Annotated in this window: 219 protein-coding genes, 1 tRNA gene, 1 other RNA gene and 2 pseudogenes; 110 read left to right on the top strand and 113 right to left on the bottom strand. The window is 66.4% G+C overall.

All coding sequences use genetic code 11. From position 1 onward, the window contains the following. Positions 1-40 precede the first annotated feature (40 nt). The 4 genes from ASE61_RS23505 (at position 41) to ASE61_RS23490 (ending at position 4,536) form a co-directional block, all read left to right on the top strand. Positions 41-1,084, top strand: a complete 1,044-nt coding sequence (locus tag ASE61_RS23505) for a GMP reductase (RefSeq protein WP_061971090.1) — start codon at positions 41-43, stop codon at positions 1,082-1,084. A 96-nt stretch (positions 1,085-1,180) separates the two neighbouring features. Then, a complete protein-coding gene (locus tag ASE61_RS23500) occupies positions 1,181-2,212 on the top strand; it encodes an amino acid ABC transporter substrate-binding protein (protein WP_061971088.1) in 1,032 nt (343 codons plus the stop codon). 120 nt (positions 2,213-2,332) lie between these two features. After that, positions 2,333-3,496 carry an amino acid ABC transporter permease gene (locus ASE61_RS23495; protein WP_082617691.1) on the top strand — a complete coding sequence of 388 codons (1,164 nt, stop codon included), beginning with the start codon at positions 2,333-2,335 and terminating at the stop codon, positions 3,494-3,496. Then, positions 3,493-4,536: an amino acid ABC transporter permease gene (locus ASE61_RS23490; RefSeq protein ID WP_061971084.1), complete on the top strand. Its 1,044-nt coding sequence runs from the start codon at positions 3,493-3,495 to the stop codon at positions 4,534-4,536. Before ASE61_RS23495 ends, ASE61_RS23490 begins: the two co-directional genes overlap by 4 nt. Positions 4,537-4,728: 192 nt before the next feature. On the opposite strand, the gene ASE61_RS23485 is transcribed toward ASE61_RS23490, so the two are convergent. After that, positions 4,729-5,277, bottom strand: a complete 549-nt coding sequence (locus ASE61_RS23485) for a GcrA family cell cycle regulator (RefSeq protein ID WP_061971194.1) — start codon at positions 5,275-5,277, stop codon at positions 4,729-4,731. Positions 5,278-5,820: 543 nt separating this feature from the next. On the opposite strand from ASE61_RS23485, the gene ASE61_RS23480 reads away from it, so the two are divergent. Genes ASE61_RS23480 through ASE61_RS23470 form a run of 3 tightly spaced genes read left to right on the top strand, consistent with a single transcriptional unit; the run spans position 5,821 to position 9,011 of the window. After that, positions 5,821-7,041: an aspartate aminotransferase family protein gene (locus ASE61_RS23480; RefSeq protein ID WP_061971082.1), complete on the top strand. Its 1,221-nt coding sequence runs from the start codon at positions 5,821-5,823 to the stop codon at positions 7,039-7,041. A 42-nt stretch (positions 7,042-7,083) separates the two neighbouring features. Beyond that, positions 7,084-8,007: an ornithine carbamoyltransferase gene (argF, locus tag ASE61_RS23475; RefSeq protein ID WP_061971081.1), complete on the top strand. Its 924-nt coding sequence runs from the start codon at positions 7,084-7,086 to the stop codon at positions 8,005-8,007. Next, the gene (locus ASE61_RS23470; protein WP_061971079.1) at positions 8,007-9,011 is read left to right on the top strand and encodes an Hsp33 family molecular chaperone; all 1,005 of its coding nucleotides are present in this window, start codon (positions 8,007-8,009) and stop codon (positions 9,009-9,011) included. Before argF ends, ASE61_RS23470 begins: the two co-directional genes overlap by 1 nt. 113 nt (positions 9,012-9,124) lie before the next feature. Here the strand turns inward: ASE61_RS23470 and argE are convergent, their stop codons facing one another. Next, positions 9,125-10,303: an acetylornithine deacetylase gene (gene argE, locus ASE61_RS23465; protein ID WP_061971077.1), complete on the bottom strand. Its 1,179-nt coding sequence runs from the start codon at positions 10,301-10,303 to the stop codon at positions 9,125-9,127. After that, positions 10,300-10,692 carry a Co2+/Mg2+ efflux protein ApaG gene (gene apaG, locus ASE61_RS23460; RefSeq protein WP_061971076.1) on the bottom strand — a complete coding sequence of 131 codons (393 nt, stop codon included), beginning with the start codon at positions 10,690-10,692 and terminating at the stop codon, positions 10,300-10,302. The genes argE and apaG overlap by 4 nt, the downstream gene beginning before the upstream one ends. A 425-nt stretch (positions 10,693-11,117) precedes the next feature. Between apaG and ASE61_RS23455 the strand changes: the two genes are divergently transcribed. Then, the gene (locus tag ASE61_RS23455) at positions 11,118-12,149 is read left to right on the top strand and encodes a 2'-deoxycytidine 5'-triphosphate deaminase domain-containing protein (RefSeq protein ID WP_061971074.1); all 1,032 of its coding nucleotides are present in this window, start codon (positions 11,118-11,120) and stop codon (positions 12,147-12,149) included. Positions 12,150-12,177: 28 nt separating this feature from the next. Here the strand turns inward: ASE61_RS23455 and ASE61_RS23450 are convergent, their stop codons facing one another. The 7 genes from ASE61_RS23450 to ASE61_RS23420 all read right to left on the bottom strand — a co-directional run bounded on the left by ASE61_RS23450 (position 12,178) and on the right by ASE61_RS23420 (position 17,789). Continuing rightward, positions 12,178-12,507 (bottom strand): hypothetical protein, encoded by a 330-nt coding sequence (locus ASE61_RS23450; protein WP_061971072.1) that lies wholly within the window; start codon positions 12,505-12,507, stop codon positions 12,178-12,180. Between the two features lie 227 nt (positions 12,508-12,734). Continuing rightward, positions 12,735-13,445, bottom strand: a complete 711-nt coding sequence (locus ASE61_RS23445) for an LON peptidase substrate-binding domain-containing protein (protein WP_061971071.1) — start codon at positions 13,443-13,445, stop codon at positions 12,735-12,737. A gap of 97 nt (positions 13,446-13,542) precedes the next feature. After that, positions 13,543-14,130, bottom strand: a complete 588-nt coding sequence (locus ASE61_RS23440; RefSeq protein ID WP_061971069.1) for a dihydrofolate reductase family protein — start codon at positions 14,128-14,130, stop codon at positions 13,543-13,545. 218 nt (positions 14,131-14,348) lie between these two features. After that, positions 14,349-14,711: a hypothetical protein gene (locus ASE61_RS23435; RefSeq protein WP_061971068.1), complete on the bottom strand. Its 363-nt coding sequence runs from the start codon at positions 14,709-14,711 to the stop codon at positions 14,349-14,351. Continuing rightward, positions 14,708-15,979 carry a flavin-dependent oxidoreductase gene (locus ASE61_RS23430; RefSeq protein WP_061971066.1) on the bottom strand — a complete coding sequence of 424 codons (1,272 nt, stop codon included), beginning with the start codon at positions 15,977-15,979 and terminating at the stop codon, positions 14,708-14,710. Before ASE61_RS23430 ends, ASE61_RS23435 begins: the two co-directional genes overlap by 4 nt. Beyond that, positions 15,976-17,124, bottom strand: a complete 1,149-nt coding sequence (locus tag ASE61_RS23425; protein WP_061971064.1) for a DJ-1/PfpI family protein — start codon at positions 17,122-17,124, stop codon at positions 15,976-15,978. Before ASE61_RS23425 ends, ASE61_RS23430 begins: the two co-directional genes overlap by 4 nt. A gap of 179 nt (positions 17,125-17,303) precedes the next feature. Next, complete coding sequence (locus ASE61_RS23420; protein WP_061971192.1) at positions 17,304-17,789, bottom strand: hypothetical protein; 486 nt, start codon at positions 17,787-17,789, stop codon at positions 17,304-17,306. Between the two features lie 80 nt (positions 17,790-17,869). Between ASE61_RS23420 and ASE61_RS23415 the strand changes: the two genes are divergently transcribed. Together ASE61_RS23415 and ASE61_RS23410 are read left to right on the top strand one after the other, a co-directional pair. Beyond that, the gene (locus ASE61_RS23415; protein ID WP_061971063.1) at positions 17,870-18,841 is read left to right on the top strand and encodes a GlxA family transcriptional regulator; all 972 of its coding nucleotides are present in this window, start codon (positions 17,870-17,872) and stop codon (positions 18,839-18,841) included. Positions 18,842-18,857: 16 nt separating this feature from the next. Beyond that, complete coding sequence (locus ASE61_RS23410; RefSeq protein WP_061971061.1) at positions 18,858-19,400, top strand: imm11 family protein; 543 nt, start codon at positions 18,858-18,860, stop codon at positions 19,398-19,400. Positions 19,401-19,461: 61 nt separating this feature from the next. Here the strand turns inward: ASE61_RS23410 and ASE61_RS23405 are convergent, their stop codons facing one another. From ASE61_RS23405 to ASE61_RS23390, 4 genes are all read right to left on the bottom strand, one after another. Continuing rightward, entirely contained in the window at positions 19,462-19,794 is a 333-nt protein-coding gene (locus tag ASE61_RS23405) for a YciI family protein (RefSeq protein WP_061971059.1), read from the bottom strand. A 119-nt stretch (positions 19,795-19,913) separates the two neighbouring features. Continuing rightward, positions 19,914-20,474, bottom strand: a complete 561-nt coding sequence (locus tag ASE61_RS23400; RefSeq protein ID WP_061971057.1) for a dihydrofolate reductase family protein — start codon at positions 20,472-20,474, stop codon at positions 19,914-19,916. A gap of 36 nt (positions 20,475-20,510) precedes the next feature. Continuing rightward, on the bottom strand, positions 20,511-21,038 hold the full coding sequence (locus ASE61_RS23395; RefSeq protein ID WP_061971056.1) for a hypothetical protein: 528 nt from the start codon (positions 21,036-21,038) through the stop codon (positions 20,511-20,513). A gap of 31 nt (positions 21,039-21,069) precedes the next feature. After that, positions 21,070-21,462 carry a hypothetical protein gene (locus ASE61_RS23390; RefSeq protein WP_156407202.1) on the bottom strand — a complete coding sequence of 131 codons (393 nt, stop codon included), beginning with the start codon at positions 21,460-21,462 and terminating at the stop codon, positions 21,070-21,072. Between the two features lie 163 nt (positions 21,463-21,625). On the opposite strand from ASE61_RS23390, the gene ASE61_RS26705 reads away from it, so the two are divergent. Beyond that, positions 21,626-21,874, top strand: coding sequence for a hypothetical protein (locus ASE61_RS26705; protein ID WP_156407201.1), 249 nt, complete (start codon positions 21,626-21,628; stop codon positions 21,872-21,874). 703 nt (positions 21,875-22,577) lie between these two features. Here the strand turns inward: ASE61_RS26705 and ASE61_RS23385 are convergent. Further along, positions 22,578-23,576 carry a L,D-transpeptidase family protein gene (locus ASE61_RS23385; RefSeq protein WP_082617676.1) on the bottom strand — a complete coding sequence of 333 codons (999 nt, stop codon included), beginning with the start codon at positions 23,574-23,576 and terminating at the stop codon, positions 22,578-22,580. 71 nt (positions 23,577-23,647) lie between these two features. Continuing rightward, positions 23,648-24,064, bottom strand: a complete 417-nt coding sequence (locus ASE61_RS26150; RefSeq protein ID WP_082617690.1) for a DUF1236 domain-containing protein — start codon at positions 24,062-24,064, stop codon at positions 23,648-23,650. A 369-nt stretch (positions 24,065-24,433) separates the two neighbouring features. On the opposite strand from ASE61_RS26150, the gene ASE61_RS23375 reads away from it, so the two are divergent. Continuing rightward, complete coding sequence (locus tag ASE61_RS23375; protein WP_320409890.1) at positions 24,434-24,850, top strand: CBS domain-containing protein; 417 nt, start codon at positions 24,434-24,436, stop codon at positions 24,848-24,850. Between the two features lie 517 nt (positions 24,851-25,367). On the opposite strand, the gene ASE61_RS26945 is transcribed toward ASE61_RS23375, so the two are convergent. The 5 genes from ASE61_RS26945 to ASE61_RS23355 all read right to left on the bottom strand — a co-directional run bounded on the left by ASE61_RS26945 (position 25,368) and on the right by ASE61_RS23355 (position 30,506). Next, positions 25,368-25,520 (bottom strand): hypothetical protein, encoded by a 153-nt coding sequence (locus ASE61_RS26945; RefSeq protein ID WP_200959681.1) that lies wholly within the window; start codon positions 25,518-25,520, stop codon positions 25,368-25,370. Between the two features lie 253 nt (positions 25,521-25,773). Further along, positions 25,774-26,997: an amidohydrolase family protein gene (locus ASE61_RS23370; protein ID WP_061971046.1), complete on the bottom strand. Its 1,224-nt coding sequence runs from the start codon at positions 26,995-26,997 to the stop codon at positions 25,774-25,776. Between the two features lie 79 nt (positions 26,998-27,076). Beyond that, a complete protein-coding gene (locus ASE61_RS23365; RefSeq protein WP_162260139.1) occupies positions 27,077-28,651 on the bottom strand; it encodes an ABC transporter substrate-binding protein in 1,575 nt (524 codons plus the stop codon). Positions 28,652-28,677: 26 nt separating this feature from the next. Next, positions 28,678-29,589, bottom strand: a complete 912-nt coding sequence (locus ASE61_RS23360; protein WP_061971043.1) for an ABC transporter permease — start codon at positions 29,587-29,589, stop codon at positions 28,678-28,680. Further along, entirely contained in the window at positions 29,586-30,506 is a 921-nt protein-coding gene (locus ASE61_RS23355) for an ABC transporter permease (RefSeq protein WP_061971041.1), read from the bottom strand. Before ASE61_RS23355 ends, ASE61_RS23360 begins: the two co-directional genes overlap by 4 nt. A gap of 206 nt (positions 30,507-30,712) precedes the next feature. Here ASE61_RS23355 and ASE61_RS23350 point away from each other — a divergent pair, with 206 nt between their 5' ends. From ASE61_RS23350 to ASE61_RS23345, 3 genes are all read left to right on the top strand, one after another. Beyond that, positions 30,713-31,669, top strand: a complete 957-nt coding sequence (locus tag ASE61_RS23350; protein ID WP_061971035.1) for a GntR family transcriptional regulator — start codon at positions 30,713-30,715, stop codon at positions 31,667-31,669. Between the two features lie 141 nt (positions 31,670-31,810). Next, the gene (locus tag ASE61_RS26140) at positions 31,811-31,984 is read left to right on the top strand and encodes a 2'-deoxycytidine 5'-triphosphate deaminase domain-containing protein (RefSeq protein ID WP_082617675.1); all 174 of its coding nucleotides are present in this window, start codon (positions 31,811-31,813) and stop codon (positions 31,982-31,984) included. A 122-nt stretch (positions 31,985-32,106) separates the two neighbouring features. Next, positions 32,107-32,181 (top strand) — tRNA-Gly (locus ASE61_RS23345). Positions 32,182-32,217: 36 nt separating this feature from the next. Here ASE61_RS23345 and ASE61_RS23340 read toward each other — a convergent pair. Continuing rightward, positions 32,218-32,442 carry a DUF4167 domain-containing protein gene (locus tag ASE61_RS23340; RefSeq protein WP_061971033.1) on the bottom strand — a complete coding sequence of 75 codons (225 nt, stop codon included), beginning with the start codon at positions 32,440-32,442 and terminating at the stop codon, positions 32,218-32,220. Positions 32,443-33,013: 571 nt separating this feature from the next. Here ASE61_RS23340 and ASE61_RS23335 point away from each other — a divergent pair. From ASE61_RS23335 to ASE61_RS23325, 3 genes are all read left to right on the top strand, one after another. Then, positions 33,014-33,460, top strand: a complete 447-nt coding sequence (locus ASE61_RS23335; RefSeq protein ID WP_156407200.1) for a hypothetical protein — start codon at positions 33,014-33,016, stop codon at positions 33,458-33,460. A 111-nt stretch (positions 33,461-33,571) separates the two neighbouring features. Beyond that, the gene (locus tag ASE61_RS23330; RefSeq protein ID WP_061971190.1) at positions 33,572-34,585 is read left to right on the top strand and encodes an MraY family glycosyltransferase; all 1,014 of its coding nucleotides are present in this window, start codon (positions 33,572-33,574) and stop codon (positions 34,583-34,585) included. Further along, entirely contained in the window at positions 34,578-35,507 is a 930-nt protein-coding gene (locus ASE61_RS23325) for an NAD-dependent epimerase/dehydratase family protein (RefSeq protein WP_061971030.1), read from the top strand. Before ASE61_RS23330 ends, ASE61_RS23325 begins: the two co-directional genes overlap by 8 nt. Here ASE61_RS23325 and ASE61_RS23320 read toward each other — a convergent pair. The 3 genes from ASE61_RS23320 to ASE61_RS23310 form a co-directional block, all read right to left on the bottom strand. Beyond that, the gene (locus ASE61_RS23320) at positions 35,431-37,383 is read right to left on the bottom strand and encodes a nucleoside-diphosphate sugar epimerase/dehydratase (RefSeq protein ID WP_061971189.1); all 1,953 of its coding nucleotides are present in this window, start codon (positions 37,381-37,383) and stop codon (positions 35,431-35,433) included. The two genes, ASE61_RS23325 and ASE61_RS23320, sit on opposite strands and share 77 nt — an antisense overlap. 123 nt (positions 37,384-37,506) lie before the next feature. Further along, entirely contained in the window at positions 37,507-38,103 is a 597-nt protein-coding gene (locus tag ASE61_RS23315) for a TetR/AcrR family transcriptional regulator (RefSeq protein WP_061971028.1), read from the bottom strand. Positions 38,104-38,277: 174 nt separating this feature from the next. Then, a complete protein-coding gene (locus tag ASE61_RS23310; RefSeq protein ID WP_061971027.1) occupies positions 38,278-39,759 on the bottom strand; it encodes a cobyric acid synthase in 1,482 nt (493 codons plus the stop codon). Positions 39,760-40,066: 307 nt separating this feature from the next. On the opposite strand from ASE61_RS23310, the gene ASE61_RS23305 reads away from it, so the two are divergent. Further along, a complete protein-coding gene (locus tag ASE61_RS23305; protein WP_061971025.1) occupies positions 40,067-41,215 on the top strand; it encodes an aminotransferase in 1,149 nt (382 codons plus the stop codon). Positions 41,216-41,234: 19 nt separating this feature from the next. On the opposite strand, the gene ASE61_RS23300 is transcribed toward ASE61_RS23305, so the two are convergent. The 6 genes from ASE61_RS23300 to hisF all read right to left on the bottom strand — a co-directional run bounded on the left by ASE61_RS23300 (position 41,235) and on the right by hisF (position 45,760). Then, complete coding sequence (locus tag ASE61_RS23300) at positions 41,235-42,557, bottom strand: hypothetical protein (protein WP_061971023.1); 1,323 nt, start codon at positions 42,555-42,557, stop codon at positions 41,235-41,237. A gap of 140 nt (positions 42,558-42,697) precedes the next feature. Then, on the bottom strand, positions 42,698-43,048 hold the full coding sequence (locus tag ASE61_RS23295) for a RidA family protein (protein ID WP_061971022.1): 351 nt from the start codon (positions 43,046-43,048) through the stop codon (positions 42,698-42,700). A 125-nt stretch (positions 43,049-43,173) separates the two neighbouring features. Beyond that, positions 43,174-43,620, bottom strand: a complete 447-nt coding sequence (locus tag ASE61_RS23290; RefSeq protein WP_061971020.1) for a YqaA family protein — start codon at positions 43,618-43,620, stop codon at positions 43,174-43,176. Further along, positions 43,620-44,591, bottom strand: a complete 972-nt coding sequence (coaA, locus tag ASE61_RS23285; RefSeq protein ID WP_061971187.1) for a type I pantothenate kinase — start codon at positions 44,589-44,591, stop codon at positions 43,620-43,622. Before coaA ends, ASE61_RS23290 begins: the two co-directional genes overlap by 1 nt. Before the next feature lie 82 nt (positions 44,592-44,673). After that, positions 44,674-44,994, bottom strand: a complete 321-nt coding sequence (locus ASE61_RS23280) for a phosphoribosyl-ATP diphosphatase (RefSeq protein ID WP_061971018.1) — start codon at positions 44,992-44,994, stop codon at positions 44,674-44,676. Position 44,995: 1 nt separating this feature from the next. Then, positions 44,996-45,760, bottom strand: coding sequence for an imidazole glycerol phosphate synthase subunit HisF (hisF, locus tag ASE61_RS23275; RefSeq protein WP_061971185.1), 765 nt, complete (start codon positions 45,758-45,760; stop codon positions 44,996-44,998). Between the two features lie 99 nt (positions 45,761-45,859). Between hisF and ASE61_RS23270 the strand changes: the two genes are divergently transcribed. Beyond that, entirely contained in the window at positions 45,860-46,660 is an 801-nt protein-coding gene (locus ASE61_RS23270) for a transporter substrate-binding domain-containing protein (RefSeq protein WP_082617674.1), read from the top strand. A 69-nt stretch (positions 46,661-46,729) separates the two neighbouring features. Here the strand turns inward: ASE61_RS23270 and hisA are convergent, their stop codons facing one another. The 13 genes from hisA to rpmH all read right to left on the bottom strand — a co-directional run bounded on the left by hisA (position 46,730) and on the right by rpmH (position 56,836). After that, positions 46,730-47,464 (bottom strand): 1-(5-phosphoribosyl)-5-[(5-phosphoribosylamino)methylideneamino]imidazole-4-carboxamide isomerase, encoded by a 735-nt coding sequence (hisA, locus tag ASE61_RS23265; RefSeq protein WP_200959682.1) that lies wholly within the window; start codon positions 47,462-47,464, stop codon positions 46,730-46,732. Continuing rightward, positions 47,452-48,108 carry an imidazole glycerol phosphate synthase subunit HisH gene (hisH, locus tag ASE61_RS23260; RefSeq protein ID WP_061971013.1) on the bottom strand — a complete coding sequence of 219 codons (657 nt, stop codon included), beginning with the start codon at positions 48,106-48,108 and terminating at the stop codon, positions 47,452-47,454. Before hisH ends, hisA begins: the two co-directional genes overlap by 13 nt. Beyond that, a complete protein-coding gene (locus ASE61_RS23255; RefSeq protein ID WP_061971011.1) occupies positions 48,105-48,593 on the bottom strand; it encodes a DUF2628 domain-containing protein in 489 nt (162 codons plus the stop codon). Before ASE61_RS23255 ends, hisH begins: the two co-directional genes overlap by 4 nt. A gap of 9 nt (positions 48,594-48,602) precedes the next feature. Further along, a complete protein-coding gene (gene hisB / locus ASE61_RS23250; protein ID WP_061971009.1) occupies positions 48,603-49,190 on the bottom strand; it encodes an imidazoleglycerol-phosphate dehydratase HisB in 588 nt (195 codons plus the stop codon). 95 nt (positions 49,191-49,285) lie between these two features. Then, complete coding sequence (gene metZ / locus ASE61_RS23245) at positions 49,286-50,482, bottom strand: O-succinylhomoserine sulfhydrylase (RefSeq protein ID WP_061971007.1); 1,197 nt, start codon at positions 50,480-50,482, stop codon at positions 49,286-49,288. 116 nt (positions 50,483-50,598) lie between these two features. Then, positions 50,599-51,339, bottom strand: a complete 741-nt coding sequence (locus tag ASE61_RS23240) for a pyrimidine 5'-nucleotidase (RefSeq protein WP_061971006.1) — start codon at positions 51,337-51,339, stop codon at positions 50,599-50,601. A gap of 174 nt (positions 51,340-51,513) precedes the next feature. Further along, positions 51,514-52,410: an acetylglutamate kinase gene (gene argB / locus ASE61_RS23235; RefSeq protein WP_061971004.1), complete on the bottom strand. Its 897-nt coding sequence runs from the start codon at positions 52,408-52,410 to the stop codon at positions 51,514-51,516. An 85-nt stretch (positions 52,411-52,495) separates the two neighbouring features. Next, positions 52,496-52,867: a DUF423 domain-containing protein gene (locus tag ASE61_RS23230; RefSeq protein WP_061971002.1), complete on the bottom strand. Its 372-nt coding sequence runs from the start codon at positions 52,865-52,867 to the stop codon at positions 52,496-52,498. Positions 52,868-52,872: 5 nt separating this feature from the next. Next, positions 52,873-53,607: a GTP-binding protein gene (locus ASE61_RS23225; RefSeq protein ID WP_061971000.1), complete on the bottom strand. Its 735-nt coding sequence runs from the start codon at positions 53,605-53,607 to the stop codon at positions 52,873-52,875. Positions 53,608-53,617: 10 nt separating this feature from the next. After that, the gene (locus ASE61_RS23220) at positions 53,618-54,250 is read right to left on the bottom strand and encodes a CatB-related O-acetyltransferase (RefSeq protein WP_061971184.1); all 633 of its coding nucleotides are present in this window, start codon (positions 54,248-54,250) and stop codon (positions 53,618-53,620) included. A gap of 52 nt (positions 54,251-54,302) precedes the next feature. After that, a complete protein-coding gene (gene yidC, locus ASE61_RS23215; RefSeq protein ID WP_061971181.1) occupies positions 54,303-56,171 on the bottom strand; it encodes a membrane protein insertase YidC in 1,869 nt (622 codons plus the stop codon). A gap of 47 nt (positions 56,172-56,218) precedes the next feature. Beyond that, on the bottom strand, positions 56,219-56,647 hold the full coding sequence (gene rnpA / locus ASE61_RS23210) for a ribonuclease P protein component (RefSeq protein ID WP_061970998.1): 429 nt from the start codon (positions 56,645-56,647) through the stop codon (positions 56,219-56,221). A 54-nt stretch (positions 56,648-56,701) separates the two neighbouring features. After that, positions 56,702-56,836, bottom strand: a complete 135-nt coding sequence (rpmH, locus tag ASE61_RS23205; RefSeq protein WP_038364779.1) for a 50S ribosomal protein L34 — start codon at positions 56,834-56,836, stop codon at positions 56,702-56,704. Between the two features lie 241 nt (positions 56,837-57,077). Between rpmH and ffs the strand changes: the two genes are divergently transcribed. From ffs to recR, 4 genes are all read left to right on the top strand, one after another. Continuing rightward, an RNA gene (gene ffs, locus ASE61_RS23200) (signal recognition particle sRNA small type) lies at positions 57,078-57,176 on the top strand. Positions 57,177-57,262: 86 nt separating this feature from the next. Beyond that, entirely contained in the window at positions 57,263-59,113 is a 1,851-nt protein-coding gene (locus ASE61_RS23195) for a DNA polymerase III subunit gamma/tau (RefSeq protein ID WP_061970996.1), read from the top strand. Positions 59,114-59,134: 21 nt separating this feature from the next. Continuing rightward, the gene (locus ASE61_RS23190; protein ID WP_061970995.1) at positions 59,135-59,455 is read left to right on the top strand and encodes a YbaB/EbfC family nucleoid-associated protein; all 321 of its coding nucleotides are present in this window, start codon (positions 59,135-59,137) and stop codon (positions 59,453-59,455) included. Positions 59,456-59,588: 133 nt separating this feature from the next. Further along, positions 59,589-60,194 carry a recombination mediator RecR gene (recR, locus tag ASE61_RS23185; RefSeq protein WP_061970993.1) on the top strand — a complete coding sequence of 202 codons (606 nt, stop codon included), beginning with the start codon at positions 59,589-59,591 and terminating at the stop codon, positions 60,192-60,194. A gap of 7 nt (positions 60,195-60,201) precedes the next feature. On the opposite strand, the gene ASE61_RS23180 is transcribed toward recR, so the two are convergent. Further along, positions 60,202-60,906: an outer membrane protein gene (locus tag ASE61_RS23180; RefSeq protein WP_061970991.1), complete on the bottom strand. Its 705-nt coding sequence runs from the start codon at positions 60,904-60,906 to the stop codon at positions 60,202-60,204. 179 nt (positions 60,907-61,085) lie between these two features. On the opposite strand from ASE61_RS23180, the gene ASE61_RS23175 reads away from it, so the two are divergent. The 3 genes from ASE61_RS23175 to ASE61_RS23165 all read left to right on the top strand — a co-directional run bounded on the left by ASE61_RS23175 (position 61,086) and on the right by ASE61_RS23165 (position 64,358). Further along, entirely contained in the window at positions 61,086-62,135 is a 1,050-nt protein-coding gene (locus tag ASE61_RS23175) for a YihY/virulence factor BrkB family protein (RefSeq protein ID WP_061970989.1), read from the top strand. After that, positions 62,135-63,370 carry an NAD(P)/FAD-dependent oxidoreductase gene (locus ASE61_RS23170; protein ID WP_061970988.1) on the top strand — a complete coding sequence of 412 codons (1,236 nt, stop codon included), beginning with the start codon at positions 62,135-62,137 and terminating at the stop codon, positions 63,368-63,370. Before ASE61_RS23175 ends, ASE61_RS23170 begins: the two co-directional genes overlap by 1 nt. Positions 63,371-63,488: 118 nt before the next feature. Then, complete coding sequence (locus ASE61_RS23165; protein WP_061970986.1) at positions 63,489-64,358, top strand: VOC family protein; 870 nt, start codon at positions 63,489-63,491, stop codon at positions 64,356-64,358. 7 nt (positions 64,359-64,365) lie between these two features. Here ASE61_RS23165 and ASE61_RS23160 read toward each other — a convergent pair whose 3' ends face one another. The 6 genes from ASE61_RS23160 to ASE61_RS23135 all read right to left on the bottom strand — a co-directional run bounded on the left by ASE61_RS23160 (position 64,366) and on the right by ASE61_RS23135 (position 68,632). After that, positions 64,366-64,818 carry a GNAT family N-acetyltransferase gene (locus tag ASE61_RS23160; protein ID WP_082617672.1) on the bottom strand — a complete coding sequence of 151 codons (453 nt, stop codon included), beginning with the start codon at positions 64,816-64,818 and terminating at the stop codon, positions 64,366-64,368. Further along, on the bottom strand, positions 64,815-65,786 hold the full coding sequence (gene cysK, locus ASE61_RS23155) for a cysteine synthase A (RefSeq protein ID WP_061970985.1): 972 nt from the start codon (positions 65,784-65,786) through the stop codon (positions 64,815-64,817). Before cysK ends, ASE61_RS23160 begins: the two co-directional genes overlap by 4 nt. Positions 65,787-65,872: 86 nt before the next feature. Further along, positions 65,873-66,325 carry an RrF2 family transcriptional regulator gene (locus ASE61_RS23150; RefSeq protein ID WP_061970983.1) on the bottom strand — a complete coding sequence of 151 codons (453 nt, stop codon included), beginning with the start codon at positions 66,323-66,325 and terminating at the stop codon, positions 65,873-65,875. Beyond that, positions 66,322-66,795, bottom strand: coding sequence for a dUTP diphosphatase (gene dut / locus ASE61_RS23145; RefSeq protein WP_061970981.1), 474 nt, complete (start codon positions 66,793-66,795; stop codon positions 66,322-66,324). Before dut ends, ASE61_RS23150 begins: the two co-directional genes overlap by 4 nt. A 2-nt stretch (positions 66,796-66,797) precedes the next feature. Further along, positions 66,798-68,072 (bottom strand): phosphopantothenoylcysteine decarboxylase, encoded by a 1,275-nt coding sequence (locus ASE61_RS23140; protein WP_082617671.1) that lies wholly within the window; start codon positions 68,070-68,072, stop codon positions 66,798-66,800. Positions 68,073-68,164: 92 nt separating this feature from the next. Then, positions 68,165-68,632 carry an Lrp/AsnC family transcriptional regulator gene (locus ASE61_RS23135; protein ID WP_061970980.1) on the bottom strand — a complete coding sequence of 156 codons (468 nt, stop codon included), beginning with the start codon at positions 68,630-68,632 and terminating at the stop codon, positions 68,165-68,167. Between the two features lie 160 nt (positions 68,633-68,792). Here ASE61_RS23135 and ASE61_RS23130 point away from each other — a divergent pair, with 160 nt between their 5' ends. The 5 genes from ASE61_RS23130 (at position 68,793) to ASE61_RS23110 (ending at position 74,319) form a co-directional block, all read left to right on the top strand. Then, positions 68,793-69,818 carry an ABC transporter substrate-binding protein gene (locus ASE61_RS23130; RefSeq protein ID WP_061970978.1) on the top strand — a complete coding sequence of 342 codons (1,026 nt, stop codon included), beginning with the start codon at positions 68,793-68,795 and terminating at the stop codon, positions 69,816-69,818. A 73-nt stretch (positions 69,819-69,891) separates the two neighbouring features. Further along, positions 69,892-70,575 carry an ABC transporter permease gene (locus tag ASE61_RS23125; RefSeq protein ID WP_413813551.1) on the top strand — a complete coding sequence of 228 codons (684 nt, stop codon included), beginning with the start codon at positions 69,892-69,894 and terminating at the stop codon, positions 70,573-70,575. Next, complete coding sequence (locus ASE61_RS23120; RefSeq protein ID WP_061970976.1) at positions 70,551-71,327, top strand: ABC transporter ATP-binding protein; 777 nt, start codon at positions 70,551-70,553, stop codon at positions 71,325-71,327. Before ASE61_RS23125 ends, ASE61_RS23120 begins: the two co-directional genes overlap by 25 nt. Before the next feature lie 161 nt (positions 71,328-71,488). Next, positions 71,489-73,654, top strand: a complete 2,166-nt coding sequence (locus ASE61_RS23115) for a protein-disulfide reductase DsbD family protein (protein ID WP_082617689.1) — start codon at positions 71,489-71,491, stop codon at positions 73,652-73,654. A 29-nt stretch (positions 73,655-73,683) separates the two neighbouring features. Beyond that, positions 73,684-74,319 (top strand): thioredoxin family protein, encoded by a 636-nt coding sequence (locus ASE61_RS23110; RefSeq protein WP_061970973.1) that lies wholly within the window; start codon positions 73,684-73,686, stop codon positions 74,317-74,319. A 63-nt stretch (positions 74,320-74,382) separates the two neighbouring features. Here the strand turns inward: ASE61_RS23110 and ASE61_RS23105 are convergent, their stop codons facing one another. Continuing rightward, on the bottom strand, positions 74,383-75,591 hold the full coding sequence (locus ASE61_RS23105) for a penicillin-binding protein activator (RefSeq protein ID WP_091857431.1): 1,209 nt from the start codon (positions 75,589-75,591) through the stop codon (positions 74,383-74,385). Positions 75,592-75,776: 185 nt separating this feature from the next. Between ASE61_RS23105 and rsmI the strand changes: the two genes are divergently transcribed. From rsmI to gshB, 3 genes are all read left to right on the top strand, one after another. Then, positions 75,777-76,688 carry a 16S rRNA (cytidine(1402)-2'-O)-methyltransferase gene (gene rsmI / locus ASE61_RS23100; RefSeq protein WP_061970971.1) on the top strand — a complete coding sequence of 304 codons (912 nt, stop codon included), beginning with the start codon at positions 75,777-75,779 and terminating at the stop codon, positions 76,686-76,688. Next, positions 76,685-77,080 (top strand): YraN family protein, encoded by a 396-nt coding sequence (locus ASE61_RS23095; RefSeq protein ID WP_061970969.1) that lies wholly within the window; start codon positions 76,685-76,687, stop codon positions 77,078-77,080. The genes rsmI and ASE61_RS23095 overlap by 4 nt, the downstream gene beginning before the upstream one ends. A gap of 74 nt (positions 77,081-77,154) precedes the next feature. Next, positions 77,155-78,099 carry a glutathione synthase gene (gene gshB / locus ASE61_RS23090; RefSeq protein ID WP_061970968.1) on the top strand — a complete coding sequence of 315 codons (945 nt, stop codon included), beginning with the start codon at positions 77,155-77,157 and terminating at the stop codon, positions 78,097-78,099. Here the strand turns inward: gshB and ASE61_RS23085 are convergent. Both ASE61_RS23085 and ASE61_RS23080 read right to left on the bottom strand, forming a co-directional pair. Then, a complete protein-coding gene (locus ASE61_RS23085; protein ID WP_061970966.1) occupies positions 78,096-79,811 on the bottom strand; it encodes a hypothetical protein in 1,716 nt (571 codons plus the stop codon). The two genes, gshB and ASE61_RS23085, sit on opposite strands and share 4 nt — an antisense overlap. A gap of 47 nt (positions 79,812-79,858) precedes the next feature. Further along, on the bottom strand, positions 79,859-80,650 hold the full coding sequence (locus ASE61_RS23080) for a HesA/MoeB/ThiF family protein (RefSeq protein WP_061971173.1): 792 nt from the start codon (positions 80,648-80,650) through the stop codon (positions 79,859-79,861). A gap of 170 nt (positions 80,651-80,820) precedes the next feature. Here ASE61_RS23080 and ASE61_RS23075 point away from each other — a divergent pair, with 170 nt between their 5' ends. The 9 genes from ASE61_RS23075 to ASE61_RS23035 are packed head-to-tail and all read left to right on the top strand — an operon-like array spanning position 80,821 to position 89,733. Next, positions 80,821-81,825: a BMP family lipoprotein gene (locus tag ASE61_RS23075; RefSeq protein ID WP_200959680.1), complete on the top strand. Its 1,005-nt coding sequence runs from the start codon at positions 80,821-80,823 to the stop codon at positions 81,823-81,825. A 16-nt stretch (positions 81,826-81,841) separates the two neighbouring features. Next, positions 81,842-83,371 carry an ABC transporter ATP-binding protein gene (locus tag ASE61_RS23070; RefSeq protein ID WP_061970964.1) on the top strand — a complete coding sequence of 510 codons (1,530 nt, stop codon included), beginning with the start codon at positions 81,842-81,844 and terminating at the stop codon, positions 83,369-83,371. Next, the gene (locus tag ASE61_RS23065; RefSeq protein WP_061970963.1) at positions 83,368-84,471 is read left to right on the top strand and encodes an ABC transporter permease; all 1,104 of its coding nucleotides are present in this window, start codon (positions 83,368-83,370) and stop codon (positions 84,469-84,471) included. The genes ASE61_RS23070 and ASE61_RS23065 overlap by 4 nt, the downstream gene beginning before the upstream one ends. Further along, complete coding sequence (locus tag ASE61_RS23060; RefSeq protein ID WP_061970961.1) at positions 84,471-85,445, top strand: ABC transporter permease; 975 nt, start codon at positions 84,471-84,473, stop codon at positions 85,443-85,445. The genes ASE61_RS23065 and ASE61_RS23060 overlap by 1 nt, the downstream gene beginning before the upstream one ends. A 1-nt stretch (position 85,446) precedes the next feature. Then, positions 85,447-85,857 carry a cytidine deaminase gene (locus ASE61_RS23055; RefSeq protein ID WP_244492991.1) on the top strand — a complete coding sequence of 137 codons (411 nt, stop codon included), beginning with the start codon at positions 85,447-85,449 and terminating at the stop codon, positions 85,855-85,857. A gap of 35 nt (positions 85,858-85,892) precedes the next feature. After that, positions 85,893-86,702 carry a purine-nucleoside phosphorylase gene (locus tag ASE61_RS26700; protein ID WP_061970958.1) on the top strand — a complete coding sequence of 270 codons (810 nt, stop codon included), beginning with the start codon at positions 85,893-85,895 and terminating at the stop codon, positions 86,700-86,702. Positions 86,703-86,705: 3 nt separating this feature from the next. After that, complete coding sequence (gene deoC / locus ASE61_RS26695; RefSeq protein WP_061970956.1) at positions 86,706-87,467, top strand: deoxyribose-phosphate aldolase; 762 nt, start codon at positions 86,706-86,708, stop codon at positions 87,465-87,467. Next, positions 87,467-88,792, top strand: coding sequence for a thymidine phosphorylase (deoA, locus tag ASE61_RS23040; protein ID WP_061970954.1), 1,326 nt, complete (start codon positions 87,467-87,469; stop codon positions 88,790-88,792). The genes deoC and deoA overlap by 1 nt, the downstream gene beginning before the upstream one ends. Next, a complete protein-coding gene (locus ASE61_RS23035) occupies positions 88,789-89,733 on the top strand; it encodes a 2-hydroxyacid dehydrogenase (RefSeq protein WP_061970952.1) in 945 nt (314 codons plus the stop codon). Before deoA ends, ASE61_RS23035 begins: the two co-directional genes overlap by 4 nt. Positions 89,734-89,736: 3 nt before the next feature. On the opposite strand, the gene nth is transcribed toward ASE61_RS23035, so the two are convergent. After that, on the bottom strand, positions 89,737-90,438 hold the full coding sequence (gene nth / locus ASE61_RS23030; RefSeq protein WP_082617670.1) for an endonuclease III: 702 nt from the start codon (positions 90,436-90,438) through the stop codon (positions 89,737-89,739). A gap of 20 nt (positions 90,439-90,458) precedes the next feature. Between nth and ASE61_RS23025 the strand changes: the two genes are divergently transcribed. Then, positions 90,459-91,001 (top strand): DUF2244 domain-containing protein, encoded by a 543-nt coding sequence (locus ASE61_RS23025; protein ID WP_061970949.1) that lies wholly within the window; start codon positions 90,459-90,461, stop codon positions 90,999-91,001. On the opposite strand, the gene ASE61_RS23020 is transcribed toward ASE61_RS23025, so the two are convergent. Next, positions 90,986-91,600, bottom strand: coding sequence for a class I SAM-dependent DNA methyltransferase (locus tag ASE61_RS23020; RefSeq protein WP_061970947.1), 615 nt, complete (start codon positions 91,598-91,600; stop codon positions 90,986-90,988). The genes ASE61_RS23025 and ASE61_RS23020 overlap by 16 nt on opposite strands. 313 nt (positions 91,601-91,913) lie before the next feature. On the opposite strand from ASE61_RS23020, the gene ASE61_RS23015 reads away from it, so the two are divergent. Then, positions 91,914-92,810, top strand: coding sequence for a methylated-DNA--[protein]-cysteine S-methyltransferase (locus ASE61_RS23015; protein ID WP_061971170.1), 897 nt, complete (start codon positions 91,914-91,916; stop codon positions 92,808-92,810). 6 nt (positions 92,811-92,816) lie between these two features. Here ASE61_RS23015 and ASE61_RS23010 read toward each other — a convergent pair whose 3' ends face one another. Together ASE61_RS23010 and ASE61_RS23005 are read right to left on the bottom strand one after the other, a co-directional pair. Next, positions 92,817-94,538 carry a hypothetical protein gene (locus tag ASE61_RS23010; protein ID WP_156407198.1) on the bottom strand — a complete coding sequence of 574 codons (1,722 nt, stop codon included), beginning with the start codon at positions 94,536-94,538 and terminating at the stop codon, positions 92,817-92,819. 143 nt (positions 94,539-94,681) lie between these two features. Beyond that, on the bottom strand, positions 94,682-95,860 hold the full coding sequence (locus tag ASE61_RS23005) for a fumarylacetoacetate hydrolase family protein (RefSeq protein WP_061970945.1): 1,179 nt from the start codon (positions 95,858-95,860) through the stop codon (positions 94,682-94,684). Positions 95,861-96,088: 228 nt separating this feature from the next. On the opposite strand from ASE61_RS23005, the gene ugpB reads away from it, so the two are divergent. From ugpB to ASE61_RS22980, 5 genes are all read left to right on the top strand, one after another. After that, positions 96,089-97,414 carry a sn-glycerol-3-phosphate ABC transporter substrate-binding protein UgpB gene (gene ugpB, locus ASE61_RS23000; RefSeq protein WP_061970943.1) on the top strand — a complete coding sequence of 442 codons (1,326 nt, stop codon included), beginning with the start codon at positions 96,089-96,091 and terminating at the stop codon, positions 97,412-97,414. 75 nt (positions 97,415-97,489) lie between these two features. Further along, entirely contained in the window at positions 97,490-98,371 is an 882-nt protein-coding gene (gene ugpA / locus ASE61_RS22995) for a sn-glycerol-3-phosphate ABC transporter permease UgpA (RefSeq protein ID WP_061970941.1), read from the top strand. Beyond that, positions 98,371-99,120 (top strand): creatininase family protein, encoded by a 750-nt coding sequence (locus tag ASE61_RS22990; RefSeq protein WP_061970939.1) that lies wholly within the window; start codon positions 98,371-98,373, stop codon positions 99,118-99,120. Before ugpA ends, ASE61_RS22990 begins: the two co-directional genes overlap by 1 nt. Beyond that, positions 99,120-99,968 (top strand): sn-glycerol-3-phosphate ABC transporter permease UgpE, encoded by an 849-nt coding sequence (ugpE, locus tag ASE61_RS22985; RefSeq protein ID WP_061970937.1) that lies wholly within the window; start codon positions 99,120-99,122, stop codon positions 99,966-99,968. The genes ASE61_RS22990 and ugpE overlap by 1 nt, the downstream gene beginning before the upstream one ends. Before the next feature lie 7 nt (positions 99,969-99,975). Beyond that, entirely contained in the window at positions 99,976-101,055 is a 1,080-nt protein-coding gene (locus ASE61_RS22980; protein WP_061970935.1) for a sn-glycerol-3-phosphate import ATP-binding protein UgpC, read from the top strand. A 6-nt stretch (positions 101,056-101,061) separates the two neighbouring features. Here the strand turns inward: ASE61_RS22980 and ASE61_RS22975 are convergent, their stop codons facing one another. Genes ASE61_RS22975 through rph form a run of 5 tightly spaced genes read right to left on the bottom strand, consistent with a single transcriptional unit; the run spans position 101,062 to position 104,298 of the window. Then, positions 101,062-101,448 carry a type II toxin-antitoxin system VapC family toxin gene (locus tag ASE61_RS22975; protein ID WP_061970933.1) on the bottom strand — a complete coding sequence of 129 codons (387 nt, stop codon included), beginning with the start codon at positions 101,446-101,448 and terminating at the stop codon, positions 101,062-101,064. After that, a complete protein-coding gene (locus ASE61_RS22970; RefSeq protein ID WP_061970931.1) occupies positions 101,445-101,678 on the bottom strand; it encodes a type II toxin-antitoxin system Phd/YefM family antitoxin in 234 nt (77 codons plus the stop codon). The genes ASE61_RS22975 and ASE61_RS22970 overlap by 4 nt, the downstream gene beginning before the upstream one ends. A 57-nt stretch (positions 101,679-101,735) precedes the next feature. After that, on the bottom strand, positions 101,736-102,935 hold the full coding sequence (gene hemW / locus ASE61_RS22965) for a radical SAM family heme chaperone HemW (protein WP_061970929.1): 1,200 nt from the start codon (positions 102,933-102,935) through the stop codon (positions 101,736-101,738). Next, positions 102,932-103,579 (bottom strand): RdgB/HAM1 family non-canonical purine NTP pyrophosphatase, encoded by a 648-nt coding sequence (gene rdgB, locus ASE61_RS22960; protein WP_061970928.1) that lies wholly within the window; start codon positions 103,577-103,579, stop codon positions 102,932-102,934. Before rdgB ends, hemW begins: the two co-directional genes overlap by 4 nt. 2 nt (positions 103,580-103,581) lie before the next feature. Beyond that, a complete protein-coding gene (rph, locus tag ASE61_RS22955) occupies positions 103,582-104,298 on the bottom strand; it encodes a ribonuclease PH (protein WP_061970926.1) in 717 nt (238 codons plus the stop codon). 144 nt (positions 104,299-104,442) lie between these two features. Here rph and hrcA point away from each other — a divergent pair, with 144 nt between their 5' ends. Both hrcA and ASE61_RS22945 read left to right on the top strand, forming a co-directional pair. After that, positions 104,443-105,528 (top strand): heat-inducible transcriptional repressor HrcA, encoded by a 1,086-nt coding sequence (gene hrcA / locus ASE61_RS22950; RefSeq protein ID WP_061970924.1) that lies wholly within the window; start codon positions 104,443-104,445, stop codon positions 105,526-105,528. Positions 105,529-105,616: 88 nt separating this feature from the next. Beyond that, entirely contained in the window at positions 105,617-105,865 is a 249-nt protein-coding gene (locus ASE61_RS22945) for a DUF3297 family protein (RefSeq protein WP_061970923.1), read from the top strand. A 3-nt stretch (positions 105,866-105,868) separates the two neighbouring features. Here the strand turns inward: ASE61_RS22945 and ASE61_RS22940 are convergent, their stop codons facing one another. Then, positions 105,869-106,405 carry a GNAT family N-acetyltransferase gene (locus tag ASE61_RS22940; RefSeq protein WP_061970921.1) on the bottom strand — a complete coding sequence of 179 codons (537 nt, stop codon included), beginning with the start codon at positions 106,403-106,405 and terminating at the stop codon, positions 105,869-105,871. Next, positions 106,402-107,001, bottom strand: a complete 600-nt coding sequence (locus ASE61_RS22935) for a helix-turn-helix domain-containing protein (RefSeq protein ID WP_061970919.1) — start codon at positions 106,999-107,001, stop codon at positions 106,402-106,404. The genes ASE61_RS22940 and ASE61_RS22935 overlap by 4 nt, the downstream gene beginning before the upstream one ends. A 106-nt stretch (positions 107,002-107,107) precedes the next feature. On the opposite strand from ASE61_RS22935, the gene lepA reads away from it, so the two are divergent. After that, complete coding sequence (gene lepA / locus ASE61_RS22930) at positions 107,108-108,913, top strand: translation elongation factor 4 (RefSeq protein WP_061970917.1); 1,806 nt, start codon at positions 107,108-107,110, stop codon at positions 108,911-108,913. 32 nt (positions 108,914-108,945) lie between these two features. Here the strand turns inward: lepA and ASE61_RS22925 are convergent, their stop codons facing one another. After that, positions 108,946-109,281: a GIY-YIG nuclease family protein gene (locus ASE61_RS22925; protein ID WP_061970916.1), complete on the bottom strand. Its 336-nt coding sequence runs from the start codon at positions 109,279-109,281 to the stop codon at positions 108,946-108,948. A gap of 90 nt (positions 109,282-109,371) precedes the next feature. After that, positions 109,372-109,713, bottom strand: a complete 342-nt coding sequence (locus tag ASE61_RS22920) for a hypothetical protein (protein WP_061970914.1) — start codon at positions 109,711-109,713, stop codon at positions 109,372-109,374. Between the two features lie 134 nt (positions 109,714-109,847). Between ASE61_RS22920 and ASE61_RS22915 the strand changes: the two genes are divergently transcribed. From ASE61_RS22915 to tam, 9 genes are all read left to right on the top strand, one after another. Next, positions 109,848-110,054, top strand: a complete 207-nt coding sequence (locus tag ASE61_RS22915; RefSeq protein WP_061970912.1) for a CsbD family protein — start codon at positions 109,848-109,850, stop codon at positions 110,052-110,054. A 133-nt stretch (positions 110,055-110,187) separates the two neighbouring features. Then, positions 110,188-110,934: an SDR family NAD(P)-dependent oxidoreductase gene (locus ASE61_RS22910; RefSeq protein ID WP_061970911.1), complete on the top strand. Its 747-nt coding sequence runs from the start codon at positions 110,188-110,190 to the stop codon at positions 110,932-110,934. An 8-nt stretch (positions 110,935-110,942) separates the two neighbouring features. After that, entirely contained in the window at positions 110,943-112,160 is a 1,218-nt protein-coding gene (locus tag ASE61_RS22905; RefSeq protein ID WP_061970909.1) for an acyl-CoA dehydrogenase family protein, read from the top strand. Between the two features lie 4 nt (positions 112,161-112,164). Then, entirely contained in the window at positions 112,165-113,205 is a 1,041-nt protein-coding gene (locus ASE61_RS22900; protein ID WP_061970907.1) for a phosphotransferase family protein, read from the top strand. Positions 113,206-113,373: 168 nt separating this feature from the next. Further along, a complete protein-coding gene (locus tag ASE61_RS22895; RefSeq protein WP_061970905.1) occupies positions 113,374-114,510 on the top strand; it encodes an ABC transporter substrate-binding protein in 1,137 nt (378 codons plus the stop codon). A 17-nt stretch (positions 114,511-114,527) separates the two neighbouring features. Then, on the top strand, positions 114,528-115,589 hold the full coding sequence (locus ASE61_RS22890; RefSeq protein ID WP_061970904.1) for a FecCD family ABC transporter permease: 1,062 nt from the start codon (positions 114,528-114,530) through the stop codon (positions 115,587-115,589). 3 nt (positions 115,590-115,592) lie between these two features. Beyond that, the gene (locus ASE61_RS22885; RefSeq protein WP_061970902.1) at positions 115,593-116,378 is read left to right on the top strand and encodes an ABC transporter ATP-binding protein; all 786 of its coding nucleotides are present in this window, start codon (positions 115,593-115,595) and stop codon (positions 116,376-116,378) included. Positions 116,379-116,441: 63 nt separating this feature from the next. Beyond that, a complete protein-coding gene (locus ASE61_RS22880) occupies positions 116,442-117,236 on the top strand; it encodes a class I SAM-dependent methyltransferase (RefSeq protein ID WP_061970901.1) in 795 nt (264 codons plus the stop codon). Between the two features lie 53 nt (positions 117,237-117,289). After that, on the top strand, positions 117,290-118,075 hold the full coding sequence (tam, locus tag ASE61_RS22875) for a trans-aconitate 2-methyltransferase (protein WP_061970899.1): 786 nt from the start codon (positions 117,290-117,292) through the stop codon (positions 118,073-118,075). Here tam and ASE61_RS22870 read toward each other — a convergent pair whose 3' ends face one another. From ASE61_RS22870 to ASE61_RS22845, 6 genes are all read right to left on the bottom strand, one after another. Continuing rightward, entirely contained in the window at positions 118,076-119,182 is a 1,107-nt protein-coding gene (locus tag ASE61_RS22870) for a siderophore-interacting protein (RefSeq protein ID WP_061970897.1), read from the bottom strand. Between the two features lie 11 nt (positions 119,183-119,193). Continuing rightward, positions 119,194-120,306 carry an ABC transporter substrate-binding protein gene (locus ASE61_RS22865; RefSeq protein WP_082617667.1) on the bottom strand — a complete coding sequence of 371 codons (1,113 nt, stop codon included), beginning with the start codon at positions 120,304-120,306 and terminating at the stop codon, positions 119,194-119,196. Continuing rightward, positions 120,303-121,142 (bottom strand): alpha/beta hydrolase, encoded by an 840-nt coding sequence (locus ASE61_RS22860; RefSeq protein WP_061970896.1) that lies wholly within the window; start codon positions 121,140-121,142, stop codon positions 120,303-120,305. The genes ASE61_RS22865 and ASE61_RS22860 overlap by 4 nt, the downstream gene beginning before the upstream one ends. Positions 121,143-121,150: 8 nt before the next feature. Beyond that, positions 121,151-123,346, bottom strand: a complete 2,196-nt coding sequence (locus ASE61_RS22855) for a TonB-dependent siderophore receptor (protein ID WP_061970894.1) — start codon at positions 123,344-123,346, stop codon at positions 121,151-121,153. Positions 123,347-123,510: 164 nt separating this feature from the next. Further along, positions 123,511-124,374: a helix-turn-helix transcriptional regulator gene (locus ASE61_RS22850; RefSeq protein ID WP_061970889.1), complete on the bottom strand. Its 864-nt coding sequence runs from the start codon at positions 124,372-124,374 to the stop codon at positions 123,511-123,513. Positions 124,375-124,507: 133 nt separating this feature from the next. Beyond that, positions 124,508-125,086: a cupin domain-containing protein gene (locus tag ASE61_RS22845; RefSeq protein WP_061970888.1), complete on the bottom strand. Its 579-nt coding sequence runs from the start codon at positions 125,084-125,086 to the stop codon at positions 124,508-124,510. 247 nt (positions 125,087-125,333) lie between these two features. Here ASE61_RS22845 and ASE61_RS22840 point away from each other — a divergent pair, with 247 nt between their 5' ends. From ASE61_RS22840 to ASE61_RS22815, 7 genes are all read left to right on the top strand, one after another. Further along, positions 125,334-127,055 carry an amidohydrolase gene (locus tag ASE61_RS22840; RefSeq protein WP_244492990.1) on the top strand — a complete coding sequence of 574 codons (1,722 nt, stop codon included), beginning with the start codon at positions 125,334-125,336 and terminating at the stop codon, positions 127,053-127,055. Between the two features lie 13 nt (positions 127,056-127,068). Further along, on the top strand, positions 127,069-128,010 hold the full coding sequence (locus tag ASE61_RS22835) for an ABC transporter permease (RefSeq protein ID WP_061971162.1): 942 nt from the start codon (positions 127,069-127,071) through the stop codon (positions 128,008-128,010). 11 nt (positions 128,011-128,021) lie between these two features. Further along, a complete protein-coding gene (locus tag ASE61_RS22830; protein ID WP_061970886.1) occupies positions 128,022-128,933 on the top strand; it encodes an ABC transporter permease in 912 nt (303 codons plus the stop codon). 41 nt (positions 128,934-128,974) lie between these two features. Further along, positions 128,975-130,564: an ABC transporter substrate-binding protein gene (locus ASE61_RS22825; RefSeq protein ID WP_061970884.1), complete on the top strand. Its 1,590-nt coding sequence runs from the start codon at positions 128,975-128,977 to the stop codon at positions 130,562-130,564. A gap of 70 nt (positions 130,565-130,634) precedes the next feature. Further along, a complete protein-coding gene (locus tag ASE61_RS22820) occupies positions 130,635-132,068 on the top strand; it encodes an amidohydrolase family protein (protein WP_061970882.1) in 1,434 nt (477 codons plus the stop codon). A gap of 118 nt (positions 132,069-132,186) precedes the next feature. Further along, positions 132,187-132,363, top strand: a complete 177-nt coding sequence (locus ASE61_RS26690; RefSeq protein WP_156407196.1) for a hypothetical protein — start codon at positions 132,187-132,189, stop codon at positions 132,361-132,363. Positions 132,364-132,394: 31 nt separating this feature from the next. Beyond that, complete coding sequence (locus ASE61_RS22815) at positions 132,395-132,991, top strand: SCO family protein (protein ID WP_061970881.1); 597 nt, start codon at positions 132,395-132,397, stop codon at positions 132,989-132,991. Here the strand turns inward: ASE61_RS22815 and ASE61_RS22810 are convergent. The 3 genes from ASE61_RS22810 to ASE61_RS22800 form a co-directional block, all read right to left on the bottom strand. Beyond that, the gene (locus tag ASE61_RS22810; RefSeq protein WP_061970879.1) at positions 132,982-134,853 is read right to left on the bottom strand and encodes a glycosyltransferase family 2 protein; all 1,872 of its coding nucleotides are present in this window, start codon (positions 134,851-134,853) and stop codon (positions 132,982-132,984) included. The two genes, ASE61_RS22815 and ASE61_RS22810, sit on opposite strands and share 10 nt — an antisense overlap. Positions 134,854-134,977: 124 nt before the next feature. Next, entirely contained in the window at positions 134,978-136,195 is a 1,218-nt protein-coding gene (gene trpB / locus ASE61_RS22805) for a tryptophan synthase subunit beta (RefSeq protein WP_061970878.1), read from the bottom strand. Further along, positions 136,192-136,875: a phosphoribosylanthranilate isomerase gene (locus ASE61_RS22800; protein WP_061970876.1), complete on the bottom strand. Its 684-nt coding sequence runs from the start codon at positions 136,873-136,875 to the stop codon at positions 136,192-136,194. The genes trpB and ASE61_RS22800 overlap by 4 nt, the downstream gene beginning before the upstream one ends. A gap of 100 nt (positions 136,876-136,975) precedes the next feature. Between ASE61_RS22800 and ASE61_RS22795 the strand changes: the two genes are divergently transcribed. From ASE61_RS22795 to ASE61_RS22760, 8 genes are all read left to right on the top strand, one after another. Then, positions 136,976-138,277 (top strand): TAXI family TRAP transporter solute-binding subunit, encoded by a 1,302-nt coding sequence (locus tag ASE61_RS22795; RefSeq protein WP_156407195.1) that lies wholly within the window; start codon positions 136,976-136,978, stop codon positions 138,275-138,277. Positions 138,278-138,431: 154 nt separating this feature from the next. Further along, positions 138,432-140,255, top strand: a complete 1,824-nt coding sequence (typA, locus tag ASE61_RS22790; protein ID WP_061970873.1) for a translational GTPase TypA — start codon at positions 138,432-138,434, stop codon at positions 140,253-140,255. Positions 140,256-140,494: 239 nt separating this feature from the next. Further along, the gene (locus ASE61_RS22785) at positions 140,495-141,433 is read left to right on the top strand and encodes an aldo/keto reductase (RefSeq protein ID WP_061971160.1); all 939 of its coding nucleotides are present in this window, start codon (positions 140,495-140,497) and stop codon (positions 141,431-141,433) included. A 211-nt stretch (positions 141,434-141,644) separates the two neighbouring features. Continuing rightward, complete coding sequence (gene polA, locus ASE61_RS22780; RefSeq protein WP_061971158.1) at positions 141,645-144,689, top strand: DNA polymerase I; 3,045 nt, start codon at positions 141,645-141,647, stop codon at positions 144,687-144,689. Positions 144,690-144,772: 83 nt separating this feature from the next. Further along, on the top strand, positions 144,773-145,906 hold the full coding sequence (locus ASE61_RS22775; RefSeq protein ID WP_061970871.1) for an AI-2E family transporter: 1,134 nt from the start codon (positions 144,773-144,775) through the stop codon (positions 145,904-145,906). A 118-nt stretch (positions 145,907-146,024) separates the two neighbouring features. Next, on the top strand, positions 146,025-146,384 hold the full coding sequence (locus ASE61_RS22770; protein ID WP_061970869.1) for a DUF883 C-terminal domain-containing protein: 360 nt from the start codon (positions 146,025-146,027) through the stop codon (positions 146,382-146,384). Between the two features lie 2 nt (positions 146,385-146,386). Continuing rightward, positions 146,387-146,812 carry a hypothetical protein gene (locus ASE61_RS22765; protein WP_061970868.1) on the top strand — a complete coding sequence of 142 codons (426 nt, stop codon included), beginning with the start codon at positions 146,387-146,389 and terminating at the stop codon, positions 146,810-146,812. A gap of 79 nt (positions 146,813-146,891) precedes the next feature. Then, positions 146,892-148,283: a sensor histidine kinase gene (locus ASE61_RS22760; RefSeq protein ID WP_061970866.1), complete on the top strand. Its 1,392-nt coding sequence runs from the start codon at positions 146,892-146,894 to the stop codon at positions 148,281-148,283. Between the two features lie 10 nt (positions 148,284-148,293). On the opposite strand, the gene ASE61_RS22755 is transcribed toward ASE61_RS22760, so the two are convergent. Both ASE61_RS22755 and ASE61_RS22750 read right to left on the bottom strand, forming a co-directional pair. Beyond that, positions 148,294-148,674 (bottom strand): response regulator, encoded by a 381-nt coding sequence (locus ASE61_RS22755; RefSeq protein WP_061970864.1) that lies wholly within the window; start codon positions 148,672-148,674, stop codon positions 148,294-148,296. A 164-nt stretch (positions 148,675-148,838) separates the two neighbouring features. After that, positions 148,839-149,273: a DUF992 domain-containing protein gene (locus ASE61_RS22750; RefSeq protein ID WP_061970862.1), complete on the bottom strand. Its 435-nt coding sequence runs from the start codon at positions 149,271-149,273 to the stop codon at positions 148,839-148,841. 145 nt (positions 149,274-149,418) lie between these two features. Here ASE61_RS22750 and ASE61_RS26685 point away from each other — a divergent pair, with 145 nt between their 5' ends. After that, positions 149,419-149,685 (top strand): hypothetical protein, encoded by a 267-nt coding sequence (locus ASE61_RS26685; protein ID WP_156407194.1) that lies wholly within the window; start codon positions 149,419-149,421, stop codon positions 149,683-149,685. A 6-nt stretch (positions 149,686-149,691) separates the two neighbouring features. On the opposite strand, the gene ASE61_RS26845 is transcribed toward ASE61_RS26685, so the two are convergent. The 3 genes from ASE61_RS26845 to ASE61_RS22735 form a co-directional block, all read right to left on the bottom strand. Then, a complete protein-coding gene (locus ASE61_RS26845) occupies positions 149,692-150,333 on the bottom strand; it encodes an extensin family protein (protein WP_162260138.1) in 642 nt (213 codons plus the stop codon). A gap of 233 nt (positions 150,334-150,566) precedes the next feature. Further along, positions 150,567-150,731 (bottom strand): hypothetical protein, encoded by a 165-nt coding sequence (locus ASE61_RS26840; RefSeq protein ID WP_162260137.1) that lies wholly within the window; start codon positions 150,729-150,731, stop codon positions 150,567-150,569. Positions 150,732-150,872: 141 nt separating this feature from the next. Then, entirely contained in the window at positions 150,873-151,667 is a 795-nt protein-coding gene (locus ASE61_RS22735; RefSeq protein ID WP_061970857.1) for a response regulator, read from the bottom strand. Between the two features lie 237 nt (positions 151,668-151,904). On the opposite strand from ASE61_RS22735, the gene ASE61_RS22730 reads away from it, so the two are divergent. From ASE61_RS22730 to ASE61_RS22720, 3 genes are read left to right on the top strand one after another with little or no spacing between them, the layout of a single operon-like run. After that, positions 151,905-152,126 carry a NepR family anti-sigma factor gene (locus ASE61_RS22730; protein WP_061970855.1) on the top strand — a complete coding sequence of 74 codons (222 nt, stop codon included), beginning with the start codon at positions 151,905-151,907 and terminating at the stop codon, positions 152,124-152,126. Next, positions 152,113-152,727: a sigma-70 family RNA polymerase sigma factor gene (locus tag ASE61_RS22725; protein WP_082617664.1), complete on the top strand. Its 615-nt coding sequence runs from the start codon at positions 152,113-152,115 to the stop codon at positions 152,725-152,727. The genes ASE61_RS22730 and ASE61_RS22725 overlap by 14 nt, the downstream gene beginning before the upstream one ends. Positions 152,728-152,732: 5 nt before the next feature. Continuing rightward, on the top strand, positions 152,733-154,379 hold the full coding sequence (locus tag ASE61_RS22720) for a sensor histidine kinase (protein ID WP_210171893.1): 1,647 nt from the start codon (positions 152,733-152,735) through the stop codon (positions 154,377-154,379). 177 nt (positions 154,380-154,556) lie between these two features. On the opposite strand, the gene ASE61_RS22715 is transcribed toward ASE61_RS22720, so the two are convergent. Next, positions 154,557-154,838 carry a hypothetical protein gene (locus ASE61_RS22715; RefSeq protein ID WP_082617662.1) on the bottom strand — a complete coding sequence of 94 codons (282 nt, stop codon included), beginning with the start codon at positions 154,836-154,838 and terminating at the stop codon, positions 154,557-154,559. A gap of 172 nt (positions 154,839-155,010) precedes the next feature. On the opposite strand from ASE61_RS22715, the gene ASE61_RS22710 reads away from it, so the two are divergent. The 3 genes from ASE61_RS22710 to ASE61_RS22700 all read left to right on the top strand — a co-directional run bounded on the left by ASE61_RS22710 (position 155,011) and on the right by ASE61_RS22700 (position 158,018). Next, the gene (locus tag ASE61_RS22710) at positions 155,011-155,766 is read left to right on the top strand and encodes a Crp/Fnr family transcriptional regulator (RefSeq protein ID WP_082617661.1); all 756 of its coding nucleotides are present in this window, start codon (positions 155,011-155,013) and stop codon (positions 155,764-155,766) included. A 120-nt stretch (positions 155,767-155,886) separates the two neighbouring features. Further along, positions 155,887-156,681 (top strand): class I SAM-dependent methyltransferase, encoded by a 795-nt coding sequence (locus ASE61_RS22705; protein WP_082617660.1) that lies wholly within the window; start codon positions 155,887-155,889, stop codon positions 156,679-156,681. Positions 156,682-156,824: 143 nt separating this feature from the next. After that, positions 156,825-158,018, top strand: a complete 1,194-nt coding sequence (locus ASE61_RS22700) for a sensor domain-containing diguanylate cyclase (protein WP_061970850.1) — start codon at positions 156,825-156,827, stop codon at positions 158,016-158,018. Between the two features lie 3 nt (positions 158,019-158,021). On the opposite strand, the gene ASE61_RS22695 is transcribed toward ASE61_RS22700, so the two are convergent. Next, positions 158,022-158,537, bottom strand: a complete 516-nt coding sequence (locus ASE61_RS22695; RefSeq protein WP_061970848.1) for a hypothetical protein — start codon at positions 158,535-158,537, stop codon at positions 158,022-158,024. A gap of 136 nt (positions 158,538-158,673) precedes the next feature. Between ASE61_RS22695 and ASE61_RS22690 the strand changes: the two genes are divergently transcribed. Next, positions 158,674-159,603 carry a glutaminase gene (locus ASE61_RS22690; protein WP_061970846.1) on the top strand — a complete coding sequence of 310 codons (930 nt, stop codon included), beginning with the start codon at positions 158,674-158,676 and terminating at the stop codon, positions 159,601-159,603. Positions 159,604-159,611: 8 nt separating this feature from the next. Here ASE61_RS22690 and ASE61_RS22685 read toward each other — a convergent pair whose 3' ends face one another. The 9 genes from ASE61_RS22685 to ASE61_RS22645 all read right to left on the bottom strand — a co-directional run bounded on the left by ASE61_RS22685 (position 159,612) and on the right by ASE61_RS22645 (position 168,293). Continuing rightward, a complete protein-coding gene (locus tag ASE61_RS22685; RefSeq protein ID WP_061970844.1) occupies positions 159,612-161,234 on the bottom strand; it encodes an ABC-F family ATP-binding cassette domain-containing protein in 1,623 nt (540 codons plus the stop codon). 79 nt (positions 161,235-161,313) lie between these two features. Beyond that, positions 161,314-161,787, bottom strand: coding sequence for a Cys-tRNA(Pro) deacylase (ybaK, locus tag ASE61_RS22680; RefSeq protein ID WP_061970842.1), 474 nt, complete (start codon positions 161,785-161,787; stop codon positions 161,314-161,316). A 473-nt stretch (positions 161,788-162,260) separates the two neighbouring features. Next, entirely contained in the window at positions 162,261-162,656 is a 396-nt protein-coding gene (locus ASE61_RS22675) for a GlcG/HbpS family heme-binding protein (RefSeq protein WP_061970840.1), read from the bottom strand. Between the two features lie 14 nt (positions 162,657-162,670). Next, a complete protein-coding gene (locus ASE61_RS22670; RefSeq protein WP_061970838.1) occupies positions 162,671-163,417 on the bottom strand; it encodes an SDR family NAD(P)-dependent oxidoreductase in 747 nt (248 codons plus the stop codon). A 4-nt stretch (positions 163,418-163,421) separates the two neighbouring features. Further along, entirely contained in the window at positions 163,422-164,534 is a 1,113-nt protein-coding gene (locus ASE61_RS22665) for an ABC transporter ATP-binding protein (RefSeq protein WP_061970836.1), read from the bottom strand. A gap of 5 nt (positions 164,535-164,539) precedes the next feature. Then, the gene (locus tag ASE61_RS22660) at positions 164,540-165,361 is read right to left on the bottom strand and encodes a carbohydrate ABC transporter permease (RefSeq protein WP_061970834.1); all 822 of its coding nucleotides are present in this window, start codon (positions 165,359-165,361) and stop codon (positions 164,540-164,542) included. Next, the gene (locus tag ASE61_RS22655; protein WP_061970832.1) at positions 165,358-166,275 is read right to left on the bottom strand and encodes a carbohydrate ABC transporter permease; all 918 of its coding nucleotides are present in this window, start codon (positions 166,273-166,275) and stop codon (positions 165,358-165,360) included. Before ASE61_RS22655 ends, ASE61_RS22660 begins: the two co-directional genes overlap by 4 nt. A 6-nt stretch (positions 166,276-166,281) precedes the next feature. Continuing rightward, on the bottom strand, positions 166,282-167,577 hold the full coding sequence (locus ASE61_RS22650) for an ABC transporter substrate-binding protein (protein ID WP_082617659.1): 1,296 nt from the start codon (positions 167,575-167,577) through the stop codon (positions 166,282-166,284). A gap of 32 nt (positions 167,578-167,609) precedes the next feature. Next, complete coding sequence (locus ASE61_RS22645; RefSeq protein WP_061970828.1) at positions 167,610-168,293, bottom strand: FadR/GntR family transcriptional regulator; 684 nt, start codon at positions 168,291-168,293, stop codon at positions 167,610-167,612. Between the two features lie 100 nt (positions 168,294-168,393). Between ASE61_RS22645 and ASE61_RS22640 the strand changes: the two genes are divergently transcribed. Further along, entirely contained in the window at positions 168,394-169,614 is a 1,221-nt protein-coding gene (locus ASE61_RS22640; protein WP_061970826.1) for an enolase C-terminal domain-like protein, read from the top strand. After that, on the top strand, positions 169,611-171,296 hold the full coding sequence (locus tag ASE61_RS22635; RefSeq protein WP_061970824.1) for a GMC family oxidoreductase: 1,686 nt from the start codon (positions 169,611-169,613) through the stop codon (positions 171,294-171,296). The genes ASE61_RS22640 and ASE61_RS22635 overlap by 4 nt, the downstream gene beginning before the upstream one ends. 407 nt (positions 171,297-171,703) lie before the next feature. Here the strand turns inward: ASE61_RS22635 and ASE61_RS22630 are convergent, their stop codons facing one another. From ASE61_RS22630 to ASE61_RS22615, 4 genes are read right to left on the bottom strand one after another with little or no spacing between them, the layout of a single operon-like run. Beyond that, positions 171,704-172,498 carry an inositol monophosphatase family protein gene (locus ASE61_RS22630; protein WP_061970822.1) on the bottom strand — a complete coding sequence of 265 codons (795 nt, stop codon included), beginning with the start codon at positions 172,496-172,498 and terminating at the stop codon, positions 171,704-171,706. Next, on the bottom strand, positions 172,495-173,289 hold the full coding sequence (locus ASE61_RS22625; protein WP_061970820.1) for a carbohydrate ABC transporter permease: 795 nt from the start codon (positions 173,287-173,289) through the stop codon (positions 172,495-172,497). The genes ASE61_RS22630 and ASE61_RS22625 overlap by 4 nt, the downstream gene beginning before the upstream one ends. Continuing rightward, on the bottom strand, positions 173,286-174,158 hold the full coding sequence (locus ASE61_RS22620; RefSeq protein ID WP_061970818.1) for a carbohydrate ABC transporter permease: 873 nt from the start codon (positions 174,156-174,158) through the stop codon (positions 173,286-173,288). The genes ASE61_RS22625 and ASE61_RS22620 overlap by 4 nt, the downstream gene beginning before the upstream one ends. Positions 174,159-174,191: 33 nt before the next feature. Next, positions 174,192-175,541: an ABC transporter substrate-binding protein gene (locus ASE61_RS22615; protein ID WP_061970817.1), complete on the bottom strand. Its 1,350-nt coding sequence runs from the start codon at positions 175,539-175,541 to the stop codon at positions 174,192-174,194. A gap of 188 nt (positions 175,542-175,729) precedes the next feature. On the opposite strand from ASE61_RS22615, the gene ASE61_RS22610 reads away from it, so the two are divergent. From ASE61_RS22610 to ASE61_RS22600, 3 genes are read left to right on the top strand one after another with little or no spacing between them, the layout of a single operon-like run. Next, entirely contained in the window at positions 175,730-176,710 is a 981-nt protein-coding gene (locus tag ASE61_RS22610; protein WP_061970815.1) for a sugar-binding domain-containing protein, read from the top strand. A gap of 40 nt (positions 176,711-176,750) precedes the next feature. After that, positions 176,751-177,728, top strand: coding sequence for a carbohydrate kinase family protein (locus ASE61_RS22605; RefSeq protein ID WP_061970813.1), 978 nt, complete (start codon positions 176,751-176,753; stop codon positions 177,726-177,728). A 30-nt stretch (positions 177,729-177,758) separates the two neighbouring features. After that, positions 177,759-179,249 (top strand): mannitol dehydrogenase family protein, encoded by a 1,491-nt coding sequence (locus ASE61_RS22600; RefSeq protein WP_061970811.1) that lies wholly within the window; start codon positions 177,759-177,761, stop codon positions 179,247-179,249. 63 nt (positions 179,250-179,312) lie between these two features. Here ASE61_RS22600 and ASE61_RS22595 read toward each other — a convergent pair whose 3' ends face one another. Then, on the bottom strand, positions 179,313-180,203 hold the full coding sequence (locus ASE61_RS22595; protein WP_061970809.1) for a LysR family transcriptional regulator: 891 nt from the start codon (positions 180,201-180,203) through the stop codon (positions 179,313-179,315). 201 nt (positions 180,204-180,404) lie between these two features. Here ASE61_RS22595 and ASE61_RS22590 point away from each other — a divergent pair, with 201 nt between their 5' ends. Genes ASE61_RS22590 through ASE61_RS22555 form a run of 8 tightly spaced genes read left to right on the top strand, consistent with a single transcriptional unit; the run spans position 180,405 to position 190,533 of the window. Then, positions 180,405-181,907 (top strand): ABC transporter substrate-binding protein, encoded by a 1,503-nt coding sequence (locus ASE61_RS22590; RefSeq protein ID WP_061970807.1) that lies wholly within the window; start codon positions 180,405-180,407, stop codon positions 181,905-181,907. Between the two features lie 14 nt (positions 181,908-181,921). Beyond that, positions 181,922-182,866, top strand: a complete 945-nt coding sequence (locus ASE61_RS22585) for an ABC transporter permease (protein ID WP_061970805.1) — start codon at positions 181,922-181,924, stop codon at positions 182,864-182,866. Next, complete coding sequence (locus ASE61_RS22580; RefSeq protein ID WP_082617655.1) at positions 182,863-183,747, top strand: ABC transporter permease; 885 nt, start codon at positions 182,863-182,865, stop codon at positions 183,745-183,747. The genes ASE61_RS22585 and ASE61_RS22580 overlap by 4 nt, the downstream gene beginning before the upstream one ends. Then, complete coding sequence (locus tag ASE61_RS22575) at positions 183,744-184,709, top strand: ABC transporter ATP-binding protein (RefSeq protein ID WP_061970803.1); 966 nt, start codon at positions 183,744-183,746, stop codon at positions 184,707-184,709. The genes ASE61_RS22580 and ASE61_RS22575 overlap by 4 nt, the downstream gene beginning before the upstream one ends. Next, positions 184,706-185,578, top strand: coding sequence for an ATP-binding cassette domain-containing protein (locus ASE61_RS22570; RefSeq protein ID WP_061970801.1), 873 nt, complete (start codon positions 184,706-184,708; stop codon positions 185,576-185,578). Before ASE61_RS22575 ends, ASE61_RS22570 begins: the two co-directional genes overlap by 4 nt. Next, positions 185,565-187,640 (top strand): hydantoinase/oxoprolinase family protein, encoded by a 2,076-nt coding sequence (locus ASE61_RS22565; RefSeq protein ID WP_061970799.1) that lies wholly within the window; start codon positions 185,565-185,567, stop codon positions 187,638-187,640. Before ASE61_RS22570 ends, ASE61_RS22565 begins: the two co-directional genes overlap by 14 nt. Then, positions 187,637-189,379, top strand: coding sequence for a hydantoinase B/oxoprolinase family protein (locus ASE61_RS22560; RefSeq protein WP_082617654.1), 1,743 nt, complete (start codon positions 187,637-187,639; stop codon positions 189,377-189,379). The genes ASE61_RS22565 and ASE61_RS22560 overlap by 4 nt, the downstream gene beginning before the upstream one ends. Then, positions 189,376-190,533, top strand: a complete 1,158-nt coding sequence (locus ASE61_RS22555) for a DSD1 family PLP-dependent enzyme (RefSeq protein ID WP_061970795.1) — start codon at positions 189,376-189,378, stop codon at positions 190,531-190,533. The genes ASE61_RS22560 and ASE61_RS22555 overlap by 4 nt, the downstream gene beginning before the upstream one ends. Before the next feature lie 216 nt (positions 190,534-190,749). Here the strand turns inward: ASE61_RS22555 and ASE61_RS22550 are convergent, their stop codons facing one another. From ASE61_RS22550 to ASE61_RS22535, 4 genes are all read right to left on the bottom strand, one after another. Continuing rightward, a complete protein-coding gene (locus ASE61_RS22550) occupies positions 190,750-191,691 on the bottom strand; it encodes an alpha/beta hydrolase (RefSeq protein WP_061970793.1) in 942 nt (313 codons plus the stop codon). A gap of 97 nt (positions 191,692-191,788) precedes the next feature. Continuing rightward, on the bottom strand, positions 191,789-192,682 hold the full coding sequence (locus tag ASE61_RS22545; RefSeq protein ID WP_061970791.1) for an ABC transporter permease: 894 nt from the start codon (positions 192,680-192,682) through the stop codon (positions 191,789-191,791). Further along, a complete protein-coding gene (locus ASE61_RS22540) occupies positions 192,679-193,596 on the bottom strand; it encodes an ABC transporter permease (RefSeq protein WP_061970788.1) in 918 nt (305 codons plus the stop codon). Before ASE61_RS22540 ends, ASE61_RS22545 begins: the two co-directional genes overlap by 4 nt. Before the next feature lie 46 nt (positions 193,597-193,642). Beyond that, on the bottom strand, positions 193,643-195,145 hold the full coding sequence (locus tag ASE61_RS22535) for an ABC transporter substrate-binding protein (RefSeq protein ID WP_061970786.1): 1,503 nt from the start codon (positions 195,143-195,145) through the stop codon (positions 193,643-193,645). Between the two features lie 431 nt (positions 195,146-195,576). Between ASE61_RS22535 and ASE61_RS22530 the strand changes: the two genes are divergently transcribed. From ASE61_RS22530 to ASE61_RS22505, 5 genes and pseudogenes are all read left to right on the top strand, one after another. After that, positions 195,577-196,185, top strand: a complete 609-nt coding sequence (locus tag ASE61_RS22530) for a cupin domain-containing protein (RefSeq protein WP_061970784.1) — start codon at positions 195,577-195,579, stop codon at positions 196,183-196,185. Between the two features lie 65 nt (positions 196,186-196,250). Next, on the top strand, positions 196,251-196,595 hold the full coding sequence (locus ASE61_RS22525; RefSeq protein ID WP_061970782.1) for a RidA family protein: 345 nt from the start codon (positions 196,251-196,253) through the stop codon (positions 196,593-196,595). Between the two features lie 140 nt (positions 196,596-196,735). Next, positions 196,736-198,088 carry an NAD(P)/FAD-dependent oxidoreductase gene (locus ASE61_RS22520; protein WP_244492989.1) on the top strand — a complete coding sequence of 451 codons (1,353 nt, stop codon included), beginning with the start codon at positions 196,736-196,738 and terminating at the stop codon, positions 198,086-198,088. A 435-nt stretch (positions 198,089-198,523) separates the two neighbouring features. Beyond that, on the top strand, positions 198,524-199,477 hold the full coding sequence (locus ASE61_RS22510; protein WP_061970776.1) for an ABC transporter permease: 954 nt from the start codon (positions 198,524-198,526) through the stop codon (positions 199,475-199,477). Positions 199,478-199,599: 122 nt separating this feature from the next. Then, positions 199,600-199,989: pseudogene (locus ASE61_RS22505) on the top strand (HutD family protein); the annotation flags it as partial. Between the two features lie 307 nt (positions 199,990-200,296). On the opposite strand, the gene ASE61_RS22500 reads toward ASE61_RS22505, so the two are convergent. Next, complete coding sequence (locus tag ASE61_RS22500; RefSeq protein ID WP_244492988.1) at positions 200,297-200,926, bottom strand: LysR substrate-binding domain-containing protein; 630 nt, start codon at positions 200,924-200,926, stop codon at positions 200,297-200,299. A 156-nt stretch (positions 200,927-201,082) separates the two neighbouring features. Further along, positions 201,083-201,211, bottom strand: a pseudogene (locus ASE61_RS27625) (LysR family transcriptional regulator); the annotation flags it as partial. Positions 201,212-201,311: 100 nt separating this feature from the next. On the opposite strand from ASE61_RS27625, the gene ASE61_RS22495 reads away from it, so the two are divergent. The 6 genes from ASE61_RS22495 (at position 201,312) to ASE61_RS22470 (ending at position 208,615) form a co-directional block, all read left to right on the top strand. Continuing rightward, positions 201,312-203,162: a CocE/NonD family hydrolase gene (locus ASE61_RS22495; RefSeq protein WP_061970770.1), complete on the top strand. Its 1,851-nt coding sequence runs from the start codon at positions 201,312-201,314 to the stop codon at positions 203,160-203,162. An 84-nt stretch (positions 203,163-203,246) separates the two neighbouring features. Then, a complete protein-coding gene (locus tag ASE61_RS22490) occupies positions 203,247-204,797 on the top strand; it encodes an ABC transporter substrate-binding protein (protein WP_200959678.1) in 1,551 nt (516 codons plus the stop codon). Between the two features lie 35 nt (positions 204,798-204,832). Beyond that, positions 204,833-205,750: an ABC transporter permease gene (locus ASE61_RS22485; protein WP_061970766.1), complete on the top strand. Its 918-nt coding sequence runs from the start codon at positions 204,833-204,835 to the stop codon at positions 205,748-205,750. Continuing rightward, the gene (locus ASE61_RS22480) at positions 205,747-206,625 is read left to right on the top strand and encodes an ABC transporter permease (RefSeq protein WP_061970764.1); all 879 of its coding nucleotides are present in this window, start codon (positions 205,747-205,749) and stop codon (positions 206,623-206,625) included. Before ASE61_RS22485 ends, ASE61_RS22480 begins: the two co-directional genes overlap by 4 nt. After that, positions 206,622-207,656, top strand: coding sequence for an ABC transporter ATP-binding protein (locus tag ASE61_RS22475; protein WP_061970762.1), 1,035 nt, complete (start codon positions 206,622-206,624; stop codon positions 207,654-207,656). Before ASE61_RS22480 ends, ASE61_RS22475 begins: the two co-directional genes overlap by 4 nt. Continuing rightward, positions 207,653-208,615 (top strand): oligopeptide/dipeptide ABC transporter ATP-binding protein, encoded by a 963-nt coding sequence (locus tag ASE61_RS22470; RefSeq protein ID WP_156407193.1) that lies wholly within the window; start codon positions 207,653-207,655, stop codon positions 208,613-208,615. Before ASE61_RS22475 ends, ASE61_RS22470 begins: the two co-directional genes overlap by 4 nt. 199 nt (positions 208,616-208,814) lie before the next feature. On the opposite strand, the gene gyrB is transcribed toward ASE61_RS22470, so the two are convergent. The 10 genes from gyrB to ASE61_RS22420 form a co-directional block, all read right to left on the bottom strand. Next, positions 208,815-211,253 carry a DNA topoisomerase (ATP-hydrolyzing) subunit B gene (gyrB, locus tag ASE61_RS22465; RefSeq protein ID WP_061970760.1) on the bottom strand — a complete coding sequence of 813 codons (2,439 nt, stop codon included), beginning with the start codon at positions 211,251-211,253 and terminating at the stop codon, positions 208,815-208,817. A gap of 263 nt (positions 211,254-211,516) precedes the next feature. Then, complete coding sequence (gene recQ / locus ASE61_RS22460; RefSeq protein ID WP_061970759.1) at positions 211,517-213,355, bottom strand: DNA helicase RecQ; 1,839 nt, start codon at positions 213,353-213,355, stop codon at positions 211,517-211,519. Between the two features lie 59 nt (positions 213,356-213,414). After that, complete coding sequence (locus tag ASE61_RS22455; protein ID WP_061970757.1) at positions 213,415-213,768, bottom strand: hypothetical protein; 354 nt, start codon at positions 213,766-213,768, stop codon at positions 213,415-213,417. Positions 213,769-213,774: 6 nt separating this feature from the next. Continuing rightward, complete coding sequence (locus ASE61_RS22450) at positions 213,775-214,389, bottom strand: LysE family translocator (protein ID WP_061970755.1); 615 nt, start codon at positions 214,387-214,389, stop codon at positions 213,775-213,777. Positions 214,390-214,465: 76 nt separating this feature from the next. Continuing rightward, complete coding sequence (gene recF / locus ASE61_RS22445) at positions 214,466-215,593, bottom strand: DNA replication/repair protein RecF (protein WP_061970753.1); 1,128 nt, start codon at positions 215,591-215,593, stop codon at positions 214,466-214,468. 10 nt (positions 215,594-215,603) lie between these two features. After that, positions 215,604-216,719 (bottom strand): DNA polymerase III subunit beta, encoded by a 1,116-nt coding sequence (gene dnaN, locus ASE61_RS22440; protein ID WP_061970752.1) that lies wholly within the window; start codon positions 216,717-216,719, stop codon positions 215,604-215,606. A 152-nt stretch (positions 216,720-216,871) separates the two neighbouring features. Continuing rightward, complete coding sequence (gene dnaA / locus ASE61_RS22435; RefSeq protein WP_413813550.1) at positions 216,872-218,269, bottom strand: chromosomal replication initiator protein DnaA; 1,398 nt, start codon at positions 218,267-218,269, stop codon at positions 216,872-216,874. A 903-nt stretch (positions 218,270-219,172) separates the two neighbouring features. Next, positions 219,173-219,439 carry a 30S ribosomal protein S20 gene (gene rpsT, locus ASE61_RS22430; RefSeq protein WP_061970750.1) on the bottom strand — a complete coding sequence of 89 codons (267 nt, stop codon included), beginning with the start codon at positions 219,437-219,439 and terminating at the stop codon, positions 219,173-219,175. A 181-nt stretch (positions 219,440-219,620) separates the two neighbouring features. Continuing rightward, a complete protein-coding gene (locus tag ASE61_RS22425) occupies positions 219,621-220,604 on the bottom strand; it encodes a threo-3-hydroxy-L-aspartate ammonia-lyase (protein WP_061970748.1) in 984 nt (327 codons plus the stop codon). A gap of 108 nt (positions 220,605-220,712) precedes the next feature. Then, positions 220,713-221,486, bottom strand: coding sequence for an enoyl-CoA hydratase (locus ASE61_RS22420; protein WP_061970747.1), 774 nt, complete (start codon positions 221,484-221,486; stop codon positions 220,713-220,715). Between the last annotated feature and the right edge of the window lie 417 nt (positions 221,487-221,903).

The following is a 221,903-nucleotide window of genomic DNA, read 5'->3' as shown; positions in this document are numbered from 1 at the left end:
GGGCCTCGGCCCCGCGACAGCGAGATCCAGAGGCCCGATCATGCGCATCGAAAACGATCCGAAGCTCGATTTCCGCGACGTGCTGATCCGCCCGAAGCGCTCGACGCTGGGCAGCCGCGCCGAGGTCGATGTCGAGCGCTCGTTCCGCTTCGCCCATACCGGCAAGGAGTGGAAGGGTTTTCCGCTGATCGCCGCCAACATGGACGTCGTCGGCACCATGGCGATGGCCCGTGCGCTCCTGAAGCACGGCGCCATGGTCGCCCTGCACAAGCATTACAGCGCCGAGGAGCTGATCGCCTTCTTCCGCGAGCCGGGCTCGGCCAATGCCTTCTATTCGCTGGGCACGACCGATTCCGACCATGACAAGCTCAAGGCCGTCCACGCCCGCTCGCCGATCACCAAGATCTGCCTGGATGTCGCCAACGGCTACACCGAGAAATTCGTCGACACGGTCAAGGCGACGCGCGCAGACTTCCCGGATGCGGCGATCATGGCCGGCAATGTCGTCACCGGCGACATGACCGAGGCGCTGATCCTCGCCGGGGCCGATATCGTCAAGGTCGGCATCGGGCCGGGCTCGGTCTGCACCACCCGCAAGATGACCGGCGTCGGCTATCCCCAGCTCTCCGCCATCATCGAATGCGCGGACGCGGCCCATGGCCTGAAGGGCTTCGTCTGCGGCGATGGCGGCCTGACCGTGCCGGGCGACGTCGCCAAGGCCTATGGCGGCGGCTCCGATTTCGTGATGATGGGCGGCATGCTCGCCGGCCATGACGAATGCGAGGGCGAGATCCGCTACGAGGAGCGCGACGGCGAGACGGTGCCGGTCGCGATGACCTTCTACGGCATGTCCTCGGACACGGCGATGAACAAGTATTCCGGTGGCGTTGCCAAGTACCGGGCCTCCGAGGGCAAGACCGTCGAGGTGCCCTATCGCGGCCCGGTCGAGGGCACGATGCAGGAACTGATGGGCGGCGTGCGCTCGGCGATGACCTATATCGGCGCGGTGCGCCTGAAGGAGATGTCGAAGCGCACGACCTTCATCATGGTCGGCAGCCAGCTCAACACGATCTTCGGCAACTGACGCGGATTGGCATTTCCGCCGCTACCGCTTTCCTTGCTCCTGTTGCATAGTCGCTTTGCAACACAGAAGGCTGCTGACGGCCTCGGGGAGACGGATATGACGATCAGAATCTTGGGAGCGGCGTTTTTGCTGGCCGCGGGAACTTCGATGGCGCAGGCGCAGCAGCTCGCGCCGAGCCCGACGCTGGACGCCGTCAAGGCGCGCGGCAATCTCGAATGCGGCGTGCATCTCGGCCTGCCCGGCTTCTCCTTCGCCAATGACAAGGGCGAGTGGAGCGGGCTCGATGTCGATTACTGCAAGGCGCTGGCTGCTGCGGTGCTCGGCGATGCCAACAAGGTGAAATACACGCCGACCTCGGTGCAGCAGCGCTGGCCGATCCTGCAATCGGGCCAGGTCGATGTGCTCGCGCGCAACTCGACCATCACCTTCTCGCGCAACGCGACGCTCGGCCTCAACTTCCAGGGCATCAATTTCTACGAGGGCCAGACCTTCATCGTCCGCAAGTCGGCCAATGCCAAGACGGCGGCGGATCTCGACGGCGCCTCGGTCTGCGTCGCTGCCGGTTCGACCGAGGAGAAGAACGCCGCCGACTGGTTCCGCGAGCGCAACCTCAAGACCACCATCACCAATTTCCAGAAGAACGACGACGCCATCGCCGCCTATGACGCGGGCCGCTGCGACGCCTATACCGCCGGCGTCGGCGCGCTCGCCGGCCAGCGCGCCAAGCTCAAGAACCCCGAGGAGCACATCATCCTGACCCAGCCGATCTCGAACGATCCGCAGGGGCCGGTGACGCGCTGGGGCGACGAGCGCTGGCAGCTCATCGTGCGCTGGGTGCTGAACGGCACCATCGCGGCGGAGGCGCTCGGCGTCACCTCCAAGAACGTCGACGAGATGAAGGCGAACTCCAAGAATTCGGAAGTCCGCCGCCTGCTCGGCGCCGAGGGCGGCTTCGGCGCGATGATGGGGCTCTCGAACGACTGGATGTACAACGTCATCAAGCAGGTCGGTAACTACGGCGAGAGCTACGAGCGCACCGTCGGCATGGGCTCGAACCTGAAGATGGAGCGCGGCCAGAACCAGCTCTGGACCAAGGGCGGCCTGCTCTTCACCCCGCCCTTCCAGTGAGAACAGTGAAGGCTCGTCATGGCCGGGCTTGACCCGGCCATCTCGGAATTCAGCCCAAGCGTCACGAGATTCCCGGGTCAAGCCCGGGAATGACGTCCGCGAACCTCGATCGAGGTGGTCGTGAACAGCTTCCTATCCTTCATCAACGACAAGCGCGTCCGGGACTGGTTCTACCAGATCGCCCTGATCCTGCTGCTCGTCGGCCTCGCCGTATTCTTCGTGCGCAACGCCTCGGAGAACATGGTGAAGGCCGGCATCGCCTCGGGCTTCGACTTCCTCTGGCGCACCTCGGGCATCGAGGTCCCCTTCGTCCTGACCAACTATACGCAGGCCGACAACATCCTCGCCCTGTTCTGGGTCGGCGTCGCCAACACCATGCTGGTGACGGTGATCGCCATCGTGCTGGCGACGCTGCTCGGCTTCGCGCTCGGCATTGCCAGGCTGTCCTCGCACTGGCTGCTCTCGACCATCGCCGGCGCCTATGTCGAGTTCGTCCGCAATATCCCGCTGCTGTTCTTCGTGCTGTTCTGGTATTTCGGTGTCATCGCCGCCCTGCCGCAGCCGCGCCAGAGCATCGGCCTGTTCGGCGTTGCCTTCCTCAACAACCGCGGCATCACCATCCCGCTGCCGGATGCACCCGACAATTTCCGCTGGGCGGCGCTGGCGGTCCTGGTCTCCTGGCTCTGCTACTGGCTGGCCAGCGCCTGGGCGCGCCGCCGCAAGGAGCGCACCGGGCAGGACGCGCCGCTTCTCGCCATCGGCATCGGGCTGATCGTGGTGGTGCCAGCGCTCGCGATCGCCTGGGCCAGCCTCGCCACGCGCTGGGACATTCCGGTGCTGCGCGGCTTCAACTATCGCGGCGGCTTCGTCGTCATCCCTGAATTCGTCGCGCTGCTCGCTGCGCTCGTCACCTATACCGCCGGCTTCATCGCCGAGATCGTGCGCGGCGGCATCGAATCCGTGGCCAAGGGCCAGAGCGAGGCCGCTTCGGCGCTGGGCCTGCGTCCCGGCCGGATTCTGAGCCTCGTCATCATCCCGCAGGCGCTGCGGGTGATGACCCCGCCCCTGACCAACCAGTATCTCAACGTGCTCAAGAACTCGTCCTTCGGCGCGGCGATCGCCTATCCCGACGTGGTCAGCCTGTTCATGGGCTCGGCGCTCAACAATACCGGTCAGGCGATCGAGATCATCGCCATGACGCTCGCGGTCTATCTCGTCATCGGGCTCGCGGTGTCGGCGCTGATGAACTGGTACAACGCCCGCATCGCCCTGGTGACGCGATGACCCGCACCTCCTCCCTCTCCCTTTGGCGCGAGCGCCTGTTCGGCACGCCCTTCACTGGCTTCACCTCGGTGGTGCTGATCGTCCTCATGGCCTGGGTCGCCGTCCCGCTGATCCGTTGGGCTGTGATCGATGCGACCTGGGTCGGCTCGACCAGGGCCGATTGCGCGCCCGGCGGTGCCTGCTGGGTCTTCATCCGCGCCCGCTTCGGCCAGTTCATGTACGGGCTCTATCCTGTCGACCAGCGCTGGCGCGTCGATATCGCCGGGATCGCCTTCGTGCTGGGGATCGCGGCGGTGGTCCTGGCACCGCAGCGTCTCAGGCTGAAGCTCGGCCTCGCCATGCTCGTCGTCCTGCCGCCGCTCGGCATCTGGCTGCTCTCCGGCGGTTTCGGCTTGCGTGATATCGAGACGCGCGAATGGGGCGGCCTGATGCTGACCCTGTTCATCTCGATCTATGCGAGCCTGATCGCGATCCCGCTCGGCATCCTCTTCGCGCTCGGCCGACAATCGGAGCTCAGGATCATCCGGCTCATCAGTGTCATCTTCATCGAGTTCTGGCGCGGCGTGCCGATCATCGCGGTGATCTTCCTGGCGTCGCTGCTGCTGCCGCTGATCCTGCCCGGCGGCATCGGCATCGACCGGCTGGCGCGCGCCGTGATCGGGCTGGGCTTCGTCATCGCCGCGTATATGGCGGAAGCGGTGCGCGGCGGCCTGCAGGCCCTGCCCAGGGGCCAGCGCGAGGCGGCGACCGCGCTCGGCCTCAACTACTGGAAGGCGACCGGCCTGATCGTGCTGCCGCAGGCTCTACGCATCTCGCTGCCGGCGATGACCAACGAGTTCATCGCGCTGATCAAGAACACGACGCTGGTGCTGGTCGTCTCGATCCTTGACCTGCTCGGCATCGCCCAGGCGTCGCTTGCCGATCCCAACTGGGTCGGCATGAACATGGAGGCTTATGTCTTCTCGGGGGCGATCTACTGGCTGATCTGTTTCGCGCTCTCGCGCTGGAGCCGCTCGCTGGAGAAGAAACGGAGGTTGTGAGGAGTCTGGGCATGGGCCGTCATTCTCGGGCGGAGCGAAGCGCAGGCCCGAGAATCTCTTCCCGGAAATGATACCGGAGCCTCTCTCGTCTCGAGATGCTCGGGACAAGCCCGAGCATGACGTGCCCTTCTATCAGGCAATAAAAAACCGGCCTCTCGGCCGGTTTTCTTTGTTCGACGCTCCGAATCCAGATCAGGCCCGGGCCTTGCTCCGGTCGCGCCGGCGGTCGGCGGCAGGCTGATAGGCGATGCGGGCGTGGTGGCTGCAATAGGGCAGGCCGGTCTGCGAACGCGCGCCGCAGAAACGGAACTCCGGGGTCGTCGGGTCGCCCATCGGCCAGCGGCACATGTATTCGCGCAGGTCCATGATGGTGACGCGCTCCGAGAACGGGATCACCACGTCCTCGGAGGGCAGCGGCGACGCCTCGACCGCGCTCTCCACCTCGACGGCGAAGTCGGGCGCGAGCGCATGGGCGCCGCGCGTCGGCGCGGAGGCAGCCCCGGCCATCGGATGGCTCGGCGAGCGCGCCGGGGCCTTGCGGGGTGCGTTGCTGCGCGGCGCGGCCGGCTGTGCCGCGCTCTTGGCCCGGCCCGAAAGGCCGAGGCGGTGGACCTTGCCGATCACCGCGTTGCGCGTGACGCTGCCCAGCTCGGCGGCGATCTGGCTGGCGCTCAGCCCATCGCTCCAGAGCTTCTTGAGCAGCTCGACGCGCTCTTCCGTCCATGCTCCGGCTTCGTTCATCCGCATCACCTGTCTTGTCCGGCCGATCCCTTGCGGGTTCGGCCTTTAAGGGCGCTTCGTGACGGAATCCGGGACCGGCGGCTCTGTCACGAGGACAAGGCCGTTGCTGCCGCAACAGACGGTACAGGAGGCGCCGCACGAAATGTCGTATCTGACGAAGTCGACCATACAAGCTGCGGTGACTCGCGAACAAGAGTCGGCGAATCGGAATTCGGCTTTTCCCCAGGCGATTCGCCAATGCGCGGTCAAGCGAATCCTTTCGGCAACACTGTCCCCGCCGCATTGAATTGACAGCCGCGGCCTCCTTAAGCATATTTATCCACAAGGTGACGCCGCCCCGCTCGGGCGGCGCTTATGTTTGGCGGATCAAGGTTCCGACGATGCGGATGACGGCGCGACGAGAGATCGGGAGCTGGGCGCGACGATAACGTCGCCGCCGGGTCGTATCATGGCTGCATCCTGCAGCATCCACCCCGGATCGTCGTTCTCCGTCCAGCGCCAATCCGTTTCTCACCCCGTCCCCTTCGCGAGGATCTTCGTCCCATGGCTCCCGCCCCTGTTTCCGCCAGCCAGTCCGTGCTTGTCCCGACCTATGCCCGCGCCCCCGTCGCCTTCGAGCGCGGCGAGGGTCCCTGGGCGATCACGGCCGACGGCACCCGCTATCTCGATTTCGGCGCCGGCATCGCGGTCAACGCGCTCGGCCACGCCCATCCGCATCTCGTCAAGACGCTGACCGAGCAGGCCGGCAAGATCTGGCACACCTCGAACCTCTATGGCGCGCCTGATGGCGAGCGGCTGGCCCGCCGCCTCTGCGAGGCGACCTTCGCCGAGCGTGTCTTCTTCACCAATTCAGGCGCAGAGGCGAACGAGTGCGCCATCAAGATGGCGCGGAAATACCATGCCGCGAAGGGCCATCCCGAGCGCTATCGCATCATCACCTTCGAGGGTGCCTTCCACGGCCGGACGCTGGCAACCATCGCCGCCGGCGGCCAGCAGAAATACATCGACGGCTTCGGCCCCAAGGTCGATGGCTTCGACCAGGTAGCGTTCGACGACGAGAAGGCGCTGCGCGCCGCGATCACGCCTGAGACGGCCGCGCTGATGATCGAGCCGATCCAGGGCGAGGGCGGCCTGCGCTCGGTGCCGGCCCGCTTCCTCAAGCTGCTGCGCGATCTCTGCGACGAGCACGGCCTGATGCTGATCTTCGACGAGATCCAGACCGGCGTCGGCCGCACCGGCAAGTTCTTCGCGCATGAGAAATACGGCGTCGCGCCGGACATCATGTCGATCGCCAAGGGCATCGGCGGCGGCTTTCCGATGGGCGCCTGTCTCGCGACCGAGGAAGCGGCATCCGGCATGACGCTCGGCACGCATGGCACCACCTTCGGCGGCAATCCGCTCGCCATGGCGGTCGGCAATGCCGTGCTCGACGTGGTGCTGGCGCCCGGTTTCATCGAGAATGTCGGCCAGATCGCGCTCCGGCTGAAGCAGTCGCTGGCCGAGCTCAAGGACAAGCATCCGGATGTAATCCAGGAGATCCGCGGCGAGGGCCTGATGCTCGGCCTGAAGCTGCACACGCTCAACACCGACTTCGTCAACGAAGCCCGCGCCCATGGCCTGCTGGTCGTCGGCGCCGGCGACAATGTCGTGCGCCTGCTGCCGCCGCTGATCATCACCGAGGCCGATGTCGCGGAGGCCGTCTCGCGTCTCGACAAGACGGCGGGCGCGGTCGAAGCCGCGCTGAAGCGCCCGGCCGCCGAATAAGTTCACCCCCAGACCCCCACCAGCGAAGCGAAGGAAGCGCCCGTGACGCGCCATTTCCTCGATCTCTCCGATTTCTCCGGCAACGAGCTGCGCGCCATCCTGCGCACGGGCGAGGAGATCAAGGCGCGACGCCGTACGCCCGCAGCCGCTAGCGACCGCCTGCTCGAGGGCAAGGTCATCGCGACCATCTTCGAGCAGCCGTCCTTACGGACCCGCGTCTCCTTCGATGTCGGCATCCGCGAGCTCGGGGGATCGCCGATGATGGTCGCCGGCCATGAGATCGAGCTCGGCGAGCGCGAGACCATCGCGGACACCGCCCGCGTGCTCTCGCGCTATGTCGATGCGATCATGATCCGCATCCTCGATCACGATTCGCTGGTCGAGATGGCGAAATACGCCACCGTCCCGGTGATCAACGGCCTGACCAAGCGCCAGCATCCCTGCCAGGTCATGGCCGACGTCATGACCTTCGAGCAGCGCAAGGGCGCGATCGAGGGCAAGCGCATCGCCTGGACCGGCGACACCAACAACGTGTTGACCTCCTGGGTCCACGCGGCCGGCCGGCTCGATTTCGAATTGTCCGTCGCGACGCCGGAGGAGCTCAGCCCCCCGCCGGCCCTGATCGCCTGGGCCAAAAAACAGGGCGCCCGCATCAAGCTGACCAATCGCCCCGAGGAAGCGGTCGAGGGCGCCGATTGCGTCATCACCGATTGCTGGGTCTCGATGGGCGATGACAATGAAGGCACCCGCCACAACCTGCTGCGACCCTATCAGGTCGACGACAGGCTGATGGAGCGCGCCGAGAAGGACGCGATCTTCATGCATTGCCTTCCCGCCTCGCGCGGCGAGGAGGTCACGGACGCGATCATGGACGGCCCGCAATCGGCCGTCTTCGACGAGGCCGAGAACCGCCTGCACGCACAGAAGGGCATCCTCGCCTGGTGCTTCGGCGGAGCGGCGGCCTGATGGCCGTCGACGACAGCATGAGCGCTGCCGGGCTCGACGACCGGGTCATCCCCTTCGCCGTGCCCGATCTCGACGTGCGCGGCCGCGTCGTGCGGCTGGGTCCGGCGATCGATGCGATCCTCGATCGCCATGGTTATCCGGAGCCGGTCTCGCGCGTGCTCGGGGAGGCCGCGGCGCTCACCGTCCTGCTCGGCACGGCGCTCAAGTTCGAGGGCCGCTTCCAGCTCCAGACCAAGAGCGACGGCGCCATCCCGATGATGGTCGTCGACTTCAACGCGCCCGACAATTTCCGGGCCGTCGCCCATATCGTCGAGGCGAAGCTCGTCGAGGCGATCGCGCTCGGCAAGGTCTCGAGCGGTGAACTTCTCGGCGAGGGCCATCTCGCCATGACCGTCGACCAGGGCTCGGCCACGACCCGCTATCAGGGCATCGTCGCGCTGAAGGGCCAAAGCCTGGAAGAGGCCGCACACCAGTATTTCCGCCAGTCCGAGCAGATCCCGACGCATGTCCGGCTTGGCGTCGGCACCGTCACCACGGGCGGGCGGCCGCAATGGCGCGCCGGCGGCATCCTCGTCCAGTTCATGCCGCACTCGGCGGATCGCCTACGCGCTGCGGACATGCACCCGGGCGATGCACCCGAGGGACACGATATCCTCGCCAAGGGCGATCCGGACGGCATCGCCGACGATGCCTGGATGGAGGCGCGCTCGCTGGTCGAGACGGTCGAGGATCACGAACTGCTCGACCCGACGCTGGAGAGCGAGCGCCTGCTCTACCGCCTCTTCCACGAGCGCGGCGCCCGCGTCTTCGAGCCGGTCCTCGTGCGCGAGGACTGCCGCTGCTCGCGCGAGCGCGTGCTCGCGATGCTGCGCGGCTTTGCGCCCGAGGATCGCCGGGCGATGATCGCGGATGATGGCAAGCTCGGCGTCACCTGCGAATTCTGCTCGCGGCGCTATTCGTTCGATCCGGCCGAGGTCGAGGACGGGCTGTCGGCGGGCGAGTAAGCCGCCCGTCATTCTCGGGCGTCGCGAAGCCACGACCCGAGAATCTCATGCCGGAAAAGCGCGGGAGGCTTCTTGTCTCGAGATGCTCGGGGCAAGCCCGAGCATGACGCGCCTCAGCCCGCCTGGCACTCCGCCATCAGCTTGCGCATGAAGGCCTCGCCGGCGGCCAATTGCTCCAGCGTGATGTACTCGTCCGGCTGATGCGCCTGGTCGATCGAGCCGGGGCCGCAGACCACGGTCGCAAGCCCCGCCTGCTGGAAATGCCCGGCCTCGGTGGCATAGGCGACCGCGATCGTGTGGTTGCGCCCCGAAAGCCGCATGGCGAGCCGCTCGGCCTCGGAGCCCGGATCGGGCGCCAGCCCCGGCACGTCCGAGGTCATCTGCGTCTCGATCGCGGAACTTGGCGCGGTCGAGCGCATCCGCGACAGCACCTTCTCGGCCGTCTTCGCGAAACGGGCCGGGCCGGCCTCGGGATCGGAGCTCGGCACCGTCCGGATCTCCCAGAGGATCTCGCTGCGATCGGCGAGGATGTTGCGAGCGATGCCGCCGTGGAACGTGCCGATATGGATGGTGTCATAAGGCGGGTCGAAGCGGCCGCTCGTATCCGGCCGCTGCCTGGCGTCCTCCGCCATCTGGTCGAGCTCGGCGGCGAGCAGGGCGCCGGCATGGACGGCGCTGGCGCCGAGCTGCGGCTTGGAGGAATGCGCTGCGAACCCCTTCACCACGGTCTGGAAGGTCCGCACGCCCTTATGCGCGTCGCAGATGTCGAGCATGGTCGGCTCGCCGACGATGACGGCGCGCGGCCGCGGCAGGCTCTTGCCCATGGCATTGATGCCGTCGACCACGCCGAGGCAGGTCACCTCCTCGTCATAGGACAGGAAGAGATGGATCGGCGTCTTGAGGTTCGCCGCCAAAAAGTCCGGCACCAGCGCCAGCCCCAGCGCGACGAAGGCCTTCATGTCGACGGCGCCGCGGCCATAGGCCTTGCCGTCCTCGACATGCAGCGTGAACGGGTCGCGGCTCCAGGCCTGGCCGGCGACCGGCACCACGTCGGTATGGCCGGAGAGGACGACGCCGCCGCGATCCTGCGGGCCCACGGTCGCGAACAGCGCCGTCTTGTCGCCGGTCTCATTGGGGAAGCGCACGCTGGAGACGCCCCAGCCGGCGAGGTAGTCCTCGACGAAATCGATCAGCGGCAGGTTGGACTTGTCGCTCACCGTGTCGAAGGCGACGAGGCGGGCGAGCATTTCGAGCGGCGTGTAGCGCTGCCCGGCTTGAGCGGAGGCGGTCAATGCAGAACCTTCTTCACATAAGGGGAATCGAGCGGGAAGAGCGGCACCTCGACATCGAAGATCGTGCCGTTCTCATCCTGCATGGCGTAGAAACCGTGCATCGAACCGTCAGGCGTCGTCAGCGGGCAACCCGAGGTGTAGTTGAAACTCTCGCCCGGCCGCAGCACCGGCTGCTTGCCGACCACGCCCTCGCCGCGGACTTCATGGACCTCGCCGCGTCCGTCGGTGATGAACCAGTGCCGGGTCATCAACTGCACGGTCAGCGTCGAGAGGTTCACGATCTCGATCGCATAGGCCCAGAAATACCGGCCCTGCGCATGCGAGGATTCTCCATCCATGAAGCTTGGCGCCGCGCTCACACGCACGCCATGCGTCTGTGCCTGATACATGGAAAGGCTCCGCCTCGGCCGATCGCGGCTCTATCGTGTTGATGTGTTATCGGCCTGCCGGCGCCAGCGTCAATGCGGTGACGCAGCGATTCTGGCGTGGGTAACCCGCTGCCTCGCATCTGCCGCGCATCCCCCATGCTTGGCCTTTGCGGGGCGCTTCGCTAGCTATGACCGATTATCCCCAGCGGAACGCGATGCCGCTCTCCCATCGAATTTAGCTGTAGAGGCTCGAGGTCATGAGCTGGTGCATCTGCAATCAGGCAAATCGCCTTCCCACCCTTCATGATCCGAGCCCTTATCGAATCCAAGACCGTCCCCGCCGCTGCAGCGGACATAGGAAAGACACTGTGGACGACGAGGACGGTGGCGGCTTGAGCCTGCCGTTGTATGTAGATATCAGCCAGACTCTTTCGGTGTGAGAAACGATGAATTTTGGAATTTGGCCGTCGCAGTGGATCCGGCGAGCTATTGAAGCGGGCATCATCAGCTCCAGTGCGCCGATCAGCGAGGCCGCGATCCAGCCGGCAAGCCTAGATCTTCGCTTGGGGGATCGGGCTTATCGCGTTCCCACCAGCTTCCTACCGGGTAAAGGAAATTCAGTCGCTCAGCGCTTGAGTGATCTTGCAACGCATGAGGTGGACTTGACGAAGCCTCAGGTCCTCGAACGGAATTGCGTTCACATTATTCCGCTTCAGGAGAGTCTGCGCCTCGATGAACGCACCAGTGCCCGCGCTAACCCTAAAAGCTCGTCTGGCAGGCTGGATATCTTCGTTCGCCTCATCGCAGATTGCGGGACCGCTTTCGATGAAATTCCCGCTGGCTATTCTGGCTCGCTCTTCGCTGAGGTCGTGCCACGCTCCTTTCCCGTGATTGCGCGGGTCGGCGATTCACTTAACCAACTGCGGTTTCGTGAGATCACTTCTGACCTTAAGCGCCCCAGTCGGACATTTCCTGTTTCGATCGATCTGGAAGGAGCGGCAGCTAGCGGCGTCGTCGCGTATCGGGCGCGCAAAACCACCGGCCTGATCGATCTTCAGCAAATTGGAAAGTATGACAGGAACGATTTCTGGGAGGCAATCCAATGCCGTCCGGGCAGACGGGAGCTCGTCCTTGTGCCGGACGAGTTCTACATCATGGCCTCGCTTGAGGATATCGAGATCGGCGAAGACGAGGCTGCCGAAATGATAGCGTATGACACCGCCGTCGGGGAGGTGCGCGTACATTATGCGGGTTTTCTGGATCCATTTTTTGGGAAATCCAAGTTTAATGCAAGTAACAGCAGTAAGGTTGTTCTTGAAATCAGGAGTCATGACGTTCCGTTCATGCTCGATCACGGCCAGAGAGTTGGAACTTTAATTTTTGAAGACATGATCGAAACACCGGACAAGCTGTATGGGCAGCAGATCAAATCCAACTACCAGGGCCAGGGCCTGAAGCTATCAAAACAGTTCATTTGAACCGGCGAGTTGGCGCGCCAGGGCGACGTCATCCTGATCGATAGCCTGCTCCGTCTTCGGTGAGGCCGGCCTGGAACAACTCATCGGCCATCGCGAGAGCGCCAGCCTCACCGCTTATCGGGATGCGCTCGGGGAAGGCGGTCCGCTCAAGCGAAGGCTCCAGGCTCTTGCGGATATCCGGAGCCGGGAGGGCTACATGGGGAGCGTAGTCGAGGAGGGGCATGGCCGCTTCCTGCTCATCGAAAATCATTGCCCGATCTGTGCTGCGGCCAGCGCCTGCCAGGGCCTGTGCCGCTCGGAGCTCGCGATCTTCCGTGCGGTGTTGGGGCCCGACGTTTCCGTCGAGCGGATCGAACATATCCCGACGGGCGCACGGCGCTGCGCGTACAGAGTTCGCTCCGCTGCCTCGTAGAGCTGAGCCGATGCGGTTCGGCGGAAGCTCTCCGTGCGCCATAAGCGGAATCTAGCTCATCGCCCGAACGCGGACCTCCAGAGCGCCTTCAGTCTAACCTCTTCAGGTTCGTCTCTTGATCTTGGGCAGCTTAATTTTGCCGTCGCTCTAACTCAGCAAAACCTCGCCCAAAATCAACTCAGCTGCGCAGCATCCGCTGCTCGCAAGATGAATGGTGCCATATCGGCTTCAAGCGAGGCCGGCGGTACCGCGCCGTCCAGCAGCTCGACCAGGAGCCGCAGTCGATCGGGTAACGAAGGTGCTGCGAGCAGAGCCTGTCTCTGCGCGATAGGTATCCAATGAGGGGGAGAGTCCTGCCCCAGATATGAAAGCGCGACCCACGGCAAGGATCGGATCCCTTCGATGCGATCGGCGGGGGCGCCGGCCAGAACAAGCTTGGTCGTCACCGCAGGCAGGCCAGCGCGGCGACGCAAAGCCTCGAACCGGAGCAGAGCGCGCTCATGGAGCGGACGAAGCTCGGCTTCTCGCGCAGGTGGATCGTCCCAGGGATCGACCGACACCCGGTAAAAGCCGCCCTGCTGCAATGTGAACGTTCGCAAATGCACACGCCGCACGGCTTCGACGAAAATTCGCACGACGCCTTGTGACACTGCGGATTCAACGACGACCGCAGTCACGCCCACGCCGAAAACCGACGATGCGCCAGACGTCTCGCCTTCAGGATCGCGCAACGAGGCAAAGACCAGATGGCCGCTGGCTGCCGCGGCTCCTGCCGCAGCGATCGATGCGGTGCGCCCCAGGCCGAATGCCCGCGCCATCGGAGGGGCGAGCAGAACGCCACCGCCAAGCGGAAGCAGGGGATGCTCGATGGCCTGTGCTGTCATCTTATGCCCGCCCGCTCGCTTCCGGATTGCCCGCGGCAAATTCCGCCGGGCTCGCGTATTCGAAAGCCGCCCATGGATGGGATATTCATGACGTGTGTTATCGGCAGACGCGGTAGCGGATGTGGGTCGCCATCGGTCCATCGGTCGAGGAGACCTTCTCGAGCAAAATTGGCCCTTTGAAGTTATCGAACAGCCGAATTCCGCTGCCGATAAGGCTCGGTGCGAGATGAATCGCAATTTCGTCAACCACACCGGCGTCCAATGCCTGCTGGGAGGGTGATGCGCCGCTGATGACAACGTCCTTGTCTCCGGCCGCCGCCTGCGCCTGACGGACGGCGCTCTCGATGCCATCGGTGATGAAGGTAATCTTGGAGTCGCCCTTAGGCACCGTTTCAGGGGCCGGCGGTTCATGGGTGAGGATGAAAAGCGGCACGCCCTTCAGCGGATGCGAGCCGCCCCAGCCATTGGTGATATCGTAGGTTCGCCGGCCAAAAATGTAGGCGCCGGACCGGGCATACATGCGGTCAACCTCGGCCTTGTTCGCGCTGCCTTCCTCCTTAGCTCTCGAAAGCCAGCCGAAGACATGCTTGATGCCGTCCCGGCCCTTCGGAAACGCTTCTCCGTCATCTGGCCCGGCACAGAAACCGTCGAGCGACATGCTCATTTCGATGATGACTTTGGCCATGGCTCCTCTCCAGTTTTGCTTGTTTCGCCTCAGGGGGCGAACGACTATTCCTTTCGATCAGCGAGATACGGGTCGCCTGGACCTGCCGCGCGGTAGAAGATCGATACTCCCTCCAATTCCAGCCGCCGATGCGTTGGTCCATTCGTCACTCGAGCCTTCTTCTCCAACGCCGGCCAAATGCCTTTTCCGGCGGACACCGCATTCTTGCGAGTTAGGCGTCACCGTCGCCACGACGCCCAGGCGGCGAGCGAGCCGACCAGGAGCACGAGGAGCAGGACAACGTGGAATGCCGCGTCGCCGCGAGTCTGCGGTCCGACCCCGACCGCGATCGTGAACGCACCGACCAGCGTGCCGAGAAGCGCGAACCCCTGCGCGGCAAGGGCTATGATGGGGCCGCGCGCCGGCCAGATCAGAACCATCAGCAGGCCGAGGCCGAGCACCGCTCCGAAGACCCCTTCGGCAATCATGGCGTGCCGGTGCTCGAACCCGGATATCAGGACGCCCGCGTGCACCAGAGAAGCCACGGTGAAGAGGAGCGTCTCCGCCAACAGAATGAGCGCGAGTTTCGTGTGGTCAGTCATGGCTCCAGCTTCCGATTGTTGTGGCGCCGCCGTTCGCTTTCCCTGTCCGCGGCGAACCCCGCCAGGCTCGCATAACCACGCACGATCCGCTGGCGTTCCTCGTAGGAGGCCACCGCTTCAACGTCGTCGAAGCGATCGGGCGCCCGGCTTTCCACGAGATCGATCACGCCTTCCGGCCCGCCTTTGCGGTTAGCATGGATGATTTCCGCCGTGGCAGGACGGCGCTCCCCGTCATAGGCGCTGAGCGCGGCCTCCACGGATCCATGAGTCTGCAGGTGCTCCGCCAGAGAGTGGGCATCGAGGATGGCCTGGCTCGCACCGTTCGAGCCGACGGGATACATGGGATGGGCGGCGTCGCCGAGCAGGGTGACGCGCCCGAACGACCAGCGCAGCAGCGGTTCACGATCGCAGTTGGGATATTCGTGAAACGCGCCGGTGGCGCGGATGATCTTCGCCGGATCGACGTAGTCCAGGTGGAAGCGGTCGCGCACGAACGGCAAGACCTCGTCGAGGTTGCCGGGCCGGCTCCAGTCGCCAAGGGTGAGCTTCCGGGCCTCGGCCTCGTGGAGCCGGGCCATCACGGCCCAGTTGGTCAGGCGCATGCCCGGATCGTTGGGATCGCTCTCGATCGGATAAAAGATGAACTTGGCGTGGTTGCCGCCGGCAATCGCCATCGTGCGACCGTCCTGCCATGTCGGCCACCGCGTGGCGCCGCGCCAGAGCATGACGCCGTTCCAGATCGGCGGCCCTTCGCCCGGATAGAGCTTGGCGCGCACGGTGGAATGGATGCCGTCGGCGCCGATCAACAGATTCCCGCTGGCTCGCAGTGCCTTTCCGGTTTCGGACAGAAAAGCGGTGACCTTGCTCCCGTCCTGTTCGAAGCCCGTCAAGCTGCAGCCGGTACGGATGACTTCCCGCCCCAACCGGTCCATGACAGCCTGATGGATCAGGCCCAGCAACCTGCCGCGATGGATGCTGAATTGCGGGACCGCATGGCCGCCCTCTATACCGCGCAGCTCCCGCCAGACGATCTGGCCGAACCTGTTCGAATAGATCAGCTCACGCGTCCGGATTCCGGCAGCATCAAGCGCGTCCATCAGCCCGAGCTCGGCCAGCAGACCGACGGCATGCGGCAGCATGTTGATGCCGACGCCGAGCTCACGCACCGCATCAGCGCGTTCGAATATCTCGACCTCGATTCCCGCCCGGTGCAGGAAGAGTGCGGTCGTCAGTCCACCGATGCCGGCGCCCACGATCAGCGCCTTCATGATCCCGCTCCGGGTCGCGGATATTCGAGCTGCATGGCGACCATATGCGCCGTGGCCTGCCCATACCGGGCCCCGATAGCCTGCAAGGCCTCGTCCAGGGCTTTTGCTGGCCGCATGTTGGCAGCAAACGGCAATCGCTCGCCGGAGCGGGCCGCGGTCACTCTATCTGGAAGGAGGCGCACGCCGCCGCGTGTCGTCACTGCCGCAGACGATGCCGCGAACAGCCCCACCCGGGAGCGATAGGTGCGCGACCACGCATCGGCGACGAGCGCAAGCGACACTTCATCCATCCCCGGTTCGAGCGCTATGACGAAACGATCCTGGCGCCAGACGGCGAGGCGATTGCCCAGCGCGATTGCGGCGAAGGGACGGGTCAGTCTGAAGGCACCGCTGTCGTGCCGGGCATCCCATCGCTCCAGCCCGAGATCGCGGGCAACCGTTTGCGCCTTGTCCCTTCCGGCGATCGCCTCGACCAAGGCCAGCATCATCGGCATCGAAGCGGTGATGCCGGTGGTGGTGGCGACACCCCGATCCACCACTATGCGCCGGTTGGCGACGTAGCGGATCGACGGGTGGTGCTTGAGCAAATCCCCGAGATAATACCAGTGGGTGGTCGCCCGCCGGTCGTCGAGAAGCCCGGCTGCGGCGGCAACCTTCGCGCCGGCACAAATTGCGATGATAACGGCCCCGTGTTCCGCCTGCTTGCGCAGCCAGGCCATGATGGCTGGATTATCGTCACGGCTCATGGCCGGAACGATCACATAGTCGGCTCCTTTCGGGTGTCGCGCATCGAAGGCTTCGATCGTCGCATCGGCTTCGACAGTCAGCGCCGGATAGAGTTTGACCGGGCCGGGCTCCGTCGACAGCATCACCACATCGGCGATATCCGCCCGGCGCAGAATTCCCGTTGGCATGAGATAGTCGGTCGTCTCCGTCGCATCGTTGAGGCCGACGACGGCGACCAGGGGCCGAGCCCGTTTCGGCGGCTTCAGCGCCGCCAGCATGGCGTCTACCTCCGTTTGCGGGACGGCTGACGACGCGACGGCGACGGGTGTGGCGGGCAAGGTGGCCAGCCACAGTCCGAGGCCCGCCAGCGGCAGGGCGATCAGGGCCAGTCCAGCCCAAATGAGATAGCGTATGGACATCGAGCGCTCCGATCGAGCGTTGCTTCCATCGTCAGGGTATCGAGCGTGCGCTGGCGGAAATGAAGCAGTGTATTTTCTGACAAAGCGAAGCGACGGTGACTACCGGGCCTCGCCGCCACGCTCGCGACGACCGCGCCGCTTCTGATCGACCTACATGGCGACACGCCACTAGGGTTGTCCTACTGCGCAATCGCAACTGACATCGACAGGAAGCCAAGCGTTGCGAAACACGCACGCAGTACGTGGGACCACTCCCAGACGTTGCGCATGTGTCGCCAATCAGAATCGGGTGACGAGAACAGGCCGAAAAAGAGTTGGCTCGTACCGCCAAGCTCCGAATCTTTCAGCCAGGCGCTGTTCACCGAGTGGGTCACGAGCCAGTAGGTCGCATGAACTGCGATCAGCAGTCCCAACGCACCTGTCGTCCACCAGAAGCGCTCCGTGCCGGTCGGAGTGAAGAACAGGAGGATGGCAAGCACGACCATGCCACCGACCTCCCCCACGAGCCCGCCGATGGTGAAGCCGGGAAAATAGATCGCCTGAACTGCGCGGTAGGTGGTCTCGTCAAGACGCAGCTTTCCGGGGAATTCCAGTGCATGCGCCAGCGAGAGCCCCATCGTCACCGCTACCAGCAGCAAACCAAGGATAGAGAGAGCCAGGAACATACCGATCCTCATCGTTTCCGCCGTTAGGATAGCGAAAGAGGGGTCTGGCGGGAATGACATAAACATGGCATTTTCTGCCAATGCATCGTGTCGCCTTCGTCGTTTATCCCGGCTTCGAGCTTCTCGACATGTCCGGGCCGGTCTCGGTCTTCACCAGTGCCAATCGAGCTTTGGGGTTGAGTGAGAAGCCTGCGTTCTACGCCATCGACCTCGTATCGGTGTCGGGCGGGCCGGTGACGAGCAGCAGTGGCATCGCCGTCCACACGCAAAGCCTGGAAGACCGCGCGCACGAGGCGGTCGATACACTTCTCGTCGCCGGCGCAGAGAGCGAGAACCTGCTGCCAATCCTTGCCGATCCCGCCTGGGCAGCATGGCTTCCGAAGCTGACGGGCAAGGCGCGTCGGTTCGGCTCGGTCTGTTCCGGCGCGATCATCCTTGCAAGGCTCGGGCTGCTCGATGGGCATCGTGTCGCCACCCATTGGGATGCCTGCACGCCGCTTGCTGCCGCCTTTCCGCCCGTCAGCGTCGATCCGGACTCGCTTTACGTGGTCGACGGCCGGCTCTGGACCTCGGCCGGGGTGACCACCGGCATCGACATGGCGCTCGCCATGGTCGCGCAGGATCTCTCCGCCGACATCGCCGGCGAGGTCGCCAAGCGGCTCGTGCTCTATGCGCGCCGGCCCGGCTACCAATCGCAGTTCAGCCCGCTGCTTCAGGCGCAGGTGAAGGCTGACAGTCCCTTCGCCGATCTGATCGCCTGGATCCTGGCAAACCTCGCCGCCCCCCTGGAAGTCCCGGCCCTTGCGGATCGCGCCGGTCTCAGCGAGCGGACGTTCCATCGCCGATTTGTCGCGGCCACCGGCGAAACGCCGGCCCGCTTCGTCGAGACGGCGCGCCTCGATGCCGCCCGCATGCTGCTATGCCGCGGGCTTTCTCTGAAGTCGGTTGCGGCCGAGGTCGGCCTGTCCCCGGCAGCCCGGTTTTCCGAAGCCTTCGAGCGCCGCTTCGGCATCGCGCCGCGACTGTTTCGCGAGATGCATGCGGCGTTCTGACCGGAAGGATCAAGCCATGCCGATGACGATTTACAAGTTCGCCGTCTTGGAAGATCAGGAATGGATTTTTCCCGTCGACGGCGCGGATTTCGAAACCTTCTTTGCGATGGATGGGCGTGCCATCCAGGATTGGGCTCCCCCTGTGATGCGGATGGTCGAGGCGGAGCAAGGGGCTGAGGAACCGAGCTACTCCGATTTCCCCTGGCTGGGCGAGCATGCGCCGATCCTGAAAAAGCCCGCCGTGGATGCTCTGGCACCGGTCTTGGCTCAATATGGACAGCTTCTGCCGCTGAAGGGCGAAAACGTCTGGCTGTTCAACGTCACCACCGTCCTCGATGTCCTCGACAGGGAGAAATCCGGCATCGTCTATTTCGATGACGGAGACATCCTCGATATCGAGCGGCATGTCTTCAAAAGGGACGTCATCGGAACCGCCGAGATCTTCAAGCTGCCGCGGCGGGCCTCAGCCGTCTATGTCACCGGTCGTTTCGTTGAGCAGGTCCGCGGCTCCGGCCTTCGCGGTGTCTCGTTCGCTCCTGTGTGGACATCCGAAGAATGAGCGGTCGCCGCGATCGGGAGACGCCGCGAAACCAGGCATCAGCGACCCCCGCTGGTGCGGATCACGGCGTCTCTTTCAACGGCCAGACTTCGACGACGCCGTACGCAACTGCGCATGGCACGAGTGAAACCTTCTCGATGGCGCCGGCCAGGTCGGTGGCCTCGATGATGGCGAATCCCGCGATCGGCAACGCTGACGACATGAAGCGTCCATCACGAGTTTCTACGCTGCGCGCCTCGGGATTGCGGACCTGAACCGGTGTGCCGGCGATCCCCATCACGGCGCCTTCGGACCGCAGTTTTGCGTCCTGGACATGCGCGGCGTCTCTGAGCGGCTGGGGCGTGCGGTCGTAGCCGGCTCGGTCGCCATATCCGATCGTGACGAACTTGGGCATTGTCTTGCCTCCTTTCAGGGGCTGCGGCAGCGGCGATAACGGCGGCATGAGCGGCCTGCAGACGGTCCGATCCGGCCGGGGCAAACGGCCATCAAGTCGTCACCGCGGACTCCGCGCCATTACGCATAATGCGGCGCGCCATCGGGCCGGTAGTCGAGCACAACAACCTCGCCATCAAGAATCCGGTGATCCTCGAGCTTGAACTTCTGGTCCGGCATCCCCTTGAAAAAGGGCTCGACGCCGGACTGCGGTAGGATCAGCGGGCAATAGATCAGGCGCAACCGGTCCAGCAGGTTCGCCGCAAGAAGCTGACGGACGATGGACAGGCTTCCCATCGTCCGGATTTCAGCATCTTGGCCGGCGCGTTCTGCGCGGATCGTATCGAGAAAGCCGGAACCCAGCACGATCAGCCCCGGCCAGCCCGCGCTGCCGAGCGTGGAGGAGACGACCCAACCGGGGTTTTTGGTCATCTTGCGATAATCGTCGTCCTGATAAGCCTCGGGGACGCCGCTCAAGGCATCAAGGGTCTTGCGGCCGATCAGGGTGCGATTCGGCTGCGCGCTCTTCTGCGCCAGCCATGCCATGAATTCCGGCCCCGTGTATCCGTAATAGGCCGGCGACTTCTCGCCCCGCGCCGCGCCATCGATCGACAGCATGATCTCGGAAACGATCTCGGTCATCGCCTTCTCCTCATCAACATGCCGGCGGCTATCGGCCTACCGAGCCGGCAATTCGGTCCAAAGATCCTTGGCGAAGCCCCTCTGGTCGAGTTGCCGCGTGGTGCCCGTCACCTCTGTCTTCCCGTTGCGACACCGGTAGGCGTGGATGCTGTCATGGCCGATCGCATAGGCTGGAACGCTCCCTGCGTCGGGATTGTCCCGGCAGAACATGTCGGCGCCGGGATTGTCGCGCTGCGCGTTCATTTTGGTGCAGGGCAGGTTCGCGCCCACGAAGCAGACCATGACCTTGCTGTTCATGCAGCGGTACTGGGCCTGCGTTTGCCAGGAATCTCCATCCGGCCCACTTTTGGCGTTGGGAAACAGCTTCCTGAATGCCGAGGCCGTGCGCGCGCGAAGTGCGGGATCGTAGTCCCGAATGCTGTCGTCATTGCCTAGACGGGCGCAGACGGCGGTAAGGTCGGCTTCGGGCGCTGCGCGGACCTGATCGTCGAAGTCCAGCAGCGGCAAAGCCACGGCAGCCAACCCAAGCGCCCAGATCATCCCGATTGCGAAGCGCGGCATCATCTCCTCCTCCGGTTGCTGAGAGCGGCTCCGGTCAGCATCGCTGAAAACGCTGCGGTTTCGCTGCGATCCAGGAGAAGCCCTCCAGCGTGAGGTCAATCTCTTTGGCGGCATGCCGTCGCAGAACGACTTTGCCTGGCGTGACGGGGCTACCGCCCTTGTAGCACCGCGCGTCGAACCTCAGGCTCTTTCCCGAGCGGGTCGCCTTGCTCAGCTCGCAACCGACCTCGTAAAATCCGAGATCGGCCGCTGTGATCGTCAGCACTTCGACTTCGCCACTGACCGGCTCGCATCGTCCAGAATGGCTCGACCATTTGCCCTGCCATTCCGCGGGCACCTCAGCCAAGGCTGGGGCGTGGCAGCCTAGCAACCCGAGAAGGCTGAAGAAGACGAACTGTCGGAGTTGGTAGCGGTCGCGAGGTTGCATGTGCTCTTGCCTCTCCGCGTTGGTCGGGCGCCAAAGGCCCCGTGTAACGACGACGAATGAGCTCCGCCGGATTCGACATCGGCACGCAAAAAAGCCGCTCGCCAGCTCGAGGTCTCGTTCACTTAGCCTACTGACGAGAGCGGTCGGCAGGTATGACAAAGACATGGACATTTCCGCCATTGCGTCGCGTCACTGCGGGATCTCGGATCAACGGATCCCGCCCAAGAGGGCGGGATTGCACGCGCTACCGGTTGCCGCGACGGCAGATCGTGAAGCCGAGATCTCAGCCGATCAATCCGATCAGGTCGATGAGCGGAGACCAACTAGCCCAAGCTGCGGCGGCCGCATGATTCTCGTCGAGCGCTTCGCGCCAGGCACCGTCCTCGCCGTCTTCAGGATTGATACATCATGAAGACGGCGCCACGGCGATATCCGGATTGGCCAGCGCCGTCGTCGGCCAGAGAGCGGGCGATCCCGCTCGGCCCGATCGCGGAAATGGAGATTGTGACGGGCCCGGATACGTCCCATGAGCATCCAACCGCCGGCTCCCGGGCATTTCGGTCGGCGCATCGCGCCTCCGATCCACGCCTTGCACGATTCCGCCGACCAGGCCGCGCGGCAAAATCTCCATAGCGCACAGCTTCGGGCCGCGGCTTCCACGGGATGCTTTCGGACGCCGCCCCTCAGCCCGGTCCGAACCTGCCCGCACGGGCCGGCGTCCGAAACCCTTCACATTTGCGGGCGTTGAGACGATGCCAGGAAGCGGACCTTGTCCGCGGGCCGAAAAGCCACGATCCGGTTTTCGTATTGCAGCATAACCCGGCTGAACAGGCCACCAGACCATCCTGTCGCCGGCCATCCGACTGCGGTATCGTCCGGCTATGAAGCTCAGCCAGAACATACGGTTCTGCACCTCCGCCGACGGCACGCTGGATGGCAATAGCGGACGGGGAGTGCGGTTCTTTGACGAGTGGAGGGCGGCGATTTGGCAGCCGTTCGACGAGGATTTCGCGGCAATCAATCTGGAGCGACGACGGCGGCGCTCCCGAGCACAAGCCTCCGTGCTGGGCGGATCCAAAGGTGCAGCCAATGGCCAGCCACGAGGTCGCCGGACGCTACTCGGTGAAGCGGACGACAGTGCCGGGCTTCACCATCCTGGCGAGGTCCTCCGCATCCCAGTTCGTCAGCCGCACGCAGCCATGCGACGAAGCTTTCCCAATCCGGGATGGCTCCGGCGTCCCATGGATGCCGAATGTCGGCTTGGAGAGCCCGATCCAGATGCTGCCAACAGGATTGTTCGGGCCGCGGGGAAGCACGAGCCTGCGGGTATTACGGCCCTGCTGGAAATTCTTGACCGGATCGTAGTGATAGGTGGGCTGCCGGACGATGCGAGCAACCTGGTACTCGCCTTCGGGCGATGGCGTATCGCTGCTCCCGATGGTGGCCGGGTAGCTCGCGATCATCTCGCCCTGCGATCCATAGGCGGCGACGATGCCCGTTCGCTTGTCGGCTTTGATCAATGTCGCTTCCGCGCCGGGCGCGGCGCGGTCGGCTGCGATGACCTGAAGCGCCGTACCCGCAACGCGGTAATCCGCACGCGGATTGAGAGCGCGAAACAAGCCCTTTCCCATCCTGAAGCGCTCGGCGAACATTTCCGGGGCGCTGCTATAGGCAAGGCGCCGCATCCGGGCCTGCCGGGCATAATCGCGCGGGATGCGTTTCGAGAAGACGTAGCGCGCATCCGCCTTCGCCACCGAGTAGGAGATGACGATATCCTGGCTTCTGTCGCCGCCGAGGGCGCGCCATGTCGCTTCGTCGACGACATCGCCGGAGCCGAGATTCTCGCGGCGGCGGTATTGCGCGATGGCCTTGCGATAGTTCTCGCCGTCCATCCCATCGATCTCGCCGGGGGAAATGCCCTGACGCGCCAGCAGCGTCTGCATCTTGACGAGGGCGGCGGCTGGCTTTGCTTTCCTGGCAGTGCTCGACGTCGGCATATCAGCTCGATTGATCTCGTCGGCCGTCAGGGCCCGAGCGTTGCCAGCCACCGCGAGGACGGCCACCACGGCAACAGCGGCCCGAACTATCCGGTATGTCGAGATCGGCCTCAGCATCTGTTTGCTCGTTGTCCCGGGAGGCGCAAAGGCAAGGCTCCCGCCACACTGAGGTGGCGGGCTTTGGCTTGCTACTCGATGATCTGGACAACCCGGCGCGTGCGCGGCTCGACCAGGACCGGGCGCTCATTCACGACCGTGTACCGATACTGCTTCCTCACGCCGTACTCCGCCGGTACGCGGTGATAGACCACGCCGCGTTGAGGAAGCACGGCTCCGACACGCAGGTCTTCGTCGTAGGAATAGGACGGGACGCGCTGTTCGACGACATATTCCCGGAAGCGGGGTGTATTGTCGCCGACGATACCGCCCGCGACCGCTCCGCCAACACCACCGACCACAGCCCCGACAGGGCCGCCGACAATAGCGCCGCCCACGGCGCCTGCTGCAGCTCCTCCAGCGGCTCCGCCACGAGCGCCCTGTGGATTTTGCGCGAAGGCAAGTGCTGGGATCATGCTCAGCACGGCGATCAGAGCTAATCTCTTCATGGTTTCGTCCTCCTGGAATGACCCAGACCCAACCAGCAAACCATTGCGGACTGGGCACAGTTCCAGAACGAGGTCACAATCGGCAGACGGTCACCGGATCTGGAAGGTGAAATCCTCGCTGCAATCCGCTTTTCGCCAGGCCCTGGAAACTGCCTCACGCGCCGGAATTGTCGTGGTCACGTAAGCCGAGGGGCCGGGCAGAAAGCGACCCAGGCTGATTTCTTGGGGCGAGTGATGATGAAACCTGGGAACCAGAGGGAACGCCCGCTGTTCCACAAGCAGCGACAATCGATGCGGCGCTCTCAGGTTTGAGCGCCGGCATCATCCAACCAACAGTCCAGGAGACCCGCGATGCGAGTCAGCGATCTGATGACGCGCGAAGTCTGCGTAGCCAATCCGCAGGAAACCATTCAGCAGGCCGCCAGGCTGATGGCCGGGCTCGACGTCGGCATGTTTCCGGTCGGGGATGACGATCGTTTGATGGGCATGATCACCGATCGCGACATTGCCATTCGCGGCGTCGCCGAAGGGAAGGCCCCACTGACCAAGGTCAGCGAGATCATGAGCCATGAGGTCAGGTACTGCTTCGCTGATCAGGAGATCGACGAGGTCCTGCAGAATATGGCGGATGTTCAGGTGCGCCGCCTACCGGTCATCGATCGCGACAAACGACTGGTCGGCATCCTGGCGCTCAGCGATGCGACCACCGCCGCCACCAATGGCGAAGCGGGCGAGGCGCTAGCCGGCATCTCGCGTCCGGGTGGTCAGCATAGCCAGACCGGTTAGAGGATGCTCATCGAGATCAGTGGATTCGCTGCGAACAAGGTCAGTTCATCGCGAGGGGCATCCAGGTAGGAAGCACTCACGCGAGACGGCCCAGGCTACAAGCTCACCCCTGCGGTTTCGGCGAAAAGGCATCTTGTGTAGTTAGTCTCGATTGGTCCGGCCTTACCGTAAAGCTGCCGGAAGGATTGCCAGAAACCGAACGTATCTAGAGTCAGGAAGGGGCCAAAAGGCACCATCTTCCTTCCGGGTGAGATGCGCCACTTCCGGACATTGGGTCACGGCCCGAAAGCGGACGTTGGCCCTCTGCTCAGGCAACGTCTGTTAGCGACCCAACTCGGACCCTGAGCTGATCCGCTGTCGGGCTATCCGGCTTGCGTCACGAGCCGCGAGACTGCCTCAACCCCCATCCCATTCTGACTGAGCCAAGCGGGCCCGTAGGGAACGTAGCCAAACGGCGAACCCGTTAGTGACGAAATTATCTCTGATCAGGTCGCGGTCTTGTGGTGAAGCATCGAAGTCAGCGAACCTTGTCGGCCCGGAAAACGACATCTGGATCGAGCACTGAGAGAAGCGCGTCGAAGTCGCCGCCCCGCACCGCCTCGAGAAAGGCTTCAACCAGTTTCCGCTGCTTGGCTCGAACGGTATTTTCAAAGATGGGCAGACCTTGCACGCGGCGGCGCGCGCGACTTGCGAGTTGGCGCGTTGCCTCGACGGAGCGGCCAACGACGGGAGCGATCCCCTCATAGGATAGCGCAGCCTGACCTGCGAAGCTGGATCCGCTGCTGCCGGTTATCGAGGCTATCCTGGATGGGGATCGGGCGTCTCCGGTGAACTTCTGGACGACGTCCGGAGCTTCGACGCGTTTGAGGGCGCCCGAAATAACGGGCTCGCCCTTTGCGGGCTCTGCAGGCTCGATGCGATCTTCAGGCGGTTAGGACCTTGCCTCCCTGCATGACGAGGCGAACGTCGCGCAGAGCGGCGAGATGGCTCAGCGGATCGGCTCCGACAACAAGGACGTCGGCCGCCAGACCGGGAGTGAGACTGCCGGTCTGAGTCTCGATGTCGATGACTTTTGCAGCGTAGCCGGTGGCGGAGACGATGGTTTCCATCGCCGTCATCCCGCCTTCCTGCATCAGCTCCATTTCCAGCGGCAGATCGTCGAAGCGCGTGAAGCGCCAGCCGGCGTCGGTGCCCGCGACGAAGCTCACGCCGGCCTCGCGCAACTGGCGGAACTGGTAGAGGTTCTGGGCTGCAGATTTCTCCCAGCGGACCAGGAAGGCCGCCTCGGTCTCGGTGAGCGACGGTCTTCCGCGCAGTTCGCGAAGCACGGCGCCGCCGACCGCGAGCGTGCCCGTCACGGGGATGCCCGACTTCGCCAGCTTCTCGGCGACGGCCGGCTCATAGACCTGCCGGCCGGTGCGGTCGGAGATGAAGCCGGCATGCTCGAGCTGATCGAAGCCAGCCTCGATCGCCATCTCGATCGAGCGGGCGCAGAGGCAATGCGCGGTCGCCTTCCGATCGAAGTGATGAGCCTCGTCGACCATGGCATTGAGCTCTTCCTGCGAGAAGGCCGGGTTCCAGGATTGCGTGCCGACAGTGCCACCGCCGCTCGCCATCACCTTGATGAAGTCGGCCCCGAGCTTGATCATCTCGCGGACTTTCTTGCGGACGCCGTCGACGCCATCGGCCTCGCCGCCGAGATACCAGACATGGCCGCCGGTGATCGTGATCGCCTGGCCGCAGGCGACGACGCGGGCGCCCTCGCCATGGCCGAGCTGCAGGGCGCGGCGGACGTCGATGGCCGTGCGCCCCTTGGCGCCGAGATCGCGCAGCGTCGTGATACCGGCCTTCAGCGCTTTGACCGTCGCCAGCGCCGAGGTCGCGACCAAGACGCCTTCCGTCTCGCGCACGGCGTCTTCGAGAATGGTGCCATCACCGGGCAGATTGAGATGGACATGCGTGTCGATCAGGCCGGGAAGGATCGTCGCGCCGGGATAGTCGTGGGTCTCGGTGCCCGACAATTCGGCCGGGACAGGGCCGGACAGGACCGCCTCCACCTTGCCGCCGGAGACCACGAGGACCGGATCCTGCACCGGAGCGGCACCAGTTCCGTCGATGAGTTGGGCGGCCTTGATCAGCGTCTTCACGGCATTCGCTCCCGGAGCGTCTTATCTTGATCGGACAGAAAAATGGCGGAGCCGCTCGCGAGCAGCTCCGCCGTCAGGCTCAGTCGGCCAGCGAAGCCGCGCCGAGATATTCGAAGCCGCCGCCCGAATAGGTCACTCCGGTCAGCTTCTTCGAGGTCATCACCAGATCGACGTTCTGGCGGATCGGCAGCATCACCGCCTCGTCCATCAGGAGCTTCTGGAGCTCCTGATAGATCGCGACGCGCTTGGCGGAGTCACCCTCTTCGCGGCCCTGTTTGAAGAGCGCGTCGAGCTTCGGGTTCGAATAGTGGCTCCAGTTGAAGTACTGGCCGGCGGTGAACCAGCCTGAGAGGGCATCCGGATCGACGCCGATGTACTGAAGCGGCGTCAGCGACATGTCGCCGTTGATGTTGGCCGCGAGCCAGGCCGGCGAGGCGAGCAGCTGGACATTGGCCTCCATGCCGACTTTCTGGAGGTAGTTCTGGATGGCCTGAGCCAGCAGCGGATAGGACGTCGAGGTGGAGATGGCGGTCAGCGTCAGGGAAAGGCGCTTGCCGTCCTTCTCCCAGAAACCGTCCTTTTTGGTCCAGCCGCCCTCCTTGAGGGTGGCCTCGGCCTTGGCCGGGTCATAGGGGTACATCGTCTCAAGCGACTTGTCGTAGCCGAACATCGAGGGCTGCAGCGGGGTCAGCGAAGGCTGAATCGCGCCGGCCTCGGCGAGCTGGACGACGCCCTTCTTGTCGATGGCGTACTGGATGGCGCGGCGCACGGCGACGTCGTCGGTCGGGAACTTCTTGGCATTGACGGGGGCGAAGATGCCCAGCCCCGTGATCGGGACCGGGATCGCGGTGAAGCGATCCATCTTCTGCATCGCGTTCCAGTGCACGCCCGGCGTCTGCTGCATCATCTGCGACTGGCCGGCCTGGAACTGGCTCACGCGGGCCTGCGGATTGGTGACGATCTGGAATTTCACCTCCGCGATGTTCGGCGGCCCCTTGTGGCCGACGGAGGGCGGGTTCCAGTTGTAGGCCTCGTTGCGCTTGACCACGAGGCTCTGGTTCGGCTCGTAGCTGACAAAGGAATAGGGGCCGGTGCCGACAGGGTTCAGGCCGAGGTCCTTGCCGTATTTGACGATGGCGGCCGGAGACTGCATGCCGAGATAGGGCACGCCCAGCTGCCGCAGCAGCGGCGCGTAAGGCGTCGCGCATTTGATGTCGACGGTGAACTTGCCAGTGGCGACCGCTTCCTTGCAGGGCCCGAGCAGCGCGATCGAGACCTTGGCGGCGGTGTCTTTGTTGGTGATGTACTTGATGTTTTCGACGACGGATTCAGCATCGAAGACCGTGCCGTCATGGAACTTCACATCCTCGCGCAGGGTGAAGCTGTAGGTCAGCCCGTCGGCCGAGACCGACCACTTGGTCGCCAGCAACGGCTCGACCTTGAAGTCCGGCGTCAGCCAGACCAGTGTGTCGAAGATGTTGACCAGCAACGGGCCCTGGTTGCGGGCACCGGTAGTGGCCGGGTTGAGCGTGTCGATTGGCTCGGCCCAGCCGACCGTGATCTTGGCGTTCTTGTTGGGTGCCTGTGCCTGCGCGCCCGATATGGCGAGTGTCGAGAGGCCTACCAGCAGCAGCCCCGAAATCCCTGTCTTCATCGCCATATCCCCTTTTTTGGGCGGCTTCAGCCGCGATTGAGCGTCGGGTCGAGTTCATCCCGCAGACCATCGCCGACCAGGTTCACGCCGACGACGAAGAGTGAGAGGAAGAGTCCTGGGAACACCGTGATCCACCAGGCGAGCGTGATGTAGTTCTGGCCGTCGTTCAGGATCGCGCCGAGCTCCGGCGTCGGCGGCTGAACGCCGAGGCCGATGAAGCCGAGCGCCGTGACCCAGAGCGCGGCGATGCCGAGCCAGGTCGTGGTCAGCACGATGATGCCTGACATCACATTGGGCAGGATGTAGCGCAGGATGATCCGCGCCTGGGAGGCGCCGGCGCAGCGCGCCGCCTCGACGTAAGGCAACCCGCGAACCTCGACCGTCGCCCCCTCGACGAGCCGTGCGAAGACCGGCACGAGGATCACCGCGATGGCGAGGACGCCGTTGACGAGACCTGGTCCGAGGATTGCCGTCACGGTGAGCGCCAGCAGGATGCCGGGGAAGGCAAGGAGGAGGTCGATGAGGCGCATGATGCCGAAGCCCACCGCCCCGCCAACATAGCCCGCGACGATCCCGACCGTGGTGCCGGCGAGTGCCCCGAGCAGGACCACGGAGAGGCTGGCGATCATCGTGGTGCGCGCGCCGATCAGAACCCGCGCCAGCAGGTCGCGGCCAAATGCATCAGTGCCCATGAGGTGGACCGCGGTGGGCGGCGAGAAGGTCGCCATCGGATCCTGCGCGACTGGATCGACCGTGATGAACAGCGGCAGGACGAAGGCGAGGAACGCCAGCATCGTGCAGATGACGAGACCGAGCGAAAGGCTGCGGTGACGAAGCGCGCGCAGCACGGCGCGGCGGCGCGACCAGCGACGGGTAGCGAGCACGGCGGGATTGGGCTCGACTGCGAAGACGGCGGGAATTTGAGCGCTATCCGTCATCGTGCGATCCGCGGATCGAGCACGGGGTAGAGGATATCGACGATGAAGTTCGACAGCGCGTAGATGAGCGCGATCATCATGATCAGCGCCTGCACCGTCATGTAGTCCTTGGCCAGGATCGCCTGGATCAGGAGGCGTCCGATGCCCGGCCGCGAGAATACAGTCTCGACGATGACCGAGCCGGAGAGGAGTTGGCCGATCTGCAGGCCGATGATGGTGAGGATCGGCAGCAGCGCATTGCGCATGACATGCCAAGCGAACAACCTGACCTCCGGCACACCCTTGGCGCGGGCGGTGGTGACGTGCTGCTGTGCCAGCGCAGTGATGACGCTGGAGCGAATGAAGCGGGCATTGAAGCCCATCGTGCCGAGAGCCAGTGTCACCGCCGGCAACACGAGGCCCTTTAGTCCGGTCCCGCCGACGACATCGAAGATCGGCCATACAACGGCGAACATCAGGATCAGCAGCAGGCCGAGCCAGAAGCTCGGGATCGACATGCAGATCAGCGCGAAGCCCATGCCGGCGGTGTCGGCTGCGCGATTGCGTCTCACTGCCGCGACGATGCCGATCGCCGAACCGAAGATCAGCGAGATCGTCAATGCCGCCAGCGTCAACTGGGCAGTCGCAGGAAAGCTGGAGGCGATCAGCGATGAGACCGTTTGCTGGTTCGCATAGGAATAGCCGAAATCACCGCGGAGCACCTGGCCGATCCAGACGAAGTACTGCTCGTGCAGCGGTCGGGTCAGGCCCAGTTGCTCACGCAGTCTCGAGATCATCTCTTTGTCGCCCGCGCCGGTGCCCAGCATGGCGATGACGGGGTCGCCAGGAATCAGGCGGATGATGAGGAAGGCTACGACAGTGATGCCGAAGGTCAGGGCTATGATCGCGACGAGGCGCTTGAGGACATAGCCGGCCATCGATCAGCCCATCCCGCCCGCTGTGGAGGACGCGGGTGCGGAGAAGGTCGGCCCTGATGCGTCGCTTCCGAACTGTACCATGATACTATAACACTCTCACGTGCGTCAGCGGCCGTCAATAAGTTCCATGTGGGACGAAACTCCTCGGATAGGCAAATGAGTGACTCGCAGCAAACGCGCCGCAGCACGTGTTGGGAAGGCAACGCATGGATTTCACGATCGACAGGTCCTTGCCGATTTCGATCCGGCAGCAGCTCAAGGGCTTGATCGAATATGCGATCGCTTGTGGCGATGCGGCACCGGGTGAGCCGTTACCCTCGGTCAGGGACTTGGCTTCTGCACTCGGCGTGGCACCGATGACCGTGAGCCAAGCTTACTCCGATCTAAAGGGGCTCGGGCTGATAGAGACCCGCGCAGGTTCGGGCACCTTCATTGCCGAAAGCGGCGGCGAGCCGTTGCACGCGCAGGAGGGCTTTGCCGCGCTGCATGGTCAGATCGACGCGTTGATCGATAAGGGTTTGTCGCTCGGGTTGCGCACCTCGGATGTTGCATCGCTGATCCATGCACGACTGGCGTCGCGGGCCCGTCTCGGCCGCCGCAAGAGCATTGCAGTGGTCGGCCTCTTCGGGCCGACAACGGCGCGCTACGCCCGTCTGATCGCGGAGCAGATCGGCCCGACAGCAACCGTCGAACCGGCGACGATGAATCAGATTCAGCAGGATTCCGCATCCCGGTCGAGGATCGCTTCGTCCGATCTCGTCGTGACCTTCGTCAACCGAAGACGCGAAGTTGCCAGCCTTTTGCCCGGCGCCCGAGTCGTTGGGATACGCTTTGTTCCTGCCGAGGAGACGCGTCGCGCGCTTGCGGCCATCGAGTCGGGGGCTCGCCTGCTGCTGGTTGCTCGCGTTCCGGAGTTCCTGCCGATCATGAAGTCGGGGGTTACCCGCTTTGCAACCTCTCTCGGGCTTCTGAATTTGACAGCAGGGAGCGCCGCCGACATCGCGTCGCTGGCGGCAGATGTGGATGCACTCGTTTATGCGTCGGGGACCGAAGACGTCTTAGCAACCATTCCGCAAATGCTGCCGACGATCGAGTATCGCCACATTCCAGACCCCGTTGATGTTCAGCGTCGGATCGCTTCACTTTTGGACCATGAAGGCTAGTTGGCCGGTGTCCGCGGCGCGACTGGCTGGCCCACCTTCGATCGGCTCATGAGTGCGTCCTCAACCGGACAATGCCTACGCCCGTAATCGGGTCAGGATTGGCCGCAAAATCGCCTCGCAAACTGGATTGCCGGAAAGCGGATGTTCCGCGTGTCCGTTAAGGGCCAAAGTTACGCGTTGGACCATTTCCCGCGCGCCGCCGGCCGTTTGGTCTTTGAGAGCATGGCGGCCCGGCCGGAGGCGCTCTACGGCGCCGATCTGAAGTCGAACTACCAGAGCCAGGCCCTGAAGCTCTCCAAGCATTTCAAGGGCTGAGGAGCCGCCTGATACGCTCCGCGCAATTGGAGCTGCCTGCGGCGATTCCCGGATGACACTGGGGCTCGGACCCGCTATGAACGCGGGCCTGCCGCGCGCTGCTTCGCCAGCGTGAAGGGCATGCGGGCGTAGTTCAGTGGTAGAACGTCAGCTTCCCAAGCTGAATGTCGTCGGTTCGATCCCGATCGCCCGCTCCAAAATCCCGATGGGCCAGGCCCTTATCTCGAAAATTTTCAGATGACCGCAGTTCCGGGCTGCGAGGTTTTGCCGTTCAACAGGCGGCGAAAGTGGTCGGCCTGCTGATAGAAGCGTTCTGCGGCGACCTTGTCGCCAGCCGCTTCGAACCCTCGGGCGAGGGTCGCGGCGCGGTCATGGCGTGCCTGCAGGTCGGAACCTGCCGGCTTCTCCGTTCGATTGCGCCGGCGGGGTGCCGGCAGCCGGGGATGTTCGAGGTGCATGGCTTTCTCCTCAGCCCATGATCCGCGCGACGATCCTGCGCAACTCCTCGCGGGAGAGGCCGCAGGGTTCGGGTTTCCAGTTCGGGGCGGATTTCGGCAGCGAAGGTCCCGAGGCCGATGGGCCAGGGGGCTGCGTCTTGTTGTGGTCGTGTCGGATTTTGCTTTTCATGTCGTTCCAGTGGCGCGCGGCGTAGCCGCGCTGCCTGTAAGGCTGCCGGGCGGAATGCCGGCGGCAGCGTGCCGCGAAGCGGCGTTCGATTGTCGAAGAGGTGGAAAGTCGGGCAACGCGCCTGTTGCGGCGGGCCAGTCGAATCACGCGATCGATCGGGCATTGTTAGCGCCTCATTGTGGCCTTTTGACGTTGCAGCCTTGACGCTCTGCCGTGACCTGGCGGCACGCAGGCCGGCGCTGCGCCGCGGTTCTCCGTCCGCGATTCCGATCCCGCTGCAATGTCGCCCCCCATCCGGGATCGAATCGTCGTTTCGCGGGTTGGTCTGCCAGATCATCGAACCGAATATCGTATTTGGTCCGATGCTTTGAGCCGCCGGTTCGGCGCAAGGAGCAGGATATGATGACGATCAGGCAGACAGCCACCACCCTCGCCGCCGTTCTGATGCTGGCTTCGCCGGCCATGGCGCAGCAGCGCTCGCTTGGCCCGGCGACGGGAACCGTGCGTCTCGAACAGGTTCAGGCGGGCTTCATCGCCTCCGGCGAGGCCGGCGGCGGGACGCTGCGTTTCCAGGGTCGCTCCTACCCGATCACGGTGGGCGGGCTCGGCATCGGCTCGATCGGCGCTTCGCGCTCGGTCGCCTCGGGTACGGTCTACGGGTTGCACCGCAGGTCCGACTTCGCGGGGGCCTATGTCCAGCTCAAGGAGGGCTGGGCCGTCGGCGCCGCCGGCCGTGGAACCACCTGGCTGCGCAACGACAAGGGCGTGACGCTCAAGCTCGCGACGCGTCGTCAGGGGCTGCAGCTCCAGCTTGGCGCCGACGGCGTTCTGATCGGCTTCAGGCAGTAGGCCAGGTGCTGCTTCGGAGAGCGGCTTCAGAGAGCCGCTTCACGCGGATAGGGCGGCGCGCCCTCTAGGCTTTTGCGCCGCCTCGACTATGGTGCGGGCACCTTGGAAAGCGTGCTTCGCCCTCTGTTGATCTGTGCTGCCGCCGCCGTTCTGGCGGCGGTCTTGTGCGTGGCGCTGCGCCCGCTCCTGCTGCGCTATGCGCTGGCACGGCCGAATGCCAGGTCCAGCCACAAGATCCCGACTCCGCAGGGCGGCGGCATCGCCGTTCTCGCCGGCGCCTTCCTCGCACTGGGGGCGGCACTCTGGCTGGTGCCGGTCGAGGGTGAAGCAACCCGCTCGGTGTTGGTGCTGGCTGTCGCCGTGACCGGCCTCGGCATCGTCGGCGCCTGGGACGATATCCGCCCGCTGCCGGCGAGCGTCAGGCTCGTTCTGCAGGCGGTCTGCGTCGGTTTCGTGCTGCTTCGCGCAGCGCCGGAGCTGCGCCTGTTTCCCGAATTCCTGTCGCTGCCGGTCGAGCGCGCCCTGGCGCTCCTGGCGGGTGTCTGGTTCGTCAACCTCGTCAATTTCATGGACGGGCTCGACTGGATCACGGTGGCCGGCATGGTGCCGCTGGCGGCGGCGCTCGCGCTCGCCGGCATGGCCGGCACGATCGATCCGGTGACCGGCTGGCTCGCCGCCGCGCTCTGCGGTGGGCTGCTTGGCTTCGCGCCGTTCAACCGGCCGGTGGCGCGGCTGTTCCTCGGCGATGTCGGCTCGCTGCCGATCGGCCTTCTCACCGCCTATCTACTCTATCGGCTGGCCGGCACCGGCGCTTTCGCCGCCGCGCTGATCCTGCCGCTCTACCACATCACGGACGCCACGATCACGCTGCTGCGGCGCCTCGCCCGCGGCGAGAAGGTTTGGGAGGCGCATCGCTCGCATTTCTACCAGCAGGCGACGACGAACGGCTTCAGCGTGCCGGGCGTGGTCGGCCGGGTCGCCCTGCTCAACCTGGCGCTTGCCGCCATCGCGGGCGTTTCGCTGATCTGGCCGGCCCTCCCGGTCCAGTTCGCCTGCCTGGCCGTCGCCGCTGTGCTCACCGGCCTGCTGCTGCGTCGCTTCGCGACAGGCCCGCGGCATGGCTGACGAGCGCGTCCTCGTCACCGGCGCGAGCGGCTTCGTCGGGCCGCATGTCGTTGCGGCGCTGGTTCGGGCCGGCTATCGCCCGCGTCTGGCCCAGCGCAGCCAGAAACCGGTTCCTGCGGGCGCGGAAGCGATCGTGACCGGCGATCTGATGTCTCCGGTCGACTGGCGCACGGCCCTGGAGGGCATCGACCATGTCGTGCACATGGCCGGCCTCGCCCATGCCGGGCCCGGGCTCGACGAGGCGCTCTACCGCCGCCTCAATACCGAGGCGACGCTGGAGCTCGCCCGCGCCGCCCGGGCAGCCGGGGTGCAGCGCTTCGTCTACCTCTCCTCGATCAAGGCGCTGACCGATGCCGTCGACGGCCCGCCCCTGCGCGAGGACATGCAGCCCGCGCCCGGTGACGCCTATGGCCGCTCCAAGCTTGCGGCTGAGCGGGGATTCGTCGAGCTCGATCTGGATTGGGTCGCCCTGCGTCCGGTCCTGATCTATGGGCTGGGCGTGAAGGCCAATATGGCGGCACTTCTCAAGCTGGCGCGCTTGCCGGTGCCGCTGCCCTTCGGTGGCTTGAAGGCGCCGCGCTCTCTGCTCGCCGTCGAGAACCTGGCCAGCGCCATCCTGTTTGCGCTGACGCCGGCCTGCCCGGCACGGCAGAGCTATGCGCTGTCCGACCCGGACCCGATCAGCGTCTCCGACATGCTGGCCGCGATGCGCGCCGGGCTCGGGCGCGGCCCGGGTCTCCTGCCCATGCCCGAAGCCTGGTTGCGCCGGCTGGCGCGTCTTGCCGGCCGCGAGGACACCTTCCTCAAGCTGGCGGGCAGCCTTGTCGCCCGGCCCGAGCGCCTGCTCAGTGCCGGCTGGCGGCCGCAGGTTGAGACGAAGGCGGCGCTGGCGCGTCTGGCCGCTTCGAGGCGCGCCGGCTGAAATCCGGGATCGCCTCGTCGAGCACGGCATGGGCCGCAGCCTGGTCATTGGCTTTCACGGCCGCCTGGAGCTGTGCCAGCCAGGCCTCGATCCTGGCGCGGCCGGCGAAGATCGGCTTGGCCGCCATCACGCCGTCGAGCCCGGTTTCCGCCATCGGCTCGTCGCGAGCGAACAGGATCTCGTTCAGCCGCTCGCCGGGCCTGACGCCGGAGACGATGATCTCGATATCCTCGCCCGGCTCGAAGCCGGCAAGGCGGATCATCCGCTCGGCCAGATCCATGATCCGCATCGGCTGACCCATCTTGAGCACGTAGACGGCGGCGCGCTCCGCTTGCGTCTCTCCGGAGCGGGCATGGGAGGCGGCGGTCAGCACGAGGTCGCAGGCCTCGCGGATCGTCATGAAATAGCGGATCATCTCGGGGCTGGTGACGGTGACCGGTCCGCCCCGGGCGATCTGCGCCTTGAATTTCGGCACCACCGAGCCGGCCGAGCCTAGCACGTTGCCGAAGCGCACCGCGACCAGCCTGATTCCGGAATCCGCGGCGAGTTCGGCATCGCGCGATTGCGCGTAGATCTCGGCGAAGCGCTTGGTCGCGCCGAGCATCGAGACGGGCTCGATCGCTTTGTCGGTCGAGATCAGCACGAAGGTCCGGGCGCCGGCGGCGACGGTCGCGTCGGTGACGTTCACCGAGCCGAAGATATTGGTCTTGATGCCCTCGCTCCAGTCGGCCTCCAGATAGGGCACGTGCTTGAGCGCAGCGGCATGGATGACGATATCGGGCCGGAAACCGGCGAAGAGCGGCATGATCCGCTCGCGGTCGCGGACATCGGCCAGCACGCCGGAGATGGCGGTGTCGGGCGCCTGCACCGAAAGCTGTTCGGTGATCTGGAACAGCGCAGGTTCCGAGCTTTCGACGACGAGCAGTTCGGCCGCGCCGAAGGCAGCGCAGCGCAGGCAGATCTCGGAACCGATCGAGCCGCCGCCGCCGGTGACGATGACGCGCTTGCCCTTCAGGAACGAGCCCAGCCTTTCACGGTCAATCGCGACGGTCGATCGGACCAGCAGGTCCTCGATCTCCAGCGGAGCGACCTCCGTATCGCGCACGCCCTCGCCCAGGCTGTCGATGCGCGAGATCGGCAGGGCGAGCTTGCGGGTCCGCGCCAGCCATTTTTCAGGCTGTGCCTCAGGCAGCAGGGCGGAAGGGGTCGCGACGATCCGGCGGTAGGCTTCGCCGTGCTCGATCGCTTCGCCCGCGACCCGCTCGATATCGCCGAGCAGCCCGAGCACCGGCACGCCGCGGATCGACTGGCCGAGATCATCGGGGCGGGGCGACAGGATGCCGGCTGGCCGGAGGCGCCGCATCGTGCCGGCTTCCATCGCGCGGATCACCATTTCGATCTCGACGCCGCGCCCGAGCAGCAGCGCCGGCAGGCACGCCTCGCGCACGGCTGAGGTCCGCGACCGCGCATATTTGAAATAGCGATAGGCGAGGCGCGGGCCGCCGAGCAGCGCGACCTGCACCAGCCAGTACAGCGCGATCGAGATCTTGCCGAAATAGAAGGCGCCGTAGAAATTCGGCGCGACCAGCACATAATCGACCACCAGCAGCGTCACGGTCAGGACGGAAACCGCCTTGACGATGTTCGAGAGGTCCGGCAGCGAGGCGAAGCGCCATTTCGAGCGGTAGAGCGAGAACAGCCAGTAGACCAGCCCGGCATAGGCCGCGAAGAAGGGCAGGAAGCGCGGCAGGTAGCGCAGGTGCTCGATGAGCTGCGCCCCTTCGAAGCGGACGACGAAGACGAGCCAGATCGCCAGCGCCGTGACCGCGAGGTCATGCAGGATGACGGCGAGCTTCTTGAGATTCTGTTTGGGCAGGATGGCCATGTCCGGGCGGTATCCCGCTCCCTCGGCGGCTTGTCAACGCGTTGGGGCATCGGCCCGAAAAGTGGGGCGCGGTTTTCGGGAAAGCCGATGCGAAATCAAAAACTAGACGATCGCTCAGCGGCCTTGGGGTCTCGCTTCCAGCGCGCTGAGCACGAAGGCGATCATCTCATCCGCGTTCGGGCCGGGAATGCACTCGCATTGCGTGATCAGCAGCGGGTGCATGAAGCGGATCATCGCGGTGCGGATGCAGCCCGTGGCATGGGCCGGCTCCATCGGCCGGAACTCGCCGCGGGCGATGCCGTCGGCGACGACACGGCGCAGCACCACGTCGAAGCGCTCGATATGGGCGATGATCGCATCCCAGCTCTCCTCCATCGCGGCGCAGACCATTTCCTGCATCCGGGCATGGCCGGCGAAGCGGGCCGCGTTCAGGCGATAGGAGGTCGCCAGGATGTCGCGCAGGCGCTCTGCGGCGGAGCGATCCTCGGCGGCGATCGTCGCGATGGCCTCCTCCTGCTCGCGCTTGTAGCGCTCGAGCACGGCCTCGTTGATCGACTTCTTGGAGTCGAAGAAGCGATAGACGTTGGCGGGGCTCATCCGCAGGGATTTGGCGATGTCCGCCACGGTCGTCTTCTGGTACCCGATATCGCGGAAGAAGCGTTCGGCGGTGTCGACGATGATCTGCCTGGTATCGCGTTCGGGGTTACTCACGGCGTCGCCGGCTGGGTTGTTTCAAACGAAGGCGGTGAAGAATTGATCGTTATGACGAATTTCATCATTCGTCAACATAATGGCGAATAAAGACTTTTGCCTTGATGTGCATCAATCCTCCCGCGAAGCTGCGTCGGGAGAACCGGCGAAGGCAGCCGAGGTTCCCGAATTCGCTTACCCAGCGGAAATACGCGTCCGGGCGAGCTTGAGCAGGGTTTCCGTGTCGAAATGGCGATCCAGATGCGCTGCGAGCGCATCGAGCGTCGCTTCGACCGCATCTTCATAGAGCAGCGCCGACGCACCTCGCTCCTTGTCGACGGCTGCCAGCCAGGCGCTGCGTACCGCGTCCGAAGCAAAGATGCCATGCAGGTAGCTGCCAACGACCCGCCCGTCCGCGCTCGCGGCACCCTCCGCGCGGCCTTCGACCCAGAAGGGCGCGCGGGCCGTGTCGAGGCCCTCGGTCCGGCCGAGATGGATCTCGTAGGCCCGGCCGTCGGTCGCGCTCGCGGCATCGACGAAATCGACTTCGCGGACGGTCTTGTCGGCGTCGAGCGTGGTTTCGACGTCGAGCAGGCCGAGGCCGGGCGCCTCTCCCGGCGGTCCCTCCAGCCCCAACGGATCGCGCACGACTCGGCCGAGCATCTGGTACCCGCCGCAGAGTCCGAGCACGCGCCCGCCGCGGCGGCGATGCGCGAGGATATCGATGTCCCAGCCTTCCCGGCGCAGCGCCGCGAGGTCGCGCAGCGTGGTCTTGGAGCCCGGCAGGATGATGAGATCGGCATCTCCCGGCAAAGGCTGGCCAGGCCCGGTCATGGCGAGGTCGACATCCGCCTCCAGCTTGAGCGGGTCGAGATCGTCGAAATTGGCGATGCCCGGCAAGACCGGCACGGCGATCCTGATCCGGGCTCCGGGCTTGCGCCCCGAGCTGATGTCGAGCCCGTCCTCGGCCGGCAGCCGGGCGGCATCGGCGAACCAGGGTACGATGCCGAGGCTGGGCCAGCTCGTGGCCCGCTCGATCGTCGCGACGCCGGGCGCGAACAGCTCGACGGCGCCCCGGAAGCGGTTGATCGCAAAAGCGCGGATCATCGCCCTGTCTTCGGCATCGAGAACCGCATGGGTCCCGATCAGGCTCGCGATGACGCCGCCGCGGTCGATATCGCCGATCAGCACGGCCGGGACGTCGGCAGCGCGGGCGAAGCCGAGATTGGCGATATCGCGGGCGCGCAGGTTCGTTTCGGCCGGCGATCCCGCGCCTTCGACGATGACGAGATCGGCGCCGTCGCTCAAGCGTGCAAAGCTGTCGAGCACCTGCGGCATGAAATCCCCGCGCCGCCCGAAATCGCGCGAGGAGAGGCGGCCGGCGACGCGGCCTTGCAGAATGATCTGGCTGCCCTGCTCGCCCTCGGGCTTGAGCAGAACCGGGTTCATGTCGGGATGCGGGGCGATCCGGGCGGCGCGGGCCTGGAGTGCCTGCGCCCGGCCGATCTCACCGGCGCCGGTCGCGGCGGCATTGTTCGACATGTTCTGCGGCTTGAACGGTCGCACCTTCAGCCCGCGATTGGCGAAGAGCCGGCACAAGCCGGCGACGATCAGCGACTTCCCGACATTGGAGCCGGTGCCGAGGATCATGATCGCGGGAGCGGGGGAGCGGGCCATGCGTCTGCTTAGCGCGGTTTGCACACGTGCGGAAAGCAGCGGCGGCGAGTGCCGCGGGAGGCTTGCACCCTCCTGACAAGGTTCGCCGGTCTTCTGCGGCATCCTGCTGCGCCAAAGGGGCGAAGTCGCAACAGGCGTCCGCCGAAGACCGGCTGAAATCCAATAGACACTGATCACTGACGAATGTCAACATTCATCATTCGCTATTTTTCGCCGGACCTTTGAAGCCGGCTGCCGACTGGATGCATGGCCCTTTACTGCGTGCTACAGCCAAGGCTCCTGCCCTTGCCGAGCCGATCCGACCGCGATGAATCCGATCCTCTCCGCCCTCCCCACCACCGTTTTCGAGGTGATGTCGCAGCTCGCCCGCGAGACCGGCGCGGTCAATCTCGGACAGGGCTTCCCGGATGATCCGGGCCCGCTCGATGTCCGCCAGAAGGCGGCTGAAGCAGTCGTCGACGGCTGGAACCAGTATCCGCCGATGATGGGCCTGCCCGAGCTGCGCGAAGCGACGGCCAAGCATTACAAGCATTGGCAGGGGCTCGATCTCGATCCGAACAGCGAGATCATGGTGACCTCGGGCGCGACGGAGGCGATCGCCGGCGCATTGATGGCTCTGATCACACCGGGCGACGAGGTCGTGCTGTTCGAGCCGATGTACGACGCCTATTTGCCGCTGGTGCGGCGCGCCGGCGGCATCCCCAAATTCGTGACGCTGACCCCGCCGCATTTCGGCCTGACCGAGGAAGCGCTGGCCAGGGCCTTCTCGCCGAAGACCAGGGTCGTGCTGTTCAACAATCCACTGAACCCGACGGCGACGATCTTCGGCAAGGCCGATCTCGACCTGCTCGCCGATTTCTGCGTCCGCCATGACGCGATCGCGATCTGCGACGAGGTCTGGGAGCATGTCGTCTTCGACGGGCACCGCCATGCTTCGGTGCTCGGACGGGCGGACATGCGCGAGCGCACCGTCAAGATCTCGTCTGCCGGCAAGATCTTCTCGCTGACCGGCTGGAAGGTCGGGCTCGTCATGGCGGCGCCGGCGATCATGCGCGTGCTATCCAAGGCGCATCAGTTTCTCACCTTCACGACGCCGCCGAACCTGCAGGCCGCGGTGGCCTTCGGTCTCGGCAAGGAGGACGGCTATTACGAGGGCATGCGCGCCGATTTCCAGCGCTCGCGCGATCGTTTCGCCGCCGGCCTGCGCGATCTCGGCTTCGCGGTGCTGCCGAGCGCCGGTACCTATTTCCTCAATGTCGACATCGCTCCGCTCGGCGAAAGCGACGACGTCGATTTCTGCCGCCGTCTGGTGACCGAGAATGGCGTCGCCGCGATTCCGGTCAGCGCCTTCTATGCCGAGGGCGCGGTCAAGAACGTCGTCCGCTTCTGCTTTGCCAAGCGCGACGCGACGCTCGATGCCGCGCTGGAGCGGCTGGCGGCGCGCCGCCCGCGCTGAGGGCAGAGGATCGGCTGAATCAGCCGGCGATCAGTTTGGTCGCGATCGCGCCGGCGGCCCCGAGCCGCTTCTGCAGATCAGCGGCGACCGCGGTGCCGTTCGCGGCCTGTCGAGCGGCTTCGGTTGCCGCCATCAACTGGGCGAGCGCCTGCTGGGCCAGGGGCTTGTCCTTGTTGCGGCGCGCGAGCTGGAGCATGGCTTCGGCCTGGTTGGCCCGTGTCTGCGCCCAGAGCAGCGGCGCGCGCTCCTGGCGATATTCCTCCAGCGCGGCGGCGAAGGCGGCGATCGCCTCCTCGATCACGACGGGCTCGCTGTAGCGCTCGCCCATCGAGGCCAGCACGCCGCCCATCTGGTTCTGGAGCTCGGCCCAGCGCATGGGATCGCGGCTGCGATCGATCGCCTGGGAGACGCGGTTGAGCCCGTTGAAGGCGCGTTCGAGCAGGGCGAGGTCGCTGCGGCGTCCGCCGAGCGTGGCGCGCGCACGCGAAATCATGTGCTCCGCTTCGAGCCAGCGGGCCTCGTCGTCGCTGCGCTTCCAGACCGCGAGCGCCGTGGCGTAGGTCGCGACCGCCTCCTCGAGCAGGTTGTCGTCCTTCTGTGAAATGCCGAGATTCACGGCGAGCCGGCCGAAACGCAGCTTCAGGGCGCGCCAGAGCGCCGGCGCCTCGTCATGGCGCAGATCCTCCAGCCCGGCCCGGCAATGGACGAGAGCCTCGTTGAGCAGCTTGCTGTCGCCGCTGAGTCCGGCGAGCCTGTCGAGCGCGGTGGCCAGCGCTTCCTGAGCTCCGGCGAAGGCGACGGTATCGCTCAGGCTGTCCAGCCCTTCGAGCAATCGGCGCAGGGTGGCTATGGCGGCGTCATAGCCCTCGCGTCCGCCGAAATCCTCGCTGATCCGGGCCATGGCTTTCGCCTGGTCCAGTGCGGCGTCGCGGCTGCGGTCGATAGCGGCGAGGCCGATCAGGGCGGAGGCCTCGCCATAGCGGGCGGCGGCTTCGCGATAGGCCTCGGCCGTCGTGCGCAGGAAGCTGAGCGCGGCCCGGTCGGCGCGGTTCTCGCCGATCAGCAGCCGGCGTTCGAGCGGCAGAGCCGACAGGTCGGTGGAGCCGCCGATGGCATGCAGTTCGGCTTCGGCGAGGCTCTTGTCGGCTTCGGCGAAGCGGCCCGTGGCGATGGCGCCTGCCGCCTCGCTCCGCAGCCGCCGAATCTCCGCGTCGCCCAGCGGCGTCGCAAGGCGCTTCACCAACGCAGCAAAGTCGGCTGCCTTGCGGTCGAGCAGGTTTTCGCTCGGCGGGCTGGAGCCGGGACGGCGCAGCCAATCCGCGATCATCGCTGCCAGAGCCATTGGCGCGATGCCGCTGCGCCCGGCGACGCGGGCGAGAAGCGGAGCGATCTGGTCGGTCTGGCTGATGGTTGCCTCCCCGCTCCGGTCCGGTGAAAGGGAACGCCGCGCGCCCGGATGGGCGCGCGGCGTTCCGGGATGGCTTACTTGGCGGCGATGACCGCGATCTCGACCGTGAACTGCGGCGCGGCGAGCTTGGCCTCGACCGTGGCGCGGCCCGGCGTGGAGCCGGCGACGACCCACTTGTCCCAGACGGCGTTCATCTCGGCGAAGGTCGAGATGTCGGAGAGCCAGATGTTGACCATCAGCAGCTTCGTCTTGTCGGTGCCGGCCTCGGCCAGGAGGCCGTCGATGATGCCGAGGATTTCCTGGGTCTGCTCGCCGACGCTCTTGCCCGCTGCCTTGTCGCAGACCTGGCCGGCCAGATAGACGGTGTTGCCATGCACGACGGCCTTGGACATACGCGGGCCGACGCCGATACGCTGAATGCTCATAGTCAAATCTCCTTGAACGGACGTCTTCGCTGGTAGCCCGGCCCGGCTGGTTTCGCAAATGCCGGCTGTGCGCCTCCGGGATGGCGGAGCCACATGCCGGAGGCGTCTTCGAGGTGGCGCCCGGTTCAGGCGAGACTGGCCCAACCCGCCCAGAGTGCCGCGTAGCGTCCGGCCTTGCCGATCAGGACGAGGACGGTGAAACGCCAGAACGGATAGTTCAGGGTGCCCGCCGCGAAAGTCAGGGGGTCGCCGACCAGCGGCAGCCAGGCGAATAACAGGGATGGCCAGCCGAAGCGGGCGAACAGGTCCTGTGCCTGGACGAAGCGCTTCGGATCGGGCCGCAGGCGCGCCGGCAACCTGTCGACGCCATGGCGCGCGATCAATCGGCCGAGCCACCAGTTCAGGATCGAACCGGCGGTGTTCGCGAGACTCGCGGTCAGGAACAACGCGAGCGGATCGACGCTTTTCGCCGCGAGCAGTCCGACGAAGACCGCTTCCGATTGCGCCGGCAGCAGGGTCGCGGCGACGAAGGCCGCGCCCGCCATGGCGGCGAGCGCGCCGAAGGCTTCCATCAAAGCCGTCGCAGCGCGACCTGCTGGATGCGATGGCTCGCGCCCTTGGTCAGGATCAGGCTGGCGCGCTGGCGGGTCGGCAGGATGTTGTCCTGGAGGTTCGGCAGGTTGATCCCGGTCCAGAGCTTCTCGGCGATGGCGAGCGCCTCCTCCTCGCCGATCTCCGCATATTTGCGGAAGAACGAGCGCGGGTCGCGGAAGGCCGTCTGGCGCAGCGTCATGAAGCGGTTGACATACCAGCGATGCAGGTCGTTCTCGTCGGCATCGAGATAGACCGAGAAGTCGAAATAATCGGAGACGAAGGGGATGACGGTGCCGTCCTTGGGCATCCGGCTCGGCTGCAGCACGTTCAGCCCTTCGAGGATCAGGATGTCCGGCCGCTCGACCGTCACCGTCTCGCCTGGCACGACGTCGTAGACGAGGTGCGAATAGACCGGCGCGCTGACCCGCGGCTTGCCGGCCTTGACGTCCGAGAGGAAGCGCAGGATTGCCGCGCCGTCGTAGCTCTCCGGGAAGCCCTTGCGCTGCATCAGCCCGCGCCGCTCGAGCTCGGCATTGGGCAGGAGGAAACCGTCGGTGGTGACGAGTTCGACCTTCGGGGTGTTCGGCCAGCGCGAGAGCAGCGCCTTGAGCACGCGCGCCGTGGTCGACTTGCCGACCGCGACCGAGCCGGCGACGCCGATGACATAGGGTACCTTCGGCTCGGACTCGGCCATCAGGAAGCGCTGCGTCGCCTTGAACAACCCTTGCGTCGCCGCGACATAGAGCGAGAGCAGCCGCGACAGCGGCAGGTAGATCGCGACGATCTCGTCGAGCGAGATCGGATCGTTGATCGATTGCAGCTTGGTCAGGTCGTCGACCGAGAGCGTCAGCGGCTGGTCGGCGCGCAGATGGGCCCACTCGTCGCGCGAGAACAGCCGATAGGGCGAGACCAGGTCGCGCTCCGGTGTCGGGATGAGGCGCTGGTCCATGACGCGGCCCGCAATCCAGGCTTCGAGGTTCAAGGGAGGGTCATCCTGCCAGGTCCGTCCTCACGCAACTTAAACCGGCTGATTACCGGGGTCTGGCCGCCTTTTCCGCCAGTCCGGAGCGGGCCGTGCGAGTTTCAAGCTGGCTCAAGACGTCCCGCAATGCAACATCGCGCGCCCGAAGCACAACCAAAAGATGATAGAGCACGTCGGCGCTTTCGGCGATCAGCTCGGCGCGGTCGCCCTTCACGGCGGCGATGACGGCCTCGACCGCCTCTTCGCCGAATTTCTTGGCCGCGCGCTCGGGCCCGGCGGCGAGCAGCTTCGCCGTCCAGGATTCCTCGGGCGATGCGGCGGCGCGCTCGGCGATGCGGGCTTCGAGATCGGAGAGGGTGAAACCAGCCATCTCAGTCCTGCCTCATCCTGAGGCCGGCTTCCGCCATATGCGCCTTGGCCTGGCCGATCGTGTAGGTGCCGAAATGGAAGATCGAGGCGGCGAGCACGGCCGAGGCATGGCCTTGCGCGACGCCGGCGACGAGATCGTCGAGATCGCCGACGCCGCCCGACGCGATGACCGGGACCGGGACCGCGTCCGCGATCGCCCGCGTCAGGCCGAGATCGTAGCCGACCTTGGTGCCGTCGCGGTCCATCGAGGTGACCAGCAGCTCTCCGGCGCCGAGCGAGACGACCTCGCGGGCGAAGGCGACGGCCTCGATGCCGGTGGCGTTGCGCCCACCATGGGTGAAGATCTCCCAGCGGCCGGGCGTGACCTGCTTGGCGTCGATCGCGACCGTGATGCACTGCGCGCCGAATTTCTCGGCCGCTTCCTTGACGAACTGGCGGTTGGTCACGGCGGCGGTGTTGATCGAGACCTTGTCGGCGCCGGCGAGGAGCAGTGCCCGGATATCCTCGACCTTGCGCACGCCGCCGCCGACGGTAAGCGGCATGAAGCAGGCTTCGGCCGTGCGGGTGACCACGTCGAACAGGATGCCGCGATCCTCGTGGCTCGCGGTGATGTCGAGGAAGCAGAGCTCGTCGGCGCCGGCCGCGTCATAGGCCTTGGCGGCCTCGACGGGATCGCCGGCATCGACGAGATCGAGGAACTTGACGCCCTTGACGACGCGGCCGTCCTTGACGTCGAGGCAGGGGATGATGCGGGTCTTCAGGGTCATCGGCGGCAACGCGGTCCTGCGGGCGCAGGGTGGATTGATCGCGAACCGCAACCCTGCTCTGCTGGCGGCGACTGATAGCAGTCCAAAGAGGGGAGTTCCATGGCTATTGCATCGATGATTCGCCGGGCTGGCGTCGCGGCCGGCCTGGCTTTTGCCGTTACCGCTGTCGTCGCCTCGGGCGCGCGGGCGCAAACCGCGCCGAGCCTGCTCGACACCGTCCAGAGCCGCGGCGCGCTGCAGGTCTGCACCACCGGCGACTACAAGCCCTTCACCCTGGCGAAGGACGGCTCCTTCGAGGGCATCGACATCGAGCTGGCGAAATCGCTCGCCAAGGCGCTCGGCGTCGAGGCCAAGTTCGTCCAGACGAAATGGGCCGACCTGCTGACCGACATGGGTTCGGGCAAATGCGACGTCGCGATGGGCGGCATCTCGGTGACGCTCGACCGGCAGAAGAAGGTGTTCTTCTCCTCGCCCTATCTCGTCAACGGCAAGGCGCCGATCGTGCGCTGTGCGGACAAGGCGAAATTCCAGACGGTCGCCGATATCGACAAGCCGGAGACCCGCGTCATCGTCAATCCCGGCGGCACCAACGAGCGCTTCGTGCGCGCCAATTTCAAGCATGCCAAGATCGAGGTCTTCCCGGACAACGTCACGATCTTCAACGAGATCCTCGCGGGCAAGGCCGACCTGATGATCGCCGAGTCGATCGAGGTGAAGGTGCAGGAGAAGGCCAAGCCCGGCCTCTGCGCCGTCAATCCCGACGAGCCTCTGCAATATGGCGAGATGGGCTACATGCTTCCGCGTGGCGACGCGACCTTCAAGGGCTTCGTCGACCAGTGGCTGCACCTCGCCAAGGCCACCGGCGAATTCGCGAAGATCTACGACCAGTTCGTGCGCTGATCGACAACCACTCCGCCGTCATCCCGGGTCTGCGCTTCGCTTGCCCGGGATGACGGCGGAGGATGAAAATTACGCCGCCAGCCGCTTCAGCGCCGCCGCCGGATCGATGCGCCCGTCATAGAGCGCCCGGCCGGTGATCGCACCTTCGAGGATCGCGGCATCATCGGCACAGAGCCGCTCGATATCGGCCATCGAGGCCAGTCCGCCGGAGGCGATCACCGGAATCGAGACGGCCTGCGCCAGCGCGATCGTGCCCTCCCAGTTGATGCCCTGCAGCATGCCGTCGCGGGCGATGTCGGTGTAGATGATCGCGGCGACTCCGGCATCCTCGAAGCGTCTGCCGAGATCGGCCGCCGCCAGCGAGGAGGTCTCGGCCCAGCCTTCCACAGCCACGAAGCCGTCTCGCGCGTCGATTCCAACCGCGACTTGTCCTGGAAATGCCTTCGCCGCCTCGCGCACGAAGCAGGGATCGCGCACCGCCGCCGTACCGATGATGACGCGGCGGATGCCCTTCTCGAGCCAGCCGGCGACCGTCTTCATGTCGCGGATGCCGCCGCCGAGCTGCACCGGAAAGGCCACGCGCTTGAGGATCGCCTCGACCGCGGCCGCGTTCATCGGCTTGCCGGCGAAGGCGCCGTCGAGATCGACGACATGCAGCCACTGGAAGCCCTGGGCCTCGAAATCGGCGGCCTGCGCCGCCGGGTCGTCGTTGAAGACCGTGGCCTGCGCCATGTCGCCCTGCTTCAGCCGGACGCAGCGGCCTTCCTTCAGGTCGATCGCGGGGAAGAGGATCATGGTGCCCAGCTCAAGAAATTCGTGATGAGCTTCAGCCCCAGCTTCTGGCTCTTTTCGGGGTGGAACTGCGTGCCGGCGACGTTGCCATGCGCGACCATCGCGGTCACCGGCCCGCCATGCTCGGTCAGGGCCAGCACGTCCTGCGGGCGTTCAGCCGCCAGCGCATAGGAATGGACGAAATAGGCGTGCAGCCCCTGCGGGCCGGTCTCGATGCCGTCGAGCAGGGGGTGCTCATCCTGCTTGTGCAGGGTGTTCCAGCCCATATGCGGGATCTTCAGGGCGTCGTCCGTCGGCTTGATCAGCGTGACGTCGCCCGGAATCCAGCCGAGGCCCTCCGTTACCGTGTATTCCAGCCCGCGCGAGGCGAGGAGCTGCATGCCCACACAGATGCCGAGAAAGGGCCGGCCCTTGCCCCGCACCACCTCCTCCAGCGTCTCGACCATGCCGGGCACGGCATCGAGCCCGCGCCTGCAATCGGCGAAGGCGCCGACGCCCGGCAGCACGATCCGGTCGGCCGCGCGCACGACATTGGTGTCGCTGGTGACATGGATGGTCGACGGGATGCCGGCTTCCGCCGCAGCCCGCTCGAAGGCTTTCGCGGCCGAGTGCAGGTTGCCCGAGCCGTAATCGATGATCGCGACGCTCTGGCTCATCGGCCCCGGGCCTCCGGGAACAGGCCGATGATCGGCAGCGGCCCGCTTGGCCGCGCTACAGCGGCGGGAGTGGTGGCCTCGACGCGCGGCAGCGTGGTTTCGCCGGCGAGCGCCCGCTCGAAATAGCGGCGCTCGGCCTCGGCCAGGTTGCGGGCCTCGACGACATCGGTAAGCCGCCAGCCCTGGCGGGTCAGCTTGCGGACGACGAGGTTGTGGCCCTCGATGCCGAGGAACAGCGCGATCGACCAGTAGATCAGCGAAAGCGCGCTGGCATGCAGGCCGAAGCGGCTGTTCAGCCAGATCAACAGGCCCCAGACCAGCACGAACAGCAGCGTCGCTAGCCAGAGCCGCTTGCCCAGCAGCCACAGGCCGGTGAACAGGAAGGCGCCCCAGGCGAAACGCTCGGGGACGAGCCGTGCCCGTTCGATCTCCTCGCGCCGGTCGCTTCCGTCGGGCGGCGGCGTCATGACGGTGTAGAATGCCATGGTCGCCTCCTACAAAGCGCCCTTGGTCGAGGGTACGCGGTCGCCCTCGCGCGGATCGACGTCGAGCGCCTGCCGCAATGCGCGCGCCAGCCCCTTGAAGCAGCTTTCGGCGATATGATGGGCGTTGTCGCCGTAGAGCGTCTCGACATGCAGCGTGATGCCGGCATTGATCGCGAAGGCCTGGAAGAACTCACGCACCAGCTCGGTGTCGAAGGTGCCGATCTTCTGCGCCTTGAATTCCGTACGGAAGACCAGGAACGGCCGGCCGGAGACGTCGACGGCGACGCGCGTCAGTGTCTCGTCCATCGGCAGATGCACGTCGGCATAGCGGCGGATGCCCTTCTTGGTGCCGAGCGCCTGTCTCAGTGCCTCGCCCATGGCGATGCCGGCATCCTCGACCGAATGGTGGTCGTCGATATGCGTGTCGCCCTTCACCTTGACCGAGAGGTCGATCAGCGAATGGCGGGCGAAGAGGTCGAGCATATGGTCGAAGAAGCCGACGCCGGTGGCGATCTCGGCCTTGCCGGTGCCGTCGATCAGGAGCGAGACCGCGATATCGGTCTCGTTGGTGCGGCGCTTCACTTCGCCCGAACGCATGCTGGCCTCTCAAGCCTTGGCGGGAAAGGCCCCGCTTTAGCAGGGGCGGGCGGGGATGGCCACTGGTGAAGGCCCGAACCAGCCCCGCGGCCGGCTCAAACCTTCGCCAGCGCCTGTTCCAGGTCAGCGATCAGGTCGTCATGGTGCTCCAGCCCGATCGAGAGGCGGATCAGCCCGTCGCTGACGCCCATCGCGGCGCGCACCTTCGGCGTGAAGCGCTGATGCGTCGTCGTCGCCGGGTGGACGATCAGGCTCTTGGCGTCGCCGAGATTGTTCGAGATGCGGATCAGCTTGCAGGCGTCGAGCAGGCGATAGGCGCCGGCCTTGCCGCCGGGAACCTCGAAGGCGATCATGGTCGAGGGGCCGCTCATCTGGCGCTTGATGATCTCGGCCTGCGGATGGCTCTTGTGGCCGGGGAAGATCACCTTGGTCGGCTTGCTCTGTGCCGCCAGCCAGTCGGCGACCTTGGTCGCGTTCTCAGCCTGCTTGCCGACGCGCAAAGGCAGCGTCTCCAGCGCCTTCAGCATCACCCAGGCATTGAAGGGCGAGAGCACCGGGCCGGTCTGGCGCAGGTAGTTCTGGATATCGGCCTCGATCAATTCCTTCGAGCCGAGGATCAGCCCGCCGAGGCAGCGGCCCTGGCCGTCGATATGCTTGGTCGCGGAATAGACCACGATGTCGGCGCCGAGCTCGAGCGGGCGCTGGAAGAGCGGCGTGGCGAAGACATTGTCGACGACGAGCCTGGCGCCGGCCTCCTTCGCCACCTCTGCGATGGCCGCGATGTCGAGCACTTCGAGCGTCGGATTGGCCGGTGATTCCAGGAAGAACAGCTTGGTATTGGGCCGCACCGCCTTGCGCCAGGCCTCGATATCGGAGCCCTCGACCAGCGTGGTCTCGACGCCGTAGCGCGGCAGGTGATCCTCGATGATGTAGCGACAGGAGCCGAACAGCGCACTTGCCGCGACCACGTGGTCGCCGGCCCGCACCGGCGCCATCATCGCCGCTGTCACGGCCGCCATGCCGGTCGCGGTGGCGCGGCAGGCCTCGGCGCCCTCGAAGGAGGCCATGCGCTCCTCCAGCATCGCCGTCGTCGGGTTGCCGAGCCGGCCGTACTGAAAACCGGGATCGGTGTTCAGGAAGCGGCCCTCGGCCTGCGCCGCGTTGTCATAGACATGGCCCTGCGTCAGGAACAGCGCTTCCGACGTCTCGCCGAACTGCGATCGCAGGATGCCGTCATGGACGAGGCGGGTCTCGGGGTGCAGCTTGGCTGCGGCTTTGTCCGGTGCCGGCATGGAACTCTCGATCCGTTCTTTATAACGGACAGGAGCAGTATCAGCTCCCGGAGGGTTCGTAAAGAAGAACGAAATTTCCTTTGGAAGGAACCTGAGCCGGAGGAAATGCCTCTCGCTCAGCCCTGTCCGTCGCCGAGGCGTCCGAGCGGCCTGAGGAAGCCGGTGAGATCGGCCGTGACATGGTGGACATGTCCGGCATCGATGGCGGCCTGCTCCCAGGCTTCCCGGAATGGATCGGGCGTCTTGGGGATGATCAGCACGGTCTTCATGCCCAATGCGCTCGGCACGATCAGGTTCTTCTCGATATCCTCGAACATCGCCGCGCGGCCGGGATCGACGGAGTGCTTGGCGAGAAAATTCTCATAGGTCGCGCGCTCGGGCTTCGGCAGGAATCCGGCATGGACGATGTCGAAGATATCCTCGAACTGGTCGAGGATGCCGAGCTTTCCGGCGACATTCTTTGCGTGGCCGACGGAACCGTTGGTCAGGATCAGCTTGCGGCCCGGCAGCGCCGCGAGCGCGGCCCCGAGGGCCGGGTCCGGCTCGAGCAGCGTCAGGTCGATATCATGGGCGAAATCGAGGAACCGGTCGGGGTCGATCTGATGCTCTTCCATCAGCCCCTTCAGGGTCGTGCCGTAGCGATGGTAATAATACTGCCGCAGCGCGTGCGAGGACAGGCCGTCGAGCCCGAAAAGGTCCTGCAGGAACAGCGTGATGCGCTCGTTGACCTGCGGCCAGACGCGGCTCTCATGCGAATAGAGCGTGTTGTCGAGATCGAAGATCCAGTGATCGACATGGGCGAAGCCTTCCGCCGTCAGGGGCGGGGTCGCGGCAGGGGTATCGGCAAGAATTGTCATTGGACTCCGTGATGTGGCGAGCCGGAGTCTGCGCCGCAAGTGCTTGGCGGGGGCTTAATCCGCAAAGGGCAACGCTCTGCCGTCATTGCGAGCGCAGCGAAGCGATCCAGGGGCGGCAGCGCTCTACGTCGCCTGGATTGCTTCGTCGCTTCGCTCCTCGCAATGACGGGGTGATCAACGCCGGATGATCGTGCCGGCGCCGGTATCGGTGAAAAGCTCGATCAGCGCCGCGTGCGGCACCTTGCCGTCGAGGATGACGACGGCTTCCACACCCTTTTCCAGCGCGTAGATGCAGGTCTCGATCTTCGGGATCATGCCGCCCGAGATCGTGCCATCCGCGATCAGGTGGCGGCATTCCTCGACCGTGAGCTCGGGGATGAGCTGCTTGTCCTTGTTCAGCACGCCCGGCACGTCGGTGAGCAGCAGCAGGCGCTTGGCGTTGAGCGCCCCCGCAATGGCGCCGGCGAAGGTGTCGGCATTGACGTTGTAGGTCTGGCCGTCGGCGGCGGCGCAGACCGGCGCCAGCACCGGGATCAATTCAGCCTTCAGCACCGCGTCGAGCACGGTGGTGTTGACCTTCTCGGGCTCGCCGACGAAGCCGAGGTCGAGGATTTCCTCGATCTTGGAATCGGGGTCGACGACGGTGCGGGTCACCTTGCGGGCGGTGACCATGTTGCCATCCTTGCCGCAGAGCCCGATGGCGCGCCCGCCCTCGCGGGTGATGTAGCCGACGATCTCCTTGTTGACCGAGCCGGCCAGCACCATCTCGACGACCTCGACGGTCGCTTCGTCGGTAACGCGCAGGCCCTGCTTGAACTCGGACTGGATGCCGAGCTTCTTCAGCATCGCCGCGATCTGCGGGCCGCCGCCATGGCAGACCACCGGCTTCAGGCCGGACTGCTCGAGCAGCACGATGTCCTCGGCGAAATCCTCGGCGGTGGCTGCGTCGCCCATGGCGTTGCCGCCATACTTGATGACGATGATCTCTTGGTCGTAGCGCTGCATATGCGGCAGGGCCTGGACCAGCAATTCGGCGGATTGCGACGGCGTCAGATGGGGATGGTCGGTCATTCGGGCAGGCTCCGCGCGGCCGCAAGGACAGATGCGGGGCGCTTCTAGCTCAAGATCGACCGGGGCGGAAGAACGCTGACGCCGTTCAGCTGCGCTTCGCCGTCACGGCAGCGACCGCAAGCCCGAGCCAGCCAGCGAGCATGAACCAGCCGCCCGTCGGCGCCGCGCGCGGAAACAGCGCTTCGCCGCCAAAACCGCGCCGGGCGAGATCGGCCGCGAACAGGGCTGCGCCGACCATGATCGCCGAGAGTGCGATCCGCGCCAGCAGGTCATGGAGATGCCCGCCCTTGCGCGCCGCGGTGGCACCGATGATCACCGAGGCATGAAACAGCAGCATCTGCCCGGCCGTCTGGACATGGCCGGGATCGATGGCGACATGAGCCGCGGCCGCCAGCAACGCGACGCCGGCGAAACCCATCAAGGCGGCAAGGGCCAGATGAAGGCGCGTCGCGGTCATCGCGCTCAGCCGCGCTCCGCCAGCACGCGCCCGATCGCAGCGCGGAATTCCGGCATGCCGGCGCCCGTCTCGCTGGAGGTCAGCAGCACCTCGGGGAAGGCGGCCGGGCGGCGCTTGATCTCGTCGAACGTGGCTTCGGTCATGAAGGTCTGGTCGGCTGGCTTCAGGGCGTCGCCCTTGGTCAGCACGACCTGGTAGGACACGGCGGCCTTGTCGAGCGTCTCCAGCACGGCACCATCGACATCCTTGATGCCGTGGCGGGCATCGATCAGCACATAGACGCGCATCAGGTTGGCGCGGCCGCGCAGGTAATCGTGGATCAGCCGGGTCCAGGCCGCGACCTTCTCCTTGCCGACGGCGGCATAGCCGTAGCCGGGCATGTCGACGATGGTCGGCGCATGGAGCGAATAAACCGGAACCGGCTTTTCGCGCGAGCGCTTGCTGCCTTGAGATCCCGCCCCGACGGGCTCCTCGTGCTCGACCTGCCGGAAGAAGTTGAGTTGCTGCGTCCGGCCGGGCGTATGCGAGGTCCGCGCCAGCGCGTTGCGCCGCGTCAGCGCGTTGATCAGGCTCGACTTGCCGACATTGGAGCGCCCGGCGAAGGCGATCTCCTGGCCGACCATCGGCGGCAGGTCGTCGATCTTGGTCGAGGCCCAGACGAAATCCCACGGGCCCTCGAAGAGCTTGCGGGCGGCCTCGATCTCCTCGGCGTCATAGGGCTTGGTCGTCGATGTCGTCATGTTTCCCTGCCTACACGGCCCGGCGCAGCGCGTCGATATCGGCGCCCTGGATCGCGTCGATATGGCGCGCGATCTTGTCGGCGTCCCAGTCCCACCAGCGGATCGCCAGCAGCTCGGTCACGATCTCGGGCGGAAAGCGCATCTTCACGACGCGGCCGGGATTGCCGGCGACGACCGCATAGGGTGGCACGTCCTTGGTCACCTGCGCCCGCGTGCCGATGATCGCACCGTCGCCGATCGTCACGCCCGGCATGATCACCGCCTCGCGCCCGATCCAGACATCGTTGCCGATCACCATGTCGCCGCGGTTGTTCGGGCCGGGCCGCTTCAGGCTCTCGGGATCGCCGAGGCCGAACATCTGGAAGGGAAAGGTCGAGAAGCCACTGAGCGGATGGTTGGCACCATTCATGATGAACTGTGCCGCCTGCGCGATCGCGACGAATTTCCCGATGACCAGGCGGTCGCCGATGAAGTCGAAATGGTAGCGCACGCAGCGGGCGACGAAATGCTCCGGCCCGCGCGAGTCGTCATAGTAGCTGTAGTCGCCGACCGCGATCAGCGGATGGTCGACCACCGCCTTCAGGAAGGCCGTGCCCTTCCAGCCGGGGATCGGATGGCGCGTGCTCGGATCGGGCAATGGCATCGGGGCGATGGCCTTCAAAAGCGAAGGGCGGGAAACCCCGCCCTTCGATCTCTCACTTCTTGTTGGTATTGGCGGGGCTGGGCGCGCCGCCGGCAGTCGCCGGCTTCTTCTTGCCGAACATGCCCTTGAGGTTGTCGAACAGCTCGATCTTCACCCCGTTCTTTCGCATGATGAAGCCCTGCTGGGTCACCGAGAGCAGGTTGTTCCAGCTCCAGTAGATCACCAGGCCGGCCGGGAACGAGCCGAGCAGGAAGGTGAAGAACACCGGCATCCAGGTGAACATCATCTTCTGCACCGGGTCCGGCGGCTCCGGGTTCATCTTCATCTGGATGAACATCGTGATGCCCATGATGATCGGCCACAGGCCGAGATGCAGCATGGCCGGCGGGGTGAAGGGCAAGAGCCCGAACAGGTTGAACAGGTTCGTCGGGTCCGGCGCGGCGAGATCGTGGATCCAGCCGAAGAACGGCGCGTGCCGCATCTCGATGGTGATGAACAGGATCTTGTAGAGCGCGAAGAACACCGGGATCTGCAGCAGCACCGGCCAGCAGCCGGCGACCGGGTTGATCTTCTGCGTCTTGTACAGCTCCATCAGAGCCTGCTGCTGCTTCATCTTGTCGTCGGCATAGCGCTCGCGGATCGCCGTCATTTCCGGCTGGAGCGCCTTCATCTTCGCCATCGAGGCGTAGGATTTGTTGGCGAGCGGGAAGAACAGGCCCTTGAGCAGCACCGTGACGATCAGGATCGCGACGCCGAAATTGCCGACATGCTTGTAGATCCAGTCGAGCACGAAGAAGAGCGGCTTGGTGAAGAAATAGAACCAGCCCCAGTCGATCAGCAGGTCGAAGCGCTTGATCTGCTGGCTTTCCTCATAGCCGTTGATCGCCGCGACCTCCTTGGCGCCGGCGAAGAGCCGGGCGTTGGAGGAGGCGGTGGCACCCGGCGCGACCGCGACGCTCTCGCCGAGGAAATCGGCCTGGTAGGTATGGCCGGTGCTGGTCTGGACCGAGGAATAGCGGCCTTCGTACTTGCGCTGCTGGTCGGGGACGACCGCGGCGGCCCAGTATTTGTCGGTGATCCCGACGAAGCCGCCGACCGCATCCTTCCAGGTCTTGCCTGTCGTGCCCGGCGAGAGCAGCGGTTCCTTGTCGAGCTTGTCGTAGGTGTATTCCTGCAGGCCCTGCTCGCCGAGATAGCCGACGAGGCCCTCATGCAGGACGTAGTAGCCGAGCGTATGCGGCTTGCCGTGGCGGACGATCTGGCCGTACGGGAACAGGGTCACGGCGGCGCTGCCCTTGTTCTCGACCTCGTCGCGGATCGTGAACATGGCGTTGTCGTCGACGCTGATGATGCGCTTGAAGGTCAGGCCCTGGCCATTGTCCCAGCTCAGCGTCACCGGCTTGGCCGAATTCAGCACCTGGTTGTCGGCGGTCCAGACCGTCGTGGCGTTCGGAAGCGCCACCGTCGTCCCGGGGGGCGCGACCCAGCCGAAATCGGAATAATAGGCGTCCGGGCCGCCGAGCGGCGAGAGCAGCACGATGTTCGCGCTCTTCGGGTCGACGGTCTCGTGATAGGCCTTGAGCGAGACGTCGTCGATGCGTGCGCCGGTCAGCGAGAGCGAGCCGGCGATCTTGGGCGTATCGATCTTGACGCGCGGGCCTGCCGCCAGCGCCTGCTCGCGGGTGCCGATCTGCTGCGGGGCAGCGGTGCCGGGCGCGGCCGAGCCAGCGGGCTGGCCGGGCGTGGAAGGGGCCGGAGTGGAGCCGGTCGCTGGCGCCTGCTGGCTCTGGGCCTGCTGGGTCTGCTGCGCGATCTGCTTCTGCTTTTCCATCTGCGGCACGCCGTAGAAGAACTGCCAGCCGAGCAGCACGACCACGGACATGACGATCGCGAGAAGCAGATTGCGGTTGTCTTCTTTCATCATGGTCGGAAACAGATCTCGCTTGGTCCGGCAGGAGCGCGGCGGGGTCAGGCTTGCGAAGGCGCCCCGCGCTTGGGAAGCGGGCGGCGCCTGTCGGCAAAGGTTGCTTCACGCGGCTTGTGAGGCTTTGCCCGGTCGATGGCAATCGAAAGATCGGCGACGAGCGTCTTAAATCGCGCGGTCAGCACGTCGGAGCGCGCGACGATCACGATGTCGCAGGGGCGTTCGGTCTGGCTGGCAAGCGCCTGTTTGGCGGCTTCGCGCAGGCGCCGGCGGATGCGGTTGCGCTTCACGGCATTGCCGGTCTTGCGCGAGGCGGTCAGGCCGAGCCTCAAGGCCACGGGTCCGCCGTCCTTGCGGGGCTCATCGGGCGCGGCGTCGCGCACCTGGGCCATGAAGGCGGACGAACGAAAGCGGCGGCCGTGTTCGGCCGCCGCCAGGAATTCTTTGCGTTGTGTCAGGCGGGCGAGGCGCATGGCGATTGGCCCGTCTTCCCGAACCGGCGCGCTGTCGTCACGCGCCAGGGCTCGTCAGGCCGACAGGCGCTTGCGGCCGTGAGCGCGGCGAGCGGCGATGACCTTGCGGCCACCCTTGGTCGCCATGCGGGCGCGATAGCCGTGGCGGCGCTTGCGAACCAGCTTGCTGGGTTGATAGGTTCTTTTCACGGTCCGTCTCCGGGGCCTTTATGAGCACGACGGCCGCGGCTTTCCGGGGAAAGCATGGCCAACCGAGCCTGTCATGCGATAAGGGTCGGCGCCGCCTTTCGGCTGCGCAGGTGGCGGGCTTATGACGGATGGACGACACCAAGTCAACGCCAAACTGGCAAGCTTGGCGTCGACTGCGACGAAGCTTCGCGCCGCTGCGATGCCGGCTTGCGATTCTCGAAGACATCCCCGATATAGCGGGCGGGAGGTTGGCGAGGGACGTCTCACTCGCCAACCGGGTCAGGTCCGGAAGGAAGCAGCCCTAACGAGACCGAACGGGTCTTCGTCCAGCCTCCCACCTTATGCGCGTATGAAAGCGCCGGACCGAAGCGCGGGACCGGCGCTGCGCCATTGACCCTCGCCTCCCGATTGGCGAAACCAGTTTCCATGACCGATCCGATCGACGCCGCCTCTGCTGACGAACCGGGATTCGCCGGGTTCGATCCGGTGCCTGCGCCGCAAGCCGCCGCACCCTATCGCGTGCTCGCGCGAAAATACCGCCCGGCGCATTTCGGCGACCTGATCGGCCAGGAAGCGATGGTGCGCACGCTGACCAACGCCTTCGCGGCCGGCCGCATCCCGCAGGCTTGGATGCTGACCGGTGTGCGCGGCGTCGGCAAGACCACGACCGCCCGCATCCTGGCGCGCGCGCTCAACTTCCAGACGCCCGACGGGCAGGGCGCCCCGACCACCGATCTCCGCGATTTCGGCATCCACTGCCGCGAGATCATCGAGGGGCGCCATATCGACGTGATGGAGATCGACGCCGCCTCCAACAACAGCGTCGACAACATCCGCCAGATCAACGACGCCGTGCGCTATGCGCCGGTTTCGGCGCGCTACAAGGTCTATATCGTCGACGAGGTGCATATGCTCTCGACCGGCGCCTTCAACGCCTTCCTGAAGACGCTGGAGGAGCCGCCGCCGCATGCGAAGTTCATCTTCGCGACGACGGAGATCCGCAAGGTGCCGATCACGGTGCTCTCGCGCTGCCAGCGCTTCGACCTGCGCCGTGTCGAAGCCGATATGCTGGTCGATCATCTCGCGAGTATCTGCCGGGCCGAGAGCGTCGATGCCGAGCAGGAGGCGCTCGCGGCGATCGCCCGCGCCGCCGAGGGCTCGGTGCGCGACTCGCTCTCAATCCTCGACCAGGCGATCGCGCATGCGGCCGGCCGGATCACGCTCGACGATATCCGTTCCATGCTCGGCCTCGCCGACAGGGCCCGCGTCATCGATCTCTTCGAGGCCGTGATGAAGGGCGATATCGCCGCGGCGCTCGGCGAATTGCGGGCGCAATACGATGCCGGCGCCGATCCGGTCGTGGTACTGAACGACCTCGCCGAATTCACCCATCTCGTGACGCGCCTGAAGCTCGTGCCCGAGGCGGTGAAGGATAACAGCCTCGCCCAGGCCGAGCGCGTGCGTGGCGGCGATTTCGCCCAGCGCCTCTCGGTCCGGATCCTCGCCCGGACATGGCAGATGCTGCTCAAGGGCTTGGCCGAGGTGAAGCAGGCCGACCGGCCGGTGATGGCGGCCGAGATGGTCCTCGTCCGCCTCGCGCACGCCGCCGACCTGCCGACGCCGGACGAGGCGCTCAAGATGCTGCGCGACGGCATGGGCTCCGTTCCCGCCGGCAACGGTAATGGCGGCGGCATGTCCCGTCCGCCCTCCGGCGGCGGCAACACCGCGCTCGCCGCCCGCCCGATCCTCGCCAGCGCCAATCCCGCGCCTGCGCCGGTCGCGCGTGCTGTCGCCGCACCGATGGCGATCGTCGCCACGCTGGAGGATGTCGTTGCGCTCGCCTCGCAGCATCGCGACATCACCCTCAAGATCGCGCTGGAGCGCGATATCCGGCCCGTGCGCTTCGAGCCCGGCCGCATCGAATTCTCGCTGGCTGAGGGCGCCTCGCGCACCCTCGCGCAGGACCTGTCGCGCCGCCTCAAGGAATGGACCGGCCAGACCTGGATGGTCGCCGTCGTCAATGGCGAGGGCGGGGCCACCATGCGCGAGCAGGCCGCAGCCGCGAAGGACCAGCGCGAGAACGACGCGGCGGCCCATCCGTCGGTCAAGGCGGTGCTGGAGCGCTTCCCCGGTGCGCGTATCGTCGATGTCCGCGATCCCCGTGCCATCGCCGCCGCCGAAATGGCGGCCGCGACGCCGTCCGAGGACGAATACCTGCCCGATGCCGAGCCGCTGTTCGACGATTCCGAACCGGATTTCGACGGTATCGATTTCTGACGCTTTCGAGGAGGATTTCCGATGCGCGACATGATGGGCCTGATGAAGCAGGCACAGCAGATGCAGCAGAAGATGGCCGACATGCAGGCCGAGCTCGACTTGATCGAGGTCGAGGGCGCTGCCGGCGGCGGCATGGTCACGGTCACGATGACGGCCAAGGGCGCGCTCAAGGGCGTGAAGATCGATCCGAGCCTGATGGTGCCGGACGAGCGCGAGATCCTCGAGGATCTGATCGTCGCCGCGGCCAACGACGCCCGCACCCGCGGCGAACGCGTCATGCAGGAGCGGATGGCCGAGGTCACCAAGGGCCTGCCGATCCCGCCCGGCATGAAGCTGTTTTGAACCCCAATCCTCACGGGTCATCCCGGGCGTAGCGAAGCGAAGGCCCGGGATCCATTCCGGAACGGTTCAGGCATGGATCCCGGGTCTCCCTTCGGTCGCCCGGGATGACGTTTCACTCAATTCAGAGACATCGATGTCCCGCGCCATTGCCGGTCCCGAGATCGAAAGGCTGATCCAGCTCCTGGCCAAGCTGCCGGGGCTCGGGCCGCGCTCGGCAAGGCGCGCAGCGCTGCATCTCGTCAAGAAGCGCGAGCAACTGCTCGGCCCGCTCTCCGAGGCGATGGCGGTGGCGCGCGAACGCATCGTCGTCTGCGCCCGCTGCGGCAATGTCGATACCAGCGACCCTTGCGGCCTCTGTACCGATCCGCGCCGGGACGATGGGCTGATCGTCGTCGTCGCCGATATCTCCGATCTTTGGGCGCTGGAACGCTCGGGCGCGGTGTCCGGCCGCTATCATGTGCTGGGCGGCGTGCTTTCGGCGCTTGACGGCGTCCGGCCCGAGCATCTCTCGCTCGACGCGCTGGTGGAGCGCGCCTCCGATCCGGCGGTGAAGGAGCTCATCCTCGCGCTCAGCGCCACGGTCGACGGCCAGACCACGGCGCATTTCATCACCGATCTCCTGGCGCATCTGCCGGTGAAGGTGACCAGGCTCGCCCATGGCGTGCCCGTCGGCGGCGAGCTCGACTATCTCGACGACGGCACGCTCGCCGCCGCCATCCGTCAGCGCACGGGGTTCTGAGCAGGCCTCAGAACTTGTAGGCGACGCTGGCGCGGGCGCTGTGGCTCGACAGTTCCTGCGATCCGCTCAGGCCCGGGAAGGCGCCGGAGCTGGCGAAGCGGTTCCGGCCGAAATCGGTGTAGCGGTATTCGGCGCCGAGGATCAGATGGTCGGTGAAGGCGAAATTGACGCCGGCGCCGACATTCCAGCCGGTGCGGGCGCTGGTCAGCCGCTCGCCGAAGCCTGCGCCGGGCGCGAAGATGCGCCGCTCGTATTCGGTGAAAGAGACACCGCCGGTGCCGTAGACCATCCAGCGGTCGAAGGCGAGACCGAGACGCGCGCGGGCCGAGCCCTGCCAGTCCTGGCTGACGCGGGCGGAGAGGCCGATTCCGTCGAGCCGGCTGCGGTTGTTCAGCGCTTCGACATCGCCCTCGACGCCGAGCACGATCCCGCCGAGCTGGTAATTGAAGCCGGCATGGGCGCCGCCGAAGGCAGAATCCGCGCCGACGCGGAAGCTGACAGGTGCGAAGGCCCCTCCGGGCGCACTCATCCGCACGCGGCTGTCGCCCCAGGCATAGCCACTCTGGAGACCCGCATAGAACCCGGTCCAGGAATAGAGCGCCGGCAGGTCCGGGGCCGGCGGCAGCGCGACCTTGCTCAGGTCAGCCGCTCCGGCCGCGCCCGACAGCAGGATCGCGAGGGCCGTCAGGCCGGTTCTGAAGAGCTTCGTCATCGGGCTTTCCGCTGGATGGAACAGCGTCGGCCGCTCGCGACCGCGCCCCGTCATAACGAAGCATTAAGGTTAACAATCGGCTAAGCCGCCCCTTGACCGGCCTGTTGCCGGAACGATTGCGGACGCGGCCGGTTGCCCTCAAGCTGCGATGGCAACACTGGCGGAGCGTGAATCCCGACATGGCTTTCCTCAAACGGATCACGGGCGCGGCCGGGATCGGGGTCGCGCTCGGCTATCTGTCGGGCGTGCTGGCCGACAAGCTCGGGCGCCGTCGGGAGGAAGCGGTGCGCGGCCGGCTGGCGAAGACGCCGCTGCAGATGACCTGGCTCGGCTGGAAGGACGTGCTCCTGCGCTTCATCGGCAATGTCGCCGAGAACCGCCTCTCGTCGCTTGCGGGCGCGGTCGCCTTCTTCACCCTGCTCTCGCTCGTGCCGGCCTTGTCGCTGCTGGTCACGATCTACCGCTATTTCACCGACCCCGCGACCATCGCCGAGCAGCTCGACACGGTCACGACGATGTTCCCGCAGGCCGCGCGCGAACTGATCCACGAGCAGGCGATGCGGCTTTCGACCCAGTCCGGCTTCGGTCTGTCGCTGACCTTCTATGTCAGTCTGGGCGTCGCGACCTGGTCGGCCAATGCCGCGGTGAAGGCGCTCTTCGATGCGTTGAACATCATCTATCGCGAGGCCGAGAAGCGCAGCTTCCTCAAGCTCAACGCGATCTCGCTGTTCACCACGGTCAGCGGCGTCGTCCTGCTCACGGCTGCCCTGATCGCCATCGCCAGCCTGCCGCTGGTGACCGCGCTCTTCCCCTTCCACTCCGAGCTCGAACGGCTGATCCGGCTCGTCCGCTGGCCGTCCTTCTTCGTCATGGCGACGCTCTCGATCGCGGTTCTCTACTGGATCGGCCCGAGCCGCGAGCGCATGCGCTTCATCTGGGTCATGCCCGGGGCCATCGCCGCGGCCCTGTTCTGGGGCGCAGCCTCCTACCTGTTCTCCTGGTATGTCTCGACGCTCGGCAATTACACGGCGGCCTATGGCTCGCTTGCGACCGTCGTCGTGTTCATGACCTGGCTCTGGCTCTCGGCGACGATCGTGCTGGCGGGGGCCGAGCTCAATGCCGAGCTCGAACACCAAACGGAGCATGACACCACCACGGGTCGGCCGAAGCCGCTCGGCCAGCGCGGCGCCACGATGGCCGACCGGGTCGGCCCGGCAAGGGCGGAGTGATGCTCGATCCCCAGACCACGCGCCAGGATGATCTGCGCACCGGCACGGGGCCCTGGCGCCCGCTTCTGCAACGCCCCGTGGGACGAGAGCTTGAAGCGGATACGCGCTGCGATGTCGCGATCATCGGCAGCGGCATCACGGGCGCGCTGGCCGCCGAGCACCTCACGGCGATGGGCCGCGATGTCGTCCTGATCGACCGCGAGCGCGAAGGTTTTGGCAGCACGGCGGCCTCGACCGCGATGCTGCAATGGGAGATCGATCTCAGATTGTCCGAACTCGCGGCGTTCTACGGCTTTGCCGCTGCCGCAGAGGTCTATCGCTTGAGTTTTCAGGCGGTCGACGGCTTGCGCAATCTGGTCGGCGAACTCGCGCTGCCCTGTGGCTTCGCGCCCCGCCAGACCGTCTACCTCGCAGCAGGCGAGAGCGGTCCGCGCGAATTGCTGGATGAGATGACGGCACGCGAGCGGGCCGGCCTTCCGGGCAGCTTCCTCGAGCACGCCGCTTTGCGCGCGGCCTTCGGCTTCGACCGGGCGGCGGCCATCGTCTCGCCGGGCTCGGCCGAGGCCGATCCGCTCAGTCTCTGCCACGGACTCCTCGCGACAGCCGTGCGGCGCGGGGCGAGGCTCATCCGTGACGAGGCGGTGGGCTTCGATGGCGCCGGTCGTTCGGCGGCGGTCTCCCTCGCCAGTGGGCGGGTCGTCGAGGCCGACCGGATCGTGCTCGCCACCGGCTATGTCATGCCCGATATCGTCAGCGACGACCTGCACCGCGTCGCGTCGAGCTGGGCGATCGCGACGGTGCCGCAAGCGCCGCAGGCGCTCTGGCCCGGCCCGGCGCTCGTCTGGGAGGCATCGGAGGATTACTGCTACTGCCGCACGACCACCGACGGCCGCATCGTCTTCGGCGGCGAGGACGAGGATTTCGACGATCCCGACCGGCGGGAAGCCCTCGGCCCGGAGAAGGCGAAGGCGCTGCAGGCGCGGCTGCACGCTCTCGTTCCGCAGGCCAGCCTCGATCTCGACCAGGCCTGGTCGGGAGCCTTCGGCCAGACCGAGGACGGATTGCCGTTGATCGGGCGCGTGCCGGGCCATCCGCGCCTGCTCGCCGCCTATGGCTATGGCGGGAACGGCATCACCTTCAGTTTCCTGGCCTCGCGCCTGATAGGCGCGCTGGTCGAGGGGCGCGAGGAAGGCTGGTTCCGCCATTTCGCCATCGACCGGCCGCGCCCCGGCTGAGCACGAAGCTCATTGCAGCCTTGCAATCACGGCCTTGCCGGCCGGGTGGGCGACAAGGCGCGGGAGAAGCGCCATTTTAAGGATGCGGCCGGCATGGCCGCCGCGAAAGGATTTTCCCATGGTCGCAACGATCGAGCGGACGGCCTCCGCCACCACCCTCGAAGCGCACAAGGCGCCGGTCTTCATCGGTGCGGTGACGCTGCGGGTCCGCGATCTCCCGGCTCTCACAGCCTATTACCGCGACGCGATCGGCCTCGGCCTGATCCGCCAGGATGCGACGAGCGCCGATCTCGGCGTCGGCGGGCAGGTGCTCGTGAGGCTGGTGGCGGGCGCGGCCCGGCCGACCTCGGCCGCCGGCCTGTTCCATCTCGCCATCCTGCTGCCGTCGCGGCGCGATCTCGCCAACTGGCTGAAGCATGCCGCGGTCACGCGCATCCCGCTCGAAGGCGCCTCCGACCATCTCGTCAGCGAGGCGCTCTATCTGTCCGATCCCGAGGGCAACGGTATCGAGATCTATCGCGACCGCAAGCGTGAGGATTGGCCGCGCAAGCCCGATGGCGGTATCGCCATGGCGACCGAGCGGCTCGATCTCGACAAGCTGCTGAGCGAGGCCGACGAGGCGGCCTATGCCGGCATGCCGGAGGGTACCGGGATGGGCCATATCCATCTGCGCGTCGGCGACACGGCTGCGGCGGAAGCCTTCTATCGCGACCTGCTCGGCTTCGACCTGATGGTGCATTATCCCGGCGCGAGCTTCCTCGCCAGCGGCGGCTATCACCATCATATCGCCGGCAATATCTGGGGCAGCCGCGGTGCCGGTCCGCGCCAGCCGGGCGAGGCAGGGCTCGATCGCTTCGAGCTGGTCGCGCGCGATGAGACCGATTTCGCGGCGATGCGGCAGCATATCCTCGCGGCCGGGGGCAGCGAGGCCGACGGCGTGCCGACGGTCACCGACCCCTGGAACAACCGGCTGGTTCTGGTGCGCTGAAGAGCGCCTAGCGCGTCAGCAGATGCGAGCGGCGTGTTCCGCTCGTATCCGGCTTGAAGCCGTTCGCCTCCCAGAAGGCGTTCGCGCGCGGATCGGCGGCGCGCAGCGAAAGCCGCGGCGCGAGGTCCAGTCCCTGCTGGATCAGAGCCCCGGCCAGCACGCGCCCGATGCCGGCGCCGCGGTGCAACGGCCGGACATAGACATGCCGGACGCGCAGCAGATCGGGCGCGGGATCGTAAGGGTCGGGCGTCAGCGCGCCGATGCCGGCGAGTTCGCTTTCGTGGAAGGCCGCGAAGGTGACGAAACGCTCGTCTCCGCCATCATAATGGCCGGCGAGCCATTCCTCGCGCAGCCCCTCGACGAAGCGGTAGCTTTCCGCGCTTGCTTCCTGACGCAGGGCCTCGAAATCGTCCGGCAGGCTCTCCGCCAGCCGGACGATCTGGATGGTTGTTGCAGTCACAGACCCTCGAAAAGGGCGCTGGAGATGTAGCGCTCGGCGAAGGAGGGGATGATCACCACGATGGTCTTGCCGGCATTCTCCGGCTTGGCGCCGATTTCGAGCGCCGCAGCGACGGCTGCACCGGACGAGATGCCGGCCGGGATGCCCTCGCTCTTGGCGAGCGCGCGGGCCGTCTCGAAGGCGGTCTGGTTGCCGACGGTGACGACCTCGTCGATGATCCCCCGGTCGAGGATGCCCGGCACGAAGCCGGCGCCGAGGCCCTGGATCTTGTGCGGGCCGGCCTGGCCGCCCGACAGGACGGGCGAATCCTCCGGCTCGACCGCGACCATCCTGAGGCCGGGCTTGCGCGGCTTCAGCACCTGGCCGACGCCGGTGATGGTGCCGCCGGTGCCGACGCCGGAGACGATGATGTCGACGCCGCCATCGGTGTCGTTCCAGATCTCCTCGGCGGTGGTCTTGCGGTGGATTTCGGGGTTGTGCGGGTTCTCGAACTGCTGCGGGATGATCGCGCCCGGGATCTCGTTCCTGAGCTCCTCGGCCTTGGCGATGGCGCCGCGCATGCCGCCGGGACCGGGCGTCAGGACGAGCTCGGCGCCGAGCAGGAGCAGCATCTTGCGCCGCTCCAGCGACATCGTCTCCGGCATGACCAGGATCAGGCGATAGCCGCGCGCCGCGGCGACGAAGGCGAGCGCGATGCCGGTATTGCCGGAGGTCGGCTCGATCAGCGTGCCGCCGGGCTTGAGCGCGCCGGAGGCCTCCAGCGCATCGATCATGTTGACGCCGATGCGGTCCTTCACGCTCGATATCGGGTTGAAGAACTCGAGCTTGGCCAGGATCGTCGCCTTGACACCACGCTCGGCCGGCAAGCGGTTGAGCCTGACCAGCGGCGTATCGCCGATCGTGTCGGTGATCGAGTTGTAGATGCGTCCGCGTCCGGGCGCCTTCGTCGATTTCTGTGCTTCGGCCATGACATGACTCCTCTGGACGAGAGAACGTTCGATCCGACGCTAGATCAATTCACAAAATCTGTCGATTAAAGAAATAAATAACATGATTAAATTGTGAAATCAGATTTCTTGCCGGGCTCGCCGAAGACGGCCTTCGCCTGCGCACGCTGGCACAGTTCTTCGACCGTGACCGTGTCCAGTGCGGCCAGGAAGGCGGCCGAGGCCTGCTCCACCTCCGGCCCGATGACCTCGTCGACCAATCGCGATTGCGGCTCCGGCCCGAGCCCTTCCTCGATGGCTTCCTGCATCGCGGCCCGGGCGATGTCGCCGGCCGTGATCTTGCGTCGCTCGCGGGCGAGCTCGTAGCCGCCGCGCGGGCCGCGCACGCCCTTGAGGATGCCGACGCGCACCAGCGTCTGCAGCAGGGTTTCGAGATGGCGGGGCGGCAGCGCATGCCGGGCCGCGAGCAGCTTGGCCGCAACCGGCTGCGGCCTTGCATGCAAGGCGATATCGACCACGGCGGCGATGGCGAGCAGGCTGCGGCGCGAGAGCAGGATCACGGGCGGCCTCCCGCGTTCGCGCCGCCGCTGATGCCGGTCGAGCCGTAGCCGCCGGCGCCGCGCGCGGTCTCATCGAGCGTCTCGACTTCCGAAAGCCGGGCATGGCTGACCGGAGCGATGACGAGCTGGGCGATGCGATCGCCGCGCGTGACCGTGAAATCCTCGCTGCCATGGTTGATCAGCACGACCGAGACCTCGCCGCGATAGTCGCTGTCGACCGTGCCGGGCGCGTTGAGGACAGTGACGCCGTGGCGCAGAGCCAGCCCCGAGCGCGGCCGCACCTGCCCTTCGAAACCCACAGGCAGTTGCATCGCGAGCCCCGTCGGCACGAGCGTCCGCGCACCGGGCGCAAGCATGACGGGCTCGCCGATGGCGGCGCGCAGATCGAGCCCCGCCGCGCCTGCCGTCTCATAGGCGGGCAAGGGCAGGTCGGCGCCATGCGGTAGCCGCTGCAGCAGGACAGTGACCATCGTCACTCCGCCTGCCGGGCCGGCGCGAGCCCGGCGATATGGTCGATCAGCCGCGTAGCGACCTCTCCCTTCGGCAGAGTCGGCCAGGTCTCGACGCCGGATGCGGTGACGAGATGCACGGTATTGGCGTCGCCGCCCATCACGCCGGTGCCGCCGACATCATTGGCGACGATCAGGTCGCAGCCCTTCCTGGCGAGCTTGGCGCGGGCATAGTCGATCACGTTCTGCGTCTCGGCGGCAAAACCGACGACCAGCGGCGGGCGCCCGCTCCTGCGATGCGCGACCGTGGCGAGGATGTCGGGGTTCTCGACCAGCGACAGCGGCGGCAACGCCTTGCCGTCCTTCTTCAGCTTGTCGGAGGCGGCGTCCGCCACGCGCCAGTCGGCGACAGCCGCCGCGAAGATCGCGATATCGGCCGGCAGCGCCGTCTCGACGGCGTTGAGCATCTCGCGGGCCGATTCGACATGGATGGTCTCGACCCCCGCCGGATCGGGCAAGCTGACCGGCCCGCTGATCAGCGTGACCCGCGCGCCGGCCGCGGCTGCCGCGGCAGCGATGGCATGGCCCTGCTTCCCGGAGGAACGGTTGGCGATGTAGCGCACCGGGTCGATCGGCTCATGCGTCGGCCCGGAGGTGATCAGCACATGCCGCCCGGCGAGCGCGCCGGTCGCATGTTCGCCGCCTGGCAGCCGGCCGAGGAAGCCGATGGCGCGCTGCGCATTGGGCTTCTCGCCGAAGAGCGCCAGCTCGATCGCAGCGAGGATTTCCGGCGGCTCGGCCATGCGACCCGGCCCGCTCTCGCCGCGCTCGGCCATCGCCCCGACATTCGGGCCGACGACCAGAATGCCGTCCTTTTCGAGCTGCGCCATGTTCCGCCGCGTCGCCGGGTGCTGCCACATGCGCGGGTTCATCGCCGGCGCGATCAGCACACGCTTGTCGGTGGCGAGCAGCGCCGTCGAGGCGAGGTCGTCGGCGAGCCCGTTCGCCATCTTGGCGATCAGGTCGGCCGTCGCGGGCGCAACGACGACGAGGTCGGTCGAGCGCGAGAGCTGGATATGGCCGATATCGGCCTCGTCCGTCAGCGAGAACATGTCGGTGAAGCAGCGCTCGCCGGCCAACGAGGACACGGTGAGCGGCGTGACGAATTGCTCGCCGGCCTTGGTCACGATGCAGCGCGAGGCGATGCCGCGATCCTTCAATCGGCGGATGACCTCCAGCATCTTGTAGGCGGCGATGCCGCCGCCGATGATCAGGAGAACGGAGCGGGAAGCGGACAAAACGGCTCCTCGGGCAGCGCGAATGGCGAACTGTCCGTTACGTAGCACCAGCCGCGCCGCGCTGTCATGCGCCGCGCGTTATCCGGTCTTCCTCAGGTGCGGGGCAGATCGGGCACCTTGTAGGCTGTCGTCGCCTTGATCCGCTCCATCGCGAAGCGCGAGGTCACGTTCTTGAGCGGGATCGTCTCGATCAACTTCTTGTAGAAGCCGTCATAGGCGGCCATGTCGGCGACGACGACGCGCAGCATGTAATCGACATCGCCCGCCATCCGGTAGAACTCCATCACCTCCGGCATCGCCGCGACCATCTGGGCGAACTTGTCCAGCCACGGGCCGGAATGGTCCGCCGTCTCGATCTGGACGAAGACGGTGAGGCCGAGCCCGATCTTCTCGGGCGCCACCAGGGCCACGCGCTTCAGGATCACCCCGGCCTGTTCGAGCTTCTGAATGCGCTTCCAGCACGGGGTCTGCGAGAGCCCGACGCGGTCGGCAAGCTCCGCGATCGAGATATTCGCGTCCGCCTGGAGCACGGTGAGGATCTTGCGGTCTATGGCGTCCATTCTCTCAAGCTCGCTATCTGGAGAAATTCGTTTCGCAGATTTCGCAAGAAAGAGATGAAATATCTTTTTCTAGCTGATCTATTGCATCCAGATAGAAAATCCTTTTCTCAATCTGTCAATGGGGGCTCGTTCGGGCCTGTTTTCGAGAAGGATTTGAACGATGGATCGCCGCCAGTTCCTCATCGCCGGGTCGAGCCTCGCGGCGGCCATGCCCTTCGCCGGCTCGGCCCGTGCCCAGAGCGTCGTCGCGCGCGCCGGCTATATCCCCGTTGTCGGTACGGCGCCGTTCTTCGTCGCCAATGGCGAGGGCTGGCTCAAGCAGGGCGGCATCGACGTCGCGGTCACCGTCTTCGAATCCGGCCCGAACATGATCCAGGCGCTCGCGTCGGGCACGATCGACGTCTATGTCGCCGGCGTCGCGCCGCTCGCCGTTGCACGCTCGCGCGGCGTCGATATCCGCGTCGTCGCCTCGACAGCGGTCGGCGAGAACGTCGTCGTCAGCGCGCCCGCGCTCACCAAGTTCTTCACGGCCGGCACGAACGCCGCCGCGGCCTTCAAGGCCTTCCGCGCTGCCACCGGCAAGGCTGCACGCCTCGCGACCCAGCCGGCGGGCTCGGTGCCGAACACGACGCTGCAATACTGGCTCTGGGAGGTTGCGAAGGTCGACAAGGCCGATGTCGAGATCGTGCCGATGGGCATCGACGCGACCCAGCAGGCGATCCTGGCCGCCGCGGTCGATGGCGGCTCGGTCCGCGAGCCGGCGCTAACGATCCTCCAGACCCGCAACCCGCAGATCAAGCTGATTGCCGGCGGCGAGGAGGTCTTCCCGGGCCAGCCAGGCACGGTCGTTGCCGTCTCCGGCGCCTTCGCCACCAAGAATCCGCAGGCCGTGCAGAACCTCGTCTCCGGCCTCGTCAAGGCGGCCGCGCTGATCAAGGCCGATCCGACCAAGGCCGCGCCCCATGTCGGCGCGGCGCTTGGTAAGGGCATCGTCGATCCTGAGCTGATCCAGAAGGCGCTGGTTTCGCCGGCGAGCCGCTTCGAGATCGACCCGCGCAAGATCATCGAGCCCGCCCGCGCCATGCAGGCCTACCAGGTCAAGCTCGGCTCGCTGGAGAAGGAACTCCCCTTCGACGGGCTGTTCGAGACCCAGTACTACGAGCGTGCGGTCAAGGCGGGCGGCTGAGATCGTGACTGCGCTACGGGCTCCGGCCCTCGCCCTTCTGGGCCTCGTCGCCTTCCTCCTGCTCTGGGAGGCGATGCCCTTCTTCGGATGGGTGAATCCGGCCTTCCTGCCGGGGCCGAGCGCCCTGCCGAAGGCCTTCATGCGGGAGCTCTCCTCTGGTGCCTGGCTCTCGGCCATACTGGGTTCGCTCTGGCACTACTTCGTCGGATTGTTCGTCGGCGCCGGTCTCGGCATCGCATTCGGCGTGGCTGTCGGTATGTCCCGGATCGCCGAGGAGGCGACGGCCTGGGTCGTCCGGGTCCTACGCCCGATTCCCGGCCTCGCCTGGGTGCCCTTCGCCATCATCTGGTTTGGCGTCACGCCGGGCGCAGCGGTCTTCATCATCGCGATCGGCGTGTTCTGGATCGTCTTCTTCGCGGCGCAGGGCGCGATCCGCGGCGTCGACCGCGATCTCATCGAGGTCGCCGATGCCTTCGGCTTCCGCTCCCCCTGGCAGCGCCTGTTCAAGATCCTCTTGCCGGCTGCCTTGCCGGGCATCCTCGTCGGCATCAGGACGGCGCTCGGCCAGGCCTGGATGGCGGTGGTCGCGGCCGAGATATTCGGTGTCGCCGGTGTCGGCCAGCGCATGATGCAGGCGTCGAGCCTCCTCGCGACCGATATCGTCGTGGTCTACATGCTGACGATGGCGGCGCTCTACGGCCTGCTCGACACCGGTTTCGTCGCCTTCCAGAAATGGGTGCTGCGTTGGAAAGCGTGATCGAAATCAAAGGCCTGTCGCTGACCTTCAGGCGCGACGGCGAGGACACCGAAGTCCTGCGCAAGCTCGACCTCAATGTCGGGCGCGGCGAGTTTTTGGCCATCGTCGGCCCCTCCGGCGTCGGCAAGTCGACCTTGCTGCGCGTCATCGCCGGCCTCGCCAAGCCGAGCGGCGGCGAGGTCGTCATCAACGCCAAAGACAAGGCGCGCCGGCCGGTCGCGCTGGTCTTTCAGGATTCGCGGCTGCTGCCCTGGCGCAAGGTCGTCTCCAATGTCGGCTTCGGGCTCGAAGGCCGTGCGCCCCGTGCCGAGCGCCTCGCCAAGGCGGCGGCGATGCTCGACCTCGTCGGTCTCGCACCACTCGCTCAGCGCTGGCCGCATCAGCTCTCGGGCGGCCAGCGCCAGCGCGTCTCGCTGGCCCGCGCGCTCGCCGTCGAGCCGGAAATCTTGCTGATGGACGAGCCCTTCTCGGCGCTGGATGCCCTGACGCGCGAAAACCTGCAGGACGAACTGATCCGCGTCTGGCAGCGCACCGGCAAGACCGTGCTCTTCGTCACCCATGATATCGACGAGGCCGCCTATCTCGCCGACCGCGTCGTGGTCCTCTCGGGCGCCCCCGGCCAGATCATCGCCGAGCACCGCATCGACGCGGCCCGCCCGCGCAAGCGCGGTGCCGCGGCGGAGGCCGAGATCGTGCGCGCTGTCCGCCAGGGCCTCGGCGCCGATATCGTCACGGACGGCGCCGCGATCTGAACAGCCTCGCCGCCCCGTCACCGGGGCGGCGACACCATGGCACGCTGCTCCCGAAGGCGGATCGCCCAGAATGCCCGCGACCCCGCCTCACTGCCTTGTCATTGGCAGGTGAGGGCGGAATGAGGCATGGGGTCGGGATGTTCAGGGATGGCGACGGCATCATGCGGCGATATCTAGGCAAGCGTTTCCTGCGCGGAGCAGCGCTGGCGCTGGGTCTGCTGGCTCCCGGCCTGGCGGTTGCCGCCGAATCCGCTCCCGTCACCTCGCCGCGCGTCACCGCGACCTTGCTGTCGAGCCGCGATGCGGTTGCGCCGGGCGAGCGCTTCAAGCTCGCGCTCGTCCAGAAGCTCGCGCCGCACTGGCATACCTATTGGCTGAACCCCGGCGATTCCGGCGAGCCGACCCAGATCAAATGGGACCTGCCGGCCGGCGCCTCCGCCGGCGAGATCCAGTGGCCGACACCCAAGGCGATCCGGGTCGAGCCTCTCGTCAATTTCGGCTTCGAAGGCACGGTCCTGCTGCCGCTCGAGATCACCGTGCCGGCGGATGCCAGGCCCGGTGAGACTTTCGCGCTGAAGGCGGAGGCGACCTGGCTGGTCTGCGAGAAGATCTGCATTCCCGAGGAAGGCTCCTTCTCGCTCGAATTGCCGATCAGCACCGCAAGCACAGTCGATCAGGCGGCAGAGGCGCGCATCGATGCCGCCATCGCGGCGCTGCCGAAACCGGCCTCCTTCCGCGGCAAGCTCCGCGACGATGCCGGCAAGCTCGTGCTCGATCTGCCCGGTCTGCCGGCAGGCGCCAACGATCTGCGTTTCTTCCCGGTTTCCGATACGCTGATCGAGCATGCGGCCGAGCAGCCTTTCGCGGCCGGCGACAAGCCTGCGCTGACGTTGACCCGTTCCACCGCCTTCAAGCTGGCGAAGCCGGAAATCTCCGGCGTCCTCACCTTTACCGAGGACGCGACGCCGCGGGCTGTGACGCTGCTCGCTGATGCCGATCCGGCTCTGATGGCGGCAGGTGTGGCAGCGGCGCCTGAAGCGCGCCCGGCCGTGGTGCGGATTCCGATGCCGGCCGAGGGCGCCGACCTGACGCTCTGGGCGGCGCTGGCTTTCGCTTTTGCCGGCGGCCTGATCCTCAACCTGATGCCCTGCGTCCTGCCGGTGCTCTTCATCAAGGCGCTCGGCTTCGCGCAGCTCGCGCATCGCAGCCGTTCGGAGGTCCGCGAGCAGGGCCTTCTCTTCCTTGCTGGCGTGCTCATCACCTTCATGGTGCTGGCCGGCGCGGTGATCGCGCTGGGCAGCCTCGGCAGCAGCGTCGGCTGGGGTTTCCAGCTCCAGTCCCCGCCGCTCGTCATCGCGCTGGCGGTGGTGATGGTGCTGATCGGCCTCAACCTGCTCGGCGCCTTCGAGATCGGCACCTCCGTCACCGGGCTCGGCGATGGCCTTGCCAGCCGCGGTGGGCGCCTCGGCGCCTTCATGACCGGCGTCCTCGCGGTGGTGGTCGCGACGCCCTGTACGGCGCCCTTCATGGGGGCGGCTATGGGCTATGCGGTGACGCAAGCTCCGGTTGTGGCTCTTTCCGTCTTCGTGGCATTGGCGCTCGGCTTCGCCCTGCCGGTGGTCGCGCTCTCCTTCGCTCCGGGCCTGCTGCGCCTGCTGCCGAAGCCCGGCCGCTGGATGCTGGTGCTGAAACAGGCCTTCGCCTTCCCGATGTTTGCGACCGCGATCTGGCTGATCTGGGTCGCCTCGGTGCAGAGCGGCCCGCAGGGCGTGCTCGCGGCGCTCGTCGCGGTGTTGGCGGCGGGTTTCGCCGTCTGGCTTATCGGCGTGACACGCGGATCGTTCGCGCGACGTGCCTTCGGCTCGGTTCTGGCGGCGCTGGTCGTGCTCGGCGCCGGCTGGTTCACTGTGCAGAATGCCGTTCCCGGTGCGGCGACCGAGGCGCGGGCCGGCGATATCGAGGCCTGGTCGCCCGAGCGGGTCGCGGCCTTGCAGGCGCAGGGCAAGCCGGTTTTCGTGAACTTCACCGCGGCCTGGTGCATCACCTGCATTGCGAACGAGCGCGTCGCGCTCTCGCGGCAGGAGGTGAAGGACGCCTTCGCCAAGCTCGGTGTCGTCTATCTCAAGGCCGACTGGACCAATCGCGACAGCCGCATCGCCAAGGCGCTGGCCGAGCAGGGCCGCGCCGGCGTGCCGCTCTATCTGTTCTACCCCGCCCGCAAGGAGGCGCAGGCCGAAATCCTGCCGCAGCTCCTGACCGTGGACGGGCTGATCGCCGCGGCCGAGCGTGCAGCCGGTCGCAACGCGAAGACGGCAGCACTGCCATAGGTTTTCGACGTCAAACAAGGGAGACAGACATGCAAAGCCTGACCAGACAGACTTTCATCGCCGGCCTCACCCTCGCGGCCCTCGCCTTCCCGGCCGCCGGTTTCGCGCAAGGCGGGGCCAAGGTGGGCGCGCCCGCACCCGCCTTCCAGGCGGTCGATGTCGAGGGCAAGACGCGCAATCTGTCCGAGTTCGCCGGCAAGACGGTGATCCTCGAGTGGACCAACCATGACTGCCCCTATGTCCGGAAGCACTACAACAGCGCGACCATGCAGAATCTGCAGAATGACATGGCCAAGGAGGGCGTGGTCTGGCTCTCGGTGATCTCCTCGCCGCAGGGCGAGCAGGGCCATGTCGATGCCGCCAAGGCGAAGGAACTCACGGTCCAGCGCAACGCCGCGCCGGCCGGCATCCTGCTCGACCCGAACAGCAAGGTCGCGCGGGCCTATGGCGCCCAGACCACCCCGCATATGTACATCATCGATTCCAAGGGCACGCTCGCCTATATGGGCGCGATCGACGACAAGCCGACCTCGGCGGCATCGAGCCTCCAAGGCGCCAAGAGTTATGTCCGCCAGGCCGTCGCCGAGCTCAAGGCCGGCAAGCCGGTCTCGGAAGCCAGCACCAAGGCCTATGGCTGCGTCGTGAAATACGCGCCGCTGAGCTGAGGCCCGTCACCCATCGTGATGAGGAAGCGGCCGGGCCTTGCCCGGCCGTTTTCGTTGGGCGTCTTATTGCGAGCGCGGGCCGAGATCGCGCGGCGCGGCGTTGATCGTGACGATCTGGCCGTTGCGCAGTTCCAGCACGGCGAGCCCGCGCTCGACCTGCCCGTCCGGGCGGAAGCGGAAGACGCCGTCCGCCCCGGCGAAGCCGGAACCGTTGGTCAGTACGGCTTCCGAGAAGCGCTGCGAGCCTTGCGTGCGCGCCAGCGCCGCCGCCAGCGAGACCGCGTCATAGGCCAATGTCGCGGTGCGGGTCGGCGCGCCGTTGAAGCGCTGCTGGTAGCGCCCGGCGAAGGCGTTGAAGCCGGCGGTGTCGGGCGAGGCGAACCAGCCGCCCTGGATAGCCGGCACGCGCGCGATGCCCGCATCGTTCCAGACGCCGGTGCCGAGCGGCTTGACCTTGGCGGGGTTGTAGCCGGCCTCCTGCAGGAGCTGGCCGAGCGTCGGCATGGCGTCGGCGGCGGCCGGCACGAACAGCGCATCGGCCTGGGCGAGCGAGGGCATCAGGCGCTGGATCGCGGCCTTCATCGCGGCCGGGTCGGCACTGAAGCGCTCGATCGCGGCGACGCGTGCGCCGCGATTGGCGACGGCCTGCTGGAAGGCGGCCTCGACCACCTTGCCATAGGCGGTGTCTGGCACCAGCGCCGCGAAGGACTTGCGGCCCTGCTGGGCGGCATAGCCGATGACGCGGTTGACGTCGTTCTCGGGCGGGAAGGAGAGCAGGTAGACGCCGCGCGAGGCGACGTTGGAATCGCTGGAGAAGGCGATCACCGGCTTGTTGGCGCCGCGTGCCACCTGCCCGGCCGCCTGGACCGAGGGCGCAAAGAGCGGGCCGACGATCAGTTCGGCCCCTTCCGACAGGGCTTCCTGCGCAGCGGCGCGGGCGCCGTCCGGCGTGCCGCGATCGTCCTTGACCAGCAGGGTCAGGTCGGCATTCGGGAATTCGGCCAGCGCCATCTCGGCGGCGTTCTTGAGCGAGTTGCCGACGACCGCGCCCTGGCCCTCGGCGGTCAGCGGCAGGATCAGGCCGACCTTGACCTTGCCGGTGCCGATGGTCTGCCCGGTCGGCGCGGCGCCGCCGGCTGCGGGCGTGCCCGAATCGAAGCCCGGCAGGCCCGAGGTGCCGCCGCCGCAGGCGGCGAGCGCAAGCGGCAGCAGGACCGCGAAGGCCCGTGTCTTGAACCGCAGGATCGGTGCGAGGTGCCGATGATACAACACGGGCGATCTCCAGTCGTGACCGGGCCGGCGAAACGCGGCCCGGCGATGGGTCCTGTGGAACCGATATGCCCCCGGACCTCTCGTGCCAGTCCGGAAGCCTATTTTCAAGTTGTTAACTATGGGTTGCACCGGTGCGGGCGTTCCCCGCCATGGCGCCGCTGCGGCGGCTGTGGCAGCGTGATCGGATGTCGAACATTGCCGCCACCCCCCGCGCTCCCAGCTATACCGCTTTCGGCCTGAGGGCCGAGGCCGAGCCGCTGGCGCCGGGCCTCCACATCGTCGCAACGCCGATCGGCAACCTCCGCGACATCTCGTTCAGGGCGCTGGCGACGCTCGCCGCCGCCGATGCGATCCTGGCCGAGGACACCCGGACGTCGAAGACGCTGCTGGCGCATTACGGGATATCGACGCCGCTCCTGCCCTATCACGAGCACAATGCCGCGCAGATGCGTCCGAAGGTGCTGGCGAAGCTGCGCGAGGGCGGCAAGCTCGCCCTGATCTCGGATGCCGGCACACCGCTGGTTTCCGATCCCGGCTACAAACTCGTCGCCGAGCTGGTGGCGGAAGGTTTGCCCGTCACCGGCATTCCCGGTCCTTCCGCCGTGCTGGCGGCTTTGGTGCTGGCCGGCCTGCCGACCGATCGCTTCTTCTTCGAGGGTTTTTTGCCACCGAAATCGGGTGGGCGCCGCACGCGATTGACCGAACTCGCCGCCATTCCCGGCACGCTGGTCTTCTTCGAATCGCCCCGCCGCCTCGCCGAGATGCTGGCTGACGCGGCCGCCGTGCTCGGCGCGAGGCCCGGCGCCGTCGCGCGTGAGCTCACCAAGTTCTACGAGACGGTCCGGCGCGGGACGCTTCCCGAACTCGCCGCCCATTACGATGGCGAAGAGGAGGCGCGCGGCGAGATCGTCGTGATCATCGGTCCGCCCGGCGCCGCCGATCTCGTTCCAACCGACGAGGCGATCGACGAGCGTTTGCGCGCGGCACTGGCGAAGGTCTCGCTGAAGGAAGCCGTGGCGCAGGTCGCCGCCGAGACCGGCCAGCCGCGCCGCAAGGTCTATGCCCGCGCGCTCGAACTGACCCGCGACGATCCGTGAGTCGGGCGGGCGCCGATCCGGACGGGCGCAGCCGTAAAGCGCGGCGCTCCGGCCTGACCGGGCGCCGCGCCGAATGGCTCGCCATTCTCTGGCTGACGGCGAAGGGCTATCGCCTGCTGGAGCGCCGTTTCGGCGGCAAGGGCGGCGAGATCGACCTCGTCATGAAGCGTGGCCGCACCATCGCCTTCGTCGAGGTCAAGGCGCGTAGGCACCTCGACGACGCGATGATCGCGATCACCCCGGAAAAGCAGCGCCTGGTCGAGCGGCGCATAAGGCATTGGCTCTCGCGCAATCCCTGGGCTGGCAGCCATCACCTGCGCGCCGATGCGGTGTTCCTGGCGCCCTGGCGCCGGCCGCGCCATGTGCCGGCCGCCTTCGCGCTTGTCCTCTGACGCAAGGCCACCCACTTGCAGGAACCCGGTCCGCGGTCCGATAAGAACCGCCTGCCTGCAACAGGAAGCCTGTCATGAGCCTCAACGTCGCCATCCAGATGGACCCGATCGAGCGCATCCGGATCGCCGGGGATACCGGCTTCGCGCTGATGCTGGAAGCGCAGGCGCGCGGCCACACGCTCTACACCTACACCCCCGACAAGCTCTCGATGCGCGACGGCAAGGTCACCGCGCCGATGCGCCCGGTGAAGGTGCGCGACGTCGAAGGCGATTATTTCACCGCCGGCACGGAGGAAAAGGTCGATCTCTCCGGGCTCGACGTCGTGCTGCTCCGGCAGGACCCGCCCTTCGACATGGCCTATGTCACCACCACCCATATGCTGGAGCGCATCCACCCCAAGACGCTGGTGGTCAACGACCCGACTTCCGTGCGCAACGCGCCCGAAAAAATCCTCGTCACCCATTTCCCGGAATTGATGCCGCCGACCCTGATCACCCGCGACAGGGCGGAGATCGAGGCCTTCCGCGACGAGCATGGCGAGATCGTCATGAAGCCGCTCTACGGCCATGGCGGCGCGACCGTGTTCAAGACCAGTAAGACCGACCCGAATTTCGGCTCGCTCTTCGACCTGTTCAGCAACCTCTTCCGCGAGCCCTGGGTGGTGCAGGGCTTCATCAAGGAGGTTACCGAGGGCGACAAGCGCATCATCCTGATCGACGGCAAGGCGGCGGGCGCCGTCAACCGCGTCCCGGCGGTCGGCGATCTGCGCGCCAACATGGTGCGCGGCGGCGCGGCGCGTCCGACCGACCTGTCGAAGCAGGAGCTCGCGATCTGCGAGGCGATCGGCCCGACCTTGCGCGAGCGCGGCCTGCTGCTGGTCGGCATCGACGTGATCCACGGCAAGCTCACCGAGATCAACGTCACCGCGCCGACCGGCGTGCGCGCTATCAAGAAGCTCGGCGGCCCGGACCTTGCGGCGCAGCTCTTCGACGTGATCGAGACGAAGCGCGGCCGCTAGCCCGCGCTGACATAACCCTTCCAGCAGCGCCCCAGCGCGATCTCCCGCCGGCCCGTGAGGACCGGCGCGTAGATCTTGCGCAGGGCCTCGTTCGCGACCGTGACCGGGCAGAGCGGATAGAGCACGAGGTCCGCCTCGCGGGCGAGCGTGATCTCGGCATCGTCCGGCTTCGGCACGGCCCGGAACGGGTCGGCGCCGATGGCGATGCCGCGCGGCGCACTGCGGCCCATCACGGCGGGGAACGGGTTGACGAAGTTGAGGCTCATGATCGTCTCGAAGCGGCGCCCGCTCGCCTGCTCATGCGCCAGGATCGCCGCGACTCCCTCGTCGACCGCCATCAGCCAGGACGCCTGGAAGTCGAGCTCGGAGTAGAGCTGCGGTGACGGCAGCATCTCCCGTGCGGTGAATTCCCGGAAGGTCGCGGGATGAGCCGCGTAGATGTCGAGCATCGCGCTGGCGCGGTTCATGACGTCGGCATGCTGCGAGACCTGGCCGAGTCGGCCGAGATGCTGGTTCGGCAGGGCGGCATAGCCCGCCTGCGCCATCAGCGCCCGTGCGCCGCGCTGGAGCACGGTTTCGGCCGGCGGGATGGCGGTGGCGGCGACGAGGCCGCAGACAACGAGCGCGCCGCGCCGGCCGCTGCCGAGCCAGCGCGACAGGATCATCAGCAGCACCGGCCAGATGAAGATGAAAGCCTGCCCGCCGGTATTCTGGGTCTCGAAGAACAGCCCGGCGGCGAGGACGACCGCGAGCCAGGCGACGTCGCGGTCGAGCAGGCGGATGAAGCTGGCCACCGACGGTTGACGGCGCAGCGCAAGCGCGGTGTCAGCGATGTCGCGTCGGTCCAGCCAGAACAGGGCAAGCACGAGCGCCGTTCCCGCGCCGACGATGTCGAGATGCAGCGAGGCGGCCTGGACGAAGCGCGGCAGGATGCCGCCGGCATTGATCGCGATCAGCGCGAGGATGCTGCCGAGATAGGCGCTGACGAGGCCGGTCGCGAGTTCGAAGACGATCAACGCCAGCCCAGCGGCGGCTGCGACCGTCAGGGCCTGGCGCAGGCCGATCCGCCCGGCCGCGAGCGCAAAGGCCGTGACGAGGCCGCCGGCGAGGAAGCCGGTGATCTTGATCATGAACAGCGCGATCAGCGTCCAGCCGATGATGGCGGCGAGCGCCGGGCCGCGCAGGAAGAGCAGGCCGCAGACCAGCACGTAGAGCACGATGCTGACATGCCGATTGTAGATGCCGAATCCGTCCGTGCCCGGAAAGAAGGAGTAGTGCTCGACATTGATCGGCAGGATCTGGAAGGCGAGATAGGGCAGGAGCAGCGCCATCGCCCTGGCGCGTGATTGCCGGCCGACCGTGTGCAGGAGGATCGCCATCGCCGGAGCCGTCACGGCGAACAGGCACCATTGCGCCAACAGCAGCGGATGTGCGCGTGGAAACAGCGCATCGAACCCGGCGAAGAGCCAGTAGCCGAGCGGCCCGACCGGTGTGATGAAATCGATCAGCGGCACCTGGCCGTCGCCGATCCGGTTGGCGGCGTCGAGGTAGAGAACGAGGTCCCAGTACATCGGCCCGAGCGGCAGCGTCAGGGGCTGCGTCAGCAGCAGGGCGCAGATCAGGACGGCAGCGCCAAGCAGGACGAGCGGCAGGCTCGGAAGCCACCGCGCCTCGGTCGTAACTCCCGCCTCGATCGTGCCGTCGGCCTGCATTGTGCCCTTCCCCGTGCTTTCGACGGGGATTGGCTAGCAGATACGGGTTAAGATCGGCCTTCGGCCAGGATTTGCCCGTTCAGCGGATTGGCCTCGTCCCAGCCATAGCGCAGCGTCTCGAAGCGCATCGTCAGGGAATCGACCAGCAAGAGCTTTCCGACGAGCGGCTCGCCGAAGCCGGTGATGGCGCGCACGACCTCCAGCGCCATCAGCGAGCCGATCACGCCCGGCAGGGCGCCGAGCACGCCGGCCTCCGCGCAGGTCGGGATCGCGCCGGGCGGCGGCGCGTCCGGAAAGAGGCAGCGCCAGGTCGGGTTCGGCTTGCCGTCCGGCCCGGCCTCATGGGCGCGGATCGTGGTCAGCGACCCGTCGAAGCGCCCGAGCGCGCCCATCACCACCGGCTTGCGCTCGTGGAAGCAGGCATCGGACACGGCATAGCGTGTCGCGAAATTGTCGGAGCCTTCGGCGACGACGTCGTAGAAGGCGATCAGCGCGCGGGCATTATGCGGATCGAGCCGCGTGACATGCTCCTCGACCACGACATTCGGGTTGAGGTTGCGCACGAAGCGGGCGGCGACCACGGCCTTGTGCGCGCCGATATCCTCATTCGTGAAGATGGTCTGGCGCTGCAGGTTCGACAGCGAGACGATGTCGTCGTCGACGATGCCGATCTTCCCCACCCCCGCAGCCGCCAGGTACTGGAGCAGCGGCGCGCCGAGCCCGCCGGCCCCGACCACCAGCACGCGCGCGTTCTTCAGCCGCTGCTGGCCCGGCCCGCCGATCTCCGGCAGGACGATATGGCGCGCATAGCGCTCGATCTCGTCGTCGTTCAGCATCATGGGCGACAGCCTAAGGCCGGTGGCGGCTCCAGGGCAATCGCCCTGCGGCGCGGCCGCGCGGTCGTGATGAACATGACCTTTCGCCAGCTTGGCCGCGTCGCGCAGCCATGTCATCGTGCCGCGATCGAGGGCCGGACAACGGCGCCCGGCTGCAACAGGGGATCGCTTCCATGCGTTTGGGTTCTTTCGCGGCGGCGTTTGCCGGCGTCGTGCTTTCGACTGTCGCGGCACTGGCGCAGCCCCAGCCGATCAAGCCGGCGGTCGTCTACGACAAGGGCGGCAAGTTCGACAAATCCTTCAACGAGGGCGTCTTCATCGGCGCCGAGAAGTTCAAGAAGGAGACGAATGTCGAGTTCCGCGATTTCGAGCCGACCAACGACGCCCAGATCGAGCAGGCGCTGCGCCGCTTCGCCCGCGACGGCCATTCGCCGATCATCGCGGTCGGTTTCTCGCAGGCGACCGCCCTGCAGAAGGTCGCGGCCGAGTTCCCGAACCTGAAATTCACGATCATCGACATGGTCGTCGACCTCCCGAACGTGCAGTCGATCGTTTTCAAGGAGCATGAGGGCTCCTATCTCGTCGGCCTGCTCGCGGCGATGGCCTCGAAATCCGGCAAGGTCGGCTTCGTCGGCGGCATGGATATCCCGCTGATCCGCAAGTTCGCCTGCGGCTATGTCCAGGGCGTCAAGGCCGGCAAGGCCGATGCCGAGATCTTCCAGAACATGACCGGCTCGACCCCGGCGGCCTGGAACGACCCGGTCAAGGGTGGCGAGCTCGCCAAGTCGCAGATCGATCGCGGCGCGGACGTGGTCTACCACGCTGCCGGCGGCACCGGCATCGGCGTGCTCCGCGCGGTGGCGGATGCCGGCAAGCTCGGCATCGGCGTCGATTCCAACCAGAATGCCCTGCATCCCGGCAAGGTGCTGACCTCGATGCTCAAGCGCGTCGACATCGCCGCCTACAATTCGTTCAAGGCGGCGCAGGACGGTTCCTGGAAGCCGGGCATCTCCGTGCTCGGCCTCAAGGAAGGCGGCATCGACTGGGCGCTGGACGACAACAACCGGAGCCTGATCACGCCCGAGATGAAGGCCGCCGCCGACAAGGCCAAGGCCGATATCATCGCCGGCACCGTCAAGGTCCACGATTACATGTCCGACCAGAAATGCACGATGTGAGGCGCGGGCCGCTCCCTTGAGGCCCGCGCCCGCCATCGCGCTTGTCGGCATCTCCAAGCGCTTCGGCACGGTCGCGGCCAACAGGGACGTGTCCCTCTCGGTCGCGGCCGGCTCGATCCACGGCATCGTCGGCGAGAACGGTGCCGGCAAGTCGACGCTGATGTCGATCCTCTACGGCTTCTACGAGGCCGATGCCGGCGAGATCAGGATCGCGGGCGCGTCGCGCCGCATCCGCTCCCCGGCCGATGCGATCGCGGCCGGGATCGGCATGGTCCATCAGCACTTCATGCTGGTGGAGACGCTGAGCGTCGTCGAGAACGTCGTGCTCGGCGCCGAAGGCGGAGCTTTCCTGAAAGGCGGCATTGGCAAGGCGCGGACCGCGCTTGCCCGGCTCTCGCGGGACTACGGTCTCGCGATTGATCCCGATGCCATCGTCGGAGAACTCTCCGTCGGCCTGCAGCAGCGCGTCGAGATCCTCAAGGCGCTCTATCGCGGCGCCGAGATCCTGATCCTCGACGAGCCGACCGCGGTGCTGACCCCGGCCGAGGCCGACCAGCTCTTCGCCCTGCTTCGCGCCTTGAAGGCGCAGGGCAAGACGGTGATCCTGATCACCCACAAGCTGCGCGAGATCATGGAGGTGACCGACCGGGTCTCGGTGATGCGCCGCGGCGAGATGGTCGCCCATGTCGCCACAGCCGAAACCTCGCCGCCGGCCCTGGCCGAGGCGATGGTCGGAAGGCGCGTGCTGCTGCGCGTCGAGAAGGGGCCGCACGAGCGCGGCGCGCCGGTTCTCGAAGCGGTCGGCCTCTCCTGCCGTGACGGGCGCGGCACCGAGACCCTGAAGGACGTGAGCCTCACGCTCCATGAAGGCGAGATCGTCGGCATTGCCGGGGTCGCCGGCAACGGCCAGAGCGAATTGCTGGAGATGCTGGCGGGCCTGATCCAGCCGAGCCGCGGCGTGATCCGGCTGGGCGGCCAGATTCTCGCGGCGGCGGATCGCCATCCGGCGCGGCTGCGCCAGCGCGGCCTGATGCATATTCCCGAGGATCGCCAGCGCAGCGGCCTCGTCACCGCCTTTTCCGCCGCCGAGAATGCCATTCTCGGCTACCAGCACGACCCAGCCTTCGGCTCCGGCCCCTTGCTCTCGCCGGCCCGTATCGAGGCCCATGCCCGCGAGGCCTTCGCGGCCTATGACGTGCGCCCGCCCGATCCGGCGCTGAGGACGGCAAAATTCTCCGGCGGCAACCAACAGAAGATCGTCCTCGCTCGCGAGATCGAGCGCGGCCCGAAGGTGCTGCTCGTCGGCCAGCCGACGCGCGGTGTCGATATCGGCGCGATCGAGTTCATCCATCGCCGGCTGGTGGCGCTGCGCGATCAGGGCGTCGCGATCCTGCTCGTCTCGGTCGAGCTCGAGGAGGTGATGGCGCTCTCCGACCGGATCATCGCGCTATGCGGCGGCCGGATCACCGGCGAGCGCGCCGCGGAGCAGGCCGATGAGCGCGATCTCGGCCTGCTGATGGCCGGCGTGGCGGACGAGGCAGCATGAGCGCCGTCCCCGTCGACCTCCCGCGCTGGGCCGATATCGCGCTGGTGCCGCTGGTCTCGGTCGCCGCGGCACTCCTCGTCGCCGGGCTCGTGGTCGTCGGCATCGGAGAAAATCCGCTGGAGGCGACGGCCCTGCTCCTGCGCGGCGCGCTAGGCAGCGCCGAGGGCATCGGCTTCACGCTCTATTACGCGACGAATTTCATCTTCACCGGGCTCGCTGTCGCCGTCGCCTTCCATGCCGGGTTGTTCAATATCGGCGGCGAGGGGCAGGCGACTGTTGCCGGCATCGCCATGGCGATCGCCTGCCTCGCGGTCCCCGCCTTGCCAGGATTCCTTGCGGCGCCCTTCGCAATCCTCGCGGCGGCAGCGGGCGGGGCCGCTTACGCCTTCATTCCCGGCTGGCTCCAGGCGAAGCGCGGCAGCCATGTCGTGATCACCACGATCATGCTGAACTTCGTCGCGGCGACGCTGATCGTCTATCTGCTGCGCGAGATCATCGGCAAGCCCGGCTCGATGCAGCCGGAAACACCGGATTTCCCGGCGGGCGCCATCCTGACGCCGATGCACCAATTGCTGGCGCCCTTCGGTTTCACTTTGCCCGCGACGCCGCTGAACAGCGCCTTCTTCCTGGCCCTGATGGCGCTCTTCGCCGTCTGGCTGCTGATCTGGCGGACGCGACTGGGCTATGCGATCCGCACCGTCGGCGCCAATCCGCGCGCCGCCGCCTATGCCGGCATCTCGCCTGCTGCGGTGACCATGATCGCCATGGCGATTTCGGGTGCGCTCGCCGGCGGGCTCGCGGTCAACGAGGCGCTCGGCGTCCAGCACCGGCTCGTGCTCGATTTCACCGCCGGCTACGGCTTCGTCGGCATCGCGGTCGCGCTGATGGGTCGTGGCCACCCGGCCGGCGTCGGCCTCGCCGCCCTGCTCTTCGGCGTGCTCTACCAGGGTGGGGCCGAGCTCTCCTTCGACAAGCCGGCCATCACTCGCGACATGGTCGTGGTCATCGGCGGCGTGCTCGTGCTCTTCGCCGGCGCATTGGACGGGCTGTTCCGCCGGGCTATTGCGACCGTGCTGCGCATCGGCCGAGGAGCGGCCTGATGGACCTGCTCCAGCTCCTCGCTGTCATCCTCGATTCGACGATCCGGCTCTCGATTCCGCTGATCTGCGCGGCGATGGCGGGCTTGTGGTCGGAGCGGGCCGGCGTCGTCGATATCGGTCTGGAGGGCAAGATGCTGGTCGCCGCCTTCGCCTCGGCGGTCGCGGCCTTCGCCACCGGCTCGGCCTGGATCGGGCTTGGCGCCGGCATTCTGGCATCGCTGGCGCTGGCGCTGGTCCATGGCTTCGCCGCGATCACCTGGCGCGGCAACCAGATCGTCTCCGGCGTCGCCATCAACATGCTGGCGGCGGGGCTGACGGTCGTGCTCGGCAATGCCTGGTACGGGCAGGGCGGGCGCACCCCCTCGCTCGAAGGTGCGGCCCGCTTCGGCGACCTCACCTTGCCCTTCGCCCGCTGGGCGCGCGAGCACGTTCCCGGGCTCGGGTTGATCTATGACGAGGTGGTTTCCGGCCATGCCGCCCCGGCCTATCTCGCCTTCCTCTGCGTGGTCGTCACGGCTTTCGTCCTGAAGCGCACGCGCTTCGGCCTGCGCATACGCGCCGTTGGCGAGAATCCGGCGGCGGTCGATACCGCCGGCCTTTCGGTCGCGGGCCTGCGCTATGGCGCCGTCGCGATCTGCGGCCTGCTCTGCGGCATCGGCGGCACCTATCTCGCCGTGGCGCAATCTGCGGGGTTCCTGCCGCATATGACGGCGGGGCGTGGTTTCATCGCGCTCGCAGCCGTGATCTTCGCCAATTGGCGACCCTGGCCTGCGCTCAGCGCCTGCCTGCTCTTCGGCCTGCTGGACGCGGTTGCGATCAGGCTCCAGGGCGTGACCCTGCCCGGCATCGGCCTCGTGCCGGTGGAAGCGATCCAGGCCTTGCCCTATCTGATGACCATAATCCTGCTCGCCGGCTTCATCGGCAGGGCGACACCGCCGAAAGCCTCTGGCCTGCCCTATGTCAAGGAACGCTGATTTGCCGGCCGATATCGATTTCGAGGCCCTGTTTGCGGCCGCCGCCGCCATCCAGCCGCGCGCCTACGCGCCCTATTCGCGCTTCAAGGTCGGGGCTGCATTGCTGGCCGATGACGGCGCGGTCCATGCCGGCTGCAATGTCGAGAACGCCGCCTATCCCGTCGGCTCCTGCGCCGAGGCCGGGGCGATCGCCGCGATGATCGCGGCTGGCGGGAAGGCGATTCGCGCCGTCCTCGTTTTCGGCGAGGGGGCCGAGCTGGTCACGCCCTGCGGCGCCTGCCGCCAGCGCATCCGCGAATTTGCTGCGCCCGAGACGCCCATCGCCATCGCCGGGCCGGAGGGCATCAGGGCTCGCTTCACGCTGGAGGAACTGTTGCCAGCCTCCTTCGGACCGGCCAATTTGCCGCGGTGATTTGGGCTGCTCCGGCGGCCGGAAGGGAGCATGCGATGGCGGCCGATCCGGCCTGCGACGAGGTGGCATCCATCCTGGCGGACCGGGGCATCGACGCGATCGATTGTGCGATCGTGCTCGGCACCGGCCTCGGCGCCGTCGCCGAGGATGTCCAGGACGCGATCCGCATTCCCTATGCCGAACTGCCCGGCTTTCCGCGCGGCGAGGTCTCCGGCCATGCCCGCCAGCTCTGCTATGGCACGCTGCATGGCCGCAAGGTCCTGATTTACCAGGGGCGCGCCCATTACTACGAGGGCGGCGATTCCACGGTGATGCGGGTTCCGCTCGGCGTACTCACCGCCTTCGGCTCGCCGCCGCTGGTCCTGACCAATGCGGCAGGCTCGCTCTCGGCGGAGATGCGTCCGGGCAGCCTTGCTCTCATCACCGACCATATCAACCTGAACGGCCCCAATCCGCTGATCGGCGACAGGGGCGACGGCCGCTTCGTGCCCATGGTCGATGCCTATGACCCGCATCTGCGCGGCCGCTTCAAGCGCGCGGCCGAAAAGGCGGCGCTGTCGCTCGGCGAAGGCGTCTACATGTGGTTCACCGGGCCGAGCTTCGAGACGCCGGCCGAGATCCGCATGGCGAAGGTGCTGGGCGCCGATCTCGTGGGCATGTCGACTGTGCCGGAGGTCATCCTGGCGCGGCGCTGCGGTTTGCGCGTCGCCGGCCTGTCCATCGTCACCAATATGGGTGCAGGCCTTCATGGCGGCACGCCGCATCACACCGAGACGCGCGATGTCGCATCCCTTGCCGCAGGGGCGCTCAGGCGCCTGCTGCGTGCCTTCCTGTCGGAGTTGTAAGCCATGTCCGATGCCGATTTCGCCCGGCGGGCGCTCGCCTTGCTCGATCTCACCGATCTTGCCGACAATGCCACGGAGGAAGGCACCCGCGACCTCTGCCGGCGCGCCGTGTCGGGCCCGGTGCCGGTCGCTGCGATCTGCCTGTGGCCGCGCTTCGTCGCGACAGCACGCGCTGAACTGGGAGACGGCCCCGTTCGCATCGCGACCGTGGTGAATTTCCCCGATGGCGACACGCCGATCGCCCCGGTCATGCGCGAGACGGAAGAGGCACTCGCCGCCGGTGCCGACGAAATCGACCTCGTCCTGCCCTGGCGGGCCGTTCTCGCCGGCCATGTCACCTCGGCCGCCGCTATGGTCCGCAACGTCAAGGGGCTCTGCGACGAGCGGCGGCTGAAGGTGATCCTTGAGACCGGCGAACATCCCAATCTCGACAAGGTCAGGACCACCTCCGAGCTCGCCATCGCGGCCGGCGCTGATTTCATCAAGACCTCGACCGGCAAGACCGCGAACGCGGCCAGCATCCCGGCGGCGCGCGTGATGCTCAGCGTCATCGCGGAAATGGGCCGCCCCGTCGGGCTGAAGCCGTCCGGCGGCATCAGGACGCTGGCCGATGCCACGCGCTATCTCGATCTCGCCGATGCGATCATGGGTGAGGATTGGGCGACGCCCACGACGTTCCGCTTCGGCGCCAGCGGCCTCTATGGCGCGCTCGTCGAGGCCATCGATGGCGCCGCGCCCGATGCCGCGCCGCGTGGGGGCTATTGATGCGCCTGACCCAGGAGATCATCGCGGCCAAGCGCGACGGTGCAGAACTGTCCGATGCCGATATCCGCCAGCTCATCGCCGGCTTGCCGGACGGGTCGGTCAGCGAGGGGCAGGCCGCGGCCTTCGCCATGGCGGTCTATTTCAACGGCATGAACGAGCGCGAGCGTGTGGCGCTGACCCTTGCCATGCGCGATTCCGGCACGGTGCTGCGCTGGGACGACCTGCCCGGTCCGGCGCTCGACAAGCACTCGACCGGCGGCGTCGGCGATACGGTGAGCCTGCCACTCGCGGCGGCGGTCGCGGCCTGCGGCGGTCATGTCCCGATGATCTCCGGCCGCGGTCTCGGCCATACCGGCGGCACGCTCGACAAGCTCGACGCGGTGCCGGGTTACGTCACGCAGCCCGGCATCACCCTGTTCCGCAAGGTGGTGCGGGAAGCCGGCTGCGCCATCATCGGCCAGACCGCCGATCTCGCGCCGGCCGACAAGCGCCTCTATGCCATCCGCGACGTCACCGCGACGGTCGAGACCATTCCGTTGCTGGTCTCCTCGATCCTGTCGAAGAAGCTCGCCGCCGGCCTGCACGGCCTCGCCATGGACGTGAAGTTCGGCTCCGGCGCCTTCCTGCCCGACTACGGCAAAGCGCAGGCGCTGGCACAGGCGCTGGTCGGCGTCGCCAATGGCGCCGGCCTGCCGACCAACGCGCTCCTGACCGATATGAGCGAGCCGCTCGCCTCGGCCGCGGGCAATGCGCTCGAGGTCGCCTATGCGCTCGACCATTTGACCGGGCGCCGCCGCGAGCCGCGCTTCCATGAGGTCACGGTCGCGCTCGCCGCCGAGATGCTGTTGCTCGGCAAGCTCGCCCCGGATCTCGACACCGCCCGCGCGAAGATCGAGCAGGCCTTCGCCTCGGGCGCTGCGGCCGAGCGCTTCGCCCGGATGATCGTCGCGCTCGGCGGCCCGGTCGATTTGCTGGAAGCCCCGCAGAGGCATCTGGCCGCCGCTCCCGTCGTGAAGCCGGTCTATCCCGAAACGCCGGGGGCCGTCGCTTCCGTCGATACGCGCGCGGTCGGGCTCGCCGTCGTGGCGCTCGGCGGCGGCCGGGTGCGGCCGCAGGACCCGATCGACCATGCCGTCGGCATCGTTGCGCTGGCAGGCATCGGCGACGATGTCGGCTCCGACCGGCCGCTCGGCATCGTACATGCCCGCAACGAGGACGGCTACGCTGCGGCAAGCGAGCGCTTGCGCAAGGCCTACCGGATCGGAGAGGGTGCGGCGCGTGGCCCGCTGGTTGCGGAACGGATTACGGAGAGGGTGTCGGGATGAGTTTGCTTCTGGCCATGACCGGCTGGCATATCGAGGACTGGCGCGCGCGCTTTCAGGCGCTGCTGCCGGATATGCCCGTCGTCGTCCTCGGCGAGCCCTTCGACCGTCGCGCCGTGCATTACGTCGCGAGCTGGAAGCACCCGCCCGGCAGCCTGACCGGCCTGCCCAACCTTGCCGCGATCTTCTCGCTCGGCGCCGGCGTCGATTTCCTCTTCGCCGACGACAAGCTCCCGGCGGCGCCGATCGCACGCATCGTCGACCCCGATCTGACGACGCGGATGAGCGAATATATCGTCCTGCATTGCCTGATCTACCTGCGCCAGCAGCGCCGCTACGACCGCCAGCAGCGCGAGGCGCTCTGGGACGACGACCGCAACCAGCCGGCCGCCCGCTCGGTCCGCGTCGGCGTCATGGGGCTGGGCGAGCTCGGTCAGGATGCGGCGCGCAAGCTCGCCGTCATCGGCTTCGACGTCGCCGGCTGGAGCCGTTCGCCAAAGACCATCAAGGGTCTCCAGACCTTCTCCGGCGAGGACGGCATGAAGGCGTTCCTCGCCCGGACCGACATCCTCGTCAGCCTCCTGCCGCTGACCCCGGATACGCGCGGCATCATCAATGCCGAGCTGCTTTCAGGCCTTGCGCAGGGCGGGCGCCTCGGCGGGCCGTTCCTGATCAATGCCGGGCGCGGCGGCTTGCAGGTCGCGGACGACATCCTCGCCGCGCTTGACGCCGGCACGCTGAAGGGTGCGACGCTCGATGTCTTCGAGACCGAGCCGCTGCCTGTGGACTCGGCCCTCTGGAGCTATCCGGGCGTGACGGTGACGCCGCATAATTCGGCGATGTCGGAACCCGAAGCGATCGCCACGGCGGTTGCCCAGCAGATCGGGCGGCTGGAGGCGGGCGAGCCCTTGCTCAACCTGGTTGACCCGGCGCGGGGCTACTGAGCCTCAGGCGATCCGCTTGTCCGCGGAATCGCAGAGGTCGTTCTGGATGCAGCGCAGGCATTCGGGCCGCAGCGCCTTGCAGGTATAGCGCCCGTGCAGGATGAGCCAGTGATGGGCGTGCCGACCGAATTCCGGCGGCACGGCCTTCTCCAGCCCGAGTTCGACCTGCAGCACGTTCTTGCCCGGCGCGATGCGCAGGCGGTTGGCGATGCGGAAGACATGGGTGTCGACCGCATGGGTGGTCTCGCCGAAGGCGATGTTGAGCACGACATTGGCGGTCTTGCGGCCGACGCCGGGCAGGCTCTCCAATGCCTCGCGCGTCGCCGGGACCTCGCCGCCGAATTCGGCGATCAGTTGCTCGCAGAGCGCGATCACGTTCTTCGCCTTGGTGCGGAAGAGCCCGATCGTCCTGATGTAGTCGCGCACGGTCTCCTCGCCGAGCGCCAGCATCTTGGCGGGCGTGTCGGCGATGGCGAAGAGGGCGCGGGTGGCCTTGTTGACGCCGGCATCGGTCGCCTGCGCTGAGAGCACGACCGCGACGAGCAGCGTGAAGGCGTTCACCGATTCCAGTTCGCCCTTGGGCTCGGGATTGGCGGCCTGGAAGCGGGCGAAGATCTCGCGGATCTCCGCCGGCTTGCGCGCGCGCGGCAACGTGATGCGCTTTGCCGACGCAGCCGTGCGAGGGGGCCTGTTCCGCTGATCCATGACGGCGTTATAATCGTCGCATGACACCCGGCAATAGCCCCGGCAGTGATAGCTTTGGCAGCGAGATCGCGGACGCGTCGCAGCGGCCGGTCTTCGACGCGACGATCACGCCGCATCGATCGCTCGGCCAGAACGGATTCCGCATCGTGATGACGCTGGTCTGCCTCGCCAGCGTGATTTCCTCGCTTCCCTTCGTCCTGCTCGGTGCCTGGCCCGTCGCGGGCTTCTTCGGGCTCGACATCGTCGCGCTCTTCGTCGCCTTCCACGTCAATTTCCGGCATGCGCGCGCCTTCGAGCGCATCGTGGTGACGCCGCTGGAGGTTTTTCTGCGCAAGGTCTCGCATCACGGGCGCGAGGCGGTCTGGCGCTTCAATCCGGCCTGGACCCGGCTCGAACGCCAGACGGACGAGGATTACGGCCTGCTCGCCCTGACGCTGGTCTCGCGCGGGCAGAGCGTCGCGATCGCCTCCGCGCTCTCGCCGCAGGAGCGTTCCGGCTTCGCCGATGCGCTGGGCTCGGCCCTGTCGAGCGCCCGCCGCGGGCCGGATTACGGCACGCCTTGAGCCGCTGCGGCGAGCCAGATCGTATGGCCGCCGCAGCTTGGGTCCTCGACGATATGGTCGATGACGGCGAAACCGCTCTCCGCCAGCAGGGTCCGGTATTCCCCGGGATCGAGGCTGCCATGATAGAGCGCCTCGCTTTCGAAGCTGCCGATCGCCTCGCCATGCGCCGGGCCGCTGGTGAACAGCAGGGCCGCGCCCGGCGCGGCATGGCTCGCGAAGACCTTGAACATGCCGCGCTGGTCCTCCGGCGTCAGGTGGAAGAACGAATCCCAGGCGATCAGCCCGTCGAAGCGGCGGCCAAGGGCGAGGCGGCGCATGTCGGCGACCTGCCAGTCGCCCTCGGGAAAGCGGGTCCGGCACAGCGCGATCATCGCCGGGGCGGAATCGACGCCGGTGACGGCATGACCGTGTTCGATGAAATGGCGGGCGATCGGCTGCCCGGTGCCGCAGCCGATATCGAGGATCGTGGCGCCGGGCGCGAGCAGGTCCCGGAAACGCGCGAGCCACGGGCCTTCCATAAGCGTCTTGCCGCGCAGGCCGTCATAGGTGGCGGCGTGGCGCTGGTAGAGATCGATGATGGCATCGGCGGGAGAGGTCATGACCCTATGAGCCCTCATCCTGAGGAGGCCCGCAAGGGCCGTCTCGAAGGATGCTCCAGGAAGCTCCGGAACCATCTGGAACATCCTTCGAGACGCCGCTAACGCGGCTCCTCAGGATGAGGGCTGAGGATGGGGACGATGCGGAGGGCAACCCCGCCCTTGCCAGCTTTCGGGTGGGAACGGCATGGTGGGCACCCTAGATTCGCATCATGACGAACGATGCGAGGTTCCCATGAACGCTCATGCTCCGATGAAAACGGCGATGACCCCGACGCGCTTCTCCAATGCGGTGCTGGCGCGCGCCACCGATGCGATGCCAAGCGAGGCCGATTTCCCGGCGGTCGCCCCCGGCTCGGACTACGACACCGTCCGGCGCATCCTCTCCTTCATCACCCATAACTGGCGCGAGCAGCCGACGATCGAGGCGATCGCGGAAGCCGCTGGCGCGACCCCGACCGATGTCCACCACCTCTTCCGCCGCTGGTGCGGCCTGACGCCGAAGGCTTTCCTGCAGGCGATCACGCTCGACCATGCCAAGGGGCTGCTGTCGTCCTCGGCCAGCATTCTTGACACGGCGCTTGAGGTCGGCCTCTCCGGCCCTGGCCGCCTGCACGATCTCTTCGTGACGCATGAGGCGATGTCGCCCGGCGAATGGAAGACCGGCGGCGAAGGTCTCAAGCTCTCCTATGGCTTCCATGCATCGCCTTTCGGCGAGGCGCTGGTGGTGATCACGGAGCGCGGCCTCGCGGGCCTCGGTTGGGTCTCGAACAGCGCCGATGGCGGCAAGGTCGTCGGCGGGCGGGCCGAAGCGCTGGCCGACATGATGCGGCGCTGGCCCCATGCCGATTATCATTACGACCCGGTGCTGACGGCGCCCTATGCCGGCCGCATCTTCGAGCCCAAGGCCTGGTCGGCGGAGACGCCTTTGCGTGTCGTCCTGATCGGCACCGATTTCGAGGTGCGGGTCTGGGAGACGCTGTTGCGCATCCCCGTCGGCTGCGCCACGACCTATGGCGAGGTCGCCAGCCATATCGGCAAGCCCAGCGCGGCGCGGGCCGTCGGCATGGCGGTCGGCAAGAACCCGATCTCCTTCGTGGTGCCCTGCCACCGCGTCATCGGCAAATCCGGCGCACTGACCGGATACCATTGGGGCCTGACGCGCAAGCGCGCCATTCTCGGCTGGGAAGCCGGCCAGACGGCGGCCGGCTGACCCCGGTCACTTCCGCAAATACATGTCCCAGCAGGGCGCGAGCGCGATCCGCTCGCGCCCTTCGAGCGCTGCGGCGAAATGGCTGCGGATCATCTCGCGCGGCGTCGTCACCGGGCATTTCGGCATCAGCATCGCGTCGGTCTGCCTGAGCGCCTCGATGGTGCCCGGCTGCAGGTCCGGCGTGCTGCGGCCGGGATCGACTCCGACCGGCACGACGCGCGGCGGCATGCGCTGCAGCAGATAGTTCAGCGGATCGACGAAATCGAAGGTGAAGAAGCCGTTGAGCTCGCGCTTGTTGGCGGCTTCCCAGGCCTTGATCGCGGTCACCGCCTGCTGGATCTCGAGCATCCAGGTCGCCTGGTAGTCGATCTCCGAATAGAGGATATAGGACGGCAGGATGTCGCGCCGGATCAGGTCGCGATAGCCTTCGGGCTGCGTCGCGTAGTGGTCGAGCATCGCGGCGGCGCGTGCGGCGATGTCCGGCTTCACGCTGATCCGGCCGAGCGGCCCGAGATCGGGCACGTCGAGTGCGACATAGGTCGCCCCGCCCATCACCGCGCGCATCCCGCGCTCCATGCAGATGATGGCGCTCGGCAGCGAGACCGCGAGCGTCAGTACGAGGACCACCGGCCGCATGCGGTCGTTGCGCCGCTCCCACCAGTCGAGGATGAGCGGCAGGAGGATCGGCCACAGGCCGATGAATTCGAGCGAGCCGGTATTTTGCGTCTCGAACAGGGCAAGCGCGAACAGGCCTGCTGCGAACCAGCCGATCGGCGCATCCGCGAGCGCCCGCCAGCCGGCCAGCGTCGCCGGTAAACCGTCGCGCCAGGAGGCGTAGGCGAGCACGGCGAGCAGGATCAGCGACGGGCCGATCACGTTGAACTTGACCGAGGCCACGGTCAGGAAGCGCGGCAGCAGCGTACCGGTGTTGAGGCCGAGAAGGGTCAGGATATCGATGATGTAGGCGGAGCTGAGCCCGGTCGCGAGTTCCAGCACGCCCAGTGCGAGGATGACGAGCCCGGCGGCGATGATCGCATCGCGGAAGCGCATCCGGCCGCTCAGCGTGGCGTAGCCGACGAGGAGCGTGCCGGAGACGGCGCCCGTGACCTTCGTCAGGAAGAGCGTCAGCATCAGCACGGCCACGAGCGCGATCTGCAAGCTGCGCCGCGGCTCGAACAATAGGGTCGCGATCAGCAGGTAGAGCTGCAAGGCGACATGGCGGTTGTAGAAGCCGTATCCGTCGAAGCCGGGCGATGGGTAGAGCCCGTGCAGGTTGATCGGCAGCGCCGCGAACAGCAGGAAGGGCAGCACCAGCGCCAAAGCCTGCGGGCGGGAGCGCCGGGCGACCTCGCCGGCGAGCAGCGCCAGCACCGGCAGCATGATCGGCAGCAGTGCCCAGTTGATCAGCAGCATCGGCTGCGCATCTGGGAAAACGGCGTCGAGCCCGGCGGCAAAATAGAAGCCGAGCGGACCGATCGGCGCGAAGAAATCGATGGTCGGGACCTGGCCGAGGCCGATGCGCTGGATCGCGTCGAGATAGACCACCGTATCCCAGGCATTGGGCCCGAGCGGCAGGCGCAGCGGCAGGATCAGCGCCGCGACGGCCAATGCGGCGAAAGCCACGATCCAGGCGAGGGGCGAGCCGGCCAAGCGCATCGCTGCTCCCTTGCCGATGAAATCCTTGCCGTCGATTTGGGAGTTTTCTGTCCCGATTTCGCTCATCGCCACGCCGAACCCTCCTGGTCCAGCCCGCTCTGTGGCAGAAAAAACTTACCAGCTGCCTGACGGAAAGGCAGGTTCTCGCCGAATTTCGGTAAGAACCCGCGGTTCCGCTGCTGCCTTTCTGTCAGTTCGCCCGTTCCGGTGCCGGGTCAGAGCAGTCCGCGCCCAGCCAGGTAACGCATCAGATGCGAGGCGCCATAGGTCCAGGGTGCGCATTCATCGGTGCGCTTCATCCGGTTGACCAGGCTGCCGAGCTCGGGCGCGGCGATGGTGACGATGTCCCCGTATTTATGGGTGAAGCCGCCGCCGGGCGCATCGCGATCCTTGATCGGCGCGAACATGGTGCCGAGATAGAGCGCCGCCCCGTCCGGATATTGATGATGCGGGCCGATCATCTGGGCCGCGAGATCGGCGGGGTCGCGGCTGATCTTCGCGATCGAGGAGGAGCCCTCCAGCCGGAAGCCGTCCTGCCCCTCGACCGTCAGCGTCACCGTCGTCCGGCGGACATGATCGAGCGTGAAACCGGCATCGAACAGGCGGATGAAGGGGCCGACCGCCGCGGCGGCGTTGTTGTCCTTGGCCTTGCCGAGCAGCAGGGCCGAGCGGCCCTCGACATCGCGCAGGTTGACGTCGTTGCCGAGCGTGGCGCCGACGATCCGCCCATCCGAGGCGACGATCAGCACGATCTCCGGCTCGGGGTTGTTCCAGCTCGAGGCCGGATGCAGGCCGGCATCCGCGCCGGTGCCGACCGTCGACATCGGCGGCGCCTTGGTGAAGATCTCGGCATCCGGCCCGATGCCGACCTCGAGATACTGGCTCCAGGCACCCTGCTTGATCAGCACCTCCTTGAGATGCATCGCCTCGGGCGAGCCGGGCTTGAGCTTCGAGAGATCGTCGCCGATGAGCTTGCCGATCTCCTCGCGGATCGTCGCTGCGGCGGCCGGGTTGCCGCGCGCCTTCTCCTCGATCACGCGCTCCAGCATCGAGACCGCGAAGGTGACGCCGGCCGCCTTCACCGCCTGCAGGTCGAGCGGCGAGAGCAGCCAGGGCCGCGTCGGGTCGCGGCCGTCCACAGGCGTGTTGGCGAGGATGTCGGTGAGCGAACCGATCGCCTCGCCTTGCGCCGCGCGCAATGCAGCTGCCGGATCGGCGTTCTCGCAGAGGTCGCGGCTGGTCGCGAAGCTCTGGGTGACATCGATCACCTGCCCACCGCGCAGCGTCACCACGGCGGGCCCGCCGAGATCGGGACGCCAGACGCGGCCCGCGAGCGCGGCGGCCTCGGCATCCGCGGGCAGGGTCGTGGTCACGGCAAGGTCGAGGCTGGGCATGGTGGCATCCACAGGCGGATTCGGATCGGGGAGCGCAGATCAGCCGGTTCTGCCGGAATGTGCAAGCGAGAGGCCGTCACGGCCGATGCCGGACCTCCGACCCAGACCATAGGCTGATTGCGCTGGTCGTCATCGATTTGTCATTGAAATGTCGCCTGCGCTTCATGCTAGCTTGCGCACCAACGACAAGAACCGCGGCGGCGCCCGCCCGCGGAAGGGAGACATTCCATGAGCATCAAATCGCGCATCCTGATGTCGGTCGCGGCCTTTGCGCTGGCCGGCGCCTCGCCTGCCCTCGCGCAGACCGAGATCCAGTGGTGGCACGCGCTGACCGGCGCCAATAACGACGTCGTCGTCAAGCTCTCCGAGGATTTCAACGCCTCGCAGAAGGACTACAAGGTCGTTCCGGTCTACAAGGGCTCCTATCCCGACACGCTGAACGCCGGCATCGCCGCCTTCCGCGCCGGCCAGGCGCCGCACATCCTGCAGGTCTTCGAGGTCGGCACCGGCACGATGATGTCGGCCAAGGGCGCGATCAAGCCGGTCCACGAGATGATGAAGGAAGCCGGCGAGAAATTCGATCCGAGCGCCTATCTGCCGGCGATCAGCGGCTATTATTCGACGGCCAAGGGCGAGATGCTCTCGATGCCGTTCAACTCCTCGTCGATGGTGATGTGGTACAACAAGGACGCCTTCAAGAAGGCGGGCCTCGACCCCGAGAAGCCACCGAAGACCTGGCCCGAGACCTTCGAGGCCGCCAAGAAGCTGAAGGCCGCCGGCTACGACAAATGCGGCGTCTCGAACGCCTGGGCGCCCTGGGCCAATATCGAGCAGTTCGGGGCCTGGCACAACATCGCGCTCTCGACCAAGGTCAACGGCATGGCCGGCGCCGACGCCGTGCTGAACTTCAACAAGAGCCCGGCCTTCCTGAAGCACTGGACCAACCTGGTCGAGCTGCAGAAGGACAAGACCTATGACTATTCCGGCCGCACCAATAATGGCGAGGGCCGCTTCACCTCGGGCGAATGCCCGATCTTCCTGACCTCCTCGGGCTTCTTCGGAAACGTCAAGGCGAACGCCAAGTTCGACTGGGCCAACGCCGCGATGCCGTACTATGCCGACGTGCAGGGCGCTCCGCAGAACTCGATCATCGGCGGCGCTTCGCTCTGGGTGATGGGCGGCAAGAAGGCGAACGAATACAAGGGTGTCGCCAAATTCTTCACCTTCCTCTCGAATGTCGACCGCCAGGTGAAGCTGCATACCGAGTCGGGCTATCTGCCGATCACCAAGGCAGCCTATGAGAAGGTCAAGGCGTCCGGCTTCTACAAGGACAAGCCCTATCTCGAGACCCCGATCCTCGAGCTGACCAACAAGGCCCCGACCGACAACTCGAAGGGCCTGCGCTACGGCAGCCTCGTCCAGATCCGCGACATCTGGTCGGAGGAGCTGGAGGCGGCGCTGAACGGCCAGAAGTCGCCGCAGGCGGCGCTGGATGCGGCGGTCGAGCGCGGCAACCAGATGCTGCGCCAGTTCGAGCGCACTGCGGCCCGCTGAGCATTTCGCTCTTGCATAGCTGAGGCCATCCCGGGCAATTGCGCCCGGGATGGCCGTCTCGTTCCAAGGAAGCCGATGCAGAAGAACGCATATTTCAAGGGGCTGACGATCCCCTTCCTGCTGCTTCTGCCGCAGCTCGCGATCACCATCGTGTTCTTCTACTGGCCGGCGAGCCAGGCGGTCTGGCAGAGCTTCCTGCTCGAGGATGCCTTCGGCATCTCGACGCAGTTCGTCTGGTTCGAGAACTACCAGGCGCTCTTTGCCGATCCCGGCTATCTCAAGGCCTTCGTCAACACCGCGATCTTTTCCACCTTCGTCTGCGTTCTCTCGCTCTCGATCGCACTGCTCTTCGCCGTGATGGCGGACCGGCAGATCCGCGGTGCCGAGATCTACAAGACCCTGCTGATCTGGCCCTATGCAGTGGCGCCCGCCATCGCCGGCGTGCTCTGGCTGTTCATGTTCGATCCCTCGCTCGGCATGCTCGCGCGGGGCCTGCAATCGCTGGGTATCCCGTGGAATCCGCGCCTCAACGGCAACCACGCCATGCTGCTGGTCATCCTCGCCGCGACCTGGAAGCAGATCAGCTACAATTTCCTGTTCTTCCTCGCCGGCCTGCAATCGATCCCGAAGAGCGTGATCGAGGCGGCGGTGATCGACGGCGCCCGGCCGATGCGCCGGTTCTGGACCATCGTCTTCCCGCTGCTCTCGCCGACGACCTTCTTCCTGCTCGTCGTCAACATCGTCTACGTCTTCTTCGACACCTTCGGGATCATCGACACGGTGACTGGGGGCGGCCCCTCGGGCGCGACCGAGACGCTGGTCTACAAGGTCTTCTCCGACGGCAAGGGCGGCTCCAATCTCGGCGGCTCGGCGGCGCAATCGGTGCTGCTGCTGATCATGGTGATCGGACTGACCGCGGTGCAGTTCCGCTTCATCGAGCGCAAGGTGAGCTACTGATGGCCTCCGTACTCTGGCAGGACCTGACCGCCGAGGAACTGCGGGTCAAGGCGGCGGCGGACGCGATCGTCGTCCTCCCCGTCGCCTCGATCGAGCAGCACGGCCCGCATCTGCCCGTCGGCGTCGACACCATCCTGTGCGGCGGCGTCTGCAAGGCTGCGGCCGAGCGGGCCGACGATGTCGACGTCGTCGTGGCGCCGACGCTCTGGTGCGGCATGGCCGAACATCACATGGCCTTCGGCGGCACCTTCACCTTCGATATCCCGACCTATCGCGCCGTGCTGCTGTCTTTCCTGAAGAGCATCGAGCGCCACGGCTTCCACCGCGTGCTGATCGTCAATGGCCATGGCGGCAACATTGCCGCGCTCACCGCCTTCCTGCCCGATTTCGCCCGCGAGACTCGGCTGCATGTCGAGGCGACCACCTATTTCATGCTGGCCGAACAGGCGCTCGGCCCTCTCCTGGAGGATCAGAAGGGCGTTCAGCATGCCTGCGAGGTCGAGACCTCGATGATGATGGTGCTGGCGCCGGGCTCGGTCCGCGAGCCACGCCTGTCCGAAGCCTTCGGCGCGCTGGACCGTGCGCCCCGCCGGCAGGTCGTTTCGCGCCACCGCTCCTTCCGGGAGATGACCGAGACCGGCGTGGTCGGCGATGCCCGCCGCGCCACGCCGCAGAAGGGCCAGGCCTGTCTCGATGCCTGCGCCGATGCGCTGGCCGATCTGCTGCGCGCGATGGAGAGGGCCACCTGATGGTCGAGGACCGCCGCCTGGGCGACCTGATCGCCTATATCATCCTGACGATCGGCGTGCTGATCGTCGCCTTCCCGGTCTGGCTGACCTTCGTCGCCTCGACCTGGGACGCCGCGACCGTGATCAACGGCCAGATGCCGCTCTATCCCGGCCCGTATTTCCTGGAGAACTACAACCGCATCCTGTTCGTGGGCACGTCGAGTACGACGCGCGAGCCGGTCATCCACATGATGCTGAACTCCTTCATCATGGCCATGGCGATCGCGCTCGGAAAGATCTTCATCTCCGTGCTTTCGGCCTATGCGGTGGTCTATTACCGCTTCCCGTTCCGCATGGCGGCGTTCTGGATCATCTTCATCACGCTAATGCTCCCGGTCGAGGTCCGCATCTTCCCGACCTTCAAGATCGTCTCCGATCTCAACATGCTCGACACCTATCAGGGCCTCGCCATCCCGCTGATCGCCTCGGCGACGGGCACGCTGCTCTTCCGCCAGTTCTTCATGACGATTCCGGACGAGTTGCTGGAGGCCTCGAAGATCGACGGTGCCGGCCCGTTCAGGTTCTTCAAGGATACGCTGCTCCCGCTCTCGATGACGACGATCGCGGCGCTCTTCGTGATCCAGTTCATCTATGGCTGGAACCAGTATCTCTGGCCGCTGCTGGTGACGACGAAGGACTCGATGCAGACCATCGTCATCGCCATCAAGAAGATGATCGTCACCGCCGACGCTCTGACGGAATGGCAGCTCGCCATGGCCACCGCCATGCTGGCGATGCTGCCGCCCGTCCTCGTCGTCATCGCCATGCAGAGGCTCTTCGTGAAGGGCCTGGTCGAAACCGAGAAGTAACCCGCGAATGGCTCAGGTCACCCTCACCAACGTCAAGAAGGTCTATGCCGGCGGCGTCGAGGCCGTGAAGGGCGTCTCGTTCGACATCCCCGATGGCGGCTTCTGCGTGCTCGTCGGCCCCTCCGGCTGCGGCAAGTCCACGCTGCTGCGCATGGTCGCCGGTCTGGAGACGATCTCGTCGGGCGAGGTGTCGATCGGCAGCCGCGTCGTCAACGAGATCGAGCCGGCCGACCGCGACATTGCCATGGTGTTCCAGAACTATGCGCTCTACCCGCATATGAACATCTACGACAACATGGCCTATGGCCTGCGCAATCGCGGCACGCCGAAGGACGAGATCGACAAGCGGGTGCGGGAAGCCGCCCGCATCCTGGCCATCGAGCCCTTCCTCGAGCGCCGGCCGCGCCAGCTCTCCGGCGGCCAGCGCCAGCGCGTCGCCATGGGCCGCGCCATCGTGCGCAAGCCGCAGGTCTTCCTCTTCGACGAGCCGCTCTCGAACCTCGACGCCAAGTTGCGCGTGCAGATGCGCGTCGAGATCAAGAAGCTGCAGCGCGCGCTGGGCGTCACCGCGATCTACGTCACGCACGACCAGGTCGAGGCGATGACGCTGTCCGACAAGCTCGTGGTGATGAATGCCGGCCAGGTCGAGCAGATCGGCCTGCCCGCCGAGGTCTACCGCAAGCCGGCGAGCAAGTTCGTCGCGACCTTCATCGGCTCGCCGCCGATGAACATCCTGCCCGGCATGGTCGACGGCCCCGGCATCGTCGCGCTCGGCGAGGCGATCATCGAGGTGCGCGATCTGCGCGAGGATCTGGCGGCGCAGGCCCCGGTCGAGGTGGGCTTACGCCCCGAGGATGTCGAGATCGCCTCCGAAGGCCAGGCCGGTTCGCTGCCCTTCGACGTCGAGTTCATCGAGGAGCTCGGTGCGACCCAGCTCTTCCACGGCAAGCTCGCCGGCCAGCCATTCGTGATGCAGGCGGCGACGGGCGAGGTCGCGGCGCAGGAAGGCCGGCTCTGGATCACGGTCGATCCCGACAAGATCCACGTCTTCGATCCGAAGACGGGCGTGCGGCTGGGGAAGGGCTGAGCGGCGTCACCAGAGGCGTTTGACGGCGAAGCCGTCGAACAGCGCTTCGTTTGAAACCAGAACCATGTCTTCGGCTTGAGCCTGCGCGATCAGCAGGCGGTCGAACGGGTCCTTATGTACGATGTTCATCTCGCCGGCTCGCAGGGCGTGGTGGATGGCGATCGCCAGTTCGATAAAACCCTGATCGGCGATGATCGCCTCGAAATTCTGGGCCAGCAGCGCTGCATCGGGGAGTTTGCCGATCCGGAATTTGGTGGCCACCTCCATGGCCGAGGCGGCGCTGACGGCGATACTATTGGCCTCATCCTCGATAGCCTCGCGAGCGCGGCTACTCAGCGCCTGGTCGCCCGCAAGCCACCAGATCAGGGCGTGGGTGTCGAGCAGCAGCCTCACGTCAGATTCCACCCGCCGAGCTCGGTGTCGGGCAGCGGCTCGTCGAAGCGCGCGTCGATCGCGATCTTGCCCTTCAAGGCGCCGAAGCGCCGCTTGCCGCGTGGTACGACCGGCACGAGGCGCACCACCGGCACGTTGCCGCGGGCGATCACCACGTCTCCGCCTTCGAGGGCGTCGGCAATCAGCTTGGACAGGTTGGTCTTGGCGTCGTGAACCGAGAACTGGGCCATGGAGGATCTCCTTAGCTAACAAGATAGCTAAGATTGTCCGACGGGCAAGAGCCGACCTCAGGCCGCCAGATCGGCCACCAGCGCATCGAGCAGGAGCGCGCCATCAGGCGTTGCCGCGAGCCGCCCGCCTGCGCGTTCCATCAGCAGTTTCTGCTCGATCAGGCTGCCGACGCGCCTGGCGTTGAGCGCGCGCCCCGACAGCGCCTTGAACACCTGGGGATCGATGCCCTCGACGAGGCGCAAGCCCATCAGCAGGTATTCGTCGCCCTGAGCCTCTTCGCTGAGCCGGTCGTTCTCGACCAGCGCATGGCCCTCGGCCTCGACGCGTTCCAGCCAGATCTCCGGCCGCTTCTCCGTGGAATGCGCCATGCGGCCCTCAGCCGTCACCAACCGGCCATGGGCGCCGGGGCCGATGCCGGCATATTCGCCATAGTGCCAGTAGACCAGGTTGTGTCGGCATTCGGCGCCGGGCCGCGCGTGGTTCGAGATCTCGTAGACCGGCAGGCCGTGCCTGGCGGTGATCTCCTGTGTCGTCTCGTAGAGCGCCGCACCCGCATCGTGATCGGGAATGGCGAGCTTGCCGGCGCGGAACAGCCGCTCGAAGGCGGTGCCGGGCTCGATGGTGAGCTGGTAGAGCGAGAGATGCTCGGCCGCATGGCTGATCGCCAGCTCCAGCTCGGCGCGCCACAAGGCCGGCGTCTGCAAGGGCGAGCGGGCATAGATCAAGTCGAAGGAATAGCGCTCGAAATATTGCCGTGCGATCGCGACGGCTGCCAGCGCTTCCTCGGCCGAATGCATCCGGCCCAGCGCCTTGAGATCGGTATCGTTGAGCGCCTGCACACCGAGCGAGACGCGGTTGACGCCGGCCGCGCGGAAATCGCGGAAGCGCCCGGCCTCGACGCTGGTCGGGTTGGCCTCCAGCGAGACCTCGCAATTGGGATCGACGGCCCAGTGCTCGCCGATCGCATCGAGAATCGCGCCGACCGTGCGGCCTTCCATCAGCGAGGGCGTGCCGCCGCCGAAGAAGATCGAGGAGACCGTGCGGCCGGGCACCAGCGCGGCGCGATGCGCGATCTCGCGGCGGAAGGCGGCGATATAGCGCTGCTGGTCCGGCGGCTGCAGCCGGACATGGCTGTTGAAGTCGCAATAGGGGCATTTGGCCAGGCAGAACGGCCAATGCACATAGACGGCGAAGCCCGCATCCGCGGTCGGATGCGAGGTGGAAGGCCGCTCAGTGAGGGCGGCCGGGGCGCTCACGCCGGCTTCCTCAGACAAGCGGCAGCGAGGACATGGAAGGCCCGCGCGCGATGCGACAGCCCGGGCGAGCCATCGGCCGGAATGCCGTGCTTCTCCTGCGCCGTCATCTCGCCGAAGGTCTTGTCATGCCCATCGGGCAGGAAGATGGGATCGTAGCCGAAGCCGCCCAGGCCGCGCGCCTGCTCGGTCACCGTGCCGAAGACGCGGCCTTCGAACAGCTCCTGATGTCCGTCCGGCCAGGCGATGACCAGCGCCGAGACGAAATGCGCCTTGCGCGTCTCGGGCGTGGTGGCGCCGCGCTTCGCCAGTTCCATCTGCACCCGCCCGATCGCCGGGGCGAAATCCTTGCCCGGTCCGGCCCAGTTGGCCGAGAACAGGCCGGGCGCGCCGTCGAGCGCGTCGATGCAGATGCCGGAATCGTCGGAGAGCGCCGGAAAACCGCTGGCGTTCGCCGCGGCGACGGCCTTGATCGCCGCATTCTCCGAGAACATGTAGCCATCCTCGACCGGCTCGGGCAGGCCGAGCTCCCCGGCCGAGACGAGCTCGATGCCGTAGGGCGCCAGCAACTCGCGCATCTCGCGCAACTTGCCCTGGTTATGGGTCGCGATCACGACCTTGCCGGTGAGGAGGCGATGCGGGCTCATGCTCAGGCCACCGCCGCCTTCTGCAGCGTGACGAGCTTGGCGACACCGCCCTTGGCGAGCTTGAGCAGCGCGAGCAGCTCTTCTTCCGAGAAGGGCGCGCCTTCGGCCGTGCCCTGCACCTCGACAATGCCTCCGGAGCCTGTGATGACGAAATTCGCGTCGGTCTGCGCGCCGGAATCCTCGACATAGTCGAGATCGATCACCGGGTTGCCGGCGACGATGCCGCAGGAGATCGCGGCGACATGGTCCTTGAGCGGGTTGGTGCCCTTGAGCAGGCCGCGCCCTTCCATCCATTTCAGCGCGTCATGCAGCGCGACCCAGGCGCCGGTGATCGAAGCCGTGCGCGTGCCGCCATCGGCCTGCAGCACGTCGCAATCGACGACGATCTGGCGCTCTCCGATCGCGGTCAGGTCGACCACGGCGCGCAAGGAACGGCCGATCAGGCGCTGGATTTCCTGCGTGCGGCCCGAAGGCTTGCCCGAGGTGACCTCGCGGCGCGTCCGCTCATGGGTGGCGCGCGGCAGCATCGAATATTCGGCGGTGACCCAGCCCTTGCCGGTGCCGCGCAGCCACGGCGGCCCCTTTTCCTCGACGGTCGCGGCGCAGAGCACCTTGGTCTCGCCGAACGTCACCATGCAGGACCCCTCGGCATAGCGCACCACGCCGCGTTCGAGCGTGACCTTGCGCATCTCGTCGGCGGCGCGTTTGGAGGGTCGCATGAAACTGTCCTGTCTTGCGGGGAAGTGGCGGCTTGTAGGCGCTTGCGCCGCGCACGGCAAGGCGCGGGCGGGGCTTGCCCCTTGATCCGCGCCTCCGTCGTGACGACAATAGGACGAGACCGACATTTCGCCTGAAAAAGGTTCATGAGCGCGCATACGCCCCGCCCCGAGACGATCAGCGGCCTGGTCGAGACCGACCAGCGCTCGCGCGAGATCTTTCGCCAGATCGTCGACGGCTATCTGACGACGGGCGAGCCCGTCGGCTCGCGCAACATCGCCCGCCTGCTGCCGATGGCGCTCTCGCCGGCGACGGTGCGCAATGTCATGACCGATCTGGAGCTGGCCGGGCTGATCTATGCGCCGCATACCTCGGCCGGTCGCCTGCCAACCGAGCGGGGGCTGCGCTTCTTCGTCGATGCGATGATGGAGGTCGGCAATCTCACCGCGGACGAACGCTCGCGCATCGAAGCCCAGATCAGGGTCGCCGCCAGCAATCGCAATCTCGACCAGACCCTGACGGAAGCCTCTGCGCTGCTCTCCGGCCTGTCGCGCGGCGCCGGTGTCGTCGTCACCACCAAGGCCGATGTCCGGCTGAAGCATATCGAATTCGTTCGGCTCGATCCGCTGCGCGCCCTCGTCGTGCTCGTCTCGGAGGACGGCACGGTGGAGAACCGCCTGCTGGCGCTCCCGCCCGGCCTGCCGGCCTCGGCGCTGAGCGAGGCCGCGAATTTCCTGAACGCCCGCATCCTCGGCAAGACGCTCGCCGAACTGCGCGGCGAGATCGGCGGGCAGCGTGCCTTGATGGAGCGCGAGCTCGACGTGCTGACGGCCCGGCTCGTCGAAAGCGGCATCGCGACCCAGGCCGGCCCCGGCAGCGACCGCCATCTCATCGTGCGCGGCCAGGCCAACCTGCTCGACGATCTCCGGGCGCAGGAGGATCTCGAGCGCATCCGCATGCTGTTCGGCGATCTGGAGACGCAGACCGATGTCATCGACCTGCTGACGCGCGCCGAGGATGGCGACGGCGTGCGCATCTTCATCGGCTCGGAGAACAAGCTGTTCTCGATGTCAGGTTCGTCGATGGTCGCCGCGCCCTTCCGCGACGCCGAGCAGCGCATCGTCGGCGTGGTCGGCATCATCGGGCCGACGCGCCTGAACTACGCCCGCATCGTTCCGATGGTCGATTATACCGCCAAGGTCGTCGGGCGGCTGCTCGACGGCAGCCGCTAAGCCAGCCTCAAGTCCCTGAGTTGGCTTTGCGGGCGGAAGCGGTTATCGAGCGGGCAAAGCAACAGTTTCCGCAATTCAGGTGCGAGCCATGTCCGAGCAGCTTCCCGACCGTCTCTCCGTCAATCCGGACAGCCCCTTCTACAATGAAGAGGTGCTGGCGCGCGATATCGGCATCCGCTTCAAGGGCGTCGAGAAGACCAATGTCGAGGAATATTGCGTCTCCGAGGGCTGGGTGAAGGTCTCCGCCGGCAATGCCAAGGACCGCTTCGGCCGGCCGATGACGATCACGCTCAAGGGCCCGGTCGAGCCCTACATCCGCGGCAGCGCCGAGGGCTGAGCTTCAGGCGAGGCTCTTGTAGAAAAACGTCGAGCCGCAATCGGCGCCATCCGGCATCAGCGCATAGCGCGGGATGGTGCCGGCCTCGGTCCAGCCCAGCCGGTTATAGAGTCGGCGCGCGGCGCTGTGCTCGTCGGTATCGAGCACCAGCAGGTCGCGACCCTTCTCCCGCGCGATCGCCTCGGCGCGCTGCATCAGCGCCTCGCCGATGCCCTGCCGCCGCGCGCGCGAATGCACCAGCACCTTGGCGATCTCGGCCCGGTGCGGCTGGTTCGATTTGCCGATCAGGTGAAGCTGTGCCGTGCCGACGATGCCGTCCTCGTTTCGGGCAATCAGCAGGATGACTTGTCCGCCCGCGACGCCCGCCGCGACATCGCGCCAGAAGCGTTCGTAGTCGGCGGCGGTGTTCCAGCTCATGAAGCCGACCGAAGCACCGTTGGCGACGCTGTCGCGCAGGATCTCGGCCAGCGCCGGGGTGGCGGCCAGGGCCGCCTCTCCATCGAGCGTTTCGATGGCAACGGTGAAAGCGCTCGCGTTCATGCGATATGTCCCGGAAAGGCGCCGCTTCCCGCGACGAGGATGACGGCGTAGCGGATGGGCGCGGTGCCCGGATTGCGGTAGATGATCGCGCCGCGCAGGTGCATCTGCAGGCAGTCGCCCTCGGCCAGTTCGTGGCGGATGCCTTCAACGGTGAGGTCGAGCCGGCCGCGCAGCACCCAGATCTGCTGGTCGAGCGCCGCTGCACCGGTCGCGTTGTCGAGCCGCACTTCCGCTCCGCCGGGCAATTCGACCTCGACGATCTCGAAGCCCGACCCCGTCCCGCGTGGCGAGACGTTGCGGCGCAGATAGCCGCTCGCCGGATCGCGCCAGACCGGTTGCGCGTCGCGGCGCGCCAGCGGCCCGCTTCCTGCATCCTCTTCCAGCAGCGCCGAGAGCGAGAGGCCTAGTCCGGAGCCGAGCCGGACCAGCAGCGCCGCCGTCGGACTCGATTCGCCGCGCTCGACGCGGGAGATCATGGCGCGGCTGACGCCGCTGCGCTCGGCCAGCGCATCGAGCGTCAGGCCATGGCGCTGGCGGGCCGCCTTGAGGCGCTGCCCGAGCAGCCGGTCGATCTCGGTATCGTGGTCAATCTCCATCAATGGAGAATAATTCTCAGATATTGGAATTGCAAGCGCAGCCATAGAAGGAGCCTTTTGCGGCCAGCCGCTTGGCGCCGCGCGCCTTCACTGCTATGGCGCGCGCATGAGCACCCGTTCCATCGACAATATCCGCAACTTCTCGATCGTTGCCCATATCGACCACGGCAAGTCGACGCTGGCCGACCGTCTGATCCAGCAGACCGGCACCGTCGCGGCCCGCGACATGAGCGACCAGATCCTCGACTCGATGGATATCGAGAAGGAGCGCGGCATCACCATCAAGGCGCAGACGGTGCGGCTGGATTACCGAGCCAAGGACGGCAAGGACTATGTCCTGAACCTGATGGACACCCCCGGCCATGTCGACTTCGCCTATGAGGTCTCGCGCTCGCTCGCGGCCTGCGAGGGGTCGCTGCTGGTGGTCGACGCCTCGCAGGGCGTCGAGGCACAGACGCTCGCCAACGTCTATCAGGCGCTCGACGCCAACCACGAGATCGTCACCGTCCTCAACAAGATCGACCTGCCGGCCGCGGAGCCGGAGCGTATCAAGCAGCAGATCGAGGACGTGATCGGGCTCGATGCCTCCGAGGCCGTGCCGATCTCGGCCAAGACCGGCCTCAATATCGAGGGCGTGCTGGAGGCGATCGTCGAGAAGCTGCCGGCGCCGAAGGGCGATCCCGATGCGCCGCTCAAGTGCCTGCTGGTCGACTCATGGTACGACGCCTATCTCGGCGTCGTCGTGCTCGTGCGCGTCATCGATGGCGTGCTCAAGAAGGGCATGACGATCCGGATGATGCGGGCCAACGCCTCCTATGGCGTCGATCGCGTCGGCGTGTTCAAGCCCAAGATGACCGAGGTCAAGCAGCTCGGGCCCGGCGAGGTCGGCTTCTTCACCGCCTCGATCAAGGAGGTCGCTGATACCGCCGTCGGCGACACTATCACCGACGAGAAGAAGCCGATCGCGGAACCGCTGCCGGGCTTCAAGCCGGTGCAGCCGGTGGTGTTCTGCGGCATCTTCCCGGTCGACGCCGCCGATTTCGAGGTGCTGCGCGCTGCCATGAGCCGGCTGCGCCTGAACGACGCTTCGTTCTCCTATGAGATGGAGACCTCGGCCGCGCTCGGCTTCGGCTTCCGCTGCGGCTTCCTCGGCCTGCTGCATCTGGAGATCATCCAGGAGCGGCTGGAGCGCGAGTTCAACCTCAACCTGATCTCGACCGCGCCGTCGGTGGTCTACCACCTCAAGCTGCGCGACGGCACGACGCTGGAACTGCACAACCCGGCCGACATGCCGGACGTGATGAAGATCGAGTTCATCGAGGAGCCCTGGATCAAGGCGACGATCTTCACGCCCGACGAATATCTCGGCTCCGTGCTGAAGCTCTGCCAGGACCGCCGCGGCATCCAGACCGACCTGTCCTATGTCGGCTCGCGCGCCAAGGTCGTCTACGACCTGCCGCTCAACGAGGTCGTGTTCGACTTCTACGACCGGCTGAAGTCGATCTCGAAGGGCTATGCCTCCTTCGACTATGCGATCACCGACTATCGCGAAGGCGACCTCGTGCGCATGTCGATCCTGGTCAATGCCGAGCCGGTCGACGCGCTCTCGATGCTGGTCCACCGTTCGCGCGCCGATGCCCGTGGCCGTGCCATGTGCGAGAAGCTCAAGGATCTGATCCCGCCGCACATGTTCCAGATCCCGGTCCAGGCCGCGATCGGAGGCAAGATCATCGCCCGCGAGACCATCCGGGCGCTGCGCAAGGACGTGACCGCCAAATGCTATGGCGGCGACGCCACCCGCAAGCGCAAGCTTCTGGAGAAGCAGAAGGAAGGCAAGAAGAAGATGCGGCAGTTCGGCAAGGTCGAAATCCCGCAGGAAGCCTTCATCGCCGCCCTCAAGATGGACGATTGAGCCGGCGCGCCAGCGCCGCTTCATTTCGCTGACTAGAGCGCCTCGGCGCCGAGCTTCGCCTGCCAATGGGCGAGGCGCTCCTTCAGCACGCGATCCAGCACATAGGCGATGTCCTCGTCTTCCAGCCTTTCGAGCGCCTCGAAGCGGAAAGCCTCGGGGCCATTTGCGTTCCAGGCGGCCTGCAAGGAGCGCTGGCGGTGGCTGCCATGACGCAGCGTGAAGCGCAGCCGGTTCTCGATGGTTGAAAGATCGGGCGCGCGGCCGACCCAGGTCAGCCCGGCCGCCTCGCAATGGAAGGCGAAGATGCCCGCCACCGTCTTCCGTTCCTTGTAGGCGGCCGTGGCCGCCTTCCTGTCCGCGATCTGCATCGGTGCAACCCATCCTGTTCGATGGGCGCTCAATAATGCCCGGGTTTTAATAAGGCAAGATTTTTATCCGGGTATTTATGAGTTGCGGCCTTAACGCAGAAAGTTCGGCACCTTCTCGCCCTGCGGGCCATAGAGCTTCCGCCCGAGATCGCAGGCGGCCTGCTGATCGAGGGCTGCGATCTCGCGGGCGTACTCCGCGCCCTTGGCGACGATGATGTCGCTGTAGGGCGCGCGGTTCATGGCGATGCCGTGCTGGCGTGTCACCATGCCGATGATCAGGTTGTTGGGCTTGAGCGCCGGGCACTTGTTGTTGAGCGCCACGGCGCGTCCGATATGAGTCATGACGTTCTGCTGCTGCTGGGATTGGGCCGCGGCCGGAACGAGCCCGCCCGCGAGCGCCGCGGCCAGCGAAGTCACGATGAGGAAGCGCATGGATCATCTCCTTCGCTTCATCATCGATCGCGTCCGGATTGCCGCGCATCCGCCGTTCTGATGAGGCGGTCAGTGAACAATCCAGCCACTGGGGCGTTGTTTCCCTGAATCCACACTCGCATGAGGAGGTCCCGATGGACTGGAACCGCGTCGAAGGAAACTGGAAGCAGCTCAAGGGCAAGGTCAAGGAGCAGTGGGGCAAGCTGACCGATGACGATCTTGACGTCATCGCCGGCAAGCGCGACCAGCTCGAAGGTAAGATCCAGGAACGCTACGGCCTCGCCAAGGACAAGGCCCGCAGCGATGTCGACGAGTGGTACGGCCGCCAGACCTGGCAGTGACAGGGCGGCCGTCGATCGGCCGTCATGAATTGGCAGAAGCCCGGCGCGATGCGTCGGGCTTTTTGCATGGCGGGCGCCTTGATCGCGGCCGACAACCGGCCGACAGTTGCGGCTGTTCGAAGCGGGATGCCTGATGTTCGAGGATCTTTCGGGGAAGACGGCCCTGGTGACAGGTGCGTCCGGTGGGCTGGGGCTGCATTTCGCCAGGCTGCTCGCGCATCATGGTGTGGAGGTCACGCTGGCGGCCCGCAGACAATCCGCCCTGGATGAGGCGGGCGCGGAGATCGCCAGGGCGGGCGGCAGCGCGAAAGGCCTTGTGCTTGACGTGGCTGACGCGGTCTCGGTCGCGGAGGCGCTCGCCGGCCGGCATTTCGACATCCTGATCAACAATGCCGGCATCAGCGGCGCCGGCCCGGCGGCTGATCTGTCCGAAGCGGATTGGGATGCGGTGCTCGACACCAATCTGAAGGGCGTCTTCCTCGTCGCTCAGGCGGTGGCGCGCGGCATGCGCGAGAGCGGCACCGGCGGCACAATCGTCAATATCGCCTCGATCCTCGGCCATCGCGTCGCTGGCGGCGTCAGCGCCTATGCGGCCTCGAAGGCGGGCGTGATCCAGTTGACCAAAGCGCTTGCGCTCGAATGGGCGCGCGATCGTATCCGCGTCAACGCGCTCTGCCCCGGCTATATCGAGACCGACATCAACCGCGATTTCTTCGCGACCGAAGCCGGGCTGCAGCTGATCAAGCGCATCCCGCAGCGCAGGCTCGGACAGCCGGAAGAGCTCGACGGCGCCCTGCTGCTGCTTGCGTCGAGCGCCGGCAGCTACATCACCGGCTCCACCATCGAGGTCGATGGCGGCCACCTCGTTTCGTCCCTGTGAGCACCGCCATGGATTTCGAGATTTCTCCCCGCATCGAGGATTATCGCGCGCGCATCGCCGCCTTTGTCGAGCACGAGATCCTGCCGCTGGAAGCCGACCAGGCTTCCTACGACGCCCATGGCAACATCGCGTTGCCTTTGCTCGACACGATGCGGGCCAAAGCCCGTGCCGCGGGCCTCTGGTGCCTGCAGCTCAAGCCGGAGACCGGCGGTGCCGGCCTCGGCAAGATGGGCATGGCGGTCGCTTACGAGGAGATGAACCGCTCGATCTTCGGACCGGTCGTGTTCAACTCGGCTGCGCCCGATGACGGCAACATGATGGTGCTGGAGGCACTCGGCACGCCCGAGCAGAAGGAGCGCTGGCTGAAGCCGATCGTCGAGGGCAGGGTCCGCTCCGCCTTCGCCATGACCGAGCCGCATCCGGGCGGCGGCTCCGATCCCTCGATGATCCTGACGAAGGCCGAGCGGCGCGGCGACAAGTATGTGATCAGCGGGCGGAAATGGTTCATCACCGGCGCGGAGGAGGCGAAGCACTTCATCCTCGTCGCCCGCACCTCGGACGATCCGCGCAACGGCCTCACCGCCTTCCTCTTCCATGCCGACCAGCCGGGCTGGCGCATCCTGCGCCGCATCGAGATCATGGGGCCGGAGGAGCATGGCGGCCATTGCGAGATCGAATTCGACGGGCTGGAAATCCCCGTCGAGAACGTGCTCGCCGGCGAGGGCAAGGGCATGAAGGTGACGCAGGTTCGCCTCGGTCCGGCCCGCCTGACCCATTGCATGCGCTGGCTTGGCCTGTCGAAGCGCTGCATCGAGATCGCGCAGGCCTATGCCGCCGAGCGCTATGGCTTCGGCCAGCGCCTTGCCGATCGCGAGAGCATCCAGCTCAAGCTCGGTGACCTCGCCATGCGCATCGAGATCGGCCGCCTCTTGGTGATGAAGGCGGCGTGGGAGCTCGATCGCGGCGGCTTCGCCCGCAAGGAGGTCTCGATGGCCAAGGTCCAGGTCGCGAACGTCCTGCACGATGCCGCCGATGTCGCGATCCAGGTCAATGGCGCGCGCGGCTACTCGAAGGACACCGTGCTCGAATGGATCTACCGCTATGCCCGTCAGGCACGATTGGTCGATGGCGCCGACGAGGTCCACAAGATGGTGCTGAACCGCTTCCTGACGCAGGAGGGACGCGATTTCTGGCACTGGCCGGTTGCCGGTGAGGCGCAGGGTTGAGGCGATGGCAGCGCCGCCGAATTCCACCGTCGATTTCGATCCGGCCGCTTTGTTGAACCTCCTGCGGGAGCGCTTCGGCATGGGCGAACTCAAGCTCGAACGCATCGGCGGCGGCCAGTCCAACCCGACCTATTTCGTCGACTGGGGCAAGCGCCGCCTCGTGCTGCGCAAGCAGCCGGTCGGGCCGATCTTGCGCGGTGCCCACGCGATCGACCGCGAGTTCCGTGTGCTTGAAGCGTTGTCGAAGACGAACGTGCCGGTGCCGCGCGCCGTGCTCTTCCATGCCGATCCCGAGCCGCTCGGCACGCCCTTCTACCTGATGGAGCGGCTGGAGGGTCGGGTCTTCCACGACGCCGCCTTGCCTGGCCTCGCTACCGAGGAGCGTCATGGTCTCTATCTCGGCATGGCCGAGGCTTTGGCGAAGCTGCATGCGGTCAGGCCCGATGAGGTCGGCCTCGGTGATTTCGGCCGGCCGGGCAATTATTTCGAGCGCCAGATCGCGCGCTGGACCAAGCAGCTCCGGGAATCGCCGGGCGATCCGATCCCTGATCTCGACGCCGTTGCCGACTGGCTGCCGGCGCATCTGCCCGATGATGACGGCCAGGTCTCGATCGCCCATGGCGATTTCCGGCTCGGCAACCTGCTCTTCCATCCCGAGAAGCCCGAAGTGATCGGCATCCTCGATTGGGAATTGTCGACGCTCGGCCACCCGCTCGCCGATCTCGGCTATTGCGCCATGCCCTGGCACACGGCGCCCGACGAATATGGCGGCATCCTCGGGCTCGACCGGGCCGCGCTCGGCATTCCCGCCGAGGCCGAATTCCTTGCGCACTACTACGAGCATGCCGTGCCGACGGCGCCGCTCCTGCGCTTCCATCTCGTCTTCGCGCTGTTCCGCTTCGCGGTGATCTTCGTCGGCATCGCCGACCGGGTCCGCGCCGGCACGGCTTCGGCCGCCAACGCGGCCGAGGTCGCGCCGCTCGCCCGGCGTTTCGCCGTGCGAGCGCGCGAGGCGATGGAGGGCCGGAACGCCTCGGTTGAGTAAGACGATGATAGGATTCGCAAGAGCGTCGTCTTCGGGGCTCGATGTCACTCTCAATGAATTCTAGAATAGATCTAATTTAGATCGATTCAAAACAAGCAGAATTACTTTGCCGTCCCAAGACGGGCTGTGTTAGCGCGAGGGCGTCTTTCCCGGCAGGATGCTCTTCCGATGCCCGCTCCCCTTTGGCTTGCCCGTCTGTCTTCCGCCGTCCTGTTCGGCGCGTCCGTGTTGTTTGCGGGTGCCGCCGCTGCCGAAACGATCGAGGTCACAGATCTCGCCGGTCGCGTCGTCAACGTCACCCGCGATCCCCAGAAGATCGTGCTCAGCGAGGGCCGCCAGCTTTATACGCTGGCGATGCTGGACCGCGAGGACCCGTTCAAGCGCGTCGTCGGCTGGGGCAATGACCTGATCGAGAACGATCCGGGCGCTTGGGCAAAGTACCTCGCCAAATTCCCGAAGGCGAAGGACATCGCCAACATGGGCAACCCCTATGCCGCCGATGTCAGCATGGAGAAGATCGCCTCGCTCGGCACCGAGGTCTATATTCTCGACCTCTCAAACTACTTCAAGGCGCAGGAGACGGGGCTGCTCGCCAAGCTCGAGAAGGCCGGCATCACCACCGTCTTCGTCGATTTCCGCCAGGATCCGACCCAGAACGTGCTGCCGAGCGTGCAGCTGCTGGGCCGCATCCTCGGCCGCGAGAAGGAGGCGAACGCCTTCGCTGATTACTATCTGCGCCAGACCCGCAGCATCTATGCCCGCGTCGGTTCGATCCCCGACAAGCAGAAGCCGATGGTCTTCGTCGAGCGCGCCGCCGGCCTGCTGCCCTGTTGCGCCACCTTCGGCCCGTTCAATTTCGGCCGCTATATCGAGGAGGCCGGCGGCCGCAACTGGGGCAGCCAGTTCTTCTCGGCCTTCCAGGCGCAGGCCGCGCAGGAAAAGGTGCTCGCCGACAATCCGGACGTCTATTTCCTCACCGGCGCCAACTGGTACGGCAGCAATCCCGGCAGCAGCGCGGTCGCTCTCGGCTATGACGCGACGCCGGAGCAGGTGCAGAAGCAACTGGTGGCGCTGATGAACCGCCCGGGCTTCCAGCAGCTCAAGGCGGTGCAGGGCAAGAAGGTGATGGCCTTCTACCATCAGTTCTACGACATGCCCTATTACTTCATCGCCGAACTCGCCATGGCGAAGGAGTTCTATCCGGACCGGTTCAAGGACGTCGATCCGGAGGCGGTCTTCAAGGAATTCCACGAAAAATTCCTGCCGATCTCCTATTCCGGCGTGTTCTGGGCCAGGCTCCAGTGACGGCGGCCTGAGCGACGATGACCGCGACCCTGCCCATGACGGCAACCGCCACCGGGGACTATCGCCGGCGCAATGCGCGCCGGCTGAAGCTCGTCCTCATCGGCGTCGTCGCGCTCGCCGTCGCGCTGGCGCTCGATGTCTCGATCGGGCCGGGCAATCTCCCGCTCGGCGATGTCCTGCGTACGCTGGTGGATCCGCAATCGGCGGCGCCGCGGCTCTCCGTCATTGTCTGGGATTTGCGCCTGCCGATCGCGCTGATGGCGATGGCGGTCGGCGCCATGCTGGGCTTAAGCGGCGCCGGCATGCAGACCATCCTCGCCAATCCGCTGGCCGATCCGTTCACGCTCGGCGTCTCCGCGGCCGCGACGGTCGGCGCCTCCATCGCGATCGTCTTCGGCTGGAGCGTCATCCCCGGCGCCGGCCCTTATATCGTGACGGCCAATGCCTTCATCTTCGCGCTGTCGGCCTCGCTCGTGCTGTTCTTCATGACCAAGCTGCGCGGCGTCAGCCCCGAGACGATGATCCTGGTCGGCATCGCCCTGCTCTTCACCTGCAACGCCATCACGGCTTTGCTGCAATACCGCTCCAACGAGGTGCAGCTCACCCAGATCGTGTTCTGGACGCTGGGCAGCCTCGCTCGCGCGAGCTGGGAGAAGGTCGGCGTCGCCGCTCTCCTGATCGCGCTCGCCTTGCCGTTCTTCCTGATGCGCGGCTGGGCGCTGACGGCTCTGCGCCTCGGCGACGAGCGCGCCGAGAGCCTCGGCGTTCGCGTCGACCGGCTGCGGCTGGAAATCCTGATCGCGACCTCGCTGCTGGCGGCGGTCTCGGTCTCCTTCGTCGGCGGCATCGGCTTCATCGGCCTCGTCGGCCCGCATATCGCGCGGCTACTCGTCGGCGAGGACCAGCGCTTCTTCCTGCCGACGGCGACGATCGCCAGCGCCGTGCTGCTCTCGCTCGCCTCGACCGTCTCGAAGGTGATCACGCCGGGCGTGATCTATCCGATCGGCATCATCACCGCGCTGATCGGCGTGCCCTTCTTCATCAGCCTGGTGATGTCGATCCGCGGCAGGGGAGTCTGAGCCATGGCTTTGCAGATTCGCGACCTCGATTTCCGCTATGGTGCGACACCGATCCTGCAGGGGCTGGGCACGCAGGCCTTGCCGCGCGGCGAGCTCGCTGCGCTGGTCGGCCCCAACGGCTCCGGCAAGTCGACCCTGTTCCGTTGTGCCGCCGGCCTGCTGCGGGCCGAGCGCGGCACGGTCGCGCTCGACGGCCATGACCTCTCGCAGCTCTCGCAGCGTGAGCGGGCGCGCAAGGTCTTCTATCTCGCGCAGGATACCGGCGCGCGCGTCGCGCTCTCGGTCTTCGACATCATCCTGCTCGCCCGCAAGAGCCTGCACCGTGGCTATGCGCTTGCGGCCTCGCCCGAGGATACCCGTGCCGTCGAGGCGGTGATCGAGGAGCTGGGCTTGGCCCCCTTCGCTTCGCGCGATATCGCCACGCTCTCGGGCGGCCAGCGCCAGCTCGCTGCGATCGGCCAGGCGCTGGTGCGCGAGCCGGACGTTCTGCTGCTCGACGAGCCGACCAGTGCCCTCGACGTCCGCCGCCAGCTCGACGTCATGGCGACGATCCGCGAGGCGACGCGTCGACGCGACATCGTCACGGTCGTCGCGATCCACGATCTCTCGCTTGCGGCGCGCTTCGCCGACCGGGTGCTGGTGATGAATGCCGGGCGCATCGCGCAGGCCGGCGCGCCCGCCGAGGTGCTTGCGCACGAGGCGGTCTCGGAGACATATGCCGTCGGCGTGCATCTGGAGCATTCGGCCCGGGGCACGCTTCTGGTCGAGCCCTATATCCAGGTTCACTGAAGCATTTTCGAGCGAAGTGGGTACCGGTTCGCGTGAAGAAAATGCGAGAAAGCCTCTAAAGCCATGTCCGCTCCCTCAACGCACGACAATTTCACCCTGAAGGAAGAGATCCGCGCCTACTGGTCGGCGCGGGCCGAGAGCTTCGATCTCTCCTTCGGCCACGCGATCAAATCGGACCGCGAGCTGAAGGCCTTTCAGCGCCTGATCGGCGATTCCTTCGGGTCGCAGCCGCTCGACGTGCTCGACCTCGCCTGCGGAACCGGCGAGATTACGCGTGCCCTGCTCTCGCTGAAGCACCGCGTCACCGCGCTCGATTTCTCCGAGGCGATGCTGGAACGGGCCCGCGCCAAGCATGGCAAGGCCGCGCGCTTCCGCCTCGGCGATGCCGAGCGCCTGCTCGATGAAGACGCGAGCTATGATGCGGCGATCACCCGCCACCTCGTCTGGACCCTGACCGACCCTGAAGCGGCGCTCAGCGAATGGTTCCGTGTCCTGCGTCCCGGCGGGCGCCTGCTGATCATCGACGGCGACTGGGTCAACCGCACGCGCTGGCAGGCGCTGGTCAATCGCTTCGGCACCTGGCTGCGCGCGAAGCGCGGCGCGGCCGTCCACCAGATCGACGCCGATACCCATGCCTCGATCACCAGCCGCTTCTACTTCAAGGACGGATTGAGCCGTCCGCGCCTGGAGGCGATGCTGACGGCAGCCGGCTTCACCGACATCGTTCCGGCCGACTACATCCAGGTCGTGCGCGAGCAGCAGCGCGCTGCGCCCCTGCATGACGCGATCAGGCTGGCCTCGTCGACCCGCTTCGCCCTTCTGGCGCGCAAGCCTGCCGACGCCGCCGTTTCGCGCTAGAAGAAACGGAGCGCGCCGCTTCTTCAGGCAGTGCGCCGCGACAGGAGCAAGCGATGAACGCCAAGCCGGACTGGGATGCCGCGCAATATCTGCGCTTCGAGGACGAGCGGACGCGCCCGCCGGCCGATCTTCTTGCCCGCGTGCCGCTGAGCGAGCCCAGGCGCTGCATCGATCTCGGCTGCGGCCCCGGCAACAGCACGGAATTGGTCGCCGCACGCTTCCCCGGCGCCATCAATGAGGGCCTCGATTCCTCGCCGGACATGCTGGAGAAGGCGCGCAAGCGCCTGCCGAACCTCTCCTTCGTCCTCGGAGACGTGAACAGCTGGTCGGATGCGGCGGGCTATGACCTGATCTTCGCCAATGCCGTGCTGCAATGGCTGCCCGACCATGCCGCGTTGTTCCCGCGTCTGGCGCGCTCGCTGACATCAGGCGGCTGCCTCGCCGTGCAGATGCCGAACAACCTCAACGAGCCCTCCCATGTCGCTATGCGCGAGGTCGCGGCCGATGGCTCCTGGGCGGAGAAGCTCGCGAACGCCAAGGCCGAGCGCGCCACGATCGGCTCCTTCGGCGACTATCGGCGTTGGCTCGGTCAAGCGGGCTGCCGCGTCGATATCTGGCAGACGACCTATGTCCATGCGCTCGCCAATCTCGAAGCCATCGCCGAATGGTTCAAGAGCACCGGCCTGAAGCCCTATCTCGACCGCCTGTCGGCCGAGGAGCAGCAGGGCTTCATCGCGCGTTATCTCGAGCGCATCGCGCCGCATTACCCCGTCGAGAGCGACGGCAAGGTGCTGCTGCGCTTCCCGCGCCTGTTCATTGTCGCGGTGCGCGAGGGCTGATCAACCCTTCGCGGCTTCAGCCTTCTTCGCAGCGACATGCTCCTCGTCGGAAGCCCCGGCGCGCCAGTAGCTGACGACGAGGTTCTGGTCGCGCTCCGGCCTGAGCTTGCCGCGAGAGGCCGCCCGGATCGCCTTGAACGTGGCATGCTCGGCGGCAGCCCAGAGATAGGTCGAGGGCCCGTCGGCCGGCCAGTCGATGGTCGCGAAGGCATCCTGCAGCAGCGGCAGGCTGCCCGGCGTGGCGTCCCCGCGATGCAGCCAGGTCAGCGCCATGCCGGCCGGATGGCGCAGGGGCTGTTCCTCGCCGGCGTCGGCGACTTCGATGAAAACCTGCCCCTTGGCCTGCGCCGGCAGGTTCTCCAGCATGCGTGCGACGGCGGGCAAACCGGTCTCGTCGGCAAGGAAGACATAGCGCTCGGCCGGCTTTAGCCCGCGCCCGCCGGGGCCTGCCATGCCGATCCGGTCGCCGGCCTTGGCCCTGAACGCGAAGGCCGAGCCCGGCCCGGCATCCTCATGCAGCACGAAATCGAGCGCGAGCGTGCCGTTGGCGACGTCGATCTCGCGGATCGTGTACTTGCGCACCAGCGGCTTGGTTTCGGCTGGCGAGGGCAGCAGCAGGCCGTCATCGCCGACCATCGGCCAGCTCGGCTCGTTCACGCCGACCGGCGGGATGAACAGGCGCACATGCAGCGCGTCGATATGGTCGTAGCGGGCGAGGTTCTCAGCCACGAAGCGGATGCGGGCCATATGCGGCGTGATCCGTTCGACGGCGGTGACCGTCAGGATGCGGAATTCTGGCGGCAGGGCGGGGCCGGTGCCGTCGCCGGTCCAGCGCATCTCCGGCGCGGTGTCCTTCGGGGCGAATTCGATGACATGGCTGGCGATGGCGCGCTTCATGCCGAGCAGGGTGGAGAGGTCCGGCGCCTCGACATGGACATCGAGCGCGGCTGTCGTGAGTTCGATCCGCGCGTGGCTGCCGTCGAGCGCGATGAGCGTCGTGTCGCCCTGTTCCGTGATGACGGCCTCATGCTCGACGAGATGCTCGCAGAGCGGCTTCAGGACGCCGGCCGGGTTGGCGAGCGCGATCCGGGTCGAGGTGGCCAGCATGGTCGTCTCCGTCAGGGCTTGGGGGACGCCGCGATCCAGAGCGTCCCGTCGAGCGGGATCGCCGAGAAGCGGGCGCCCTCGGCAAGCGTCGCGACCGGGTCGATATCGGCGAAGCGCTCCGGGTGGAGCCATTTCGCGAGGACCTCGATGGCGACGACATGCAGGGGGGTATCGTTGAACAGGTGCCAGAAGCCGAAGGCGTGCCGCTTCTCGATGGCGCTGAGCATCTTGAGCGACGGCGTGCCCAGCAGCTTGGCGAAGCTCGCGGCCGCATCGGTCTCGCTGACGCCGAGGCCGAGCACGAGCCCGCCGAGCTTGGCCAGATGCGTGCCACCGGTCGCGATATAGACATCCGGATCGGCGCCGATGAGCTGTTCCAGCCCGATCTGCCCGGTCGCGCCCGGCAGCATCGCGGCGGCGATATTGCGCCCGCCCGCGGCCTGGATGAATTCGTTGAACGTGCCTTGCCCGGCCGTCATGCAGCAATCGTAGCCACCGGCATGGGCATGGATGAAGACGGAGGGGCGTTTCGCGTCCGCGACCCGGCCCGCGATCCGCTTCATCCGCTCCTCGTAGAAGGCGATCAGCTTTTCCGCCTGCTCTTGCTGCCCGGTGAGGATGCCGAGCGCCCTGAGGCTCGGCACGGTGTCGCGCAGCGGCTCCAGGAAGAAATCGACGACCGCGACGGGGATGCCGGCGGCCTCCAGCTTCTCGACGAGATCGCCGGGGCCACGGCGCGTGCCGGCGAGCGATTTGCTGACCACGACGAGATCCGGCCCGAGCGTGATCGCCTTTTCCAGCGAAAACCCGGCGGCCGTCCCGCCGTCGCCGACGAGCGGGAGCACATTGATGGCCGGGAAGCGCGCCCGGTAGCGGGCAAGACCGTCCGGGTTCTGCCGTTCGAGATCGCTGCCCCAGCCGGCGAGGATGCTGACGGGATCGGGATGGATCAGGCCGAGCGCATTGAGCTGACGGCCCTGCGCCAGCACGATGCGCCTGGCCGGCGCGGCGAGCTTGACGGTGCGGCCGAGGACATCGGTGGCGACGACCGGCGCGGCGGCCAGGGCGGGCAGCACCGGCAGGCTCAAGCCGCCCAGGATCAGCGAGCGTCTGTCGAGCATCATGCTGCCGCCGCCTTGTCCTGGGCCGTGCCGGCGAGCGCGAAGGCCACAGTGCGCGAGAGCATCGATGGGATCACCGAGACATGGTTCTCGCCGGGGAATTCGGTGAAGCTGCAATCGACGCAGCCGGACGCGCTCAGGCGTTCCGCCATCTCGGCGGCATTGTCGCGCATCCGTGCGCGTGCGAGCCGCTCGGCCCGCTGCACGGTGACGGCGAGGGTGGGTGCCTGCTCATGGCTGCCGACCGTGATCAGAAGCCGCCCGGCAGGGCCGGAGCCGCCACGGCGGAAGGCCTCCTCGCTCGCGAGGATGGCGCGATCCCGCCACCAGATCGAGGGACTGCCGGCGACATGGGCCTCGAACAGGCCGGGCCGGGTGAACAGCGCGTGCAACACGAACAGCCCGCCATAGGAATGGCCGGCCAGCGCCCGCCGGGCCGGGTCGAGCGGCGCGATCCGCGCGACGGCAGGCAGGATTTCGTCGATGATCATGTCGAGGAAGCGGTCGGCGCCGCCGGGGACGGGCAGGAGGTCGCGCTGGCGCCGCTCCGCATCGAAGGGCCGTTCATCAGGATAGCCGATGCCGATGACGACGGCGGGGCCGACGCCGGTCGCTTCCGGGCGCTGCGCCTGCAGGCGGGCGGCCGTGGCGGCCACCGGGAACAGTGCATGGCCGTCGACCAGCACGAGGCTTGGAAAACCGCGTGCCGGCGCGGGGCCTTCCGGCACGGAGATCAGCAGCCGGTAGCGCGACCCGTCACGGGCCGCGAAGTCGCGCTGCCAGGCCTGCGGCAGCGTAACGGGCGCGAGGCCGATATCGGGAGGGCTGTCCGGCTGCATCGGCGACCTCACCAGCGGTAGGACAGTGTCGCGAGGACCGTGCGGCGCAGGCCGAAGGAGCACTGCGTCGTGCCGTAGCAGCCGGAGATATACTCCTTGTCGAACAGGTTCTGGGCGTTGACCTGCACCTTCCAGCCCTTGAGCGCCGGGCTGGCCGCGGCGAGATCGTAGCTGATCGCGGCATCGACCAGAGTGTAGGCCGATGTGGAGAAGGTGTTGGCGGGGTCGCCGGCGCCGGCACCGACATAGCGGACGCCCGCGCCGAGACCGAGGCCGGAGAGCAGGCCCGTCCGGAAGGTGTAATGTCCCCAGAGCGCTGCGGTATGGCGCGGCACGACGGTCGGGCGCTTGTGCAGGTCGACGCCGCTGCTCTTGGTCACCTCGGCATCGGTATAGGTATAGGCCGCGACGAGATCGAGATTGTCGAACACGGTCGCACGGGCCTCGACCTCGATGCCCCGCGCCCGGACCTCGCCGGTCTGGATCTGGAAGGTCGGATGGGCGAGGTCGGTCGTCGGAACGTTGGTCTGGGTCAGCTGGTAGACCGAGGCCTGCAGGAAGGCGTTCATGCCCGGCGGCTCGTATTTGAAGCCGGCCTCGAACTGTTCGCCCTCGGTCGGCTTGAACGGCGTCCCAGTGAAGGTCGTGCCCGCCTGCGGATCGAACGAGGTCGAATAGCTGGCATAGGGCGCGAAGCCGTTGTCGAAATTGTACATCAGCGCGACGCGGCCGGTGCGCGCCGTATCGTCCTGCTTGGTCAGGACGCCGGTGCTCATCGCGCGGGTACGGGCCTCGGCCCGGTCGAAGCGACCCCCGACGACCAGCGAGAGCCGGTCGAGCTTGATCTGGTCCTGCAGGTAGATGCCGTACTGGGCCGTGGTCTGCTTCGTGCCGGCCAGCGCGGGCAGGGCGAAGGGCAGGCGCCCATAGATCGGGTTTGTGTAGTCGAGCGTCTGCACGGTGCCGCCGGCACCCGTGAAGGCGGTGCCGTCGGTCCAGTAGCCGTCGACGCCGAAGAGCACCTTGTGCGTCAGCGGTCCCGTGCGGAAATCGGCCTGGAGCTGGTTGTCGATGCCGGCGGTGCGCGCCTTCTCGTTCGACATCGTCACGCGGCGGGTCAGCGTCTTCTGGTCGGCGGCGATGCCGCCGACAGCCACTGTCCGGAAACGCGATTCGAGGTCGGAGACCCGGACGTTCTGGCGGAAGGTGAGGACGTCGTTGAAGCGGTGCTCGAAGGCCCAGCCGAGATTGGCCTGGTTGCGGCTATAGCCTTCGAAACGCGGCTCGCCGGGGAAGAACTCGCTGCGAATGCGGCCGGCGCGGCTCGGCAGGACGGTACCGACCGCCGGGATGAAGCCGTAGAAGCCGGTCTCGGGATCGCGCTGGAAGGAAGCCATCAGCGTAAAGGTCGTCGCGCCGTTGGGCCGGTACGTGACGGAGGGGGCGATGAAGATGCGCTGGTCCTTGGTGTAGTCGACCTGTGTATCGGCCGTGCGGCCAAGTCCGACCACGCGATAGAGCCAGGTCTTCTGCGGGTCGATCGGCCCGCCAACATCGAAGGCCATCTCGGCCCGCTGCCTGTCGCCGACGCGGAGCTGGACTTCGCCGTGCTTCTCGTCCCGCGGCCGCTTGCTGACCATGTTGACCAGGCCGCCGGGCTTCACCTGTCCGAACACCACCGAGGACGGGCCGCGCAGCACCTCGACCCGCTCCAGACCCCAGGGCTCGAAGGAGGGCACGAGGAAGTTGACGCCGCGCAGGTAGCGCAGGCCGTCGAGATTGTTGACGAAGCCGGCGCCGGTTCCAGCGCCACCGAAGCCGCGGATGAAGACGCTGTCATAGCGGCCGCCCGAGGACAGGCGCGTCTCGCCGAGCACGCCGGCGCTGTAGCGCAGGGCCTGGCTGACCGTGGTCGCGCCCTGGTCGTCCATCTGGTCGCGGGTAACGACCGTGATCGACTGCGGCGTCTCCATGATCGGCGTGTCGGTCTTCGTCGCGGTATCGCTGCGGCGGGCGACATAGCCATTGACCGGGCCGCTGGCGCGCTCGCCCTGGACCTCGATGGTGTCGAGGCCGATCGCCGTGTCGGCCTGGGGCGCCCCGGCGCCCTGCGCCAGCGCCGTGCCCGCCCCGCCGACGAGGAGAGCGGCCAGCGCCACACCGGCCCGCCCCATCGCGCGATTGCTGCTGTTGATCCCGGTCATGCCTGTATTCCTGCCCCTGGCGCTTCTGGCGCCGCGTCTCCGGGGTTCTTTCAGGAAGGCTGCCAGGGCGGCAACGCGCTTGGCTTTCGATCGCGGCAGTATTTCTTTCGGTCGCGTTTCGAACGCGTCCAAGCAAGAACGGGACGGCGGATTCATGGCCCGGATCAGCGCAGGGCGCTGGGCGCGATGCCGAAACGCTTGCGGAACAGCCCGGAGAAATGGGCCGGGCTGTAGCCGACCTTGAAGGCGGCGACGGCGATGCTGGTCTCTCCGCTCGCGATCATCGCATAGGCCTGCTGCAGGCGCTGCTCCTGCAGGTACTCGAAGACGCTGGCGCCGAATTCCGCCCGGAAGGCCGAGGTCAGCTTGGTCGGGTTGAGCCCGCTTTCGCGTGCCAGCTCCGCCAGGCCGGGCGGCTCGCGCAGGGCTTCAAGCAGACGGTCGCGGGCGGCATGGACCTGCTCGCGCAGGCGCGGGTTGAGCCGGGCCGGGCGGGTGGGGCGCTCGCCGAGCATCCGATCCAGCACAAGCGCGCCGAGCTCCAGCGCCTTGCCGGCGAGATAGAGGGGGCGCAGCGCCTCGCCGACCTGGCATTCCGCCATCTGCAGCGCCAGCGACCGGATCGGAGCATCGGCCGGACGCACCCAGAAACCCGCCCCGTCGGAGCAGGCAAGGCGCGCGGCCTTTGCGACGTCGGGGCCGAATTCACGCGCGACGAAATCGAAGTCGAACTGTATCAGCGCGCAGCGCAGGGTGCCGTCTGCAAGGCCGGTGCGCTGCTGCATGTGCTCGCCGCCATTGGCGGCGATGAGGATGGCCGGTCCGTCGAGGACGACGGCCGGGCGATCGTCGAGTTCGAGCGCCTGACGGCCTTCGAGCATGACGGCGACCTTCAGCCCCGGCCGCATCGGGCCCACGATCCGCTCGCCCTCCTGGATCAGGAAGGTGCCGGCCGAGAGCGAGAGATTGCGCGAGAACAGCTCCAGGCTCGTGGCCGATCTCTGTGCGGAGCTGGAACCGATATGCATCTCGACCTCTGGAAAGAGGCGAGCGTTATCCGATTTGGGAGTTAAAATCAAATAATATCAATAGTTTAAATGGATTCTAAGGTTGCTGTGGCGAGGCGGCGCAGGCTGCGTCGCGCCGCAGGTTCCTGCCGTCTCAAAGATAGGGCGGCGTGCAGGCGCTGACCACGATGCAGCGTTCCGTCCCGATATTGCGGTAGCGATGCGGAATGCGGCTGTCGAAGAGATAGGCATCGCCCGGCTTGAGCACCCTGATCTGGTCGCCGACCGTGACCTCCAGTTCGCCCGACAGCACCACCCCCCCTTCATGGGAATCGTGCTTGAGCATGGCGATGCCGGTATCGGCGCCGGGATCGTAGGATTCGTGCAGGATCTGCAGGTTATGCGCCTGGGCATCCCCGACCTGGCGGAACGACATCTGTCCCCGGCTCTCGCCGCCATTGACCTGGTGCAGGCGCGAGGTCAGGTCGAGCAGGTCCGGCGCCTCGAAGAAGACCTTGTCGCGCGGCGCTCGCGCCTCGTCAAAAAAATTGACCATGGTCATCGGGATGCCGTCGAGGATCTTGCGCAGCGACGCGACCGACGGGCTGTTGCGATTCTGCTCGATCAGCGAGATCAGGCTATGGGTCACCCCGGAGCGAGCTGCGAGCTCGCGTTGGGAAAGTCCGGCTGCCAGCCTGATTTCCTTCAGCCTTCCGCCGACATCAAAGCTCATAGTCGCTCCGTTTCCCCATTCTGCGCGCCTTGTCTTTCCTGCGCGTCATGCAGGGCCCGCCTGTGCGCGGCCCTTGCCATGTTCAATATTCTGAGCAATGCTGCCGGAAAGCCATAAGAAAATAGTGTCATGGGGAACAGGCGGAGTGGCATAGTTTTAGCGTCAAAAGCACACCGTCCAGACTAAATCCCCCATTCGATACGATAGGGCCGCATGGGCGCGCATTGTCGCGTTCATGGCACGGGAGATGCTTGCCGAAGACTATCGCCTCGCCAATGCCTCGCGGCGAGAATTCAACAGGGAAAGCAGGGTAATCCGGGCGATGACGCAAGCCGAGACCGTTTTGTTGAATGGCCGCATCTTCTGCGGTTTGGCGGAAGGCTTCGCGGAAGCCCTGGCGATCGGCGGAGGCAAGGTGCTGGCTGCGGGTTCGGCCGCCGAGATCGCCGCACTCCAGGGACCGGATACCCAGGTCGTGGATCTCGCCGGCCGTGTCGCCATTCCCGGCCTCAACGACGCGCATATGCATCTGCTGCCGCTCGGTCTCGCCATGAGCGAGGTCAATCTGCGCCCCGAGGAAGGCGTCAACAGCATCGACGAGGTCCTGCGTCGCATCGCCGTGGCGGTCAAGGGCAAGAAGCCCGGCGAATGGGTCACCGGTCGTGGCTACGACCATAACGAACTCACTGAGGCCCGCCACCCGACGGCCGAGGAACTCGACCGCGTTTCGCCCGACAACCCCGTCTATATCAAGCGTACCTGCGGCCATGTCGGCGTCGTCAACAGCCGGGCCATGGCGGCGGCCGGCATCGGCCACAACACGCCGAGTCCCGATGGCGGCCTGATCGAGCGTCGCGACAACAAATTGACCGGCCTGCTCGCAGAGAGCGCCATGCGCCTGATCGTCCAGGCGATGCCGCGCCCGAGCGCCGCCGAACTCAAGGCCGCGATCGAGAAGGCCGGGCACTACATGCTGGCGCAGGGCTTCACCAGCGTGATGGATGCCGGTGTCGGCATGGGCGCCGGTATGGCCGAGATCGAGGCCTATGAGGAGGTCGCGCGCGCCGGCACGCTGCCGGTCCGCACCTGGGTCTGCATCTACGGTAATGCCGACGGCATCGGCGACGAGGCCCATGCGGCGGGCTACCGCTTCGGCCGCGAGATCGGCCTTTTGCGCTATGGCGCGATGAAGGTCTTCGGTGACGGTAGTGCCGGCGGCCTGACTGCCGCGATGAGCGAGCCCTACCTCGTCGGCGACCCCGATAATCGCGGCATCTTCATCTATTCCGACGCGGCGATGCACGGCTATCTCCGGCACTACCATGAGCTCGGCTACCAGCTCGCCATCCACGCGATCGGCGATGCCGCCATCGAGCAGGTGCTCTCCGGCATGGAGAAGGCCGACAGCCCCGAGCACCCGATCAAGGGGCGCCGCCACCGCATCGAGCATTGCGGCTTCCTCACCGACGGTCAGCTCGCCCGCATGGCCGCTGCCGGCATCGACCCGGTGCCGCAGCCGGCCTTCATCTACGAATTCGGCGATCTCTATGTGATCAATCTCGGTGAGGAACGCGCCGGCGCTTCCTATCCGATGCGCAAATGGCTCGATGGCGGCCTGCATGCGGCGGCGAGCTCGGATGCGCCGGTCTGTGCCACCGACCCGTTCAAGAACCTCTTCACCATGGTCACCCGCCAGACCAAACGCGATACCGAGATCGGCGGTGCCGAGAAGCTGAGCATGGAGGAGGCGGTGCACGCCTATACGCTGCTCGGCGCCTATACCCAGTTCGCCGAGGACAGGGTCGGCCGGCTGGTGCCGGGCCAGCTCGCCGACATCGCCGTGCTCTCGCATGACATCTTCGCGATCCCTGTCGGTGAGGTCGAGAACGACGTGCGTTGCGACCTGACCCTGCTCGGCGGTGCGGTGGTCTTCGACCGCCACGGCCAGCTCGCAGCCGCCGCGCAATAGGGAGGCGCCCTTCATGCTGCGGCATACGCTGCAAAGGCTGCTTCTCGTCCTGCCGGTGCTGTTCGGCGTGCTGCTGATCGGCTTCCTGCTGATGCAGGTGGTGCCGACGGACCCGGCCCAGGTCCGGGCCGGCCCGAACGCGACGCAGGATGTGGTCGAGGCCATTCGCCAGGAGCTTGGGCTCAACGAACCGCTGTGGAAGCAGTTCGCCATCTATATCGGGCGCCTGGTCCAGGGCGATCTCGGCGTCTCCATCATCAACAATGTCCCGGTCACGCAGGAACTCGGCAACACCATCGGCCCGACGCTCGAGCTGATGCTGGCCTCACTGGTCTGGGCGATCCCGCTCGGCATGTTCCTCGGCACCGTCGGCGCCTATTATCGGGGCTCGCTGATCGACCGCGCGATCATGGCGGTCTCGGTCGCCGGCGTCTCGCTGCCGGTCTTCTTCCTCGGCCTCGGGCTCATCTGGCTCTTCGGCTTCAAATACCCGATCCTGCCCTTCACCGGCCGTATGGGCCCGCTCTGGACCTGGGAAGGGCTGCAGGGGATCATCCTGCCCGCGATCACGCTCGGCGGCGTCTTCGTCGGCCCGGTCGCCCGCATGACCCGCACCTCGGTGCTCGACGAGCTCGGCGCCGACCATGTCCGCACCGCCCGCGCCAAGGGCCTCGGTGAGATCACGGTCGTGCTGCGCCACACCCTGCGCAATGCGCTCGTCCCGGTCGTCACACTGATCGGCCTGCAGATCGGCTTCCTGCTCGGCGGCGCCGTCGTCACCGAGACCGTGTTCTCCTGGCCGGGCATCGGCCGGCTCGCGGTCGGCGCCATCCTGTCCAGCGACCTGCCGATGGCGCAGGGCACGATCATCATGCTCTCGCTCGGCTTCATCCTGGTCAATCTCGCGGTGGACGTCCTCTATGCCGTGCTCGACCCGCGCGTGAGGGGCACCTGATGGGCTCTCCCATGAAGCTCGAACGCGATGCGCTGCAGCCGGGCGCCAAGACGGTCGAGGCTGCCGTCAGCGTTGCCGCCGCCGCGCCCGTCCGCCGGAAGACCGTGTTCCGGATGCTGCTCTCCGATGCAGGCTCCTGCGTCGCGCTGGCGCTTGTCGTCCTCGCCATCCTCTGTGCGGCCTTCGCGCCCTGGCTCGCGCCGACCGACCCCTTCGGCAACGACCTCGCCAACACGCTGAAGCCGCCGGGCGAGATGGGACTGCTCGGCACCGACGGGCAGGGCCGCAACATGATCACGCGCCTGCTCTTCGGACTGCGCACGAGCCTGCTGATGGGCCTCGCCTCCGTCGTCTTCGGCTGTACGATCGGCGGCATCATCGGCTTCTCCGCCGCCTATTATCCGAAGGCATCGGGCGTGCTGATGCGGTTCATGGACATCCTCTTGTCCTTCCCCGCGATCCTGTTCGGCCTGGCCATCGCCGCGATCTTCGGGCCGGGCCTGCCGGCGGTGATCATCGCGCTCACGATCGCGACCGTGCCGCTGATGGCGCGCGTGGTCCGCGGCTCGGCGCTGGTCGTGCTGCAGCAGGGCTATATCGAGGCGGCGCGCTCGCTCGGTCTCAGCGACCTGCGCATCATCCTGGGCTATGTCCTGCCGAACTGCCTCTCGGCAATGTTCGTCTTCATCACCCTGCGCTTCGGCCAGGTCATCCTGCTCGGCGCAGCGCTGTCCTTCCTGGGCCTGGGCGCCCAGCCGCCGACGGCGGAGCTTGGGGCCATGGCGGCGGACGGGCGCAACTTCCTGTTCTTCGCGCCGCATGTCTCGGTTCTGCCGAGCCTGGTGATCTTCGCGGTGGTGCTCGCCTTCAACGTGCTCGGCGATTCCCTGCGCGACGCCCTCGATCCGAAGCTGCGCAAATAGCAGCGGATATCAACCAAGAAGCGAAAAAGGGGATTTGCTCGATGCTGAAACTGTCAACTCTGCTTCTCGCGGGCGCGGCCGCCGCGACCTTTGCCACGGCGCCCGCGGTGGCCCAGCAGAAGGCGCCGCTCACGATCCTGCGCATCATCGATGCCGATAATTACGACCCGATCCGCTCGACCGCGACGGCGGCGGCCGAGGTCATGTACATGCTCGCCGACACGCTGGTGACGGTCGATTTCGACATGAAGACGATCAAGCCCGGCCTCGCCGAGAGCTGGACGATCTCGCCTGACGGCAAGACCTACACCTTCAAGCTGCGCAAGGACGTGAAATTCTGCGACGGCCGGCCGATGACGGTCGACGACGTCGTCTATTCGCTGAAGCGCTGGATCGATCCAGCCAGCAAATCGCCGGTCTCCTTCCGCGCCGGCCCGGTCAAGGACATCCGTGCGGACGGCGATTCCACGCTGATCTACGAGCTGAAGGAGCCCTACAGCGACCTGATGTTCCAGCTCGCGCTCTCCTTCGCCTCGGTGGTCGATAAGGCGACCGTCGAGAAGCTCGGTCCGAATTTCGGCGTCCAGGGCTTCAACGGCACCGGCCCCTATTGCTGGTCGAAATGGACCCCGCGCCAGGAGCTCGTGCTCAAGAAGAACCCGCACTACTCCTGGGGCCCGCCGATCTACAAGGATCCGAAGCCGCAGATCGACGAGATCGTCTGGAAGGTCATCCCCGAGTCGAACACGCTGATGGCTGCGATCCAGGCCAAGCAGGCCGACGTGACCTATTACATGCCGTATATCGCGCTCGACACGATGCAGCGCATCCCCGGCATGACGGTGCAGCGGCAGGACAACTACATCTACGACGTCTTCATGGGCTTCAAGGTCGACAAGCCCGTCGCGAAGGACAAGGCCATCCGCGAGGCCGCCAACATGGCGACCAACAAGGAGGCGATCGCCAAGGCGATCTTCTTCGGCAAGGGACAGACCCTGCCCTCGCTGCTGAACCCGGCCGTGCTCGATTACGACAAGTCCTCGGCCGACAAGATGCCGAAATATGACCCGGCCGGGGCCGCCAAGCTGCTCGACGCGGCCGGCTGGAAGCCGGGCGCCGACGGTATCCGCGAGAAGGATGGCCAGAAGGCGACCTTCACTGTCTACGGCATCCGCAACGATTCCAATCCGCGCATCTCCGAGGCCATGCAGGCGGATCTGCGCAAGGTCGGTATCGACATGAAGATCCAGCTCTGGGACGCGACCGTGGCCTGGGGCAAGCTGGCGACGCAGGAATTCGACGCGTTCCTGATGTCCTACCCTTACGTGACGGCGACGGAGGCGATGAGCCTCTATTTCCGCAGCCAGCAGGTTCCGACGCCGAACCGGATGAACTGGAAGGACCCCAAGACGGACGAACTGCTTAAGTCTGCGGCGACGGCGACCGACGCCGACAAGCGCAAGCAGGCCCTGGCCGAGGTCCAGACCCAGCTCACCGAGGCGAATGTCTGGGTGCCGCTGGTTTCGCAACCGCTTTGGGTCGTCGCGACCGACCGGGTCGAGGGCGTGCGTGCCCACGGCCTGTATGGAGCCGGCCTCTACAAGGGGCTCGATCTCAAGCTGAAGCGCTGAGTTTCTTGGGCGCCGCGCGGTGTGAGCCGCGCGGCGCTTTTTCTATGCCTGTGGGAGGAAGGGAAACATCATGACGATCACGGTCATCAAGAATGCCGACATCGTTGTCGCCTGGGATGCCGAGGCCGGCCAGCACGTCTATCTGCATGGTGCCGATGTCGCCTTCGAGGACGGCACGCTGCGCTTCGTCGGACCCCGCTACGAGGGGCAGGCGGACGAGACCGTCGACGGCAGCGGGCGCATGGTCATGCCTGGCCTCGTCAATATCCATTCTCACCCCTCGAGCGAGGCGCTGAACAAGGGCTTCCTCGACGAGCTCGGCTCCCCCGCGCTCTATAACTCCTCGCTCTACGAATTCATGCCGATCCTGCGGCCCGATGCCGAGGCGGTGCCGGACTGCGTGCAGGTCGCCTATTCGGAACTGCTGCTCTCCGGCGTGACCACGCTCGCCGATCTCTCGGTCGCCCATCCCGGCTGGCTCGATCTCGCCGCCAATAGCGGCCTGCGCGTCTGCGTCTCGCCGATGTTCCGCTCGGCCCGCTGGTACACGAAGAACGGCCATGTCGTCGAATACGAATGGGACGAGAAGGCTGGCGCCGCGGCCATGGCGACCGCATTCGACGTCATCGAGCAGGCGCAGAAGCATCCGTCAGGCCGTCTCTTCGGCATGGTCTGCCCGGCGCAGATCGACACCTGCAGCGAAGGCCTCATCAAGGACAGCTTTGCCGAAGCCAAGCGCCGTGGCCTGCCCTGGCAGATCCATGCGGCCCAGTCGACGGTCGAGTTCCACGAGATCACCCGCCGTCATGGCGTGACGCCGATCCAGTGGCTGGAGAAGCTCGGCGTGCTCGGCGCGACCAGCATCGTCGGTCACGGCATCTTCCTCGACGATTACCCGCGCGTCGCCTGGCACAGCCGCCGCGATCTTGCACTGCTGGCCGAGACCGACACGATCGTCGCCCATTGCCCGACGGTCTTCATGCGCCGGGGCATCGCGCTCGACGATTTCGGGCGCTATCGCCGCGCCGGCGTCCGCATCGGCATGGGCACCGACACCTATCCGCACAACATGCTCGAGGAGATGCGCCATGTCGGCTACGTCGCCCGGATGATGGCGGAGAACCCGCGCACGCTCACCACCACCGACATCTTCGAGGCCGCGACCACGGCCGGCGCCGCTGCGCTCGGCCGCGACGATATCGGGCGGCTGGAAGCGGGCTGCAAGGCCGACCTCGTCATGGTCGACCTCAAGCACCCGATGATGCAGCCGCGCCGCGATCCCGTGCGCAGCATGGTCTATGCCGCCGCCGAACGGGCCGTCGACCGCGTCTATGTCGACGGCAGGCTCGTGGTCCGTGACGGCACCGTCCTGACCATGGACTATCCGGCGGCCGCGCTGCGCCTCCACGAAGGCCAGAAGCGGACGGAAGCCGCAGCGCCCGGCAATGACTGGATCAAGCGCCCGGTTACTGATTATTCGCCGCTGACCTTCCCGGTGAAGTGAGTCTGGGAGCACCGGCCAATTCCGTGATGTGCCCAACCCGGGGCGCATCGCTGCATCGTGAGACCCTGCGTCACGGCGCCCGCTTCCGGGCGGCGTGATCTGGCGATAGGTTGGCCTCATGTCGCAGGCAGACGAGACAACGCAGAAGGAGGCCGGCTCTTCGAGCCGTCTCGGCCTCATGCTGATCGGCGGAGGCTTCTTCGCCCTGTTCCTCACCGGCCTGCTGCTCTGGTGGCGCGAGGGAGACCGGCTCTTCACCGACGGCCTGATCGCCGCCATCGTCGCTTGCTTCTAGCGGCTGCGGCCGCCTGCCCGGGAAGTCTTTCGTGAACCGCCGACTCGTTCTCCCCCTCGTCGTCTTCCTCGTCGGCGCGCTCGCGCTGGCTGCGGCCGCGATCCTGACCTTCTCGCCTGGCCGCCAGGGCGGTGGCAGCGGCACGGCCAGCGTCGGCGGCCCGTTCACGCTGACGACGCAGGAGGGCAAGCCGCTCTCCGATACCGATCTGAAGGGCTCGCCCTTCCTGGTCTTCTTCGGTTTCACCCATTGCCCCGACATCTGCCCGACCAAGCTCTTCGAGATATCGGAAGCCCTGCGCGCGGCCGGTGACGGCGCCAAGGCGAAGGGGCTCAAGGCCCTCTTCATCACGGTCGATCCCGAGCGCGACACGCCGGACGCGATGAAGAGCTATCTCGGCTCCTTCGATCCCCGCATCGTCGGGCTGAGCGGCGATCGTCCCGCCATCGATGCCGTGATCAAGGCCTATCGCGCCTATGCCAAGAAGGTGCCGCTCAAGGATGGCGACTACACGATGGACCATACCGCCCTGGTCTATCTGATGGGCAAGGACGGCAGTTTCGTCGGTGCCTTCAATATCGAGCAGCCTCCGGCGCAGGCGGCGGCAGAATGGCTGCGTCACTCCTGATTGGCTTCGATGGGCGCCGGTCGGTGCGCCAGCCCGTGCTCCGTCTTGTTCCAGGCGAAACGGTGGTTGAAATACTCGTAGAGCGCCATCCAGGCCGCCGCCGAGACCAGCGCGTAATAGAGCGGCAGCAGCGGCACGAGCAGCAATAGGCCCGGAGCGCCCCGGCGCAGGGCGCCGACGATCGGCGGCATGAACAGCGCGACGCTGCCCAGAATCCAGATGCCGAGCGCGATGGTCGAGGTCAGGGTGGCGACAGTGCCCACCGGCTCGAACAGGGAGCCGTCCCAATAGGCAATCAGCGCGGCGACGGCGAAGGCGGGATAGCCGAGCGCCGTGGCGACGGTGCCGAAGACCAGCGACAGGAAGGCGAAGGTCGCAGCCATCCCGGCTTCGCGCATCAGGCGCAAAGGGGCGCGGGAATGCGTCACCAGCGTCTGGATATAGCCCTTGATCCAGCGCGAGCGCTGCTTGAGCCAGGCCGGGATGGTGATGGGCGCCTCCTCGCGGGTGTTCGAGGGCAGGTCGCCGATGCGGTAGCCGGCGCGCACCAGCCTGAAGCCGAGATCGGCATCCTCCGTCACGTTCCAGGCATCCCAGCCGCCGACCGCGCGCAGCGCCTCGGTGCGGAAATGGTTCGAGGTCCCGCCCAGCATGATCGGCAACCGGAATTGCAGCAGGCCGGGATTGAGCACATCGAACAACCCCGCATATTCCAGCGCGAACAGGGCGGGAAGCACGCCTTCCTCGGCATGGTCGATCACGAGTCTGGCCTGCAGGCAGCCGAGCTCCTGCGGACCACCGAGGAAGCGCGCCGCCGCCATGCGCAGTTGCTGCGGATCGGGAATGTCTTCGGCGTCGAAGATCGTGAAGAACGTGCCGCGTGCCTCGAGCAGCGCCAGGTTGAGCGCACGCGGCTTGGTGCGCGGAAAGCCCGGCGGAACGACCGTCACGGAAAAATGCGGCGGCAGCGCCATCCGCGCCAGCGTGCTGCGCATCCCGATATCGTCGGCTTCGATCAGCAGGCGGATATCGAGCTTGGCCGGGGGATAGTCGAGGGCGCCGAGCGCATCCGTCAATTGCCGGAGCACAGGAAGCTCGCGGTAGAGCGGCACCGCGACGGTGTAGGCGGGCAGGCGGGATTCGTCGATCCGCCAGCGATGGCTGCGCCAGAGATCGGGCGCCGAGCGTTCGATCGCCGCCGCAAGACGCAGCAGGATGAGCCCGAGGAAGAACGGGCCGAGCAGGAGCGCAAGCGCGAAGAAGGTTTGGAGCGGGGCGAAGACGCCGCCGAGTGCGGCTGCGGCGACACCGCCGCCGGCTGCGATCACCTGGCCGCGGCTGGCGCCGGTGCGGGCGCTCTCGCGCGCGAGACCGGCAGGGTCGAGCCCGGCCGTATGCTCCGCCAGGGTCTCGGCATTGCTGTGGCGCAGGGCCCCGGCGAAGCGGCGCGGTGTCGTCACCGCGATATCGCCGCGATGGCGCGGCCCGGCTTCGAGCATCCGCCGCAGCGCCGGGCCCTCGGGCGCGAGGATGAAGCGAAAGCGCCTGTCGTCGACGGTCGGCGCGATGCCCTGGCGCAGGATCGCATCATGCCCGCCGCCGGGTCGCAGGGGCGGCGGCTGCGGCAGGAAGGCGAGGCCCAGCTCGGCCGCGAGTGCGCGATAAAGCTCGGCTTCGCCGATCAGGCCGAGCGCGATCGCTTCGCGGGCGGGCTCGCTGCGGTTACGGCGGGATGTTTCGGCCGCACGCGCGAGAAGCGAGGGCGCCAGGCCATGCCGCGTCAGGAAGGCGAGTTCGATCGGCAGGCCGGCTGAGGCAGGCCCGCGCCCGATCGGACGGTCGTCGTTACCGCTGCCCCCCATTGGCCCCGGTCCCGCTCCACGCGACGATGCCCGGCGCGGAGGCGCCGGAAGCAACCCATGGTTGCTGCTATGGAGCAGAGAGTCGAGAGCCGCGTGCCTGGAACTTTAGGTGTCCATGCGAGCGTCAGCGCGCCGCCAGGATCTCCGCGACCTGCGGGATGTCCTTGTCGCCGCGGCCGGAGAGATTGACCACCATCAGATGGTCCTTCGGCTTCTGCGGGGCGAGCTCGGCGACGCGGGCGAGCGCATGCGCGCTTTCCAGCGCCGGGATAATGCCTTCCAACTTTGAGATGAGCTGGAACGCCTCCAGCGCCTCCTCGTCGGTGGCGGAGAGATAGGTCGCCCGGCCGATATCGTGCAGCCAGGAATGCTCCGGGCCGATGCCGGGATAGTCGAGCCCGGCCGAGATCGAATGGGCGTCCTTGATCTGCCCGTCATCGTCCATCAGCAGGAAGGTGCGGTTGCCGTGCAGCACGCCGGGGCGTCCGCCGGTCAGCGAGGCCGCATGCTGGCCGCTCGGGATGCCGTGGCCGGCTGCCTCGACGCCGTAGATCTCGACGGATGCGTCGTCGAGGAAGGGATGGAACAGCCCCATCGCGTTCGAGCCGCCGCCGATGCAGGCGACCAGCGAATCGGGAAGGCGGCCTTCGGCCTCCTGCATCTGCTCGCGGGTTTCCTTGCCGATGATCGACTGGAAGTCGCGCACCATCGCCGGATAGGGATGCGGGCCTGCGACCGTGCCGATGCAGTAGAAGGTCGTCGCGACATTGGTCACCCAGTCGCGCAGCGCCTCGTTCATCGCATCCTTCAGCGTCTTGGTGCCGGATTCGACCGGGACGACGGTGGCGCCGAGCATCTGCATGCGGAAGACGTTGGGCGCCTGCCGGGCGACATCGACCGCGCCCATATAGACGATGCACTCCAGCCCGTAGCGGGCGCAGAGCGTCGCGGTGGCGACGCCGTGCTGGCCGGCGCCGGTCTCGGCGATGATGCGCTTCTTGCCCATGCGCCGTGCCAGCAGGATCTGGCCGAGCACGTTGTTCACCTTGTGGGAGCCGGTATGGTTCAGCTCCTCGCGCTTCAGGTAGACCTTGGCGCCGCTGAAATGGTCCGTCAGCCGCTCGGCGAGATAGAGCGGCGAGGGCCGGCCGACATAATGCTTCAGCCCGCTGGTCATCTCGGCATGATAGGCCGGGTCGGCCTTGGCGGCGTTATAGGCCGCTTCCAGCTCAAGGATCAGCGGCATCAGCGTTTCCGCGACGAAGCGGCCGCCGAACAGGCCGAAGCGGCCGTTCTCGTCCGGGCCGTTGCGATAGCTGTTCGGGGTCGAGGGGGCGTTCATGCCGTCAAACCTTCTTGCAGTGCCGCGGCGGCCTTGCGGGCCGATGCGATGAATTCCGCGATCCGGGCGGGGTCCTTGACCCCCGGCGCGCTTTCGACGCCCGAGGAAACGTCGACGCCCGCCGGCCGGGTTATGCCGATGGCATGAGCGACATTGGCCGGATCGAGCCCGCCCGATAGCATGAAGCGCTGCGAAGGGTCGAGGCCGGCAAGCAGCGCCCAGTCGAAGGGCTTGCCATGCCCGCCGGGGAAGGCCGCGTCCTTCGGCGGCTTGGCGTCGAGCAGGATGAGATCGGCGGCATCGCGATAGCCGGCGACGGCTTTCAGGTCCTCGACCGTGGCAATGCCGAGAGCCTTCATCACCGGCCGGCCGACGGCGCGGCGCAGGGCTGCGGTCTGCTCGGGCGTCTCGCGACCGTGGAACTGGAACCAGTCGGGCTTCAGCGCCTCGGCGAGTTCCGCTGCCTGCCCTTCGCTCCAGTCGACGACGAGCGCGACGATTTCCGTCTTGCCGCGGGCGATCGCCGCCAGTTCTTTCGCGCGCTCCAGCGTGACGTAGCGCGGACTTTTCGGATGGAAATTGAGCCCGATCATGTCGGCGCCGGCCGCAAGCGCAGCCTCCAGCGTCTCGGGCGTCGAGAGACCGCAGATCTTGATCAGGAAGGGCGAACCATTGGACATGGCCCGGCGTTTAGCACGGTCCGTTCGCCGGTGCATGCCGTACTTGCGACATGATGGCGAAGGAAGCCATGCTGGCATGGGCGAACAAGGGGGCTGTTGATTGATCCGGCTTGGCATGGGCAGGCGCGGGCTGGCGATGGTGGCGGGGCTGCTCGCCGTCTCCGGCCTCGTCGCGGCGGCGTTCTATTATGTCGGCCAGCCGCGGACCTTGCGCCTCGCCGTCGGGCCGCTCGGCTCCGAGGATGCGCGCATGGCCGCGGCCTTCGTGCAGGGCCTGAACCGCGACAAGGCCTCCGTGCGCCTGCGGCTCGTCCTGACGGAAGGTTCCGAGGACAGCGCCAAGCGGATCGATGCCGGGCAGGCCGATCTCGCCATGCTGCGTGCTGACATCGCCATGCCCTCGACCGCCGATACGGTGCTGATCACCCGCCGGACCTATCCCTTCTTCATCACCAGGGCCGAGACCGCGATCACCCGTATCGCCGATCTGCGTGGCCGCAGGGTCGGCGTCGCCCGCAATCCTGCCGGCAACGTCGCGCTGCTGAAACGGGTGCTGGCGCAATACGAGGTCCGGCCCGACGAGGTCGAGATTCTCGGCCTGACCCAGGAGGAGATCGTGCCGGTGGCGAGGGAGAAGCGCATCGACGTCTTCTTCTCGATCAGCGCTGTCGGCTCCCATACCAATAATGGCGGCCTGCGCCGTTTGCGCGAAGCCTGGGGCAACGATCCCGTCCTGATCCCGGTTCGCGAGGCCGATGCGCTCGCCTTGCATTACCGTGCGATCGAATCCGGCGAGATCGTGCGTGGCGCGCTCGGCGGCGACCCGCCGCGCCCGGCCGAGAGCCTGCCGACCATCGCGATCACCTCGCGCCTCGTCGCAGCGCAGAGCCTCGACGACAATCTCGTCGGTGAGCTGACCAAGGACATCCTCGGCCTGCGCCTGACCCTGGCGGCGGAACTGCCCGCCGTGCAGGCGCTGGAGACGCCCTCGACCGACAAGGACGCGCCGCTGCCGGTCCATTCGGGCGCCGCCGCCTATATCGATGGCGAGCAGGAGACCTTCTTCGATCGCTATGGCGACTGGTTCTATATCGGGGCCATGGCGCTCTCGGCGGTCGGCACGGGCGGCGCCGCGCTGCTCGGGCGCGAGAGCGCCAACCGGCGCCGGCGCGCCATGTCGGGCCTCGACGAATTGCTGGCGCTTCTGGCCGTGATCCGCGCCTGCGAGGACGAGGCCGAACTGACCCGGCTCGGCCGCGAGGCCGACCACATCCTGACGCGCGTATTGGCCGACTACGCCAAGGGTGACCTCGATACGGCGGCGCTCGCAGCCTATCGCCTCGTCATCGATCAGGTCGGCCGGGCCGTCGCCGAGCGGCAGCGGGCGCTGGCGGAAGCTTGAACGCATTTACTTTTCGGCAGCGTCTGCGGTTGCCGAAAAGCCCGCCAGCGTTTATGTGCAGCGCAACGAATTCCAGATTCACGTGAAACAGGCTGCGCCGGCGGGGCATCGCTCCAGACCGGCTCGTGGCCTTGAAAGCAAGGCCCAGACCCGCATGTCCATGCGCAACATCGCCATCATCGCGCACGTCGACCATGGCAAGACCACGCTCGTCGACAAGCTTTTGCAGCAGTCCGGCACCTACCGCGACAACCAGCGCGTCATCGAGCGCGTGATGGATTCCAACGACCTCGAGAAGGAGCGCGGCATCACCATCCTGGCCAAGGCGACCTCGGTCGTCTGGAAGGATACGCGCATCAACATCGTCGACACCCCAGGCCACGCCGATTTCGGTGGCGAGGTCGAGCGCATCCTGAACATGGTCGACTCGGCCATCGTGCTGGTCGATGCGGCCGAGGGCCCGATGCCGCAGACCAAGTTCGTGGTCTCCAAGGCGCTGAAGCTCGGCCTCAAGCCGATCGTCGCGATCAACAAGGTCGACAAGCCGGACGCCCGCACCACCGAGGTCATCAACGAGGTCTTCGACCTCTTCGCCGCGCTCGACGCCACCGACGAGCAGCTCGACTTCCCGATCCTCTACGGCTCGGGCAAGCAGGGCTGGATGGCCCATTCGCCGGAAGGTCCGCAGGATAACGGCCTCGCGCCGATGTACGATCTCATCCTGTCGCATGTGCCGGAGCCCAAGGTCGAGGAAGGCCCGTTCCGTATGATCGGCACGCTGCTGGAGGCCAATCCCTATCTCGGCCGCATCATCACCGGCCGCGTCACCTCGGGCACGGCCAAGCCGAACCAGACGATCAAGGTGCTCTCCGGCGACGGCTCGACCGTCGAGACCGGCCGCATCTCGAAGATCCTGGCCTTCCGCGGCCTCGAGCGTCAGCCGATCGAGGAAGCGGTCGCCGGCGACATCGTCTCGATCGCGGGCCTGGTGAAGGGTTCCGTCGCCGATACCTTCTGCGACCCCTCGGTCGACACCCCGATCAAGGCGCAGCCGATCGATCCGCCGACGGTGTCGATGACCTTCATGGTCAACGATTCCCCGCTCGCCGGCACCGAGGGCGACAAGGTCACCACCCGCGTCATCCGCGACCGTCTGTTCAAGGAGGCCGAGGGCAATGTCGCGCTGAAGATCGAGGAAGCCTCCGACAAGGACAGCTACATCGTCTCCGGCCGTGGCGAATTGCAGCTCGCGATCCTGATCGAGACGATGCGCCGCGAGGGCTTCGAGCTCGGCGTTTCCCGTCCGCGCGTCGTGCTGAAGCGCGGCGAGGACGGCCAGCTTCTGGAGCCGATCGAAGAGGTCGTGATCGACGTCGACGAGGAGCATTCCGGCGTCGTCGTGCAGAAGATGTCGGAGCGCAAGGCCGACATGCTGGAGATGCGTCCGTCGGGCGGCAATCGCCTGCGCCTGGTCTTCCACGCTCCGACCCGCGGCCTGATCGGCTATCAGGGCGAGTTGCTGACCGACACGCGCGGCACCGCGATCATGAACCGGCTCTTCCATGACTACCTGCCCTACAAGGGCGAGATCGGTGGGCGCCGCAACGGCGTGCTGATCGCGATGGAGACCGGCGAGGCCGTGGCCTATGCGCTGTGGAACCTCGAGGACCGCGGCCCGATGATGATCGAGCCCGGCTGGAAGGTCTATCAGGGCATGATCGTCGGCGAGCACACCCGCGAGAACGATCTCGAGGTGAACGTGCTCAAGGGCAAGAAGCTCACCAACATCCGCACCACCTCGAAGGACGAGGCGGTGCGCCTGACCCCGCCGATCCGGATGACGCTGGAGCGTTCGCTGGCCTGGATCGACGACGACGAGCTCGTCGAGGTCACCCCGAAGTCGATCCGCCTGCGCAAGGGCATCCTCGACCCGAACGAGCGCAAGCGCTCGCAGAAGCAGAAGGCCGAAGTGGCCTGAGTTCAGATGCCCGGGCGAGAGCCCGGGCATTTTCGTTTCGGGTCTGCGCTGAGCGCAGCCCGCGGATGACGCACTGGGCGATTGCCCTCGACCGTTCGCTCTGATCCTCTGCCCGCCTCTCGATCATCGCGCGTCCGGCCGGACGCGGTCACGATGATCGATCAAAATGTTGTCGCATCGGATTCTTCCGAAAAGTGGGGCCACTTTTCGGTCCGATGCGAAAGGGGAAGGACATCGCCATGCAATTCCGCAATCTCGGCCGCTCGGGCCTGCGCGTCTCGCTCGTCGGGCTCGGCTGCAACAATTTCGGCGGGCGCATCGATCTCGATGCGACGCGCAAGGTCGTCGATGCCGCGATCGAGCATGGCATCACCCTGTTCGACACCGCCGACATCTATGGCGAGCGCGGCGGCTCCGAGACGGCTTTGGGCGAGGTGCTGGGCGCGCGCCGCAAGCAGATCGTGCTCGCCAGCAAGTTCGGCATGGACATGGATGCCGAGGGCGTGAAGAAGGGCGGTTCGCGCCGCTACATCATGAACGCGGTCGAGGATTCGCTCCGGCGCCTCAAGACCGACTGGCTCGATCTCTACCAGCTCCATCGGCCCGATCCGCTGACCCCGATCGAGGAGACCCTGCGCGCCATGGACGACCTCGTCCGCCAGGGCAAGGTCCGCTATATCGGCTGCTCGAACGTCGTCGCCTGGCAGGTCGCCGATGCGCAGTGGACGGCGCGCGATCTCGGCATTCCCGGCTTCGCCTCGGCGCAGGACGAGTACAGCCTGCTGAAGCGCGGCGCCGAAAAGGACCTGATCCCCGCCATCGCCCATTACGGCATGGGCCTGCTGCCCTATTTCCCGCTCGCCAACGGCGCGCTCACCGGCAAGTACAAGCGCGGCGCGGCGATGCCGGAAGGTGCGCGCCTGAGCAAGCTGCCGCAGCGCGCCGACGAGATCTTCAGCGCGGATAACTGGCGCCGGATCGAGGGGCTGACCGCCTTCGCCGAGCAGCGCGGCCATACGCTGGTCGAACTCGCTTTCTCCTGGCTGGCGGCGCAGCCGGTGGTGTCGAGCGTCATCGCCGGTGCGACCAAGCCGGAGCAGGTCGCCGCCAACGTCAAGGCCGCCGACTGGGCGCTGACAGCCGAGGAGTTGGCGGAGATCGATACGATCACGAAGTAGTTGGAAGCGCTGCCATTGCCGTCATGGCCGGGCTTGTCCCGGCCATCCACGTCTTTGCGGGTCAAGTGCGCGTGTTCAAGACGCGGATGCTCGCCACAAGGGCGCGCATGACGTCGCGATTCCGGCGGGGCCCGTCATTCCTGACAGCTTTGAGCACCCGCCGCCGCGCAGCCCATGGACCGCTCGCGCCCGCCCGCTTATGGTCCGCGCCATGAGCGAGACAACCACGACCGCCCCCGCCCTGAAGCCCGGCGACCACCTCTTCCTGGTCGACGGCTCGAACTTCATCTTCCGGGCCTATTTCCAGTCGATCAACCAGGACCGGAAATACAATGCCCGCTCGGACGGGCTGCCCTCGGGCGCGGTTCGGCTCTTCGCGACGAAGCTCTTCCAGTTCGTGCGCGAGGGCGTGCTCGGCGTCAGGCCGACCCATCTCGCCATCGTCTTTGACAAGACCGAGAACTCGTTCCGCAAGGCGCTCTACCCGGCCTACAAGGGCAACCGCTCCGATCCGCCGCCCGATCTCATTCCCCAGTTCCCGCTGATGCGCGAGGCGGTGCGCGCCTTCGGCCTCATCCCGGTCGAGCAGGATGTCTACGAGGCCGACGACCTGATCGCGACCTATGCGAAACAGGCCCGCGAGGCCGGCGCCGATGTCCTCATCGTCTCCGCCGACAAGGACCTGATGCAGCTCGTGAAGCCGGGCGTCGCGATGTACGATCCCGCCTCCGGTGACCAGAAGAAGGGCGCCGGCTTCCGGGCCGAGCGCCGCATCGGCGAGCCCGAGGTCGTCGAGTATTTCGGCGTCATGCCCGAGAAGGTCACCGATGTGCAGGCGCTGGCCGGCGATGCCACCGACAACGTGCCGGGCGCGCCGGGCATCGGCATCAAGACGGCAGCCCAGCTCATTGGCGAATACGGTGATCTCGAAACCCTGCTGGCGCGCGCCGGCGAGATCAAGCAGCCGAAGCGCCGGGAGACCCTGACCAATCCCGAGGTGATCGAGAAGGTCCGCATCTCCCACAAGCTCGTCAGCCTCGTCGACGACGTGAAGGTCGAGACGCCGCTGGAGAACCTGACGCTGGAGCAGCCCGACCCGGCGAAGCTCATCGCCTTCCTCAAGGCGATGGAGTTCACCACCATCACCAAGCGCGTCGCCGAGGCCTATGAGGCGGATGTCGGCGCCGTCGATGCCGATCCGGAGTTGGCTCCGGGCGGCGCGCGCGCGGCGGAGCTGAAGGCGCTCTATGCCGGTGCCGATGCCGCCGAGGATGCGGCTCCCGGCTTGGCTCTTGCGACATCTCCCGCGCCTGCTGCCGCTGTTGCAGGCGCCCCTGCTGGCGAAGACGGCTGGCTGAAGCCGGGCGATCTGGCCAGCGCCCGCAAGAACGAGGCGATCGCCGGCAAGATCGATCGCTCGAAATACGAATGCGTGCGCACGCTCGCCGATCTCGAGCGCTGGATCGGCTGGGCTTCCGAGGTCGGCCATGTCGCTCTCGACACCGAGACCAACTCGCTCGACGCGATGCAGGCCGATCTCGTCGGCATCTCGCTCGCGGTCGCGCCCGGCCGCGCCTGCTACATCCCGCTGCAGCATCGCGCCGGCGATGGCGGGCTCTTCGACGAGGGCCTGCTGGCCGACCAGATTCCGCTGACGCAGGCGGTCGCCGCCCTGAAGCCGCTGTTCGCCGATGCCGGCGTGCTCAAGATCGGCCAGAACCTGAAATACGACCTGCTGGTGCTGGAGCGCCACGGGCTCAGCGTGTCCCCGGTCGAGGACACCATGCTGATCTCCTATGCGCTCGATGCCGGCAGCAACAGCCACGGCATGGACAGGCTCTCGGAGCTGCATCTCGGCCACGAGACGATTCCCTATGCGCAGGTCGCCGGCACCGGCAAGAACCAGATCACCTTCGACAAGGTGCCGCTCGACCGCGCCACCGACTATGCCGCCGAGGATGCCGACGTCACGCTCCGGCTCTGGCTCACGCTGAAGCCACGCCTCGCCGCCGAGAAGAAGACTGCGGTCTACGAGGTGCTGGAACGGCCGATGGTCGAGGTCCTGGCGCGGATGGAGCGGCGCGGCATCGCCATTGACCGGCAGATCCTCTCCCGCCTCTCCGGCGATTTCGCGCAAGGCTTGGCCCGGCTGGAGGACGAAATCTACGAGTTGGCCGGTGAGAGATTCACCATTGGCAGCCCCAAGCAGCTCGGTGACATCCTGTTCGGCAAGATGGGGCTCGAAGGCGCCAAGAAGACCGCGACCGGGCAATGGGCGACGGGTGCCGGCGTGCTCGAGGACCTCGCCGAGCAGGGCCACGCGCTGCCGTCCAAGATCCTGGAATGGCGCCAGCTCGCCAAGCTCAAATCGACCTATACCGATTCACTGCCGGGCTATGTGAATCCGCAGACCAACCGGGTCCACACCTCCTATGCGCTGGCGGCGACGACGACGGGCCGGCTCTCCTCCTCCGAGCCCAACCTCCAGAACATCCCGATCCGCACCGAGGCCGGCCGCAAGATCCGCACCGCCTTCGTGCCGGAGAAGGGCTTCAAGCTGGTCTCGGCCGATTACAGCCAGATCGAATTGCGCCTGCTCGCCCATATCGCCGAGATCCCGCAGCTCCGGCAGGCCTTCGCCGATGGCATCGACATCCATGCGATGACGGCGTCCGAGATGTTCGGGGTGCCGGTCCAGGGCATGCCGAGCGAGGTGCGCCGCCGCGCCAAGGCGATCAATTTCGGCATCATCTACGGCATCTCGGCTTTCGGCCTCGCCAACCAGCTCGGCATCGGCCGCGAGGAGGCCAGCGCCTATATCCGCAAGTATTTCGAGCGCTTCCCCGGCATCCGCGACTACATGGACCAGACCAAGACCCATGTGCGCGCCCATGCTCAGGTCACCACGATCTTCGGTCGCGTCTGCCATTTCCCCGCGGTCGCCTCGAAGAATCCGTCCGAGCGCGCCTTCGTCGAGCGCCAGGCGATCAACGCACCGATCCAGGGCTCGGCCGCCGACATCATCCGCCGGGCGATGACCCGCATGGATGCGGCGCTCGCCGCCAATCGGCTGGGCGCCCGCATGCTGCTGCAGGTCCATGACGAGCTCGTCTTCGAGGTGCCGGAGGCCGAGGTCGAGAAGACCCTGCCGATCATCGAGAAGGTCATGGTGGGGGCACCGCACCCGGCCGTGCAGCTCAGGGTGCCGCTCGCGGTCGAGGCCCGCGCCGCCGGCAACTGGGACGAGGCGCACTGAGCCGATCGGAACCCGCCCGATCCTTCCGGCGTTGACATGTCCGACGCGCCAGGGGGGCGCGGATCGCGCGTTGGAAACATCCCATGCTCAGCTCATCGGCCTGGCGGCCGTTTCCGCGCTACATGGCGGAACCGGAATCGGCGGAGGAAACCGAAGAGGTCACGCCGTATGAGCATGATCTCATCGTCCGCTATGCCATTGTCGGCATCTTTCTCATCCTGGCGACGGCCTCGCTGGCGCTGACCAAGGTCATCGCCATGCCGGTCACGGCCGGCGTGATCTTCGGGCTCGTGCTCGGGCCGCTCGTCGACGTGCTGGCGCGGCACCGGGTGCCGCAGCACGCCGCCGCGGCACTGGTGGTGCTGCTCTTCATCGGCCTGCTCTTCGGCGCGATCGCGATCCTCGCCGTGCCCGTTGCCGGCTGGAGCGATCAGGCTCCGGCGATGATGGCGGCCCTGCAGGGCAAGCTCACCGGCGTCTTCGCCTTCATGGACGAATTCAAGCGCGGCATTGCCTCGATCACCGGCAAGGGCGCCGAGCTCAGCGTGTCCCAGGGCAATCCGCTCTTCGACATCGCGCTCACCTCGTCCGCGGCAGCGGGCGGCCTGCTGATCTTCGTCGCGACGATCTATTTCTGGCTGGCGACGCGCCGTCATCTCAAGGCGCGGGTGCTCCGGCTCTGCCTCGGCCGGGGCGCGCGCCGCTCGGCCGGCTCCTTCTTCGAAGAGATCGAGTCGCGGGTGGCACGCTATTTCGCGCTGGTGACGATGATCAATCTCGGCATGGGCATCCTCACCATGGCGATCGCCTGGGTCGCCGGCCTGCCCTTCCCGGTGTTCTGGGGGGCGCTCGCCTTCCTGCTCAACTACCTCGCCTTCATCGGCCCGATCATCGTCGCGATCATGCTTCTGGCCGGCGCGCTGCTCGATGCGCCCTCGATCCTCGCGGCGCTCTGGCCGGCGGCGGCCTATTACGTCCTGCACCTGATCGAGGGTAACGCGGTCACGCCGGTCTTCGTCGGCAACCGATTGACCATCTCGCCTTTCCTCGTCTTCATCGCCTTCATCTTCTGGCTTTGGCTCTGGGGCCCGGTCGGCGCGGTACTCTCGACGCCGATCGTGATCGTCGCCATGGTGGCGCAGGAGGAGTTCGCGCGCTATCGCCGCGAAAAGGCCAAGGAGGAGGCCGAAGAGGCCGGCGAAGCCGAGGCTGCCTGAGCGTCACGCTCGGAACAGAACCGGAGCGGCCGCGTTGCCCGATCATGTGGTGGCCCTTGCGGCTGCCGCGTCTCCTCGCCACCATCCGAATTTCCATCAGCGACAGGACGATACCGCCATGGCCACCACGACATCCGCGAAACGTCAGGCTGCCGCCGCCGCCAAGCGTGCGAAGGCCGAGGTCGAGGCCGGCGCCGAGGATGTCGCGGCGGAAGCGCGCCAGGCCGGAGCCCGCGCCAGGCGCCAGGCGAGCGCCTTGGAGGATACCCTGACGCGCAGCGCCGAGGATATCGCCGCCACCGTCAGCGAGCGCCTGCGCGCCGTCGGCGTCGACACCGACAAGATAGTTGACGTCGCCAAGGAGCAGGCCACCGAATTGCAGCAGCTGATCGAGGCGGAAATCCGCGAGCGGCCGCTGCGTGCGCTGGGGCTGGCGGCGGCGGTCGGCTTGTTCGTCGGCTTCCTGTCGGCGCGCTGACCATGTTCGGGGGGATCGGATCCTTCATCACCTCGGAGGTCTCCGGGGTGGTGAGGCGCAATGTCACCGTCTACGGCCTGTTCGGCCTTGCCGCGCTGCTGATGCTCTGCGCCGGCGGCTATGCATTGAACGCGCTCCATACCGTCCTGGCGCTGCGCTACGGCGCGGTCGCCGCCAGCCTCTGGATTGCCGGTGGCCTTTTCCTCGCGGCTTTGCTGGCGCTGGGCATGGCCGTGATCGTCAAGAACCGCCGCCGGCCGCCGCGCCCCGCCGCAACCGCGGCTCTGGCCGCCGCGCCGCTGGCCGCCAAGCTCATCGGCTCGCGCCTGAGCTGGCGGATGGCGGCCGCCGGCGGCATCGTCGTTCTCGGCGCGATTCTGGGCCGCCAGATCGTTGCGGGCGGCGCGGATGACGATGGGGAAGCCTGATTCCGCGCTGATCGGCGACATGGACGAGGCATGTCTTTTTACATAGGGATGTCGGCATGCGTCCCGTAACAAGATCTGCATGTCTGCTCAGGTGAGGCCCCGCAGCCGCTTTCCGATACCGGTTTTTCCGGTCTTCGGCGCGCGCCTTCGCTCGGCGACGACCACGATCATCGCGATCGGGGTGGTCGCGGTTGCGGTCGTGCTGGCCGCCTGGATCAACCAGCAGGCGCGGCAGACGGCGGACCGTGTTTCCCACGCGATCGAGATCCGCGAGCGGGCCGAGCGCTTTCTCGGCCGGATGCGCGATGCCGAGACCGGGCAGCGCGGCTTCCTGCTGACCGGGGAGGCCGATTATCTCGACCCCTTTACCGAGGGCAGGGGCGCTGCCGGGCCTGAGCTCGACATCCTCGCCGCGCTCGCCGATGCCGATCCCGTTCAGAAGGAGCGGGTCGCGAAGCTGCGCGCGGACATGGGCGTGAAATTCGCGGAACTCGACCGGACGATCGCGCTGGAGCGGGCGGGCCGCAGGGCGGAGGCTCTGGCGCTGGTCAGGAGCGAGGATGGCATCGCCGCGATGGACCGGCTGCGCGAAACCGTGCAGGCGATCCAGCAGAGCGAGAATGTCCGGCTGAGATCGCTCTACAGCCGGGAAGAACGCCGCCGCCTCTGGGGCAGCACCGGCATCGTCGTCGCGCTGGCGGGTCTGGCTTTCGCCGCCTGGCAGCAATTGCGCCGCCGCCAGCGCCGCAGCAATGCGCTGGCGATCAGCAATGCCGAACTCGAGCAGATCGTGAGCGAGCGCACCCGCCAGCTCGAAAGCGAGCGCCTGCGCATCGAGGCGCTGCTGCGCGACGTCAATCACCGGGTTGGCAACAACCTCGCCATGGTCTCGGCGCTGCTCAACGTGCAGAGCCGGCAGGCGCGCGAGCCTGCGGTCAAGACGGCGCTGGCGCAGGCCCAGTCGCGCATCCAGGCGATCGCGGCCGGCCAGAGGCGCCTGCGGCTGGATATCGAGACCGACGAGATCGATGCGCGGCCCTATATGGAGGATCTGCTCGCCGAGATCGGCAAGACGGCCGAGGGCCGGCCGATCCGGATCGAGCTCGATATGGAATCGATTCGCCTGCCGGGCCGCGATGCCGTGTCCTTCGTCGTGATCGTCAACGAACTCGTCACCAACGCCATCAAGCACGCCTTTCCCGACGGCATGGCGGGGCGGATCGTCATCCGCTTCGCTCCGACGGAGCACGAAGGGGAGCCCGCCCTTGCCATGTCGATCGAGGATGACGGCGTCGGCATGCCCGCGGAGACCGCAAGCAAGGGCCTCGGCCAGACCGTGATCGCCAGCCTGCTGCGCAGCATGCGCGCGACCCTGAACACCGAGCCGGCTCATCCCGAACAGGACGGGCGTACGGGTACGCGGGTGACGATCGTCTTTCCGAAGCGGGAAGCTCTTCCGGCTCAGGCCTGACGCGCGGGCATCAGCCTGGCATGGCCTTGAGGTCGAGTGCGCCGACAGCGCTTTTCACGAAGGCTGCGACCTCGCGCGTCGAGAATGGCTTGCGCAGGAAGCGGACGTTGCGAAGCGCTGCGGGCACCTCCTGCGGCGCCGAACCCGAGACGAAGGCGAAGGGCGTGCCGATTTCCTGCAGCGCGCTCGCGACATCGAAGGTCTTGCCGCCGACGACATCGATGTCGAGCAGGGCGCAGGCGAGCTGCTTTGCGGTCATCCGCCGGGCTTCCGCCACGGAGCCGACGACGATCAGCTCGACATCGTCGCCGAGCTGATCGGCCACGGCGCTTTCGATGTCCATCGCGATGAACGGGTCGTCCTCGACGATGAGTACGCGGATATCAGCCATCGACCGGCTCTCTCACTCACTGCAATCTCTGTTACGCGATCTCAACGTAACAGGACTGGCGATGTTCCTGCTCTGGCGCCCTATCATGGCCGAAAGCACAGGATTTGAGTCGATTTTGAGCCGTCAAGGTTAGCAAAAGGTAATCCTGTCTCTTCTTCGCGGCTTCAGCGCCGCCGTCCCGGAGCGACGAGCGTCAAGTCGAGAGCGGTGACACCGACAGCGACATTGATGCCGCGATTGCCCTGGAACGGCAGCGGCAGCAGCGTCGCCTCATTGTCCTTGCCGCCCGAGAGCGCATTGCTGGCCGTGGACGGAGCGGTCGTGCTGCCGCTCTTGTAAGACCCGCTCAGCGCGCCCAGCGGCGCGCGCGCATAGGGTCCGTAGACGCGCCAGACCATGGCCGCGCTCCTGACCGAGCCTAGGCCGAGGCTGAAGCTGCGGACGATCCCCGTATAATGCTGCGTCGGTCCGCGGCGTGGCCTGAAGCGGCATTCGGTCGGGCGCTGCGACTTGACGATGGCGGCGAAATTGCTGCCCACGGTGCAGGACAGGCGGCCCGTCGGCGGGCCCGCGATCTGCGCCGCCGCGGGCTCATGCATTCCTATGAGGCCGGCGAAGGCGAGGGCGGCTAGGCAGGATCGGGAATGCCCTCGGCTCATCGCGAATGCTCCTGGTGAACTGGCGGGACGAACGCCCCAAGAAACCCACAGTTCCACGTTAGGGAACCGTGACGAGTTTGTAGCGTTGGCGTTTCATCTTGGCATGGGAATGTCGATGTCAGTGAGTCGTCCACGGGGAGAAACCCCCACAATAATCGATCCGGATTTCCCGGCGGCGCTGCCGCCGTTCTGGGAACTCGAGGACCTTCTTGCCACAGGGCTTGATCGCGCGGCGGCACTTGCGGTGATGGCGGCGCGGCGGAGCGGCCCTCGACTTGTCGGCGCCGGCGCTGCGATCCCTGAAGGGCAGAGCCTGCTGCTGCGTTTCGGGCCGGGCGATCTCTCTCACTGAATTCGGCTACTGGCAGAAGCGGGAGGCGCGCGAGCGGCGCTCCTGAATATCGACATGCAGGTGATTGGCATGGGCCGCGTCCGAGCCCGGCCCCAGCGTGGTCATGAAGGCACCGCAGGCCGCCTGCCGGACGGCGTCGAGAAAGCGGTTCTCGGCCAGGCCCTTCGGCTTCTCGACCACGACCTGCAACCCGTCTTTTGCATTCCCCAGCTTGAAGGCGAAGATATCCAGCGCCTGGCCGGTGGCGTGCTCGCTGACCGGGCCAGCCGTCGCCCGGTTTCGTCGCCGGCATTCATGGCCCCCGCCGACCCGCAGGCTCACCAGATCGCGCTCGAAATGCCCGCGCGCCAGGGGTTGGACACTGCGGTCGAGCCAATCGGCCAGCGTTCTGGCCATGGCGCAGCTCAGCAGGGGCGGCGGCTCGAAGGACACGGCTGTGGCTCCGTCCGGCCCCCTGATGGCGAGGGCCTCGACCCGGACGGGCTCGCTGACCCGGCAGGCCGGATCGCCATTCTGTGAGGCGGGGGCGGAGGGCGTGACCCGGTTGCCGGGAATGGCGGCCAGGGCCGAGAGGCACGAGCTTTGCCCAGCCGGTGAAGCGACGCTGTCGGCCTTGGCAGGAGCGGGCACTGCGGCGGGGGCAGGCACTGCGCTCCGCGTTTCGGTCTTTCCAGCTCCGTCGGGCATGGACGGGCGCAGTTCAGGCGGTCGCGGCGGCGGTCGCTGCCCGGAGAACGGTGCCGTGACCGGGTCAGCCATGCCCAGGCCCGGCATGAGGCACAGGCCGATGGCAACCAGTGCACTCGCAAGGCTCCGCCTTGCCCGGCGCGCCTCGTGGAGGGCCGGTGAGGGCGTCGGGCGGAAGCGGGGCGGAGAGCCGGCTAGCTGTCCAGGGCCGAAGCGCTGGCGATCGTGATGCCGGTCAGGCCGGCCAGCGCGAGCGACAGGATTTCCGCGCTCGGCGCTCCCGGTTGCACGATCCCGGTGAACAATGCAGCCCCGATCGATAACGCCGCGATAGCGGCCGAGAAGCAGGTCGTCGCCATGATCCACGCCCTCCCCAACTGCAAACGAAACTGTCATTCCACGCGGAACGCATCATCTCCGCACGGGTTCCCGGTTGGCAAGAAAAAAGGCCCGCAGAGGTAAGCCGCGGGCCTCGATCGTCTTCGAATGGGATCGAAGCGTCAGGCGGCCTTGCGGCCGGCGCGGCGGTCGAAGAACAGGGCCTGGCTGATCGCGGCCTTCACGGCTTCCGGCTGGAACGGCTTGGTGATCAGGAAGGCCGGCTCCGGGCGGTCGCCGGTGAGGAGGCGCTCGGGATAGGCGGTGATGAAGATCACCGGCACGTCGATCGTCGACAGGATCTCGTTGACGGCATCGAGGCCAGAACTGCCATCGGCGAGCTGGATGTCGGCGAGCACGAGGCCGGGTCGCTTCTTGGCGACGAGCGCGATCGCCTCGCGCTGGGTGCGGGCGACGCCGGTGACGGTGTGGCCGAGCTCCTCGACCATCGTCTCGATGTCGAGCGCGATGATCGGCTCGTCCTCGATGATCAACACCTCGGTCGCGACCTGCTCGGCGATTTCCTGTCCGGCGGTCTGAATCAGCGTGGAGGCATCCGCCGCCGTGATGTCCATGATCCTGGCGACGTCGTCGAGCGGGAAGCCTTCCACCGTCCGCAGCAGGAAGGCCTGGCGCGGGCGCGGGGTCAGCGCCTCGAGATTGCGCTCGGCCGGCGCGCGCGACAGCTCGACGACCGGGGCGGCTGCATCGACGCTGGCCGAGGACCACAGCTTGAGGAAGGTCTTGTACAGGCCGATGCGCGGATCGATGTCGCGCGGGAATCCCGAGGGGTCGGCGACCAGGGCTTCCAGCATGGCGACGACATAGGCGTCGCCGCTTGGCTGGCTGCCGCAGAGCGCCCGCGCAAAGCGGCGCAGATATGGAAGATGAGGCGCAATTTCTTTTGCAATCGACATGAACGCGTCCCTTTTAGCGTGCCGGAATAATGGCTTAGGACGCGCGGGAAACAAGGATTTTATTTTTGCCGGGACATGGAACCTTTGATCGGGGTACCTGTTGTTATGGCGTATTGGTGTCGCTATCGCGACGTGGCTTCGGCATCGTCGGCAAGCAATGGCAAGACCAGGGACGGCAGGATTTTGAGATGCGGGACCGGCTGGAAAAGCTGGCCCGATGGTGGCACGAGGGCTGACATGAGCAGGTTGGACGCAGCGATGACTGAACCGGACGATCCCGACGAAGGTTTCGAACTGGTTCTGGATCCGAAGGTGCAGGAATCCATAGGCCGCTCCCTCAAGGCCCATTACGACGACATCGTGAACGCGCCCGTGCCCGACAAGTTTCTCGTGCTGCTCGCGCAGCTTGAGGCGACCGAGCAGCGTGCAGCTGGAGTGTCGCGCGATGAGTCCCAGTGATATTGCGCCCGCGAACCAGACCGAGGCGCTGGCGCGGGAACGCAGGACCGAAGACTTCAAGGACGGGCTGATCCGCGAGATCCCCAATCTGCGCGCCTTCGCCGCCTCGCTCTCTGGCTCCATGCAACTGGCCGACGACCTCGTGCAGGACACGCTGCTGAAGGCCTGGGGCAATTCGGACAAGTTCGAACCCGGTACCAGCCTGCGTGCCTGGCTCTTCACCATCCTGCGCAACACCTATTACTCGTTGTATCGCAAGCGCGGTCGCGAGGTTCAGGACAGCGAAGGGACCTATGCCGAGCGCATGGCGACCCACGGCAACCAGGAGAGTCATCTCGATCTCGCCGACTTCCGCAAGGCGCTGGCGAAGCTCCCGGAAGAGCAGCGCGAGGTGCTGATCATGGTCGGCGCCACCGGGCTGTCCTATGAGGAAGCCGCCGAGATCTGCGGCGTGGCGATCGGCACGATCAAGAGCCGGGTCAATCGCGCTCGCACGAAGCTGGCGGAACTGTTGTCCATCGGCAGTGTCGATGATCTCGGGCCGGGCCGAACCAGTGCGGCTGCGATGCAGAGAGTTGGTTCCGAACCCGTTGGCTCCTGATGCGGTTGCGGCGTTTCAGTACGGTTAGGACCCGCCTGCTGGCTGTGCTGGTCGCGATCGCCGTTCCGATCGCCTGCGCCTCGACCTTCGCCGCCTACGCCACCTATCGGTCGGCGGTCGTCGCGATCGAAGCGGCGCAGGCGCGCGCCGTCGATGATTTTGCGGTGCGCACCCGCGTCTGGTATCGCGGCACGTCGCGTGCGCTGCTCGCCTTTGGCACCATGGCGAGCGAGCTTGGGCTCGATGCGGCCGGATGCCCGGATGCCGGCGCCAAGGCCATGGAGCGCGCCGGGGGCTTCCGCGCCTTTCTGTTGCGCCATGCGGATGGGCGGGTCTGCACCGGCTCGCTCGATGCCGCGCTCACCAGCGAGGCGCTGGAGGGCATAGTCCGGCAGCTGGCCGGCCGGCCTTCGACCGGGATGTGGAACGGCGCCGACCTCGGCCGGATGCGTTACGATCAGGTGACGGTCGGAGCCCAGCGCTATCTTGCCGTCCTGGCATCGGTCCCCCCGTCGGCGAACGGGGGATTGCAGCAGGCACTCGTCCTGACAGCCCCCGAACTGCTCGAGAACGTCTTCGACCTCGGCGAAGATGGCCAGGCGCTGAACGTCGCGCTGATCGGGCGCGATGCTGGCGTCATCGCCAGCCGGGGAGACAGCCGCGACCTGTCCTGGTTACCGCGCACGGATCGCATGCCGGAGACGTTCGCGCGCTGGGTGGCGCCGAACCGGGCCGGAGAGGACAGCGCCTTTGTCGCGCGCATGGTCGCCGAGCCGGATTTCTATATCGTCGCGAGCTTCGACGAGCGGCCGGTCGAGGCGGCCCGGCTGCAATTCATCGTATTGCTGCTCGCTCCGCTCCTGACGCTCGCCCTGCTCTGCCTGGTCTGCATGCGGGCGATCGACAAGCACTGCCTGCGCTGGCTGCGCGGCATCGAGGCTGCTGCCCGGTCGAGAACCTCCAACAACCGTGTGCGGGCTTCGGTCGGGGAAGGCATGCCCAGCGATATCCGCAGCGTCGCGGAGGCTTTCAACGGAATGGTCGAGGAGCAGGAGATTCGTCAGCGCCGCCTCCAGACAGCACTCGACGACAACCGCTTCCTCGTCCGTGAGCTGCATCACCGGGTCAAGAACAGCCTGCAGGTCGTGCAGAGCTATATCGGCCTCAGCAAACGCGATCACCGCGACGAGGCGAGGCTGGCTTTGGCCGATGCCGAATGCCGGGTGCACGTGCTCTCGGCCGCCTATCGCTTCACCCTCGCCGACGGCGAGATGCAGCCGGTCCGCGTCGACCTCTTCCTCGACGATGTCGTCACCATGATTTCCAACCTGATCCGCGGCCGCGACCAATGGGTGGCGAGCCGGATCGAGACGGCAGCGTCGCTGTCTGTCGACCGGATCATCCCGCTCGGCTTTCTCGTGGCGGATGTTGCATCCCGCGCCTTGCGGAGCACCCCTGGTCTCCGGATCGTCGTGGAGGTCGTGGATGTCGACGCTTCCGCGATCGAAGTCGGGCTGGTGGCGGATCGGGACATCCAGCACAGCGCGCCGCCGCGACTTTTCGCGGGGCTGCTCACCCAGATAGAGGCGGTTCAAACGCAGGAGCCTCAGGGCCGCAGCCTCGGCCGCTGGCGGATTGCCCACGGATCCTGAAGCGCGCGCAGCCTTATCGAGCGCCGTTGCGGTGGATCGCGTGGCTGCCCGATGCTCGACCGTCATTGCAAGCATAGCGAAACAATCCAGGGAGGCCGGGTGGCACGTTCAGCCCGGCCTCCCTGGATTGTTTCGTCGCTGCGCTCGCAGTGACGGACTTTGCGGAATCAGCGGTGTTCAGCGAACGATATGCGTGACCGGTCCGCCGGCCATCGCCTGCTGCGACGGCGAGGCGATCGCGCGCTTGGCGGCGCTGCGCGAGCGGTCGGCGCGGTCGACGGCGGCAAGCTGCAGGCTGTCGGCATAGCCGCGCTCGCCCCTTGCGAGGGCAATGCTGGTCGAGCTCTGGTCATCAGGCGTTTGAAGCCCGGCGCCCAGGGTCAGACCCGATACGGCCGTGCCCATGAGGCCGAAGAAGACGATGGCGCGCATGGCCGGCGCGAGGCTGGACTTCGGCATGGATGTCTCCAGGGCGGACCGGTCGATTGACCGGCTTTCGAGAGGGAAACGCCGGAAACGCCGCCTCGGTTCCCGCCTGACGCGAGCAGCCGGCTTTTACGGAACGAGGAGCGCCCTTGCTGCGTTCACTCGAAGCCGGCTCTCTGCCGGCGATCGGGGGATCAATTCGACCATGAACATCGTCAGCCGGCCCGGGCGCCTCGGCACGCCCTGTCTTGCCTGTCCCTTGCGGCTGAAGCCGGCTTTCCGGGACAAGACCGATGATGAGATCCGCTTCATCCAGACGATGAAGGTCGATCACCGGTTCATGCGCGCCGGGGGCGACATCATTCATCCCGGCCAGGAGGATGCCGAACTCTACACCCTCTATTCCGGCTGGGCCTTCCGCTACAAATCCCTGCCGGACGGGCGTCGCCAGATCCTCAACTTCCTCCTGCCGGGGGATCTCGTCGGTCTGCAGGCTTCGCTGCTGTCGGCTGCCGAGCACGGTATCGAGGCCCTGACGGATGTCGAGCTCTGCGTCTTCCCGCGCCGGCGCCTCTGGGATCTCTTCGAGCGGATGCCGACGCTGGCCTATGAGGTGGCCTGGCTCGGTTCGCGCGAGGAATGCATGATCGACGACAATCTCACCTCGGTCGGACAGCGCAGCGCCGGCGAGCGCCTCGCCGCGCTGATCATCTCGCTCTATCACCGTGTCGACGCGCTCGGCCTGGTCGCCAATGACAGCTTCGCCTTTCCGCTCTCGCAGCAGCAGCTCGCCGATGCGCTCGGCCTCTCGCTCGTCCATACCAGCAAGACCTGGTCGCGCCTGCGCCGGGAAGGGTTGTTCGCGCTGTCGGGAGGGAGGCTGACCCTGCTGAACCCGCGCCTGACTGCGCGGATGGCTGCGGCTTATGAACAGATCACGGCGCCAAGGCCGCTGATCTGACGGCTTTGCTTGCGACCGATGCGGAAAAGGCTTGGCGAGAGCCAGCTCTTGACCCCATATGCCGCGCAGGTAACGTGATTTGCGTCAGACGCGTCGTCTCTGCGGCGTTCAAGGGGTGTCATGTCTTCGACGATTCGTCATCGCCCACCGCGAGCCGCCTCGCTGGCGGCCCGTCTCGGGCAGTCCCGCGTCGCGACGCGGATCGAGGGCGAGGTGCGCGTCACCGCCGCCGATCTCGTCGATTGCGTGGCCGAGGCGAAGCTCAAGGTCGCCGCCGTTCGCTACAAGGTCGAGGGCGAGGTCCGCAACACTGCGGAGAAATTCAAGAGCCGCGTCAGTGACGCCAAGGCGAAGCTCGGCGACGAGGCGCGCTTCATCAAGTCCTGGATCGACGATCCCCGCCGGACCGGCTCGGTCACGCCGTCGAGCCCCGCTCTCGCCAGGCGCATGGCGTCCTTCGTCGACCCCGAGCAGCCCGGCCCGGTGATCGAGATCGGCCCCGGCACCGGCCCGGTCACCGAAGCGCTGATCGAGCGCGGCATCGACGAAAGCCGGCTGATTCTGGTCGAATACAGCCCCGAATTCTGTGAGTTGCTGCGCAAGCGCTTCCCGCGGGCGACGGTGGTGCAGGGCGACGCCTATGCTCTGTCGGCAACGCTGTCAGGCCACCTTCCGGAAAAGGCGATCGCGCTGGTTTCCAGCCTGCCGTTGTTCAACCGCCCGCCGGCAACCCGATCGGCGCTGGCGCGCGAGGCTTTCCCGCTGCTCGTCGAGGGCGCGCCCTTCATCCAGTTCACCTATTCGGTGATCTCGCCGATTCCGCGCAAGGGCTCGGGACTCAAGGCCTTCGTGTCCGACTGGGTACTCCGCAACATTCCACCGGCGCGAGTCTGGGTTTATCGCCAGATTCGCTGATTTTTGGCGTGATTGACGCTGCGTCATCGTGTTGTGCCGTGGATTTAGGTCGTTTCCACACGAAATCGTAAGACCTCGCTGTTAGGCAGCGCTCGCGATCAGGTGCCTGCCGGCCTGCTTGCCTGCGAGGAGCCTAACAGCCGATGAGTGGCGCCGTCCTCCGTTACAGTTTGCCCCGCTGGCGCGTGACGCGCTGGCTGGCGGATGCCGGACCGGATGTCCCGCCCGAGATTCGGGTCGCGCTGATCGCCAGCCTCTACGGCACGCTGCCGATCTTCGCCGGCGGCGTCATCAATTCGCTCGCGGTCTCCTTCCTGATCGCCTGGCGTATCCCGACCCTGCCATTCGCCCTCTGGTGCGCCTTCGAGGTGCTCTGCTGCGGCATCCGTCTGGTCGTCCTGATCTACGCCCGCCGCCGGGCCGCGCGCGGTGCTTCGACGCCGACCGATCTCTATCTCCTGCTCGGGGTCGCCTGGGCGGCCGGCATCGGCGCTGGCACCTTCCTCAGCCTGACGAGTGGCGACTGGGTCGTGGCCACGCTGGCCTGCCTTTCCGCTGCCGCGATGGTCGGCGGCATCTGCTTCCGGAATTTCGCCGCGCCGCGCATGGCCGGCCTGATGATCGGATTGACGCTGGGGCCTTGCGTGCTCGCCGCACCGTTCCTGTCCGAGCCGATCATGCTGATCACCTTCATGCAGATCCCCTTCTACCTCTTCAGCATGGCGGTTGCGGCCTACAAGCTGAACGCCATGCTGATCTCGACCATGCGGGCCGAGCGCGAGAACGCCTTTCACGCGCGCCATGACGTGCTCACCGGCCTCTCCAACCGAGCCGGCCTGGCCAAGGCCTTCGCGACGCGGTTCGAGAGCGAGACGGCGCCGCGCGGGCTGGCTCTGGTCTATCTCGACCTCGACGGCTTCAAGGCGGTCAACGACAATCACGGCCATATGGCGGGCGATGCCTTGCTCCAGCTCGTCGCCGAGCGCTTGCGCGGCCTTGTCCGCAGCTCCGATATCGCGGCGCGCATTGGCGGGGACGAATTCGTCGTGCTCTCCGAGCAGACCGAGCGGACGCAGCTTCAGCGCTTCGGTGAACGCATCGTGCGCGAGATTTCGGAACCCTATGAGCTCGACAGCGGCCACCAGCTCGCCATCGGTGCGTCGGTTGGCATTGCGCTCGCGCCGGAGCACGGACGCGATATGAACAGCCTGATGTCGGCGGCCGATGCAGCGCTCTATCAGGCGAAGTCGCGCGGCAAGTCGCTCTGCGTCATCGCCGGGCAGCGCTCCGTTCTGGATGCGCGCGTTTCGAGCGGGCGCCATCCGCGATTGCAGTAAGGCCTATTCGATCTCGCAGGCGTCGCTCGCGGGCATCAGGCGCCAGAGCCCGTCATCGGGTTTCGCCGGGATTTTCACCGCGCCATCGGCGATCTCCTCCGCATCGTAGGGATTCGGGTTGGCGACGATCCCGCCATTGCGGATATCGAGCGCACCCTGCGGCCCGCTCTCCAGGCGCCAGCTTCCGGCATCCCATTCCGGCACGCAGCGCAAGCCCTTGCCCTGCGGCTTGCAGAAGCCGCCGAGCTGGTAGTCGAAGCGGTTCGCGGTCGTGCGCTGCCTCAGGTTGAAATAGAGCGCGACATAGATCGTCGCATGCGGCTCCGCCTGCCAGTTGCCGGGCTTGTGGACCAGGCGGATCTTCACGACCTTCTGCTGCGGATGCGCCCTGAGATGGGCCGCGTCGTAAGAGCGCTCCCAGCAGGCGTCCCGCTTCGGAGGAAGTTCGCTTTCGAGCGGCCGGGCGGTGGCCGGCAGGGCTGCGATCAGCAGGGCGGAAACGGCGGCGGCACGGCGCATTCTGAGGGCCTCCGGCTTCGGAGCTTCAGATCATCGCAGTTTCGTCTCGGCCGCAATGGCTTTCCCCGGCGCTTGACCGCAAGCCCGGCCTGAGGCTTGGCTGTCGCGCCGAGACGGAGCAGCCGGAGCGGGAAGCGTGACGGATATCGGGCGGCTTGTCCGCGACATCGCTGACGAGATGCGCGGCGCCGAGGAGCGCGGCGAGGTCGCGACCTATATTCCGCCGCTGGCCCGCATCGATCCCCGCCAGTTCGGGCTCTGCGTCGTGACGGCGGATGGCGAGATCCATGCCGCCGGCGACAGCGAGGAGCTCTTCTCGATCCAGAGCGTCTCGAAGGTCTTCGCCCTGACGCAGGCGCTCGGCAAGGTCGGCGACACGCTCTGGCGCCGGGTCGGGCGCGAGCCTTCGGGCACGCCGTTCAATTCGATCGTCCAGCTCGAGCGCGAGGAGGGCGTGCCGCGCAATCCCTTCATCAATGCCGGCGCGCTCGTCGTCGCCGATATCAACCTCGCGGGCCACGAGCCGCGCGTCGCCATCGGCGAACTGCTGCGCTTCATGCGCTATCTCGCCGATGACGACACGATCATTATCGACGAGGCCGTGGCACGGGCCGAGCAGGCGACCGGCTTCCGCAACATCGCGCTCGCCAATTACATGAAGGCCTTCGGCAACATCACCCATCCGCCGGAATTGACGCTCGGCGTCTATTTCCACCAATGCGCCATCGCCATGAGCTGTCGCCAGCTCGCCATGGCCGGGCGCTTCCTGATGCATGGTGGTTTCTACGAGCCCGGCGGGCCGCGCGTCGTCTCAGGTCAGCGGGCGCGGCGCATCAACGCGCTGATGCTGACCTGCGGCCATTACGACGCCTCGGGTGATTTCGCCTTCCGCGTCGGCCTGCCCGGCAAATCCGGCGTCGGCGGTGGCATTCTCGCCATCGCGCCAGGCAAGGCCGCGATCGCGGTCTGGTCGCCCGGCCTCAATGCCAACGGCAATTCCCTGCTCGGCACGCTGGCGCTGGAACGCCTGACCGAAGCGACGGGCTGGTCGGTCTTCGCCAGATAGCGCAGCGATTAGCTGCGCAGGCCCGGCGCTTCCTGCCCGGTGCGGGCAACGTATTCCGTATAGCCGCCGCCATAGGCATGGACGCCATCGGGCGTCAGCTCCAGCAGCCGGTTGGAGAGCGCGGCGAGGAAATGCCGGTCGTGGCTGACGAAGAGCATCGTGCCCTCGTAGTTCGAGAGCGCGGTGATCAGCATCTCCTTGGTGGCGATGTCGAGGTGGTTGGTCGGTTCGTCCAGCACCAGGAAATTCGGCGGATCGTAGAGCATCATCGCCATGACCAGCCGCGCCTTCTCGCCGCCCGAGAGCACGCGGCAGCGCTTCTCGACATCGTCGCCCGAGAAGCCGAAGCAGCCGGCCAGCGACCTGAGCGAACCCTGTCCGGCCTGAGGGAAACGGTCCTCCAGCGCCTCGAACACGGTGCGCTCGCCGTCGAGCACCTCCATGGCGTGCTGGGCGAAATAGCCGAGCTTGACGCTGGCGCCGATATTGACAGTGCCGGTATCGGCCTCGGTCGTGCCTGTGACGAGCTTCAGCAGGGTCGACTTGCCGGCGCCGTTGACGCCGAGCACGCACCAGCGCTCCTTGCGCTGGATCTGGAAGTTCAGCCCGTCATAGATGCTGCGGCTGCCATAGGCCTTGCCGACATTCTTGAGGCTGACGACGTCGTCGCCCGAGCGCGGCGCCGGCTGGAACTCGAAGGCAACGCTCTGGCGCCGCCGCGGCGGCTCGACGCGCTCGATCTTGTCGAGCTTCTTCACCCGGCTCTGCACCTGCGCGGCATGCGAGGCGCGCGCCTTGAAGCGCTCGATGAAGGCGATCTCCTTGGCGAGCATCGCCTGCTGGCGCTCGAACTGCGCCTGCATCTGCTTCTCGGCCAGAGCCCGCTGCTGCTGATAGAACTCGTAATCGCCGGAATAGCTGGTCAGCGCGCCGCCATCGATCTCGATGATCTTGCCGACGATGCGGTTCATGAACTCGCGATCATGCGAGGTCATCAGCACGGCGCCGTCATAGTTCTTGAGGAAGGATTCCAGCCAGATCAGGCTTTCGAGGTCGAGATGGTTCGACGGCTCGTCGAGCAGCATCGCATCGGGGCGCATCAGCAGGATGCGGGCGAGCGCGACGCGCATCTTCCAGCCGCCGGAGAGGCCACCGACATCGCCCTCCATCATCTCCTCGCTGAAGCCGAGGCCCGCGAGCACCTCGCGGGCGCGTCCATCGAGCGCATAGCCGTCGAGCTCCTCGAAGCGGCCCTGCACCTCGCCGTAGCGAGTGATGATCTCTTCCATCTCGTCGGCCCGGTCGGGATCGACCATGGCGGCTTCGAGCTCGGCGAGCTCGGCCGCGACCGTGCTGACGGGGCCTGCCCCATCCATCACCTCGGCGACGGCGCTGCGCCCGGCCATCTCGCCGACATCCTGGCTGAAATAGCCGATGGTGATGCCGCGATCGGTCGAGACCACACCCTCGTCGGGTGCCTCCTCGCCGGTGATCATCCGGAACAGCGTGGTCTTGCCGGCACCGTTCGGCCCGACGAGCCCGACCTTCTCGCCCTTCAGAAGCCCTGCCGAGGCCTCGATAAAGACGATCTGCTTTCCGTTCTGCTTGCTGATGTTCTCGAGGCGGATCATGGAAATGGGGAACCTTGGAGGAATGCTCCCGCGGCACTAAGCCATCGGGGCGTATCGGGAAAGCTTGGAGAGCCTGCTATCAGGCCGAGATGACGGCGCTGCGGGCATTGGCCGCGCTCAGCAGATCGGCAGGCGCGAGCGCGATCTGCAAGCCGCGCTGGCCGCCATTGACATAGACCAGCGCCTCGGACGAGGCCGCCTCGTCCACGATCGTCGGCAATCTGCGCTTCTGGCCGAAGGGGCTGACGCCGCCGACCTTGTAGCCGGTCAGGCGCTCGGCATCGGGCACCGGCATCATCGCCGCAGCTTTCCCGCCGAAAGCCGCCGCGACCTTCTTCATGCTGGCCTCGCGGTCGGAGGCGAGCACGATGCAGACCGGCTTGCCGTCGACCTGCGCGATCAATGTCTTGAGCACGCGGTGGGGCGCCTCGCCCAGCGCGTCTGCCGCCTGCAACCCGACGCGCTCGGCATTCGGATCATAGGTGTAGTTGTGCAGCTCGAAACGGATTCCGAGCTGCTTCAGCGCCAGCGTTGCGGGGGTCGTCTGGGCCATCGTCCTGTCGTGGTCCGTAAGTCAAAAACCGAGAATGAACATTGTTATTTTACAGTGACTTGGAAATCTGATGTCCATCAAAAATGAGAGAATTTCCAGCAGATAATCTGAGTGGCGCGTCTGCATCGATCAAAAAATGAGGCTGCAGTCTCCCGAGGCCGAGAGAGTGGCGCCCGGACGAGCGGCTTAATCGATCGAACGCTAGCCTGGAACTCCATTCATAATTCGCTGATTGCCTAAAGCCAGTCGGCATTCGCCATGGCCGCCGCGATGACGCGAATGGCGAGAAGCGCCATCAAGCCGCGCCAGCAACCTGCATTTGTGCTACGCGCCACAACCAGACATAGGCTGATTGCCGACAAGCGGACCTTGAACACCTGTCCTGAAACGGACATCGAAGGCCCGCTCAAAAAACTGCAAACGGATGTCAATCTCGGTTTGAACCAAGCCACGAAGCTTGTTCGCTTGCCAGTTTACCGTCCAATGGCTGCAACTGCGCAGGCGTCATCCACGTCTGCAGCGTCGCCGGAGACACCGAGCGCGCCTAGGATCTGTTTATCCTCGCGCACCAATACCCCGCCGGCAGCAGGGAGCAACCTGCCGGACAAGAGTGTCGCGGCTGCGGAGAAGAAGGCTGTATTCGCCTCCGCTCTTTCGACGAGGTCGCGCGTATCCAATCCGAGCGCGATGCAGCTCCAGGCCTTCGCCAGGGCGAATTCGTGCCGGGCGATCGTGGCCCCGTCCTCTCGGGCTGATGCGACGATATGGCCCCCGGCATCGACGACCACCGCCGCCAGCGGTCGGGCGCCCAGTGCGCGGCCGGCTGCCAGAGCCGCGGCGATCAGGCTCTGCGCCCGTTCCAGAGTCATGGTGCCTCCCGTGCTCAGTATGTGCAGCGCCCACCCGAGAGATCGAAGACCGAGGCGGTGGTGAAGCTGTTCTCGCGGCTGACCAGCCAGGCGACCATGGCGGCGGCCTCGTCCACTTCAAGAAAGCGGGCGCGGGGAATGCGCGACAGCATGTATTGGATGAAATCCGGCTTAAGCGTGTCGAGGATGCGGGTCTTGGCCGTGGCTGGCGAGATCGCGTTCACGGCGATGTCGTAACCGGCGAGCTCCTTGCCCAGCGATTTCGTCAGGCCGATCACGCCCGCCTTTGCGGCCGAATACGCGGCGAGGTTCGGGTTGCCTTCCTTGCCTGCGACCGACGAGATATTGACGATCCGCCCGTAGTTCCGCGCCTTCATGCCGGGCACGACGACCTTGTTCACATAGAAAGTGCCGTTCAGGTTGACCTCGACGACGCGGCGCCACTCGTCGGGGTCATAGGCGTCGAGCGGGGCGTTGCCGCCGGCGATGCCGGCCGAGTTGACGAGGATCGAGACCGGGCCGGTTTCGGCTTCGACTTCGCGATGGGCATGCGTCAGGCGGTCGAGATCGGTGATGTCGACCTGCTTGGCGGAAGCTCCGGAGCCCAGCAGCGCCAGCGCCTTCTTCAATTCGTCCGCGTCGCGATCCCAGAGGCTGACGCGCGCGCCGGACGCGATGAGCCGCTTGGCGATGGCGAGGCCCAGCCCCTGGGCGCCGCCGGTGACGACCGCGACCTGGTCGTCGAGGGAAATCCTGTTCATGGGCTCAGCCTGCAAGGTTCTGATGGTAGTGCAGCGAAGCGCCGCCATCGGTTTCGAAAAAGCGCGCCTTGTCCGGATCGGCCGGTGACAGGCCGATGGCGGCTCCGGTCGGAAGCTCGACGGATGGCGGCAGGAAGGCCGCGATCAGGCGCTCGCCCACTTCGACGCGGACAAGGCTGCGCGACCCCAGATACTCGACGGTGCGGACGGTGCCGCGGATCGCTGCGGCCTCGGAGGCGTCGTGCTTCAGATCCTCGGGCCTGATCCCCACCGAAATCCGGCGCCCGGCCTTCTGCGCCACGGCAGGAAGCATGATGTCGAAGCCGGGTCCGCGCAGCCGTCCGTCGGTCGCCTCGCCGTCGAGGATGTTCATGCCGGGCTCGCCGAGGAAGCGGGCGACGAAGAGATTGGCCGGATTGTTGTAGAGTTCGCGCGGGCTGCCGGCCTGCTCGACCCGTCCGTTCGACATGACCACGACCAGATCCGACAGGGTCATCGCCTCGCTCTGGTCATGGGTGACATAGAGCATGGTCGCGCCGAGCCGCTGGTGGATGTCTTTCAGCTCGGAACGCATCTGCACGCGCAGTTGCTGGTCGAGGTTCGAGAGCGGCTCGTCCAGCAGATAGACGGTCGGCGTCCGCACCATGGCCCGGCCGAGCGCGACGCGCTGGCGCTGGCCGCCCGAGATCTGGCGCGGAAAGCGGTCGAGCATCGCCTCGAGGCCGAGCATCTTCACGGCAGCGCGGACCTTGCGGTCGACCTCCGCCTCTGGCGCGCGGCGCCGGCGCGCCCTCAAGGGGAAGGCGATGTTCTCGTAGAGCGTCATATGCGGGTAGAGCGCGTAGGACTGGAACACCATGGCGATGTCGCGATCCGCCGGCTTCATGGTGGTGACGTCCCGGTCGCCGATCATGATCTGCCCTTCGGTCGGCGTCTCCAGCCCGGCGATCATGTTGAGCGTCGTGCTCTTGCCGCAGCCGGAAGGGCCGAGCAGGGTGACGAACTGCCCGGGCTCGACGGCGATGTTGACGCCCGACACCGCCCAGCCGGAGCCATAACTCTTCCCGACATTACGGAAGCGGACGGATTGGGCCGTATTCGGCCGTGCTTCGGTCATATCATTCAGCCTTTGACGGACCCATCGGCGAAGCCGCCGATCAGGAATTTTCTGAACAGGAGGAAGACCACCACGGGCGGGATCGTCGCGATGATCACGCCCGCCATCAGCGAGCCCCAATCGCGACCGTGGAAGCCCTGGAAGAAGATCAGCGCGACCTGGAGCGTGCGCAGTTCGGGCGAGTCGACCATGGTCGAGCCGGTGACGTAGTCGTTCCAGCAATGCAGGAAGCCGAAGGTCGCAGCCGCCAGCAGCGCGGGCTTTGCGCCGGGGAGCACGATCTTCCAGACGGCCTCGGCCCGCGAATAGCCATCCATCTCGGCCGCCTGCTCAAGTTCGCGCGGTACGGTGGCGAAATGCGAGCGGGTGACCCAGACCGCGAAGGGCAGGATGTGCCCGGCATAGAGGATCGGCAGGATCGCCCAGGTGTTGTGCAAGCCGATGCTGGTTGCCAGCATCTGCGTCGGCAGCAGAACGGCGAAGCCGGGCACCGCCATGGTGCCGAGGAAGACGAGCAGCACTGCGGGCTTGGCCGCAACGGGATAGCGCATCAGCGCATAGCCCGCGGTCGCGCCGAGGATCAGCGAGGCCAGAACGGCCACGACCGCATAGGCAGAGCTGTTCAGGAACGCCCAGTGGACGCCCTCCGCCACCAGCTTGGTGTAGTGCTCGATGGTCGGACTTTGCGGCAGGAGCTCGGGCGGAACGGCGAAGATGCGGTTGGTTGCCTTGAACGAGGTCGATGCGGCCCAGAGGATCGGGCCGAGGGCGACGAGGCCGGCCAGCAGGCAGACGAGGAGAAGCGAGGCGCGGGAGAGTATCTTCATGCGGCTGCTCCCGGCTGCTTGCCCAGAATGCGGATATAGACGGCGATCAGCCCCATATTGATCAGGAACATCACCGCCGCGATCGCATTGCCGCGTCCCTGATCCAGCTCGACGAAGCCGGTGTGGTAGAGCGCATAGGCCAATGTGCTGGTCTGCCGGATCGGGCCGCCGCCGGTCAGGCCAATGATGAGCTGCACCTCGTTGAAATAGCTGATGGTCAGCATCGAGATCACGATCAGCAGCGAGGGCGCGAGCAGCGGCAGCGTGATCTTGCGGAAGCTCTCCCAGGCGCCGAGTCCGTCGACCGCCGCCGCCTTGTAGAGATCACGCGGGATCTGCCCGAGGCCGCCGATCAGGATGATCGTGGCGAAGGCGAAGTTGCGCCACACCGCCACGATGATCAGCGTCGGCATGGCCAGCAACGGGTCGGTCAGCAGGTCTTGCGGCGGCAGGCCGAACGCATTGAAGGCCGCGCCCACCAGCCCGCCCGGCGAAGGCACGAGAATCCATTTCCATAGGAGCGCCACGACGATGGGACTCATCGCCCAGGGCACGAGCAGGACCGTCAGCAGGATGCTGCCCCAGCGGCCCAGCCGCCGGATGCCCATCGCCGCCAGCAGCGCCAGCGGAACGGCGACGGCAAGCGCGGCGAAGGTGAAGAGCAGCGACCGGCCGATCGCCTGCCAGGCGAAGGGGTCGCGGAACAGCTCGAGATAGTTGGCGAGCCCGACGAAGCCCTCGTTCCCGAAGAAGAAGACTTTGTGCAGGCTCAGATAGAACCCGTAGAGCGCCGGCAGGATGTTGATGGCGATGACCAACAGCAGGGCCGGCGCCACCAGCGACGAGCCGACCAGCCGGGCCTGGCGCGCGACGGCGTCGAGGCTCCGCGGCTTCGCAAGAGGCATGGCGTGCATGGCGCGCTACCAGCCCAGCGTGGATTTGGCCCGTCCGAGAATGGCGTCCACGCTTTCCTTGGTTCCGATCAGCTCCTGCAGGGCCGTGTTCATCACCGGGAATATCTTGGTGATGTTGGGCATGCGCTGCGGGAAGGTCATCACGCCCGGCGCCGAGAGCAGCGCGGTGAAGGCGTGGATGTCCGACGCGGCCGGCGTTGCGAAATAGGGGTTCTGCAGCACGGAGCGCCGGTCGGGCACGAGACCGGCGGTCTTGGCCCATTCCAGCGACGCCTCTTCGGTGAACAGGCTTTCGACGAAGGCGGTTGCTGCGGCCGGATTGGCCGATTTGGCGGAGATGCCCACCGTCCAATACGGGCCGAGCAGGACTGCGGGCGGATTCGTGCCGAAGGCGGGCCAGGCCGAGACCGCCAGATCCTTGCCGCTATAGCCGGCGGCAATCTGCTTGTACTGCTGGAAGCGCGGCGCGAAGGCCTGCACCATCGCGAAGCGGCCGGAGGCGAACTGATCCTGGATATCGTCGCCCATCGCATTCAGCAGCGTCGGTGACAGCGCCCCGTTAGCCACAAGCTGTCTGACAACATTCGCAGCCTCCTTGGCCTCGGGACCGGTGACGTTGAACTGGCCGGTGGCGGCATCGAAGATCGACGGGCCGAACCCGGACATGATGTTGATGAAGGCCGAGACGCTGTTGTCGTTGGTCGGCAGGCCGAAGCCCAGCCGGTCGCCCTTGGTCAGCTTGCCTGCGACGGGGATGAAGGTGTCCCAGGTGAGAGGCGGGGCGTCGAGGCCGAGCTCGGCCAGCGCATCCTTGCGATAGAAGATCGCCTGAGCCGGGCTCGGCCAGAGCGGCAGGGAGGTGCGCTTCTTGTTGAAGACCGATTTCTCGACGAAGACCGGATAGAGATCGGGCAGCGCCTTGGCCTTGAACTCCGTCGACAGGAGATCGTCGAGATTGGCGAGCGCACCGCGCTGCTGCACGAGATCGAGGAAGGTGTCGCGCATCCAGATCACGTCGGGTGCGCGATTCTGGGCCGAGGCGGCGACGAACTTCACCTCGAGTTCCTGGAAGGGCTGGGCCTCGATCCTGACATCGACGCCGGGATGCGCTGTCTTGAAGCGCTTGATGATCTCGCGCAGCACGACTTCGCGCGGCGATTGCCCGTCCGCCCCGAGGAAGGTCCAGACCCGGACCGTGCCCGAAAGGCCCTGTGCGCCAACCCGTTTCGGCAGGCTTGCCAGTGCCAGCCCGGCAGCGCCGGCGCGCAGCACGGACCTTCTGTCAAAGAGCATTGATGTCATGAGATTGGCTCCTCCCTGATTGTTTCTTTGGCTTACGTCTGCAGGTCGCTGAGCACGCGCGTGCGGCCGGCCAGAAGATGACGGCGCATCTCGGCGCGGGCGCGATCTCCGTCACGCGCCGCGACTGCGGCGACGATGGCGCCATGCTCGAGCGCGATCAGCTCGCGGCGCTCCGCCATGGTCAGCACGGAGCGCTGCGCCGAAAGATTGCCCCAGCTGAAGATGTGCGAGGTCAACCGCCCCAGCGCGTCCGACAGCTTCGGATTATGGGCGCAGACCGCCAGCGCGGCGTGGAAGGCGACGTCCTCGCGCTCGCCTCGGCCGGTCAGCAGGCTGGCAAGCAGCGCCTCCTGCGCCGCCTGAAGCCGCGCGAGGTCGTCCTCGGTTCGCCGATCTGCGGCCAGAGCCGCGACCTCGCTTTCCAGAGCAAGACGAACCTCGTGCCATTGAGCCAGTTCGCGCAGCGAGGAAATCGCCGAAAGCCTGACCATTTCGGGTGCGCCGGTGCGGATCGCAAAGGTGCCCGAGCCCTTGCGCGAGCGGACGATGCCCTCGGCGCGCAGCCGCGCCAGCGCCTCGCGGATGCTGGCGCGCGACAGCCCGAACATCTCGGCGAAATCCGCCTCGGGCGGCAGCCGCGCGCCATCCGCGACATTGTCGATATAGCCGGCGATCTGCCGATAGGCGATCGCGGAGCGGCTTTCGTCCGAGTCCATCCTGGCGATCCTGTCCCGTTGACGGCGCTAAATCAGTCTGCTTACAATTATGTTGTCAGACAGCTTTGCCGGTTGCAAGCCGAAATTGTCAGGGATCGCCATGAACAGATTGATCGGCTCGCGGCCGGAAGCGCGGATCGCACGGATCGAGGTGCATGAGTTCGGCTACACGGTCGACGGTCTTGGGGTGGATGCCAGCGGCAATCGCAGCGTGATGAAGGGCGCGCAGTCCCGGTTGAGCGCCTTTGCCCTGCGGATCGAGACCGAAGGCGGACATCGCGGCGAGTATTGCAGCGTCCATAGTGGCAAGAACGGCGTCATGATCGGGCAGGTGAAGGCTGCGGCCGGCCTGATCCTGGGCGAGGACGCCGAAGAGCGCGAGGCGATCTACAACAAGCTGAAACGCGCCCATCGCCACTACATGGCGATCGGCCATTCCGCGCTGGACATCGCGCTGTGGGATCTGGCCGGCAAGGCCGTCGATCGTCCGGTCTGGCGGCTCCTCGGCGGCTACCGGCAGCGGCTTCCGACCTATGCCAGCACGCTGAATGGTGGTCGCGACGGAATTCTGGACAGCATCGAGGCCTATGCCGATTTCGCCGAGGAGTGCCTCGCGCTCGGCTATCGCGGCTACAAGATCCATGGTTGGGGCGAAGGCGATCCGAAGGAGGAGGCCGCGAACCTGCTGCTCTGTGCCAGGCGCGTCGGCGACCGCATGGAGCTGATGTACGACGCGGCGAGCGAGCTGCGCACGCTGGCCGATGCAATCTATGTCGGCAAAGCCTGCGATGAGGGCGGTTATCTCTGGTACGAGGACCCCTTCATGGATGCCGGTTGGTCCCCCCATGCCGCTCGCCAGCTGAAGGAGAACATCCGCACCCCGCTGATGCTGACCGAGCATGTGCGCGGCCTGGAGAGCAAGGCGGCCTGGCTCCGCGACCGGGCGACGGACTACATGCGCGTCGACCCCGATTACGACATGGGTATCACCGGCACGATGAAGGTCGCGCACCTGGCGGAGGCCTTCGGCCTCGACTGCGAGATCCACGCTGCCGGCCCGGCCCAGCGGCATTGCATGTCGGCGATGCGCAATTCGAGCTGGTATGAACTCTCGCTCGTCGCCCCCGGCGTCGCCAATCCCGTGCCGCCGGTCTTCGGTTCCGGTTACAGCGATGCGCTGGAGGATATCGGCGAGGACGGCTGCGTGCCGGTTCCCGACGAGGCCGGCCTCGGTGTCGATTACGATTGGGATTACATCCTCGCCAACCGCACCGCCTATCAGGAATTCACCCTGAAGAAGGACGGTGGAACCGCGAAATGACCGCTTCCTATGACGACATCATCGTCGGCGGCGGGCCGGCGGGCTGTGTGCTGGCCAATCGGCTGTCGGCCTCGGGGCAGAACCGTGTCCTCTTGATCGAGGCCGGCCCCGATTTCGAGCCGGGACAGGAGCCGGAGGAGATCCGCGACGTCTATCCCTATCGCGCCGCCTTCAACCCTGCCTATCAGTGGCGCGACCTGCGTGCCCGGTTGATGCCGGTCTCGCACAACGATCCCTCCCGCTCCTCGGTCAAACCCTATATCCAGCCGCGCGTGATCGGCGGTGGGTCGAGCATGAACGGCGAGATCGGCAATCGCGGGCTGCCGGCCGACTATGAAGAATGGGCGGCGCTTGGCGCGGAGGGCTGGGGCTGGGCAAGCGTGCTGCCGTATTTCCGCAAGCTTGAGACCGACATGGACTATGACGGCCCGCTGCACGGTTCGTCAGGTCCGATTGCGATCAGCCGCGTGATGCCGGAGGAATGGCCCGGCTTTACCCGCGCGACGATGCAGGCGCTGACGGCGGCGGGCTATCGCAATATCGGCGACCAGAACGCCGTCTTCGAGGATGGCTGGTTTCCGATGTCGCTGACGACCGATCGCCGCTCGCGTCGCTCGGCTGCCATGGGCTATCTCGACACGACGACCCGACGGCGGCCGAATCTCACGATCCGGTCCGGTACAAAGGTCGACCGTCTGCTGATCGAAGGCCGGCGGGCCGTCGGTATCCAGATCGGAGAGGAGCGTATCGCCGCGCGCCGTGTGATCCTGTCCGCCGGCGCGCTGGAAAGTCCGGCGCTGCTGCTGCGTGCCGGCATCGGAGATGCAACCCACCTGAACGAGGCCGGCGTCGCGGTCCTCCACCATTTGCCCGGCGTCGGCCGAAACCTGAACGAACACCCTTCCATGGCGATGTCGTCATGGATCCGGCGTGGGCATCGTCTTGGCAAGACACCGCGGCGTCACGTCCAGGCGGCCTGGCGCTACTCCTCCGAGATCGAAGGCTGCGGGCATGGCGACATGTTCATGGTGGTCGTCTCGAAGTCGGCCTGGCACCCGATCGGCCGGCGAATCGGCTCGCTCTTCAGCTGGATCAACAAGCCCTATTCCACCGGCTGGGTGCGGCTGAATCCTGAAAACCTGGCCGGGCGACCCGAGATCGCCTTCCAGATGCTGTCCGATCCGCGCGACATGGCGCGGATGAAGCTGGCCGTGCGGCGGATGTGGTCGCTCTACGCCTCGAACGAGTTGCGACAAGCCTGCAGCACTCCTTTTGCCGCGACCCATGGTGCCATGGCCAAGCTCGTCGGAGGCGTCAGCCTGCGCAACTGGCTGGTCACGCTCGGTCCCGCGCTACTGACCGAGGGGCCGGCGCCTCTGCGCAAGCTGCTTGTCGACCGCCTCTTCGCCAGCGGCGACGATATCCCGACCGCCCTGGAGGATGACGATGCGATGGAGGAGATGATCCGCAAGCATACCATCGGCGGCTATCACCCTTCAGGAACCTGCCGGATGGGGCGTGCCGATGACGAGGCAGCCGTGGTCTCTCCACGAGATGGCGCCGTCCACGGCATCAGTGGCCTGCACGTAATCGACGCTTCCGTGATGCCCTGTGTGCCGCGAGCCAACACCAATCTGCCGACCACGATGCTGTCGGAAAAGCTCGCGGACGGCCTGGCTTGACGCAGCTCCCTGGGGCGGAACCATCGATCGGCGACGAATTCAATTCGCTGCCTCCAAGCTCATCCGGCGCGATGGACGAGTTGGCGATCGCCGAAAATCGACCCGATCGATCTGCGCCTGCGCAACTTCACCGATCACGACGAGAACGATGGCAAGGCCTCCGCGCGGTCTTCATCGCCGATGGGCAACTCGAACTTTCCTGCGCATCTCCGACATTGGATCGCGCCAGAATCGGACATGAGGCGATCACTCGGAACCGGACATTGCCAAGCCGAAAGCGGCCTGCTCCTTGGCGGGCGCTCAACTTTGCCTGACTCAAACGCGAGTGGCCCTGCCTCCCCTTGGTACCGGAAACTGTTCGGGCTCCGTGGTCTGAGAGCGGCGCCACAAGCGCTGCTTCCAGCAGGTCAGGTCAATTTGGAGATAAGCGCCTCGACGATCTCAGGCGGGCCGATCAGCATCGGCTGCCTGACCGGAAACCCGTAGTCCGGTTTCAGAAGATCCGCCAAGGCGAGCGGAGACCCATCGAGGTAGCGTTCGACGTGCCCGAGCGCGCGGGTGAACGGTAGCGCGGGCGCCAGGTCCCAGAGGTAGCAGGGCCCGGTGATGATGGTGTCGCAGCGCCCCGCAGCCAGCATCATCAGGTGGTAAAGGTTCGAACCGAGATTGTGCAGGCGGTAGCCCTCGATCCGGCGAACATCGATCACGTCGTGGATCGCGGTGATCATGATGTTGAGCGTGTCCGCCGCGAGGCTTTCCGGCCGGGCGGGCATGGGTGCGCCGTTGAGCAGCGCCAGGCCATCCTCGTAGATGAAGGTCTGGCGCGTTACGGGGAAGTGCAGATATCCGCTCACCGGTGTCGCGCCGTCGATCAGACCCATGCCCAGCCCCCACACCGGCAAGCCGCGGGCGAAGGACGCCGTGCCGTCGAGCGGGTCGATCGCCCATTGGCGTTGGGCGGCGGGCAGATAGGATTCCGCCTCTTCCTCGGAGATCACGCCGATATCCGGCGTGTGTGCGACGAGCCTCCGCAGCACATGGGCCGAGGCGGCCTGGTCGGCCTCGGTCACCGCCGATCCGTCGCGCTTGTCCTGCGCGCTCAGGCGCCCGTGGAGCGGCAAGGTGATGTCCTCGTACTCGCGAAACAGCTGCTCTGCGAATGCGCGGTGACTGGTGCTGCCGGGTGGCTGATGAATGGTCACGACATGCCTTTGACGAGATATTTCTGGGCGGCGAAACAGAGGATGACGACGGGCAGGACGGCGACCACGCCGAGCGCGGAAACCTCGCCCCACAGGATCCCGCGCTCGGTCTTGAAGAAGACGACCGCCGTCGAAACCATGTTGACCTTGGAGGAGCTCAAGAAGAGCGCGTAGGTGAACTCGTTCCAGGCGGCGAGGAAGCACATGATCCCCGTGGCGAACAATCCCGTCCGGACCTGCGGCAGCACGATCCTCATCAGCACCCCGAAGCGGCTGCAGCCGTCGAGCAACGCGGCCTCCTCGACCTCCGGCGCGAGCGCCGCGAGATAGCTGCGCATCATCAGCACGACGAAGGGGAGGTTGAAGACCATGAAGGTCAGGATCAGGATCGCGTAGGTGTCCAGCATCTCGAAGGTCAGGCCGAGCACGTAGAAGGGCAGGACCAGCGCGATCGACGGAAAGATGCGCGAGGACAGGATGCCGAAGACCACGGCTTCCTTGCGCGGAAAGCTGAACTTGTGGATCGCGTAGGCCGCGACCGTCCCCAATGTCAGGCAGAGCACCACATTCGACAGCGACACGATCAGGCTGTCGACGATGTACTTGTAGAGACCGTGGCTGACGATCGCGGCCCGGTAGTTGTCGAGGGTAGGGCTGAAGACGAAGCGCGCCGGCTCGTAGAGCAGTGCTCGCGTCTTCAGCGAAGTCACCACCATGTAGAAGACCGGAAAGGCGGCGAAGGCGCAGGCCAGGCCAAGCCAGAGATAGTCGCGGGGGCGGGCCTGCGTCATGTCGCCTGTCCCTTGCGGCCCGTCGCGACCATCAGCCCGGACAGCGCCGTGATGATCAGGACCAGGATGACTGCGGCCGCTGCAGCAAGCCCGACCGAACCCAGCGTGAACGCCGTCTTGTAAACGTAGAGCGGCAGGATCGTCGTGGCGTTGCCTGGGCCGCCATCGGTCAGCGTGAAGATCGGCCCGAAAGCCTGGAAAGCCAGGATCGCCTGGAAGATGCTGCTGCTGAGGATCACGGGACGCAGCTGCGGGACGACGATCAGCCAGAACACCTGCCGGTCGCTGCAGCCATCGAGGCGTGCGGCTTCGAGCGGTTCGGGCGCGATGTTGCGGAAGCCCGCGAGGATCATCAGCGCCGAGAGCGGGAAATGCATCCAGACCACGACGAGCAGAACCGAGAACAAGGCATAGCTCTGGCCGAGCCAGACGATCTTCACACCGAACGCGCCTTCGGCCGCGGCATTCACGATGCCGAAATCGTAGCTGAGCATCAGCTTCCACATCAGCCCGGCGATGGCTGGGTTCACCGCCATGGGCAGGATGATCAGCGTCGTCGCGACGTATGAGAAACGTAGTTTCTTGCTGAGCAGCGTCGCCACGCCCAGCCCCAGCAAGGTCTTGGCCACGACGCTGATCACGGTGACGATCAGGCTGAGCCTGACGGCGGGCCAGAACTCGACCTCCCGGCCGGACAGCAGGCGCCGGTAGTTGTCGAGCCCGACGAACTCGCGATCCGACCAGGTGTAGCCGATCTCAAAGGAGGTCAGGCTGATATAGCCGAGCAGCGCGATCGGCACGGCGCTCAGCAGCAGCAAGGGCAGAGCCGAAGGCCCCACCCATAGCCAGGGCGTCAGGCGCTTCATCATGTCGTGAGCCGATGCATCGTCATCCTGCGACGATCAGATGCTTTTCTTGATGCGGGCGGAGATCTGCTCCAGTTCCGGCTTCGCAGCGGCCAGGGCCTCCTTCGGCGACATCTTCTTCAGCAGCGCCTGTCCCGCATAGAAGCCGGCGGTCTGCTGGATCTTGTTGGCCTCGGCTGTCTGTGGAACCCAGTTTCGCCCGATCGAGAGAAGGTTGCCGGCGGCGTCGAGGCTGTCCTTGATCGCCTTGGCAAGCACCGGGTCCTGCGCCGTGAATTCCGGGCTGGTCAGGGTCGAAAGACGCGAGGGGACGCCGCCCTTCGCAACGACCTCCTTCGCCTTCTGCTTCGACGTCATCCAGGCGATGAAGGCCCAGCCTGCCTCCTTGTTGCGGCTGTTCGCGGGAAGGCCAAGGCTCCAGCCGCCGACCGGTCCGAAGCGACCCTTCGGTCCGGAAGGCGGCGCGACATAACCGACCTTGCCGACGATCTTCGATTTCGTCGTGTCGGTGAGCCAGGGCTGCAACGAGGTGGCATCGAACCACATGGCCGTCTTGCCGGAGGCGAAGGCGGAGACGGCTGCGTCCCAGCTATAGGTTTCGATATCCGGCGGTGCATTCGAGAGCAGGGCGAGAAGATATTCCAGCGACTGCTGCGTCTCGGGACTGTCGACGGCGACGTCCCAGGTCTTCTGATCGATGACGTTCGCCCCGAAGGCCGGCGTGAACAGTTCCCAGCTCAACGCGAGGGTCCGCCCCGTCTCGGCGCGCATCGAGATGCCATAGAGCCCCGGCTCCTTGTTCTGGAAGAAGCGGGCCGTTTCCAGCAGCTCGTCCATCGTGTCGGGCGCCTTGCGGCCGTATTTCTCGAACAGGTCCTTGCGATAGGACAGGAAGAACGTCTCGCCGGCGACGGGAATACCGAGCGTCTTGCCCTTCGCGGTACCGATGCCCTGCCGGTAGGCGATATGAATATCCTCGAAATCGTAGTCGTCCGGTGTCGCGTCCTTGTCCTTGAGCAGGTCGCCTAGATCCGCCAGCATCCGCTTGGCCTCGTATTCGGCGAGCGCCGTGCCGCGCACCATATAGACGTCATAGGAGGTGTCGCGCGCGGTCTGGGCCAGCAGCTGCTTGGACATGATCTCGCCGCTGCCGACGACCTCCCACGTTACCTTGATCCCGGTCGCAGCCTCGAATTCCGGCGTCAGCGCCTTCATGGCGTCCGAGGCGGGATGCGAGATCGCGAGGATGCGGATCTCGCGAGCAGGCTTGCCCTTCAGCCCGGCTTCCCAGGCCGCGAATTCGGCCGCTTGAGCGCTCTCGAACGCCACACCGGTCATGCCGAACACGACACCGGACAGAAGAATCTCGCGACGTGACAAAGCCATGTTTCTCTCCCGCGTTAAGGCTTGTTTGCCCATTTGAGCGCATGTATGCACATATGAGCAGGGCGGTCAATTTAGCTGGCTGAAGAGACGGTATCCGCAATCGCGTGGCTCCTGCCTCGCAACATGATCGTGTAACGAGGGTCGATGGACGTAGCTGGGAGCCACGCGATGCTGGAACGGGGACGGTCATGAGCGAGAAGCCGATCGGAGACGAGAGCGTCCCGCGGGCGCGGGGGGCTCGATCCGCGGCCCGCACTATCCAGCTTCTGGAAGTCGCCCGCAGCTTCTACATCGACGAGGAGCCGAAGGTGGCGATCGCCAAGCGCCTGGGGATCAGCCGCTTCGCCGTATCCCGCCTGCTGGAACAGGCGCGCAGCGCCGGGCTCGTCCGCATCGATATCCGCCCGCCGGCCGACGTGGACTTTACCCTGTCGTCGGCGCTGATGCACAAGGCGGGCTTGCGGCGCGCGATCGTGCTTCCCGCCACCGATCCGGCGTCCGAGCTTGCGATACTCGCCGCCGCCGCCGCTTCCTACCTTGTCGAGGCGGGAGCGTCGGAGGACGTCGTGGGCCTTGTCGCGGGGCGGACGACCAGCCGCATTCTCGATCGGATCGGCGAACTGCCCGGCCGCTCGATCGTTCAATTGTCGGGTGTCAGCCGTGCCACCTATTTCGAGCACAACCCGGCCGAGATGATCCGTGCGATGGCCATGCGCTTCCGCGGCCAGACCTTTCCGATCTATGCCCCACTGCTGCTCGCCGACGCGGCTCTGGTCGCATCCCTGCGCGAGCAGATCGGTATCGCCGACAGCATCGCGCAGTTCGAGAAGCTGACACGCGTGCTGTTCTCAGTCGGGGCCTGGAAACCGGACGGCTCGGGGGTCTTCGAGAGTCTCGACGAGACCGCGCGCGCCGAAGCGGCCGAAGCCGGCGCGACGGCCGAGATTCTGGGACACATCTTTGACGCGGACGGGCGACGCATCTGCCGCTCCCTGTCCGAGCGCTGTCTGACGATCTCCTACGAAGATTTCATCGTCGTTCCAGACCGCGTGGCCGTCGGCGGATATGCGCGCGCCGACGCGGTCCTGGCCTGCGTTCGCGCCAAGGCCGCGACCACGCTCGTGACCGATGCGAAGACGGCCCAGTTCGTGCTGGATTCGCTGCCATGATCGACGCTGCCGCAAACGCCCGAGCGGAAGGCGCCGCTTCATGAGCATTCTGGTGTGCGGCGAAGCGATCATCGACCTGTTCGTGAGCATCGACGACGGAACCATGCGAGCGCAGCCGGTCCTCGGCGGCTCGCCCTACAATGTGGCCATCGGCCTTGCCAGGCTCGGCGTGACGACATCCTTCTTCGGCGGGTTGTCCTCCGACATATTCGGCGCCGCCATCCGTTCACGCCTCGTCGCTGAGGGGGTCGGCGTCGCGCACGCCGTCGAAAGCGCGCGCTTGACCACCATCAGCGTCGTCGGGAAGAACACGGACGGGCAACCCGCCTACGCGTTCCATGGTGAAGACAAGGCGGATCGCAGCATCGACGTCGCCGACCTGCCGAAGGAGCTCGACAAGGATACGCGCGCCATCGTCATGGGCTCCTTCACGCTGGCGGTCGAGCCCGTCGCGAGCGCGCATCTTGCGCTCGCCCGGCGCGAGGCGGGCAAACGGCTGATCTCCATCGACCCCAACCTGCGACCGACGGTGATCCCTGACCTTGCGCGCTGGCGCCGGCAGTTCGCCGAGTTCCTCCCCAATGCCTGCATCATCAAGGCAAGCGACGAGGATCTCGGCATCGCGTTTCCCGGCATGTCCCATCGCGAGGTGACGGCCAACTGGTTTGCCGCCGGTGCCGCGCTTTGCGTCATCACCCATGGTGCAAAAGGTGCGGTTGCCTGGCGCCCGGGGCGGGACCCCATCGTCGAAACCGGTCGGCCGGTCGAGACCGTGGATACGGTGGGTGCGGGCGACAGCTTCCACGCCGCCCTGCTCGCGCGGCTGGATCAGTACGGCCTCCTGTCACGCGAAGGCGTGGCCGCGCTGGACGACGCGCATGTGTCAGAGGTCCTGGCCTTCGCCGTGACCGCCGCCGCGATAACCTGCTCTCGCCGCGGAGCCGACCCTCCGCGGCTGGCCGAGATGCCGCCAAATCCGGCCAACGCAGACGCCGTCCGCGCAGGCGTCGTCCGCTAGAGGCCACCCGTTCGCGAGAATGAGACTGCCATGCCCCCCATCGCGCTGAACCGTCGTAACCTGCCGGTCTTACCGCCCTCCGTGGAACGTCCTCGATTCGACCCGGCGCAGGTCAAGGCAGGCATCGCTCATATCGGTCTGGGCGGCTTTCATCGCGCTCATATGGCGCGATACACGCAGGAATTGATGGAGGAGGATCCCCAAGCGCTCGACTGGGGAATCCTCGGCTGCCTGCTGGTGCCCAATGATCGGCGCATGGGAGAAAGCCTGGCTCCGCAGGACGCGCTCTACACCCTCGTCGAGCGGGAGGGGGCTCAGGAGCGCGCTCGGGTCATCGCTTCGCTTGTCGGCCTTGTCGATGCCACGCAGTCAAGTGAAGCGCTGCTGGCGAAGCTCGACGACCCGGCGATCAGGATCATCAGCCTCACGGTCACGGAAAACGGCTATTGCCTGAACCCGGCGACGAAGCAGCTCGATCCCGATCACGCGCTGATTCGCGCCGACCTCCAAAGTCCCGGCAATCCCCGCAGCGCGATCGGCCTGATCGTCGAGACGCTTCGTCGGCGGAAACATGCCGGAACGGCACCTCCGACGCTGCTGACCTGCGACAACATCCAGCACAACGGGGAGGTTCTCCGCAGGGCTGTCCTGGCATTGGCCGGCTTGAGAGAGGATGCACTTGCGGCGTGGATCGAACGCGAGGTCGCCTTTCCCTCGACGATGGTCGATCGCATTACGCCTGTCACGGCGCAGGCGGATATCGATGAACTCGCCACCCGGCACGGTCTCGCGGATCGCTGGCCCGTCATATCCGAAACCTTCAGCCAGTGGGTGATCGAGGACCGCTTTCCAGCAGGTCGCCCGGCCTGGGAGCAGGTCGGAGCCCAGTTCGTGCCGGACGTCGCGCCGTACGAGTTCATGAAGCTGCGATTGCTCAACGCCAGCCATCTCGCTGTTTCCGGCCTGGGTCAGCTCGCTGGATACGTCACGATCGATGAATCCCTCGCCGATTCGCGAATCCGCGCGGTCATGATGGCCTTGATGGAGCGCGAAACAGGACCGACATTGCCGGACATTCCGGGCGTCGATCTGGCGGCCTACAAGGCGCGGCTCATCGAACGCTTCGCCAATCCGGCCATTCGGGACACCGTGCAGCGCGTCAATACCGACGCGCCCTTGAACTACCTCGTCGATCCGATCCGCGACAGATTGCAGTCCGGCGGCGATGTGACGTTCCTCGCATTGGCTCTCGCGGCTTGGCTGCGTCGTGTTCGCGGAACGGATGAGCAGGGGAAGCCTATCCAGGTTTCGCATCCCATTGCTGAGATTCTGCGTGAGAGAGCGATCGAGGGGGGCTGCGATCCTCGGCCGCTTCTTTCTGAGCGGTCGTTGTTCGGCGAGTTGGGCGACAACCCTCTTCTCGTCGAGGCTACGCATCGCTGGTTGGCATCGTTTTATAATCTCGGGACCCATCATACCCTCGATGAGGCCGAGCGTTTGGCCACGCGTCGACAAGGGTAGGGGCGCGCCACAAGCTGACATTCAAGTTCTGCCAGGAAGCGGACACTTATATACCGAGACTCGTTACCGTCCGATCTTCGCGATATCGGCAGCGAGGTTAACGAGGTAACTGCATTCATCGGCAGATTCGTTGTTCCACCACATCGCGCATAGATTGTGCGATGGGATCGCCGGGCGCGCTTCCAGCACGCGTAATGCCAGTTTCTCTCCCGAGAGATGGATCATCTCGCGCGGGATCATCGCCGCGCCGGTGCCGGCGCTCGCGAGGCGAGCTATCACCGTCAGCGGATTGCACGTATTCAGCCGACGCGGCTTCAGCCCCTGCGCGCCGAACCACATTTGGATGGTCGTGAACAGGCCCGATGGCGAGCTGTTGGTAAAGATCGGCAAGTCGACCAGGTTCTCGGGCGTCGCGATATTGCCGCTGAAGGGAAGGCCCTCGCCGATTACCCAGACCAGATCGATCAGCCAGAGCGGGACGATGGTGACCCCCTCATGCGCGCGCGGCTGCGAGAGGAAGGCGATGTCGATCGAGCGGTCGAGCAGGAGCTGTTCGAGCTTGGTGCTGAAGTCGACGGTGACGTCGACCTGCAATTCGGCATGGCGGCGCGCCAGCTGGGCAAGCAGATCGGGCAGGATCGCGGCTGCGAAGGAATCGGCGGCGCCGATCCGCAGGAGACTCCTGCCGTGCAGGCCGTCCTTGCTGTGACGCTGCACCTGCTCGGCATGGGCAAGCATGCGCTCGATATCGGCATAGATCGCATTGCCAAGCGTTGTCGGCGCCGGACGGTAGAGCGAGCGGTCGAAGAGCTCTCCGCCGAGGATGCGCTCCAGCTCCTTGATGCGCAGGCTGACCGTCGGCTGCGACAGGTTGAGGTGCTGGGCCGCGGCGCGGAAACCGCCGAGCCGGGCCACCCAGTAGAACGCTTCCGCCTGGCCGAAGGTATAGCGCATCGTTCAAGACGATAGCGAAAGACAATCAAGCAGCAAGCACTTCCTATTTTTAATCGCCGCCGCAGCGATCTAGTTTTCTCTCGTTCGGCGCGGCGCCGGCTTCCGGCGCCGCCAAGGCATTGCCAATAAAACAGGGGAAGTTCGATGCTGACCGTGCCGACAAATCGCCGTGCTTTTCTCGCAACTGCAGCAGGCGGAGCCTTGGGCAGCCTCTTGCCCGCAAGCCTGCTTCACGCCCAGCCCAATAACGGCAAGACGCTGACCATCGTCCTGCCGAGCAATCCAATCACCATCGATCCGATAAATCAGCTCAATCACGATGCCATGGTGCTCGGCCAGACCGTGTTCGAGAACCTGGTCGAATACGATGTCGACGGCGTGCTGAAGCCGCAGCTCGCCAAGGCCCTGCCGACCGTATCGGCCGACCAGAAGACGTATACTTTCGAGCTGCGCGACGACGTCACCTTCCACAACGGCAAGAAGATGACGGCGGAGGACGTGAAATACTCCTTCGACTACCTCCTCGATCCCGCCAACAAAGCGCTCCGCCGGCCCATCTTCGCCAAGATCGCGAAGGTGAGCGTGCTCGATCCGCTCAAGGTCCAGGTCGAGCTCGCCGAGCCCTACGGGCAGTGGGTCTATTTCCTCACCAAGTACATGGGCATCTTCCCCGCCGGCTCGCGCAAGGAGCATGGCGACGAGTACTTCAAGCAGAGGCCCGCCGGCGTTGGGACCGGGTTCGGCGTCTTCGAGGAGTGGAAGCCGAACGATTATATCAGCTTCAGGAAGAATCCGAACTACTGGCGCAAGGGCCTGCCGGCCTGGGACCGGCTCGTCGTCAAGATGATCCCCGAGGATGCGACGCGTGTCGCCTATCTGCTGACCGGGCAGGTCGACATCATCAGCGCCCCGCCGCCGCGCGAGTTCAATCGCCTGAAGACCATGCCGAACGTGACCGGCGCCTCGCGGCCGACGCTGGGCGGCTCGCTGCTGATGTTCACCAACAATCTCAAGGCGCCGTTCGACGATGTGAATTTCCGCAAGGCGCTGGCCTGCGCCACGGATCGCAAGACCATAGCCGACAAGGTCTATTACGGCCTGCTCGACCCGACCGGCGGGCTCGCGCCACCGCGGGGCTGGTGGTACAATCCCGAGGCCGACAAGGAAATCGCTTTCGACCTGGAGAGAGCGAAGCAGTTCCTGGCCAAGTCGAAATATCCCAACGGCGCCGAGATCGACATCAGCATCCAGGCAGAGCCCTATCTGCTCGACACCAAGGACGCGGCGATCTTCCTGCAGGCGCAGCTCGCCAAGATCGGCATCAAGCTCAACCTCAAGGTCTACGAGTTCTCGGTGCTGATCCAGCAGATCGCCCGGGGCGAGCATCAGATGGCGATGCAGGTCTACATGTCGCCGGGCGAGCCGACCTATACGATCGCCAATACCGTGATGCCCGGGCAGTTCCTGTCGAAAAGCACCGGCTACGACAATGCCGAGCTCAACGCATTGATGTCGGCTGCCTTCGCCGAAAGCGATCAGGCCAAGCTCAAGGACATTTACGGCAAGATGCAGATGATCCTGGCCCGCGATGCGCCGATCGGCGTGCTCGGCTTCGTGCATGCCTCCAATCTCTGGCGCCAGGGCGTGCAGAACTTCAAGGTGAACCAGGCGCTGACGATGAGCGTCGGCGAAGTGAAGCTCTGAGGGCCTGATCGCTCATGCTCCGCCTCGTCGCAGGCCGCATCGTCTCCTCGATCGGCACGCTGCTCTTCGTCGGCCTCGCGCTGTTCGCGCTGACGCGCTCCGGTCCGGGCTCCCCGGCCCGGATCGTGCTCGGGGCCGATGCGACCGCCGAGCAGATCGTGCAGTTCGAGCAGGCACACGGCCTCGATCGCCCCTTCCTGGCGCAATATGTCGCCTGGCTCGGGGATGTCGCGCATGGGGATTTCGGCAAGTCCTTCGTCACCGGCCGCGATGTCGCGAACGAGATCGTCGATGCATTGCCGGTGACGCTGGCGATCGTGCTCTTCGCCTTTCTGATCGCGCTCGTCTTCGGCATCGGCATCGGCGTGCTCGCCGCGCTCAAGCCGGGCGGAGCCTTCGACCGGGTGAGCCGCTTCGCCTCGGTGCTGGGCCTGTCGATCCCGGCCTTCTGGCTCGGCATCGTGCTGATCCGCTTCCTCGCGGTCGATCTGCGCCTGCTGCCGCCGGGCGGCTATGTCCCGCTTTCGGCCGGCCTGTCGCTGCATCTGCAGAGTATCCTGATGCCCTCGCTCTCGCTTGCGGTCTACTACATTGCCGTGCTGGCGCGGATGACGCAGGCGAGCCTGCAGGAGACCTTGCGCGGCGATTATGTCCGCACCGCCCGGGCCATGGGCCTCTCCTCCCGGCAGGTCGTGTTCTACGCGCTGGTCAACGCGCTGCCGCCGGTGGTTAACCTCGCGGCGCTGTCCTTTGGCTACATGTTCGGCTGGGCGCTGATCATCGAGCAGGTCTTCAACATTCCCGGCCTGTCGCGTGCGCTGCTGAACGCGATCTCGCAGCGCGACTTCCTGCTGCTGCAGGGCATCGTCTTCCTGTTCACCGCGATCTTCGTCTTCGCCAATCTCGGCGCCGACCTGATCAACCGAGTGCTCGATCCGCGCCAGAGGGCGACGGCATGAGCAGCCTGCGCAAAGCCCTGCATGGCCTCGACTGGAGCGGCTGGCTCGGCGCCGGGATCGTCGGGCTGATCGTGCTCGCCGCGATTTTCGCACCGCTGATCGCGCCTTACGACCCGCTCGCGCTCAATATCGAGGACAGGCTGGCCGCGCCCGACATGAGGCACTGGCTCGGCACCGACCAAGGCGGGCGCGATATCCTCAGCCGCATCCTGTTCGGCGCACGCGCCTCTCTCTTTGTCGGGATCGGTGCCGTGCTGATCGGCGGACTGATCGGCGTCTCCGCCGGGGTTTTCGCCGCCTACAAGGGCGGCCTCGGCGAGCAGATCGTGATGCGCATCGTCGACGGCGTCGCCTCAATCCCGCTGCTGGTCTGGGCGATCGCCATCGTCGGCATCCTCGGCGTCGGGCCGATGCCGCTCGGCCCGTTTCTCCTGCCGAACGAGGTCAAGATCGTCGCGCTCGTGGGCTGCCTGTTCTCTCCGGTCTTCGCGCGCGTCACCTACGCGGTGGCCAAGCGCATCGCCGGGGCCGACTATGTCCGCGCCCGCTTCCTGCAGGGCGCCTCGCACTGGCAGATCGTCATTGGCGACGTGCTGCCGAACTGCCTCTCGCCGATCATCGTGCAAGGCACGCTGCTGGTCGCGATCGGCATCGTCATCGAGGCCTCGATCAGCTTCGTCGGCCTCGGCGTGCAGCCGCCACAGCCGAGCTGGGGCACCATGCTCTCGGATGCCCGCAGCGCGATCTACTCTGGCGAGTGGTGGCTGCCCGTGTTTCCGGGGCTTGCCATCTCGCTGACCGTGATCGGCTTCAACTTGCTGGGCGATGCGGTACGCGACCTGTTCGACCCGCGCAGCGAAGCCAGGACGCTGGTCGCATGAGCCCGGCCCTGCTCAGCGTCGAGGGCCTGCGCGTCGGCTTCCGCTCCGCCGATGGCGGTGTGGTCGAGGCCGTGCGCGGCGTCGACTTTTGCGTCGCGCCCGGTGAAGCCGTCGGCATCGTCGGCGAATCCGGCTCGGGCAAGAGCCTCAGCATGTTGGCGGTGATGCGCCTGCTCGGCGCGCCTGCGCGCGTCACCGGCGGCCGGGTGGTCTTCGATGGCGAGGACCTGCTCGCCGCTGACGAGAAGCGCATGCGGGCGCTGCGCGGACGCGACATCGCCATGGTCTTCCAGGACCCGCAGAGTTCGCTCAATCCGGCGCTGACTATCGGCCGCCAGATCACCGATGTGGTGCGCGCGCATCATGACGTATCGTCAGCCGAAGCCAGGCATATCGCGGCGGAAGCGCTGGAGCGCGTCGGCATCCGCGATGCGGGCCGGCGCCTTGCCTCCTATCCGCACGAATTCTCCGGCGGGATGCGCCAGCGCGCGCTGATCGCCATGGCGATCGCCTGCCGGCCGCGCCTCCTGATCGCCGACGAGCCGACCACGGCCCTCGACGTCACCGTCCAGGCCCAGATCGTTGACCTGATCGCGGAACTGCGCCGCGAGCTCGGCCTCGCCGTCGTCTTCATCTCGCACAACCTCCAGCTCGTCGCCGAGATCGTCGACCGCGTCGTGGTGATGTATGGCGGCAAGGTCGTGGAGGATGGGCCGGTCGAGGCGATCGAGCGCGCTCCGCGCCATCCCTATACCAGCCTGCTCAAGGCCTGTGTGCCGAGCCTGTCCGGCCCGGTCGGCCCGTTGACGGCGATCGAAGGCGCGCCGCCGCGGCTCGGGCGCCTACCGGCCGGCTGCCCGTTCTCGCCGCGTTGCCCCGATGCCGCCGAGCCCTGCGCCAGCCAGATGCCGGCGCTGGTCACTGAGGCCGGGCACCGCACTGCCTGCTGGAGGCCGCGATGACCGGCCCGGTCCTCTCGTTGCGCGGCGTCTCGAAATCCTTCTCGCAGGGCGGGCTGCTCGATCGTCTGCGCAGGCGCGACAATCGGCTCGTCGCGCTCCACGATGTCAGCCTCGATGTCATGCGCGGCGATGTCGTCGGCATCGTCGGCGAAAGCGGCTCGGGCAAATCGACCTTGGCGGGCCTCGCAGTCGGGCTGGCGCAGCCGACTTCGGGCGAGGTCCTGCTCGACGGTCAGTCGATGACGGAGTTGATGCGCGACCATGCCGGGCCATGGCGCCGGCGTGTCCAGATGGTCTTCCAGGATTCGAGCAGCGCGCTGAACCCGCGCAAGAGCGTTGCCCGCTGCCTCGGCGAGACGCTGGCATTGCACGGCGTGCCCAAGCCGCAACGAGAGAGCGAGATCGTCGACCTGCTGACGCTGGTCGGGCTCGGCCGCGAGATCGGGCCGCGCCTGCCGCATGAACTCTCCGGCGGGCAGCGCCAGCGCATCGGCCTGGCGCGGGCGCTGGCGATGAAGCCGGAGGTTTTGATCGCCGACGAGCCGGTCTCGGCGCTCGACGTCTCCTTGCAGGCGCAGGTGATCAATCTTCTCTCTCGCCTGACCCGCGAACTCGGGCTGACGCTGCTCTTCATCAGCCATGATCTCGCGCTGGTGCGCACGCTGTGCAGCCGTATCGTCGTGATGCAAAAGGGCGCGATCGTCGAGCAGGGCCCTTGCCTCGACGTGCTCGACCGGCCGCAGCACCCTTACACCCAAGCCTTGATCGCCGCCGTGCCCAAAGGCCTCGCCGGCCGACGCACGCCGTTGCCCGTGCGTGCCGATGTGGCGACCCCAGAAACCCGGGAAGACATCCATGGCGCAGCATAGCTACCGGATCGGTATCGACATCGGCGGCACCTTCACCGATGTCGTCGTCGCGCGCGACGACGGGCTGATCGAGACCCGCAAGGTGCCCTCGACCCCGGATGATTACAGCCGCGGCATCGCTCAGGCGTTGAAGGCGCTGGTCGAGGATTACCAGACCACGCCCGACCGCATCACCGGCATCGTTCATGCCACCACGGTCGCGACCAACGCCATCCTCGAATACAAGGGCGCTCGCACCGGGCTCCTCACCACGGCCGGCTTCCGCGACGTGCTCGAGATGCGCCGCCTGCGCATCCCTGTGCTCTACGACCTGCAATACGACAAGCCGAAGCCGCTGGCAGCGCGACGCCTGCGTCTCGAGGTCAGCGAGCGTCTCGGTCCCGATGGCGCGGTGCGCGTGCCGCTCTCGCGGGAGGATGTCGTCGCAGCGGCGCAGCGCTTCCGCGAGGAAGGCGTCGAGGCTGTCGCGATCAGCTTCCTCCACGCCTATGCCAACCCGCAACACGAGATCGAGGCCGAGGGCATCCTGCGCGCCGAGCTAGGCGAGGGCGTCTATATCTGCCGCGGCTCGGAGATCCTGCCGGAGATCCGCGAATACGAGCGCACCTCGACCGTGGTGGTGAACGCCTATATCGGCCCGGTCGTGCGCAATTACGCCAGCGCGCTGACGGCGCGGCTCGCCTCCATCGGCGTCACCTGTCAGGTCGAGATGATGCATTCCGGCGGCGGCATCATGCGGCTGGGTTCGGCGGTGAAGCGCGCGGCCTCGCTGGTCGAATCCGGCCCGGCAGCCGGCGTCATCGCCTGCGCGCGGCTGGTTTCCGGAAGCGACGAGCCCAGCGTCATCTCCTTCGACATGGGCGGCACCACCGCCAAGGCGGCGCTGATCGAGCATGGCGAGCCGGCCCGCACCACCGAATACGAGGTCGGCGCCGGCATCAACCTGTCGAGCAAGCTGGTCAAGGGCGGCGGCTACCCTATCAAGATGCCTTTCATCGACGTCTCCGAGATCGGCGCCGGTGGCGGCAGCATCGTCGCGATCGACCGGATGAACCAGGTCTCGGTCGGCCCGCAGAGCGCCGGCGCCTATCCGGGACCGGTCTGCTATGGGCTGGGCGGCCGACAGGCGACGCTGACCGACGCTTTCCTCACGCTGGGCTACATCAACGACGTCGCGCTCGCCGGCGGCAGCTTCCCGCTCCAGGCCGATGCGGGCCGCGCAGCGCTCGACGACCAGGTCGCGCGCCCGCTCGGCCTCGACCTCCAGCAGACGGCCCGTGGCGTGCTGACGCTGGCGGTCACCACCATGACGCGGGCGGTCAAGGCGGTCTCGACCTATCGGGGCCGTGATCCGCGCCAGGCGACTTTGGTCGCCTTCGGCGGCAATGGCCCGGTGGTCGCGGCCGAGGTCGCGCGCGCGCTCGGCATCCGCCGCGTCATCGTCCCGCGCGCCGCCGGTGTCTTCAGCGCGCTCGGCCTGCTGCGCTCCGATGTCGAGCAGGAGTTCGTGCGGCCCTCGCGACGGCGGGCGGGCGAGCTCGACGATGCCGGGCTGGAGCAGCTCTTCGCCGCGCTCGGCGCCGATGCCCGCCGTATCTTGGCGCTCGAAGGCTACGATCTCGGGCAGGCCGAATTCCGCTATGCCGCCGACCTGCGCTATGTCGGCCAGGCCTATGAACTGACTGTTCCGGCGAGACGCTTCGACATCGCCGAGCTCAGCGAGCTGTTCCACCGCGAGCACGAGCGCACATACGGCCATCGCTCGCAGAAGGACGCGGTCCATCTCGTCAATGCCCGCCTGACGGCGCGCCTGCCGCTGGTCGCCCCGCCCCAGCAATTCGCCGGGGAAGCGCCGATGCGCCGGACCGACCGGCCGGTCTCCTTCGCTGCAGGCGCGCCGGCTGCGGCCATCGCTGTGATCGGCCGGGCCGATCTCGACGGCACGGCGCGGCGCGGACCCTTCGTCATCGAGGAATACGACTGCACCTGCGTGGTCGGACCCGGCCAGAGCGCCAGGCTCGACGAGGCCGGCAATATCGACATCGCTCTGGAGGCTGCATGAGCATGCGCGAGATCGACCCGATCACCCTCGAAGTCATCCGCAACGCGCTGGCCTCGACCGCCGACGAGATGGCGCTGATCGTGATGCGCTCTGCCTACTCGCCCGTCGTGCGCGACATCATGGATTATTCCACCGCGCTCTGCGATGCACAGGGCCGGGTGATCGCGCAGGGCCTGACCTTGCCGATCCAGCTCTGCTCCTTCCCGCGGATCATGGGCTTCGTCCGCGAGCGCTATGGCGACGGCCTGAAACCAGGCGACATCCTGATCGCCAACGATCCCTATGGTTCGGGTGGCCAGCATCTGCCGGATATCTACATCCTGAAGCCGATCTTCGTCGGCGGCCGGCTTTCGGGCTTTGCCGCGACGGTGGCGCATCACACCGATCTCGGCGGCATCGTGCCCGGCAGCGTCGCGATCTACGCGACGGAGATCCAGCAGGAAGGTTTGCGCATCCCGTTGCTCAGGCTCTACGACGCAGGCGAACCGGTCGAAGCGGTGTTCCGCATCCTCGAGGCGAACACGCGCTCGCCCGTCGAGGTGCTCGGCGACATCCGCGCCCAGATCGCCGCCTGCAATGTAGCCGAGGAAGGGTTGAAGACGCTCGTCGCCCGGTATGGGGCCGGGATTCTCGACACCTATATCGACGCGCTGCACGACCATGCCGAGGCGATGATGCGCGAGGTCATCCGCGCCCTGCCGAACGGCGTCTACCGCGCGACCGATTACATCGACGGCGTCGGCGAGAATCCTGAGCCGCTGCCGATCGTCGCGACCGTCACGGTCGCCGACGACACGATCGACATCGATTTCTCCGGCACCGCCGACCAGGTCGCCGCCTCGATCAACTGCCCGATCTCGCTGCCGGAATCGGCCTCCTTCTGCGCCATACGCTGTCTGTCGCAGCAGGACATCCCGAATTGCGAGGGCTATCTCAGGCCGATCACGGTCAGGGCGCCGGAGGGCTGCCTTGTCAATCCGCGCTATCCGGCTGCCTGCGGGGCGCGCGGCGTCGTCGGCTATCGCGTCTTCGATGCGATCATGCAGGCACTGGCGCAAATCGTGCCGGAGCGCGCCATCGGCGGTTCAGAGGGCGGGCCCTATCTGCTCGCCGCCGGCGGCACGCATGAGGGCCGGCCCTTCGTGCTCAACGAGATGGTGGTCGGCACCTGGGGCGCACGCGCCGGCAAGGACGGCATCGAGGGCATCTCCAACCCCGCCGCCAATCTCTCCAACCAGCCGGTCGAGATGATCGAGGCCGACATGCCGGTCGAGGTACTGCGCTATGGTCTCGTGCCGGATACGGGTGGGCCCGGCGAGTTCCGCGGCGGGCTCTCCTTCATCCGCGAGTTCCGCTTCCTCGCACCGGTCCGCTTCGTGCTGCGTGGCGACCGGCGCGACCATCCGCCCTTCGGTTTCGAGGGGGGCCGCCCTGGCGCGCCCTCGGCCCATGTCCTGATCCGCGCGGATGGCACGGAGCAGGGCCTGCCCACCATGCCGATGGAGAGCTTCACGGCGCGAGCCGGCGATGTCTTCCGCCTGATCGGCGCTGGTGGCGGCGGTTCTGGCGATGCGTTGCGCCGCGATCCCATCCGCGTTGAGGACGACCTGCGCGAGGGCAAGGTCACGTCCGAGGGCGCTGTGCGCGATTACGGCGTGGTCTTTGCCGCCGACGGCGTGAGCATCGATCACGACGCCACGGTTCACCGCCGCGCTGCGCTTGTGGAGACGAGGACATGAGCAGGACCTTGTTCGGCGCGGCTGCACTCAACAAGAAACTCGTCGGCGAGGAGGGCAGCCGCGCGCGGCTGGAGACGCCGGCCGCCGTACTCGATCTCGATCTGTTCGAGCACAATATTGCGTTGATGGCCCAGACCTGCCGGAAGGCCGGATTGAGCCTGAGACCGCATGCGAAATCGCACAAATGCGCCGAGATCACGCGCAGGCAGATGGCAGCAGGTGCGCTCGGCAATTGCTGCGCCAAGCCAGGCGAGTTGCTTGCGCTGTTCGAGGGCGGCGTGCGTGATCTCCTGCTCAGCGCCCCGATCGCCAGCCCTGCGAAGATCGAGGCGTTGGCGCGCGCAGCCGCCGCGGGCGGGCGTATCGGCGTCGTCGTCGACCGAGCCGATCTCGCCACCGCCTATGCGGAGGCAGCACAGCGGCACGGCACCGCCTTCGATGTGCTGGTCGATCTCGATGTCGGGCTGAAGCGCAGCGGCGTCGCGACGCCGGTTGAGGCTGTCGAACTGGCGAGGCTCGTTTCTGGGCTGCACGGGCTGCGCTATCGCGGTGTCCAGGCCTATCAAGGCCGTGTCCAGCATATCGACGACTTCATCGCGCGTCGCGCCGCCAATCAAGAGATGGGCAGGTTGCTGGCGTCGATGATCAAGGCTCTGCGGGAGGCCCGCCTGGCACCAGAGATCGTCTCGGGAGGCGGGACTGGAAGCCACCTCCTCGACGGCGAGGATCATTTACTGACCGAGATTCAGGCCGGCTCCTATGTCTTCATGGATGAAGCCTATAGCAGCGTCGACATGCATGGCCGAGGCGGCCCGGAGTTCAAGCCGGCGCTGCGCATCGCCGTCACCGTGATCGGGCACAGTTCCCTCGGCTTCGCCATTACCGATGGCGGCAGCAAGAGCTTCGCGCTCGACGGGCCGCCGCCGCGCGTCTTCCTGAACGGAGAATTGGTCGGACGGATCGAATGGTGCGGCGACGAATTCGGCCGCGTCCTTGCGTCGGAAGGACAATCTGCGTTGCCGATCGGCACGGTTGTCGAGTGCACTGTTCCGCACTGCGACCCCACCATCAACCTGCATGACGTCCTTCACGTGGTCCAGAACGAGAAACTGGTTGCGCTATGGATGGTCGAGGCTCGGGGACGCGCCGACTGAGGCTGGTCGGGTATTGTAAGAGGCGCAAGCGCCAGGAGCGGACATTGACCATCACCAGAAACCGGACATTCAGTTCAGATCCGCAGCCATGCTGAAGACCAGATCCGGGGGTGACACGGGATTTGGGGCCGACCCGTGGACCGCGGCGCGAGGTGCTGTCCAGCATTGAGCAATGGGGCGGGCGGCGTCGAAACCTTGCCCCGCCCCAAAGATCGCTCAGCCGATCCTCAGGCCACGCTTGATCGCGGCGTAGAGATAGGCCGCTTCTTCCCGGGCCTCGGGCGACACCGTGACGGCACGCAGAAAGCTGTGCTCAAGGTTCTTGGCCACGCGGACCTCGGCCTTCGCGCCATCCGCGTTCATCCGCTCGCCGTAGAGCAGGCCTTCGTCGTAAAGCGGGTCGAGCTCGGCGACATGGATGAAGGCCGGCGGCAGATCGGCGTAGTTCGTGGCCTGCAGCGGCACGGCATAAGGATCCTTGGTGTCGAGCTTATCCGACAGATAGGCCTTCAGATAGAATTCGAGGTCGTTCTTGTTGAACTGCGGATCGTGGTTGATCCGGACATAGCTGTCGGTCTCGATATTCGTGTTCATCGGGCCGGGATACAGCAGAACCTGCATCGCCAGCTTCGGCCCCTGGCGATCACGCGACATCATCGAGATGGCCGCGGTCAGGCCGCCTCCCGCGCTGTCACCGGCGATCGCGAGGCGATCGAGGTCGATCTTGTAGCGATCGGCGTACTTTTCGAGCCATTGCAGCGTGAAGAAGCCGTCATCGACCGCAGCCGGATAGGGGTTCTCCGGAGCCCGGCGATAATGGACGGCGACGATCTGGGCGCCGGTGCCGGCCGCCAGGTTCGCAACCACCGTATCGTGGGTGTAGAGGCTGCCGGACATATAGCCGCCGCCATGGAAGTAAACGATCGTCGGCTGCTTCTCGTCGGTCTTCTGGCTGTAGATCCGGATCGGAATCTCGCGCCCCGGCGCGGCGATGAACCAGTTGGTGACGGTGATGCTCGCCGGATACGGCTCCTTGAAGATGTCGGCATAGGCCTCGAACTGTGCGCGACGCTCGTTGGGATCCCGCGGGCGGGCCTTCGACCCGCCGCGAACCTCGCTCACCCGCTTCTTGTATTCCGTCATCGCATGTTCAATCATTTCGGCGTTCCTCTTCTTCGGTCATTCGTGGCGCGGCATCGGCCACTCGGAAGGCATCAGATCCTCGGCAACTTGCCGGGCTGGACATGTCTGGGGTTTAGTCGGCAGCGTCTCTCGGCGAGCTCAGGTCGCGTAGCCCGTCGCCTAGCAGGTTGATGCCGAGCACCAGGACCACGAGCGCGACACCGGGAATCGTGATCACCCAGGGCGTGAAGAAGACGTAGTTCCGCCCTTCCGCGATCATCAGTCCCCAGGATGGAAGCGGCGGCTGAACACCGAGCCCCAGGAACGAGAGCGCTGCCTCGAGCAGAATCGCGTGGGCGATTTCGAGCGTGAACACGACCAGGATCGGACCCAGGATGTTCGGCAGCACATGGCGCAGCATGATCCTGGCATCGGAACCGCCATAGGAGCGCGCTGCGATAATATATTCGCTGTCGCGCAACTGCATGACCGTGGCCCGCGTCACCACAGCGAAGCGATCCCATAGCAGCAGGCCGAGAACAGCGACCACGACGGTCAGAGAGCTTCCGATCAGCCCGACAACGGCGAGCGCGACCAGAACGATCGGCATGGCGAGCCGCACGGTAATGAAGAAGGAGATCATCAGATCCAGGCGGCCGCCATAGAAGCCGGCCAGCATGCCCAGCAGGATACCGATCGAGCCTGAGATCAGGACGGTGCCGAAGCCGATCAGCAATGAAATCCGGCTGCCGTAGATCAGGCGGCTGAGATAATCGCGGCCGAGCTGGTCGGTCCCCAGCATATGGGCCCAACTGCCTTCCGCTGCCCAGACCGGCGGCTTCAGCCGCATCGGCAGGTCCTGGAGATAAGGATCATACGGGGCCAGGAGCGGCGCCGCGACCGCGCAGAGAACGGCGAGGAGGACGATCGCGCCGCCGACGCTCGCGCCGGTGTTGCGCAGCCAACGCCTGGCGCGCGCGCCCAGCACCGAGGCCGATGACGGCCCGGAGAGAGACATATCGGTCATTGCAGGCGCACCCGGGGATCGATTGCGGCATTCAACAGGTCCGACGCCAGCGTGAGGACGACGAAGATCATCGAGAACATCAGCACGATCGACTGGACGACGGGGAAGTCGGCTCGCTGGATCGATTCCCAGCTGAGATAGCCGACGCCATGCAGCGCGAAGACCGTCTCGACGACCGTCGAGCCCCCGAGCAGGAAGCCGAACTGGACCGCAGCGAGCGCCACGACCGGCATCAGCGCGTTGCGCAGGGCATGGGTTGTGACGATGGCCCTGAGGCTCAGCCCCTTGGCGCGCGCGGTCCGGATGTAGTCCGCATGCAGCACCTCGATCATCCCCGCCCGCGTCAGGCGCATGATCGCCGGCATTGCATAATAGGCGAGCACGATGATCGGCAGGATGAAGCCCTGCCACTCCTCGCTTCCCGACAAGGGCAGCAGCTGCCAGTGCAGGCCGAAAATGTAGATCAGCATCAGCGCGAGCCAGAAGCTCGGTACCGCCTGGCCGACCACCGCCGTCGTCAGGCAGAGCCGGTCCAGCCAGCTGTTTCGATTCAGTGCCGCGCAGATGCCGAGCGGGATCGCCAGCAGCAGGGCCAGCCCGATCGCCAGCGTCGCGACGGTGAAGGTGACCGGGACGCGTTCCAGGATCAGCGCCGAGACCGGCTGCTTGAAGTAGTACGATTCCCCCAGATCGCCGCGGATGATGTTCCCGAGCCAGTCGAGGTATTGCAGCGCAAGCGGCCGATCCAGACCATAGCTGATGCGGATCTGCTCGACCTGCTCGGAACTTGCGCCCTCACCGGCCAGCGCCTGGGCGAGATCGGCCGAGAGGCGCAGCACGGTGAACGACACGACCGAGACCGTGAAGGCGACCAGGACGGCAACGAGGATTCGTTTCAGCGCGAAACTTGCCAATGCGAACCTCCCTCAAAATTGGGGCCGATCGAAAGCTTCATGAAGATCACTTCCAGGAAGCGCGGTAGAAGCGGTTGATCTCATCCGGAGACGGCGTGAAATCGAGCTCTTTCGAGAAAGCGTAATTGTTGACGATTTCAACGAGAGGCAGCCAATAGACCTGATCCAGGATGCGGTCCTGCGCCTCCTTGTAGAACTTCGTCCGCTCCTCGACAGATTGCGTGCCGTCAGCCTTGCGGATCGCCTCGGTCACAACCGGGTCCCGCGAAAGGTCCTGCGGCGCCTCGCCGAAATAGGTCCCGAAGGCGATCGAGGCGTCGCTGATACCCCAGAAACCGGTCGAGGCGTGGAAGAGGGGCATCTCGCGCTTGACCCATTTGTCGCGGAAGGCAGCCCAGACGTTGAAGTTCATGGCGGCGCGGATACCGACGCGCTGGAGGTCGCCGATCACCGCCTCGGTGATGAAGCGGTCCGAGGTCGAGCCGATCGAGGTCTCGAAACCGTCCGGGAGCCCCGCCTTGCCGAGAAGCTCCTTGGCCTTGGCCGGATCATAGGCGTAGTCGACCCCCGGTGCGGGACAGGCAAGCTGCTTGGTCGCGCAGACGGTTTTGAGCGTGGCCGCTCCACCACGGATGAGATTCTTGGCGATCGCGTCGCGATTGACCGCATGGGCGACGGCGCGCCGGACCTCGGGGCGCGCGAGCGGCGACTGCGGGTCAAGCGCATTGAAGGTCAGGAAGGCGACCCGCAGAGTTGGCGAGCGTTCGACCCGGATGGTGGGGATGCTCTCCAGTTGGTCGGCCTGGTCCGGTGTCAGCCGCCACAGGAATTCGGCGCGCTTGGTCATCAGCTCGCCCATCATCAGGTTGAGGTCTTTCTGGGTCCGGACGACGACCCGCTTGATGCGCGCCTTGGGCTTCGTCCCGCCTGTGAAATAGGCGTCGTTCCGCTCCATCACGTATTCGCGCCCGGGGGAGAACGAGGTGACCTTATAGGGACCGGTGCCGACCGGATTCTTGCCCATTCCGGCGGTGCCGACCTTCTTGTAGTATTGATCCGGATAGATCGGCACGCCCAGCGTGAGATATTCCAGCGCGGCCGGGAACGGGCGCTTCAGCTTGATGCGCACGGTGTATTGATCGACCTTCTCGACGGCGTCGATCCAGCTGACCATCTGCACCAGGAGGATCTTGTTGTTGGGATCCTTGACGTAGTCGATCGTGTAGACGACGTCGTCGGCGTCGAAATCCTCGCCGTTATGGAATTTGACGCCCTTCCGCAGCTCGAAGAGGAGGCTGGTCGGGCTCTCCCACTTCCAGCTCGTGGCGAGATTGCCGACATACTCCCCGGTCTTGGGATCCCGATCGACGAGCCCGTCCCAGACGTTGTTCATCAGGGTGAGGCCGGAGTGATCCGTGAAGTAATAGACGTCGAGGGTGGTCTGCTCGCGATCCCATGACACGGTGAGCGTGTCGTTGGCCTTTCCGGCAAAGGCAGGAGTTGCGGCAGCAAGGCCGAGCAACAGAGCAGCAGCGCGTGAGATGGTCATCGCAATCCCCTTGATATCGTTGGAAATGATCGAGTTCTCCGGCCGCGCAGCGGCAGCCGTTTCGCCTGGCCATCTGGACGGGTCACAACTCCGGAGGCCAGCAAGCGCAGGAGGAACCCCGGCGCTGCGGCGGGCATGCCGATTTGACAGCGATGTCGGCGACAGCGACGCCTTTCCCGGAAGGCATCTGCGAAACTGCGGCATTCGAGCCTCCCAAGGCGACCTTCTCCGGGGCTTCGTGAACATTGCTTCACTATGTTGAATTCGATGTCAAGGGATTGAGGTGTCCCGTGAGGGGTGCCGCGCCGCGAGGTCTCTAATATCGCTGATATCGTTTGATAATTTTGTTTGAGGGCAATATCGCATCAAGGCAATTGCGCCCTTCAATGAATTTCACTATGGTCTGTTTTCACTTTACTGGATTTCCCTGCATGCCGAAGCCTCTCTCTGTCGCGACCGATCCGGCGCCCTCCGATGATGACGCCGCCCAGATCGGGCAGCGGCTGCGCGCGCTCCGCACCGACAGGAAGCTCACGATCCTCGAACTGGCGACAAAGGCGGGGCTGTCCGCCGGGATCATCAGCCAGATCGAGCGCGGCAATTCGAACCCCTCGATCAGCACGCTGCAGAAGCTGAGGAGCGCACTCGGGGTGAATCTCTGGGCCTTCCTCGAGCGCGAGCCGGAGACGAATGACGAACCAACCTTCGTGCGCCGCCGGGAAAACCGTCCGCGCTTCGTCGTCGGACCCGGCCTCCTGACCAAGGAGCTGCTGTCGCCGAAGGATAACAATCAGCTCCGCTTCATGATCCTGACCTTGCCGCCGGGAGCGACCAGCGACGACGTCCTGACCGGGCCGGGCGACAAGGCCGGCTACGTCCTTTCCGGCCGGGTGGAGCTGGCTGTCGGCAACGCCGTGGCGGAGATTCGAGAGGGCGACAGCTTCCAGTTCGAGAGCAGCATCCCGCATCACCTGGTCAATCGCAGCAGCGAAGAGGCCAAGCTGGTCTGGATCATCCGCATCAGAGAGGCACATCTTTAAGCGGTAGGCGGCGGTTGGTTCCGCCCCGCCGGTCTTCTTCCACTCGCGCAACGAACAGAGGCACAATGATCACCCGTCATGAAGTCACCGGCCGCCTGAGCAAGGTCCTGATTGCGAACGGCTTCGCTTTCCTCTCCGGGCTGACCGCCAAGGACCGCAGCGGCGGCGTGCGTGAGCAGACGGCCGATATTCTGGCCCAGATCGATTCCTACCTCGCGATGGCCGGCACCGACCGCACCCGTCTCGTCACGGCCAATATCTGGCTGAAGGATGTTGGCACGTTCAACGAAATGAACGCCGTCTGGGAAACCTGGGTTGACCCCGAGCAGCCGCCGGCGCGCGCGACGGTCGAGGCCCGGCTCGCGGCCGACGACATCCTGGTCGAGGTTCAGGTTCAGGCGCTCGTCTAGGGGCGCCGCAGGCGCCGCGCCTTTCCACGTCCTTCTTCAAGAAAATCGGTTGCGACATGTCACGAGATCCTGCTGTTCCCAGCATGCTCCCAGGTGATCCGTCCTGGTGGTTCACCGATGCTCTGAAGGCGGAGGGCGGCGTGGCGTCGTCCCCCTCGCTCAGCGGTGAGATCACGGCCGATGTCGCCATCGTCGGCGGCGGCTTCACGGGATTATGGACGGCGCTGGCTCTGCGCGAGCGCGCGCCTGGACTGAGCGTGGTGCTCATCGAGGCCTCGCTCTGCGGCTCGGGGGCGAGCGGCAAGAATGGCGGCAAGACCCATGGCTACTGGGGTTCGCTCGGCGGGATAGAAGCCTCGCTCGGCGCCGATGCCGCGCTCGCCGTCGCCCGTGCCGGCACCAAGGCGCAAGATGCCATCCGCCGCTTCGCGACCGCGCCGGGGCGCGACGTCTGGTGGCGTGAAAGCGGCAATGTCCGGATCTCCACCTGTCCTGCGCAGGACGCCAAGGTCGCAGCCGCCGTCGAGACGGCCGAACGGCTGGGAGTTTCCGACACCGCCAGGGCGCTCTCGCCGGCGGAAGTCGCGGCCTATTGCAAGTCGCCCGTCTTCCGCGGCGGCATCTACCTTCCCGAAGGTGCCAATGTGCACCCGGCCCGGCTCGCCCGGGCATTGCGCCGCGCCGCAATCGAGGCAGGCGTCACGATCTACGAAAACACGCCTCTGTCCGGTCTGGACAGCGGCTCGCCGAACCGGCTTCGGACGCCGGGCGGGCAGATTCTCGCACGCGACGTCGTTCTCGCCACCAATACCGGTCTCGCCAGCCGTCGCGAGATCAAACCCTATGTCAGCGTCTTTTCAAGCTATGCGTTGATGACCGAGCCCGTGCCTGAGAAGCTGGAGGAGATCGGCTGGACGGGCGAGCAAGGCCTCGCCGACATGCGCATGTTCGTGCATTATTTCCGCACGACCATCGACGGGCGTGTGTTGATGGGATCGGGCTCGGGCCCGATCAGCTACAATGGCAACGCGGTCGACCCCATCCTGACGCAGGATGCGGCATCGGCCGCCAGGGCTGAGCGTGGCCTGCGGCGACTTCTGCCCGGCCTGGGCAATGTCGGAGTGGCCAGGATCTGGGGTGGTGGCCTCGACGTCTCGTCCGATCGCCTGCCGTTTTTCCGGACCTTGCCCAGCACGCGCGTGCATTATGGCTGCGGCTATTCCGGCCATGGCGTCAACCCCACCTATATCGGCGGACAATCTCTCGCTTCGCTCGTCCTCGGCGAGCAGGATGAATGGGCCAATCTTCCGTTTTGCCGCCGAGAGCTGTCCGCGCTGCCGCCGGAGCCTTTCCGGGTTGTCGGAGGCCGTTTCGTGCGCTGGGGCATTATCGGCTGCGAGGAGGCGGACGAACGCCGCGAGACGCCCTCGGTGGCGATGCGCGCGGCTGCCGCGATTCCGAAGGTGTTCGGGCTGCGTATCGGCACCCGCTGATTACCTCCCATACTGCGGCAAAGCAGTCATTCGCTGCCGCTCGCAAAAGCGATCGAGGAGCTGAAGTTCAGCTGTCCTGTCTTGTTAGCCCGCTGGCCGATCTAGGCATCGACCAGAACGGGGCTATCGAGAATTTCGGTGCGCACGTCGACACTCAAGCCGAACTGGCGTTGCAGGCCTGGGGAACGGATTTCGCGCATCCGAGCGCTCGTCTGCGTGTCCCTTCCGACATGCTGCAAGCAATGGCGAGCCACAACCAATCGAAGATGCCTATAGGAGTGCTTCTCGCTCGTCGGCTCGCTTATAACCTGATCGTATAACGACATAACGAGAAACCATCTTGAGATCGGATTGAATGCTTCTAACCTGCCTTAGTCGGCATAAGAACGCCCTTGATTTGAGGCGGCCTGACGACGCAGGGGAATTTAGAACAGGATGTCCGCAGAGTTTATCCTCAAGAGATTAGCTTACATCATTGTTACGCTATTTCTCATTTCGGCTGCGATATTTTTTGTTACCCAAATTCTCCCGGGCAACGCTGCCCAGATGATCTTGGGAGAGCATGCCGCGCCCGGGCAGATCGAAGAACTCGTCATCAAGCTTGGGCTGAACCGGCCGAGCATCGTCCAATATGGCGACTGGCTGGGTGGCATTCTTCGAGGCGATTGGGGCACCTCGCTGGCGATCGGACAGCCTGTCCTCAACCTGACGCTGACGGCGCTCGCGCGCTCTGCGGTGCTGGGGGCCGTCGCGCTCATTCTGGTGACGATCGTAGCGATCCCCCTCGGCGTCCTCGCCGCCGACCGGCAGGGGCGGCCGACGGACGTCGCGGTCAGCGTCGGGTCCTATATCGGCGTTTCGTTGCCCGAGTTCGTGACCGCCACGCTGCTGCTGGTGATCTTCACCCGCCCCGAGCTCGGCCTGTTTCCTGCCGGGGGATATGTCTCGGTCGCCGAAGGCGGCGTGGCCGCCTTCCTGAGCCATCTCGTCCTGCCTGCGGTGACGCTGACCATCGTCATGACCGCCCATATCTCACGCCAGACCCGGTCGGAAATGGTCGAAGTGCTCGAGAGCGACTATGTCCGAACGGCTCGGCTCAAGGGGCTCTCGCACCGCGCCGTGCTCTGGCGCCACGCGCTCCCCAACAGCCTGCTGCCGACCATCACGATCATCGCCCTCGATGTCGGCTACCTCATCGGCGGCATTCTCGTCGTCGAGGAGGTCTTCGCCTATCCCGGAATCGGGCGGCTGATGATCTTCGCGATCCAGAACCGGGACCTGCCGCTTCTGCAGTGCGTCGCGCTGATCATCTCGGCGATCTACGCGCTCGCCAACCTGATCGCGGATCTCTCCTATGCTCTCGTCGACAGGCGCATCAAGTATGACTGACCTCATGCCGCCCTGGCTCGGCCGCCTGCTGAGGAACCCCCTGGGCATTGCCGGGGTCGTCATCCTCTCGGTGCTGATGGTGGCCGTGGTCTTCGGGCCCGCGCTCGCGCCCTTGCTACGATCGCCATCAGGTTGTCGTAGAAGGCGAAGGCCTGTTTCTCGACGCGGGCTCAGCGACGATCGACCTGTCCGAGGCTTTGAAGCCGGTTCAGTATGGCGGCGAGTTGAAGATTGTCAGCCGATTGGAAAATGGACCGGTAAAAGTCCTCAATCTGATGATCAACCGATCCGAGGCTACCGGTGGAATGACGGCCATGGGCGCAGGGAGCAGTGCAGATTTTCGACCGGGCGCCCATGTTTTTTATGCCGTGAAGGAAGACGCCCACCTTTGTCTAACCGGCACCGCGCATCACGTCTCGGCGGGAGACGCGATTGCCCTTGAAGCGGCAGAGCTGTTCGTGGCTACCGTCCAGACCGGCACCCTCATCGCAGCGTCGATCTATGCCAAATGAGCGGATGACCACCGCACGTTCTGGAACGTTGCGCCATGGGCGGACATTGGCTCCTGACGGCAATCGCATGCCTTCCAGCAGCAGGGAAGCGCACCGCAGCGCGGAACATTGCGCGCCTCAGAACGGAGCGGCCAGCAAAGACGATCTTGCCTGCCACTCCGAAAGGCTAACGCATTGGCTACGAGAACAACGCTCGCGCGACATCGAAAGAATCTGGATGCTCCCGATTTGGTGTCGATGAGCGGACCTTCAATCCGGCAATCGGCTCATCGGGCGGGTTATCATCCCGAGCCTCCGGCTCGGCAGATTAACCGAAAGACGTCCTGATCGTGCCCCAAAGCGCTTTCGCGCGCTCTGCGATCGCGCCCGAAAGTTCCCGTCCCAATCGCGAGCGGCTTTGCCAGGCGGGGAAAACGAAGCCGTAGCGCAGTTCGATGGCTGGGCGGAACGGCCGGAAGATCAAGCCTGGCGTTCCGCTCGAATGCGCGACGAAGGGGTCCGCGACGCAACAGCCGAGGCCGCGCGCCGCGAGTTGGCATGCGATCATGCCGCTCTGCGTCTCGAAGCGCGAATCAGGCGCAACTCCTGTCTCGTCCGCCTGGCGCTCGATCTCCTTCTGGATCAGCGAGCGGCGGTGGGTGGCAATGAAGCTGGTGCTGGCGAGGTCCGCGACCGTCACCGCCTCCAGCCGCGCTAGCGGATGGCTGTCCGCCATGGCTGCCACGGCCTCGATGCGCAAGAATTCCTCGGTCTCGAAACCGGCATGGCTGATCGGGAGAACGGTGATGCCGAGATCGAAATGCTCCTGGCCCAGCCAGTTGTCGATGTCGATGCGAACCCGCGAATCGACGCTGGCCGTGAAGCGTGGGTCGCTCCGGGACAGCGTGGCCACCGCATCGATGACGATCGCTTCGGCCACATGCGGCGCGGCGAGCACGCGGATGTGGTGGCGTCCGCCGCGGCGCAGTTGGGAGGCAAAGCGCTCGAGTCCGTCATGGCCCTGCAGCAGCCGCTCGACATGCTGGTAGAACTCGCGGCCTTCGGCGGTCAGCGTCAGGCGTTTGTTGTGCCGATCGAAGAGCTGGAAACCGAGCTCGGCCTCGAGCGCGCTGAGCAGCCGCCCGATCTGCGGCTGGGTACGTCCGAGCCGGACCGCAGCCTGCGATACCGTTCCGGCCTCGACGAAGGCGCGCAGCGCCTCCAAACCTCGCAACCCCAGCATTCGACGCCGCCCTTATGTGAAAAAGGCACTATTGATTCGTTATTACGCATTTGACGCATATGTCGAGTGTTGCGACGCTCGTGTTTCAAACTGGAATGGTATGAAACGGGCGATTGTGATGGGGACCGAGAATCCAGCCTGGCGGGTGACTCCCTGGGCCTATCTGAAGGAGCGGAAGCGCCCCTACGGCGTCTCGAAGAAGCCTTTCTCGCACTATGTGGCGATGCCTGACGGCTGCAGGCTCGCCGTTGATGTCTACCTGCCGCAGACTCCGGAAGGCCTTGCGGCCAAGGGGCCGTTTCCGGCGATCACCATCTTCACCCCCTATTACCGCCGCTTCGCGCTGGCGGACTCCACGAAGGGCGACGAGGTCACGCCCGGTTCCTTCCGCTATCGCGACAATTTCGTACCCGCCGGCTATGCGCTGGTGGTGATCGATGTGCGCGGCACGGGGGCGAGCTTCGGCACGCGCGACAGCTTCCGTTCGCCGCGCGAGCGCGAGGACTGCCGCGCCATCGCGGACTGGATCGTGACGCAGCCCTGGTCGAACGGGGCGATCGGCGCCACCGGCGTGTCCTATCTCGGCGCGGCGTCCGACTTCCTCGCAAGCACCGGCCACAAGGCGGTCAAGGCGATCGCGCCGCTGTTTGCGGTCTGGGACACCTATTCCGACCATTACTATCCGGGCGGCATTCTGCTGAAGGAGCTGGCGCGGGTCTATGACGACCTGATGATCGCGATGGACCACGACCGGCGCGACCTGTTGAAGAACATCGCCTACTACGCCAACCCGAACTATGCCGGCCCGCAGCCGGTGGACGAGGATGCGGACGGGGCGCTCTGCCGGCAGGCGATCACCGAGCATATCGGCAATTTCCACATGCCGGACTTCATCACCGAGTTCAAATTCAAGGGCGACACGCTGCCCTACGACCCGGAATTCACCTCCGCGAAGTTCAGCCCCTACGGCTTCTATGATGGGATCGATCCAGAGGTGGCGGTTTATTCGGTTTCGGGCTGGATGGACGGCGCGGGCTACGCCAACGGCTCGATCAGCCGCTTCCTGACGCTGCCGAACCCGAAGCGCCATCTGCTGCTCGGCCCCTGGGACCATGGCGCGCGCATCGACTGCTCGCCCTGGCGGCCGAAGGTGGAGCCCGATTTCCCGATCGTCGGCGAGGTGCTGCGCTTCTTCGACGAGTACCTGATGGGGCTCGACACCGGGCTCCGCGACGAGGCGCCGATCCACTACTACACCATGCATGAGGAAGCCTGGCAGGAGGCGGCCGCTTGGCCGCCGATCGAAGCCAGCGAAACGCTGCATTTCGACGACGGTGCGCGCCTCTCGCCGCAGGCCGGCGCCGCGGGCGCGGACGGGTATCAAGTCGATTTCAGCAAGGGCACCGGCGGCCAGACCCGCTACGAGCGCATCGCCGCGATCGACAGCCGCGACTACTATATCGACTGGCAGGGCCGCGACGAGGCGATGCTGCGCTACGATTCCGCGCCGCTGGAGCGGGACTGGCAGGTTTCGGGACATGTGATCGCCGATCTGCTTGTTTCGTCGAGCGAGCCCGACGCCGCGATTTTCGTGTATCTTTCGGAGGTCGAGGCCGACGCCACCGTGCGCTACGTCACCGAGGGGCTGCTGCGGGCGTTGCATCGCAAGGAGAGCGAGTGCCCGCCGGAGCATCGCACGACCTGGCCGTTCCGCAGCTTCACCCGGGCCGACGCCGCGCCGATGCCGGTCGGCGAGCCGCAGCGCCTGCATTTCGCGCTGCTGCCGACGTCGTGGACCTTCAAGGCAGGCAGCCGCATCCGCATCGCGATCGCGGGCGCCGATGCCGATCATTGCGGGCAGGTGCCGCATGGCCGGCCGCCGAAGCTGACGCTGCATCGTGGCGCCACAACGAATTCGACGATCAGATTGCCGGTGAGGCCCGCAGTCTGAGAAGGTCGCAAAAGATCACGCCCGGTCATGAGGAGATGGGCGGGCGTGGAGACTGATCCTGAAACGGGACGGAGGGGAACGATGATGACGACTCGGAGCATGGCGGCGGCGTTGACCGTCGCGGCGACACTCGGCCTGGGGGCCGGCGCGGCCCAGGCCGGCAAGGCGGACGACACGCTGGTCTTCGCCTCGGCCAGCGAGGTCGACACGGTCGATCTCTACTACCAGAACCTGCGCGAGGTCGTGATCATCGCGCAGCAGATGTGCGACACGCTGATGTATCGCGACCCGATCAAGGGCGAATACAAGCCGCTGCTCTCGACCGGCTATCGCTGGATCGACGACAAGACTCTCGAGTTCAAGCTCCGCAAGGGGCTGAAATTCTCGAACGGCAAGGAACTGACGGCGGCCGACGTCGCCTACACCTACAACCATGCCCGCCAACCCGACAGCGGCGTCGTCACGCGCCTGCTGGTCGACTGGATCGAGAATGTCGAGGCGCCCAGCGCCGATACGGTGATCTTCAAGGCCAAGGCGCCGACGCCGGCCGCGATCGAATACTTCTCCGGCATCACGCCGATCTATCCCGAAGGGCATTACGACAAGGCGCCGACGGTCAACACCGGCGGCAAGGCGCGGCGCGACTGGGGCGCCGTCCAGCCGGTCTGCGTCGGCCCCTATAACCTCAAGGAGTTCAAATCCGGCTCCTCGGTGACGCTGGTCAAGAACGACGCCTATTTCGCCGATAGCCCGAAGGGCAAGCCGTCGATTGGCACGCTGATCTACAAGACCATCCCCGACACCGACACGCAGCTCGCCGAGCTGGTCACCGGCGGGCTCGACTGGATCTGGGGCGTGCCGTCCGAGAACGCCAAGCAGCTGGCCGCGATGCCGAGCGTCACGGTCAAGGCCGCGCCGACGACGCGCATGTCGTTCCTTTCGCTCGACGCGGCGGGGCGTTCCGGCGACAACCCGATGAAGGATGTGCGCGTCCGCCGGGCGATGTTCCACGCCATCGACCGGGCGGCGATCTCGCGCGAGCTCGTCGGCGAGGGCTCCGAGGTGCTGCGCTTCATGTGCGACGCCCGCCAGTTCGGCTGCGACACCAAGACCGAGGAATATGCCTACGATCCGGCCAAGGCCAAGGCGCTGCTGAAGGAGGCCGGGCATCCCGACGGCTTCACCATCCCGATCTACGCCTATCGCGACCGGCCCTACACCGAGGCGGTGATGAACTATCTGCGCGCCGTCGGCATCAAGACCGATCTGCGCTACCTGCAGTGGCGGGCGCTGCGCCCGATCCTGCAGGAGGGCAAGGCCGAGGTGGCGCATCTGAGCTGGGGCTCGCAGGGCGTGCTCGATGCCTCGGCCTCGGTGAGCAATTATTTCAAGTTCAGCATCGACGATTATGCCCGCGACGAGCAGGTGCGCGACTGGCTGCAGGCGGCGGACACCAGCGTCGACCCGGAGAAGCGCAAGGAGCTTTACGGCAAGGCGCTCGCCCGCATCAACGAGCAGGCCTATATGGTGCCGCTGTTCAGCTACGGCCGGACCTATGCCTTCAACGCGGAACTCGACCTGCCGGTGACGCCGGACGAGCTCGCCCACTTCTATCTGGCACGCTGGAAGAAGTGAGCATGGAGGCGGCCGCCGCAGTCTGATCGAACATCATGTTACGCTTTCTCGCGCGGCGACTGCTCGTCACCCTGCTGGTGATCGCCTGCACCTCGGTGCTCGCCTTCTCGCTCGTCCATCTCTCCGGCGACCCCGCCGCGGCGATGGCGGGCGAGGGAGCTTCGCCCGCGGATGTGGAATCGATCCGCCGGCTCTATGGCTTCGACCAGCCGATCCACACGCAGTACTTCGCCTGGCTTGGCAAGATCCTGTCGGGTGAGTTCGGCCGGTCCTTCTATCTGCGCCAGCCGGTGGTGAGCGTGCTGGCCGAGCATGCGCCGGTCACGGCAAAGCTCGGCCTGTCGGCGCTCGCCTTCGCGCTCCTGCTCTCGATCCCGCTCGGCATCCTCGCCGGGCTCTATCGAGACACGGTGATCGACCGCTTCGCGCTCGGGCTCGCGGTCGCCGGGCAGGCGCTGCCATCCTTCCTGTTCGCGCTCCTGCTGGTCTACATCTTCGGCGTGCAGCTGCGCTGGCTGCCGATCTCCGGCTCGGCGACCTGGCTGCATTTCGTGCTGCCCTCGGTGACGCTTGGCTATTACGCGGCGCCTGCGCTGATGCGGCTGACGCGTTCGGGCATAATCGACGTGATGCAGTCCGATCATGTCCGCACCGCGCGGGCCTACGGTCTGCCAGCCTGGCGCGTCGTGCTTCTGCATGCGCTGCGCAGCGCCATCATCCCGGTCGTCTCGCTCGCGGCCGTGCAGCTCGGCTTCATGCTCGGCGGCTCGATCGTTGTCGAGACGGTGTTCTCGCTGAAGGGGCTGGGCCTGCTCGCCTGGCAGTCGATCCAGCGCTCCGACATCGAGGTGATCCAGTCCATCCTGCTGGTGATCGCGCTGATCTATGCGCTGCTGACGCTGCTGGCCGACCTCCTGAATGCCCTGATCGACCCGAGGATCCGCATCTCATGACGGCGGCGACACTCACTGCGATGAGCCCCCGCCGGCTCGCTTTGCACCGCATGCTGCGGCATGGCAGCTTCTGGTTCGGCGGCGGCGCGATCCTGCTGATCCTGTTGGTCGCGCTCGTCGGGCCGCTTTTCACGCTCGACCCCGTGGCGCAGAATCTCGGCGCCCGCCTCATCCCGCCGGTCTGGGACGTGCGCGGCAGCTGGACGCATCCGCTGGGCACCGACCAGCTCGGGCGCGATCTGCTGGCGCGGCTGGTGGACGGCGCCCGCGTCTCAATGTTCATCGGCGTCGCGACCGTACTGGTCTCGGGCCTGATCGGCATGGCGATGGGCATGGCGGCCGGCTATTTCGGCGGGCGCGTCGACCTCGTCATCAACTTCCTGATCACGATCCGGCTGACCCTTCCGGTGGTGCTGGTCGCACTCGTGGTGGTCGCGGTCGTCGGGTCCTCGCTGACGGTGCTCGTCGTGGTGATCGGGCTGTTGCTCTGGGACCGGTTCGCGGTGGTCACCCGCAGCGCGACGCAACGGCTGGCGCATAGCGACTTCGTCATTGCGGCGCGCGCCATCGGCTCCTCGACGCCGCGCATACTGCTGGTCGAGATCCTGCCCAACATCGTCGGGCCGCTGATCGTGGTCGCGACCGTCGAGGTCGCCCATGCCGTACTGCTGGAGGCCGCGCTCTCCTTCCTCGGCCTCGGCGTCAAGCCGCCGCTCGCGTCCTGGGGGCTGATGGTGGCGGAATCGAAAAACCAGCTGCTGTTCCGGCCCTGGCTAATCGCGATCCCCGGTGTCGCGCTGGTGACGCTGGTGCTGGCGATCAACCTGCTCGGCGATGCGCTGCGCGACGTCGTCGCGCCGGAGGGCCGGGCATGAGCGCCCCGACGAACAGCGCCTTGATCGAGCTCGAGGATCTGAAGATCACGATCCCGACCGCGCAGGGCCGCATCCTGCAGCCGGTGCGCGGCATCGCGCTCTCCGTCGCGCGTGGCGAGACGCTGGCGATCGTTGGTGAGTCCGGCTGCGGCAAGAGCCTCACCGCTCTCTCGCTGATGGGGCTCGTGCCGAGGCCCGGCCGCGTCGACGCCTCCAGGCTGAGCTTTTCGGGACAGTCGCTGATCGACCTGCGCGAGGCGGAGTGGCGCAAGCTGCGCGGCCCGCGCATCGCGATGATCTTCCAGGATCCGATGACCTCGCTCGATCCCTGCTACACCATCGGCAGCCAGATGACCGAGGTGATGCGCACGCATCTGGGCATCGGCCGGGCCGAGGCGCGCGAGCGGGCGGTGTCTCTGCTGGCACGGGTCGGCATCCCGTCGCCGGCGGCTCGGCTGGAGCAGTATCCGCACCAGCTTTCCGGTGGCCTGCGCCAGCGCGTGATGATCGCCATGGCCTTGTCCTGCGACCCGGACCTGATCATCGCCGACGAACCGACGACGGCGCTTGACGTCACCACCCAGGCGCAGATCCTCGGCCTGCTGGCGCAGCTGCAGCACGAGACTGGCGTCGGCATCATTCTGATCACGCACGATCTCGGCGTGGTGGCGACGATGGCCCACCGTGTCGCGGTGATGTATGCCGGGCAGGTGGTCGAGACCGGCGATACCGCAGCCGTCCTGACCGCGCCGGCGCATCCCTATACCGAAGGCCTGCTGCAGGCGATCCCGACGCCGGGGCGCACCGCGCGGGGCGCGCTGCTGGGCTCGATCCCCGGGATCGTGCCACCGCCGACCGGCGCGGTGAAAGCCTGCCTGTTCATGGAGCGCTGCCCCTATGCGCGGCCCGTCTGCGCCGCGCCTGTGCCGCTGGTGCCACAGGAGGGCGACCGTGCCTTGCGCTGCGTCCGCCCCGTGGGGGAACGGATGGCCGAACCTGGTTTCGAAGAGCAGGGCGAGGTGGTGTCGTGAGCGCGCAGGCCGCACTGAGCATCGTCGGCGCAACGCGCGACTACGCCGTTTCCTTCCATGGCCAGCGGCGGATCCTGCGGGCGCTGCGCGGCATCGATCTCGAGGTCGGGCAGGGCGAGGTCGTCGCGATCGTCGGCGAATCCGGCTGCGGCAAGACCACGCTGTCGCGGCTGATGCTCGGCATCGAGCCGCCAACCAGCGGCACCGTCGCGGTCGCCGGAAAGCCGATCGCGTCCTATCATCGCATCGAGCGTGCCGGGCTGATCCAGCCCGTTTTCCAGGACCCGTATTCCTCGCTCAACCCGCGCCAGACGCTCGGCAGCATCATCGTGGCACCGCTCGCCGTGCGCGGCGAGGGCAATGCCCGCAGCCGGCAGGCCGCGGTGACGGAGATGATGCAGGCCGTCGGCCTGCCGCCGCATCTGCTCAACGCCTATCCGAGCCAGATCTCCGGCGGGCAGCGCCAGCGCGTTGCGATTGCTCGTGCGCTGATCGCGCAGCCGCGCATCCTGATCTGCGACGAGCCGACCTCGGCGCTCGACGTCTCCGTGCAGTCGCAGATCATCAACCTGATCGGCGCGCTGCAGAAGAAGCTCGGGCTGACCGTGCTGCTGATCAGCCACAACCTCGCCGTTGTCTACCACATGGCCGAGCGGGTGGCGGTGATGTATCTCGGCACTGTGGTCGAGACCGGGCCGACCGAGGAGCTGTTCGCGCGGCCGCGCCATCCCTATACGCGCTCACTGCTCGACGCCGTGCTGCCGCCGACCCCTGGACGGCGCCCATCCTGGTCGGAGGTTGTCGCCGAGCCGCCGAACCCGGTCGAGCCACCGCCGGGCTGCCCGTTCAACCCACGCTGCCCGCGGGCGAGCGACATCTGCCGCTCGCAAATGCCGGAGCAGACCGCCGCCGCCGGGGGGATGTTCCGCTGCCATCATCCGCTCGAAGCGGCAGCGTGACGCCCCGACGCCCGTCGATCTTTTCGCGCCGGTAGCGAAGTCTGCTCGACCAGCGCAGCGCACCGTCCGATCACCACAAAGGCTGGTCCGAGCTTACCCAAAAAAACCTGTCAGCCAACGGCCCGGCGACCTCGCCTCCCAGTACACCAAATGGCTAAAGACTGAGCCCGTAATCGCGGTTTCACAGTCGTCGCGACGATCAGATGTCGACCGTCGCGTTCAGCGCGTTGCTCTGGATGAACTCTCGCCGCGGCTCGACGACATCGCCCATCAGCTTGACGAAGAGATCGTCGGCCTCGTCGTTCTGGTCGTTCTTGACGCGCAGCAGCGAGCGCACGTCGCGGTCGAGCGTCGTCTCCCAGAGCTGGTCGGGGTTCATCTCGCCCAGGCCCTTGTAGCGCTGCAGCGAAACGCCCTTCTTGCCGATGCTGGAGACCGCGTCGAACAGGTCGCTCGGGCCGTTGACGGTGAAGGTGTCGCCCTTGCGGCTGAGCACGCCGGGCTTTGCATAGGCCTCCTGCAAGGAGGTCGCCGCAGCGTCGAGCTTGCGGGCCTCCGTGCTGGCGAGCAGCCCGGCATCGATCGTCGCGGCCTGTTTCACGCCGCGGATCATCCGCGAGAAGACGAAGCCGCCTTCGCTGACCTTCCCTTCCCAGCCACGCTCCAGCTCGTCCGAGATCGCATCGAGCCGGCGTGCGACATAAGCCGCCGCCTCGTTGGCCTTGGCCTCGTCGTCCTCGCTGATCGGGTGCAGCACGCCGGCGATCGCCATCTGCTCGACGACGCGGCGGTCATAGCGCGAATGCAGTTGCGCCAGCGCGTTGCGCACGTTGCGGGCTTCCTCGATCAGGACGCGCAGGTCGGCACCGCCGCGCTCGACGCCCTCGCTGGTGCGGAAGGTCGCGCCGTCCAGCGTCGACTCGACCAGGTATTCCTCCAGCGCCCGCTCGTCCTTGAGATAGACATGGCTCTTGCCGCGCGCCGCCTTGTAGAGCGGCGGCTGGGCGATGAAGAGATGGCCGGCATCGATCAATTCCGGCATCTGCCGGTAGAAGAACGTCAGCAGCAAGGTGCGGATATGGGCGCCGTCGACGTCGGCGTCGGTCATGATGATGATCTTGTGGTAGCGCAGCTTCGCCAGGTTGAAGCCGCCCTGCTCGGCGTCCGCCCGGCCGATGCCGGCGCCCAGCGCCGTGATCAGCGTGCCGACCTGGTCCGACGAGAGCATCTTGTCGAAGCGCGCCCGCTCGACGTTGAGGATCTTGCCGCGCAGCGGCAGCACGGCCTGGTATTCGCGGGCGCGGCCCTGCTTGGCGGAGCCACCGGCCGAGTCACCCTCGACGATGAAGAGTTCGGACTTGGCGGGATCGCGCTCCTGGCAATCCGCGAGCTTGCCTGGCAGCGACGCAATATCGAGCGCGCCCTTGCGGCGGGTGAGGTCGCGGGCCTTGCGGGCGGCCTCACGAGCGGCCGCGGCTTCCGCCACCTTGCCGACGATGGTCTTGGCCTCGCCCGGATGCTCCTCGAGCCACTCCGACAGCGCCTGGTTGACGACGTTCTCGACGACCGGGCGAACCTCCGACGAGACCAGCTTGTCCTTGGTCTGCGACGAGAATTTCGGGTCGGGCACCTTGACCGAGACGATCGCGGTCAGGCCTTCGCGGCAATCGTCGCCGGTGAGCGAGACCTTCTCCTTCTTGGAGATGCCCGAGCTTTCGGCATAGCCGGTGATCTGGCGCGTCAGCGCGGCGCGGAAGCCGGCAAGATGGGTGCCGCCATCGCGCTGCGGGATGTTGTTGGTGAAGCAGAGCACGTTCTCGTGGTAGCTGTCGTTCCACCACAGCGCGACATCGACGGTGATGCCGTCCTTCTCCGAGGTCAGCATGATCGGCTTCTCGATCACGGAGGACTTGGCGCGGTCGAGATAGCGCACGAAGGCCTCGACGCCGCCATCGTACATCAGCTCCTCGCGCACCACCTCGGCATGGCGCGCATCGGTCAGGACGATGCGCACGCCCGAGTTCAGGAAGGCGAGCTCGCGCAGACGGTGCTCCAGCGTCTTGTAGTCGAACTCCACCATGGTGAAGGTCTCCTGCGAGGGCAGGAAGGTCACCTCGGTGCCGCGCTTGTCGCCCTGCGGGCCGACGACGGCGAGCGGCGCGACCGCGTCGCCATGGCGGAATTCCATGTAGTGCTCGTTGCCGCCGCGCCAGATGCGCAGCTTCAGCGAGACCGAGAGCGCGTTGACGACGGAGACGCCGACGCCGTGCAGGCCGCCAGAGACCTTGTAGGAGTTCTGGTCGAACTTACCGCCGGCATGGAGCTGGGTCATGATGACCTCGGCCGCCGAGATGCCTTCCTCGCTGTGGATATCGGTCGGGATGCCGCGGCCATTGTCGGTCACGGTGACCGAACCCTCGGCATTCAGCGTCACCGTGACGAGGTCGGCATGGCCGGCGAGCGCCTCGTCGATCGCGTTGTCGACGACCTCGTAGACCATGTGATGCAGGCCCGAGCCGTCATCGGTGTCGCCGATATACATGCCGGGCCGCTTGCGCACCGCGTCCAGGCCCTTGAGAACCTTGATGGAATCGGCGCCGTAGTCGTCGGGCTGGGCGCTGAGGGCGGCATCGGTCATGAAGTGGTTCCTGAGCGGGCGAGCGAGCGCCCGCGATGATCCTGATTCGAAACGACAATATAGGGTGAGACGATGGCTTTTTCACGCGCCTACGCGTGCGTGCGCGTGAAGGCGCATTTTTGATTGACGTCCGGGCCAGACCGTCATGCTCGGGCTTGACCCGAGCATCTCATGCCGATGTGGGCTCTACTGTCCTTCCCGGGAGGAGATTCTCGGGCCTGCGCTTCGCTCCGCCCGAGAATGACGGCTGCCACAGGCGGGGCCTAACCCCGGAACTCCGAGATCGCCTCGACGAAGGCCTCGCCATACTGCGCGAGCTTGCGTTCGCCGACGCCTTCGATCGTCCGCATCTCGTCGAGCCCGAGCGGCCGTTCCCGCGCCATCGCGATCAGGGTCCGGTCGGTGAAGATGATATAGGCCGCGACGCCCTCCTCGCGGGCGATCTGGAGCCTGAGCTTGCGCAGATGCTCGAACAGGCCGGCCGTTCCCTCGTCGAGCCCGTCGGCGCGGGCCGCATCGCGCTCGGAGCGGCGGGAACGCTTCTCCGTGAAGGGATCGGCCCGGAGCGCGATGCTCTCGCGGCCGAACAGGATGTCCTCGCCTTTCGCTGTCAGGCAGAACCCGCCATGCTCCATGCTGGCTTCGGCCAGCGCGCCGGCCGCGAAGAGCTTGCGCGTCAGCCCCATCCAGGCGGATTTGGGCTTGTCGGCGCCGACGCCGAAGGTCTTGAGGCCGTCATGGTTCTGGCGCCGGATGACCTCGGTCGTCGTGCCCGTCAGGATGTCGGCGAGATGGCCAGCGCCGAAGCGCTGGCCGGAACGGATCACGGCTGAAAGCAGTTTTCGCGCATCGAGCGTCGCGTCCTGCAGGGCTGGCGCCTCGGCGCCGCAGAGATCGCAGCGGAACGGCGCATTGCCATGCCGGCAGGGCGGCGTCTCCTCGCCGAAATAGGCCAGCAGCGCGCTGCGCCGGCAGAGCGCATTCTCGCAGAGATCGATCATCGCGTTGAGGCGCTTGTGCTCGATGCGCCGGCGCTCGTCGTCGATCTGCTTCTCGTCGATCTGGCGCCGCCTCAGCGACATGTCGTCGACGCCGTAGAGCGTCAGCGTATCCGCCGGCAGGCCGTCGCGCCCGGCGCGGCCGATCTCCTGGTAATAGCCCTCGATCGAGCCGGGCATATCGGCATGGACGACGAAGCGGACGTCCGGCTTGTTGATGCCCATGCCGAAGGCGATGGTGGCGCAGACGACGACGCCGTCCTCCTGCAGGAAGACGTCCTGGTTGCGGTTGCGCGTCTCCTGTTCGAGCCCGGCATGATAGGGCAGGGCGTTCCAGCCTTTTTCGCTCAAGGCGGTTGCAAGGCGCTCGGTCTTGCTGCGCGAGGAACAGTAGACGATGCCGGAGCCGTTGCGGTGCCGGCGCAGGAAATCGTCGATCTGCCGGCGCGGCTGCTCCTTCGGCGCGAAGGCGAGCTTCAGGTTCGGCCGGTCGAAGGAATGCACCACCATATGCGGCGGCTGCGGGAAGAGTTGGCTCGCGATATCGGCCTGGGTCTGCCGGTCGGCGGTCGCGGTCAGCGCCGTCACCGGCACGCCGCCGAGCGCCTCGCGCGTCTTGGCGAGCAGGCGATATTCGGGCCGAAAATCATGGCCCCATTGCGAGACGCAATGGGCCTCGTCGATGGCGAGCCGGTTCACGCCAAGGCGCTTCAGTCGCGAAACCAGCCCCTCGCCGGCCAGCCGCTCGGGCGAGACGAAGAGCAGCCTGAGATCGCCGGAATTCAGCCTGTCCCAGGCCTGCGCCGCCTCCTCCTCCGTATTCATCGAGTTGAGCGAGGCGGCCGATACGCCGGCCCGGACGAGCTGCCCGACCTGGTCGCGCATCAGCGCGATGAGCGGCGAGACGACCAGCGTCAGCCCGCCCGCGACCAGCGCCGGGAGCTGGTAGCACATCGACTTGCCGGAGCCGGTCGGCATCACCGCGAAGACGTCTTCGCCGGCAAGGGCGGCTGCGATCACCTCCCACTGGCCGGGGCGGAAATCGTCGTAGCCCCAGACCGACTTGAGGATCGCGCGGGCGTCTGATTCGCGGGATGGCGACATGGACAAGGATGTGCCGCAGCCGGGCTCGCTTGGCCAGCCTTTCGCCGGATATCCTGTGCCTAGACCCGTATGGCGAGCAGATGGACCACGGCGGTCACCGCGAAAACCGCCGCGATCAGCTTCGACGGCCAGGGCTTCAGGTCGAACCAGATGAATTGCAGCGCAAGCCGCAGGCCCCAGAAGGCCGCGCCCACGAGCGGCAGCACGGGATGCACGTTGCCTTGCCCGGATAGCCAGATCAAGGCCGCGCCATACGCGAGGAAGACGAAGATCAGCATCGCGTTGAGCGTCTGCGTGATCGCGGTGTTCAGGCTGCCGGAGGGGGCGAGCCGCTCCGGCCAGCCGAACAGGCGCCGGAAAGCGGCATGGAACAGCGCGAAGCCGAGATCGATGAGGCCGGCGGCCAGAGCCAATGCCGCTCAGCTCCGGGTCGCGATCGCGGCAGCCGCGCCCGCCATCACGCCGCCGGTCGTCCGGTTGATCCAGCGCATCGCGCGCGGGCTGGCGACGAGGCGCCGTGCCCGGTCGGCCGCATAGGCATAGGCCATCAACGTGCCCGTGATGATCGGGGCGATCAGCGTGGCGACCTCGACGAAGGCGAGCGTGCTCATGGCGTTGAGATCGATGACCAGCGGCAGGATCGACAGGAAGAAGACCATGACCTTGGGGTTGCCGAGCGTCAGCGCGATGCCGCCGAGGAACAGGCGCAGGCCCTCGCCGCGTGCGGCGGCGGAAGGCTTCGGCGCCTCGGCCGGGGCCGTCCAGGCCTTCCAGGCGAGATAGAGCAGATAGGCGCAGCCGGCATATTTGATCGCGACGAAGACGCCGTGGAAGCTCTGCATGAGGACACTGAGGCCCAGTGCCGTGAGCGTGAACCAGACGAGATCGCCCATCACGATCCCGGCGAGGAAGGGCACGGAGCGCCGGAAGCCCGAGGACAGCGAACGCGCGACCAGCGCCGCGATGGCCGGTCCGGGCGAGGCGACGGCGAGGAAATACACGCCAGCGAACAGGGCAAGGCTGGAAATGTCCATGGTCGAAGTCCCCGAGGATGCCGAAGACTAGCAGGAACGGGACGAAGCGTCCCATCGCAAGCCGTGGCCTGACCGATCAATCGAGCGGATCGATCCGTCCCGGCGTGACCGAAAAGCGCTGCGCGCCGGCCGGCAGGTCGCCGAACAGGGCGGCGTCAGCACCGGTCATCCAAACCTGGCAGCCCAAATCCGTCAGCCCCTCGTAGAGCGCGGCGCGGCGGCGTGGATCAAGATGGGCGGCGATTTCGTCGAGCAGGACGAGCGGCGCGATGCCGCTCATCGCCGCGACCAATCTGGCATGGGCGAGCACAAGCCCGATCAATAGCGCCTTCTGCTCGCCGGTCGAGCCCTGTCCGGCCGGAATATCCTTCGGTCCGTGCCGGACTTCGAGATCGGAGGCCTGCGGCCCTGTGAGCGTGCGCCCGGCCGCCTTGTCGCGATGGCGGCTCTGGCGCAGCAGGTCGCGATAGGCGTCCTCGGCATCGACGGCCGGCAGGCGGGCGACGAGCGCGTCGATCTCGCCGGAGAGCGCGATATCGGCGAAGGGGAAGGGCGAGGCCTCGTCGCGCGTCTCGGCGATGATGGCGGAGAGCCGGGCCACCGTTTCGGCTCGCGCGGCCGCGACCGCGACGCCGAGCTCAGCGACCTCGCGCTCGACCGCGTCGAGCCACTGGCCCTGGCCGGGGCTTTCCTCAAGGATGCGATTGCGTGAGCGCAGCGCCCGCTCCAGCGCGTTCGAGCGGGTGGCGTGGCTCGGATCGATCGCCAGCACGAGCCGATCGAGGAAGCGGCGGCGGTCTCCGGCCGCGCCCCGGAACAGCCCGTCGAGATCGGGCGTCAGCCAGACCACGCGGAGGTAGTCGCTGAAGGCGAGCGCCGAGCCGACATTGGCCCCGTCGATCCGGGCGAGACGCGGCCTACGCCCCTCCGAATCGAGTGCGCCGAGTCCGATGCCGAGCCGGCCCGCGTCGTCAGCCAAGGTGACGGAGGCGGCAAAGGCGCCGTCGCCGCCTTGCCGTGCCATCGCCGTGATCTCGGAGCGGCGCAGGCCCCGCCCCGGCGTGAACAGCGAGAGCGCTTCGAGGATATTGGTCTTGCCGGCTCCGTTCTCGCCCGCGAGCGCAACGATTTGGCCCTCGACCGGGAGATCGAGGGCCTCGTAGGAACGGAAATCCTGCAGGATCAGGCGCGCGACGGCGGCCATGAGCCAGCTGCTAGACGCGCATCGGCATCAGCACATAGAGCGCGGAGGCGCCTTCGCGATCCTGGATCACCGTCGGCGAGCCGGGATCGGCCAGCTTGAGCAGAGCGGTGTCGCCGTCGAGCTGGGCGGCGATATCCATCAGGTAGCGGGCGTTGAAGCCGATATCGAGCGGGCTCGCCTCGTAATCGACCTCGATCTCCTCGGTCGCCGAGCCGGAATCCGGGTTGGTGACGGAAAGCGTCATCCGCCCCTCGGCCATCGAGAGCTTCACGGCGCGGCCGCGCTCGGAGGAGATCGTCGAGACGCGGTCGACGGAAGCGGCGAAATCGCCCCTGTCGACGGTGAGGCGCTTGTCGTTGCCGCTGGGGATGACGCGCTGATAGTCGGGGAAGGTGCCGTCGATCAGCTTCGAGGTCAGCACGACATCGGCGGTTGCGACGCGGATCTTCGAGCCGGACAGCTCGACCGCGACCTCGCTCTCGCCGTCTTCCAGCAGCTTCTGGATCTCGGCCACGGCCTTGCGCGGCACGATCACGCCGGGCATGCCGACCGAGCCCTGCGGCGCGGCGGTGTCGACGCGGGCGAGACGGTGACCGTCGGTCGCGACCGCACGCAGGACGGGACGGCCGTCGACATCGATGGTGTGGAGATAGATGCCGTTGAGGTAGTAGCGCGTCTCCTCGGTCGAGATCGCGAACTGGGTCTTGTCGATCAGGCGCTTCAGCTCGCCGGCCGGCAGCACGAAGCGATGCGCCATGTCGCCGGCGGTGATATCCGGGAAATCGCTTTCCGGCAGGGTCTGGAGCTGGAAGCGCGAGCGTCCCGAGCGCAGCACGAGGCCGCTATCGCCGGTGGTTTCCAGCGAGACCTGGGCGCCATCGGGCAGCTTGCGGACGATGTCGTAGAGGGTATGCGCCGGAACGGTGGTGGCGCCGGGCTCGGGCGCGTCCGCCGCGATCGTCTCCACCACCTCGATATCGAGATCGGTCGCCTTCAGCCGCAGGCCGCTCTCGGAGGCCGAGAGCAGCAGGTTCGACAGGATCGGGATCGTGTTGCGGCGCTCGACCACGCGATGGACGTGACTGAGCGACTTGAGCAGCGTGGAACGTTCGACCGTGACCTTCATGATTGTCTAGTCTTCTGGCGCTGGTCGCCCGCGCGCGAACGCGCGAGCCGAATGAATGGCCAGCGACATTGCAGGACACCGGGCGGGGGCGCAAGGCCTGCCCGCCCGGGCAACCACAACCATTTCACGGGCGTGGCGAACGCTTTCCAGGCTTACTCCTGCAGCATGCGCTTCAGCAGATCGACCTCGTCATGCAGCGAGCGATCCTCGCTGATCGCCTTCTCGATCTTCCGCACGGCGTGCAGCACCGTCGTGTGGTCGCGCCCGCCGAAGCGGCGGCCGATTTCGGGCAGGGAGCGGGGTGTCAGCGCCTTCGACAGATACATCGCGATCTGGCGCGGCTTCACCACGGCCGCCGTGCGGCGCTCCGAGAGGATGTCGGCGCGGCTGACATTGTAGCGCGTCGCGACGAGCTTCTGGATGTCCTCGATCTTGACCCGGCGCGGCTCGCGGGTGCGGACGAGATCGCGGATCGCCGCTTCCGCCGTCTCCAGCGTCACGAGCTGGCCGGACAGCGTGGCATGGGCGAGCAGGCGGTTGGCGGCGCCGTCGAGGTCGCGGCCATTGGTCGCGACGACGCGCGAGACATAGGCGACGACGTCCGGGCTGACCCGGAAGTTCGGGTGGGTCGCCTGCAGCGCCTCCAGCCGGCTGGACAGGATCGTGGCGCGCAGGGTCTCGTCGAGTTCTCCCACTTCGACCACCAGGCCGCCGCCGAGCCGCGAGCGGATGCGCTCGTCGAGCGCTTCGAGCTCTCCGGCGAGGCGGTCGCCGGCGACGACGATCTGCTTGCCGGCATCGAGCAGGGCGTTGATCGTGTGGCCGAACTCCTGCTGGATCGACTTGCCCTGGATGAACTGCACGTCGTCGACGATGAGCAGGTCGATGCCGCGCAGCTTCTCCTTGAAAGCGAGCGCCGTCTGCGACTTCAGCGCCGCGACGAAGCCGTACATGAAGCGATCGGCGGTGAAATAGGCGACGCGCTTGCCCTGGCGGCGCGCATCCTGCGCGATCGCCTGCAGGAGATGCGTCTTGCCGAGGCCGACGCCGGCATGAAGGTAGAGCGGATTATAGGGGCTCTGGCCCGCGGGCGCAGCCGCAATGCGCTCGGCCGCGGCGAAGGCGAGCTGGTTCGACTTGCCGACGACGAAGCTCTGGAAGCTCATGCGCCGGTCGAGCCCGGTGCCGCAGGCATCGACGAGGTCGCTTTCCCCGGCCTGGGACAGGCTGACAGTGGCAGGGCGGCCGGCCTCGGCCGGCGTGGGGCTCGCTACCGTTGCCGGGCGGCTGCGCAGGGCTTCGATCTGCGGCTGGGCGGCCGGGTCGCGCGAAACGGTGCGGACCGAGAGCAGCACGCCATTCGGGGCCGGCAGCTCGGCGATGCAGTTCACCCGCAGGCGCTCGGTATAATGCGCCTCGAGCCAGCTCTTCAGGAAGCGGGTGGGGACGGTGAGATAGGCCACGCCCTCGACGATCCCCGCGATCTCCAGCCGGCCAAACCAGCTCGAGAAGACATCCTCGCCGAGCTCCGCCCGCAGGCGCCGGCGCACACGCTCCCATGCGTCCTGAATCGATGCCTCCTCCACCCGGATGACGGCGGTCTCTTCCGCAGCGACCGTCACCACCACCGGCGTGGTCTCGACCATGTCCCCGAAATCCTGCCGCTCGAACATCAATGGCCCCGTTCTTTGAAAATGTGCATAGCTCGGGTTCGGCGGTCGCTTCCTGGCCACCGTCCCGGCGCTGCTGTCTGGTCAAAATGGTTCCGGTCCCGGCGGGCGCATGACGCCCCGGCAGGCTCCGGTCCCGCTTGTGTTGATTACGCTTGGAAGGCTCGCCGAGAGACGACGCCACCCTTCATCTCGATCAAGAAAGACAAAGGGTCACATCCTCCAACCTCCATGGTCGCGAGCCAAAACGCTGATCATCTCTGGAAATCCCGTGGCGGTCATTGCTGTCCGCCCGGCGATGAGGGGACCTTACAAGGCGCCCTCGACGGGCTGCAACACCCCTTTCAGCCGGCTTCCGAGACTCGCCGCGCGGCGGCTGTTCGTGACCATGGGGCAGACCGCCGCAATTGGTTGGGGAACTTAAGATTTTCTTCACGGTCCCCCTTTCGGAGTCGGCCGAATCTTTTTTTGCGCGCCCCCGGAAAGCCTGCCACAGAGTCGCCGTGATTCCGTCTTCCAAAATCCTTTGCCTGCTAAGGTGATGAAAAATCACATCTTTTTATGAGCGGCCAAGTCGAGCTCGGAGCCCGGCTTCGCGCCCTGAATGGCGCCCGAGAGTCAAGTCGGCAAAGCCGTGGAAAGCTTGGGAAAATAGCTTGAAGGCAGCTTTGTTTTGTTCCTCGGAAGGTTGTGGCGGGGCTGCCACAGAGACCTTGAAGCCAACGAAAAAGCCCGGCCTTGCGGCCGGGCTTTTTGATCGTCGAAACGCTAAAGACGTTTGGCTCAGGAAGCCAGGGCGCCGATGCGATGAGCGAGGCGCGAGACCTTGCGCGAGGCGGTGTTCTTGTGAACCACGCCCTTCTGCGCGGCGCGCATGATTTCCGGCTGGGCGGCCTTCAGGGCCTCGGCAGCGCTGGCCTTGTCGCCGGAGGCGATCGCCTCCTCGACCTTGCGCAGGAAGGTGCGCATCCGCGAGCGGCGCGCCTTGTTGACCTCGGTGCGGCGAGCGATCTTGCGCGTAGCCTTCTTGGCCGACGTCGTATTGGCCATCGAAACGTCCTCGTCTCTTCATTGCGACCGGTCGCCTGGCGTCATTGCCGGCGGGGCTGGCCGCATCCTTGCTGGAAAAACGTGCGCGGCGGCCGAGCTTGCGCGGGCCGCCGCGAGTGGTGGGGCTATAGTCGCTTGCCGGCGCTACGTCAACGCCGGAATCGTCGCAAGCCTGCCGATCTCAGGCGGACGGCGCGATGAAGGCCGCGAAACTCGCCAGATCGACATTGCCGCCGGAGAGGATGATGCCGACCCGCTTGCCGGCGACCGGCACGGCGCCGGTGAAGGCGGCCGCCGCCGCGAGGCAGCCGGTCGGCTCGACCACGAGCTTCATCCGCTCGGCGAAGAAGCGCATCGCGTCGACGAGCGCCGCGTCGCTGACGGTGACGATATCCTCGACCTCGCGCTGGATGATCGGGAAGGTCAGGTCGCCGAGGAAGGCGGTCTGCGCCCCGTCGGCGATGGTCTTGGGCACGCCGATCGCGACGATCTCGCCCTTGCGCAGCGATTGCTGGCCGTCATTGCCGGCTTCCGGCTCGACGCCGAAGACACGGCAGCCCGGGTTCAGCGCCTTCGCGGTCAGCGCCGCGCCGGCGAGCAGGCCGCCGCCGCCGAGCGGCACGAGCAGGATGTCGAGCGGGCCGGCATCCTCGATCAGCTCCTTGGTCGCGGTGCCCTGGCCGGCGATGACATGCGGATGGTCGTAAGGCGGGATGATCGTCAGCCCGCGCTCGGCGGAGAGCTTGTTGCCGATCTCGAGCCGGTTCTCCTTATAGCGGTCATAGCGCACGATCTGCCCGCCATAGCCCTCGGTCGCCGCGACCTTCGCGACCGGCGCATCGTTCGGCATGATGATCGTGGTCGGCACGCCCAGAAGCTGGCCGGCATAGGCGATGGCCTGGGCATGGTTGCCGGAGGAATAGGTGACGACGCCGGCCTTCTTCTGCTCGGCCGAGAGGGAGGCGATCGCGTTGTAGCCGCCGCGGAACTTGAAGGCGCCCATGCGCTGCAGGTTCTCGGGCTTGAAGACGAGGCTGGCTTCAGTCCGCCGGTTGGCGGTGGCCGAGCTCATCGCCGGCGTGTGATGGGCGATGCCCTTGAGTCGCCCTGCCGCGGCCTCGACATCGGCATAGGTCGGGAGGGACGGTCCGGCTTGGGCGTTCATCGCGGGAATTCCTGCTGGCGAAAGACGGGAGCTATCTGCCAGCAGGAGCGTCGTTTCATCAAGGCGGCGGGACTCGACGCCGCCATGCGGCAGGTGAGGACCGGCCGCTCAGGCGTTCTTGAAGTCGGGCTTCCGCTTCTCGGCGAAGGCGGACATGCCCTCCTTCTGGTCGGCCGTCGCGAAAAGCGAGGAGAAGACGCGGCGCTCGAAGCGCAGGCCTTCCTGCAGTGTCACCTCGAAGGCGCGCTCGACCGATTCCTTCGCCATCAGCACGGAAGGCAGGGACTTGGCCGCAATCGCCTCGGCCGCCTTCAGCGTCTCGGTCATGAGGTCGGCCAGCGGCACGACGCGGGCGACGAGGCCGGAGCGCTCGGCTTCCTCGGCGCCCATCATACGGCCCGTCAGGCACAGGTCCATCGCCTTGGCCTTGCCGACCGCCTTGGTCAGGCGCTGCGTGCCGCCGGCGCCAGGGATGACGCCGAGATTGATCTCGGGCTGGCCGAACTTGGCGTTGTCCGCGGCGATGATGAAGTCGCACATCATGGCGAGCTCGCAGCCGCCGCCGAGCGCGAAGCCCGCGACCGCGGCGACGATCGGCTTGCGGCGCCGGCCGATCCGGTCCCAGTCCTCGAACTTGTCGTCGAGATAGGTGCCGGGGAAGGTCCGGCTCTGCATCTCCTTGATGTCGGCGCCGGCGGCAAAAGCCTTCTCCGAGCCGGTGAGGACGATGCAGCCGATGCCGGCATCCTTCTCGAACCCGTCGAGCGCCTGGTTGATCTCGCCGATGAGCTGGCCGTTCAGCGCGTTCAGCGCCTGGGGGCGGTTGAGCGTGATCAGCCCGACCTTGCCCTTCGTCTCGACGAGAATGGTCTCATAAGCCATGGCGGCCTCCCGGATGCTCCTGTGCCGCCAGCTTTAGCGGGCGGCGGGAGAGCGGTCCATGCGCGTCGCACGCATCCGCGCATTCGCGCTGCCTCCCCGCCGCCGCCTGTCGTCATGGTCGGGCTTGTCCAGGCCATCTCGTGATCGTTTGCCCTTTGTCAGGCATTCACATGCCGAAACGCCGCGAGACCCTTCATCCGTCCCGACTACGCCGAGAACCCTTCTCCCGCAGGGGGAGAAGGGTTCTCGGGATGAGGTGGAACGAGGATAAAGGTGGTATGAAGGGCGGGAATTAGTTTCCGGCCAATGTCGGCTGACGGCGGATGTCGTTGAAAAAGTCGTCGTTGCCACGGGTTTGAAGTCCTGATTCAGTTGTCCTTGGTCGGAGGGCGGCGCGATGATGGGCGAACGGCAGGT

Source organism: Allobosea sp. Root670, assembly GCF_001429415.1.
In the GTDB taxonomy this organism is placed as follows: Bacteria; Pseudomonadota; Alphaproteobacteria; order Rhizobiales; family Beijerinckiaceae; genus Allobosea; species Allobosea robiniae.
Note: the sequence above shows the minus strand (reverse complement) of the source record. Positions and strands in the feature narration are given on the sequence as shown.

Bases quoted from the DNA above. Each gene is read 5' to 3' on its own strand.
- ASE61_RS23505 (WP_061971090.1), top strand. From the start codon at position 41: ATGCGCATCGAAAACGATCCGAAGCTCGATTTCCGCGACGTGCTGATC.
- ASE61_RS23500 (WP_061971088.1), top strand. From the start codon at position 1,181: ATGACGATCAGAATCTTGGGAGCGGCGTTTTTGCTGGCCGCGGGAACT.
- ASE61_RS23490 (WP_061971084.1), top strand. From the start codon at position 3,493: ATGACCCGCACCTCCTCCCTCTCCCTTTGGCGCGAGCGCCTGTTCGGC.
- ASE61_RS23485 (WP_061971194.1), bottom strand. From the start codon at position 5,277: ATGAACGAAGCCGGAGCATGGACGGAAGAGCGCGTCGAGCTGCTCAAG.
- ASE61_RS23480 (WP_061971082.1), top strand. From the start codon at position 5,821: ATGGCTCCCGCCCCTGTTTCCGCCAGCCAGTCCGTGCTTGTCCCGACC.
- ASE61_RS23470 (WP_061971079.1), top strand. From the start codon at position 8,007: ATGGCCGTCGACGACAGCATGAGCGCTGCCGGGCTCGACGACCGGGTC.
- apaG (WP_061971076.1), bottom strand. From the start codon at position 10,692: ATGTATCAGGCACAGACGCATGGCGTGCGTGTGAGCGCGGCGCCAAGC.
- ASE61_RS23455 (WP_061971074.1), top strand. From the start codon at position 11,118: ATGAATTTTGGAATTTGGCCGTCGCAGTGGATCCGGCGAGCTATTGAA.
- ASE61_RS23450 (WP_061971072.1), bottom strand. From the start codon at position 12,507: ATGTTCGATCCGCTCGACGGAAACGTCGGGCCCCAACACCGCACGGAA.
- ASE61_RS23445 (WP_061971071.1), bottom strand. From the start codon at position 13,445: ATGACAGCACAGGCCATCGAGCATCCCCTGCTTCCGCTTGGCGGTGGC.
- ASE61_RS23440 (WP_061971069.1), bottom strand. From the start codon at position 14,130: ATGGCCAAAGTCATCATCGAAATGAGCATGTCGCTCGACGGTTTCTGT.
- ASE61_RS23435 (WP_061971068.1), bottom strand. From the start codon at position 14,711: ATGACTGACCACACGAAACTCGCGCTCATTCTGTTGGCGGAGACGCTC.
- ASE61_RS23430 (WP_061971066.1), bottom strand. From the start codon at position 15,979: ATGAAGGCGCTGATCGTGGGCGCCGGCATCGGTGGACTGACGACCGCA.
- ASE61_RS23425 (WP_061971064.1), bottom strand. From the start codon at position 17,124: ATGTCCATACGCTATCTCATTTGGGCTGGACTGGCCCTGATCGCCCTG.
- ASE61_RS23420 (WP_061971192.1), bottom strand. From the start codon at position 17,789: ATGTTCCTGGCTCTCTCTATCCTTGGTTTGCTGCTGGTAGCGGTGACG.
- ASE61_RS23415 (WP_061971063.1), top strand. From the start codon at position 17,870: ATGCATCGTGTCGCCTTCGTCGTTTATCCCGGCTTCGAGCTTCTCGAC.
- ASE61_RS23410 (WP_061971061.1), top strand. From the start codon at position 18,858: ATGCCGATGACGATTTACAAGTTCGCCGTCTTGGAAGATCAGGAATGG.
- ASE61_RS23405 (WP_061971059.1), bottom strand. From the start codon at position 19,794: ATGCCCAAGTTCGTCACGATCGGATATGGCGACCGAGCCGGCTACGAC.
- ASE61_RS23400 (WP_061971057.1), bottom strand. From the start codon at position 20,474: ATGACCGAGATCGTTTCCGAGATCATGCTGTCGATCGATGGCGCGGCG.
- ASE61_RS23395 (WP_061971056.1), bottom strand. From the start codon at position 21,038: ATGATGCCGCGCTTCGCAATCGGGATGATCTGGGCGCTTGGGTTGGCT.
- ASE61_RS23390 (WP_156407202.1), bottom strand. From the start codon at position 21,462: ATGCAACCTCGCGACCGCTACCAACTCCGACAGTTCGTCTTCTTCAGC.
- ASE61_RS26705 (WP_156407201.1), top strand. From the start codon at position 21,626: ATGGACATTTCCGCCATTGCGTCGCGTCACTGCGGGATCTCGGATCAA.
- ASE61_RS23385 (WP_082617676.1), bottom strand. From the start codon at position 23,576: ATGCTGAGGCCGATCTCGACATACCGGATAGTTCGGGCCGCTGTTGCC.
- ASE61_RS26150 (WP_082617690.1), bottom strand. From the start codon at position 24,064: ATGAAGAGATTAGCTCTGATCGCCGTGCTGAGCATGATCCCAGCACTT.
- ASE61_RS23375 (WP_320409890.1), top strand. From the start codon at position 24,434: ATGACGCGCGAAGTCTGCGTAGCCAATCCGCAGGAAACCATTCAGCAG.
- ASE61_RS23365 (WP_162260139.1), bottom strand. From the start codon at position 28,651: ATGAAGACAGGGATTTCGGGGCTGCTGCTGGTAGGCCTCTCGACACTC.
- ASE61_RS23360 (WP_061971043.1), bottom strand. From the start codon at position 29,589: ATGACGGATAGCGCTCAAATTCCCGCCGTCTTCGCAGTCGAGCCCAAT.
- ASE61_RS23355 (WP_061971041.1), bottom strand. From the start codon at position 30,506: ATGGCCGGCTATGTCCTCAAGCGCCTCGTCGCGATCATAGCCCTGACC.
- ASE61_RS23350 (WP_061971035.1), top strand. From the start codon at position 30,713: ATGGATTTCACGATCGACAGGTCCTTGCCGATTTCGATCCGGCAGCAG.
- ASE61_RS26140 (WP_082617675.1), top strand. From the start codon at position 31,811: ATGTTCCGCGTGTCCGTTAAGGGCCAAAGTTACGCGTTGGACCATTTC.
- ASE61_RS23340 (WP_061971033.1), bottom strand. From the start codon at position 32,442: ATGCACCTCGAACATCCCCGGCTGCCGGCACCCCGCCGGCGCAATCGA.
- ASE61_RS23335 (WP_156407200.1), top strand. From the start codon at position 33,014: ATGACGATCAGGCAGACAGCCACCACCCTCGCCGCCGTTCTGATGCTG.
- ASE61_RS23325 (WP_061971030.1), top strand. From the start codon at position 34,578: ATGGCTGACGAGCGCGTCCTCGTCACCGGCGCGAGCGGCTTCGTCGGG.
- ASE61_RS23310 (WP_061971027.1), bottom strand. From the start codon at position 39,759: ATGGCCCGCTCCCCCGCTCCCGCGATCATGATCCTCGGCACCGGCTCC.
- ASE61_RS23305 (WP_061971025.1), top strand. From the start codon at position 40,067: ATGAATCCGATCCTCTCCGCCCTCCCCACCACCGTTTTCGAGGTGATG.
- ASE61_RS23300 (WP_061971023.1), bottom strand. From the start codon at position 42,557: ATGGCTCTGGCAGCGATGATCGCGGATTGGCTGCGCCGTCCCGGCTCC.
- ASE61_RS23295 (WP_061971022.1), bottom strand. From the start codon at position 43,048: ATGAGCATTCAGCGTATCGGCGTCGGCCCGCGTATGTCCAAGGCCGTC.
- ASE61_RS23290 (WP_061971020.1), bottom strand. From the start codon at position 43,620: ATGGAAGCCTTCGGCGCGCTCGCCGCCATGGCGGGCGCGGCCTTCGTC.
- coaA (WP_061971187.1), bottom strand. From the start codon at position 44,591: ATGGACCAGCGCCTCATCCCGACACCGGAGCGCGACCTGGTCTCGCCC.
- ASE61_RS23280 (WP_061971018.1), bottom strand. From the start codon at position 44,994: ATGGCTGGTTTCACCCTCTCCGATCTCGAAGCCCGCATCGCCGAGCGC.
- hisF (WP_061971185.1), bottom strand. From the start codon at position 45,760: ATGACCCTGAAGACCCGCATCATCCCCTGCCTCGACGTCAAGGACGGC.
- ASE61_RS23270 (WP_082617674.1), top strand. From the start codon at position 45,860: ATGGCTATTGCATCGATGATTCGCCGGGCTGGCGTCGCGGCCGGCCTG.
- hisH (WP_061971013.1), bottom strand. From the start codon at position 48,108: ATGAGCCAGAGCGTCGCGATCATCGATTACGGCTCGGGCAACCTGCAC.
- ASE61_RS23255 (WP_061971011.1), bottom strand. From the start codon at position 48,593: ATGGCATTCTACACCGTCATGACGCCGCCGCCCGACGGAAGCGACCGG.
- hisB (WP_061971009.1), bottom strand. From the start codon at position 49,190: ATGCGTTCGGGCGAAGTGAAGCGCCGCACCAACGAGACCGATATCGCG.
- metZ (WP_061971007.1), bottom strand. From the start codon at position 50,482: ATGCCGGCACCGGACAAAGCCGCAGCCAAGCTGCACCCCGAGACCCGC.
- ASE61_RS23240 (WP_061971006.1), bottom strand. From the start codon at position 51,339: ATGACAATTCTTGCCGATACCCCTGCCGCGACCCCGCCCCTGACGGCG.
- argB (WP_061971004.1), bottom strand. From the start codon at position 52,410: ATGACCGACCATCCCCATCTGACGCCGTCGCAATCCGCCGAATTGCTG.
- ASE61_RS23230 (WP_061971002.1), bottom strand. From the start codon at position 52,867: ATGACCGCGACGCGCCTTCATCTGGCCCTTGCCGCCTTGATGGGTTTC.
- ASE61_RS23225 (WP_061971000.1), bottom strand. From the start codon at position 53,607: ATGACGACATCGACGACCAAGCCCTATGACGCCGAGGAGATCGAGGCC.
- ASE61_RS23220 (WP_061971184.1), bottom strand. From the start codon at position 54,250: ATGCCATTGCCCGATCCGAGCACGCGCCATCCGATCCCCGGCTGGAAG.
- yidC (WP_061971181.1), bottom strand. From the start codon at position 56,171: ATGAAAGAAGACAACCGCAATCTGCTTCTCGCGATCGTCATGTCCGTG.
- rnpA (WP_061970998.1), bottom strand. From the start codon at position 56,647: ATGCGCCTCGCCCGCCTGACACAACGCAAAGAATTCCTGGCGGCGGCC.
- ASE61_RS23195 (WP_061970996.1), top strand. From the start codon at position 57,263: ATGACCGATCCGATCGACGCCGCCTCTGCTGACGAACCGGGATTCGCC.
- ASE61_RS23190 (WP_061970995.1), top strand. From the start codon at position 59,135: ATGCGCGACATGATGGGCCTGATGAAGCAGGCACAGCAGATGCAGCAG.
- recR (WP_061970993.1), top strand. From the start codon at position 59,589: ATGTCCCGCGCCATTGCCGGTCCCGAGATCGAAAGGCTGATCCAGCTC.
- ASE61_RS23180 (WP_061970991.1), bottom strand. From the start codon at position 60,906: ATGACGAAGCTCTTCAGAACCGGCCTGACGGCCCTCGCGATCCTGCTG.
- ASE61_RS23175 (WP_061970989.1), top strand. From the start codon at position 61,086: ATGGCTTTCCTCAAACGGATCACGGGCGCGGCCGGGATCGGGGTCGCG.
- ASE61_RS23170 (WP_061970988.1), top strand. From the start codon at position 62,135: ATGCTCGATCCCCAGACCACGCGCCAGGATGATCTGCGCACCGGCACG.
- ASE61_RS23165 (WP_061970986.1), top strand. From the start codon at position 63,489: ATGGTCGCAACGATCGAGCGGACGGCCTCCGCCACCACCCTCGAAGCG.
- cysK (WP_061970985.1), bottom strand. From the start codon at position 65,786: ATGGCCGAAGCACAGAAATCGACGAAGGCGCCCGGACGCGGACGCATC.
- dut (WP_061970981.1), bottom strand. From the start codon at position 66,795: ATGGTCACTGTCCTGCTGCAGCGGCTACCGCATGGCGCCGACCTGCCC.
- ASE61_RS23135 (WP_061970980.1), bottom strand. From the start codon at position 68,632: ATGGACGCCATAGACCGCAAGATCCTCACCGTGCTCCAGGCGGACGCG.
- ASE61_RS23130 (WP_061970978.1), top strand. From the start codon at position 68,793: ATGGATCGCCGCCAGTTCCTCATCGCCGGGTCGAGCCTCGCGGCGGCC.
- ASE61_RS23125 (WP_413813551.1), top strand. From the start codon at position 69,892: ATGCCCTTCTTCGGATGGGTGAATCCGGCCTTCCTGCCGGGGCCGAGC.
- ASE61_RS23120 (WP_061970976.1), top strand. From the start codon at position 70,551: ATGGGTGCTGCGTTGGAAAGCGTGATCGAAATCAAAGGCCTGTCGCTG.
- ASE61_RS23115 (WP_082617689.1), top strand. From the start codon at position 71,489: ATGCGGCGATATCTAGGCAAGCGTTTCCTGCGCGGAGCAGCGCTGGCG.
- ASE61_RS23110 (WP_061970973.1), top strand. From the start codon at position 73,684: ATGCAAAGCCTGACCAGACAGACTTTCATCGCCGGCCTCACCCTCGCG.
- rsmI (WP_061970971.1), top strand. From the start codon at position 75,777: ATGTCGAACATTGCCGCCACCCCCCGCGCTCCCAGCTATACCGCTTTC.
- gshB (WP_061970968.1), top strand. From the start codon at position 77,155: ATGAGCCTCAACGTCGCCATCCAGATGGACCCGATCGAGCGCATCCGG.
- ASE61_RS23085 (WP_061970966.1), bottom strand. From the start codon at position 79,811: ATGCAGGCCGACGGCACGATCGAGGCGGGAGTTACGACCGAGGCGCGG.
- ASE61_RS23080 (WP_061971173.1), bottom strand. From the start codon at position 80,650: ATGATGCTGAACGACGACGAGATCGAGCGCTATGCGCGCCATATCGTC.
- ASE61_RS23075 (WP_200959680.1), top strand. From the start codon at position 80,821: ATGCGTTTGGGTTCTTTCGCGGCGGCGTTTGCCGGCGTCGTGCTTTCG.
- ASE61_RS23065 (WP_061970963.1), top strand. From the start codon at position 83,368: ATGAGCGCCGTCCCCGTCGACCTCCCGCGCTGGGCCGATATCGCGCTG.
- ASE61_RS23060 (WP_061970961.1), top strand. From the start codon at position 84,471: ATGGACCTGCTCCAGCTCCTCGCTGTCATCCTCGATTCGACGATCCGG.
- ASE61_RS26700 (WP_061970958.1), top strand. From the start codon at position 85,893: ATGGCGGCCGATCCGGCCTGCGACGAGGTGGCATCCATCCTGGCGGAC.
- deoC (WP_061970956.1), top strand. From the start codon at position 86,706: ATGTCCGATGCCGATTTCGCCCGGCGGGCGCTCGCCTTGCTCGATCTC.
- deoA (WP_061970954.1), top strand. From the start codon at position 87,467: ATGCGCCTGACCCAGGAGATCATCGCGGCCAAGCGCGACGGTGCAGAA.
- ASE61_RS23035 (WP_061970952.1), top strand. From the start codon at position 88,789: ATGAGTTTGCTTCTGGCCATGACCGGCTGGCATATCGAGGACTGGCGC.
- nth (WP_082617670.1), bottom strand. From the start codon at position 90,438: ATGGATCAGCGGAACAGGCCCCCTCGCACGGCTGCGTCGGCAAAGCGC.
- ASE61_RS23025 (WP_061970949.1), top strand. From the start codon at position 90,459: ATGACACCCGGCAATAGCCCCGGCAGTGATAGCTTTGGCAGCGAGATC.
- ASE61_RS23020 (WP_061970947.1), bottom strand. From the start codon at position 91,600: ATGACCTCTCCCGCCGATGCCATCATCGATCTCTACCAGCGCCACGCC.
- ASE61_RS23015 (WP_061971170.1), top strand. From the start codon at position 91,914: ATGCCAAGCGAGGCCGATTTCCCGGCGGTCGCCCCCGGCTCGGACTAC.
- ASE61_RS23005 (WP_061970945.1), bottom strand. From the start codon at position 95,860: ATGCCCAGCCTCGACCTTGCCGTGACCACGACCCTGCCCGCGGATGCC.
- ugpB (WP_061970943.1), top strand. From the start codon at position 96,089: ATGAGCATCAAATCGCGCATCCTGATGTCGGTCGCGGCCTTTGCGCTG.
- ugpA (WP_061970941.1), top strand. From the start codon at position 97,490: ATGCAGAAGAACGCATATTTCAAGGGGCTGACGATCCCCTTCCTGCTG.
- ASE61_RS22990 (WP_061970939.1), top strand. From the start codon at position 98,371: ATGGCCTCCGTACTCTGGCAGGACCTGACCGCCGAGGAACTGCGGGTC.
- ugpE (WP_061970937.1), top strand. From the start codon at position 99,120: ATGGTCGAGGACCGCCGCCTGGGCGACCTGATCGCCTATATCATCCTG.
- ASE61_RS22980 (WP_061970935.1), top strand. From the start codon at position 99,976: ATGGCTCAGGTCACCCTCACCAACGTCAAGAAGGTCTATGCCGGCGGC.
- ASE61_RS22970 (WP_061970931.1), bottom strand. From the start codon at position 101,678: ATGGCCCAGTTCTCGGTTCACGACGCCAAGACCAACCTGTCCAAGCTG.
- rdgB (WP_061970928.1), bottom strand. From the start codon at position 103,579: ATGAGCCCGCATCGCCTCCTCACCGGCAAGGTCGTGATCGCGACCCAT.
- rph (WP_061970926.1), bottom strand. From the start codon at position 104,298: ATGCGACCCTCCAAACGCGCCGCCGACGAGATGCGCAAGGTCACGCTC.
- hrcA (WP_061970924.1), top strand. From the start codon at position 104,443: ATGAGCGCGCATACGCCCCGCCCCGAGACGATCAGCGGCCTGGTCGAG.
- ASE61_RS22945 (WP_061970923.1), top strand. From the start codon at position 105,617: ATGTCCGAGCAGCTTCCCGACCGTCTCTCCGTCAATCCGGACAGCCCC.
- ASE61_RS22940 (WP_061970921.1), bottom strand. From the start codon at position 106,405: ATGAACGCGAGCGCTTTCACCGTTGCCATCGAAACGCTCGATGGAGAG.
- ASE61_RS22935 (WP_061970919.1), bottom strand. From the start codon at position 107,001: ATGGAGATTGACCACGATACCGAGATCGACCGGCTGCTCGGGCAGCGC.
- lepA (WP_061970917.1), top strand. From the start codon at position 107,108: ATGAGCACCCGTTCCATCGACAATATCCGCAACTTCTCGATCGTTGCC.
- ASE61_RS22925 (WP_061970916.1), bottom strand. From the start codon at position 109,281: ATGCAGATCGCGGACAGGAAGGCGGCCACGGCCGCCTACAAGGAACGG.
- ASE61_RS22920 (WP_061970914.1), bottom strand. From the start codon at position 109,713: ATGCGCTTCCTCATCGTGACTTCGCTGGCCGCGGCGCTCGCGGGCGGG.
- ASE61_RS22915 (WP_061970912.1), top strand. From the start codon at position 109,848: ATGGACTGGAACCGCGTCGAAGGAAACTGGAAGCAGCTCAAGGGCAAG.
- ASE61_RS22910 (WP_061970911.1), top strand. From the start codon at position 110,188: ATGTTCGAGGATCTTTCGGGGAAGACGGCCCTGGTGACAGGTGCGTCC.
- ASE61_RS22905 (WP_061970909.1), top strand. From the start codon at position 110,943: ATGGATTTCGAGATTTCTCCCCGCATCGAGGATTATCGCGCGCGCATC.
- ASE61_RS22900 (WP_061970907.1), top strand. From the start codon at position 112,165: ATGGCAGCGCCGCCGAATTCCACCGTCGATTTCGATCCGGCCGCTTTG.
- ASE61_RS22895 (WP_061970905.1), top strand. From the start codon at position 113,374: ATGCCCGCTCCCCTTTGGCTTGCCCGTCTGTCTTCCGCCGTCCTGTTC.
- ASE61_RS22890 (WP_061970904.1), top strand. From the start codon at position 114,528: ATGACCGCGACCCTGCCCATGACGGCAACCGCCACCGGGGACTATCGC.
- ASE61_RS22885 (WP_061970902.1), top strand. From the start codon at position 115,593: ATGGCTTTGCAGATTCGCGACCTCGATTTCCGCTATGGTGCGACACCG.
- ASE61_RS22880 (WP_061970901.1), top strand. From the start codon at position 116,442: ATGTCCGCTCCCTCAACGCACGACAATTTCACCCTGAAGGAAGAGATC.
- tam (WP_061970899.1), top strand. From the start codon at position 117,290: ATGAACGCCAAGCCGGACTGGGATGCCGCGCAATATCTGCGCTTCGAG.
- ASE61_RS22870 (WP_061970897.1), bottom strand. From the start codon at position 119,182: ATGCTGGCCACCTCGACCCGGATCGCGCTCGCCAACCCGGCCGGCGTC.
- ASE61_RS22865 (WP_082617667.1), bottom strand. From the start codon at position 120,306: ATGATGCTCGACAGACGCTCGCTGATCCTGGGCGGCTTGAGCCTGCCG.
- ASE61_RS22860 (WP_061970896.1), bottom strand. From the start codon at position 121,142: ATGCAGCCGGACAGCCCTCCCGATATCGGCCTCGCGCCCGTTACGCTG.
- ASE61_RS22855 (WP_061970894.1), bottom strand. From the start codon at position 123,346: ATGACCGGGATCAACAGCAGCAATCGCGCGATGGGGCGGGCCGGTGTG.
- ASE61_RS22850 (WP_061970889.1), bottom strand. From the start codon at position 124,374: ATGCATATCGGTTCCAGCTCCGCACAGAGATCGGCCACGAGCCTGGAG.
- ASE61_RS22845 (WP_061970888.1), bottom strand. From the start codon at position 125,086: ATGAGCTTTGATGTCGGCGGAAGGCTGAAGGAAATCAGGCTGGCAGCC.
- ASE61_RS22840 (WP_244492990.1), top strand. From the start codon at position 125,334: ATGCTTGCCGAAGACTATCGCCTCGCCAATGCCTCGCGGCGAGAATTC.
- ASE61_RS22835 (WP_061971162.1), top strand. From the start codon at position 127,069: ATGCTGCGGCATACGCTGCAAAGGCTGCTTCTCGTCCTGCCGGTGCTG.
- ASE61_RS22830 (WP_061970886.1), top strand. From the start codon at position 128,022: ATGAAGCTCGAACGCGATGCGCTGCAGCCGGGCGCCAAGACGGTCGAG.
- ASE61_RS22825 (WP_061970884.1), top strand. From the start codon at position 128,975: ATGCTGAAACTGTCAACTCTGCTTCTCGCGGGCGCGGCCGCCGCGACC.
- ASE61_RS22820 (WP_061970882.1), top strand. From the start codon at position 130,635: ATGACGATCACGGTCATCAAGAATGCCGACATCGTTGTCGCCTGGGAT.
- ASE61_RS26690 (WP_156407196.1), top strand. From the start codon at position 132,187: ATGTCGCAGGCAGACGAGACAACGCAGAAGGAGGCCGGCTCTTCGAGC.
- ASE61_RS22810 (WP_061970879.1), bottom strand. From the start codon at position 134,853: ATGGGGGGCAGCGGTAACGACGACCGTCCGATCGGGCGCGGGCCTGCC.
- trpB (WP_061970878.1), bottom strand. From the start codon at position 136,195: ATGAACGCCCCCTCGACCCCGAACAGCTATCGCAACGGCCCGGACGAG.
- ASE61_RS22800 (WP_061970876.1), bottom strand. From the start codon at position 136,875: ATGTCCAATGGTTCGCCCTTCCTGATCAAGATCTGCGGTCTCTCGACG.
- typA (WP_061970873.1), top strand. From the start codon at position 138,432: ATGTCCATGCGCAACATCGCCATCATCGCGCACGTCGACCATGGCAAG.
- ASE61_RS22785 (WP_061971160.1), top strand. From the start codon at position 140,495: ATGCAATTCCGCAATCTCGGCCGCTCGGGCCTGCGCGTCTCGCTCGTC.
- polA (WP_061971158.1), top strand. From the start codon at position 141,645: ATGAGCGAGACAACCACGACCGCCCCCGCCCTGAAGCCCGGCGACCAC.
- ASE61_RS22775 (WP_061970871.1), top strand. From the start codon at position 144,773: ATGCTCAGCTCATCGGCCTGGCGGCCGTTTCCGCGCTACATGGCGGAA.
- ASE61_RS22770 (WP_061970869.1), top strand. From the start codon at position 146,025: ATGGCCACCACGACATCCGCGAAACGTCAGGCTGCCGCCGCCGCCAAG.
- ASE61_RS22765 (WP_061970868.1), top strand. From the start codon at position 146,387: ATGTTCGGGGGGATCGGATCCTTCATCACCTCGGAGGTCTCCGGGGTG.
- ASE61_RS22760 (WP_061970866.1), top strand. From the start codon at position 146,892: ATGTCTGCTCAGGTGAGGCCCCGCAGCCGCTTTCCGATACCGGTTTTT.
- ASE61_RS22755 (WP_061970864.1), bottom strand. From the start codon at position 148,674: ATGGCTGATATCCGCGTACTCATCGTCGAGGACGACCCGTTCATCGCG.
- ASE61_RS22750 (WP_061970862.1), bottom strand. From the start codon at position 149,273: ATGCATGAGCCCGCGGCGGCGCAGATCGCGGGCCCGCCGACGGGCCGC.
- ASE61_RS26840 (WP_162260137.1), bottom strand. From the start codon at position 150,731: ATGGCGACGACCTGCTTCTCGGCCGCTATCGCGGCGTTATCGATCGGG.
- ASE61_RS22735 (WP_061970857.1), bottom strand. From the start codon at position 151,667: ATGTCGATTGCAAAAGAAATTGCGCCTCATCTTCCATATCTGCGCCGC.
- ASE61_RS22730 (WP_061970855.1), top strand. From the start codon at position 151,905: ATGAGCAGGTTGGACGCAGCGATGACTGAACCGGACGATCCCGACGAA.
- ASE61_RS22725 (WP_082617664.1), top strand. From the start codon at position 152,113: ATGAGTCCCAGTGATATTGCGCCCGCGAACCAGACCGAGGCGCTGGCG.
- ASE61_RS22715 (WP_082617662.1), bottom strand. From the start codon at position 154,838: ATGCCGAAGTCCAGCCTCGCGCCGGCCATGCGCGCCATCGTCTTCTTC.
- ASE61_RS22710 (WP_082617661.1), top strand. From the start codon at position 155,011: ATGAACATCGTCAGCCGGCCCGGGCGCCTCGGCACGCCCTGTCTTGCC.
- ASE61_RS22705 (WP_082617660.1), top strand. From the start codon at position 155,887: ATGTCTTCGACGATTCGTCATCGCCCACCGCGAGCCGCCTCGCTGGCG.
- ASE61_RS22700 (WP_061970850.1), top strand. From the start codon at position 156,825: ATGAGTGGCGCCGTCCTCCGTTACAGTTTGCCCCGCTGGCGCGTGACG.
- ASE61_RS22695 (WP_061970848.1), bottom strand. From the start codon at position 158,537: ATGCGCCGTGCCGCCGCCGTTTCCGCCCTGCTGATCGCAGCCCTGCCG.
- ASE61_RS22685 (WP_061970844.1), bottom strand. From the start codon at position 161,234: ATGATCCGCCTCGAGAACATCAGCAAGCAGAACGGAAAGCAGATCGTC.
- ybaK (WP_061970842.1), bottom strand. From the start codon at position 161,787: ATGGCCCAGACGACCCCCGCAACGCTGGCGCTGAAGCAGCTCGGAATC.
- ASE61_RS22675 (WP_061970840.1), bottom strand. From the start codon at position 162,656: ATGACTCTGGAACGGGCGCAGAGCCTGATCGCCGCGGCTCTGGCAGCC.
- ASE61_RS22670 (WP_061970838.1), bottom strand. From the start codon at position 163,417: ATGAACAGGATTTCCCTCGACGACCAGGTCGCGGTCGTCACCGGCGGC.
- ASE61_RS22665 (WP_061970836.1), bottom strand. From the start codon at position 164,534: ATGACCGAAGCACGGCCGAATACGGCCCAATCCGTCCGCTTCCGTAAT.
- ASE61_RS22660 (WP_061970834.1), bottom strand. From the start codon at position 165,361: ATGAAGATACTCTCCCGCGCCTCGCTTCTCCTCGTCTGCCTGCTGGCC.
- ASE61_RS22655 (WP_061970832.1), bottom strand. From the start codon at position 166,275: ATGCACGCCATGCCTCTTGCGAAGCCGCGGAGCCTCGACGCCGTCGCG.
- ASE61_RS22650 (WP_082617659.1), bottom strand. From the start codon at position 167,577: ATGACATCAATGCTCTTTGACAGAAGGTCCGTGCTGCGCGCCGGCGCT.
- ASE61_RS22645 (WP_061970828.1), bottom strand. From the start codon at position 168,293: ATGGACTCGGACGAAAGCCGCTCCGCGATCGCCTATCGGCAGATCGCC.
- ASE61_RS22640 (WP_061970826.1), top strand. From the start codon at position 168,394: ATGAACAGATTGATCGGCTCGCGGCCGGAAGCGCGGATCGCACGGATC.
- ASE61_RS22635 (WP_061970824.1), top strand. From the start codon at position 169,611: ATGACCGCTTCCTATGACGACATCATCGTCGGCGGCGGGCCGGCGGGC.
- ASE61_RS22625 (WP_061970820.1), bottom strand. From the start codon at position 173,289: ATGACGCAGGCCCGCCCCCGCGACTATCTCTGGCTTGGCCTGGCCTGC.
- ASE61_RS22620 (WP_061970818.1), bottom strand. From the start codon at position 174,158: ATGATGAAGCGCCTGACGCCCTGGCTATGGGTGGGGCCTTCGGCTCTG.
- ASE61_RS22615 (WP_061970817.1), bottom strand. From the start codon at position 175,541: ATGGCTTTGTCACGTCGCGAGATTCTTCTGTCCGGTGTCGTGTTCGGC.
- ASE61_RS22610 (WP_061970815.1), top strand. From the start codon at position 175,730: ATGAGCGAGAAGCCGATCGGAGACGAGAGCGTCCCGCGGGCGCGGGGG.
- ASE61_RS22605 (WP_061970813.1), top strand. From the start codon at position 176,751: ATGAGCATTCTGGTGTGCGGCGAAGCGATCATCGACCTGTTCGTGAGC.
- ASE61_RS22600 (WP_061970811.1), top strand. From the start codon at position 177,759: ATGCCCCCCATCGCGCTGAACCGTCGTAACCTGCCGGTCTTACCGCCC.
- ASE61_RS22595 (WP_061970809.1), bottom strand. From the start codon at position 180,203: ATGCGCTATACCTTCGGCCAGGCGGAAGCGTTCTACTGGGTGGCCCGG.
- ASE61_RS22585 (WP_061970805.1), top strand. From the start codon at position 181,922: ATGCTCCGCCTCGTCGCAGGCCGCATCGTCTCCTCGATCGGCACGCTG.
- ASE61_RS22580 (WP_082617655.1), top strand. From the start codon at position 182,863: ATGAGCAGCCTGCGCAAAGCCCTGCATGGCCTCGACTGGAGCGGCTGG.
- ASE61_RS22575 (WP_061970803.1), top strand. From the start codon at position 183,744: ATGAGCCCGGCCCTGCTCAGCGTCGAGGGCCTGCGCGTCGGCTTCCGC.
- ASE61_RS22570 (WP_061970801.1), top strand. From the start codon at position 184,706: ATGACCGGCCCGGTCCTCTCGTTGCGCGGCGTCTCGAAATCCTTCTCG.
- ASE61_RS22565 (WP_061970799.1), top strand. From the start codon at position 185,565: ATGGCGCAGCATAGCTACCGGATCGGTATCGACATCGGCGGCACCTTC.
- ASE61_RS22560 (WP_082617654.1), top strand. From the start codon at position 187,637: ATGAGCATGCGCGAGATCGACCCGATCACCCTCGAAGTCATCCGCAAC.
- ASE61_RS22555 (WP_061970795.1), top strand. From the start codon at position 189,376: ATGAGCAGGACCTTGTTCGGCGCGGCTGCACTCAACAAGAAACTCGTC.
- ASE61_RS22550 (WP_061970793.1), bottom strand. From the start codon at position 191,691: ATGATTGAACATGCGATGACGGAATACAAGAAGCGGGTGAGCGAGGTT.
- ASE61_RS22545 (WP_061970791.1), bottom strand. From the start codon at position 192,682: ATGACCGATATGTCTCTCTCCGGGCCGTCATCGGCCTCGGTGCTGGGC.
- ASE61_RS22535 (WP_061970786.1), bottom strand. From the start codon at position 195,145: ATGACCATCTCACGCGCTGCTGCTCTGTTGCTCGGCCTTGCTGCCGCA.
- ASE61_RS22530 (WP_061970784.1), top strand. From the start codon at position 195,577: ATGCCGAAGCCTCTCTCTGTCGCGACCGATCCGGCGCCCTCCGATGAT.
- ASE61_RS22525 (WP_061970782.1), top strand. From the start codon at position 196,251: ATGATCACCCGTCATGAAGTCACCGGCCGCCTGAGCAAGGTCCTGATT.
- ASE61_RS22510 (WP_061970776.1), top strand. From the start codon at position 198,524: ATGTCCGCAGAGTTTATCCTCAAGAGATTAGCTTACATCATTGTTACG.
- ASE61_RS22495 (WP_061970770.1), top strand. From the start codon at position 201,312: ATGAAACGGGCGATTGTGATGGGGACCGAGAATCCAGCCTGGCGGGTG.
- ASE61_RS22490 (WP_200959678.1), top strand. From the start codon at position 203,247: ATGACGACTCGGAGCATGGCGGCGGCGTTGACCGTCGCGGCGACACTC.
- ASE61_RS22485 (WP_061970766.1), top strand. From the start codon at position 204,833: ATGTTACGCTTTCTCGCGCGGCGACTGCTCGTCACCCTGCTGGTGATC.
- ASE61_RS22480 (WP_061970764.1), top strand. From the start codon at position 205,747: ATGACGGCGGCGACACTCACTGCGATGAGCCCCCGCCGGCTCGCTTTG.
- ASE61_RS22475 (WP_061970762.1), top strand. From the start codon at position 206,622: ATGAGCGCCCCGACGAACAGCGCCTTGATCGAGCTCGAGGATCTGAAG.
- gyrB (WP_061970760.1), bottom strand. From the start codon at position 211,253: ATGACCGATGCCGCCCTCAGCGCCCAGCCCGACGACTACGGCGCCGAT.
- recQ (WP_061970759.1), bottom strand. From the start codon at position 213,355: ATGTCGCCATCCCGCGAATCAGACGCCCGCGCGATCCTCAAGTCGGTC.
- ASE61_RS22450 (WP_061970755.1), bottom strand. From the start codon at position 214,389: ATGGACATTTCCAGCCTTGCCCTGTTCGCTGGCGTGTATTTCCTCGCC.
- recF (WP_061970753.1), bottom strand. From the start codon at position 215,593: ATGGCCGCCGTCGCGCGCCTGATCCTGCAGGATTTCCGTTCCTACGAG.
- dnaN (WP_061970752.1), bottom strand. From the start codon at position 216,719: ATGAAGGTCACGGTCGAACGTTCCACGCTGCTCAAGTCGCTCAGTCAC.
- rpsT (WP_061970750.1), bottom strand. From the start codon at position 219,439: ATGGCCAATACGACGTCGGCCAAGAAGGCTACGCGCAAGATCGCTCGC.
- ASE61_RS22425 (WP_061970748.1), bottom strand. From the start codon at position 220,604: ATGAACGCCCAAGCCGGACCGTCCCTCCCGACCTATGCCGATGTCGAG.
- ASE61_RS22420 (WP_061970747.1), bottom strand. From the start codon at position 221,486: ATGGCTTATGAGACCATTCTCGTCGAGACGAAGGGCAAGGTCGGGCTG.